A 230,686-nucleotide genomic window follows, 5' to 3' on the forward strand; every position below is an offset into this window, starting at 1 on the left:
CCATGATGGCGGGGGCATTGTCATTTTGGCGGATCGCACCACTTTAGTGTCGTATGGTCTTTCCGGCCCCGCATCTTTATAATGAGGCGGATTTTTTGGGCCGGCCCAGTCTTTGGGTCACACCTCCAACCGTCTGATAAGAAAAGCATTCGTATATCGTGACGCTAGCTATTCCTGGGGCTGCCTGGCCATTTATCGGCCTCTAGTCGTGTCATCGACGAATGATCTTTCCTGAACCACATCAGATCCGACAATTGGGCGAGTCTATGATCGAAGTCAAACGTGGCCTGGATCTCCCCATCGCTGGGGCTCCGGAGCAGCGTATCGAGGATGCGCAGCCCGTTCGTCGCGTAGCGATCCTGGGTGTTGACTACGTCGGTATGAAACCGACGATGGAAGTCAGCGAAGGGGATAAGGTGAAGCTGGGGCAACTGCTCTTCACCGACAAGAAGACTCCCGGTGTGCGTTACACCGCGCCTGCTGCTGGTACCGTGGTAGAGATTAATCGTGGCGAGAAGCGCAAGCTGCTGTCCGTCGTGGTAGAAGTTGATGAGCAGGGGAGCGCTGAAGAATTCACGGCGCACGGTGAGGCAGCGCTTGCCACGCTCGAGCGTCAGGTGATGGTTGACCAACTGGTCGAATCAGGCCTGTGGACGGCATTGCGTACGCGTCCGTTCTCACGTGTACCGGCGCTCGACGCAAAAGCGGCGGCTATCTTTGTCACTGCCATCGATACTCATCCGCTGGCGGCCGATCCGGCTGTCGTGCTCAAGGGGCAGGAAACGGCTTTCCGTCAGGGGCTTGTCGCATTGACACGTCTGACCGAAGGCAAGGTCTTCCTGTGTCAGGCACCGGGTGCTGATATTCCGGGCGGTGACGTTGCTGGTGTGGTCAGCGAGTCCTTCAAGGGCCCGCATCCGGCTGGTCTGCCGGGCACGCACATCCATCATCTGGCACCTGTCAGCCTGAAGCGTCAGGTCTGGCACATCGGCTATCAGGATGTCGTGGCGATCGGTACGCTGTTGGCGGAAGGTCGTCTGGATACTCGTCGTGTCGTTGCTGTGGGCGGCCCGCGTGCAAGCAAGCCGCGCCTGTTGCGCACGCGTCTGGGTGCCAGCACCGTAGACTTGCTCAAGGGTGAAGTAGAGCTTGCGGATGACACCCGCGTGATTTCCGGCTCGGTGTTCTCCGGTACGACCTGTGAAGGCGCGCTGCGCTTTGTCGGCCGCTACCACACTCAGGTGAGTCTGCTCGAAGAAGGCAACAAGCGTGCCTTCATGGGCTGGCTATCCACGGGTGCTAACCGTCACTCGGTACTGGGTATCTACCTGTCGAAGCTGACGGGGTTGCGGGACTATCGTCCCAATACCTCGACCAATGGTTCCGAGCGAGCCATGGTGCCGGTAGGTGCGTACGAGAAGATCATGCCGCTGGACATTCTGCCGACGCAGTTGCTGCGTTCGTTGATTGTCGGCGATATCGAGACCGGGATGCAGCTTGGCTGCCTCGAGCTGGATGAAGAGGACCTCGCGCTGTGCACTTACGTGTGCCCGGGCAAGTACGAGTACGGTCCCATCCTGCGTGACAACCTCACCACGATCGAGAAAGAGGTCTGATGATGGGCATTCGACAGACTCTGGATAATCTGGAGCCGCACTTCCACAAGGGTGGCAAGTACGAGAAGTTCTACGCGCTCTACGAAGCCGTGGACACGATTTTCTATGTACCGGCGAGTGTCACGCGTACTACGGCGCACGTGCGTGATGGCATCGATCTGAAGCGCATCATGATCACGGTCTGGATGTGCACCTTCCCGGCCATGTTCTTTGGCATGTACAACGCTGGTCTACAGGCCAACGACGCTATCGCGGGCGGTTTCAGTTCACTGGGCGGCTGGCGTGAAGCGATTGTCATGCTGCTGGCAGGAAGCCACGATGCGGGTAGTGTGTGGGCCAACTTCATCCTTGGCGCCACCTACTTCCTGCCTATCTATCTGGTGACCTTCGCCGTCGGCGGTTTCTGGGAAGTGCTGTTCGCCATGCGTCGTGGCCATGAAGTCAATGAAGGCTTCTTCGTCACTTCCGTGCTGTTCGCGCTGACGCTGCCGGCAACGATTCCGTTGTGGCAGGTCGCGTTGGGCATCACCTTTGGTGTGGTGATCGGCAAGGAAGTCTTCGGTGGTACCGGCAAGAACTTCCTCAATCCGGCACTGTCCGGTCGTGCTTTCCTGTACTTCGCATATCCGGCCAGTATTTCCGGTGATGCGGTATGGGTGCCGGCGGATGGGTATACCGGTGCTACCGCACTGTCGACTGCTGCGCAGGATGGCATGGGTGCGCTGATGCACCAGATGAGCTGGTCTGATGCCTTCCTTGGCTTTATCCCCGGTTCCATGGGTGAGGTGTCCACTCTGGCCATCTTCATTGGTGCGGCGGTACTGTTATGGACACGCATTGCCTCGTGGCGAATCATGCTGGGTGTACTATTGGGCATGATTGCGACAGCTTCGTTGTTCAATAGCATCGGCAGTGATACCAACTCGATGTTCGCGATGCCGTGGTACTGGCATCTGGTGATCGGTGGCTTCGCCTTCGGTATGGTCTTCATGGCGACGGATCCTGTCTCGGCCTCGATGACCAACAAGGGCAAGTTGGTATTCGGTGCACTGATCGGTGTGATGACCGTGCTGATTCGCGTGGCCAATCCGGCCTTCCCGGAGGGCATCATGCTGGCGATTCTGTTCGCCAACCTGTTCGCCCCGCTGATCGACCACTTCGTCGTCCAGGCCAACATCAAGCGCCGTATCAAGCGCGAGACTGCCGGCATCGCGAACGAGGAGACTGCCTGACATGGCCAGCAATAATTCCATCAAGAAAACCCTCGGTGTCGCGCTTGCGTTATGCATCGTCTGCTCGGTGGTCGTTTCCACCGCAGCGGTCGTGCTGCGTCCGCAGCAGCTGACCAACGCCGAGCTTGACCGCAAGAGCAACATTCTTGCGGTCGCCGAGCTGCTCCAGCCGGGCGAAGATGTCGGCCAGCAGTTCCGTGACAAGGTCACCGCCAAGGTGGTTGATCTCAATACTGGCGACTATGTCGACAATATTGATCCGGAAAAGTATGACCAGGCCAAGATGTCCAAGGACCCGGCGACTTCACGCACGCTATCTGGCGATGAAGATCTGCCGGGCATCAAGCGTCGTGAGCAGTATTCCGTGGTCTACCTGGTCGGTGATGTCGAACAGCCTGATCAGATCATTGTCCCGGTACGTGGCAATGGCCTGTGGTCGATGATGTACGGTTATCTTGCCCTCAAGGGTGACGGCAATACCGTCGTCGGACTGTCCTTCTATCAACAGGGGGAAACTCCTGGGCTTGGCGGCGAAGTTGACAATCCGAAGTGGAAGGCTCAGTGGGATGGCAAGAAGATCTATCCTGAAGACAGCATGGATCCGGAAGTGCGTCTGAAGAAGGGCGGTGTCAATTCGTCTTCTCCGGATGCTCAGTACCAGGTCGATGCTCTGTCTGGTGCTACCCTGACCAGTAACGGTGTGACCAACCTGCTGCAGTTCTGGATGGGTGAAAATGGCTTTGCCAAATACCTGACCCAGTTCCGCGACGTCAAAGGAGCGTAACGATGTCTGCCGAAACTCCTAAAGGTGTCCTGACGACGCCGATCTTCAAGAACAACCCTATCGCGTTACAGATCCTCGGCATCTGTTCCGCGCTGGCGGTGACCAACTCGATGAACACCGCCCTGATCATGGGGATTGCGGTGTCGCTGGTAACAGCGTTCTCCAGCATGTTCATCTCGTTGATTCGCAACCATATCCCGTCGTCTATCCGCATCATCGTGCAGATGACGATCATTGCCTCGCTGGTCATCGTGGTCGATCAGTCGCTGAAGGCTTTCGCATTCGAAACCTCCAAGCAGCTGTCGGTCTTCGTTGGTCTGATCATCACCAACTGTATCGTCATGGGTCGCGCTGAAGCTTACGCGATGCAGAACGGTCCGGTGATGAGTTTCATCGATGGTATCGGCAATGGCTTGGGCTATACCGTGATCCTGCTGGTGGTTGGCTTCGTGCGTGAACTGTTCGGTTCCGGCTCTCTGTTCGGCGTGACCATCCTGCAAACCGTCAATGATGGTGGCTGGTACATCCCGAATGGCCTGATGCTGCTGCCGCCGTCTGCGTTCTTCGTCATCGGGCTGTTCATCTGGGTGCTGCGTAGCGTGTATCCGGAGCAGGTCGAGAAGGCGGAGTACAAGATTACCGCCAATACCAAGATCAAGGAGGCCGTGTAACATGTTCGAACACTATCTGAGCCTGTTCATCAAGGCCGTGTTCGTCGAGAACATGGCACTGGCCTTCTTCCTGGGGATGTGTACATTCCTGGCGGTGTCCAAGAAGATCCAGTCCGCGATCGGTCTTGGCGTGGCGGTTGTCGTGGTGCTGGCGGTAACGGTGCCGGTCAACAACCTGATCCTGAACTACCTGCTGCGTGAAGGCGCGCTGACCTGGACGGGTCTGGAGGGGGCCGAGAGCATCGATCTGTCCTTCCTGGGCTATCTATCCTACATCGGCGTCATCGCGGCGATCGTGCAGATTCTCGAGATGTTCCTCGACAAGTTCGTGCCTGCGCTCTACAACGCGCTGGGTGTGTTCCTGCCGTTGATCACGGTCAACTGCGCCATCCTCGGTGCTGCACTGTTCATGGTTCAGCGTGACTACACCTTCGGTGAGTCCGTTATCTATGGCGTGGGTGCAGGCTTTGGTTGGGCGCTGGCGATCGCTGCACTTGCCGGCATTCGCGAGAAGCTCAAGTACTCTGACGTGCCAGCTGGCTTGCAGGGTCTGGGTATCACCTTCATTACCGTTGGCCTGATGTCGTTGGGCTTCATGTCCTTCTCCGGCGTCCAGCTGTAACGCAACCGAGCATAAGGAAACCGACATGGTTGATATTTCCATCATCGTGCTCGGCGTTGTCATGTTCACCGTGGTCGTTATCGGCCTGGTGCTCGTGATCCTCGCGGCACGCAGCAAGCTGGTCTCGAGTGGCGACGTCCAGATCGAGATCAATGGCGATCCTGCCAACACCCTGACGACCCAGGCCGGCGGCAAGCTGCTGCAGACCCTGGCTGCCAATGGCATCTTCCTGTCCTCTGCTTGTGGTGGCGGTGGCTCCTGTGCCCAGTGTAAGTGCCGGATCTCTGAAGGCGGCGGCTCCATCCTGCCGACAGAAGAGTCCCACTTCACCATGGGTGAGAAGAAGGAAGGCTGGCGTCTGTCGTGTCAGGTACCGGTCAAGCAGGACATGAAGGTCGAGGTGCCGGAAGAAATCTTCGGCGTCAAGAAGTGGGAAACCACGGTCAGCGCCAACCCGAACGTCGCGACCTTCATCAAGGAGCTGAACCTGGAGCTGCCGGAAGACGAGGAAGTCAACTTCCGCGCGGGTGGCTACGTTCAGCTGGAAGCACCGGCTTACGACATCAAGTTCTCCGACTTCGACATCGATGAAGAATATCGTGGCGACTGGGAGAAGTTTGGCCTGTTCAACATTCAGCACAAGAATGAAGCGCCGGTGATTCGTGCCTACTCGATGGCGAACTATCCGGAAGAGTACGGCATCCTGAAGTTCAACATCCGTGTCGCGACGCCACCGCCCAACAGCCAGTATCCGCCGGGCCTGATGTCCACCTACGTCTTCTCGCTGAAGCCTGGCGACAAGATCACCGTGATGGGGCCGTTTGGTGAGTTCTTCGCCAAGGACACCGATGCCGAAATGATCTTCATTGGTGGTGGTGCCGGCATGGCGCCGATGCGTAGCCATATCTTCGATCAGCTCAAGCGCCTGAATTCTACGCGCAAGATCTCGTTCTGGTACGGTGCGCGCTCCATGCGCGAGTCGTTCTATAACGAGGAATACGACCTGCTGGCAGAAGAGAATGACAACTTCGAGTGGCATCTGGCGCTGTCTGATCCGCAGCCAGAGGACAACTGGGAAGGAGCGACAGGCTTCATTCACAATGTTCTCTACGAGAATTATCTCAAGGATCATCCAGCTCCTGAGGATTGCGAGTTCTACATGTGCGGTCCGCCCATGATGAACGCCGCGGTCGTCAAGATGTTGACAGACCTGGGCGTGGAGCCGGAGAACATCCTGCTCGATGACTTTGGTGGTTGATTGATGATGTCACGCGTCGCAAGACGACTGGCAGGGCCGGCCCTCATGGGGCTGGCCCTGCTGGTTGCAGGCTGTGAAAATTCCAGCAACCCTGAGTTGCATCGTTTTGCCGGGCCCATCTTCGGCACCGGTTTCCACGTCAGTGTAGTGGGGGATCTGGATGCGGATGAGGTGGCAGACCTCAAACAAGTCAGTGTCGAGGCGCTGAATAAGGTCGATTGGCAGATGTCGACCTACAAGGACACCTCGGAGCTCTCGAAACTGAATCAGGCACCGGTGAATGTGTCCGTCACGCTGTCTGATGATCTGGCGCATGTGCTCAGTGAGGCGCAGGATGTCGGTAACCGTTCGGATGGTGCCTTTGATGTCACGGTAGGTCCTGCGGTCAACCTGTGGGGCTTCGGGCCGGATGCACGTCTGGACAAGGCGCCCAGTGATGCGCAGATTGCCGAAGCCTTGGCCAAGGTCGATCACCTGGCACTTGAGCTTGATGGTAATACGGTGATCAAACGCAAGCCGGTGTACACCGATCTATCGGGTATCGCCAAGGGCTTCGGTGTTGATCGAGTGGCCGATGCGCTCGAGGCAAAGGGTGTCGAGAATTACCTGGTTGAGGTCGGTGGCGAGATTCGTGTCAAGGGCGAGAAGCCTGGCGACAAGCCGTGGAGGATCGCTATCGAAGCACCGAAGTCTTTCGAGCGTTCCGTGCAGCGCATCATCGATCCGGGTAATGCGGCGGTGGCCACCTCTGGTGATTATCGCAACTATTTCGAGCAGGATGGCGTCCGTTACTCACATACCATTGATCCGCGTACCGGTAGGCCCATTCAGCATCGCCTGGCCTCCGTTACCGTGATTACGCCGAACTGCTCTACGGCGGATGCCTGGGCCACTGCATTGAACGTACTGGGGGCTGACAAGGCCATGGCGACGGCAAAACGTGAGAACATTGCAGCCTACTTCATTGTCAAAACCAAAGATGGCTTCGAGCAGTCCTGGAGTCCGGCATTTGCGCCCTATCTGAAGGATGCGCCGGTCGCAGGGCCTGACAAGTCTGCAGGCAAGGTGGTTCACTGAGCGCTACTGAATCGTCGTCTGTGTTTGATGCATGACGGTGCCTGTCCTCATGATGTTCTATCACGAGAAACAGGCCCGTTCCGTAGGGGGATAACCCCCGGGAGAAACTGACATGACTATCTGGTTACTGGTGTTCGCGGCCATGCTGCTGCTGATTGCAGCAATGGCTGTCGGAGTGTTGATGGGTGGCAAGCCAATTGCAGGTTCTTGTGGTGGGCTCAATAACCTCGGGCTCAAGGATGGCTGTGATATCTGCGGCGGCAAGGACGAAGAGTGCGAAAAGGAGCAGGATCGCCAGCGTCTGATGACGGAGAGTGGTGGTAAGCCGGCAAGTGACCTGGCATACGAAGCACCGCGTCGCTGATTTCCCATACATGACTTTATGCCCGGCTCAACGCTTGCCGGCCAGACTGGCCAGCCGCCGGCTCTGTTGTGGCGGATTGCTCTCAAGGAGAGTGGCCTGTGATGACAGGGCTGGCTCACGAACTATCAAGGAGCAAAGCGAGTCTCATGGCAGTCTATAACTACGATGTGGTCGTGATCGGTACCGGTCCGGCGGGGGAGAGTGCTGCAGTCAATGCAGCCAAGCATGGCAAGCGCGTCGCCGTGATCGAGGCGCAGTCTTCAGTGGGTGGCAACTGTACTCACAAGGGCACCATCCCCTCCAAGGCGTTGCGTCACGCGGTCAAGCAGATCATCGAGTTCAACACCAATCGCATGTTCCGCGACATTGGTGAGCCGCGCTGGTTCTCCTTCCCCAAGGTACTGGAGCGTTCGCGTCGCACTATCGAGCAGCAAGTCGAGATGCGTACGCGCTTCTATGCTCGTAACCGTATTGATGTGTTCTTCGGGACGGCTTACTTCAAGGACGAGCATACTGTCGTGGTGCGTGATGCCCATGAAGGTGTTGAGGAGCTACATACCGAGAAAGTGGTCATCGCGACGGGCTCACGCCCCTATCGTCCGGCGGACGTCAACTTCCGTCACCCACGTATCTACTGCTCCGACACCATTCTCGGTCTGTCGCACACGCCGCGCACGTTGATCATCTACGGTGCCGGCGTCATCGGTTCCGAGTATGCGTCAATCTTCTCCGGCCTCGGCGTCAAGGTCGATCTGATCGATACGCGTGATCGTCTCCTGTCGTTCCTGGATAACGAGATCTCCGATGCGCTGTCCTATCACCTGCGCAACAATGGGGTGCTGGTACGTCACAATGAGGAACATGACCGCATAGAGGGAGATGAGTCCGGGGTGGTCGTGCACCTGAAGTCTGGCAAGAAGCTGCGTGCAGATGCCTTCCTGTGGGCCAATGGCCGTACCGGCAACACTGACAGCCTCGGGCTCGAGAACATCGGCCTGCAGGCCAATGGTCGTGGTCAGCTGACAGTGGATGAGCAGTACCGTACCGAATTGGACCACATCTATGCCGTGGGCGACGTGATCGGTTGGCCGAGTCTGGCCTCTGCTGCCTATGATCAGGGGCGTTACGCCTCTGCCAATCTGTTGGGCGAAGACTTCAAGTTCGTCAGTGAAGTCCCGACCGGTATCTATACGATTCCCGAGATCAGCTCGGTCGGTCGTGGTGAGTCGGAGTTGACCGAAGCACGTATTCCCTACGAAGTCGGGCAGGCGTTCTTCAAGGACACCGCACGGGCGCAGATTACCGGCGATACGGTCGGCATGCTCAAGATCCTGTTCCATCGTGACACGCTGGAAATTCTGGGTATTCACTGCTTCGGCGATCAGGCGTCCGAGATCGTGCATATCGGTCAGGCCATCATGCAGCAGAAAGGTGAAGCGAACACCCTCAAGTACTTCGTCAACACCACCTTCAATTATCCGACCATGGCAGAAGCGTATCGTGTGGCAGCCATGAACGGACTTAATCGTCTGTTCTGATGATTGCTCGTCAGTCGATATGAGCGATAAAGGCCTCGACACTCTGGTGTCGGGGCCTTTTGATATTCGCGTCAACGATCTGATTACGTAAACAATCGTTGCAAGGAAGAGAGATAACGCATGAATCAGTATAAGTCACATGGCGTGCGAGACACTCTACTGGACGATCCGGCAACCGACCTGACACTCCGCCTCGGTCGAGAAGAACTGATCATCCACCACCGCTATGAGCTGACGGGTATCATCAATGAGCTGGTGCTAGGGATATTGTTTACCGTCGGTAGTGTGTGTTTCTTCTGGGAACAGTGGATGACAGTAGGCGTCTGGCTGTTCGTGATTGGCTCAGTACAGCTGACTCTCAAACCGGTCATCCACCTGTTGCGTCGCATGCATCTCAAGCGGTTACCGCAGTCAGCCCCTGATCTGTCGTCATGACAGGTGACTCTCAACGATAGCGATGCACACGCAGACTCTTGAGGAATGGCGCATCTTCTATGCGTACATCGCCACGGCGCGCGCGGGTTCGCTCGGTAGGCGGCGTACTCGGCGGCTGGTTGAGAGAGGGCAGTCGCAGGTCGTCATGCGGGAGAAATAGCGGCAACGATACATTCAGCGCGCGACGTGTGCGTGGCACTTCTCCATCGTCACGCAGTACTGGCTCGCGATAGAACAGGTTGGCGCGCATCAGTGGGGCCTGTGGTTGGATACGCGTCAGTATCTCGTCTGACGGTAAGCCAGCGAGCAGGCGTAGCTGCAAGCGAACATGCTCGGCCTCAGTATCCAGCTTCATCAGCAGTGCCTCGCAATCTGCCACGCTGATGCGCTGGATGGAGCGTCCAGAGCTGTACCAGGCAAAACGTACGCGAGCGACAGAGGCTTCTGCGACTGGCACGCGTCGCCAGCATTGTTTTAGGTGCAGTCGAGCAAGACCATCACCCCTGAGGTGCTGGTTCAATCCTGGATGGCGGAAAGGCAGAATCGCCTTGAGCTCCGAGAGTTGCTCAGGATATTTTTCGCGAAGCTCAGCGAAGAGCCTGGCGAGACGCTCTTTAGCCAAATTAAGCGCGACAACCGCGTCAATTACCTCAGGCCCGGCAGCCACTACTCCGAGGTAGGGGCGAGTCACGCGTCCATCCTGGCCGTCCTGATACCAGACATCCTGCAGGGCCAGGCGTAGCCAATGGATGTCAGCAGTGCCACCATCCAGTCTCCACAGTGACGAATCTTCTTTACTGACTGCGCTAATGACCTGCTCGGCAGCGGCTATTTGCTCATCAAAGGCCGCTTCGATACGGGCCATCAACTGGTATTCGGGCATGGTGTGCGTCCTGGTTGCGGCAGGCATAAGCTGGTTATGATTATCACGTTATCTTTATTTAGCGTAGCTTGACGCCAATGGCAAGTCACCCTTATGGCGCAGGTGGCAGATGATGCCGCAGGGCAGATGACAGGCAGTGATGAGGCCGGCAGTGATCAGGCAACAACGCATCATCCACAAATACCAAGGGCGCCTCGTGAGGCGCCCTTGGTATGGGATTGATATCAGGCACCCGATAGCGTCATCGGGTGCCTGCATGTCTCAGCGGTCGCGATAACGCTCGGTGAGATCGCCATAGGCATCGATACGGCGGTCGCGCAGGTAGGGCCAGATGCGACGCACATCTTCGCCACGAGTCAGGTCCACGTCGACCAACAGCTCCTCGGGATCAACGCCACCATGCGCGAGTAGCTCGCCCTGTGGCCCGCAAATGAAGCTACCGCCCCAGAACGCGATGCCATCACTCGCCGCGGACGGGTCAGTCTCGTGGCCGACCCGGTTGGCGACGATCACTGGCACGCCATTGGCGACGCCATGACTACGCTGGATCAGTGTCCAGGCATCTTTCTGACGCGTCTGTTCGGCTTCGTCATCGCGCGGGTCCCAGCCGATCGCTGTGGGATAGAGCAGTAGCTCTGCCCCGGCGAGTGCCATCAGGCGCGCGCCTTCCGGATACCACTGGTCCCAGCATACCTGCACGCCGAGACGCCCCACCGAGGTGGAGATAGGCTCAAATCCACGTCGTGGCGCCTGCGCACTTGGTGCATCGCCGGGCGTGAAGTAGAACTTCTCGTAGAAGCCGGGATCATCCGGAATGTGCATCTTGCGGAAGGTGCCTACCAGGCCATCGCTCTTATCGAGTACGACGGCAGTGTTGTGATACACGCCCGCGGCGCGGCGTTCGAAGATCGATCCGACGATGACCATCTCCAGCTCTGCGGCCAGAGCGGCCAGACGCTGGGTCGTGGGACCCTTGATGGGCTCGGCGAGATCGAAGATCTCGGTGTCTTCGGTCTGGCAGAAGTAGTGGCTGGCATGCAGTTCTTGCAGTAGCACCAGTTCGGCACCCTTTGCGGCCAGGCGGCGAATGGCGGCTTCACTGGCGGCAAGGCTCTTTGCCTTGTCGGGCCAGGCCTGCTGCTGAATAACACCAACCTTGAGCGAACGGCGAGAGGCGGACATCAGTGGTCTCCTAGGCGGGATTCAAGAGTGGGCTCTGCAAGCGCAGCAAGCGTGCCACGTGGCAGTTGCATGGTCATGCAGTGCAGGCTGCCATGTTGGCGAATCACGGCACGGCAGTCGACCGGGATGATGTCGCGTTTCGGGAAGGCGCTGGCCAGTGCTCTCAATGCGGACAGGTCGTGACGATCGGCATAGGTCGGTACCAGCACTGCGCCGTTGATGATCAGGAAGTTGGCGTAGGTCGCCGGGAGACGGTGGCCATCATCGGGATCGAAACAGGCATCAGGCCATGGCAGTGGTACCAAAAAATAGGGCTGGCCATTGGCATCCAGCAGAGCCTCAAGCTCGGCCTGCATGGCCTTGAGTGCTGGATAGTGCGGGTCCTGCGTATCGTCACAGCGCACGTAGGCGATAGTCCGTGGATCGCAGAAGCGCGCCAGCGTATCGACATGGCTGTCCGTGTCATCGCCTTCCAGATGGCCGTTGGCCAGCCACAGAATGCGCTCGACCCCGAAGTCGGCCTTGAGTTGGACCTCGACCTCTTCACGGTTCAGGCCAGTATTACGATTGTCGTTGAGCAGGCAGGCTTCGGTGGTGAGCAGGGTGCCCAGGCCATCGCTCTCGATGCCGCCGCCTTCCAGAATGAAATCGCGCGCTTCCACTGCACAGGCGTATACGCCTTGATCTGCCAGCGCACGGGTCAGCGCATTGTCCCGCGTAGACGCGAACTTGCCGCCCCAGCCGGTAAAGGTGTAGTCGAGCAGAATCGGCTGACCGTCACGCTCGATGGTGATCGGGCCGTGATCGCGCGTCCAGGTGTCGTCCAGTGGCGCGACACAGAAATGAAGCCGCTTGGCCGGTACGCCGAAACCGGAAAAACGCATCGCCAGTCGTTCGCGAGTAGCTTCGTCACAGACGCTGATCAGCACGTGTTGATAACGGCTGATGGCGATGACCATGGCCTCACAGGTGGCTTCGATGCTTTCGAGCATCTCATTCCAGTCGCTGTGTGGGCTGGGCCAGCTGAGCTGGATGGCGTCCTGCGGGTGCCATTCGGCAAGCAGTCGGGTGGCCATGGGCATCTCCCTGATGGCTGAAACATGAATGGACGTGTGATGAGATAGCATACGGCGCGCGATGATAGCAGAGCCATGCGCGGACGCTAGTCCTCCGAGAGGGCCTGTCGGCTTATTCATCCATCGCGCACCTGCGTGGTTCATGCTGTCCTCATACGAAGACTGGCAAACTGCGTTCGATTGTGGCCCCATGCGCCGAGCACGCGGAATGCGTATCATGGTCCGCGACCCTGACTCAAGGAATCGACTTCGATGCTGCTGGATCGCTTACCCTTTCTTATTGGCCTGCGCTATACCCGCGCCAAGCGCCGTAATCACTTTATTTCGTTCATTTCTCTGACCTCGATGCTGGGCTTGTCGCTGGGCGTCGCTGTGCTGATTCTAGTGTTGTCGGTGATGAACGGTTTTGACCACGAATTGCGCACGCGTGTACTGGGTATGGTGCCCCATGTGCGTGTCGAAGCACGCGATAGTGTGACTGACTGGAAGACACTTGCCGGTCAGCTGCGTGAAAAACCGCATGTGGTCGGTGCTGCCCCCTATATCGAGCAACAGGGCATGTTTACTGCCAGTGGCCGCAACAAGGGCGCACTGGTGACGGGGGTTGATCCGCAAGCGGAAGATCAGGTCTCCATCATCAGTGACCACATGGTAAGTGGCTCACTCGCGGATCTGACACCCGGCAGTTGGGGTATCGTGATGGGAGAACTGCTGGCGCGCAATCTTGGCGTTGGCATGGGGGATCGCGTCACGCTGTTGGTACCAGAAGCCTCCATCACGCCAGGCGGTATCTTCCCACGCCTCAAGCGCTTCACGGTGGCTGGTATCTTCAAGGTTGGCGCCGATGTAGATGCCAGTCTTGCCTATACCGATATCAGTGACATGGCCAAGCTGGCGCGCTTCAAGGAAGGCGATGTGCAGGGTATTCGCCTCAAGCTCGATGACCTGTTCAGCGCCGATCAGGTGACGCACGATATTGTCAGTCAGCTAGGGTCGCAATATCGCGGCATGGATTGGAAGCGCACACACGGCAACCTGTTCGCCGCCATCCAGATGGAGAAGAACATGATCGGCTTGCTGCTGATGGTGATCGTTGCCGTCGCGGCCTTCAACATCGTCTCGACACTGGTGATGATGGTGACTGACAAGCATGCCGACATCGCGATACTGCGAACGTTAGGCGCGAAGCCCGGCACCATCATGGGTATCTTTATCGTACAGGGGCTGACTATCGGGGTAATGGGCATCGTGATCGGCGCCATTGCCGGGGTGGCGCTGGCACTGAGCGTGTCTGACATCATTGCCTGGGTACAGGCGACGTTCGGCATCCAGTTCCTCGATCCGAATGTCTACTTCATCAGCTACCTGCCGTCGCGGCTCGAAGCAAGCGATATGGGTGTGATCCTGGGGTCTGCACTGGTACTCAGCTTCCTGTCGACGCTGTACCCGGCCTGGCGCGCCTCGCGCATCCAGCCAGCGGAGGTGCTGCGCTATGAGTAACTCCCCTTCGTCTTCTGACGTGTCACCCCGTTCTGATGTCATTGGAGAGATTGCCATGTCCACGCCTGCTTCCGACCGTCCGCAGGGCGAGGTGATGCTGATCTGTGAAGGCCTGAGTCGCAGCTACGATGAAGGCCCGCAGAAAGTGCAGGTGCTGGAGAATCTGGAGCTGTGCGTGCGTGCCGGTGAGCGAGTCGCGGTCGTCGGCACCTCTGGCTCCGGCAAGACCACATTGCTCAATCTGCTCGGTGGGTTGGATCATCCGAGTCACGGTATCGTCAAGGTGGCGGGGCAGCGTCTCTCCACGCTGAACGAATCGGCGCTGGGCAGCTTCCGTAATCAGCACATCGGCTTCGTCTATCAGTTCCACCATCTGTTGGCGGAATTCAGCGCGGAAGAGAACGTGGCGATGCCGCTGATCATTCGCGGTCAGAAACGTGCAGAAGCCGCCATCAAGGCGCGCAAGCTGTTGGACCGAGTGGGCATGGGGTCGCGTGCCGACCACAAGCCCGGCGAGCTGTCGGGCGGTGAGCGTCAACGTGTTGCCATTGCACGAGCGCTGGTGACTGACCCGAGCCTGGTGTTGATGGATGAGCCGACCGGTAATCTGGATCAGACCACTGCTGCGCGCATTCTAGCGCTGATGGATGATATCGCGCGTGAGGCACAGGCGGCCTTTATCGTCGTCACCCATGACGTAGGCCTGGCAGCGCACCAGCACCGTGTACTGCGTCTGGACGGCGGCAAGCTGTATGAAGACTGAGTCAATCCGCGGGTAGCGTTACCGCTGTGAGGCCAAACAAAATGCCCCACCATCTTTCGATGGTGGGGCATTTTGTTTGTGTGAAGACGGTGCGCGTCGACCAATCTATCGGTCGTCAGCAGTGTCAGGTTTTTGATTTCTCGCCTCGACGAGCCGCGACTCGCGCCTTGCGGCGACTGCGCCAACTGCGCACGACCTGATAACGCCACAGCAGCCGCACCAGCAGATTGCCGAGTACGGCGATCACGATGGCACTGACCAGCGAGCCGAGTGCCAATGCAGGAAGGATGTCTTCCAGCTGACTGGCAAACCAGGCCGTGGAGACTTGTTCTGGCATCACCCGCGCAGGGGTATCCAGCATCCAGGCACCCACGCGATAGGTCGCGTAGAAGACGACCGGCATGGTCAGCGGGTTGGTAATCCATACCAGGCCAACCGACAGCGCGAGGTTGCAGCGCAACGCCCAGGCACCAAAAGCTGCCAATACCATCTGGAATGGTATTGGCAAGAGTGCGCAGAACAGACCCACCATGAAGGCATTGGCCACGGTTCTCCGTGACAACGCCCATAGTGCGGGGTCGGCAATCAGGTGGTGCATGAAGCGAAGTGACTTCTTGCGCCTGAGAGCATCGGGTTCTGGCATGAACCGCTTGAGTAGACGACGAGGCATGGCTTGGCCATTTGGCATTCAACGCCCGCCATTATCCATACATGACCGCAGGACTGCCATGCTGTGTGTGCAGTAAAGCGGCCCGTATTGCGCAACCAGCGCATTGTAATCCGGCTCCGAGCACAAGGAAGCGCCCGCCATGCCTGATGGCACGCGGCATGTGTCACCTACTGATGCGGTGAACGACATGTCGGAAATCGTCGTGAACAGACCCTCCTGTTTGCCCCTGTTTCGGCTTTCGCCAGCACACCTGGTGCAATGGCTTGCTGGTCTGATGGTCGGCATCTGGCTGTCACGTCATGGTGAATGGGCCGCGGACTGGCAGTCGCGCTCACTGGAAGGTCTGATTCATGGAGCCTGGTTCAGTCCTGATCGATGGCTAACCGATAGCATGTTGCTGCCAGGTCTGATGCTGAGTTTCATGCTGCTTTTGCTGTTCAATACGGTAAAGCTCGATCCGGGAGATGCGTGTCAGCCTCCTCGGTGTTCGCGATTGCATAATGCTTTGAGGCGCAGTCGCCTGCATGGCATGCGAAGTCTTGGTGCGCTGTGGGTAGGCATCATGCTTGGGCTATTGAATCAGCCGTTGCTGATGCCAGAGGCACTGGCCCGTGAGCAGCTCTGGCTGGAAGGGCGTATTGAAGAGGCCAGCCGGTCAGCGCCTTCCCCCAGAGAATCAGCTCGTATGGTGCTGAAGGTGACAAGTTGTCAGCCTTTTATGCCCGTCAATATCAATGCTTCTGACACTCAGCGCTCAATAGCACCGGTGAGTGATGCAATGGAGCAGGCGAGTCATGGCTTCGCTTGTCAGCGTCTTGAAGGTCAGCGCGTTCAACTACGGCGTTATTGGCCGCGCAGTGGTGGAGATGATCACGTCCCCGGACGTTGGCAGATAGGTGAACACTGGCAATTAGTGGCACGTCTGGTGCCGGTAAGCGGAAACAGTAATCCCCATGAGCGAGACGCTTTCGACCGTGTCGGCTGGCTGTGGCGCGAAGGCCTGGTTGCGACAGGATATGTGCGACATGAAGCGCAAGCGCGACGACTATCACCGTCTCAAGGGTTGTCAGCTCTTCGTCTAGAGGCGGAACAGGCGCTATGGCAGCGTTGTGAAGGGAAGGTTGATCGCAGTATTGAGAGCGGTATAGAGAGGGACGACGAGATAGGCGTTGAGACAATCGAGTGGGCCACCAGCCCCTGTCGCTGGTTGGCTGCCCTGACGCTAGGCCGTGCTTCGGCGCTGACGCGTGAGGATTGGGACACACTCAATGCCACGGGTCTGACGCATCTGGCGGTGGTATCTGGCCTGCATGTGGGATTGATGGCCAGTCTGATGTTGCTGCTCGCTTTTGGTAGCCTGCGCCTTCTACGGCCTGCTGACTGGCGTTTCAGCACAGCACCTTGGTGGCTGGCATTCTTGGCGGCCTGGAGCTTTGCGCTGCTCGCTGGACTGGCCCCGCCGGCATTGAGAGCTGCACTGATGGCGAGTGTCGGGCTGTGGATGGCGAGTGGCCGCAGCGGCCTTGGCGTTTGGCAGGTATGGATGTTGGCCTTGATCACTGTATTGATACTGGACCCGTTGGCGCTGTGGCGGCCGGGCACCTGGCTATCATTTGTGGCAGTGGCTGTTCTGCTACTCGCGTGGCAAGGGCGAGCACGCCCTCGTGGCCTGCCGGGATGGTGCCACGCGACCTTGCGCAGCCAATGGCTGTTGTCGCTTGCGATGGGCGCGGCCCTGCTGATATGGCGTGGACAGCTATCACTGATCTCCTTGCCGATGAACCTCATCATGGCGCCGCTAGTGACTCTGCTGGTGGTGCCACTCGGCATGCTGGGCTGGGCAGTGGCGGGAGTCGAGTCTCTATTGGCTTTGGGTGGTTTTATTTCTGACGGCGGCGCTGGGGCAGGCGGAGCGCTTTGGCAATGGCTGTCATATTGGCTTGCGCTAGGGATCGAGACGCTCGCCCCGTTAGCCGAAACATATGGCATGTGGCCTTCTGGAAGCGGGTCGGCAGGGCTGGCAGAGACGTGGGTATTGACCGCGGCACTGATCGTGTTGTCATCAGCCTGGCTGGCAGGTGGAGTGCCGGGGCTCGATACGCAGGTGCAACGTGTCTGTGGTGGGGTGGCGGTTACCTGGGGGCTAGTACTTGGAGGCATGCTATTGATGTCTTCTTTCCTCGTTGACGTGAAAGTGCCACAACCTGACGCGTCACGCTCGTCGTATGATCCCGCGCTCAGTATTACAGTGCACGATGTCGGGCAGGGGCTGGCTATTTCGCTGAAGGTAGCTGCCAGCACGACAGAGGTATTGTCATCAATGGCTGCACCGGCATTGACGACACCGCTAGTCCCTCGCCTTTGGCACTATGACCTCGGCCCAGGCTCTACCTATGGTGCGCCGAGAATCGCCTCATTGCTGCCTGCAGCCCCAGTCGGCGGCGGCAAGCGGCAAGGTGTCATCGTCAGTCATGCCGACGGTGATCACGCAGGTGGTTTGTCGGCACTTGAAACTGACGATATTGCTGAGTTATGGGTGCCCGATCAACAGCGTGCACGGCTCTTGACTCAAGTTGGCCAACTGATGGAAGTGCCACTCAAGTCCTGCGTGGCTGGGCGCGAGGTCTTGCTGAATCGAATTGACGGAAAGCCACTGACGATGGAAGTGCTGTGGCCGTCCAGGGAACTGAAAATACGGAATGCGAATGCCCATTCCTGCGTAGTGTTGATTCAGTACGGCGCGCGACCTTTGGCATTGTTGACGGGGGATATTCGTCAGCAGGAAGAGCGCAGGATTGTCGCGCAGCTGAGAAAGCGCCTCGCAGGGGGATCGCTACCGCTTCTGATCGTCGCGCACCACGGTAGTCGCAGCAGCAGTGATGAGTCATGGCTGAAGGCGTTGTCGCCGCATCATGTGATCATCAGCGCTGGACGCTACAATGCGCACGGCCATCCACATGCAGACGTGGTGGTGCGTCTGGTCAATCACGCCGAGTGTCTTTGGCACACCGGACTGGATGGCGCTCTGCGTTGGGAGTGGTCGCCAATGGGTGAGCAGCTCGTTGCTGCCCGTGGGGCTGCTGGTATCAGTGCAGGGTGCCTTGGGGTAAAATCTGCTGATTGATCAGATGCATGGCGTTTTTATATCGCCAGCGTGGCAGGGATGACGCGCACGACTTCTGATGACGATAATAATGATTGCCTCCTGGTCAAAGAGGCATCGAGACCAAGGGAGAGGTCACATGCTGGAAGCCTTGTACGCAGGGGGAGTCTTGATGCTCCCGATTCTGGGATGCTCGGTCGTTGCACTGGCCATTATCCTTGAGCGCCTATGGACGCTACGCACGCGGCGGATTGCGCCGCGCGGGCTTGGGCAAAAAGTGTGTGAACTGATCAGCCAGGGGCAGGTCAATGTCTACTGGCTGGAGAGCCACTCTCCATTGGGTAACGTGCTGGCGGCGGGGCTGCGCAACGCGCGTCTCGGTAACGAACAGGTACGGGCGAGAATGCAGGAATCGGCTGTAGCTGTGATTCATGATATGGAGCGTTTCTTGAGTCCGCTGGGCACCATTGCTGCCATCACGCCACTATTGGGGCTGCTGGGTACTGTAGTGGGAATGATCGATGTCTTTGCCGTGATTGTGGATGCTGGCAGTGCTGAACGCGCTCAGGAACTGGCTGGCGGTATATCTCAGGCGCTGGTTACCACTGCCGCAGGTTTGACCGTCGCGATTCCGGCGCTGATGTTCCATCGTTACTTTCAGCGTCGTGTTGAAGATATTACCGTCAATATGGAAGAGCAGGCGGGGCAGGTAGTGGAATATATTTCACACCATCAGGGCGAGCTGGGTCTGGCCGAGAGCCACGATGGCATTGATCGTCGTAACGGTCAGGATCGTCGTGAAGCATCGCCAGGTGATATGCCTGCTTACATGCGCCGTGATGTAGATGACCCGTTTGGTGATGGGGCTCGCGACGGACGGGGTGGTGGTGACAAGGGGGCAGGTATCGGGAGGCCATCATGAGGTTCCCCAGGCGTCAGCGCGAGTCGGTGGAGGTCAACCTCACACCGCTGATCGATGTGGTATTTCTGCTACTGATCTTCTTCATGGTATCGACCACCTTTGATACCCGGCGTGCACTGGATTTGATTCTGCCTCAATCGAGTCAGGCCAGTGCTGTTGAACAAGCCCCGCTGATCTTGAGTATCGCAGCGGGCGGAGACTTTACGCTCGGAGAGGAGTCTCTCGCCGAGTCTGAGCTAGGAACGCGTCTTGCCGAGTACAAGGACCAGGCTGATCGCTTCGGACTGATTCTCGAAGCCGATGGCCGCACCCCACATGCCAAGGTGGTGAAGGCGCTAGATGCCGCCGCCGCAGTGGGCATCACTCGAGTGCGCATCAGTACGCGTACCAGGACGGATATATCACCACCGGATGCCCCTTGAGGGCACCGCCAAAGTCAATGGAGACCCCGTGAGTCGCGACTCCTCCTGGATTCATTACCGCCGCTTGCTCGGCTATGTTCGCCCGTACTGGAAGATGTTTCTGGCTGCGATTGTGGGCTATGTCATCTACGGTGCCTCTAGTACAGCACTTGCCGAGATGATGAAGCGTCTGATCGACGGCATTCAGAATCCCGATGCCCAGTTCAGGCTGTTTCTACCGCTGTTCGTGATCGGCATGTTCGCGGTGCGCGGGGTCGGCACCTTCCTGGGCACCTATTGCATGAGCGATGTGGCGCGTAACGTGGTGCATAACCTGCGCACTACCGTGTTCAATCACATGCTGCATCTGCCGGGACGTTACTTTGACGAGAACTCCATCGGCCATTTGATCACCCGCGTGACCTACCACGTCGAGCAGATCACCGGCGCTGCCACCAAGGCGCTGACCATCATCATGCGCGAAGGCTTCTTCGTGCTGGGATTGCTCAGCTATCTGCTGTGGACCAACTGGAAGTTGACGCTGGTCTTCATCGCGGTCACGCCGCTGATTGGCTGGGTAGTCAGCTACGCCAGCAAGCGCTTCCGCACGCTGTCCAAACGTATTCAGGGGTCCATGGGTGAAGTGACCCATGTCGCCTCTGAAGCCTTGTCTGGTCATCGTGTCGTGCGCACGCATGGTGCTGAGGATTTTGAGAAAGCGCGTTTTGCCGCGGTCAGTGAGTACAATCGCGAGCAGAAAATGAAAGAAGCCCTGACCAAGGCGACAGCCACACCTGTGATCCAGCTGCTGATTGCTATCGCACTGGCCACGTTGGTATGGCTGGCCATGGCGCCGGAGCTGATGGCAGGCATGACGGCAGGTGAGTTTGTCGGCTTCATCACGGCCGCCTCGATGATGGCGAAGCCGGTGCGCCAGCTTACCGAAGTGAATGGTGAGATCCAGAAAGGCATGGCGGCATCTGAAGAGCTGTTCAGCCTGCTCGACACACCCGCTGAACCAGATAATGGCAAGTTGCTGCCTGACGGACGACTGACCGGTCGCGTACGCTTCGATAATGTGTATTTCCGCTACGCTGCGCATCAACCGGATGTGCTCAAAGGGATTGATTTGGAAGTGGAACCAGGCCAGATGGTGGCGATTGTCGGGCGCTCCGGCTCCGGCAAGTCGACGCTGATGAGTCTGTTGCCACGCTTTTACGCGCCAACCGAAGGGCGCATTCTGATTGATGATGTAGCGATTGAGGACTATCAGCTGCGCCCGATGCGTCAGCAGATTGCGTTGGTCTCGCAAAATGTCACGCTGTTCAATACCAATATCACTGCCAACATCGCCTACGGTTCGGGCGAGGTGGATGTCGAACGGGTTGAGCAGGCGGCGCGTGCGGCTTACGCACATGAGTTCATCGAGCGCATGAGCGAGGGTTACGACACTATCGTTGGCGACAACGGCGTGATGCTTTCCGGTGGTCAACGACAGCGTATCGCGATTGCGCGTGCCATCTACAAGGATTCGCCGATTCTGGTGTTGGATGAAGCGACCTCGGCGCTGGATACCGAGTCCGAGCGTTACATTCAGCGTGCGCTGGAAGAAGTGTGTCAGGGCCGAACTACCTTCGTGATCGCTCACCGTCTGTCCACCATCGAGAAGGCTGATCGTATCCTCGTGATGGATGATGGCGAGATCATCGAAGATGGCACCCATGAGGAGCTGATTCAGCAGGAGGGCGCTTATGCTGCCCTGCATCGGATCCAGTTCCGGGAGCCAGTCGACGCATGAGTGAACGTCTGGTAGACGCCTGGTATCGCGGCGCCACGTGGTTACATCTGCTCCGCCCGCTGGAATATGTCTACAAGGACGTCGTCGCGCGCCGGCGTCAGGCATTCCTCAGCGGCAAGCGCGAGATATGGAAGGCACCGGTACCGGTGATCGTGATTGGCAACATCACGGTGGGCGGTACCGGCAAGTCTCCGTTGGTGGCCTGGTTAGGCCGCTGGCTGAGTGAGCAGGGCTGGCGCCCGGGCATCATCTCGCGCGGCTACGGCGGTCATGCGCCGCGCTATCCGCTATTCGTGCAAGCAGATACTGACCCGCAACATGCGGGTGACGAGCCGGTGATGTTGGCTCAGCAGACCGGTCTGCCGGTCGCAGTTGATCCTGACCGTCCCAGTGCAGCGCGTCGTCTGATTGCCGCTGGCTGTGACATTCTGCTCTCCGATGATGGGCTCCAGCACCATGCACTAGGGCGAGATATCGAACTGGTTGTGGTGGATGGTGAGCGCGGTTTCGGCAATCAGCGTTGTCTGCCGGCTGGCCCGTTGCGTGAGCCACTGTCGCGCTTGGCAAGTGTCGATGCAGTGATTTCCAACGGCAACATCGATTGCACATTGCTACCGATAGAGTCGCACTGCATGACGCTGACGCCGGTGCACTGGCGCCACCTGATCGACGATGTACGTTATCCAGCCAGTCATCAGCCTTTTAGTGGCGCAGTACATGCTCTGGCGGGCATCGGCAACCCTCAACGGTTCTTCCGTACCTTGACCACGCTGGGCGTAGAGCATATTCCCCATCCGCTGGCGGACCATCATCGTTTTGCGCCGACTGATCTGCGTTTTTCCGATAACTTGCCGGTGGTAATGACGGCCAAGGACGCGGTGAAGTGTCGGCGTTTTGCCAATGAACGCTGCTGGGCGCTCGATGTTGAAGCGCGTCCTGATCAGGCATTGGTTGAATGGCTCACCAAGCGTCTTGAAGCGCTCTGATACCATGATGAAATGCCGCTCGGCGAGGTGTCGGGTGGTCTGGTTGTCGCTTATGTTTCGATTTTTCTGCTTCTTATCATCCCCGCTATTACTCCGGAGACGTCTCGATGGACAAGGAATTGCTGGCGCTGCTGGTCTGCCCACTATGTCAGGCCAAGCTGACCTATGACGCGGCGAATGCCGAGCTGAAGTGCTTCTATGACGGCCTCGCTTACCCGGTGCGTGATGACATTCCCGTCATGCTGGAAGAAGAAGCGCGTGAGATGGATGTTGACGAGAAACTCAAGGGGAGCCGCGGCTGATGAGTGATCTCCCGCAGGACGAGATACTGTCGTCAGCAGCGTCGATCAGCGGCAGCGCAGACGGTTTCGTTGTGGTGATTCCCGCACGCTTCAATTCTTCGCGCTTGCCGGGCAAGCCGCTGGCGGACATTCACGGCCAGCCGATGATTCAACATGTCTGGCGCAATGCCTGTGCCAGTCAGGCGTATCGTGTTGTGATCGCCACAGATGATGAGCGAATTCGGCAGGCATGCGAGGCTTTCGGGGCGGAAGTGGTGATGACGCAGGCCGGGCATCCCAGCGGTACTGATCGTCTGGCGGAAGTGGTTCGCCTGCTTGAACTTGCTCCCGAGACGCTAGTGGTCAATGTACAGGGTGACGAACCATTGTTGCCGGCAGCACTGATTGATCAGGTCGCCGTGCGTCTCGAAGAGGATGCCGGAGCATCCATTGCGACACTGGCCGAGTCCATCGCCAGCGTCGACAGCTTGTTCAATCCGAATGTGGTCAAGGTAGTGCGTGACCTGCGGGGTCGCGCGCTGTATTTCTCACGTGCGCCGATTCCCTGGGACCGTGAGCAATTCATGACGCCGCCGACAATGCTCGCGACGGACTCATGGCTACGTCATATCGGCCTCTATGCCTACCGTGCTGGTTTCCTGGCAGAGTACGTCGACTGGCTACCCGCACCTCTCGAACAGATTGAGCAGCTAGAGCAGTTACGTGCACTGCATCATGGTCATGCCATTCAGGTAGCGATTGCGTGTACTGCGCATCCTGCAGGTGTTGATACGCAAGAAGATCTGGAGCGCGTGCGCGAGTGGCTAGCCAGCCATGCAGGAGGCGCGTGATGGGGACTGCTCCCTCTCAAGCACCAGTGGCTAGAGAGCAACTCGTCGCGCGTGAGACACCTGTTCAGCGCATTCTGATGGTGTGCCTGGGTAATATCTGCCGCTCGCCGAGCGCAGAGGGCGTGCTGCATGCTGCGTTGTCTCAACACTGGCTGGGCCAACGTGTCGAGCTTGACAGCTGCGGCACCAGTGACTGGCATGTCGGCGAGCCACCTGACCGGCGTGCCATTGCGCATGCTGCCAAGCGTGGTCACGATATCAGTGGGCTACGGGCGCGTCAGTTGCTGATAAGTGACTTCACGGATTTTGACCTGATCCTTGTGATGGATAATGCCAATCTGACCAATGTCTCTGCACTGGCACCTTCTGATGCCTCTGCCATGATCTGTCGTCTGCTGGATTTCTTGCCGTCACCGTTGCCCGCGCTGGCGGAAGGGAGTCGGGAAGTGCCTGACCCCTATGCCGGTGGAGCTGAGGCTTTTGAGCGCGTACTGGATCTTATCGATATCGCGTGTTCCGAGCTGATGGTCGTGCTGGAATCACAGCTAGCGAAGCAGTCGCGAGGCCTGGCGTGAGCAGTGTGAATGACGTGACAGACGCAGGCACTTCACGTGTCTCGCTGGCAGCGTTCAATACTCTGGGCTTCCCTGCGCATGCGCGTGCGCTCAGCGAGCCAGTCAGTATTGAGGCGGCGCATCGGGAAGTGCTGGCAGCACGTGCTGCGAATGAGCACCTTATCGTGATTGGTGGCGGTAGCAACCTGGTGTTGCTCCCGTGGCTGGATGCTCGCGTCATGCGGCCTGCCTTTGATGCGTTGACGGTGACGCCTTCAGAGGATGGCCAGACGGCTACCGTCTGCGTTGAGGCAGGTCGACGTTGGCATGATCTGGTGATGACACTGGCGGCGCAGGGGTGGTGGGGGCTTGAGAACCTGGCTCTGATTCCAGGGTGTTGTGGTGCTGCCCCCATCCAGAACATCGGCGCCTACGGTGTCGAGTTGGCAGATCATCTTCTTCGCCTGGAAGTGATGTCACTGGAAGACGGAAGCTGTCGCTGGATGTATCGTGATGAGTGTGAGTTTGGTTATCGCGCCAGTATCTTCAAGGGTGCGCTAGAGCATCGCGTCTTGATTACACGGCTTGAGTTGAGTGTCACGCGTGAAGCGACGCCGCGACTGGGCTATGGAGATCTCAAGCGACGTGTGAGTGATGTGACGGGCGAGGGTGAATCGCCGACACCACTGGCAGTCGCTAACGCTGTGATCGCGACGCGCAGTGAAAAGCTGCCGGACCCTGCGGTGCTAGGCAATGCGGGGAGTTTTTTCAAGAATCCTCGGATTCCGGCCGAGCAGGCAGAGGCGCTATTGCAGCGTTATCCTGCCATGCCACACTTTGTGCAGACTGACGGTAGCGTCAAGCTGGCAGCAGGTTGGTTGATCGATCAATGTGGTTTGAAGGGAGTGCGTCGTGGTCATGTCGGCGTTCACACTCAGCAAGCACTAGTATTAGTGCATTTTGGCGGCGGCCAGGTGGTTGAGCTCCTGGCACTGGCAGAGGAAGTGCAGGAGATGATAAATGCCCGCTTCGGGGTGATGCTTGAGCAGGAGCCTCGTCTACTGGGCGCCATGCCAGGCTGATATGCCGTGTTTACGCTCAGGAATGAGCCAAAAAAATGCCCCGCAGAAGTATCTGCGGGGCATTTTTGTTTGCATCACTGACGCTCAAGCAGGCTGCCTACACCATAAACCTCATGGTGAGGGCAGCCTGACCACTCAGCTTGACGTATTGCTGTTGTCATCCTGGGCGACCGTGTCCTGAGTGCTGACACCAGCTTGTTCAGCCTCCTCACGTTCACGACGTCTAACCTCGCGCGGATCGTTGTAGGCGCGTGCCCCACGCCGACGACGCTGTTCAGAGGCTGATGCTTCAGTCACTTCCTCTGCAGGCTCGCTGACCATGCTAGCCTCGTCGCTGGTGACGTGCTCATCGACACCATCCTGGGCAGCTGCTGCTTGCTCAGGCACATGTTGCTCAGGCACCGGCTGCTCTTGCATCGATTGTTCGGTCGTCGGTTCGACGGCAACGGAGGTGGCCGCTGCATCAGTAGGCTGAACATCGTCGAGTGTGACAGCTTCCACGACTTCCGGCTGAGCGGGAGTAGAAGATGTCTCTTCAGCAGCGATTTCTTCAGAAGTGCCAGCGTCAGAGGCCGCCTCTTCCCTTGGCGCAACTTCCGTTGCGATCGCGGCGGAAGTCTCGGCAGCGACCGGTTGCTCTGCAGAGGTATCATTGGCCTGCGCCTGGTGAACACTGCCCTGCTGCACAGCATGTTGCTCATCACGCTGTTTGGCGTGCTGCTCGACTTGATGAGGCTGATGGGCAGGCGTCTCACTTGCCTGCTCTGCGACCGCTGCAGCTTCTGCCATGACTGTTTCGGCAATCGGTGCTTCGGTTGCCGATGCTTGCGGCTCGACACTATTTTGCCGTGCCTCGATGTCCGATGCACTGACTTCAGTCTCTGCGACGGATTCGCTCGGCTCATCTGCAACTGTCAGCTCGGCACTTTCGATTACTTGACTCTTGCTGTCAGCAATGTCCACTTCGGTAGCCGGCGTCTCGACAACATGTTGCTCGACAGCGGTAGTGTCTGTCGTTGCCGTGGCAACTTCAGCCACCGGCGCTTCGGTTGTCGGAGCTTCGGTCGTGGGTGCTTCGGTCGTCAAAGTCTCGACAGTCTGAGTCTCGATAGCCGGAGCTTCAGGGGTCGTGGCTTCCCGAGTCAGAGTCGCAGTTTGGGCGTCAGTAGTCGCTGCAACACCCTCAGCGCCTTCCTCGGCAATCGCCGGAACAACGCCAGTTGTCGTAGTGCTGGCTACGGCATCGTTGGCAGTTGCTGTCACGGCCACTGCTGCCTGTGGGCCTGCGAGTGTCATTGCCTTGAGCGTCTGCTGTTCTTCGATTGCCTGCGGGTTAAGCGCATGGCTACGGCTCCGCTCGCGCGGATTGTTACGCGTCTCTTGCTGAGTCTCGGAGATAGCCTGTTCGACCTGCTCCGCTTGCTCTGCAGCCTTGATGGACTCTCGTGCCTGCCTGCTGTCGACCTGTTCTGCCTTGTCAGCCTTGCTCGGCTTCTCACCGCGGGCAGGTCTATCGCTGCGCTTACCTGAATCACGCTTGTTGGCAGCTTCGGGCTTGGCGCTGCTATCAGTCTTTGCGCTGGCGTCAGCCTTGGGAGCCGCCGTTGCTTGGGAGACAGTCTCAGTCTGTGCCGTTGCTACCGGCTCAGGCTTCTGAGACGGCTCGGCCTGGGGCTTGCTCTCGTTGGTGAAGACTTCCTGCTGGCTGTCCTGACGAGAGTCGTTTGTCTTGCGACGATTGCCACGATCATTGCGCTGACGGCGCTTGTTACCGCCATTGCGCCCTTCGCTCTGACTATCGTTACGGCTGTCAGCATCATTGTTACGTGCTGTCTCGGTGTTGAGGGCCGTGTCGTTGCTACGGGCTTCGTTGCCGCGAGTCTCGTTCTCTCCCGTGCGGCGACGACTGTCCTTGCGGTTGTCGTTACGACCGTCGTTACGACCGTCGTTACGACCGTCGCTACGTGAATTGCTGTTGCGTGAGTCGTTGCTGCGATTGCCACGATTTTCGTTGCGCGAAGAGGAAGTGGCTGTGTCGCTGACACTTTCACGACGCTCGCGTGCTTTTTCCAGTGCCTTGCGGGCTTCACTGGATTTAGTCGGTGCTGCCGGAGCGGCTGCATCATTACCCAGCAGGCGGCTAAAGCCTTTGGCCAGGCGTGACAGCAGACCGCCACCGCTGGCTACTGGAGTCGCGGTCTGAGCGACGACTTCCGGCTTGCTGGTAGAGGTGCGGCTATCCTGGCGGTTGTCGCCGCGCGAGCTTTGACGGCTGTCATTGCGTGTGTCCGAGCGGCTCTCTTGACGTCCTTCCGGGCGCGTATCCTGACGATTGCGTCCATTGCCATTCGTGTTGCGGCGACGGTTGTTGCTGTTCTTTCCGTTACCGTTGCGCGTCTCGTTGTCAGTCGTTGAGGCCGCTTCTTGCGGCGCAGCAGGAGTGGCGACCGGAGCAGGCGTCGGGGCTACTTCCACTTCAACTTCCGGTGCGGCAACTGGCGCAGGGGTAGTGTGAGAAACACTTTTGACAGCAGCTTCGGTGCGTGCCGGTGGCTTGTCGAAATTCGGATCTGGTTCCTTGCCCACCTCTGTCTCGACGGAGAGTTCGAAGCTGGACTTGTCAGCACCATCTTCATCGACGTGATCATCGCGCAGGCGAACCACTTCGTAATGAGGCGTATCGAGTTCCGGGTTCGGTAGCAGCACAACATTCACGCCCTGGCGACGCTCGATGTCGAACAAGGTGGCGCGTTTTTCGTTGAGCAGGTAGGTCGCGACAGGTACCGGCAAGATGGCGCGGATCTGCGAGCTGCGCTCCTTCATGGCCTCTTCTTCGATAAGGCGCATGATGGAGAGTGCCATGGAGCGCACGTCACGAATGGTGCCCTGGCCGTCACAGCGCGGGCAGACCACACCGCTGGTCTCGCCGAGTGACGGACGCAGGCGCTGGCGTGACATTTCCATCAGACCGAAGCGAGAAATACGCCCAATCTGAACGCGTGCACGGTCAATCTTCAGTGCGTCACGGACACGATTCTCGACTTCGCGCTGGTTGCGAGCCGGCGTCATGTCGATGAAATCGATCACGACCAGACCACCGATGTCACGCAGACGCAGCTGGCGCGCGATTTCGTCGGCGGCTTCCAGGTTGGTCTGTAGCGCAGTCTCCTCGATATCACTGCCGCGCGTTGCACGTGCGGAGTTGATGTCGATGGAGACGAGGGCTTCGGTGTGATCGATGACGATAGCGCCACCAGACGGTAGCTTTACTTCACGCTGATAGGCGGTCTCGATCTGGGATTCGATCTGGAAGCGCGAGAACAGCGGCACGTCATCTTCATAGAGCTTTATCTTCTGCTGATAGCTCGGCATTACCTGACGCACGAAGGACAGGGCTTCATCCTGGACTTCGGAGGAATCGATCAGTACTTCACCGATATCGTTGCGTAGATAATCGCGCATGGCGCGGATGATGACGTTGGATTCACGGTAGATCAGGAAGGGAGCAGGGCGGCTTTCCGCCGCCTTGGTCACGGCATCCCAGACCTGAGCGAGGTAGTCCAGATCCCACTGCAGCTCTTCAGCGCCTTTACCGATACCTGCAGTACGCACGATGACACCCATGCGGTCTGGCAGAGTGAGGCTGTTCATCGCTTCTTTCAGTTGCGCGCGTTCTTCACCCTCGATGCGGCGTGAGATACCACCGGCCCGCGGGTTGTTGGGCATCAAAACCAGGTAACGCCCGGCCAGACTGATAAAGGTTGTTAACGCTGCACCCTTGTTACCACGTTCTTCCTTGTCGACCTGGACAATGACTTCCTGGCCTTCCTTGAGGACTTCGCGGATGTTGGGGCGGCCTTGGCCTGGATCCTTTGAGAAGTACTCGCGGGAAATCTCTTTCAGCGGCAAGAAGCCGTGGCGTTCAGCGCCGAAATCGACAAAGCACGCTTCGAGGCTGGGCTCGATGCGCGTTATCTTGCCGCGATAGATGTTGGCTTTCTTTTGCTCGCGGGCCCCGGACTCGATGTCGAGATCGTAAAGGCGTTGTCCGTCGACCAGTGCGACGCGCAGCTCTTCCGGCTGGGTCGCGTTGATGAGCATCCGTTTCATGTCGTCTCGCTAGACTGGGCGTGCCGAAGGGCAGCCGCATTATGCGTCGGCGACGAGGAACCGTTTTCAGCTTCGTGTTGTGCTCAGCGCATGTCGTGGAATGCGTCTTTCGCATGCAGGAAAACCCGGAGGTAGGCCACATGCGGCATGATCATGTTGAGTACTTGGAAGAGGCAGGACGTGTTGCGGGGAATGCTGCTCCTCCGGCCCTGCGGTCTCTTCCTTACACCTGGCATTCGCCGATTCATCGACGCCGGCCTTCGGCACGGATATCGAATGAGTGCCCAGGCATCATGCCCGAGCGGTCTTGTATCTTGAGGCTCATGAACGACTGAGCGTCTTGCGGTGTGACTTGTGCGCCGGGCGCTCAATGCTCTCTCGTGGAGTGACACTGGGGGCCGACGACGCTGCGGCGCGCGGAGATCAGGCTTTCCGCGCCCGCTGATATCGTCCCCTCGTCTGAGCAAGAGCGATATCAATGTTTTTCGTGATGACGCTGACAAACCACTGGCGCCGAACGACTGTCCTTGAGGCAGCATTCGATTCCTGCAACCGGCAGGTTCGATGCGCAGGACAGCACGCTACCGACAGGAGTAGATGACAACAGGGTGCGCAGACATCGTGCACGGTGCTGAGTCTCGATGTTGAATGTCGGTGCGCGTTATTTCGTGCGGGCCATCTGGCCTTCTTCGCTGGCTCGCGACACCTTTGAATGGGGTGTATGACAAGCCGTTTTCCCAGCCACTCTGGCTGGGTTGCGAAGCTAATGATCGGGCATATAGAGAAGGCCCATCCCACTGGGTTTGAATATACCAGCAAAGGTATGGGCCAGCAATTCAGTTGCCAGATCAAACGCTTCGCCTCCAGCGCCCACTGAATGAGGCTTGCAGGCAAGGCATGACATGTCGTCATTGGCGTGATGATTCCCCATTGGTCTCATGACACCGTAGAATGAGCGGCCTGAGTGCGTCACGGCGTACGGCAACATGATGAGCAGGCAGCGCGAAGGCGATGCCAGAAAGGAGCGAGACATGGCCGAAGGCCAAGCAGTCCAGTGGATCGAGATCGCCCCGGAAATGGCCGGGCAGCGCATCGATAACTTCTTGCGTACTCGCCTGAAAGGCGCCCCCAAGGCACTTATTTATCGCATCGTGCGCAAGGGTGAAGTGCGTGTTAACAAGAAACGCATCAAGGTGGATTATCGTCTGCAGGCGGGAGATCTGGTGCGCGTGCCGCCGCTGCGGTTGTCACCGGAAACGGCTGTGCAAGAAGTCAGTGACAATCTTCGCAAGGTGCTGGAAGGCTGCATTGTCCGCGAGACAACTGACTTCATGGTTATCAACAAGCCGTCTGGGCTCGCCGTTCATGGGGGCAGTGGTGTCAAGATTGGTCTGATCGAGGCCATGCGTCAGGTTCGCTCGGAGTTACCATTCCTGGAGCTGGTGCATCGTCTGGACCGTGATACCTCCGGTTGCATCCTGCTCGCCAAGTCGCGGACTGCACTTGTGCAGCTGAATGCTGATCTCAAGGCCCACAAGATGACCAAGCTGTATCTGGCGCTGGTCGAAGGGCGTTGGGATGCGCGGCGTGATTACGTCAATGCGCCGCTGGAGCGTTATGACGGTGGCAATGGTGAACGTCGTGTCCGTGTTGATGAAGCCGGCAAGACGGCCAGTACGCGCTATGCGGTGCGTGAGGCCTTTTCCAGCATGACGCTGGTCGAAGCCGAACCCGTCACTGGGCGTACGCACCAGATTCGCGTGCACTCGGTACATGCAGGGCACCCGCTGCTGGGAGATACCAAGTACGGCACTGAGCGTGGTAACACGTTGGCAAGAAAGGTTGGCCTGGAGCGCCTGTTCCTGCATGCCGCTCAGCTCAGCTTCCCTGACCCGAGTGACGGGCGCACTGTCACAGTACGCGCTCCGTTGGATGCACGCATGAAGGGCGTGCTGGCGAATGCCCGCAAGACGGGAGCTCGTCATGACTGATCACATGATGGCACTTGCGGTGCCGCGTTACCGTCTCGTCATTTTTGACTGGGACGGCACGCTGATGGATTCCGAGGCGCGCATTGTCGGCTGTCTTCAGGCAGCGTCGCGTGAGCTGGAGATAGGGGAACTGTCTGCAGCGGCGGCGCGCGACATCATCGGTCTTGGATTGCCTGAGGCAATGGAGCGGTTGTTCCCGGGGATCACCGAGTCGCAGGGCGAGGCATTGGTCGCGGCTTACAAGCGCCATTTCGTGGCGGTCGATACGACGCCGCTGAATTTCTTTCCGGGCGTCGAGGCAGGGCTTGCACGCTTGCGAGCCCATCCTGATCAGCTGTTGGCCGTTGCAACAGGCAAGAGTCGTCGCGGGCTGGATCGCATGTTTGAGCATCACGCCTGTGGCGATTGGTTCCATGCATCGCGTACCGCAGACGTGACACGCTCCAAGCCGCACCCCCTGATGCTTGAAGAATTATTGGCAGAGTTGAACGTTGAGGCTCACCACGCCCTGATGGTTGGCGATACCGAATATGATCTGGAGATGGCGCGTGCGCTGGGCATGCATAGCGTTGGCGTTGACTATGGCGTGCACAGCGTGCCGCGCCTCGAAGCCTGTTCACCACAACGCGTGGTCTCACACTTCGATGAGCTGATGGATTGGCTATACGTCCCGCAGCAGTAACGCAGTGGCATAACGGTTGATCTGGCAGGGTATGCAGACTCCTGAGATGAATAACAGAACAAGGGACAGGAGCAAGACGCAATGAGTGATCAACCGCATGATCCGTGGCGTGAAGGCCCGGGGGAGCAAGCTCAGTCAAGGGGGCAGGCTGGGGAGTTGGCAGGCCACCAGCAACCACATGGTGCAGCCTCGGCTGAAAATGTGGATTGGCAGGCCCGCGAACGTACCGCGCAGCTCGAGATGATGGACCGCTGGATACAGGGCGTCGTTACTGAGCAGCGCCGGTCGCGGCGCTGGAAGCTATTCTTCCGCTTCCTGTTCGCGTTGCTGTTCATCGCCTCGATCGCGACCTCGGTATCGATCTTCATGCTGGGTAGCCAGCCGGCAGCGCTGCCCGGTGAAAAGCATCTGGGTATCGTGCGCGTGAAGGGTGTGATTGAAGCGGATGGCGAGGCCAATGCCGAGCGGATCATCAAGGGCTTGCGTGCCGCTTGGGATTCGCCGGCCTCGGTAGCTGTCGTGCTTGATATCAATTCGCCAGGCGGAAGCCCGGTTCAGTCTCAGCGCGTGTACGATGAGTTGATGCGCATGCGTGAGAAGGGCGACAAGCCCGTCATTGCCGTGATTGAAGACCTGGGTGCGAGCGGTGCGTATTACATGGCAGCGGGCGCTGGAGAAATCATCGCGGCACCATCAAGCCTGGTGGGCTCCATTGGCGTCATTTCCTCAAGCTTCGGGCTCAAGGGACCGATGGAAGAGCTGGGTATCGAGCGTCGAGTATTTACCGCCGGCGAGAACAAGGCGTTCCTGGATCCGTTCTCCGATATCTCGCCGGATCAACGTGCCTTCTGGCAGGGTGTGCTGGCGACAACGCATCAGCAGTTCATCTCGGCGGTCAAGGCAGGTCGGGGAGATAGACTCAAGGATGACCCGAAGCTGTTCTCCGGCCTGATCTGGACCGGTGAGCAAGCGCTTGATCTGGGCTTGATCGATCGTACTGCAACGCTTGAGCAATTGACGGCAGAGTTGGCACCCGAGGGCGGTATCCATGACTACACGCCGCGCCAGGATGCGTTTGAGCGCTTTACGCGCCGTTTCGCTGGGGTAATGGCCAGTGCTGTTGGCCTGGAGGCGACGGTGTCGCCGGTCAGCTATCGCCTGCCATAGTCACTGGCTGCATTTGTCACTGACTGGGCGAGTCATCGTGTGCCCTGGTGATCGAGAAGTGGATCAAGGCCTGCCTCGCGCAGCAGTTCGCACAGGCGAATCAGTGGCAGGCCGATCAAGGTGTTGGGGTCACGACCTTCAAGGCGCTCGAACAGTGTGATGCCCAGTCCTTCCATGCGAAAGCTACCCGCAGAGTCGAGCGGTTGCTCGCGTTCCACGTAACGGGCGATCTCTTCGCTGCTCAAGATGCGAAAGACGACGTCGAAGCTCTCGTGGCAGACCCAATGGCGCGGCCTGGAAGTATCGATCAGTGCCAGGCCGGTCACGAAGCGTACGCGTCGACCTGAAAAGCGTGCCAGCTGGTCGCGTGCCGCTTGCAGGTCTGCAGGTTTGCCGAGGATCTCACCCTCGAAGACGGCGACCTGGTCACTGCCGATGATCAGATGTTGCGCGTAGTTCTCGGCTACGGCGTTGGCCTTGCCCAGCGATAAGCGATGCACCAGTGTTTCGGCGTTTTCGCCGATGCGTGGTGTCTCGTCAATGTTGGGTGTGCTGCAGTCGTAGGGCAGACCGAGGCGATCCAGTAGTGCGCGCCGCCAGCGTGAGCTGGAAGCCAGTACCAGGCGAGTCATTGCAAGTGTCCAGAGTGGCGGCCCTGCTGGTCGCGAGAGGCGTTTCAGGGCATTTGTATGGCAAGTCATTGAAATGACGAGGGTTGCAGGATGCCGTAAATCCTCTCGGCATTGAAGTGGCAGGGGCGTACAATCGCGCGCTGTACATGTTTCCTGTCATGACACCCCTGGTTGTCATTGAAAGAAAGCATGTGTGGAATGAACAAGTTGCTCATGCATTTTGACACCGGGAGGGGGAATCCCTATTATGGCGCGCCTATGTTGACCACAAGACTGCCGACCAAGGTCGAGCCCTACCGGCTGGCGTCATCGGGTAAATGCCTTGAAGGTGTTATCCCGCTGGCGGACATGCCCCGTGTCGTAGAAGCTATTGGTGTGCAGGAAAGCGACGTTCGTATATCGCTCACCTTCGACATTGATAGTCAGCGACGCAGCTTCATCGAAGGATCCATCTCTTTCGAGGCAAGTCTGCTGTGTCAGCGTTGTCTGAGGCCGACTGAGCCGGAGCCGCTTTCCAGCGACTTTCGACTAGGTCTCGTCACCAGCGATGCACTGGCGGCACAGCTGCCCGGTGAGTACGAGCCGGTAGTGGTGGAAAACGAACAGCTGGACCTCCTGTCAGTGATCGAGGATGAAGTGCTCCTGGTCCTGCCGCAGGTGGTCTACCACGAGGAGGCAGATTGTGCCGTCTCGCGCGACCAGCTGGCCAGCGGTGTGGAACCCGAGGCCTCGGACGCACCCGCTGTGAATCCATTCAGTGTGCTTCGCACTCTGAAGGACAAGCACTGAACTCATTTTGTCGACAAGATTGGAGTAATCCCCATGGCAGTTCAGCAGAACCGCAAAACCCGTTCCAAGCGTGGCATGCGTCGTAGCCACGACGCTCTGACAGCACCGACCCTGTCCCAGGACAAGGAAACCGGTACTATCCACCTGCGTCACCACGTTTCTGCCGACGGTTTCTACCGTGGCCGCAAAGTCATTGATGCATAAAGCATTGATGCAGCGCGCGGTGTAACGCCGTGCGTATAGCCATCGATACGATGGGCGGGGACTTCGGTCCCCGCGCTACGTTAAGGGGCACGGCCAGTGCACTGCTGCGCGATACGCGGCTATGCGCTACCCTTGTTGGTCCCGGGCATCTCTTGGATGCTGAGCTAGATTCCCTTCCTGCTTCACTCTCTCATGTTCGTGATCGCCTTCAGACCCTGGCCGTCGACGGCATTGTCGCGTCTGATGCACGGCCCTCCCGCATATTACGAGGCCGTGAGCCCAGTAGCATGTCGGAAGCCTTGCGTCTGGTCGCCAGTGGTCATGCCGATGCCTGTGTCAGTGGTGGTAATACTGGTGCGCTGATGGCGCTGGCCATGCGAGAAGTGGGGAGAGTGGTGGGGGTTGAGCGTCCGGCGATCTGTGCGGCAGTGCCCACACGGGGCGCGCGTCCTTGTCATCTGCTGGATCTTGGCGCAAACGTGGAGGTGGCGCCTCGCCATCTGCTCGCGTTTGCACGCATGGGGGCTCTTCGTTGCCGCCTGCTCGAGGGTGTCGAGCGGCCGCGTGTCGGCCTGCTCAATGTGGGTGTCGAGTCGGGTAAGGGCACGACGCAAGTGCGTGAGGCTGATGCACTATTGGCTGGTGCGGGGGAAGATTTCGACTACCTTGGCTTTGTCGAAGGGGGAGAGCTGTTCTCGGGCACGCTTGATGTCGTGGTGTGTGATGGCTTCGTCGGTAACATAGTGCTCAAGAGCAGCGAAGGGCTGGCGCAGATGTTGGCCGCTCAGCTTGGCGACACATTGGCAGCCAGCTGGCGGGCGCGATTGATGGCCTGGCTTGCACGTCCGGCATTGACGCGGCTCACACGAGAGATGGACCCGGTGCGTTATAACGGAGCCAGTCTTTTGGGGCTCGCCAGCGTGGTAGTGAAGAGTCATGGCGGGGCGACTGGTGATGGTTTTTCCTTCGCGGTGACGCGTGCCGCACATGAGGCGCACCAACAGTTGCCGGCGTACTTGGCAACAGGCATGACCCACGCAAGTGATATTGAGGGCGCAGTTGAGAGCCCTAAAAAAGAACTAGATAAGTAAATTGGTCTGAAACTTGTCCTCTGGGGTCGAGCTTGAGCGCGCACGGTGCGACAATGCCAGCGCTTGGCAGGAGAGCTGCTCACGCAAGGGCTTCTTCGCGCATTCAGACTGAAGCAGTCATGTGGTCGGTGGCAGGCAAGATAATCGTGCAGAGTGATTCATGGGTCCCAAGTGGGTCATGGGTGTGGCGTGAGAAAGAAGCAGGCTTTCCCCTGGTAGCAGACGCTGAGGTCAATGCGCCGACGAATTAGCGGAAAGCGGGTTTCATGACCCGTGTCAGTCCCACCTGAACAGATGGAAATGGTGACAGCAATGACAGAATCCCTGGCCCTCATCTTCCCGGGGCAGGGCTCCCAGCAGGTTGGCATGCTGCGGGAGCTAGCGGAGCGCTATAGCGTCGTTCGCACTACCTTCGAGGAAGCCTCCGACGCGCTGGGGCGCGATCTCTGGCATCTGACGCAGGAAGGCCCGGCAGAGGAGCTCAATCGTACCGAGCTGACTCAGCCAGCACTTCTGACGGCTAGCGTCGCTATCTGGCGCGTTTGGCAGGAGCTGGAAGGTCCGCGTCCCGGTCGTATGGCAGGGCACTCCTTGGGCGAGTACAGCGCCATGGTCTGCGCCGGTGTGATCGGCTTTGCCGAAGGCATCAAGCTGGTGAATCTACGTGGCGAAGCCATGCAGACCGCCGTCCCGCAGGGGCAGGGCGCAATGGCTGCCATTCTCGGTCTCGAGAATGCTCAGGTCGAAGCGGCGTGTGCCAGTGCAGCGCAGGGTGAAGTGGTCGCGGCAGTCAACTATAATGCCCCGGGTCAGGTGGTTATCGCTGGTGGCACTGCTGCTGTCGAACGTGCCATTGCCGCCTGTCAGCAGGCGGGTGCCAAGCGCGCGATGCCGTTGCCAGTCTCCGTGCCATCCCATTGTGACCTGATGCGTCCGGCAGCTGACAAGCTGGCTGAAGCCATGAGTGCTATCGATTTTCGTACCCCGCGGTACACTGTGATTCAGAATGTCGATGCGCAAGCGCATGAGGATGTTGACACTCTGCGTCAGCGTCTGATCGAACAGCTCTATCGGCCGGTGCGTTGGACGGATTGTGTCAACGCGATGTTTGATAGTGGTGCGCGGACCTTCATCGAATGTGGTCCGGGCAAGGTGCTGACTGGCCTTGGCAAGCGTATCCAGCGGCAGGCGCGCGGCTTGGCGGTGAATGACCCGGATAGCCTCGAAGCAGCGCTGGAACTTGCCCGCGAAACTGCTGCCGAACAGAAATAAGTAAGCTCGTGATCAGCCCGTGTGGCTGGTCATGTGACTTGGAATAGCCAACTCAGGACTCAAGATGACGACCGAACGCAGAATCGCACTGGTGACCGGTGCCAGTCGTGGCATCGGCCAAGCCATTTCCCGTGAACTGGGCCGTCAGGGCCGCATCGTGATCGGTACTGCCACCAGCGAGAAAGGGGCTCAGGCCATCAGCGCCGACCTCGAAGCTCATGGCATCGAAGGCGCGGGCATGCTGCTCAATGTGACGGATCAGGCAAGCGTGGATTCGGTGGTCAAGGAAATCGGTGAGCGCTTTGGTGCGCCGACCATCCTTGTCAATAATGCCGGCATCACGCGTGATAACCTGTTGTTGCGCTTGAAAGAAGAAGACTGGGATGCGGTGCTCGATACCAATCTCAAGTCGGTCTTCCGCGTCAGCAAGACTTGTCTGCGTGGCATGACCAAGGCGCGCTTCGGTCGTATCGTCAATATCTCGTCTGTGGTTGCGACCATGGGCAATCTCGGTCAAGCCAACTATGCTGCCGCCAAGGCTGGCATGGAAGGGTTTGGTCGCTCGCTGGCGCGTGAAGTCGCGTCGCGGAACATTACCGTCAACTCAGTGGCGCCGGGTTTCATTGCCACTGACATGACTGAAGCATTGCCAGAAGCGCAGCATACCGCGCTACTCGGCAACATCCCGCTGGCGCGTCTTGGCCAGCCGGAAGAGATTGCTGCGGCAGTCGGCTTCCTGACCAGTGATGCAGCAGGCTACATTACCGGTGAGACGTTGCAGGTGAACGGCGGCATGAACATGCGCTGAACCCCGCGCAGGGACGTGGTTGCGTCCCCTTGGGGTGGCCTATAAACTACGCCCAGCTTTTTCGAGCTGCGGATTCCGTACCACTAGGAGTGATTGTTAAATGAGCACCATTGAAGAACGCGTCAAGAAGGTTGTGGCTGAGCGCCTGAATGCCAAAGAAGAAGAAATCCAGAACTCTTCCTCTTTCACTGAAGACCTCGGCGCCGATTCCCTGGACACCGTTGAGCTGGTGATGGCTCTGGAAGAGGAATTTGATACTGAAATTCCTGACGAAGAAGCAGAGAAGATCACCACCGTGCAGGAAGCTATCGATTACATCGTCAACCACCAGTAAGGTGGATTGAAGCGGCCACGGAGTTCATTTTCTCCCGTAGCCGTGATGTGGTTGCTGTACGTTCAAGGGCCGCACTGTTCATCAGTGCGGCCCTTGTCGTTGCTAGGTATTGTGTCAGACAGGATGCCGGTGATGACCGTCCCCTTGGGTAGTGTGGTGCTGGCATTGGCGCCTCCCGCTGCACCTCGTCTCGACAGTCGGAGCTTTGTAAGCCAAGTCACGGAAATCATGCATGAAAACCGACTGCCCACGCATGGCAAGGTTTCTGTATAATGCGCTTAATTACGGCCCAGGCGCAGATGGCCCAGGCGTGCCTAATCGATAGTTTTGGAGGAGACACGATGCCTCGCAGAAGGGTAGTGGTGACAGGTCTAGGCCTGGTGACCCCGGTCGGAAATACCGTCGAGGGAAGTTGGAGCAGTATCAAATCGGGCAAGAGTGGCATCGCGGCCATCGAGCATTTCGATGTCAGCGGCTTCAATACCCGTTTTGGTGGCTCCATCAAGAACTTTGATGTGGGTCAGTATCTGAATCCGAAAGAGGCCCGCAAGATGGACCTCTTCATTCAGTACGGTATCGCGGCGGCTCATCAGGCCATCCATGATTCCGGTCTTGAGTGCACCGAAGAAAATGCCGATCGTATCGGTGTGGCCATCGGATCAGGTATCGGTGGCCTGCCGATGATCGAGCATAATCACAAGGCGATGGAAAAGGGGGGCGCGCGTCGCATCTCTCCCTTCTTCGTGCCGGGCTCCATCATCAACATGATCTCCGGTAATCTGGCGATCCAGTTTGGTTATCGTGGACCGAATATCGCAATCACCACGGCGTGTACCACCGGTACCCACAATATCGGTTACAGCGCACGCACCATTGCCTATGGTGATGCTGATGTGATGGTGGCGGGTGGTGCCGAAATGGCGACTACGCCGTTGGGCCTCGGTGGTTTCTCTGCTGCGCGCGCACTGTCGACGCGCAACGATGACCCGCAGTCAGCGAGCCGCCCGTGGGATCGTGATCGTGATGGCTTCGTGCTGTCCGATGGCGCGGGTGTTGTCGTGCTTGAAGAGTATGAGCATGCCAAGGCACGTGGCGCGACCATCTATGCCGAGGTGCTCGGTTTCGGCATGTCTGACGATGCGCATCACATGACCGCGCCGCCGGAAGATGGCCGTGGTGCAGCCGCGGCGATGCGTAATGCCATTCGCGACGCCAAGCTGGACCCGAGTCAGATTGACTACATCAATGCTCACGGCACTTCTACCAATGCTGGCGACAAGGCCGAAAGCCTTGCGGTTGAGTCGGTACTGGGGGATGCCGCGCGCAATGTGGCGGTCAGCTCGACCAAGTCGATGATTGGTCACCTGTTGGGTGCTGCGGGTGCCGTCGAGGCCGTCTTCTGTCTGTTGGCGATGCGTGATCAGGTCGCGCCGCCGACCATCAACCTCGACAATCCGGCCGAGGGCTGTAATCTCGATTACGTGCCACATACCGCACGTGACATGAAGATCGAGTACACCCTGTCCAACTCCTTCGGCTTCGGCGGCACCAACGGTTCACTGGTGTTCGGCAAGCTCAAGGATTGAGATCACACGCGTATCGTGTCATCTCCTCTCAGACGCGCCCCCATTCGGGGGCGCGTCTGTCTATGGCGCATGGATAAACCGTGACGTGCAGACACTGAGACCAACGGAAAGGTCCGCCAGGGCGGAGTTCGCCATCCTCCACACGCGCTCGCGGGCATGGGAGTTATCGCTATGACGAACATGAACGATGTGGCCGGCCTGGATGCCGCCCTGCCCGCCGATGATCGTGGATTGGCGTATGGTGAAGGTGTGTTCGAGACGATTCTGGTGCGGGATGGCGCACCTCTATTGTGGTCGCATCACCTGGCCCGACTGACACAGGGCTGTGAGCGGCTGGGGCTAGTCGTGCCATCCATTACCGCGTTGGAGTCGTGTCTTGGCGTCTGTGGTGGGCAAGGGCTTGAGGTGCTCAAGATCATCGTGACCGGTGGTTCGGGTGGTCGTGGTTACAAGGCACCGGCATCGCCCGAGCCTCGTCTGCGGGCACGATCGATGCCCTTTGCGGTCAACCATCAGGCCCGGCGCGGTATCACGGCACGCATGTGCTCATTGCGTGTGGCGGAGCAGCCCGCTCTGGCCGGTCTCAAGCATCTCAATCGGCTCGAAAACGTGCTGGCGCGACGTGAGTGGACAGATCCCGCCATCAGCGAGGGGGTGTTGCTCAATGCCCGTGATGAGCTTGTCGAGGCGACCAGCATGAATCTGCTCTGGTATCGTGACGGGCGCTGGTATACACCATGGCTAGACCGCGCGGGTGTAGAAGGCACGTTATTGACGGCTTTGAGCGCCGAGCAGCCCATTGAAAAAGTGCGATTGGGTATTGAAGCGCTACTCGCCGCTGAGCAGGTCGTGCTGCTCAATTCGGTGCAGGGCATCTGGCCCGTCACGCGATTGCTCGATAGCGGTGGCGAATGTCTGGGTGATTGGCAGCCGTCAGATTTCCCTGCGCTGGAGATGTTGAACAAGCGTGTCGCGTGCTTGCTTGGTGAGCATGCGGACTGATGAAAGCCTTGTGCCACGACCTGCCGCGCTGCATGTCGTCCGTGCATTGCCTTCTTTGACATGAAGATGGATGACTGACTATGCGTGTGTTCAAGGTGCTATTGATGCTGGTGGTTGTGGCAGTCGCTGCTGGCGTCGTGGGATTTCGCTATTGGCAGGCGCAGCTGTTATCGCCGCTGACTATCGAAAAAGAGCAGATCTTTGAGGTGCCCCGTGGCGCCAGCCTGGCGAAGGTCGTGAGCGAGCTGCAAGCGGCTGGCATTGTCGAGGCCAGCTGGCCTTACAAGGTCTGGGCGCGTCTCGAGCCGACAGCCGTCAATGGCCTGCGTGCTGGTGAATTCCGTCTGACGCCGAACTTGAATGGCCGTGAGTTGGTGGCACTGCTGTCCAGTGATGACGTAGTCAGTTACACCCTGACCGTGCCGGAAGGCTGGACCTTTGCCCAGTTGCGCACCGTCATGAATGCTGCGCCCAAGCTTGAGCACACAACGCAAGACATGAGCGATGATGCACTGATGGCCGCGATTGGTGCGGGTGATGAGAAGCCAGAAGGCCGCTTCTTCCCGGACACCTATCGCTATCACAAGGGTGTGAGTGATGTGTCGCTGTTGAAGCGGGCACACAAGCGCATGACGACCACACTGGAAGAGGTGTGGGCCGGCCGTGACAAGGACCTGCCGATTTCGAGTGACTACGAAGCACTGATCCTGGCCTCGCTGATCGAGCGTGAGACAGGTGCACCCGAAGAGCGTGACGAGATTGCTGGTGTCTTCAAACGTCGTCTCGAGCGCGGCATGCGTCTGCAGACAGACCCGACCGTCATCTATGGCCTGGGCGATGACTATGATGGTTCGTTGTCGCGCGCTGACTTGCGCAAACCGACTGCGTGGAATACCTACGTGATTACCGGTCTGCCGCCGACGCCGATCGCCATGCCGGGGCGCGCTGCGCTTGAGGCAGCCGTGCATCCCAAGGCAGGCGATACCTATTATTTTGTCGCCAAGGGTGAAGGTCGCCATCAGTTCTCGCGTACTCTGAGTGAGCACAACGCCGCCGTGCGTCGCTATATTCTCAATCGCGACTGATACATGGTGCGCGCCAGTACCGCCACGATTTATCCGCTGTCAGAATCAGGAAATACAATGTCTTCACGCCCGCTGTCTTCACGCACCACGCCCTCCTGCGATCAGACGCTCGTTTCCGCCTGTCAGCCGGGTCGCTTCATTACCCTGGAAGGCGGAGAGGGCGTTGGTAAAAGCACCAATGTCGCCTTCGTGGTCGCCGAATTGGAAGCGCATGGCATGGAAGTGGTGCGCACGCGGGAGCCGGGCGGCAGTGAGCGCGCAGAGGCGATTCGCCAACTGTTGCTGGACCCCACGCCCGCCGAATCGCTGTGTGATGACGCTGAGTTGTTGCTGATGTTCGCGGCGCGTGCCCAGCATCTGGCGGCCACCATCCGTCCTGCGCTGGCACGTGGTGCCTGGGTGGTGTGTGACCGTTTCACGGATGCCACCTTTGCCTATCAGGGTGGCGGGCGTGGACTACCTCTGGCCGACATCACCGCGCTGGAAATGCTGGTGCAAAAAGGCTTGCAACCAGATCTCACGCTGCTGTTGGACATGCCGGTTGAGGCCGCCCGAGGCCGCCTTGCCGCGCGGCGTGCCGAAACTGGCGAAGGTGCTGATCGCATCGAGCAGGAGGCCGAGCAATTCTTCGAGGCCGTACGGGCTGGCTATCATCAGCGCCGCGATGCCGACCCAGAGCGTTTCGCCACCATCGATGCCGGTCAGTCGTTGTCCGCAGTGCAGTCTGACATCGCGGCAGTGCTCTCTCTGCGCGTCGCGAGCTGGCAAGCCAAGACTCCTGTGGGAGAGAAGGCATGAGCGTGGCAGATGTCAGTGCTGGCGTTCGCCTTTCGAGTTTCTCGCCGCTGCCGTGGCAGCACTCGATGTGGCAACATTTCACCCAGGTGCATGACAATGGCCGCTTGCCACATGCGGTGATGTTGAGTGGGCCGTCAGGGCTTGGCAAGCATGAGTTGGCAGATGCCATGATCGCGCGCGTGCTGTGCCGTACGGCGCTGGGGAAATTGGGTGCTGCCGCCTGTGGTGAATGCCATGGCTGTCATATGCTGGCGGCGGGTCATCACCCAGATCTGATGGCGATCGCGCCGCAGGATGTCGGCAAGATGATCCGCATCGACCCCATTCGTGAGGTCAATCGTTTTGTCTCACAGACTGCGCAGCAGGGGGGGTATCGCGTCATCCGTCTGCAGCCGGCGGAGTCGATGAACATTGCCTCCGCCAATGCGTTGCTCAAGAGCCTTGAGGAGCCAGGCGCCAAAACCCTGTTCATCCTGCTCAGTGATATGCCGTCACGCGTACTGCCGACGGTTCGCTCACGTTGTCAGCAATGGCCATTGGTCATCCCTCAGACCCATGAAAGCCTGCCGTGGCTACAGGAACAGCTGGGTGATGATGCCGAAGCGCTGTTACGCATGGCAGGTGGGTTGCCACAGCTCGCGGTACGTCTTGGCGTATCGGAGCAGCGTCAGTTGCGTCAGGCACTGCGCGAGCTGTTTGATGCGCTGGTACGCGGTGGAGAGCCGGTGGCTGAAGCCTGGCGTCTGGAGCGGCAACCGTTGGCGCAGGTGCTGTGGTACGGTATCGCATGGCTGGAGGATTTGATCCGCATGGGGCTTTCTGGCGATGCGGGTCACCTGCGTGATCCAAGCCTGGAGCCGTTGCTGCGTCAGGCAGTCAAGAATGGCCGTACCCAGGACTGGTTCAAGTTGCTGGACTTCGCACGTGAGCAACGACGGTTATTGGCCGCCGGAGGCAATCCCAACCCCCAGCTGGTGCTGGAAGCCTGGTTGGTACGTTGGTCAGCCTTGCTGCGCTCTTGATGAGGGTCAGGCGTCAGACGGCCGGCCAGATAAACAGGCTATCGTACCTTTAATATCTGTCGTGCCTGTCGTGCTGATCAGCCGATTTTGGCCAGCCCAGCCAGTCGCGCTAGACTTCTGAGCAGTAAGCATCAAAATGCTGTAGCAAGAGATTCAATATGTGCCGTGCCCATCAGAGGCATGATATCCGTCGACACGGCGCTTGGTATCGAGACTGGATGCGCCGGGTGTGACCGGCCGGAGGTGAAGGATGCACACCGCTCCACAGCAAGGCCAGAAGGCACTGTCGCTGACCATTCGCGATCAGAAAACCCTGCTGGCAGCCTACATGTCGACGCTCGTGCGGGGCGGTATCTTCGTGCCGACTACTGAGCGCTACACCATGGGGCAAGAGGTTTATCTGCTGCTGACCCTGCCGGAGGAATCGGAGCGAATCCCGGTCACTGGTCGTGTGGTATGGATCTCGCCGCTGGGTGTTGGTGGCCGCCGCACACCCGGTATCGGGATTCATTTCAGCGAGGAAGACCGCCAGGTGCGTGACCATATCGAAAATCATCTGGCCGGTATGCTTGGGAAGGGTCACGCCACCTACACGCTGTAGGCGCTGGCGAGAGGCTCTGGTGAATGGCTCTGGCAAGAAAGCCCTGGTGAGAAACAAGTAGGCCTCGGCCTGCCTGAATACATGTCGACCGGCCGCGCAGTAGCGCCGAGCCGGTCGTCTCCGTTTTTTGTGGCGGTTCATGTCACGCCCCTCAGCAAGTGAGAGTTCTGGATGTTTGTTGATTCGCATTGTCACCTTGATCGCCTGAAGCTCGAAGAACACGGCGGCACCTTGTCCGGTGTTCTGGACGCCGCGCGTGCCCGTCACGTGCGCCAGTTTCTCGCTATTGCGGTGACGCTGGATGATGTGCCGGAACTGTCTGCCATCGAGCAGGCGCACGATGACGTCGTGATCTCTGCTGGCGTGCACCCACTGCATCAGGTGGACCCGGAGCCGACGGTCGACGACATCAAGAAGTGTGCCGAGCGCTATGGTGCGGTGGCCATCGGTGAGACGGGTCTGGATTATCATTACGAGAGTGTCAGTCGTGAGGTGCAGTACGAGCGCTTCAAACGCCACCTGATTGCCGCGCGTGAGCTGGAACTGCCGGTGATCATCCACACGCGAGAGGCACGTGAAGATACGCTGGCGCTGATCAAGGAACATACCGATCCCGCCATCGGAGGCGTGTTGCACTGCTTCACGGAAGACCTCGACATGGCACGTGTCGCAGTAGGCCACGGCTTCATGGTCTCGATCTCCGGTATTGTGACCTTCCGCAATGCAGAACACGTTCGTGAGCTGGCGCGCGCCATTCCGCTGGACCGCCTGCTGATCGAGACGGACAGTCCTTATCTGGCACCGGTGCCGTATCGTGGCACGTCCAACGTACCGGGCAATGTGGTGGAAGTCGCAGAGTGCATTGCGGCCGAGCGCGGCATTACCGTCGATGAGCTGGCCATGCAGACCACCGCCAATTTCTATCGTCTGTTCCGTGCCGCTGCGCCGGAAGCTCCGGAAGGGGTGCGCGAGGCATTGGCCAGTAGCGGGATGCTCACCGACTGATCACCGTATCTTGTGCAATCATGAACTACAGGGAGTCGTGTCATGAACCCAGCTGCCATTCTGACTCAGCTCGGCAAGCAGGCTGAAGTACGAAAGTCATTGCCGCCCGTCGATCAATGGCATCCCGAGCATTGTGGCGAGATGGATCTCGTCATCTGTCGTGATGGCCGTTGGATGCATGAAGGGACGCCCATAGGACGTGCGCGTCTGGTCCACATGCTATCGCGCGTTCTCAGACGCGAACCGGATGGCAGTTACTGTCTCGTCACGCCCGTGGAGAAGGTCACGATCCAGGTGGAGGACCGTCCCTTTCTGGCCGTGGATTGCACGCTGGCAGAGGATGACATGCAGGCAGAGAGTGACACGCGAGATGACGATGCGCCGACGCAGGCTGTCTGGCAGCTGGTAACCGATCAGGGTGACGTCGTGCGCCTTGAGGGCGAGACATGCCTCGTGCTCTCTGAGGCACTCAATGATGAATGGTTACCTGAAGTCCCTGTGCGTTTCGGGTTGGCGGCACGCCTGCATCGCAACCTTTATTATCGTCTGCTGGAAACGGCCGAGACGCGAGAACTGGACGATGGTGGCCACTCAATGGGCTTCATGAGTGGCGGGAGCTGGCAGTGCCTTGGGCGATTGTCTGCTGATGAGATTGATGCCTGATGTGAAGCCTGAAACCGTACTGCCATCTGTACGTTGTCATCGACGCTTTTCCTACACAGGTCCTCATGTCTCAGTCACTTCCTCCCTTCGAATCTGATATGAATGCTACGCCGTCCGATGCCGCGGTATCTGGGGCTTTTGCGGCTGGCCAAACTCCGCTTCATGCGGCGGTGGAAGCATTGACTCGACGGCTGACAGACCAACAGCGTGCAGTGGTAGAGCATCGTGGCCAGCATGCACGGGTCGCGGCGGTGGCTGGTTCCGGAAAGACCACCACGATGGTCGCGCGTGTGTTGAGTCTATTGGCTGAAGGTATCTCGCCGCAGCGTATTCTGGTGTTGATGTTCAACCGCTCGGCGCGTGAAGATTTCGTTGCCAAGCTCGCTCGCTCGGCACCGCCGGGCACACGCTTGCCAGACATTCGTACCTTCCACTCCATCGGACATCGTCTGACCACTACGCTGGTGCGCTGGGGCAGTCTCGACCCCCGCGAGCTTATTCAGCAGGACTGGGCACTGGAACGGTTACTCAAGCAGGCCGCTCAACGTGCACTAGGTGATGCTGATCGCAATGAGCGCGAGGCAGCACTGGATGGTGAGCGCCTCGAGGCTCTTGCCCAGTTCTGTGACCTGGTCAAAGCCGAGATGTGTGAGCCAGCGCTGCTTTATGAGCGTATGAATCTGGGCGAGCATACCGGCCACTTCGTGGAATCCTTCGTACAGCTTGAGCAGTTGCTTGAGCAGTATCGTCAGATGACCTACGCCGACCTGCTGTATCGACCGCTGCGTCAGCTGGAGAGGGAGCCCGAGACTCGTGCGCGTATTCAGGGCCATCTCCAGTACGTCATCATTGATGAGTATCAGGATATCAACGAGGCGCAGCAGCGCATGTTATCTCTGCTGGCCGGTGCGCCGTCGGCAGGAGAAGCGTCTTCCAGTGTGAGCGCGACGTCAGAGAACGCTGTCATCGCTGAGGTGATGGCGGTTGGTGATGCCAATCAATGCATCTATGAATGGCGTGGTGCGCGGCCTGATTACATGCTGACGCGCTTTGCCGAGAGTTTCCCCGCACCGACCGACTTCCCGCTCAGTTATACCTTCCGCCACGGTCATCGCCTGGCGCTGGCTGCCAATCATGCCATCGCTGCCAATGCGCGACGGCCAGATCAGCTATGCATTGCCGCCCCTGGTACGCCAGCCACTCGCCTGGCTGAGGGCCAAGGTGCGGCAAGCCTCGTGGCCGCATTGACCGCATGGCGTGAAGCCGGGCGCAGTGGTGCTGAAGCCGCCGTTTTAGTGCGTAGTTGGGCGTTGTCAGTGCCGGTACAGTTGCAGTTGCTCAAGGCAGGTATTCCCTTTCGTCTAGGGCGCAGTGACCGCTTCGTATTTCGGCTGCCGCTGGTACAGGCGCTAGCGGGGTACCTTGAACTGGCGCGTGATGCGTCATTGCTGAGTGACTCGGTGCATCTGACATTGCTGTTTACTCAGCCCACTGCCTTTGTCGCGCGTGAGCGTCTCGAACGTCTGTGTCAGCAGCTGGCGGAAAGTCGGCATTGGCCGAGCAAGGAAGACCCGATACTCGAAGGCCTCAAACCTCTGCAGCGCCGAACGCTCAAGAAGCGTTGGCAGTTGCTGTGCGACTTGCCTGGTCTGCGTGACTGGGCTCCAGCACGGCTACTGCGTCATGTGGTTGATGAGTTGGAAGCCGACAAGATTCTACGTCGCGCCGCCGCCCGGCGTGAGAAAGGCGAAGAAGATGTACGGTTACTGGATGTATTGATCGAGCAGGCCGGTGAGCTGGCCAATGATCCAGAGGCCTTTATCACGCTGCTCAGAAACCCTGTCGAAGACGCTGTCGATGGTGTCTTGATCACCACCGTACATGGGGCCAAAGGGCTCGAGTGGCCGTTTGTCGGACTGTGGGGCATGAACGAGGAAGATTTCCCTGCCTACTCGCGGGATAACCCATTGAGCAGTGAGCGTCTCGAAGAAGAGCGTCGCCTGTGCTACGTCGGAGTCACGCGTGCCCGTGAACAGCTATACCTGTGGCGTGATGGCGGGACGCATCCACCCAGTCGCTTCCTGGCCGAGCTATGCGTGGACGACTGCACGCGGCTCGGGGACTGGGTGCACAGTGCGGGCCAGCGCGCCAAGGTGGCTGCCGGCGCACAAGATGACACCGCGTTCGCGCCAGCTGCTGAGTTGGCATTGCGTGTGGTGTCACCTGCACTTGGCCAAGCCTATCTGGCGCGGCTTCCCCTGGCGCGTCATGGTATTACTCCGCCGGTGCTAGATGCTGCACCGAGTAAGGCACCTGCCAGTCCATCGGGCAGTGGACGCCGTCAAAGTGCCGCTGCAGCGCGTTCTGGGGGCACTCACTCAGGGACTTTCTCCACTACTTCTTCCCGCAAGGGCGGTTCGCGTGGGGCAGCTTTTGAAAGAACCGAGCCGGCAGTGCTGCGACGGGTAGGTGAGTGGTCAATTGGCCAACGCCTGCGTCACGAGGCCTTTGGGGAAGGTGTGATCGAGGAAGTTTCCGGTAACGATGCCAATCCGCTGATCGAGGTACGCTTTACCGATGGCACCAAGCGGCGCCTGATTGCCACACGCGCACCGGTGACGGCGTTATAGCGTGACTGGCGACGTGGTGACGTTGTAACCCAGCCAGCGCGCCACCATCTTGAATCAATCAGCGTCGGGTTTCCGAAGAGGTGTCGTCCGCCTTGAGGGTATCGACGGCTTGTTGTCCTTGCTCATTCTGCTCTGGAGTCACCATGGCCACGTATCCTGATCCTGCTGCGCTTGCGGCAGCCTCCGTCTCCGCTTCATCCTTGCTGGCACCCACTCAGCGGCAAGCCCCGCTGATCGATGCCGGTCAGTTGACCACTCAGTTGGCCATGGCCGGGCTGCCGTCTCCGGTCGTGCTGGACTGTCGTGCGCGACTCGATGATGGTGAGGCCGGTGAACGCATGTGGCGTGAAGGGCATCTTCCGGGTGCCATCCATGTGGACATGGAGCGTGATCTCTCGGCGCCGGTACGCGACGGCGGAGATGGCGGGCGTCACCCACTGCCATCGCATCAGGCGGTTGCGGCGCTGTTTCGTCGCCTGGGCATCACGCCAGCGCAGCAGGTCGTGGTCTACGACGACATGGGCGGCCAGATGGCGGCATCCAGACTGTGGTGGATGCTGACCTGGGCAGGGCATCCGGATGCGCGCGTGCTTGATGGCGGCATCCAGGCTTGGAACAACGCCATGGGTGAGCTCAAGCGGGCTCCCTCAACGCCGAAGGAAATCGAGTCCAGTGATTGGCAGCCGACCTTCGACGACGGCATGCTGGTCAGTGCTGAGGATGTCGCAGCCACCAGCGATGTCGTGCTGGATGCGAGGGGCGAGGCGCGTTTTCGCGGCGAGCAGGAGCCGGTTGACCCAGTGGCAGGGCATATCCCCGGTGCACTGTGTCGTCCGACGCCCACCAACCTTGAAGCCAATGGCCGCTTCAAGGATCGCATGAGTCTACTACGTGAGTTGAGCAAGGTGCTGCCAGCCGCACAGTCCCAGGAGGCCAACGTCATCGCCTATTGTGGTTCCGGCATCAGCGCTTGCCAGAATATCCTAGCCTTTGCGATTGCCGGGTTACCGTTGCCACGCTTGTATGCGGGGTCGTGGAGTGACTGGATCAGTGATCCTGAACGTCCGATCGCCACCGGCGACTAGATGTCTGAGTCGTGACATGAATGCCATTCACAACAAAGCCCCGCCAGTGTTTCCTCTGGCGGGGCTTTGTTGTATGTCAGGGTAGCTGGGTAGCGCTCAAGGCTGATGCGAGTTTGCCTCTTCGCGTTGACTGGCAGGTGATCTACGTGCGCGAGAATCGAAGCGGTCCAGCAGTGCGGCGTTGGCGCAGTTACCCATCACATTGAGTGCCGTACGCAGGCCATCGGTAAAGCGATCAATACCGGCAACGACAGCGACACCCTCCAACGGAAGCCCTGCAGCACCAAGAACGGTCGTCATCGCGATCAGGCCTGCGCCTGGCACGCCAGCGGTAGAGAAGCTGACCAGCAAGCCGGTAGTGAAGACAGTAATGACCAGCGAAGTGGTGATGTCGATACCGAAAAGCTGAGCCACAAACAGTGCATTGAAGCCCTGTAATACCGCAGCGCCATCACGCTTGAGCGCAGTGCCGAAGGGGAGTGCAAAGCTTGCCAGGGATTCATCCATGCCATAGCTGCGGGCATTGCCCAGAGCTAGCGGTAGAGTCGCGCCGGAGCTTGCGGTACCGAAGGCAAAGCCCAGGCTCTGGCCAAAGTGTTTGATGAAGGCAATGGGTCGCGCACCCGTGATGGTCAGCAGTATCAGATAGAGCAGCGCCATCAGTGCCAATGCGATTATCAATCCGATCACGTACATGCCCAGACGCTCCAGCAAATCGAGCCCCTGCGTGGCGATCACAGAGGTAATCAATGCAAATACCCCTACCGGCGCCAGCGTGAGCACGAAGGACAGCACCTTGAGGCTTATGGTATAGCCGCTTTCGATCACGCGGTGCAGCGGGGCGCTTTCTTCAGGCAAGGCGCGCATGGCTAGCCCGATCAGGGCCGCGGCAAAGATGACCTGCAATAGCCCACCACCGCCAAGCGCAGTGAACGGATTATTGGGCACCAGACCTACCAGCCACTGGCTGAGGCTATCGGCATTGCGTCCTTCAGGGGCTTGATTTACCAGACTCTCGGCGCCGCTACCCGGGCTAAGCCAGTAAGCCACCAGCATGCCCAATGTCAGTGCCACGGCGCTTGTCACCACGTAGCTGCCTAGCAGACGGCCCGCTCGGCGGCCAACATCAACGCCACCCTCGCGGTTGGTCAGGCTCATGATCAATGCGCCGAAGACCATCGGCACCACCACAAATTGCAGTAGACGCAGGAATATCTGCCCGACCGGTGTCAGCACATTGGTGTCCAGCCACGCCACGCTGCCTTCAGGCAGGGCGTTGGCACCGGTATTCAGGGCAAGGCCACTGACGATACCCAGTACCAGGGCAAGCAGAATCTGGCGAGTGACGGACATGAGTGCTCCGATGGCAGTCGATGAAGTAGAGAAAGTCGTGTCAGCGCGATCAAACGTTATTCGACAGGGAGCGCTAATGTGCTACCGAGTGACGGTTATATCAATGATGCATATAAGATCTTTTTAGAATATATCGAGAAGCTGCCTGCTAGCGGTCAGCATAAGTCTGGTCCGTCGACTGGCATACTGATAGAGACGACAACGCCGCCACGCGATTAGCGTGGCGGCGTTGTTTATACGGGCAATGATCTCAGCGGCTGGCCTCTCATGCAGGCCACTGGATCAGATCATGTTAGCAGGTGCGCCGTGGCCTCACATATTCGGATAGTTCGGGCCGCCGCCACCTTCGGGTGCGACCCAGGTGATGTTCTGTGCCGGGTCCTTGATGTCACAGGTCTTGCAGTGCACGCAGTTCTGGAAGTTGATCTGGAATTGGGGTTCGCCAGCTTCCTCGACGATCTCGTAGACGCCCGCCGGACAGTAACGTTGTGCCGGTTCGGCAAAGCGCGGCAGGTTATCGCGTATCGGCAGGGCAGGGTCGGCAAGACGTAGATGACAGGGCTGATCTTCTTCGTGATTGGTGTTGGACAGAAACACCGAGGACAGCTTGTCGAAGGACAGTTTGCCATCCGGCTTGGGATACTCGATCTTCGTGCACTCATCCGCCGGTCGCATGCGCGCGTAGTCCGGCGTAGTGTCGTGCAAGGTGGGCAGACGGCCACCGCTCAGTTGATCAAGGAAGTTGTAGGCCCCGCCGAGGAAGGTGCCGTACTTGTGCATGGCCGGACCGAAGCTGCGTGAGGCTTCAAGCTCCTCGTAGGCCCAGCTATCCTTGAAGCGCTTGCCAAAGTCGACGAGGTCTTCGCCACCTTCATCGCCGCCCTTGATGGCCGCAAAGACACTTTCCGCCGCGAGCATGCCGGACTTCATCGCGGTGTGCAGGCCCTTGATCTTGGCGAAGTTCAAGGTGCCGGCATCACAACCGATCAGCAGGCCGCCCGGGAAGCTCATCTTCGGCAAGCAGTTGAGACCACCCTTGGCGATGGCGCGCGCACCGTAAGAGACTCGCTTGCCGCCCGTGAGGTGCTTGGCCAGTGTCGGGTGCTGCTTCATGCGCTGAAATTCATCGAAGGGAGACAGCCACGGATTGTCATAGGCAAGATCGACGATCAGTCCAACGACGACCTGCTGGTCATCGGTGTGATACAGGAAGAAGCCGCCCTCGGCGTTACCCTTCAGCGGCCAGCCGCTACCATGCACGACCAGCCCGGGTTGGTGCTGTTCTGCCGGTACATCCCATAGCTCCTTCAGGCCAATGCCGTAGTGCTGGGCATCGGCATCCTTGTCCAGCGCGAAGCGTGAGATCAGTTGCTTGCCAAGATGGCCACGGCAGCCTTCCGCGAACAGGGTGTACTTGCCGCGCAACTCCATTCCCGGCATGTGGCCATCCTTCTCGCTGCCGTCGGCGGCGACGCCCATGTCACCCACGACGATACCGCGTACGGTGCCGTCTTCGCCGTGCAGCACTTCCTGAGCGGCAAAGCCCGGGAAGATCTCGACTCCGAGTTCTTCAGCTTGCTCGCCCAGCCAGCGGGTCAGATTGCCTGCGCTGATGATGTAGTTACCATCGTTGTGCATGGTCTTGGGCACCAGCGCATTGGGAATGACCTGTGCTTTCTGATCATCCTTGAGCAGCACGACTTCATCACGGGTGACGGCGGTCTTGAGTGGTGCGCCGCGCTCGGCACAATCAGGGAATAGTTCAGTCAACGCGCGGGGTTCCAGCACGGCACCCGACAGGATATGCGCGCCGACTTCGGAGCCTTTCTCGACCACGCAGACGGTCAGCTCATGCTCGGCGTCATTGGCTTGTTGCATCAGTCGGCAAGCCGCTGCCAGGCCCGAGGGGCCGGCACCGACGATGACCACGTCGAAATCCATGAATTCGCGTTCCATGACCCGTCTCCTCAATCTTGTCGCCATCAGGGCCCCGCGGATCCGGCGGGGCGGGCGTGTCACGTCCGGTCTGTACCGGCCGTTGGGATATTGATATCCATCGTGCCGCGTCTAGTCAGGGGCGCAGGCTCGACAGAGAAAATAGCGTTGCAGCAGCGTTGCCAGCGGTAGAGAGGCATTGTGTTGTCAAGCCGGTAGGCGCTGCCATGCGTGATGTAACCGCCTATCATGCCGCAACAGTAGCATTTAAAACGACCGTTTGTTTATTATGCTTGGGTCTGAGGTAATGCCTCTGTGCGACGCGCGTGAGTGTAATGAGATATGCGGTACGCTGAGGTGCTATGCCGGAATGGTAACTGCTTTCGACGAGTGGGGCAGGTAGGAGTTACGTGGGAATGCGTGGGGCTCAGATAGGGATGGAGTGTGAGTGTTGCAAGAGTCAAGCTGATGGGTTGCAGGTGGTAAAGGTACTTGGGAGGCTGGTAGGTTTGACCCCAGCAGGCAATTCTGCGCAAGATGCCCCCATGAGAATGACGATTTGCTGGCAAGGCAAGGCCGATTGTCAATGATTGGCAAGCAGCGGTCAGCGAGAATCTGGGTCGTGAGGATGAAGCGTCACAATACGCGCTTGTCAGCACGACCTATTTTGGATGACATTAACCTATCAAACGCTTGCATGAATCGGGCGGCGCCAGCCACGATGCAGGCTTCGCCCCATGAGAGATCAGCGAGGACACCATGAAAGTACTCGTCGCGGTGAAACGCGTCATCGATTACAACGTCAAGATTCGCGTCAAGGCAGATCAGTCTGATGTCGACCTGACCAACGTCAAGATGGCCATGAACCCCTTCTGCGAAATTGCCGTGGAAGAGGCTGTTCGCTTGAAGGAAAAAGGCGTGGCGACAGAAGTCATTGCTGTCACCGTCGGCCCGAAGGCCTCTCAAGAGCAGCTGCGTACCGCGCTGGCGCTGGGAGCTGATCGTGCCATCCAGGTGCTGACTGATGATCCCGTCGGTTCTCTGGCAGTGGCCAAGCTACTGGCCAAGGTCGTTGAGGAAGAGCAGCCCGGTCTGGTGATTCTCGGCAAACAGTCCATCGATGCTGACAACAACCAGACCGGTCAGATGCTGGCTGCACTCACCGGCATGGGGCAGGGTACCTTCGCCTCGGAAGTGGTCGTGGATGGCGAGAGTGTCAATGTCACGCGTGAGGTTGACGGTGGCCTGCAAACCGTCAAGTTGCGTTTGCCGGCAGTCGTGACCACAGACCTGCGCCTCAACGAGCCGCGATACGCCAAGCTGCCGGATATCATGAAGGCCAAGAAGAAGCCGCTGGACATCAAGACGCCGGAGGACCTGGGGGTTTCGACGGCTTCCAAGGTCACGCTGATCAAGGTGACCTCGCCTGCAGAGCGCAAGGGTGGCATCAAGGTCAGCTCCGTCGATGAGCTGGTAGATAAACTCAAGAACGAAGCAAAGGTGATCTCATGAGCATTCTTGTCATTGCCGATCATCACGATGGCCAACTGACCGGCACTACTGCCAATGTGGTCGCCGCAGCAACGGCTATCGGTGGCGACATTGATGTACTGGTCGCGGGTGAGGGTGTCGCTGCCGTCGCTGAACAAGCCGCAACACTGGCTGGCGTGAATCGCGTACGTGTGGCCGACAATGCGGCATACGCTCATCAGCTTGCCGAGAATATCTCGGCCCTGGTCGTGGTGCTGGCTGGCGATTACAGCCATGTGCTGTCGGGCGCCTCCACCAATGCCAAAAGTTTCATGCCGCGCGTGGCAGCACTGAAGGATGTTGCGCAGATTTCCGAGATCATCGCGGTAGAAAGTGCTGATACCTTCCGCCGCCCGATCTATGCCGGTAACGCCATCGCGACCGTCAAGAGCGATGACGTGCTCAAGGTCATCACCGTGCGAGCTACCGGTTTCGATCCGGTTGCTCGTGATGGCAAGGCCACCATCGAAGCGGTGGACGTGGTCGAAGACGCCGGCGTTTCCAGTTTCGTCAATGAGACGCTGGCCGAGAGTGAGCGTCCGGAGCTGGGTGCAGCCAAGGTCGTGATCTCTGGTGGTCGCGGCATGGGTAACGGCGAGAATTTCACACTGTTGGACGGTATTGCGGACAAGCTGGGGGCCGCCATCGGTGCTTCACGTGCTGCGGTCGATGCCGGTTTCGTGCCCAACGACATGCAGGTTGGCCAGACGGGCAAGATCGTCGCGCCGGATCTGTACATCGCCGTCGGTATTTCGGGGGCGATTCAGCACTTGGCGGGCATGAAGGACTCCAAGGTGATCGTGGCGATCAACAAGGATGAAGACGCGCCAATCTTCCAAGTGGCAGATTACGGCCTGGTCGGGGATCTCTTCGAGGTGCTCCCGCAGCTTGAAGCCAAGCTGTGATATCAGGTGCCGGCATTTGACTGCTGGTACTCAACAAGGTCGGTAGATCAAGCACGCGACCCGCTTTGGCGGGTCGCGTTTTTTTTGCTCGCGCAGTGCTCAGGGTGATGTGAATCAGATATCGATCAATTGATAATTGTTCTTGTTTGTAATACCGTATGTGATAGTGATTTGCATTTCCACTCGGGAGTTGCGCTTCCTCTGACCCGCCGTCCTGCGTGACAGTGGTCTGGCCGAGAGCGACTTTTCTCGACTCCCGAGGGTGCTTACTTGTCTTGTTTCTCAGGAGATGTCCGTGCGGCTTTCGCGTTCCCTTCTTCCCCGCTCGACACGCGCGTTGGCGAGCTTGCTGCCGGCGCTGGTGCTGATGGTGCCTCTGTCACCTGCCGCCCATGCCGATGACCTGCGCAGCAGCGCAGCCCAGCATCAGCAAACCCAGCACGAATTCCAGTCACGAATCGATGCTGCCGACGATGAGACTCGCGCACTGCTGGTGCGTCTGCGTGAAGCGCAACAGGAGGCGTCGCGGCTTGAAAGCTACACCGCTGAGGTCAAGCCCTTGAACGCTGATCGCGCTGCGCGTATCGAGCGTCAGCGCACGGCACTGACCAATCTTGATGCCACGCGTGAAGCGCTGCCGGGCTTGCTGCGTCAGCAGGTTGACGAGCTACAGTCCTTCATCGAGCAGGATCTGCCGTTTCTCAAGCAGGAGCGCCTTGCGCGGGTCGAGCGGCTACGCGACAACCTCTCCAACGCTAGCCTGAGCAACGATGAGCGTCTCGATCAGCTGCTCAATGCTTGGAAGCTCGAGCTGAGCTATGGCCAAGGACTGGATACCTGGCGGGGCGGTTTGATTGGCGCGGAAGACACCGAGGTGCAATATCTGCGGGTCGGTCGAGTGGGCCTGTATTACCTCGCGATGGATGGTCAGTACGGCGGCGCGTGGAAAACCGCGAACGGCAGTTGGCAGGTGCTGGATGACTCCGCACTGGCTGAGCTGCGCTTGGGTATCAGCATGGCGCGCGATCAGCAGGCACCGAATCTGGTCACATTGCCGCTATCCGTGCCAGTCGAGAGCGTCGAGCTTGAATCGGTGCCAGGCGCAACATCAGCGTCTACCGCTGCCCCCCGTTCCGAGCAGGAGTCCAGCTGATGCCGTTGACTACACAGACCGGACGCACGCCGACCGTTTGCGCTGCTCTCAAGCATGTGCTGCTGGGGGCAGGCCTGTTTGGCATGCTTTCCATGACGACCTTGCCGGCTTACGCGGTGACGGGCACGACTGATCAGCCCTTGAGTGTCGAGCAGTTCGAGCAGGCGGCGGGTCAGGCGGAAGGCCGCGACCAGCAACGCCTGTCGACTCTGCTGGAAGACAGTACGGCGCTGAAAGCTGCGGTAACGAAAGCAGAAGCGCAGCGCGACACGCTGCGTGAGATGCGCAAGCAGCTCGAGGTGACGGCCAGTGAACAGCAAGCCGTTTTACAAACACTCGATAGCGAGCGTGAAGCAAAGCAAGGCGATCTCGGGCAGGTCTTCGAGATTGCACGCAAGCACGCTCGCGAAACACGAGAATCGCTGGCAGGTAACTGGTTGCTGGTCGGTGGGCAGGCCCAGCTGCCGGATCTGGGCCCACGAGATGAAGTGCCGGGGCGTGAGCGCCTGGCGGCACTGACGGCTGACATGAGCAGCATCGCGCGTGAAAGCGGACGTGCACTGCGCTTCAAGACAGCGCTTGCAGGTGCTGATGGCAGCATCAAACCCCGCGAGATAGTACGTATCGGCGAGCAGATGGCCTTTAGCGGTGACCACCTGCTGGCTCCGTTGTCTGAGGATAAGGCGCTGGATGCCGAAAGTGCACTCAAGGGGCTTGGGCTTGCCGGAAAGACACCAGCCGTGGTGCGTGACCAACTGTCTGCCTTCAATGCCGGTGATAGTGATCGTTTGAACTTTGATCCGACGGGTGGCGATGTCACCCAGGCCCTGGCGCGTGCACCAGGCCTGATTGAGCGTCTCAAGCAGGGCGGGGCGGTCGGTTATGTCATCGTTGGACTGGGTGTGCTGGGCCTCATCATCGCGTTTATTCAGCTGATACGCCTGGCGCTGACTCGCCGTGCCGTTCAGCGGCAGGAGGCCAGTCTTGCGACCTTGCGCGACGATAACCCGCTGGGGCGCGTACTCCAGCGTTTCGAAGGCATGCGTCATGATCACGAACCGGAAGCACTCGAAGCGCGCCTCGACGAGGCATTGCTGGCGGAGCAGCCTAAGCTTGAGCGTGGTCAGGCACTGGTCAAGCTGTTGGCCGCTATCGCGCCTCTGTTGGGTCTATTGGGGACGGTAACTGGCATGATCGGCACCTTCCAGTCGATCACTGTCTTTGGCACGGGGGATCCGAAGCTGATGGCAGGCGGCATCTCTCAGGCGCTGGTCACGACCGTATTGGGTCTCGTGACAGCAGTACCGCTATTGTTCGCGCAGACCGGACTTTCCAGCCTGTCGAAAGGGTTGATGGGGCGTCTGGAAGGGCGCGCCAGTGCCAAGCTTGCAGATCATCTTGAACGACGTGCGCCGGGCCTGAATGCTGATGTCGGTACCAACGCGCTTCATCGGGAAGCTGAGCATGCCTGATTTGCTGGCATCGTCATCGTTGCTGGCGGGTATGCTGGCGCCGATCATGCGGCTGGTCGACAGCGGCGGTCCGCTGATCGTGGTCATCTGTCTGATCGCCATGTTGCTGTTCGGGCTAGCATTGGAGCGCGGCCTCTATTGGCGCTTGGTGCATCGTCCGGCGCGACAGCGGCTGATTCACGATTGGGTCGCGCGTAGCGAGCACCATAGCTGGTCGGCACTCACGCATCGTGAGGTATTGACGCGCGCGCTGCTGTCACGCCTGCGCGCTCCGCTGCCCTGGCTCAAGTTGCTGGTGATGATCTGTCCGCTGGCGGGCCTTCTAGGCACCGTGACCGGCATGATTCATGTGTTTGATTCGCTGGCGATCGCTGGTACCGGTCAGGCGCGTGCCATGGCGGACGGCGTGGCACGGGCGACGTTGCCGACCCTGGCTGGCATGGCGGTGGCCGTGGTTGGATTGCTGTTCGTGACGCGTTTCGAGCGTGTCGTACGCCGTGAAGACCAGCGGCTGCACGACCGCCTGGCGCGTGCCGTTGATGATGCCCGTTCCGGCGAGCCCTCCCTCCGTGAGCTAAAGCCTGCTGCCTCTCGTGTGGCGGGCTCCGTTTCCTCTGATACAAGTGAGCCCCCACATGCGTAGACGTCGCATGGATGCCGTCGAAGACAGCGGCGAGATCAACCTGACACCGATGCTGGATGTCGTCTTCATCATGCTGATCTTCTTCATCGTCACCACCAGTTTCGTCAAGGAATCCGGGGTCGAGATACAGCGTCCTGAAGCCTCGCATGCTACTGCGCGGCCAGATGCGGCCGTCATGGTGGCTATCACCGCCGAGGGCGCTGTCTGGGTCGATGGCACGCCCGTTGATGCACATCGGGTGGGAGATGCGGTCGCCGACCTCGCCGATGGTCAGCCGGTGGTGATTCAGGCGGATAGCCGCTCGCGTACCGGACTCTTGATCGAGACGATGGATGCGCTGCGCAGTGCAGGTGTTCAGGATATTGCGGTTGCCGCATCAAAAGGCGAATGAGATGACGCGACGCCTGTATGCCAATCGTCTTGTGGGGTTGATCGGTGGTGCCTTTCTGGCGCTGGCGTTGTTCTACGCGCTGGCATTGCTGGTGGCACCGCCTGTCAATGATGCGCCGCCTCCGGAGCCATTGTCGGTCTCGACCGTCGAGGCTCCGGAGGAGGCGCCGACGACGGATGCCAGTGCCAGCGAGGCATTGCCGACACCGCCTGCACCCCCGCCTCCGCCGCCCAAGGCGGAGCCGATGCCAGCACCGCAAGTGCAAAGCCCGATTGCGATTCCTGACGTCAAGGCACCCCTGCCCCCGACGCCAGAGTTGACGCTGGATGACAGCCTGCCACCGCTTGACGTGCAGCGTCCGCCCAAGCCTACCCCCAAGCCCGAGCCAGCGCCCACTCCGGTAGCCAAGGCCAGTGCGCAGCCCGCGCCCAAGGCGGCAGCGAGTCAGTCAGCGGCCAAGCCCAGCAAGGCCAAGCCAGCACCGGCGGCGCAGAGTGGTTCACCTCGTCCGACAGTGCGTACGGCGCCGGAATATCCGAGTCGCGCACGCCGGCGAGGCATTGAAGGTTTTGTGGAAGTCGCCTTCGTGATTCGTCCTGATGGGCATGTCGATGGGAACTCTCTCAAGGTTGTGCGGGCCGAACCTTCGGGTACCTTTGATCGCGCTGCGCTCAAGGCTATCGCGCGCTGGGAATTTCCGACGGCGGGTACTGCTCGTCAGGCACGCCAGCGACTCGAGTTCCAGTTGCGTTGACGCAACCCATGCGAATCGAAAGCGGTGCCGCTTGTTCATGTCTCCTGGGCAGGATGTGGTGTAGAACATAGCAAGGCAGACATGAGGTCTGATACGCAGAAGGCAAAGGATATCTGCATGATGTCGAATCAAGAACAAGGCCGACGGCGCACGTCACGTGCTGAATCATCGTCGACGGAATCGTTATCTGGCGACTCATTCACGGACGAGCCGTCGCAACCAGCGCCGGATAGCGTCATGAATCGGATGCTGGGTCGTGTGCGACGGGGCGGTCGACGTCTGATGCGTCTGACACTGGTGTCCACCTGTTTGATGCTGGTGATGGAAGTCAGTGGAGTGTCGACGGCCAGTGCGGCGATGCGAGTCTCCGCTGAGGTCGCCGGCCAGTTACGTACCTTGCAGTCGCGTCTGGAAGACGGTGATTACGATGAGGTGGGCGAGCGTGCCGAGCACGAGGCCAAGCGCCAACGTGGCGAGGTGCGGGCGTTATACCTCTCACTGGCGGCCAGCGCGCGTGCACGGCAGGGCGATCAGGCACAGGCGGCCCGCTTGTACGGTGAAGCCCGTCGTTTACCGGGTGTTGATGCCACGCAGGCCCGTGAGTGGTTACGTCGTGAAGCAATGCTACGGCTACGTGCCGGCGAGCAGGAAGGCGGCACGGCGCGCCTCGCGGAGTATCTGCATGGCGGCTCGGCCAGCGCTGATGATCTGTGGCTCGCCGTGAGTCTTGAGGCTAACCGTGGTCAGTGGACACGTGCAGAAGACTGGTTGGAGCGCGCCAGCAAGGCGAGTGCTCCATCAGGTGATCGAGTGCAGCTGGCAGTCAGCATTTACCAGCAGACGGGTCGTCATGCTGCCGCAGTGGCACTGGTCGAGCAGACATTGAATGAGAAAGGCCAGGCTGGCGCGCAAGATGTCGAAGACTGGCAACATGCCGTAGCGCTATACCAGCGCCTCAATCAGAATACGCGCGCTGCCAGTACCTGGGAGGCCGCATGGGCCGCGGGAATCGCCAGAGGTCATGATGCCTACTTGCAGCGGATCGACCTTCAGTTGGCCGCAGGCGCTCCCGCGCGTGCAGCAGAATTGATGGAAGCGGGTCTTGCCAAGGCGGCGGGCCGCGATGGTGAACCCCTGCTGGAGGACACGCCGGCGTTGCGTCGTCAGCTGGCGCAGGCCTGGACGGCTGCGCGCGACATTGATCACTCTCTGGCAGCGTGGGCAGTCGTGTCTGAGCAGAGTGGCGCGCTGGAAGATGCGCGCCAGTACGCCGAACTCGCCTATGACTGGGGGCGTTGGAATGTGGCCAGTGATGCCTTGGTCAGTGCTGGTGAACGAGGAGATGATTCAGCCCGCCATTGGCTGCTGTCTGGCGTGGTCGCCAACCAGCTCGAGCAGTTCGATCCCGCACGCGATGCCTTCCAAAAAGCGCAGGAGCGAGGTGCCGAGGGCGCTGATGCCTGGTTGAAATCTGTTGCGCAGCGCTGAGTGTCGGCAAGTTCTGAGTGTCGATAAATGCTGAATTCCAGACGGCAGCCTCACTAAAACGACAACGCCGTCTTCCCTTATCGTCAAGTTGACGGGGGAAGGCGGCGTTGTCGTGTGTGATGCAGTGGTTAACGTGGCTGACTCATCAGCGTTCAGTTCACGTCTCAGGCACCGATGTCTGTCCACACTGGCGCGTGGTCTGATGGCTTTTCCATGCCACGCAGCGCGTAGTCCACGCCTGAATCCTTGATCAGTGGCGTCAGGCCAGGACTGGTCATGATCAGGTCGATACGCAGACCGCGCTTCGGCTCGCGCTCGAACGCGCGTGACCGATAGTCGAACCAGCTGAACTGATCATCGACCTCCGGATGCACGTGTCGGAAGCTGTCGGTCAGCCCCCAGGCATAGAGACGATCCATCCATTCGCGTTCGATTGGCTGGAAGCTGGTCTTGCCATCCCGCAGCCAGCGCTTGCGGTTAGGCTCGCCGATGCCAATGTCACGATCGCTGGCCGAAATGTTGTAATCGCCCATCACCACCACATGCTGCTCTGGGGTGTGGTCTTCTTCCAGCAAGCGGAAGAGCTGCTGATAGAAGCGCGTCTTGTAAGGAAACTTCACCGGGTGCTCGATATTCTCGCCCTGTGGGAAGTAGCCGTTGTAGACGATCAGTGGCTTGCCGTCGGGTCCTTCGATCTCGATACCGATCATGCGCTTCTGGGCATCATCGGTATCATCGGGCATGCCGTAGTGCACTTTCTTCGGTACCTGACGGGACAGCATGGCGACGCCGTAGTGACCTTTCTGACCGTGCCAGACAACGTGGTAACCCAGCGCCTCAATGTGCGCATGCGGAAACTCGCTGTCCTGTACCTTGGTTTCCTGCAGCCCAATGACCTCGGGTTCATGAGTCTCGATCAGCGCTTCAAGCTGATGCGGACGCGCACGAATGCCATTGATGTTGAAGGAGATCAGGCGCATTACTGCTCGCCTCCGCCATCATTCTTCGGGGAGCTGTCCTGCGCTGCGGGAGCATCGGGGTGAAGCTGTAGCAACGGCGCTGCCTTCATTCGCTCCAGCTTGGCAGCAGCCTGGGTCTTGCGCTGATCTTTTTTCTTGGAAACGTAGCGCGGGCCAGAATGCACCTGATCCGGGTTCTCTGCGCGCCATTTCTTGTAGTCCTTGCGGCGACCAGTACGAATCTGCACCTTGTCGGCGATGGAGCGTGTCTTCTTTCTGCGTGTCATCTGCTGCTGTCCTGTTCGGTGTCGGCAGTCGCCAGCCTTGAGTCGCACGGCAAGGCCGCGGCACGCGGGCAACCGCATCAGTTGACAGGCATTCTATCAGCCTGCATGGGGCGCATGCCATGAGCGCTGTGATACGTCTGTCTCGGCCCTGACGGGCGGGGTTGCATGACACGCGTGCAGCAGGACGTATGCATGGGGCGCGAAGAGCGTATTCTACTGGTACAATGTGGCGGTGTTACCATCGTTGACCGTGGGCGACGCTCGCGACTGGCTGCAGGATCCGGGGTCTGCCTTGCTTGAATATGCTCTCTGGAGCATGACTCAAAGGGCATCTTCACAGGACGCGCCATCGTCGTAGTCGTTCCCCGCACCGTACTGCCAGGTAACCCTAGCGTGATGTGCCGTTGCACAGCCCCGCCGGCTACCTGTAAAGAAAATCATTCCATCGACACGCAGTATTGGCCGCCCTTGTGGCGACCCACGAGCCTGCCTGACAGCGATTTCCGGCGATGACATGTCCGGTGTCGTGTGGTCTGGCCCTCGTGGCTGACGTCCGCTTCGGACCCCTGCCGAACACTCGGGCAGGAGGATTCCGGATGCGTGAATCCGCGCAATACAGGTGAGAGCATCTGCCTATTTCTGCACCCGAGGCCTGCGTGGCCTCGGAGACGCCCGCTTCTGGCGGTGCCCGCAGGGTTATGCATGGTGGCTCCCAGCTCGGCAAAGGCGCATGCAGGCCATGATAATGGTTCATAAAGGACCGCTACATGACGTATCAGCATGACGAACCAGTCGAGTGTGGCCTGTCCAGCGGGATTCCGAGAGCGGCCCGAGCCTGTCGCATATGAACCCTTGAAAAGAACGGATTACATGAGCGAGACGGACCAGACCCAGCCAGCCGCTGAGCAAACTCAGCCAGAGCCGCAGGACCCGAACCAGAAATCCCGAAAGCCCAAGCGTCGTCGCCGCAAGCCGCGCCGCTCCCAGTCCAAGTGGAGTCTTGATCAGTTCCAGGTAGCCCCTGCAGCGGGTCAGTGGCGCTTCCACGATTTCGATCTGCCGTTGCCGCTGATGCGTGCCATCCAGAAAGCCGGCTTCGAATATTGCACCCCGATTCAAGCCCAGACCTTCGAGAAGGCGCTATTGGGCGGTGATGTGGTCGGTCGCGCTCAAACAGGCAGCGGCAAGACAGCTGCCTTCCTGATTGCCACGCTCGCCTATTTCCTTGAGGAAAAGGCTCCAGAGGGCCAGAAGCCGGGCGCTCCGCGTGCAGTCATCATCGCGCCGACTCGTGAGCTTGCGTTGCAGATAGAAAAGGACGCCAAGGCGTTCTCCGAATTTGCACGCATCTCTGTGGCATGTGTCGTCGGTGGCATGGACTACCAGAAGCAGCGCGAGCGCCTCGAACGCAAGGTTGATCTGTTGGTCGCCACGCCAGGCCGTTTGCTTGATTTCCATACCAAGCGCGATGTCGATCTCTCCGAGACCGAAGTGCTGATACTGGACGAAGCGGATCGCATGTTGTCGATGGGCTTCATTCCTGACGTCAAGCGCATCATCCGTGCGACGCCGAAGCCGGAAGAGCGTCAGACACTGCTATTCTCCGCCGAGCTGTCATCTGACGTGCTGGGTCTGGCTGAGCTGTGGACTCACAAGGCCGCGCAGGTTGAGGTTGAACACGAAGCCTCTTCCACCATGGCTGCGGGCGACAGCGGCACTGTGCACGGCTATACCGTCAGCGATGATGACAAGCTGCGTCTGCTGATCAATCTCGTCAAGCAGGCAGAGATGGAGCGCGTGGTGGTCTTCGGAAATACCCGTAATCTGGTACGTCGTATCGATGCTGGCTTGCGAGATGCCGGTGTTGAGGTCGGCCTGATGTCGGGTGCCGAATCCCAGGCAGCGCGTCTGGAGGCACAGGATGCCTTCCGTAATGGCAAGCTCAAGGTGCTGGTGGTCAGCGATGTTGCAGGCCGTGGCCTGCCGCTGGAAGATGCGACCCACGTGGTCAACTTCACGCTGCCGGAAGTGCCGGAAGATTACGTGCACCGTGCTAGCGGCAGTGATGTGACCTTGATCAACTTCATCGGCGAGGAAGATGTCTTTTCTCTGCCGGAGATTGAGGATTACATTCAGGAAGCGCTGCCGCGTGAAACACCGCCACAAGGCCTTCTCTAGGCTCGGCTTCACGCGTTGGTCTGTACTCTGAATCACGTTCGGCTCCAGAGCTGATGTAGTCAGACGCGATCATCGGCAAGTACAGCATCACGTTGTAGTAGTACCAGGCAATGCAAGACGGCGGACAGCTTTGGCTGTCCGCCGTCTTGCGCTCGGGGTTATCCGTCAGGTTGACCGCTGGGGTGAAGGAGAGACATGCAATGCTGGAAGACAGCCTCAAGGGCGAGATTCAGACAGCTTATCGCAAGCTGCTCGAAGGGCTTGAGCTGACGCCGCGCTATGGGCAGCGGCTGATGATCGCCGAGATCGCGCGCACGCTGGGCAACATCGAGCAGAATGCGGAAGGCTATCGCCTCGGCAATGAGCATGTGTGCGTGTTGGAGGCCGGTACCGGAACCGGCAAGACGCTGGCGTATCTGCTCTCGGCATTGCCGGTCGCCAAGGCGCGCGGCAAGCGTCTGGTCGTCTCTACCGCGACCATCGCGCTGCAAGAGCAGGTCATGCATCAGGATCTACCGGCGCTCAAGAAGCACTCTGGGCTAAGTTTCGACTTTGCACTTGCCAAGGGACGGCGCCGCTACCTGTGTGTACAGAAGCTGGATCAAGCGCTTGAGGGGGTCGAAGACAATCCGACGATGGCGTTGTTCGAGCGCGACATGATTGCCAGCGACGGCGGAGGCTTTGTCGAGCTTGCCGGCAAGATGGCGGAGGACTATGCCAGTGGTGAGTGGGCGGGGGATCGCGATAGTTGGCCGCTGGAGGTGGAGGACCGCGACTGGGCACGCCTGACCACGGACCATCGTCAGTGCACCAATCGTCGCTGCAGCCACTTCTCGGCGTGTGCCTTCTTTCGGGCGCGTCGTCAGCTGGAACAGGCTGACATCATCGTGGCCAATCACGACCTGGTGCTGGCGGATCTCTCGTTGGGAGGTGGGTTGGTACTGCCATCGCCGAGCGACTGTATCTACGTCTTCGATGAGGCGCATCACCTGCCAGACAAGGCGCTGAATCACTTCCATCACCGCACGCCGATCAACCAGACGTTGCGGTGGCTGGGCAATCTCAAGAAATCGCTGACCGAGCTCAATGCCGGACTCGGCAGCCAGCCGACGATTGGACGTCTGTTGGCGCGTATGCCAGAGCTGCTTGCTGACATCGAACCGCGTCTCGGTGAGGTGTTTGCGCTGGGGCATCAGTTGGCCGATCTTCCCAGCGGAGCGGGCGACGATGCGACCAATCATCGTTTTGAGCGAGGCCAGGCACCCGAGGCGCTTAGAGAGTTGGGCCACAACCTGCTCAAGGGCTTCGCGGAATTGTCGCGGGCACTGGAGCAGATCGCCGATATCCTGCGCGAGAGCCTTGATCCCGAGAAAGCGACGGGGTTGCCGAAAGAGAATGCCGAAGATTGGTTGCCACTGGTGGCCTTGCTGCATGGGCGTGCGCTGGAAGCCCATGCCTTATGGGAGGCGATCGGCCTGACGGATCCGCCTGGCAATCCGCCGCAGGCACGTTGGCTGACGTTTGAGCGCTTCAATGGCGAGCCGGAAATGACGGTCTCGGCGAGCCCTGTGTCGGCTGCTGAAACGCTGGCACGGCATCTGTGGGGTGCTTGTTTCGGGGCGGTGTTGACCTCGGCGACACTGACGGCGCTCAATCGCTTCGAGCGCTTGCAGGAACAGGCAGGCCTCGCCAATCGCTATCGCTATCAGCGCTTGCCCAGCCCGTTTGATTACAGCAAGGCGGTATTGTCGATTCCGCGAGAAGCGGTAGAGCCAAGCCCGCCCGGCCCGCATGAGCAGGCGATCATCGACTTCGTCAACGCGCTGGATGTGCGCGAAGCGGTATTGGTGTTGTTCAGCTCGCGCAAGCAGCTGGCGGCGGTCAGCAAGGGGATGGATGCCCAGACGCGCAAGCGTGTCCTGGCGCAGAGTCGTCTGCCCAAGCATGAGCTGCTCAGTCAGCACCGCAAGGCCGTGGACTCGGGGCAGGGCAGTATCATCTTCGGGCTGGCGAGCTTTGCCGAGGGGATCGATCTGCCGGGCAAGTACCTGACCCACGTGGTGATCACGCGACTGCCGTTTGCGGTGCCGGATGACCCCGTTGGCGCGACACTCGCTGAGTGGATCGAGTCGCGAGGCGGCAATCCCTTCATGCACATCGCAGTGCCGGATGTCTCCATCAAGCTGGTACAGGCGTGTGGGCGCTTGATTCGCAAGGAGGCAGATGAAGGACGGATCACGATTCTTGATCGACGTATCCTGACCAAGCGTTATGGTCAGCAGCTGATTGATGCGCTGCCGCCCTTTGTGCGTGAGATTGATGGTGTGCGCCAAGGATAGTCTCAGCTCCGCTGGCCGGTCTTTCAGTCAGTAATGTCTTGCGGTTCAGTCAGTGGTGTCTTGCAATGAGAGGCATAGTGGCTGCCATGAAAAAGCCCCGCCATATGGCGGGGCTTTTTTGACACCTGATTCCGGTGAGGGATCAGGCCTCGGCGGACTGCTCCAGGCGTGTGCGCAGCACATCCTTGAGCTTGGCATCCATTGTCTTGAAGGTAGTCTCGGTCGTCGCCCAGTCGATACAGGCATCGGTAATGGAGACACCGTATTCCATCTTGCTGCGGTCGGCGTTGATCTTCTGTGCGCCCCAGTTGATATGGGACTCGACCATCAGGCCCATGATGGAGCGGTTACCCTCGAGTATTTGCTGGGTGACATTCTCCAGTACCAGTGGCTGCAAGCCCGGGTCCTTGTTGGAATTGGCGTGCGAGCAATCGACCATCAGGTTGATGGTGGCGACGCCTGCCTTGGTCAGCTCCTGCTCGGCCAGTGCGACGCTGACGCTGTCGTAGTTGGGCTTGCCGTTGCCGCCACGCAGCACGACATGGCCGTAAGCGTTGCCACGGGTGCGGATGATTGCCACCTGACCCGCCTGGTTGATGCCGAGGAAGTTGTGGCCGTGTGACACGGACTGCAGTGCATTGACGGCCACATCCAGCGAGCCATCGGTGCCGTTCTTGAAGCCAACCGGGCACGACAGGCCAGACGCCATCTCGCGGTGAGTCTGAGATTCTGTCGTGCGCGCACCGATGGCAGACCAGCTGATGCAGTCCTGCATGTACTGTGGGGAAATCGGATCTAGTGCTTCCGTTGCCAGCGGCAGACCCATCTCGGCCAGTTCAACCAGCAGGCCGCGCGCGATGTGCAGACCTTCTTCGATCTCAAAGGAGTCATTGAGATGCGGGTCGTTGATCAGGCCTTTCCAACCAACGGTGGTGCGCGGTTTTTCGAAGTAGACACGCATCACGATATAGAGGCTGTCCTTCACTTCTTCGGCCAGCACCTTGAGGCGGCGCGCGTAGTCACGGGCGGCGTCGAGATCGTGAATGGAGCAGGGGCCGACGACGACCAGCAGACGGGGGTCTTCACCATCGAGAATACGCTGGATGGTGCGACGCCCTTCGATGACCGTGGTTTCGGCCTTTTCGGTCAGGGGGATGTCCTGCTTGAGCGCCTGCGGAGTGATCAGTACATCCTGGGACAGGACGTTGAGGTTGTTGACGTGTTGTTCTGACATGACAGTGTCCTGAGCGTTGTTCGTCTACGGTGGTAGCCATAGAGGCAGGCTGGCGTCTTGGCACCGGCCGTTGATGTATTCGCAGTATATAAGCCCATGTTATCTGCTGCTTGGCAGCTTGTCAGTTCCCTTTGCTTAATATTAATCCTCTGTCAAGCAATGGAGTCTTCTGAAAAGAGGTTGATTGGTATGCTTGGCGAGTAAGTGTAAATATTTCGTTACAATAAGGAGTGTCAGCGTCGCCAATTAAGGTCATTATGCATCACAACGCGTAAAACCTGTGCCTTTGAGCGCAAGGTGTCTTGCCGTACAAATGATAAACAGGAACACTGTGCGTTGATTTTGGCCGTGCAAGCAGGTCGTCGATGGTAATTCGGCTATCTGCTTGCACGCGCATCCAACAGCATAAACGTTAAAGGGGCCGGATAACGCATGCGCAAGTCGCAATTCCTATCAGGTCATGATGCCCCGGGGATTCCCGATGTGGAGTCCGTAAGCGGTGCCTCCACTCCCGCGGAGGGAGCGAGTGAATGAGTGTCAATGAAACAGACCAGCAGCTGGTCGAGCGTGCCCAGAAAGGGGATAACCGCGCCTTCGATCTACTGGTCAGGAAATATCAGCACAAGATACTTGGCCTGATCAGCCGTTATGTTCACGATCATTCTGAAGTGCAGGATGTGGCCCAGGAAGCCTTTATCAAGGCCTATCGCGCGTTACCCAATTTTCGTGCGGAAAGTGCTTTTTATACCTGGATGTATCGCATCGCCATCAACACGGCAAAGAATCATCTAGTCTCGCGCGGCCGTCGTCCGCCAGGAACTGATATGGATATCGGCGATGCCGAGATGATCGATCAGTCCGGGCGACTCTCGGACATCGAGACGCCAGAAGCTGCCATGGCGCGTGATGAATTGGAGAAAGTGGTTTTCGGCGCCATCGAGAAGCTGCCGGAAGACTTGCGCACGGCGATTACGCTGCGTGAGTTCGACGGGCTGTCTTATGAGGATATTGCTGAGGTCATGCAGTGCCCTGTCGGCACGGTGCGCTCGCGCATCTTCCGCGCGCGTGAGGCGGTCGACAAGGCGATACAGGGCTTGGTCAGTCCTGCACCGACCGCCGCTCTGGTCGACTAGTCGCCGGACAGATGACGGCAGTTGGTCACGTATGCCGCGGCAATTGTGAATTTTTTTGTCGGGTATTTACGACATTGGTGTCAGCAAAAACAACAGCTTGTGGATTTGACGCCCGAAAAGTGAATGTTTTCTGAACGGATGGCGGAACGATCCGTACAGCACGTGATCATAGTGTGCAGATTGCCGGTTTGTTCTGGCGGACCGCCAACCGTCATGGTGAATGACGCCATTTGTTGTCAGGAGTGCAGGTTGAATCTTTTATCAGCCTGACGAGTGTGAGGGTATTTACGCATGAATCTGAAGACCACCGAATCCGTGAAAGAGTCGCTCTCCGCGCTGATGGATGCGGAGGGTGACGAGCTGGATCTGCGTCGTGTCCTCAAAGGACTCGATGAGTCTCCTGAGGCAGCAGATACCTGGCGTCGTTATCATCTGGCGCGCAGTGCCATGCACCGCGAACGCGAAAGCGTATTCACCATGGACATCGCAGCGGCAGTCAGTGCTGAAGTCGAGATGGTGTCGCGAGAAGTGCCCGCAGTCGAGCCGGTTGCAGAGCGACGTAGCCTGTTCTCCTTCGCTGGATCCGCAGCCATTGCCGCCGGCGTGGCAGTGATGGTTATCACTGGCGTGCAAGTCTTCAACGGCAGTGAAAGTGGCGTACCGACCAGCGTTACTGGGGGTGCAGAGCTTGCCAGTAGTGTGCCCGGCAGCGAGAGCGCTGAGCTTCGCCAGGTAAGCCAGTCACCGGCGAATGCCGAAGTACCTCAGTGGTCTCTGCCTGCTGCGGGTAACGGCCTGATGCAGGTCGGCGCGACATCGATGAACACTCGACCGATGTTCATGGCGCCCCAGGGTGAGAGCTACGGAAATCAGGGCATGTCCTCAAGCAATGTCGCGGCGGCAGACCTTGCCCAGCGTCGTCTGCTTGAAGCGTACCTGAGCAAGCACTCTGCGCGTGGCCCAGTGCCGGAGCGTAGTGAGTGGATAAGCCTGCAGGACGTCGCCCAGTAACCGGTAGCGCTGATGGCAAGGCAGATACGGGTGGGGTGATGCCTGCTCGTTGTATCTGCTCATGAAAAAGAGGGAGGTGCCAATCAAGGCACCTCCCTCTTTTTTTATCATGGTCTTTTGCACTGCTGGTCGTCTAGCCTGGCGGCTTCAATCGTGTAGATAACGATCGACTGTCTTGATGTAGAGCATTTCTACCTTGGTGCGTGCCCAGGGCGTACGACGTAGAAACTTGAGGCTGGAGTTGATGCTTGGGTCGCTGGTGAAGCAGTTGATCGGGATCAGCTCGCCCAGTGTCTCGAAGCCGTAGTGGTCTACCAGCCAGGTGACCAGCGCTTTCAAGGTAACTCCATGGAGTGGATCGAGACGCGAGGTGGAGGGCGGTGCTTCGCTCATGAGAGCTCCTGTTGATGGCGTCGAGGAGTACCGTCGCTGAACGCTGCGCCAAAGAGGCACATCGGACGCGGCGTGAAAAACGCCTCTGAAAGGCGCTATTCTACCCGTATGTGCCGCCGATGCGTGGCGAGATTTTCAGGAGTCGGCAAGATGATGCAGGAAGAAGGTCAGGTCACGGGACATGGTCGAGAAGGTGTGTGGGTCGAGACTCAGCGCAGCTCCACCTGTGGTTCGTGTAATGCACGCAGCGGCTGTGGCAGTGGTCTGCTTAGCCAGTTCTCACGCCGAAAGCCACACCGTGTGCTGATTCATGTTCCGGACGATGAAGACTGGCCGCTGGTAGGTGAGAGAGTCGTGATCGGTATTGATGAATCTGCCTTCTTGCGCAGTGCTGGCCTGCTTTATGGCTTGCCGCTAATCAGTGGAATGTTGGGCGGCATCATTGCTGAGCAACTGGCGGGTACAGGCACGCTGGCCGTGCCGGTGGGGTTTGCGTTGTCTCTGGCGGCGGGGCTTTTGGTGGTGCGCTGGCATGCGGCGCGTCCTGATCAGCAGGCGCTTTATCGCCCTATGCTACTGCGACGGCTGGGTGTCGAGGCGCTCGCGATCAAGGCGGTGTGATCTGTTAGCCACTCAGTCACATGAATGTGACGTCAATATGCGAGATGTCGCTTTGTTGCGACTTATGGTTGCGTTGAGCGCGGCATCAATTGATGAACTTCAACGCCATGGCGACGTCAATGAACAGGATGCCACTGCAGTCGAGAGCATTGGCGTCAGCATGCTGTATGGCAAGTATCAGCATGCCTCATAACAAGTGACAGGACGTACCAGGAGCCTCATTGATGAAACCCCTTTCCCGCCTGATGATGCCCGCGCTGGCCATGGCTGCCCTGATGGGCACTCATCTGGTTCAGGCAAGTGAATTGCCCGACTTCACGCAGTTGGTCAAGGACTCAGCGCCAGCAGTGGTGAATATTGCGACCACTACCGAGATTAAGCGCACCTCGGCTCCGGCTTTCCGCGGGCCGAATGGTGAAGAGATGCCGGAATTCTTCCGCCGCTTCTTCGGTGACCAGGCGCCGGGTCAGGATCAGGGCGGTGTCGAGAAGCGCTCCAGTCTCGGCTCTGGTTTCATCATCTCTGATGATGGCTACATCATGACCAATGCGCATGTGGTGGATGGTGCCGATGAGGTGATGGTGCGTCTAAATGACCGCCGCGAGCTGAAGGCGCAGGTGATCGGTGAAGACAAGAAGACTGATATCGCGCTGCTCAAGGTCACGGCGGAAGACTTGCCGACGCTCCCGCTGGGTAACAGTGACGCGCTTGAGGTGGGTGAGTGGGTGGCAGCGATTGGCTCGCCGTTCGGCTTTGATCACTCGGTAACGGCTGGTATCGTCAGTGCCATCGATCGCACCTTGCCGTCGGACGCCTACGTGCCCTTCATCCAGACTGATGTGGCGATCAATCCGGGCAATTCGGGTGGTCCGCTGTTCAATCTTGATGGCAAGGTAGTGGGCATCAACTCCCAGATATATACCCGCTCCGGTGGCTTCATGGGCGTGAGCTTCGCGATTCCCATCAATGTCGCGATGGACGTGGCTGACAAGCTCAAGACTGACGGGCGCGTTGATCGCGGCTGGTTGGGTGTGGTCATTCAGCCGGTTTCCAAGGACCTCGCCGAATCATTCGGCCTTGATCGTGCCCGTGGTGCTCTGATCGCCGATCTCGATCCGGATGGCCCGGCAGCAGCATCAGGGCTCAAGAGTGGTGACATCATCACGGCTGTGGATGGCAAGGATGTCGAAAGTTCCGCCAACCTGCCGCGTATGGTCGGCGCGTCTTCGCCGGGTGATTCGCTGAAGCTCTCCCTGCTGCGTGATGGCAAGAGTCAGACACTGGACGTCAAGGTGGGCCCTTGGCCTGGCAGTGAGAAGGATTCGGTCGCCAAGGCAACTGACGATAAGCAGGGGCTGGGCATCGCCGCTGCCGAGCTCGACAAGACTGTCCTGAAAGAGCTGAACATCGATAACGGTGTGCGGGTGATGGAGGTCGATCCTCAGGGAGTGGCAGCAGAAGCCGGTATTGCGGCGGGTGACGTACTGGTGGAGTTGAACCAGGCACCACTGACAAGTGTGAAAGCGCTTCGTGATATCGTCGCAACACTGCCGACAGATCGTCCGGTGTCATTGCGTCTTGTGCGTAACGGCCGGCCACTCTATGTCGCGCTGCGTATGCGTAAAGATACCGACAAGTAATGCAGTCGCCATCGTAATGCTCTGATGACATGTCGGATGATGACACGGTGGATGAAGATATACGGGGCGCATGGGAAACCGTGCGCCCCGTGTGCGTCAGGCAGCAAGCCTCAAGGACGGGCAGGCGTGGGAGACGGCCCAAAAGGCAGCCTCTTCTATCATCGCCTCAAGTCGGACTGTACAATGCGTGCAATTCGATTTCCGTCGTCTCCCGTGATGGCCGTGTATTTTCACGCAGACGGGCACAAATACAGAGCAGTGATCCATGACCGAACGCGTAACGCCGCCGTCCTTGAAGCATATTCGCAATTTTTCAATCATCGCCCACATCGATCACGGCAAGTCGACGCTGGCTGACCGTATCATTCAGCTGTGCGAAGGGTTGAGCGTCCGTGAGCTCAAGGAGCAGGTGCTTGACTCGATGGACATCGAGCGTGAGCGCGGCATTACCATCAAGGCGCAGTCGGTGACACTCGACTATCACGCTGACGATGGTAATACCTATCAGCTGAACTTCATCGATACCCCGGGCCACGTCGATTTCTCTTACGAAGTCTCACGCTCGCTGTATGCCTGTGAAGGCGCGTTGCTGGTCGTCGATGCGGGCCAGGGCGTCGAAGCCCAGTCGGTCGCCAACTGCTATACGGCCATTGAGCAGGGGCTTGAAGTGCTGCCGGTGCTCAACAAGATGGATCTGCCGCAGGCGGACCCGGACAAGGTCTCCCAGGAAATCGAGGAGATCATCGGTCTTGACGCGACGGACGCCTGCCAGGTGTCTGCAAAGTCCGGCATGGGCATGGAAGCGCTGCTCGAGCGCCTGGTGCGTGACATTCCGCCGCCCAAGGGTGATCCGGAAGCCCCGCTGCAGGCACTGATCATCGACTCCTGGTTCGATAATTATCTAGGCGTCGTCTCGCTGGTGCGTATTTTCGATGGCACGCTCAAGAAGGGCGAGAAGATTCGTCTGAAGTCCACCGGTCGCGATTGGGAAGCTGGTGCGATCGGTATCTTCACACCCAAGCGCAAGGAAACGGGTGTGCTGCGGGCGGGTGAGGTTGGCTTCATCGTCGCCGGTATCAAGGACATCATGGGTGCGCCGGTGGGTGACACCATCGTGCACTCCAAGACGGCTGACAAGGTCGAGCGTCTGCCGGGCTTCCTGAAGGTCAAGCCGCAGGTCTATGCCGGCATGTTCCCGATCAGCTCCGACGACTTTGAGGACTTCCGTGACGCGCTGCAGAAGCTGGCGCTGAACGATGCCTCCTTGCACTATGAGCCAGAAAACTCCGATGCACTGGGCTTTGGCTTCCGTGTCGGCTTCCTCGGCACGTTGCACATGGAAATCATCCAGGAGCGCCTGGAGCGCGAGTATGACCTCGACCTGCTGACCACGGCACCGACGGTCATCTACGAAGTACTCATGGATAACGGTGATGTTCTGCCCGTCTCCAACCCTTCGAAGCTTCCGGATATGGCCAATGTCAATGAGCTGCGTGAGCCCATCTGTCGTGCGACTATCCTCGTGCCGCAGGAGTATGTCGGTAACGTCATCACCGAGTGCGTGAATCGTCGCGGTGTTCAGCTCGACATGCAGTTCCTCGGTAGCCAGATTCAGTTGATCTATGAGCTGCCGATGGCAGAGGTCGTGATGGACTTCTTCGATCGCCTCAAGTCCATCTCCAAGGGCTATGCATCACTGGATTACAGTTTCGACCGTTTCGAAGCCGCCAGGCTGGTGCGCCTTGACGTGCTTATCAATGGTGATCGCGTCGATGCGCTGGCGTCCATCATTCACCGCGATCACGCACACGGCCGTGGCCGTCAGCTGGTCGAGAAGATGCAAGAGCTGATTCCGCGTCAGATGTTCGATGTCGCCATCCAGGCTGCCGTCGGTGGTCAGGTCGTGGCACGCTCTACCGTCAAGGCACTTCGCAAGAACGTGACCGCAAAGTGTTATGGCGGCGATGTCAGCCGCAAGAAGAAGCTGCTCGAGAAACAGAAAGCGGGCAAGAAGCGCATGAAGCAGGTCGGCCGAGTGGAAATTCCTCAGGACGCCTTCCTCGCTGTGCTCAAATTGAACGATTGAGGTAGGCCGCCGACTGGCAGCTTGCCATCATGACCTAGAGCAGACAGGGACGACGATGGATTTTTCGCTAGTATTGGTGATTGCCGTGGCGGTGGCTGGCGCGGTGTGGTTGATAGACCTGATAGCACTGCGCGGTGCGCGCAAGGCTCGGCTCGCAAGCGCCGAAGCGTCTGTCGAAGGCAAGCTGGATGGCGAGTCGCGTCAGAAACTGATGCGCGACCCCTGGCCGGTGGATTACGCCAAATCGTTCTTCCCGGTGCTGCTGCTGGTGCTGGTGGTACGCTCCTTCGCGTATGAACCGTTCCAGATTCCGTCCGGCTCGATGCTACCGACCTTGAAGATCGGAGATTTCATCCTGGTCAGCAAGTACGATTACGGTCTGCGGTTGCCGGTCGTCAACACCAAGGTGTTGGAAGTCGGTGAGCCGGAGCGTGGCGATGTGATGGTGTTCCGTTTCCCGGAAGACCCGTCGACCAACTTCATCAAGCGGGTTGTCGGGTTGCCCGGCGATACCATCCGTTATGAAGGCAAGCAGCTCTATGTCAACGGCAAGGCTGTGGGCAAGTCGATCAATGCACGCAATGTCAGTGAGCAGCCCGGCGAAACTTTGCTGGACGAGACACTGGGGAAACATGCGCATCAAATCTACAATAACCCTAGCGACCCTGGTCCGCAGTTACGCGAAGTTCGGGTGCCCGATGGCATGTATTTCATGATGGGTGACAATCGCGACCACTCCAACGACAGTCGCTACTGGGGCTTTGTCCCGGAAGAGAACATCGTGGGCAAGGCGGTAGCGATATGGATGCACTGGAAAGACGGGTTCCCTGACTTTTCCTCGGTACGCCTGATTCATTGATCAGTGCATTCACCGGGCCGCCGCGAGGCGGCCCGTTCGTGTCTGGTAGGGCCGCATGACGGCCTGCCAGGCATTTTGATATTGGATATTTCGACATGGGACGATGCGTCGTGCCTGCCATGTCAACCTGCTGTTCATCATGTCAGGCCCGCAGCCACAAGCTGGCGGAGATCGTGGCTGACGAATATCGGATTGGGATGGTGGCAATCGGCAACTCCTCAAGCCGTGCTGGCTTCGGGCATCGCACAGCATGTCGAAGACTATAGGCACCTTCAGAGATGATAGGTGCATCATTCGACAAGACGCCTGCGGGCGTCCGCGATCAAAGAAAGTAGGGAGACCTGTGAGTAGCACGCTGAATGCCTTTATAAAGCGTATCGGCCATACCTTTGGTGATGCCAGCCTGCTGGAGCTAGCACTGACACATCGAAGCTACGGTGGTCAGAACAACGAGCGACTCGAATTTCTTGGCGATTCCATCGTCAATTTCTTGATTGCCGAAGCGTTGTTCCTGCGCTTTCCCGAGGCTCGTGAAGGACAGTTGTCACGTTTGCGAGCACGGCTGGTCAAGGGGCAGACCCTGGCCGAACTCGGTCGTGAGTTCAACCTGGGTGAGAACCTGCGGCTGGGATCTGGCGAGATGAAAAGTGGTGGTCATCGCCGTGAGTCCATCCTCGCCGATGCTGTAGAAGCCGTGATTGGCGCCATCTACCTGGATGCCGGCATGGCCGTTGTACGTGAACACGTACTGCGCTGGTACGCCAGCCGTCTTGAAGCGCTGAACCTTCAAGACACCCAAAAAGATCCCAAGACGCGTCTGCAGGAGTTTCTGCAATCGCGTCAAGCGGCACTGCCGCGCTATGAGGTGACCAGCGTAGAAGGCGAAGCACATTCGCAAACCTTCAGCGTCGATTGCCATGTCGAGATGATCGACACCAACACCACCGGCGTCGGCTCCAGCCGTCGTCACGCTGAACAGCAGGCGGCCGAGTTTGCGCTGCAACTGCTCGAACCTGCCCGCGGAGCCCGCTCATGAGCCATACCCCAGAAAACGATTCCACCTCGAGCGGCACGTCTGACGCTGCTGACGTCGCCAAAGCCACGGATGTCGCCAAGGCGACTGATGCTATCGACACTACTGATGCGGTCGACGCCTCTCAGCAGGATGCTGATGGGCAAGACATCAGTGCTCAAGATGCTGATATGACGGAGCACGACACGGTAGAGCACGACACGGTAGAGCACGACACGGTAGAGCACGACACTGCAGATCACGACGTCGTAGAGTCAGGGCGGGAAGAGCAGCCGCTTCCGGATACCCGTTGTGGCTTCGTCGCTATCGTCGGCCGGCCCAATGTCGGTAAATCGACTTTGATGAACCATATTCTGGGTCAGAAGGTCTCGATTACGTCACGTCGCCCACAGACCACGCGTCATCAGGTGATGGGTATCCATACCGAGGGCGGCACTCAGTGCGTATTTGTCGATACCCCCGGGATTCACATCATGCAGCGCGATCGCAACAAGGCGATCAATCGTTACATGAACCAGGCTGCCACCCAGGCACTGCGTGATGTAGATGCTGTCGTCTTCATCGTCGACCGCACCCGCTGGATGGAAGAAGATCAGATCGTGCTCGAAAAGCTGACCAACGTGAAGGCGCCGGTCTATCTCGTCGTCAACAAGGTTGATTGGCTCAAGGACAAGAGCACGCTGGGCCCGTGGCTGAAAAGCCTGCAGGAACGTCGTGATTTTACTGCCATCATTCCGATGTCTGCCAAGCACGGCACCAATATCGATCTGCTGCTCGAGCACGTGATGGCGTCTCTGCCGCGTGGCGAGCACATGTTCGCGGATGACCAGATCACCAACAAGAGCTCACGCTTCCTGGCCTCCGAGCTGGTGCGTGAGAAGGTGATGCGTCAGCTGGGCGACGAACTGCCCTACCAGATGACTGTCGAGATCGAAGAGTTCAAGACCGATCAACGCGGCACACTCCACATCAGCGCCTTGATGATGGTCGAGCGCCAGGGTCAGAAGAAGATTCTGATCGGCGAGAATGGCGAGCGGATCAAGAATATCGGTCGCGAAGCGCGTCTCGAGATGGAGCGTGCCTTCGATGCCAAGATCATGCTCAACCTGTGGGTCAAGGTGAAGCGCGGCTGGTCTGATGACGAGCGTGCCCTCAAGAGCCTTGGTTACAATCACGACTGATCGTCGTGAACCGTACCGGATCAGCCAGCACTGAAATGCGCGAGCACAAGTATGCGCGATGGCTATCCGACGCGGACCACGATCCATCATGACCGACCGGCGCAGGAGGCTTTCTGCCTTCTGCGCCCGATGCGAGCTCTGCCTGATGACGCCGCAACCGGCCTTTCTGCTACACCGCAAGCCCTATCGCGAAACCAGTGCCATGATCGAGCTATTGACGCTTGATCATGGTCGTGTGCGTGCGATTGCACGTGGTGTTCAGCGTCCCGGGAGCAAGTCCCGCTCTCGACTCCAGCCGTTTACGCCACTGCATGTGACCTGGCGGGGCGAGAGTGATCTCAAGACGCTCAACCTGATGGAGACTGGCGGTAGCGCCAGTCTCTTGGCGGGCGAGGGCTTGCTGTGTGGCTTCTATGCCAATGAATTGCTGACGCGAACCTTGCCGGTTGAGATGCCGGTGCCGCAGTTGTTCGCGCTCTATTCGTTGACGTTGGATGAGATTGCGTTGCCAGCCAAGCGGGCTCCTGCCCTTCGGCGATTGGAATACAGTCTGCTGGAGGCACTGGAGCAGCTACCGCAGTTTCGTACGCTGGAAGACGACGTGCTGGCCCCAGACATGCGCTATGACTATGTGGTCAGCGAGCGACGCTTTCGTGCGCAACCTGCGGGGGCTCCCGGTATCGAGGGGCGTGCGCTCAAGTTATTGGCCAGTGAAGACTGGGGGCATGCCGGCTTGGCGCGTGAGACTCTGTGGTTGGCACGCCGCGCGTTGGCACCCTTGCTGGGCAATCGCCCTCTGCGTTCTCGCGAATTGATGATGCAGTTGACGGCGCGTCGTCGCGAGAGTCGTCAGGCCACCTGAGGATCGTTGTCGGGAGTGGCGACTTGTCACTGGTCTGCGTCTCGCACTAAATATTATCTTGTAACAAAGCCTGTTCTTGTCATCTACTTTCAAGGAGCTGACCATGCATCCGTTGCGTATCCTGCTCGGGGTCAACATTGACCACATCGCCACCTTGCGTCAGGCCCGTGGCACCCGTTATCCGGACCCCGTTCAAGCCGCGCTGGTGGCAGAAGAGGCCGGTGCTGACGGCATTACCGTGCACCTTCGCGAAGACCGTCGTCATATTCAGGAGCGTGACGTTCGCATCCTCGCTGAGGTGCTCAACACGCGCATGAACCTCGAAATGGCCGTCAGTGAAGAGATGCTGGTGCTGGCTGAGGAAGTGCGCCCGGCCAATGTGTGCCTGGTGCCGGAGAAGCGCGAAGAGCTGACTACTGAAGGCGGATTGGATGTCGCGGGTGACTTGCCGCGTATTCGCGCCGCCTGTGAACGTCTGGCGACGGCAGGCTGTGAGGTATCGTTGTTCATCGATCCTGAGCCCGAGCAGATTCGTGCGGCCTTTGAGGCCGGCGCGCCAGTCATCGAGCTGCACACGGGCGCCTACGCTGATGCCAGTGGTGATGCTGCGCGTATCGAGTTTGAGCGCATTGCCGCGGCGGCAGAGCTTGCCAGCGAACTAGGGTTGATCGTCAATGCCGGTCATGGTCTCAACTATCACAATGTTGAGGCGATTGCCGGTATCTCTGGCCTCAATGAGCTGAATATTGGTCATGCGATCATCGCACGTGCCATGTTCGTGGGCCTCAAGGATGCCGTGACCGAGATGAAGCGACTGTGCATTGCAGGCCAGGAAGCCGGTTTGATGGCAGCACTGGACGCGCATGACCATGAGCACGATGAAGATGGCCATGAGCATGTGCAAGGTTCGGACTGCTGCGGATGATTGTCGGCATTGGAACTGACATCGCGCGTATCGAGCGTTTCGAAGTCGCCATGGCACGTCATGGTGAGCGTTTCGCTCGCCGCCTGCTAGGTGATGAAGAGCTCGCGCGCTTTGTGGGGCATGCGCAGCCGGCGGCCTATCTTGCCAAACGCTTTGCGGCCAAGGAAGCGTTCGTCAAAGCGTTGGGAACAGGGTTGCGTCAGGGCATGCGCTTCACACAGATTCAGGTGGTGAATGATGCGCTGGGCAAGCCGTCATTCCTGCTGTCGGATGAAGCTGCGACGTTATCGTCACGTGCTGGTATCCGCCATCTGCATCTCTCGATCAGTGACGAGCGTGAGCAGGCCATCGCCTTCGTGGTGTTGGAGCGCTAGTCATCGCGATAGCCGTCGCAATACGACAATGCCACCCACGCCTTGAGGCGTGGGTGGCATTGTCGTATTCGCGGCGAGGCCGGATGTTCGGACTCAGGTTGGCGTATCTCCAGAGGAGCCATGGGGCGGAGTGTCACCGGATGTAGTTGTCCTTTCATCGACATTGCTCGCCGCAGCCGGTGTTGCCAGTAGTGCTTTGCCTTCTGCCGATTTCGCCCATTCCTCAAGGCTCGCGATAGCGGCAAACAACGCCGCGACATCACTCTCCAGTTGCGATAGCCCGCTGACGCGAATACGTGTTTCCAGCGCCTCTACCAATAGTGCCAAGCGCGGCACGCCGCAGTAGCGGCAGCCACCATTCAAATAGTGCACGCCATCCAGCATGGCGTCGTCATCGCGACTCTCCCAGGCTTTACGAATACGAGCTTCGCTGTCAGGCAGGCCCACGATCAACAGCCCCAGCATTTCCAGTGCGAGCGCCTCTCGACCTCCGGCCATATCAATGCCCAGTGACATATCGACGATGGGGAGGTCTGCGTCCTGCTCTAACGCGGCAGGCGTCGTTACGCTAGCCGTCGATTTGGCTGTCTGCGTGGAGCGATAGGGGGAGGACGAGTAGCCCTGATAATGTCTCGCCGCCGCAGGCGGGTTTAGCGTAATACCCAGATGGCGACTCAACATGTTGGCCAGCAGACCTTCGTCAATCGGCTTGATGAGATAGTCGTCCATGCCTTCTGCCAGTAGCTCACGGCGTTCATGTGCTAGCGCATGTGCTGTCAGCGCAATGACCGGCAGGTGACCTTGCCCTTCGCGACGTTGATGGCGCAGCGCCTGGGTGGCTTCCAGTCCGTTCATGCCCGGCATCTGGATATCCATCAACACGGCGTCCAGTGGTTGCTGCTGGGCCAGCGCTAATGCCTCCTCGCCACTTTGAGCGGCTAGCGTATCCAGGCCCATGTCGGTGAGTAGCTCCTCTGCCAGCAGGCGATTGGAGGGATTGTCATCAACCACCATGATGCATTTACGTCGCAGTGGAGAAGTGGACGGCTGCACTGAAATGCCAGTCGTGTCTTCTGCAGGTCGCATGATGCTGGGGGGCAGGGTGGCTGTGGATGGGGTATCCACCAGCGGAATGAAGGGCGACGCATTCTGTAGGCTGGACGAATCACGCCGAGGTGAATGCAACAGGTTGGCCAACTTGTGGCGCATCTGAAGTCGGGTGACGGGCTTGCTGACGATCTCGTCGATACCGTAATGCTGTAGATTGTCGGCATCGGCGGGTAGCGGCGCATTGAGCAAGCCCAGAACGCGACAGGGCAGGTGCTTGAGTCGCTGTCCCCACTCATCAAGACGCGTGAGATCACGACTCTCCAGCGCGACGATGACGAGATCCGGCTGTTCATCGATACCGACCAGCTCCAGTGACCAGCGTGTCAGCAGGTAACTGAGTGCCCTGCGAGTCGCCGAGTGAGGCTCAATCAGGCAGATTCGCTGATGATCGAACACCACTTCGCGCGGACGCTCCTCAATGCTGCTGATGGCGACCGGTACGCTGAACAGGAAGGTGGAGCCATGTCCCGGCAGGCTCTCCACCTGGATTTCGCCTCCCATCTGCTCGACCAGACGCTTGGAAATCATCAGCCCCAGACCGGTGCCGCCAAACTGTCGTGCGCGTGACGGGTCGCCCTGCGAGAATGCCTGGAAGAGGCGGTTGCGCTGGGCGCTATCCATGCCGATGCCGGTGTCAGCGACGGCAATCTTGAGCCGTGTGCTGCTACCGGAAAGGTCATCCACCATCACACGTACGATAACTTCACCGTGCTCGGTGAACTTGACTGCATTAGCGACGAGATTGGTGACGACCTGCTTGATGCGTAGCGGATCGCCCTCGAAGCGTTGGGGAACATTGTCGTAGACCAGGCCCAGTAGATGCAGGTTCTTGCGATGTACTTCAGGTGCGTGCATCGCCAGCACTTCCTCGATCAGCGGCTCGATGTCCATCTGTACTTTTTCAAGCTCAAGCTTGCCGGCTTCGATCTTGGAAAAATCGAGAATGTCATTGATCAATGACATCAGTGACGTGGAGGCATTTTGCATGTGCCCCAACCAGTCGCGCTGACGATTGTCGAGATCACTGCGCCCCAGCAGGTTGCTGAAGCCGATGATGCCGTTGAGCGGCGTGCGGATTTCATGGCTCATGTTGGCCAGAAACTCCGACTTGATACGATTGGCCTCCATCGCCTTGCGGCGCGCCATGTCCAGCTCGATATTCTTGATCTCGACCGTTTCCATAGACTCGTGCAGATCCAGCATTGTCTGCTCGATCTGTTCCTGCATGTCTTCTCGGGCGCGCTTGAGCTGGTCGACACTCAGGTTGTAATGCTCGGCCAGTTCGCTCATGTCATCATTGCCCTGGATGGGCAGCTGCTGGTGCGTCTCGCCGCGAGCCAGTCGTGCCATGGCCTCACTGATGTCATGCAGGGGCTGTAGCATCTTGCGCGAGGCATGATAGGCAAACAGCAGTAGTCCCAGGCCGAATACCAAATTGCCCAACCCGTAGCCGACCATCAACTGATATTGATGCAACACGAGGCGCGTATCGGAGGCCTCCAGCACCAGCCAGGAAAGCTGCTCGCCGCGTTTGGCTTCACGCCAGGGGTCGATCACCGGCATCACCAGCGTCAGTGCTTGCTGTGAGGCAGGATAAGCCTCGCTTTCCAGTATGGCGCTGGTGCCCGGGCGCTGGCTCGGGCCGAGATGCAAGAGAGTGCCACCGCTTGACGTGCGCAAGGTGAGTCCACGTACATCACGCTGGTCGATCAGCATCTGTGCCTGCTCGTGCAATCGCTGGTCATCGGCATCCATGGCAGCATTGGCCAGTCCCGGCATTATGGCCTGCATGCTGGCCTGAAGACGCTCCATCATGGCGACATACTCACGACTGGTCTCGCGGTCAATCACGTAAAGGCTGAACAACAGACTCGTGGCGAGGGGCAGCAGCAGCAGGGCAAGCTGGAATCGGGTTCTAAGCAGCATGGCAATCCATCGTGACAGAGCAGGCAGTCGAGAGTGGCCTGCTGGATAATGACTTACGATGACGGAAACCGAACGAAAACGGTGTGCGTCGCAAGAGAGAAAAACATGTCAGACAGTGATTGATCCTACTGATGACCATGTTCGGCCAAGCATACCCTCCGGACTTGAGCGATGCGATGCTCACCGCCCTGACAGAGGTGGGCGGGAGCGATATACTGCGCGCATCATCTTTATCCCGACGCGGTTCCCCGGTCGTCAATAGTCATGATGGCAGCGGCCTGACTCGCGGTCATCGGGCGTTCCGGGCGCAGCGTCCTTGGAGTCTGCCCCATGCCTCATTTCAGCGAATCCGCCGAGTCTCCCATTGCAGAGTTTCCCACCCTGGCCGAGATTGTCGGCAATACGCCACTGGTGCGTCTGACGCGCATCACGGCTGGGCGCAACAATGTGCTGCTGGCCAAGCTCGAAGGCCACAATCCGGCTGGTTCCGTGAAGGACCGTCCGGCGCTCTCCATGTTCACCCAGGCCGAAGCGCGCGGCGAGATCGTGCCCGGTGACACCCTGGTGGAAGCGACGTCCGGCAATACCGGAATCGCGCTAGCCATGACGGCAGCCATCAAGGGGTATCACATGATATTGATCATGCCTGCCAGTGCCTCCTCGGAGCGCAAGCAGGCCATGGGCGCTTACGGCGCGACACTGATTGATGCCGATAACATGGAGCATGCGCGTGATCTCGCCGAAGCGATGATTGCATGTGGCGAGGCCAAGGCGCTGGATCAGTTTGCCAACCAGGACAATCCGCTGGCCCATTATCGGACGACCGGCCCCGAGCTGTGGCAGCAGACGCAGGGTCGCATTACGCATTTCGTGTCTTCGATGGGCACTACCGGCACCATCATGGGCACCTCACGCTATCTGAAGGAATGCAACGCCGAGATCGAGATCGTCGGACTGCAGCCTGCGGATGGCGCGAGCATTGCGGGCATTCGTCGCTGGCCCAGCGAATATATGCCGCGCATCTTCGATGCCACGCGCATTGATCGCACGCTGGATATTGAACAGCACGAGGCTGAAGTCTGCATGCGGCGGTTAGCGCGTGAAGAAGGCATCCTCGCCGGTGTTTCCTCCGGTGGTGCGCTTGCGGGCGCACTCAAGATTGCCGAACAGGTCGAGAATGCGGTTATCGTGTTCATCGTCTGTGACCGTGGCGACCGCTATCTCTCGACAGGCCTTTATATGAATGATGTAACAGATACGAATACTGACAAGACCCCTACGACGACGGGAGAGTCTTCCTGATGGCGCTGCTCGGACAGAAACGCCCGGCACGCAAGCCGACCCGTCGCGAGAAGGAAGTGGCCAGTCGCGATACGCGTGATGTCAATGATGCTGATAGCCAATGGTTGACCGTCGTGCGACTGGCACATGATGGCCGCGGTGTAGCGCACGACGCTACTGGCAAGACCCAGTTCATTGATCGTGCATTGCCTGGCGAGCGTGTCACGCTCGCGATACATCGTAACCACAAGCGCTTCGATGAGGCGCATGTGCGTGTGCGTGACAATGCCGCCGAAAATCGTGTCACACCACCGTGTGAGTATTTCGGCATCTGTGGTGGTTGTGAGCTTCAACATATGTCGCTGGCTTCTCAGCGCACTCACAAGGTGCATGTACTGAACGAGCATGCCACCCGCAATGGCGTGAATCTGCCTGAGATTCAGCCGCTGGGGGAAGACGAGAACCGTTACCGTCGTCGTGCACGCATTGGCGTGCGGGTGTCGGATGCTGGCGAGATTCAGTTGGGCTTTCGCAGTCGTGGCAACAACAAGCTGGTCGATATCCAGACCTGTAGCGTGTTGGTGTCGGAGCTTGCGGATCTGATTGCCCCCCTGCGTGAGCTGATCAATACACTCGAAGCACCCAAGCGACTGGGCCATCTTGAGCTGCTGGCAACGGATGATCAGATTATCGTCGTGGTACGCCAGATGAAGGCCGTGCCGCGCGATGCCGAGCGTTGGCAGGCCTTTGCCAAAACGCATGGCCTGGTCTTCGGCTGGCGGGTGGGGAGTGAGCCGGTGGTGATGGAATGGCTGGCGGGTACGCCAGATGCTGCCTATTCCCTGACGGTCGGTGAGACATCGCTGCATCTTGGTTTCTCGCCGGGTGACTTTGTGCAGGTCAATGCATCACTTAACCAGCGGTTGATCGACACCGCGTTTGAGTGGCTGGGTGATGTAAAAGGGCTGAACGTGATGGACCTTTATGCGGGTGTCGGCAACCTGACATTGGCCGTCGCTGCCGCGGGTGCCAAGCAAGTCACCGGCATCGAAGGCAGTCAAGGCATGGTGGATCAGTTGATCACCAATGCACGCGCCAATGGGCTTGATCAGGTCAGTGCACGGCGTGCCGACCTTAGTCGCTCACTGCCCTCACTTGAGGGTATCGACCTTCTGGTACTAGACCCGCCGCGCGATGGCGCTCAGCCTCTCTGTGAGGAGCTGGCACGTCATCTGCATGCAGGAAAGGTCAATCGGGCGCCGATGCGCGTGCTTTATATCGCTTGTGATCCCACCACGCTGATGCGCGATGCGCGATTGCTTCAGGACGCTGGTTACCGCGTCACGCGCGCGCTGATGGCAGACATGTTTGTACACACCGCACATCTGGAATCGATGCTGCTGCTGGAGCGGGCGGCAGACTGAGGCAGGGCCGTCAGGCCCCGTCATCAAGATAGCAAGATATTCAAGGACATAGGGTCATGGTCAAGGTGCGCGAAGATCAGCCGCTGACCGATAGCGGTGGTGTGGACATCCCAATGTGGGTCGCGCGGTTGCGTGAGGAAGTCCCGTCGGTGAATGCCGATGTCATGGCACAGGCCTGTGAAGTGGCACTCAAGGTGGCGCGTGAGGCAGACGCTCGCGGTGATAAACCCTGGCGTGAACCGCTGGTCAGCTTCCGTTTCAGTCTCGAGATGGCAGATATCCTTTCCGAGCTGAAGTTGGATCAACCGGCGCTAGTGGCAGCGGTACTTTATCGTGCTGTGCGTGAGGGTCATCTGGGCCTTGAAGCGATCGATAAGCACTTTGGCGCGGAAGTCGCGCGCCTGATTGATGGCGTGCTGAACATGGCTGCCATCAGTCAGCTACAGGCTCCTAGCCACGGAATGGTTCAGCACGATCAGCAAGACAACCTGCGCAAGATGCTGGTCTCGATGATCGATGATGTACGCATCGCGCTGATCAAGATCGCCGAGCGCACCGTCGCATTGCGTCAGGTCAAGGACGCTCCGCGAGAGAAACGCATGCGGGTGGCCGGTGAGGTCTTCGATATCTACGGCCCTCTGGCGCATCGTCTCGGTGTCGGTCAGCTCAAGTGGGAGCTGGAAGATCTGTCTTTCCGTTACCGCGAGGAAGACGAATACAAGACCATCGCCAAGCAACTGTCAGAGAAGCGTCTTGAGCGCGAGCACTACATCGCTGACTTGCTGGTAGACCTGCGCAGCCTGATGAGTGAGCAGGGCATTCGTCACTTTGATGTCGCCGGACGCGCCAAGCATATCTATTCCATCTGGCGGAAGATGAAGCGCAAGCGCATCGACTTCTCCCAGGTTTACGATGTGCGTGCGGTGCGTATTCTGGTCGGCACGGTCAGCGACTGCTATACGGCACTCGGCATCGTGCATTCGCGTTGGCATCATGTGCCACACGAATTCGATGACTACATCGCCAATCCCAAGAAGAATGGCTATCAGTCGCTGCATACCGCGGTGGTCGGGCCTGGTAACAAGGTCATCGAGATCCAGATTCGTACCTTCGACATGCACGAAGAGGCCGAATTGGGTGTCTGTGCCCACTGGCGCTACAAGGGCCATGATGTTGGCCACAAGAGCCGTAGTTACGAAGACAAGATCGCCTGGTTGCGGCAAGTGCTTGAGTGGCAGGACGAGGTGGGTGAGAGCGGTGGTCAGGAAGCGATTCGCGAAGGACTTAGCTCCGACGTCGCGCCGGACCGCATTTACGTCTTTACGCCTGAAGGACACGTCATTGATCTGCCAAAGGTCGCTACGCCGATCGATTTTGCCTATCGCGTACACACCGAGGTAGGGCATCGCTGCCGCGGGGCCAAGGTCAACGGACGTATCGTGCCACTGACCTACAAGCTCAAGACCGGTCAGCAGGTCGAGATTCTGACGGCCACCAGGGGTGGCCCGAGTCGCGATTGGTTGAACCCCAATCTGGGCTATGTGCGAACCACGCGGGGGCGGGCCAAGATTCAGGCCTGGTTCAAGCTGCAGGCGCGTGACCAGAATGTCGATGAAGGGCGGGTGCTGCTAGAGAAGGAATTCTCGCGGCTGGCGCTTGAGAATCTCGACCGTGACAAACTGGCCAATGCCGTCAATTATCCAACGCGTGACGACATGTATGCCGCCATCGGTGCCGGTGATCTGCGGGTGGGGCAGGTACTGCATCAGGCTCAGCAACTGTTTGGTGATACTGATGATCAGGAGCAGCTCGAGCGCCTGCTGCGTCAACGCAAGCCGCAAGGTAAGGAGAAGCCAGACACGGTGATGGTACTGGGGGTGGGCAACCTCAAGACCACCATGGCCAATTGCTGTCATCCGGTCCCCGGCGATCAGATTGCGGGCTTCATCACCCAGGGGCGGGGCGTCACGGTACACCGTCAGGATTGCCCGAACCTGATTCAGCTACGCTCCGACGAGCCACGCCGTATCGTCGATGTCGAGTGGGGCCAGCGTTCGTGCAGTCAGTATCCGGTAGATATCGAGATTCAGGCCTGGGACCGCTCTGGTTTGTTGCGCGATGTCACCAATGTCTTGAGCGGTGACAAGGTCAATGTGCTGTCGGTGAATACCCGTACCGATCAGCTCGATAATATTGCGACGCTGAAAATTACGCTGGAAGTCGAGAATCTGGACGTCCTGGGGCGTGTGTTCGCGCGTATTCAACAGCTACCCAATATCATCGACGTCAAACGCCTGCGTGTCGGGGGTGGCAAGAAATGACGTCGGCAGCACTTGATGGCCTCGAGCATGACGACGCGCGCTACAGTCTCGATGACCTGCTGACGCTGATGTCCGTACTACGCGATCCGCAGTACGGCTGTCCATGGGATCTCAGTCAGGACTATGCGAGCCTGGTGCCTCATACCCTGGAAGAGGCATATGAGGTCGCTGATGTCATCGAGCGAGCGGCGCACGCTACTGCGGACGAGAATACGGTACTGGCTGAGTTGCCCGCCGAGCTGGGTGACCTGTTGTTTCAGGGGGTGTTTTACGCTCAGATTGCCAGTGAACAGCAGCGCTTCGATTTCCATGACGTCATCCATGTGCTGACGACCAAGATGTTGCGGCGTCATCCGCATGTCTTCCCCGATGGCTCCTTGTCGTCACGGCGCGAAGGTGTACTGCCTCATGAAGTGGATGAGAGTACTGTCAACGCGCGCTGGGAGCAGATCAAGCAACAGGAGCAGCTCACGGCATATGAGCCTTCCGTTCTTGAGCACTCCGTTGCGGAGAGTGGAAGCGACGGCACTAGCGTGCTGGATGGCGTGCCGCGTGGGTTGCCAGCGCTGTCACGTGCGGCCAAATTATCGAAAAAAGCAGCGCGTTCCGGCTTTGATTGGCCGGATATTGGCGGTGCATTTGCCAAGATTCGTGAAGAACTGGCGGAAGTGGAAGAGGCGCTTGCCGAGGGCGATGAAGCCCACGCGCGTGAAGAAGTGGGTGACCTGTTGTTTGCGGTGGTCAATCTTGCGCACACGCTCAAGGCGGACCCTGAGCAGGTACTGCGGGGCACCAATGCTCGCTTTGAAACACGTTTTCATCATGTGGAATCAGCGATAGCAGCGCAAGGGAGCTCGCTCAAGCAGGCGACATTTCCCGAGATGCTGACTCACTGGCATGCTGCCAAGCAACGCGAGCCGCATCGCTAAATGTAGTAAATTTACGCGATGGTCGGATTGTGACGTAGTGGCCCGTGAACGTATGCTGAAGGGAAGCGATCAGGATAATTATCATGTCCTGCTTTCCGGTCTGCTGCGCTGCGGGCCATTTTTCGTTTTTTGCCATGCGCCATGCGCAAGAAGACACGAGAGATGTTTCCGTAGCGGCACCGTCACTCCCAAGGAGGGTTTCATGAGTCACGATCTGCATGAATCGCTGCGCGATAATGTGCGTATTCTCGGCGATAACCTGGGCCATACCATCGCGGCTGACCTCGGCGATGAATTCGTGGAGCGCATCGAGATGATTCGCGCTCTGGCCAAGCGTGGTCAGCAGGGTGATCTGGCAGCACGTCACGAATTGATCGATTATCTACGCGACTTGCCGGACAGCGACCTGCTACCGGTCACACGCGCCTTCAACCAATTCCTCAATCTCTCCAATATCGCCGAGCAGCACTACCGCGGCCGCTTCAAGCGCGTCGAGGATTATCGCCCTGGTAGCCAGCCGGATCTGGGCGAGTTGATCACGCGCATTCGTGCCCGTGGCTTCAGTCCTCAGAAAATCGTCGAAGAGCTCTCGGCGATGCGTGTCGATCTGGTATTGACCGCACATCCGACGGAAGTCATTCGTCGGACGCTGATTCAGAAGTACGATGCCATCGAAGGCTGCCTGACACAGATGGAAGGTGCCTGTGATCGTCCAGAACAGGCCACGCTCGCCCGTGCGCGACTGAGTGAGCTGATCAGCCAAGCCTGGCATACCGACGAGATTCGTCACGAGCGTCCGACGCCGGTGGATGAGGCCAAGTGGGGCTTCGCGACCATCGAGAACTCGCTGTGGCAGGCCGTGCCTGACTTCCATCGCCAGTTGGATGAGATGACGCTTGAAGCGGCCGGTGAACGTCTGCCGCTCGACGCTGCGCCCATCTGTTTCGCCTCCTGGATGGGCGGTGACCGCGACGGTAACCCGAATGTGACGGCGCGTGTGACACGCACCGTGCTGTTGCTGGGTCGCTGGATGGCGGCTGATCTCTATCTGCGTGATCTCGAGCAGCTCAAGTCTGAGCTGTCGATGTGGAAGTGCTCCGCTGCACTGCGCGCCGAGGCGGGTGACGTGGCGGAACCGTATCGCGAAATTCTGCGCCGCTTGATCTTGCGCATGGAAAGTACACGCGACTGGGCCAAGGCCGGTCTGGACGGCAAGCGCCACGAGGGTATCGATATCATCGAGACCCGCGAGCAGCTCTATACCCCATTATTGACCTGCTATCGCTCGCTATGTGATGTCGGACTCGACACCATCGCCAATGGTGCGCTCCTCGATACCCTGCGTCGTGTGACCTGCTTCGGGGTGACGCTGACCAAGCTCGACATTCGTCAGGAAAGTACTCGCCATTCACAAGTCTTTGATGAGCTGACCCAATCGCTGGGACTCGGCAGCTATTTCGAATGGGACGAGCAGGAACGTCGTGACTTCCTCATCCGTGAGCTAAGCAACCGCCGTCCGTTGATCCCCCATCATTGGGAATGTTCCACCGATACCCGAGAAGTCCTGGATACCTTCAAGGTGATCGCCCGCGAGCACCGTGAAGCGCTTGGCACCTACGTCATCTCCATGGCCGGTCAGGCATCGGATGTGCTGGCGGTAGCACTGCTCATGAAGGAAGCGGGAGGTGATGTGCGCCTGCCTATCGCTCCGTTGTTCGAGACGCTGGATGATCTGGATCGCTCCGGTCCGGTGGTCGATGCGCTGCTCGGCACGCCTATTTATCGAGAGCATGCCGGCAATCGTCAGGAAGTGATGATCGGTTATTCCGATTCCGCCAAGGACGCCGGTCAGTTGGCCGCAGCCTGGGCGCAGTATCGTGCTCAGGAAACGCTGGTTGAGATTACGCGCAATCATGGCGTTGAATTGACGCTGTTCCATGGTCGTGGGGGCACAGTGGGGCGTGGGGGCGGTCCGGCACACGCCGCCATCCTGTCCCAGCCACCGGGTTCAGTGACGGGCTCACTGCGCGTGACCGAGCAGGGCGAGATGATTCGCTTCAAGTTTGGACTGCCGGATATCGCCAGCCGCTCCATGGAGATCTACGTGTGTGCCGTACTGGAGGCCAGCCTGCTACCACCGCCGGCACCCAAGCAGGAATGGCGCGACGAGATGACCCGCCTGGCCGAGGTGGCGCATAAAGCCTACGTGGGTGTCGTGCGTGAAGACCCGAACTTCGTGCCCTACTTCCGTGCTGTGACACCGGAAACGGCACTGGCGCGTCTGCCACTCGGTTCGCGTCCAGCCAAGCGTCGCCAGGATGGTGGCGTCGAGACACTGCGTGCCATTCCGTGGATTTTCGCCTGGACCCAGATTCGCCTGATGCTGCCAGCCTGGCTGGGTAGCGGCGAAGCCTTCTCCAAGCGTATGGACGAGGAGGGTGGGCTTGAATTGCTGCGCGAGATGATGAACGACTGGCCGTTCTTCTCGACCTATGTAGACATGCTGGAGATGCTGTTGGCCAAGGCCGATCTGTCGACGGCTGCCTACTATGAACAGCGGCTAGTCGATGAACCGGCACTCAAGGCGCTAGGGAAATCACTGCGCGACCGCTTGGTGCGGCTAGAAGCCGTGGTGCTGGAAATCCGTGATCAGCACGAGTTGCTCGAAAACATGCCGCTGATTCGCCAGGCAATCGACGTGCGCAACCCGTACATCGATCCGCTGCATGGCTTGCAGGCTGAGCTTCTGCAACGTAATCGGGATGCCGATGGCGCCATTTCCGCAGAGCTGACACGTGCCCTGATGGTGACGATGGCGGGTATTTCGGCAGGCTTGCGCAATACGGGCTAGATGGGGTCGGGCTTCTCCACGCAAAGTCCCGGCTTTGGTAGCCTGATAGCGTTTGCAACATGGAAAGTAAAAAATCCCCCACTAGAGCCTCTCTGGTGGGGGATTTTTTTATCTGCAGGCGACTACCGATGAAGGGTGTATTCGGTTATGCCTCAGAGTGATGGCCCGCAGCTCGGAATCAAAGCAAGCCACTGGAACGTTCTGCGACCAATGGCATCAGAAAACGCTCACGTTGCCATGCTTCATCCTGATTGAGTGCCACCAGGTGCAGCAGTTTCGAGAAAGCTGCCTCCAGCGTCATGTCGTCTCCCGACAGCACGCCGATAGTGGCCAAGCCGGCGCCTGCCGCGTAATGGCCAATGCTCACTGAGCCATGCGGACATTGGCTGATACCCGCGAGCAACTTGCCCTCGCCACGTGCATCGGCCAACACACCGAGGAGCTCAGCATCCTCTGGGAGATTGCCACTCCCCCATAACTCCAGCACAGCCCCTTTTACCTGGGGCCGCATCAGCTGAACACGCACGCTCTCAGCACTGATGCCGGGATATAGAGACAATCGAATGACGGCATCCTGCCCGAGGCATGCGTAATCCGGTAATTCAAAGGCGGGGCCTTGATCGTCCAACAGGCGTCCTGCGTAGAGCACCACGCGGTCATCGACCCATTCACCCAGTAGTGGCGTATTGGGCGTGGTGAAGCCACGATGATCCTGAGTGAACCACTTTCGCGTGCAGACACCGCGCAGCAGCTGACCACCAAAGGCAACCACCACCTCGTTGAGCATCGGTTGAGCCGCTGCCGCCAGCGCCAGCTCGACATTGGCTAGTGCATCACTACCTTCGGCTTCCAACGGTAGCTGAGCGCCACTGACCACCACGGGTCGTGCCGTGCCCTTGAGCTGGAAGGCCAGGCTGGAAGCCGTCCATGCCAATGTGTCCGTACCCTGCAGTACCACGAAACCGTCGAAGCTGTCATAGGCATCGGCAATCTCGCCGGCGATCTTCTGCCAATCGGCAGGCGTGGCTGACGAAGAATCGATCAATTGCGGAAATTCGCGCAGCGTGAAGGCAGGCAGACGGCCACGACGACTCGGTGAGAGCTGGTTCAATGCCTTGCGCAGACGCTGATCAAAGCCACCGGCTGTCACCAGCCCTTGTTCACTCTCCACCATGCCCAGTGTGCCGCCGGTATAGAGCACCAGAATATGTATCTCGGGAGTCATCACGTCCACCTGCCACCAATAAGAAAGCCGGCATTGTACCGTATGCCGGCTTACGCATGCCTGCCCGTTGTCAGGCCGCAGATGAGGGAGGTGATGCGCGAGAGTGAATGCGTTAGCTGATATTGCCACCGCCGAGATGCATGTCTTCATGATGTGACATGGCACTGATGCACAGAATGCGCACACCCTCCAACAGGCTGCCGAGGCTCATGGTAGGGAGGCGGCCGTCGAGACTCTGCTCCGGAAGGGCAGGGATGTGCACAAAACCTGAGCGGATGGGACTCTCGGCCAGATAACGCTGGATTCCGTAGAAGAGGTGATTGCACACGAAGGTGCCAGCGCTAAAGGACACACTGGCCGGGAGTCCGGCAGCTTGAAGGTCACTGACCATGGCCTTGATGGGCAGTGTCGTGAAGCATCCATCGGGACCATCGGGTTCGATGGGTTCATCCACCGGCTGATGCCCGCCGTTGTCCACGATGCGATAGTCATCAAGGTTAATGGCGATTCGCTCTGGCGTGATGGCGCTGCGGCCACTGGCCTGGCCCAGCATGATAACGACATCGGGCGCGTGCATGTCGATGGCGTCGATGACACTGTCGATAGCCGCAAAGCGTGTGACGGGCACGCGGCACGCGATGATGTCGACTGAATCCTGTGTCTGATCAGGAAGTGTCAGCCTTTGTCCATCGAGTGCCTCGATGATCTGGAGAGCGGGATTGACGCTATCGGTGCCGAAGGGCTCGAAACCGCAAAGGAGAAGACGCGACATGGGGGGATGTCCATAGCAGAGCCCGCCACCTCAAGACAGATGCACTTGGGGTGCGGGCGAGAAGGATAGAAGTCGAATCAGAACGCCAGTAGCAACATCAGACTGATATTGGCTGCCAACATGATCAGTGCCGGAATGATCTGGGTGCGAATGATGTGATAGCGATCATCCAGCTCCAGCAGGGCGGCCGGTACGATATTGAAATTGGCGGCCATGGGAGTCATCAGCGTACCGCAGTAACCGGATAGCATGCCCAGGACACCGACAATGGCCGGGTTGCCACCATGCAGAGCGATGACCAGCGGGTATCCGATACCGGACGTGATCACGGCAAAGGCAGCAAAACCATTGCCCATCAGCATGGTGAAGATCGCCATCCCCAGACAATACGCGACGACACAGGCTATCAAACTGGTATCCGGCACCACGCTTGAGACCAGTCCGGCGATGGTCTGACCCACACCGGCTTGATCGAACAACAGACCCAGTGCTGCCAGAAATTGAGGCAGGATTGCTGCCCAGCCAATCGAATCGGCCAGCCGGCGACCTTCCTGCATGCCGGTGGTGGGGCGCTCACGCAACAGCAGCAAGGCGACGGCGAAGGCCAATACGGTCGCCGCACCCAGACCCACCAGTGCGCTCTGGCCCGTGGCAAAGGTATAGAGGAAGGTGCCAACGGGAATGACCAGCGCGGGGATGAACAGTCGTGATCCCAGCCGTTGCCGGCGAGCCAGGCGCGCTTCATCACTCAGTGTCTGGTAGTTGCCGAATCCGAGCTGGCCGGTCGCTGCCAGTAGCGCCAACGCCAGCATGGCGATGCCGACCCCGACGTCGGGTAGCCATTGGCCAAATGCCAGGCTGATGCCGAAGATCATCCAGAAGGCACTGGTGCCCCAACGACGGGGATGTTCATGATCAAAGAGCGTCAGTACGGCAAAGGCCATGAGGGTGAAGCCGGTGATCAGGTAAAGCACGTCGATGCCATTCATGAGCGGCTCTCCTGCGCAGGCGTGGCGTTGATAGGGTCACTTGCCACTGAGCCTGTTTCGCCGGGTGTGCCTGGATACTCTTCGCGTAGAAGACGCTGTTCGTGACGAATGCGCTTGTCCAGTAGACGACACATCACGAAGACCACTACCAGTGAGACGAGGGCGGTAGGGATGGCATAAAGCGCCATTTCCGCCAGGCTGACCTGGGCGCCACTCTTGTCCAGCACGCTCTTGATCAGCAGAAGGCCACCCGAGGCGACGAAAATGAGCTGACTGAAGAAGTTGCCGAAGTTCTCGCTGATGGCATTCAGCACTCGGATGCGTTGACTTAGGGCATGAAAGCGTGTGGATTCGAGCGCGGCAGGGGGTAGATCACGCTCAGCGGCGCCTACCGACATCGGAGCGACCAGCGGGCGAATCATTGCAGGGTGCCCTCCCAATTGCAGGCCGAAGGCGTTGGTCAGCTTGCGCAGAATGAGATAGCTGAAGGTGATGCGCCCGGCACTTGCCACGCGCAGTTTCTGTACCAGGTGTTCTGCCTGGTCACGCAGACCATTGCGTTCCAGTAGCCCGATCACCGGAAGTGTAATGATGAAAAGAGAAACGGCACGATTGTCGGTAAAGGCCTTGCCGAGTGCCGCAAGTATTTCCGTGGGCGACATCCCCGCTACCAGTCCAGAGGAGAAGCCTGCGACCAATACCACCAACAGGGCGTTCAAGCGCAGAGCAAGGCCGACGACAATGATGACAACACCGATCAGCGAGAGCATAGACTGCTCCTCGACATCAGTAAGGGGTATGTAGGGAGAATCATTGGAATATCTCTGATTATTGTATTGTTGGCAGATGGTTACGGGCACTCCGCATGAGTGCGTCCCATCAGAGGGTAGGCGCAGTTGGATATGATCCAAATGAGACATTAGGAATATATAAATTAATCTGAATTAAACTATCGAGTGAGTCTATCGCTAAGCAGCAGGCTATTGCCTGGGGCGCCCACGGATGGAGCCGGTCGAGAATACTGACGTCTGACAATGGTGTCGGAAGGGATAGAGGTCGAAGAGTGAAGCGGGGGATAAGGACAGTCGCAAGGGGTTGGCAAGGCCCGGGCATGATGGCTGGGCCTTGAGATATCTCGGTGGGCGATGGTTGATGCGGCCCCGTAGTGTGCAAGCGAGTCAGAGAGCAGGTCATTCAGAGAGCAGGCTAGCCCTCGACGACTTCAACACCTCTGGTTGGGTGTGCCTGAATACGCAGGCGACGACCTGCCTTGAGGCCAAGAATGGTGGCGACGAGCAGAATCAGTGCGAAAAGGGCGGCGATGACACGTAGATCATCGGTGAGTTGCAGCAGAATGCCGACTGCCAGTGGCCCGAGTGCCGCAAGCATGTAGCCAGTGCCTTGTGCCATGCCGGATAAAGCTCCGGCGAGGCGAGCATCGGAAGTGCGGAGCACCAGCAGCGTCAGCGCCATGGAGAAGCTGCCACCCTGGCCGAAGCCCAGTAGTACGGCGAAGATCCAGCGTAGTGATAATGGCCCAATCATCAACCCCAGGAGACCCACGGTCGTACACGACAGTAGTAGGACGATGGCAGGGCGTTGATCACTGCCCATGCGACCTATCATGGGGGCGAGCAGCGCGGTCAGTACCTGAGACATTACCGAGGCGGCCATCAGCCAGCCGGCCTCGACCTCGCCAAGTCCGCGTTGTTGGAGCAGAAAGGGTAGCCAGCCAAAGACGATATAGGCCAGTGATGATTGGCACCCCATGAATAACGTGATGTGGCGGGCTAGCGGTATATGCCAAAGGCGTGGTGCGGCGTCATGAGTTGCGGAAGTATGCTTTGGCCATGGGTGCGGCATGCTGATCCGCCACACTGGCAGTGCCACGATCACGAGCAGCACCCAACAGGTCAGCGAGGCTTGCCAGCTATCCAGAAGATTGGCCAGCGGCACACTGAGACCTGCTGCCAGTGCGGCGCCCAAGCAGAGCGCCATGGTGTAAACGCCCGTGAAAAGGTCTGCTCGCTCGGGGTGCTCGCGTTTGACGATGGCAGGCAACAGGGTGCCGGCTACGCCGATACTCCCACCGCACAGTAATGTGCCGAGATAGAGCAGTACGGTGAAATCACTGGCGCGTAACCATAGTGCGAACCCTAGCATCACCAGTGCCATGCTCAGGGTACGCTCTGCCCCCAGTCGATTGGCAAGACGGGGAGCCAGGGGGGCGAACAACCCCAGACACACAACTGGCAAGGTGGTGAGTAACCCAGCTGCCAGTGTGCTCAGGCCAAGATCCTGTGTGATGCGATCCAGTAGCGGGGCCAGCGAGGACAGAGCCGGGCGCAGATTGAGCGCAACCAGTATCAGCACCAGCAGAAATAGTGGGACGGGCATTCGGCGCATTGGGCAGCGAATCCTGAGCAAGTGGACGGTTGTGCGAGGATGCCGGCATCACGGTGGACTGTCCGCATTGAGTGAGGTTGGCACACTATGCTTTATATCAGTGAAACCGGACATACGAAAACGCCCAGCAGTGCTGGGCGTTTCGGGAAATGCAGTGACTTGCTTGCATCACAGGCTCAGATCAATACTTGGGCTCGAGCTCTAACTCACGGCCCTGACGTTGCGGTACCTGACTATTCACACCACGCATGCCATCGTGGCTTTTGCTAGTGGCGATGCCACGCCAGGACGGTGCTTTATGAACGCGTTCCGAGCTTGACGGGGTGATGCACACACCAGGCTGACGATGCGCCTTGGCGCGAATCATGGTCATGTCTTCGGTGCTGAGCAGCATCCCTTGCGGTGTACGTTCCAGAACAAGGTGGCCTTTGAAATGCCAGCAGCGCATCGGAGTGTGAGCAACACGATAGCGGTGCCCGTTCACCTCCAGTGAGACGGCTTCTCTGGGACGACAGCCGGCCGGGGACAGCGTGATATCTTCAAGCAGCACCAAACGATTGAAATCGTGTGGTTGAAGTATCTGGTTTCCATCATGCATACGTACCGCGAAAGCATGATTGTCACGCACCAGCTCGCGCCGCATGTGGCTGACGCTACCAGCACCTTCAAGCACACCTGCACCACAGACATGCACGAGCTCGCCATCGATTTGCTTGATGACAAGCACTTCGACATGGCGTTGCTTGAAAAGATGGTCACGCAACGAGCGCAATGGCATGGTGGAAATCCTCTTCGACGCCATCCGATGGCTGGGCTTGCCTGTCAGGGCATACATGTCGGACATGGCGTCTGATTGCTCCGTGCCACCGGACTGAACCATATCCTATGCTGACAGCTCTATCATACGTCGTTTTGAAGCGGATTTCCTGAACCCTCATCTCGGATGAGAGTAATTACGACTTATGGATTTGGCCCAGATAACGATTCTGGGCACAAATATATAAGTTTATCAATATCTTGGAGAATAACTACTCGTACTTGCCTAATACTGCACGGCAGATGTCGGAGAAATTCCGTGCTTCTGGCGGGTGTTCCAGATCGATACCGAGAGCCTTGCCGACGCGTGAGGCTGCAATCAGGCCACGAACACTGGACTGACCATCTTCGTCACGCTCTGTTACCAGCAGGTGAGACTCTCCGCTCTGACGGAGTGTTTCGACCAGATCGCCTACTCGTGCCCGCTTGAGTTCTGCAAGCGGAATACCGTGTAGCTCAGCGCGTGGCATTTGTACCATATCGACCGTGACTTCATCGCGTTGGACGTCGAAGCGCGTCATTGCGCGCATGACGACACGACCGCCTTGCAGCTCACGCGAGGTTACGACACCAGTGAAGGTAGCGTCGTGATCGTGAACCAACAGTAGACGAACTCCTGCCTGCTTCATGGTTGCCAGTGCCTGGCCAATGGAGGCGCTGCCTTGGATGCTGCGACCTGCCGTCACGGCGAAGTCAGTGACAAGCTCGCTGGCAGGGCTGTCCATATTGATGTCGCCGAGGGGTTGAAGCGGCAGACGGGCAGAGCTGACCTGAGCAAGATTGTCGACCTTGAGGGTGTGGTAAGCCGATGGGGTGATGGCATTCATGGACTAGCTCCTGTAACCGATAAACGATGAGATTCTGTTTATTGTGAGTCATCCAGTGGTGGGGAGTTTCCTGTAAAGCGGGTAACGTCAGGTTGCTCTTATTGCAACCTGAATGGTTTGTCCGAATAGGGAGTGTCGGCATTTGCTACACAAGCGACAGGAAAAGCGCCACCAGACGCAATAATGCCCACCAAGGCCGTTGGTGGGCATTATTGCGTCTGGTGGGCCAACCATCTTGAGAGACGTTTATTGCCCAGGCCTCTTAAGATCAGGCACTGTCTTTCAGAAGAGGTATTACAGCCATTCTTTGAGATCGCCGCGGACAGAGTCAAGGAAGGTAATGAAGTCTGTCTGACTATCACCATCGCAGCGATCGACCTTACAGGCCAGCTTCATCTTGGTGCCAGCCACGATCTCGTCGTAGATCTCCAGGGTGAGCTTTTCGACGGTTGCGTTGGCAGGCTCCTGCTCACCCTCGGCCAGGCTGAAGGTGGTGATCAAGGTGCCGCGCAGGCGTGTCGTGCCGCCTTCGGCAACGATGCGACGTACCTTGAGCCAGCCCTCGCGAATCATGATGTCGCCTTGGGCATCACGCTGTTTATAAATAGTGCGGTAGCAGGCATTTTCCGAAACGCCCTTGGCGGCCATGCTCTCGTAGGCCTTGATCATGCGTGTGGCCATGGTGCCGGCTTCACCGATCTTGCGACGGGCAGCACGATGTTCACGTTCAAGGCGGTCTTGCTTGGAGAAACGCTGCCACAGGTGGAAATCGCGGGTCAAAGTGGTCGCGTCCATTGATGTCTCTCTTCTTGAATAAGGGCTGGTGCCGTCACGTAGGAAATTCATGTCGTGACGAAGGCATATAGGCATGCACTTTACAGGCGTGCAGATGTCAGTAAGGGGGCTACCGTCAACCTGGCAGCAGTGGTGCACGTCATTGATGAACCCCATCATCTCTAATCTCGTCTGCGCTGCCAAGATGGACGCTTGAACCTGTAGAAAGTTTCTGGTGCCTTTATGAGAAAGGCGGGTGAGCACCGTCGAGTCCATCTCGTTGCCATCAGCCAGTCAATCAAGGCCAAGAGTACCACTGCGTAGTCCTGCCACTGCCTCATGACCATCATCATGTCGCATGAATTACAGGGTAGAGGTAGGTAATAGATGTATCGGAGTGCTCCTCGTGTGCAAGTCTGTGGGAGTCTCTGCAAAACTGTCCTCCGGCATGCCGTCATGTTCGTGTAGAGATAGTGCCGGGTATTGTTGAAGCGGTGGGATAGCGCGATACACGCCACGCAGCAGTCATCAAGCCAACTGAGAGGCCGTGGGGTTGTGCCGTGATAATCTTCGCATCTGTATACAGATATTCGCTCGCATTGCCCTCTAACTACTGTTGGCTTATGACGGTGTCACTTCGCTGTCTTGTTTTTGGATAAGCAATACAGGGAAGGTTGCATGCCTTGAGGGATACGCAGCAGTGGCGGGCAGCACGTTTGGAATGGAAACGTAAGGTAGACTCATCATGTTCAGACAGCATGAAATGCGTACATGAGGCACACGGGAAGTGCCCGTTCAACGAGGAAGGGAACATGGCGAAATCTGATCGCCGCCGTACTGATGAAAGGTCGCAGGATGCTTTTCATACGGCGTTGCTGAAATGGCGCTGGCCTGTTCCGTTGCGACTGGCCGAACGCCATGCCAGCCTTTATCAGCTCTTTATGTGGGTCTACATCAGTTCTCTTGGGTGTCAATTGGGCTATTTTGCGCTGCTGAGCCTGCAGCCTTATCCACAGCCTGTCGTGATCAATGTATTCGGCACCCTGTTCAATGTGTTCGCGATTGTGCTGCACCGTAAGGGCTTCTTGAATGCCGGGTTGCTGATGCTCGCCGTGCCGATGTCGATCAAGGCAGCGTTGTGGGAATACCAGTTAGGAGCCGGGGGCGGTTTCGAATATTTCCACATAGTAGCGGTCTTCTTTATTTGTATCGCTCCAATGTCTCGGATGAGTCGCCTTGTGTTCAGCGGCTCCCTGCTGCTCTTTTATATGGGGTCACAATATTTCGTGAGTCCGATATATTTTGTGCCCTATGAATTCATGTCGTTGGCGAGCATCGTTAATCTGGTTATCTCGGCAACTTTCATTGCAGTCGTGGCAGTACAGATTGGCTGGGAAGCGGAACAGCGCGAAAAGCGATACCGTCGAGACTTGCGCCACGACCTGCTCACTGGAGCGCTGTCACGATTTGCTCTGCAGGAAGAAGGAGCCCGCATGCTCAAGCGGGGTGGGCTTGGTGTGTTGATGATCGATGTCGATCATTTCAAGGCCATTAATGACACGCAAGGGCATGCCATTGGTGATGAAGTGTTGGTAGAGCTGACGCAGCGGTTACGCCATCATCTGCGCGGCAGCGATCAGCTTTGCCGACAGGGTGGTGAGGAGTTTGTCGCGCTATGCCCCAGTCATGACAGGGAAGGGCTACGCCATGCAGCGGAGCGTCTGTTGCTCTCCATCAATAGTCGAGCCTTTACGCTCAGCAATGGGCAGTTATTGCGCGTCAGCGTCAGTATTGGTATCGCACAGGGAGGACCTGCGCCTGCTGCAGAGTCATTGTTGCCGGACCTTCTGCATCGCGCAGATCAGGCGATGTATAGTGCCAAGAGACAGGGGCGCAATCGCGTTGTCACCGTTTGGGATATGCCAAGCCCTGCTGCATCAAGCGCTTTGTCTACAAGTACCGCTGAAACGGGCAGTGTTGAGCCGGATGTCTCTGCATTGCAGCTTGCACCCCACAGCCGTACCGACGAAAAGCGCAGTGCCAGAGATGTTTATCTGTTGAAACGGTAAGGCGGCCTGGTTGGTCACTTGCATTCAATGCCTTATGGGTCGTGGCTTGCGTGATGTAACACCTGGCCATCATGTGGAGATTCATGTCGATGAATGATTCTTGCGGGGATTTTTCACGGCGCCTGTCGCGCGCGTTTCTGCTCAGTGCCGGAGTAGTGATCGCTAGTGCCATGAGCGTGTCTCTCGTAGTGGCTGAGGAGAGTGGGGGGCAGCAGAACAATGTGACGAGTGCCGCCTCCTCTGCGACGCTATCTTCTTCCTCATCAGCGATCTTGTCGGCACCTGAACTGCCTCCGGCCGCCAAGGCAGACAACAGTATCTATCGTTGTGTTCAGAATGGCGTCCAGACCTGGCAGCAGCAGCCTTGTCATCAGGGAGACGCACCGGTGACGCTGAACGACTCCCTGACGGTAGTGCCGTCAAGAGAGGGCGAGATACCGTCGGGCGAAGAGAATCTGACATCCGAGCGTCTGGAACGTGAGAAGCAGCAGGCGTTGGCGGCTCGCCAGGAAAGTCAGCGTCAATATCGCATTCGCTCCGCCATTGATGACGGTTACCTGGTCCAGGGCATGAGCGAATCACAGGCCGTGTCGCTATTGGGCAAGCCTAGTGATACCAGTGAGACCATTGCCGATGGTACCTCGTGCCGTCTGCTGAGCTGGTGGGGCGATGTTCGAGTGCAGTTCTGCGGCGATGAGGCCGTGTCCATTACCGCCAATCGCGACGACTGATTCGGTGATCCTGCTGTCGTCTCGCTTCTTGCCGGCTTCATCGCCATTCCCGCCCCTTGGATATCGGGTGCCGAAAATCCATCGTATTCCGGCATCTTCTATCCTCTAACTGCTAATATTAAGTGGCTTGTTGCTGTATCGAGACATCCACAGTGGTGAAGTTGCCACATTACGCCAATTATCGAACAGTGTTATATTACTCCCGTACCGTAGCAGGGAAGACTTCGGCGCTCATGGCGGCAGTCTTTCACCAACTGGTCAACGAGCCAGGCTACGACATCATCTGATGAGGAGAGTATTCATGAACAAGTCTGTATTGATCGGGGCTATCGTTGCGGCATTGGGGATTGGCGGTGGTGTGGCCATCGGCAGTTATTCGGCCAGCAACAGCGGCCCCGACTATGCCGATATCGTTGCTGTCGACGCCGTGACGGAAACCATCACGACACCACGCCAGGTCTGCCATAACGAAACCGTGACACATCAGGCACCCAGCAAGGATTCCAACAACATCGTCGGGACTGCTGTTGGCGCGATTGTCGGTGGTGTGGTGGGCAACCAGTTCGGTGGTGGCAATGGCAAGAAAGTCCTGACCGCAGCAGGTGCTGTCGGCGGTGGTTATGCCGGTAATCAGATTCAGGGACAGATAAAGAAAGGTGATACGTACACCACCACTGAGCAGCGTTGTGAAACGGTTCAGGACGCCAGTGACAAGGTGGTGGGCTATGACGTCAAGGTGGATATGGGTGGGGAAACCCGCACCGTACGTCTTGAACAGAAGCCGGATGTGAAGCGCTTCGAGATTCGTGAAGGTGAGCTGGTGCTACCGCAGAAGGGCTGATGTACCGCCTTGCCGTAGTTGAGATAACCGATGGACTGCGAAATGTCACATGAAAAGGCCCCGACAGCCGTGCTGTCGGGGCCTTTTGCGTCTGTCATGCCTTCCTTCAGGCGTCGTGACACTGTTTCATGTCAGGACGGTACTGTCCTCCGTCATGGCAGCGTGACGGGGGAGTCAATGGCAGGCAAGGCCTCAGCCACCTCGCGTGACAGCTTGTCGCCGGTGACTTTCCATCCATCGCCAAGGCTCTTGACCAGCGCGGGATAGCCATCGTCCGTCAGAGGCGTCAGTGTCTGGATGTCTCCTTCCTCCAATACGCTGCCATCCACGCCGCGCAGGCGCCAGCGACCGGTGATGACAGACTGGCCATCATGGCGGCCGATGAAGCGATCCAGGCTCACGCTGAGGCGCGCGCCCTTGATGCCGCTTAGGCTGGTGTCCGTGATGCGATAGCCACTCAATGGCTGGGCTGGGCTGGCCTTGAGTTGAGCGAGCAGTTGACGAGTCAGCATGGCCTGAAGGTCATCTGCCCAAAGATTCTGGCTGGCCTGTACGAGGGTGATGTCATCAGTCTGATAGACCAGGCTGCCACCCTCGAGATAACTGGCCAGCGCCACTGGCATCACTTCCAGTAATGGCGCACCGCGTGGCACGCTGCGCGCCTGTGCCGTTCCCTCATCGGGTTGAGGCAGTAGATAGGCACCGCCAGTGGCAGCCGTGGTGCAGCCCGCGAGTGTGCTGATGGCCAAAAGTCCCGCGAGCAGGCCGCCGAGGCGGCCCTTGGTCATTGATGTCTTCATCATTATTGAGCTCTCGGAATCGGGTCACGGGTGGTCGGCTTGTCGAAGATCAAACTGGAGGGGTTCTTTTCCAGTGTATCGAGCAGTGGTTCCGCTTTCTTGAGCACGCTGTCGAGACGATCCAGGTCGCCTTCCAGCTTGCGATAGGCAGAGGAATCCGGCGTCAGGCCATCCAGTGTCCGGTTGAGGTTGTCGATGCTGGTACTGATGTCGTCAGGCAGTTTCTGGATGGCGTCCGATCCCAACAGCTTGTCGACATGTTCTGCCGTCTTGTCGAGTCGTTTCACCAGACCCTCAGAGGCACTCAACGTCTTGTTGAGATTGGTCAGCACCGGCTCGATGTCCAGGCCGTTGAGCTTGTCGAGCAGGGCATTGAGCTTGGCTTCCATCTGCGCCAGGCCACCGGAGACACTGGGCATGACCTCGATGTCATCGAAGGTGTCGGCCTTGTAGGGCGGCGGATTGTCGTAGAAGTCGAGATCCACAAACAGAGCGCCGGTCAGCAGATTGCCGGACTTCAATGTCGCGCGCATGCCACGTTTGAATAGACGCTCCAGACGTTTCTTCCATTGTTCGACACCTTCGTCATCTACCTGGCTGTCAATGCGTTCAGGCTCGATGCGGATCAGTACCGGTATCTCGAAGCTGGTCAGTGTGCGAATCCGCTGATGATTCAAGCGATAAGGTACGCTGACCACGGTACCCAGTCGGACGCCGCGGAATTCCACGGGCGCGCCACGTGACAAGCCACGCACGGTATCGTCGACCATGATCACGTAATCGATGGCCTGATGGAAGCTACCTTCGCGTGCCTCTTCCTGATCCGAATACAGCGTGAATGAGGTGTTTTCCACCACCGGGCGACCACGGGCCAGATCTTCAGGCACTCCGAAGGCGACGCCACCACTCAGGACGCTTTCCAGGGAGCCCACGTCTACCTGCAGCCCTTGGGAGTCCAGGCGCAAGCTGACGCCACTGGTCGACCAGAACCGTGTGGTCGAGGTGACCAGTTCGTTGTAAGGCGAGTCGATGTAAAGCGTGTAGTGCATTTCCTTTTCGCTGGGGCGGAAATCACTGGACTCGACGCGCCCGACCACGACGCCTTCGTAGGTGACCGGATCCCCATCCGACAGCACGCTGCCATCATTGCTGGTCAGATCAATACGCAGGCCCTTGGCATCCTGCGTCGTCACGGGTGGCTGCTCCAGCGCCACGAAGTTGTCCGCTTCTTCACGACTGCCGCCCGGTTGAAGCTGGATATAGGCACCGGACAGTACGGTATTCAGACCGCTGATACCCTCGCGACCGATGCGTGGCTTTACCACCCACAGACGCGACTCCTTGTTGAGCATGCGCTCGCTGTCCTTGGACATTCGCGCGGTGACGATGGTCTTGTCGAGGCTTTTGGAAAGGCGCACCGATTCCACTTTTCCGACCTCGACATTGCGTGTCTTGATCAGCGTCTTGCCAGCCTCTATCCCTTCAGCGGTCTCCATCTCGATGGTGATCAGCGGGCCACGACTGGAGATGTTGTGCCACACCATCCAGGCACCGATCATCAGCGCCACGATAGGGACTATCCAGATAGGGGAGAGGCGGCGTCGGCTTTCACGCCGTGCACGAGAATCATCACTCATAGGTCATCCTGTGACGAAGAAACGGAAGAGGAGGCGGCGGGTGCCGGCGTTCCTGTTGAGGTGGCGGGTGTCGTGGCATCAGAGATCGTGGTGGCGGAAGTCGTAGTGTAAGGCGGGCTTGCCTGAGGCTCGAACAGCTCACCGATGCTCGTATCCGCGGGCGTATCCCAGATCAGACGTGGATCGAAGCTCTGTGCCGAGAGCATGGTCAACACGACTACCGAAGCAAAGGAGACTGCCGCTGGCCCCGGATGCACTGACATCAAGGCCCCCAGCTGAATGAGCGCCGCGAGCAAGGCCACCACGAAGACATCCACCATCGACCAGCGGCCGACATATTCGGTAATGCGATACAGCGTGATACGCGCTCGTGCATGCTGAACCTGAGGGCGCTGCGCGCTGATGCACAGCCAGGCGATGGCAATCATCTTCGAGGCCGGCACGAGGATGCTGGCAACAAAGATGATCATGGCGATGGGCCAGTCACCATGTGACCACAGCAGCACGATGCCGCCTGCGATGGTCTGAGGATCAGATTCCCCCAGTGTCACCGTGCTCATGATCGGAAAGATATTGGCCGGAATGTAAAGCACCACCGCGGCGATCAACCAGGCCCAGGTGCGCTGCAGGCTGGCCGTCTTGCGCTGATGGATCGGATCCCCACAGCGTCGACAACTGACATGTACCTCTTCTGCGTGACAGGTGTTGATCAGGCCACAGCAGTGACAACTGGCTAGCCCCTGTTGCGCGGCACCCATGCCGGGCAACGTTCCGCTGGGTGCCGCAGGCTCGCCTGCCAGTGCAAACCACATGCGATCACCATCGATGCTGGCCAAGGTCTTTGTCATCAGGAGAGCGAAGAGACAGAAGGCCCAGAAGGAGGGGCCGAAGCTCACGTCGGCCATGCCAGCGATCTTGACCAGACTGACCATCACGCCGACCAGGAAGACATCAGCCATCATCCAGGGCTTGAGATGGCTCAGTGCTCGTGCAATACCGCGAATGCCGGGTAGCGGTAGTTTCAGACCAATCGCGGTATGTGTATAGAGCACGCCGATGAGATACAGGGCCGGCAACAGAATGATCGTCAGGATCAGCAGTAGCGCTAGCGATGGATAGGATTCTGCCGTCAGCGCCGCGGGCGTATCAGCCAGACTCAAGCTGGCCGAGATGCCATGCGTGGCAAAGGCGATGAATTCGAAGGGCAATGTCAGGACCAGCATCAGCAGACACGCTGTCGCCAGTGCCAGTGTGCGCTGCACCGAATGCGCATGGCGCTGGGCAAAGACATGATCACAGCGCGGGCAACGGGCACGCTCACCGGGTTTGAGAGCAGGTAGCGCGACGACCAGGTCACAGCACTCGCAGGCGCGTAGACGTCGGCGAGACACGCTGACGGCAAAGGGGGCGAGCAGGCGCGGTGGGTCGCGTATTTCCAGCGTACGTCGTGTGAAGCGACGCATAGCATCAAGGGAACGAAGCATGTCACTCCAGGGTGAGCAGACCGTATAAAACCAATGGTGAAAGACTGAAGATGAAAGACCGAAAGTGCCGCATTGATGGGCAAGGCATCCGTATGGCGATCGATCTCATGGCTGAGCGCGACAGGAGATGCTTGCACGCACGGCATCAGGCAAACAGTGTTCGATCATAGCATGATGCCGTAAAAGTCTCGTATGGCTCAATGCTCATGGTGCCATCATGGGGCTCTTTCCTGTGCCCTGAAACAGACACGCCGCCCAGTGAGGGCGGCGTGTTGAGCTGCATGAGCGGTCAGAACATCAGACCGGATCATCCTTGCTGTTTGCTATTTCGTGAGCCCGTTTCAGCTCCTTCGGCTCACCGAAGATGCGGCGAACCACGACGTAGCAGACCGGTACCAGGAAGATTGCCAGTACGGTGGCCGAGATCATCCCGCCGATCACGCCGTTCCCGATGGCATGGCGGCTTGCGGCACCCGCGCCCGTGGAGATGGCCAATGGCACGGCACCCAGGGTGAAGGCCAGTGATGTCATCAGGATCGGGCGCAGACGCATGCGCACCGCTTCCATGGTGGCATCGATCAGCGAGCGGCCCTGGACTTCAAGATCCTTGGCGAACTCGACGATCAGGATCGCATTCTTGGCCGATAGCCCGATGGTCGTCACCAGCCCGACCTGGAAGTACACATCGTTGTCCAGACCACGCAACCAGGTGGCCAGCAGGGCACCGATGACGCCGAGCGGCACCACCAGCATGACGGAGAACGGGATGCTCCAGCTCTCGTAGAGTGCTGCCAGACACAGGAAGACAAACACCAGCGAGATGGCATACAGATAAGGTGCCATGCCGCTGCTTGATGATTCCTGCAGTGAGATGCCGGTCCATTCCAATGCTACTCCGCCGCCAATCTCGTCCACCATGCGCTCCATTTCCGCCATCGCTTCACCGGTCGCATAGCCTTCGCCTGCCTGGCCCAGCAGCTCCATCGCTGAGGTACCGTTGTAACGAGTCAGCTGTGGAGAGCCGGTGGTCCAAGTGCCTGTGGCGATGTTGGATAGCGGCACCATGTCATTGTCACTGTTGCGCACGTACCATTTCTTCAGATCGCTGGGTTGCATGCGCGCTGACGAGGCACCCTGGACATACACTGACTTGATACGGCCTTCATCCAGGTAGTCGTTGACGTAGCTTGACCCCCAGGCGGTCGACAGTGTCGAGTAGACGTCCGAGAGCGAAATGCCCATGGCGGTCGCTTTCAGCTCATTGATCTTGATGTTGTACTGCGGGCTATCTTCCAGCCCATTGGGGCGCAAGCCGGTGATGACAGGATTCTGAGCCGCCATCCCCATCAGCTTGTTGCGCGCCTCGGTCAGCGCTTTGTGACCGATGCCGCCACGGTCCACCAGCATCATGTCAAAGCCACTGGCGTTACCCAGTTCACGAATGGAGGGCGGATTGACGGCAAACGCCAGTGCGCCCTTGAGCGTATTGAAGTAGGCCTGCGCCTTGGCCACCACATCAAAGGCGCTGGTGTCGCGTTCATCCCAGGGCTTCATGTTGACGAAGGCCAGGCCCATGTTCTGGCCACTCCCTGCAAAGCTGAAGCCCGCCACGCTGAACACCTGAATCACGGCATCCGACTGATCGACCAGGAAGTGATGTTCCAGCTTCTTCATTACCTCCACCGTCTGCTGCTGGGTGGAGCCTGCTGGCAACACGACCTGGTTGAAGATGTTGCCTTGATCCTCATCCGGCAGGAAGCCTGATGAAATCTGGGTGAACATGACACCACATCCGACGACGACCAACGCATAGACTGCCATTGAGCGTCCGGTACGCTTGAGCATGCCGGCCACGCCTTTCTGGTACCGGATGTTCGAGCGATCGAAGGCGCGGTTGAACATGCCGAAGAAGCCGGTGGTCTTCTCCTTGGTCGGCTTGAGCAAGGTGGCACACAGCGCAGGCGTCAGGATCAGTGCGACCAGTACCGACAGTGACATCGCCGCAACGATCGTCACCGAGAACTGTCGGTAGATTGACCCGGTGGTACCCGGGAAGAATGCCATCGGTATGAAGACCGACGACAGTACCAGGCCGATGCCGACCAAGGCGCCGGTGATCTGTCCCATTGACTTGCGGGTGGCTTCCAGTGGCGAGAGCTTGTCTTCATGCATGACACGTTCGACATTCTCTACCACCACGATCGCATCATCGACCAACAGTCCTATCGCCAACACCATCGCGAACATGGTCAGGGTGTTGATGGAGTAACCGAACATTTCCAGGATGCCGAAGGTACCGAGCAACACGACAGGAACAGCGATGGTCGGGATCAAGGTGGCCCGGAAGTTCTGCAGGAACAGCAACATCACCAGGAAGACGAGACCGATAGCCTCGAGCAGCGTGATCACCACCTCTTCTATGGAAAGCTTGATGAAGGGGGAGGTGTCGTAGGGCACCTTGTAGGACACTCCCTCCGGGAAGTAGGCGGAGAGTTCATCCACACGGGCCTTGACGGCTTCGACGGTATCCAGTGCATTGGCGCCGGTGCTCAGCATTATCCCCATGCCCGCAGCGGGCTTGCCGTTGTAGCGAGTGATGACACTGTAGCTTTCGGCACCTTCCTCAATCTTGGCGACATCCTTCAGATAGACCTGAGAACCATCGGTCTGGGTCTTGAGGAGAATGTTGCCGAATTCTTCCGGCGTTTCCAGCAGGGTACGTGCCACGATGGTGGCGTTGAGTTGCTGGCCTTCTTCTGCCGGCAGATTGCCCAATTGACCGGAAGTGGTCTGGCTGTTCTGTACATCAATCGCGGCAGTGACATCGCTGGTGGTCAGGCTGTAGTTGTTCAGCTTGTCCGGGTCCAGCCAGACACGCATCGCCCCGTCAGCGCCCAGCAGGCGAGTTTCGCCGACCCCGGCGACTCGAGAGACCTCGTCCTTCACGTTGGAAGAGACATAATCCGTCAGTTCCTGATTGGTCATGCTGTCATCATCAGACACGAAGGCCATGGCCATCAGGAAGCTGGAGGAAGACTTGGTGACCTCGATGCCCGCCGTGGTGACGCTGCTCGGCAGGCTCGCTTCGGCCAGCGATAGCTTGTTCTGTACCTGTACCTGCGCGATGTCGGCATCAGTGCCGGTGGCAAAGGTCAGCGTGATGCTGGCGCTGCCCTGGGAGTCCGATGTCGAGGTCATGTAAAGCAGGTTGTCGATGCCCGTCATCTGCTGTTCGATGACCTGAGTCACCGTGTTCTGGACGGTATCAGCCGACGCACCGGAGTAGGACGCCTGGATCTTGATGCTGGGCGGCGCCAGTGACGGGTACTGCTCAATGGGGAGTTTGGTAATACTGAGCATGCCGCCCAGCATGACGATGATGGCGAGCACCCAGGCGAAGATGGGGCGATCGATGAAAAATCTGACCATGACGTTTGATACTCCTGGAACGTCGTTCGGGACCTGCGGCAAGCGTGAGTGCGAGGATGATTCGCTATCCTGTTTTGCTCTTCACGCCTGGCGACATGGTGCGGAGTCGGGCGAAGGTGTTACTGCTCCTCGCCTGGCTGGCCGGCATCGGCCGTGGCGTCGTTCTCAGTCGCGTCATCCTTCGCGACTCTCACGGGGGCCCCTGCCTTGATCTTTTGCAGGCCGCTGGTGATGACCTGCTCGCCAGCGCTGAGCCCGTCAGTCACCAGCCATTGATTGCCCATGGCGCGGTCGATCTTCACGACGCGGGATTCGACCTTGCCCTCGGCATTGATCACCATGGTCGTGGCATCGCCATCATCGTTGTGGCTGACGGCCTTCTGAGGCAGGAGGATCGCGTCATGTGCCACGGCTTCGACCATGCGCGCCGTGACGAACATGCCCGGTAGCAGCATGGTATCCGGATTCGGGAACAGGGCACGTAGCGTCACCATGCCGGTGCCTTCATCGACACTGATGTCAGTGAACTGCAGTTCACCCTGATATTGATAGGGATCGTCTTTGTCCATCAGCAGTTCGACCTTGGCTTTGTCCGGAGCTGCCGCCGCCTTGCCGTTCTTGGACAGTTCACGCTTGAGCTTGAGTGTTTCGGAAGCGGACTGGGTCATGTCGACATAGATGGGGTCCAGCTGTTGCACGGTGACAAGGCTGGTGTCCTGACTTGCAGTGACCAGCGCCCCCTTGGTGACGCTGGACTTGCCGATGCGGCCGCTGATCGGCGATGTGACCGTGGTGTAGTCCAGGTTGATCTGGGCGCTTGAAACATCAGCCTTGGCGGAAGCGACATCTGCGCGGTCTTCTCCGACGGTCGCGACGGCATCATCGTAGTCCTGCTGGCTGACCAGGTTGCGTGCGACCAGTGTCTTGAAGCGTTTGGCTTGCAGGTTTGAGGTGTTGAGGCTGGCTTCGGCGCGGGCAAGGCTGGCCTTGGCGCTCGCGACATCAGCGCGATAAGTGCGTGCATCGATGTGATAGAGCACCTGTCCTTCCTCGACCTCACTGCCCTCGGTGAAATCACGCGATTCGATGATACCGCCGACCTGTGGTCGCACCTCCGCGATCTGATAGGCGCTGATTCGTCCCGGCAGTTCCGAAGTGATGGGAACGTCCTGCATCTTCACCGTCACTGCCTCGACCTCAGTCGCCTGACCGCCTTCCTGGCTCTGGCTCTCAGCTGCCTCGTCACTGCCATCACTGCAGCCTGCCATGAGTGCACCAACCAGCAGCAGGCTGGCAGACCACAGGCGGGGGCGGCAAGCGCTGGAATTCAGCGGATGCCTTGGTGGGCGGGATTGACTTGGGGAAGTCGGGGCCATGGAAAATCCTCAATAATGTTCAGGGCGAAAACAGGATGCCACTACCCTGAAAGCTGCCGGAAGCGTGCCGTCAGTGGGAATGAAGGGAATTGTTGAAATGTTTAGCCAGCTATTCTATCGGAATGACATGTCGAATGTATGCACTGATTGTGCAACCAAGGTAGCAATCGCCAGTCCGACTGGAAGCACCAAAAATTCAGCGCAAAAGCCTGTCATACGCATCCTTTCGGGTAGGTTAACGATGGATGAATTTCAAAGGAGTTTCTCGTTAAAGTCATATTGTTTGTCGTCATGTGATGACAATGAAAGGCTGGCTTCACGCGAAGGGATGGCCGATGGATGGCCAGCACCAATCGATGATGATTGGTGTGATAGCTGAAATATGAGGGAAGAGTAGAGGCAAGATGGGGAGAGATGACGGGATGGCGTGCATGCGCATGGCACGCGACAAGCAGTGAGAGCACTGGGCGTGCCATGCGTCAGGTAGAGAATAAACGAGGTGGCGGGGGTAAGGGTAAGTTGGGGGGGGGCTCAGGGCGTGGTACACGGTTCAGGAGAATGACCATGTGCCTGTCCACACTGCTGTGGCCAAGGCGTAAAGCTCGCCAGGGCTTCCATAAGCGGAACGAGACTTTCACGATCTTCCGGCAGGCGTGATTGGCGCATCAGACGAAGGCATGGTCGGTCAGCAAAGGCCTTGTCCAATTCATTTGCCCAGTGATGCTGCTGCTCCCGCCAGGTCGTGACCCATTCAGATTCCTCGGCTGCGGCCTCACGCGGTGCCCTTGCCTGGGAGATACCAGCCTCGGATTCACAAGGCTGCGCCATCTCGGGAAGGCACTGATTGATGATCAATCCTCCGACCGTCATGCCGTGGGCTTCCAATGCTTCACGTGTGCGCTGTGTTTCGAGGCACGGCAGTTTTTCTGGTGTGCTGACCAGAATCACACGTACTTGATGTGCATCGGTCAAGCGTACTCGCAATGCTGCATAGCGGGTACGTCGTTGCTCCAATGCTTCGCTGATCGGGTCATCTGCTGAGGTGCCCGTCGAAGACGTAGAGGATACGGCATCCTGACTGTCCAGCCACAGGCTGCGCTCGGCAACGGCACGTTTGCGCTGGCCGAGCATGCCATCAAGCCAGCCACCGAGCACTTCCGGCAGACTCAGCAGGCGTATGGTATGCCCGCTGGGGGCGGTATCGAAGATGATGTGTCGATATTGCTCGTTACCCGCGGATAGTGGGCTTGGCGGTGCGAGGATGATCTCCACCAGGGCATCAAAGAGCGCCGCCTCGCTAGTGCCAGGGGCATGACGCGCCAATGTCAGCTGGCGCATCACGGTGGCGCTGCGCTCACCACTGACGAGCGGAGCGATTCGCTGACGCACAACTTCCAGATAGCGCTCGCATTCCTGTTCGGGGTCCAGCTCCATCACCTCAAGCTGGGGGGCGATGGTGCGTGGATGGCCATCCAAGGGCCCGAATAGATCACCGAGGTTATGGGCGGGATCAGTGGAGACCAGCAGCGTCGCTTCACCGGCCTCTGCGAGCGCCAATGCCTGAGCGGCGGCGCAGCTCGTCTTGCCGACACCGCCCTTGCCGCCGAAGAACCACAGCTCCGGCAATGGCTTGTGCGGTTCGTCACCGGATTGAGGCGCCGTGTCGGTAGACGCGGAGCCCCGTTTTTCTGCAGAGGCTTTCTGCATTCTGCTGGCCTGCCAGCCTTTCCACCACGTCAGCAGCACTTGATGCCCTCCAGTGGCGAGTGCTCAAGCCCCTGGCGCAGATGCCAGTCGTGCATGCGTTCCAGCATCAATGGCAGCATCTCGAGCGAGACGGCGGGGGCCGGATTGGGGATGCCCATCATCTCGGCGAAGCTCAGCATCATGAAGATGTCCTCCTCCTCACGCGCCAGCAGGGCGAGATCATGTTGCTGATTGACGCGTAACATGGCTTCCCAGCCTGTGCGCAGTCGCCCTGCGCCTGATAACAGGGAGCGCAGAGCGTCAATGACGGAAGTGCCATCAGCTTTCATGCGCGATGACTGGCGTAGAAGCTTTCAAGCTGCGCGTGGCCTCAAGCAGAATCCACAGCGCAAAGACCATGATCAGGCTGCCGAAGGTAAACAACAGCCACTGCGGATCATTGTTGCCCATCCCGGACCAATCCAGTACGACCTGTTGCACCATCGCCCACAGCGTCATGATCATCAGGAAGACCATCGGTGCCAGCGTGTAGATGACGGGACGTCCCTGACGTTTGAGCCACACTGAAATCAGCATCAACGAGATGCCGGCCAGTAGCTGGTTACTGGTGCCGAACAACGGCCACAGCAGGTAGCCACCGGAGCCAAAACCTTTAGGGCCTTGCGGCAGGATGACCAATGCAGCACTGGCGATGACGGCAATGCTGGTCGCGACGTGCTTGTGGCTGAGCACCGGCATGCCGTACTCGCTCCCCAGTTCCGCGATGATGTAGCGCATCAGGCGCACGGCGGAATCCAGTGTGGTGGCCGCGAAGCTGACCACGATGACGGCCACGAGAGTGCTGCCGACGCTGGCGGGTAGTCCCAGATGCGAGATCAACTGCCCCGCACCCTGCACGAAGCTTGAAAGGCCATTGGCACCCGCTGCCGCAAAGCTCGAATAGGTCGCGCTGAAGTCCGCTTGAGTTCCGAATAGCGTCGCCACTGCGATGATGGAGATCAAGGCCAGCATGCCTTCGCCGAGCGCACCAGAGTAGCCAATCATGCGGGCATCCGGCTCATGCGAGAGTTGCTTGGAGGTGGTGCCGGACGCGACCAGACCATGGAAGCCGGAGATCGCGCCGCACGCAATGGTGATGAATAGCAGCGGATAGAAGGACATCTCGGCATCGGCATTATAAGCCGGTGCGGTCAGGTGTGGTCCGCCGACGGCAAGGCCCAGATACAGCAGTACCAGTCCCACCACCAGCTGATGGGAATTGATGGTGTCGCGCGGCTGTAGCAGTTTCCATACGGGCAGTACCGAGGCCACATAGACATAGACCATCAGTGCGATGATCCAGACAAGGAAAGCGCTGGAGATGGGCGAGAGGCCAAACAACAGCGTGCCATCCTCGCCGCCAGCCATGGCTGTGAAGGTGCCGGCCAAATCAACTTGCAGGAACTCGAACTGCCCCGCCAACAGGGCGGTGGCGTACATCACGATCAGCGCCAGAATCGAGGGGATCAGCATCTTGCCACCACGGCGATAGACGCGATGGCCTATCCATACCGCGAGTGGAATCTGTATCACCACCGACAGCACGCTGGCCGGGAAGTTGATGAAGAGATTGGCGATTACCCACGCGAATACTGCATTCAGCATCAGCACCAGGATCAGAATGATGAATAGAAACAATAGCTTGGCGCGCTTTCCAATTAGCTTGTCAGCTAGTGTACCGATGGACTGGCCGCGATGGCGTGCTGAAAGCGTCAAGGTGCCAAAGTCATGCACGCCCGCCGCGAACAGACTGCCGAGCACGACCCACAGCACCGCAGGCAACCAGCCCCAATAGACGGCGATGGCCGGCCCGACGATCGGTGCAGCACCTGCGACCGAGGTGAAGTGGTGTCCCCACAGTACCCAGCGATTGGTCGGCAGATAATCCGTGTCATCGCGTAGTGCATGCGCTGGCGTCACGAAATTGGGGTCCAGACGGAAGATGCGTTCGGCGAGAAATTTCGAGTAGAAGCGATAGCCGAGGGCGAAGGCGATACAGCCGAAAAGGGCAAGCCAGATAGCATTCATGGAGAGTTCCGAAGGGCGTGATATGGGGAGGGGAAGGCATTTTGTAACGATAGCATTCGCATGTGCGCACATAACTTGGCCATTGGTCGTCCCAGCAGGCATGTCGGCGAGTGTCAATCACCCCTCGTGAGAGTGCCCGGCAACAGCTGGCCCCTGACGATAGCCGGTATCATGCGGTGCGTAGCTGTTATTGATCATCTTTGCCTTGCGACCAAGGAGACACAGTGGGTTGATCTACGCGACCTTGCGTTCCGCAGGGCTCTTCTATACTCGAAGGAAGTCGTGGTGAGGGGATGCTTTGAATTCACCCTCGAAAACAATGACAAGGAGGGGCCGATGTCGTGGATCGCGGAGCGTTTTCCTCGCCTTGCCATGTCTGTGCACAGACATCGGCGCCCTCTGACCGCGTCACTAATCCTGCCGGGAGGCGCGCTACTGTTCGGTAGCGGTGTTACGTCCTCAGCGCTGGCGCTTGAATACAACATGCCGGTCGGTGTCACAGCCGTCAGCCGTGATATCCACTCGCTGCACATGACCATCTTCTGGATCTGCGTCGTCATCGGAGTCGTGGTCTTTGGCATCATGGGATACGCCATGATTCGCCACCGCAAGTCACGCGGTGCCATCCCTGCGACCTTCCACGAGAATACCCGCATTGAAATCCTGTGGACGATCATCCCGCTCGTGATTCTATTCGTGATGGCGGTGCCGGCGACTGCCACTCTCAAGGACATGTACGACGCTTCCGAGTCGGCGCTCGATATCAAGGTCACTGGGCATCAATGGCGCTGGCAATATGAATATCTGGGCGAGAATGTCGCCTTCACTTCAAGTCTTGCGACCCCACGCGAGCAGATAAACAACACGGCCGAGAAAGGCGAGCACTATCTGTTGGAAGTCGACAATCCACTGGTACTGCCCATCAATCGCAAGGTGCGTTTTCTGACGACGTCGGCCGACGTGATCCATTCCTGGTGGGTGCCGGACTTCGGTGTCAAGAAAGACGCCATTCCAGGCTTCATCAATGAAGCCTGGACGCGCATCGATACTCCCGGCATCTATCGTGGCCAGTGCGCCGAGCTGTGCGGCAAGGACCACGGCTTCATGCCTGTAGTAGTTGAGGCGCTGCCGGAGGCTGAGTTTGACGCCTGGCTTGTCGCTCGCAAGGCAGACGTTGAGGCCTCACTGAATGATGCCGGGCGTGATTGGAGCCTTGATGAGTTGATGGAGAAGGGTGAGAAGACCTACGTCACCATCTGTGCCGCCTGCCATCAGCCGAATGGCCAGGGCATGCCGCCTGCCTTCCCATCGCTGGTAGGTAGCGCCATCGTCACTGGTGACATGCAGGCGCATATCGACATCGTGATCAACGGCAAGGCGGGCACACCGATGGCGGCCTTCGCCGATGTACTCAGTCCGGTGGAGCTGGCAGCGGTGATTACCTATGAACGCAATGCCTGGGGCAATGACACGGGTGAGCTGGTGCAGCCTGCGGTGATCAAAGAGCAGTTGTCGCAATGACGCATCGCTATCTCAGAGGTAGCGCTCAAGATTGAGGGAATCAGACAGACACCAGGATATTCGCATCCGGCTCCGGTACCGGTTCCGGCAAGGGATGCTTACTCAGGAGAGGCATCATGGCCAGTGACAAGTCACGCAAGGCAGTGCTCCAGGCCAGCGAAGGCGGCACGTCAGGCGGTGGATATTCCTCTGCCAGCCAGCATGCAGGTCATGGCGCCGCCCCGCGCGGCATGATGCGCTGGCTACTGACGACCAATCACAAGGATATCGGCACGCTTTACCTGATCTTCTCACTGACGATGCTCTTTATCGGCGGCATCATGGCGTTGGTGATCCGTACGGAATTGTTCCAGCCGGGTCTGCAGATGGTGCAGCCCGAGTTCTTCAATCAGATGACCACCATGCACGGCCTGATCATGGTATTCGGCGCCATCATGCCGGCCTTTACGGGGCTGGCAAACTGGATGATTCCACTCCAGATCGGCGCGCCGGACATGGCGCTGCCACGCCTCAACAACTTCAGTTTCTGGCTACTGCCGGTCGCCTTCCTGTTGCTGCTGTCCACGCTATTGATGGAAGGCGGTGGCCCTAACTTCGGTTGGACGTTCTACGCCCCGCTTTCCACCACCTACGCGCCACCGTCCACCAGCTTCTTCATCTTCTCACTGCATATTGCCGGTATCAGCTCGATTCTCGGCGCGATCAACATCATTGCCACCATCCTCAATCTGCGCGCACCGGGCATGCGCATGATGGATATGCCGCTATTCGTGTGGACCTGGCTAATCACTGCCTTTCTGTTGATCGCTGTCATGCCGGTACTGGCGGGTGCCATTACCATGATGCTGTTCGATATCAACTTCGGGACCAGCTACTTCAATGCCGCCGGTGGGGGTGATCCAGTGCTGTTCCAGCATCTGTTCTGGTTCTTCGGCCACCCCGAGGTCTACATCATGATCCTGCCGGCCTTCGGTATCGTCTCCGCCATCGTACCGACCTTCTCGCGCAAGCGACTGTTCGGCTACGCCTCGATGGTCTACGCCACCGGGTCAATCGCCATCATGTCGTTTCTGGTATGGGCGCATCACATGTTTGCTGTCGGCCTGCCGCTGGTGGCGGAGTTGTTCTTCATGTACACGACGATGCTGATCGCCGTGCCTACCGGCGTAAAGGTATTCAACTGGATCGCGACGATGTTCCGCGGCTCCATCAGCTTCGAGCCGCCGATGCTGTTTGCCATCGCCTTTATCGTCCAGTTCACCATCGGTGGTTTCTCGGGACTGATGTTGGCCATCGCGCCAGCGGATTTCCAGTATCACGACACCTACTTCGTGGTCGCACACTTCCATTATGTACTGGTGCCGGGGGCGTTGTTCGCGATTCTGGCGGGCGTCTATTACTGGCTACCGAAGTGGACCGGTTTCTATCCCCATGAGGGTCTATCGAAGTGGCATTTCTGGCTGTCAGTCGTGGGCGTGAATCTGACCTTCTTTCCCATGCACTTCTCGGGGCTGGCCGGGATGCCGCGTCGCATTCCTGACTACGCCTTGCAGTTCGCCGACTTCAACATGCTCTCCAGTATTGGCGCGTTTCTGTTTGGTTTCTCGCAGCTGCTGTTTTTGGTCGTGATCATCAAGTGCGCCCGTGGTGGCGTGAAAGCCCCTGCTTGCGCTTGGGAAGGTGCGGAAGATCTGGAGTGGAGTGTGCCGAGTCCGGCCCCGCTGCATACCTTCGAGATACCGCCGCAGACCCATGATGGACGGCTTGTCGAACCTGAACGATAGTCATGTAGGCATGTTCACGTACGAGCGTGTTGCATCAGGGGGCTAGTCGTCAGGGGTGGCGGTGTCGGCAGAAGCAAGTCAGCAGCGGCTGGTTGACGGTGGTTGATGAGCAAGAGAAAGGGGGCTGCATGACGCAAAATGAGCAGGCCAACGTCAGAAGCGTTGATCAGCAAGCGGGCGTCACGCGCACTGTACGGCGCACGCTGCTGGCGCTGGCAGGCATGCTGGGCTTTGCGTTTGCGCTGGTGCCGCTCTACGACGTCTTCTGCAACCTGACCGGCTTGAATGGCAAGGCGGCCAGCCAGGCGAAGGCCGCTGTCGCGATGGAAATTGATGAGAGCCGCTGGATATCAGTGCGCTTCATCGTTCAGCAAGGACAGGGGTTGCCCTGGACGCTTGAGGCGCTTGACGAGCGCTTTCGCATTCATCCCGGGGGGCAGTACAGCGCGCGCTTCGTCTTTATCAATCACGCGGACAGAGCCGTGCGCGGGCGAGCAGTCCCCAGCGTCAGCCCCTCAGAGGGTTCTCTACATCTGAGGAAAATCATGTGTTTCTGTTTCCAGGAGCAAACGCTGGCTGCTGGCGAGCGCCGTGAGCTGCCACTGGTATTTCAGGTCGATCCTGATTTACCCGACGACATTCGCGATTTGACGCTGGCTTATACCCTCTATCCGGTGGAGCTGGTAGCAAGTGATGGTGACGATGATATGTAGTGCGCAAGGGCGCGCGTGCCAGGCGCAGGGAAGGTGATCGACCCTCGGTCATGGCGGTGCGGCAGGGTAATGCATGTAGGAGGTGACGCATGAGCAGTGGCAGCTATTACGTACCGGCACACAGCGCCTGGCCCATCCTTGGGGTGCTGGCGGTCGGCAGCATGATGGTCGGTACTGGCGTTTGGATAGTGCATGGCAGCGCAGCATGGTTGTCTGCTATTGGCCTTCTAGCGGTCGTATTGGTGATGGTTGGCTGGTTTCGTGACGTCATTCATGAATCGATGGGCGGTCTCTATGATGACCAGATGGACCGCTCCTTCCGGTGGGGGATGGGCTGGTTCATCTTCTCTGAGCTGATGTTCTTCGCTGCCTTCTTTGGCGCGTTGTTCTATGTGCGCACTTTCGCACTACCGTGGCTGGACGGTGAAGGCGCCAAGGGTGTTACCGCACTGCTCTGGCCAGATTTCACGGCCAGTTGGCCGCTGATGAATCCACCGGATGTGTCTATCTCTGGGCCGAGGGAGGTGCTCTCTCCCTGGCAGCTGCCCTTGGCCAACACGCTATTGCTGGTCAGCTCCAGTATCACGCTAACGGTGGCCCACGAAGGATTGAAAATGGGCTATCGGCGCACGGCACGTAACTGGCTGGCGGGCACGGTTGGATTGGGTGTGTGCTTTCTGTCGCTGCAGGGCATCGAGTATTACGAGGCATGGCATCACCTCGGACTGACCCTTCAGGCAGGTGTCTACGGTGGCACCTTCTTCCTGCTAACCGGCTTCCATGGCCTGCATGTCACGATTGGCACACTGATTCTCATCGTCATGCTGGTGCGTGTGATGCGTGGCCATTTTTCCACCGAGCGTCACTTTGCTTTCGAGGCAGCAGCCTGGTATTGGCACTTTGTCGACGCTGTGTGGATTGGCTTGTTCCTATGCGTCTATGTGTTCTGACGTCGTATATCGCCAGTGCTAATCAAGCATTCCGGTGGAGAAGCCAATGACCAGCAGGGTAACCAAGCAGGCAGCGAGACCGACTCGCCACTTGAGAGAAGTCAGTAGACGGCGACTGCGGCTGCCATCGCGAAGCAGAAAACCGGCACCGGCGACAAGGCTTGCCAGCATGCCGATAAAGACCAGCGCAATGAGTGATTTGAGCAACACGGCAACTCCTTTATCCGAAGGTGAGTCTCCAGCGGCGGCAGACTGCCTTGGAGAATATGGTGCTCTTCCTCCTAGTCGAGACCACTCAGAGGCTGAGCGCAAGTCACGGTCGTCTGTTGACGCATTATCCGCTCACACGACGTCATCGGTCGCCGCGCGGGCTCCGGGAGCGTTGGATGAGCGTCGTGTCGGACGAGGTTGGTGGCTGTTCTGGAGTGCGCTGATCGTGCTGGGTCTGTGTCTATGCGCCTGGCAGATCAGCCGGGGGCTGACGCGTGCCCAGCATCTTGAGGATGCCGCCAGTGCTCCCGAACTGATAATGCCCGATGCTCCACCTGCGAGCGCCAGCCTGATTGAGTTACGTGGAGAGTGGCTGCCTCAGCACGGTTTGTTACTGGATAACCGTACCCTCGATCATCGCCATGGTGTGGCCGTACTCACGCCATTCAAGGCGGAGGATGGCCGCTGGTGGCTGGTCGAACGCGGCTTTGTGGCATCACCTGCACCACGCGTTGACCCGGAAGTCATCACGCCAGCAGGATCAGGCGTTATCCGTGGACGTTGGCAGTGGCTGGATAGTCGTGGCACCAGTGGCGGCCCTCTGTTTGGGCCTAATCGGGAAGGGCAACGACTGCAGCAGGTAGACCTGACTGCGTGGCAGGCATTGGGGCCACCAGCCTACGCCGGGGTTCTGCACCAGGTCAGTGGTATTGGGCAGTTCGCACCCTGGTGGCAGCCTGGCAACATGACGCCAGAACGTCATTACGCCTACGCGCTGCAGTGGTTGGGTCTGAGCCTGGGCGCTGCGGTCGTCATGGTCTTGGGTGCGCGTCGTCAGCGCGCTACGCCATTGCGGCAACATCGTGTCTGATGTGCAGTCGTAATGGTTAACGTAGAGGAGGGGTGCGGATGACGTATGTAATGCGCCAGCGTCTCAAGTTAGTCGCCTTGCTGGGGCTATTGTTTGCGCCGTTACCACTGGCGTGGGCGATGCTGAGTGCACACGTCGGCATTCCTGACGGTCGAGTGGCCAATGGTGCGCTGCTACCGGCCGTCGCTGCTCTGCCGGAATGGTCGCTGCACTATATCGGCGAAGGACATGATGGCGAAGCTGGTGTGGAGAACATCGAGAATGGTATGCCGCCTCGTATAGCACGCGGTGCTGAAGAGGAGCGCTTCTGGCTGAGCTGGCCGGAGCCTTTGCACAATCAACAGGCCGAGATTGAAGCAGAGCGCTGGTGGCGGTTACATCGTGCACTCGGCAAGGAGGCGCCACGGCTTGGCCGGTTAGTCGTGGCACCTCATCAGTTCCGGCATGCGCAGATGCCTGGTGAGCAACGAGCGCTGGGAGAGTGGCCAGTCACCACGACTCGCTCGAGCATCACTAGCCCTGTCATCACTGGCTCTGTCATTACTGGTTCTGCGATTACTGACGCTACCGTGACGTCGAGACGTGATGATGTGCTGCCCGATAGTCTGCGGTTGATCGACCCTCAGGGACGAGTCGTGCTGGCCTATGGGCCAGAGGTGACACCCAAGGCAGTGCTGACGGATGTCCGGCGTCTGCTGAAGCGTAATCCGGCGGCGCCACGCTGAATACGCTGGGCTGGCCGCGTGATGCTGGCAGTATCCTGTCGTTGAAGACATCATCTTGTGAGCAAGGAGATGCGCCATGCCCTCTCTTTCTTCTCTCTCCTCTACACGCTTCCGCCAGCGTGGGGCAGCGATATTGCCTCCACCACCTTTTGTTCCACCCTCCATATTGCATGGCAAGCGCTCTCATTTATCCGCGCCTCCTTCTGCCCTGTTCGATACGTCATCTACCCAGTGGCGGCTATGTCGAATGTGGCGTGCAAGCCTCAAGTTAACCAGCGTAATGTTGGTACTGGTCATCTTTGTCATTGCGCTAGGTGCCTGGACGCGGCTGGTAGACGCGGGTCTTGGCTGCCCTGATTGGCCGGGTTGCTATGGTGCCTTGGTGGTACCAGATGCGCAGGTGGCCAGCCTGCATAGCCCACACCATCCCCTTGAGAGCTATAAAGCCTGGGCCGAGATGATTCACCGCTATGCGGCAAGCTCGCTGGGATTGGCGGCGATAGGGCTGGTCATCCTCGGATTACGTATCAAGCGCCTTGAGAAGTTGGTGTCTCGTTCATCGAAGAGACCACCGTCGTTGAATAGGTCGCAGTCTCTGAATAAGGCGACCGCCACGTCACCTGCACACTTTCCTCTCACTGCCTGTTGGCTATTGCTGGGCGTATTATTGGTGCAGGGCGCTTTCGGTGCCTTTACGGTGACGCTCAAGTTATGGCCGCAGGTCGTGACATTGCATCTGCTAGGCGGGCTAGCCGTCATGAGCCTGCTTGTGGTGTTGTGGCTGACCTTGCGACAGCGCCTGGGCGATCGGACACTTGTCAGGCCGAGAGCGGAGATTGAGATTGCACCGGCGGCAGTGCAGAGCACTCGTCTGCATCAGCCCTGGTTGGTAACAGCAGCGGTGGTGGCGCTGATCGTGCAGCTGGCACTGGGCGGGTGGACCTCCAGCAATTACGCAGGCCTCGCCTGCACGGGCTTCCCCGGCTGCAATGACAGCCTATGGCCGACCATGGATTGGGGAGAAGGCTTTCATCTGACACAGGATGTGGGCCCCAGCTATCTGTATGGCCAGTTGCATGGTGAGGCACGTACGGCAATCCACATGGCCCATCGTGGCGGCGCATTGCTGTTGGGAGGCATATTGATGGCGCTTTACTGGCGCCAGCGTCGTTATGGGCGATGGCAGTGGCGCGTAACGGCACGTGCGGAGGCCAGGCCTATTCACCGCGCCTTGGGAAAATTTTCAGGACGTCCACATAATCCGTGGCGTTGGGTGCTGGTGTGCTGGGGATTACAGGCAGTGCTAGGCATCGCCAATGTCCTGTGGTGGCTGCCACTGGATCTGGCCTTGGCGCATACGCTGGGTGCCGTGGCCCTGACCGGCGCCTTGGTACTGGGGGTGCATGAGACACGCAAGCCGCGTGAAGAGATACGGCTCGCCAACACGCGAGACCACGCCATAAAATGATCATTGGTCTGCCAGACAGCAAAACGCCGCTCAGGGAGCGGCGTTTTGCTGTCTGGCGTTAGCTCACGCATAGCGCTGGTTCAGGCTGCGTTGCCAAAGCGCTGCTGGAGATAAGTGTTGATGGTGTCGGATTCGTACATCCATTCCTCACGGCCATCGTCATGAGTGATCAGCAGGCACGGTACCTTGACGCGACCGCCACCTTGTTCAAGTGCTTGGCGATGTGTCGCGTCGTGCTGGGTGTCACGCTGTTCGATATTCAGGCTCAGCTGATGCATGCGCTTGCGGACCTTGATGCAGAATGGGCAGGTCGAGAATTGGTATAGCGCCAGCTTTGTGGTTGCAGCATCAACCTCAGCCTGCTCGGCAGGACTGCGTTCAAGGGCGCTACCACGCGTCATTTTCTCGCTGATCAGCATGAAGGGAGCCAGTACCAGGCGGAGAGTACGGAAGAACAGGCGAATGATGGGGCGCATCGGGAAATCCTCGCGGGCGTACAGGCATAGAAAAAGAGTGGAGCCATTCTAATGGTCAGCGACGGTGGCGTCTGCCCCATGAGTGTTGCAGATGTGTGTCATCAGCGACTGACGTAGCCAACGATGCCCCGGGTCCTGCTCATGACTGGCATGCCAGATAAGCCGATAGCTAAGCGCCGGGAGACGAAGTGGCAGCTCACAGACCGCCAATTCGTGCAACGTGCTATTGGCATGAGCAAAGCTGCGGGGTGCGCAGAACGCCAGATCACTGTGGGCCACGATGCTCAAGGCATCACGGAAGTCGGGCACCAGCACGCTGATACGACGCGGTGTTCCATGCTGTTCGAGTCGCTCATCCAGCGACCAGCGTGAGCGCCCCTCACAGGTTGCCTGCACATGATCGAGTGCTGCAAATTCTGACAGCGTCAGGGGCGAGTCCCGCTCGAGAAGAGGGTGGTCGTGGCGTATCAACATCACGTGATCATCACGCCACAAGATGCGCGAATGAAACCCCTCAGGCAGCGCTGGTGGCTCTCCGGGCGTTTCCGCTGAATGATCATGCCCCGCGAGACCGATATCCAGCTGTCCTTTCTCCATCAGGCCCAGGCAATCAGCTTGCCAACGACTGATCTCAAAACTGCCGCGGGGAAGGGCGACGGTCAGTGCACGTGTGCAGGAGGGCATCAGGGTGGACCAGGCGCTTTCCAATACCGCCATTTGAAAGCGTCGCTGGCTGGTAACCGGTTCAAAGGTAGGGGGCGCGCTCAGAGACTCCAGTCGTGACAGCAACCCGGCCAGCTCACCACGTAGTGCCCGTGCACGCGGAGTGGGTCGGAGTCCGTGGCGTTCGCGAATGAACAGGGGGTCATCAAACATCGTCCGTAGACGGGAAAGGCTCTTGCTGACCGCAGACTGCGAAAGGTGCAGTCGGGTTGCCGCGCGAGTCACGCTGCACTCTTCCAGCAATATCTGTAGTACCTGCAACAGGTTGAGATCGATACGTGTCCCCAGCGGCATTGCTGACGGGAGGGGCTTCTGGCTCGGCATGGAAGAGTGCGTTGAAGACATGATTTTCGCCAATGGAATATCTGGCCTGAAATATTATCATTTTGCTGCATAAGTCGCAGGCGCTACTCTCTGCGCCTTGTGGCTGTCGCTGTGCCAACATCCTCCGTGGTATCCCTGATCCTTGTATTTCGACTCCTTACCCTCGAGATTGCTCATGTCTGTGTCCTCTGCCGCGGCTTCGCGGCCTATGCCAGGTGCTCGCCAGCTACTTCTGTTGCTGGTCGGTTGTGTGATGTTCTCGCCGCTGGCGATCGATATCTATTTGCCTTCCTTGCCGGCGATGGCACGTGAGTTCGCTCAGCCGAGTGATGTGATGCAGATGACGGTGACGTTATTTCTGGGTGCGGTCGGTGTCGGTCAGATTATGGTAGGGCCGCTGACGGACCTCTACGGAAGGCGCCCGGCATTGCTAGGCGGCGCAGCTGTCTATCTGGTCGGGGCACTGGTCGGGGCACTGGCGCAGGACATCAGCATGCTCTATTTCGGCCGCATTCTTCAGGGACTGGGCGCCTGTGCCACCGTAACCGTTGCCTTCGCGGCAGTGCGTGACTGCTATACGCCAGAGCAAGGTGCCAAGATGTACAGCTACCTCAATGGCGCGCTGTGTATCATTCCGGCGCTAGCGCCAGTGCTCGGAGGCCTGTTGGCAGTACAATACGGGTGGCGCTCCAACTTTGTGTTCATGGCCGTCTTTGCACTCTGCATCGGACTGGCCGCGTGGCGCCTGTTCGCGGAAACCCGTCCGCAGAGTACTGTCGTGGTGCGGCCGCTCTATAACTGGGCTCGTTACCGTCCCGTCTTGACCAGTTGGCGTTTCCTGTATCAGGCGTTGGTCGCGATGGCGGCGATGAGCGCCATCCTGCTGTATGTATCTTCCTCGTCTGAGCTACTGGTTGAACAGTTGGGCTACAGTGAGCTCGAATTCAGCGCACTGTTTGGCGGTAACGCCGTTATCAATATCATTACCTTCTTCTTCGCGCCGCGCGTTATCAGCCGCCTTGGCCGTCAGCCAACGGTGCGCTTGGGACTCGCGATCATCCTGCTCTCTGGCGTGATGCAGGGTGCAGCGCTGGCTTGGCTACCGCTCTCGGCGGCTGCTTTCATGGTGCCGGTGGGTGTGTTGTCGGTTGGCTTCTCATTGGCACTGGGCGCAGCCTCAAGCCTGGCGCTTGAAGCCTTTGGTGAACGTGCTGGTACGGCGGCGGCGTTATTGGGCAGTATCCAGCTGGGTGGCTCGGCCATCGTGACCACCGTACTGTTGAGTACGCCACTGGCCCCCCAGGAGGGATTGTTCCTGATCAGTGTGGTAATGGTCTTGCCGCTGTTATTGCTGGGGCTACGTCGCCAGCCGGGCGTGCCGAACGCGTGAGTCAGGCCTGATGTCGGGTCGATACCGGTCGAGCAATAAAGCATGGCGAGATGGTTCATTGAACCGGTATGACAAGCGTATGCTGTTGGCTTGATCTGCATGTCGCCAAGGAGACACCATGGAATCAGCGGCACGTGTGCGCGTGATATTGAATGGCGAGAAGGCCCAGCAGCCGGAGCTGCGAGAGGCGATCTTTGCTCAGCGTGAGCGCATGGCGGGGCTGGAGGTTCGGTTGACCTTCGAAGGGGATGACGTAGCCCGACTGGTGAAAGAGGCGATTGCCGAGCAAGTCACCCGGCTTGTCGTCGGTGGGGGAGATGGCACGCTCAATCTGGTGACCAATGCGCTGATGAAGTATTCCGTCACGCAGCGTCCCGAGTTTGCGATATTGCCGTTGGGCACGGCCAATGATCTTGCCACCTCGCTCAGTATCCCTCTGACGATACCTGATGCACTGGCATTGGCCTGTGAGGGGCCTGCGCGTGGGATCGATATCGTGAGCGTCGACGATGCCTACTTCATCAACGTGGCATCTGCCGGTTTTGGTGCTGAAGTGACGCGTTCCACGCCTGGTGGGCTCAAGAAACTGTTCGGTGGCGGTGCTTATTCCCTCATGGGCGTGCTCAAGGCATGGGATTTCCGGCCTTATCGTGGTCGTCTCACACTGAAAGGGAGTGAGGAAGAGGTGGCGCTGTTCGTCTTGGCTATCGGGAATGGGCGACAGGCCGGTGGCGGACAGGAGCTGGCACCGCGAGCCTTGCTGGATGATGGCTATTTTGACGTGCTGGTGATCCGTGATTTCCCCATTGGCCGTGTTGGAGAGGTGGTCGAAGAGCTGGAAACCTTGCCGGACAATGGCCACTTCGTTCGTTATGTACGTACAGACTCACTGCACTATCGAGGAGAACCCTTGCCGGTAAATCTGGATGGTGAGAGTTACCTGATCGAGGACAGTGAGTTTCATCTCGTCTCCAACGCTCTTCGTTTGGTCGCGCCGGACAATACGGCACTGTTAGGCAATGCAGTGATACCCTGAACGAGTGTGTAGCCCCCGTCTTCCATAGGGCACACCACTGGCACACGAGCGCAGTCTGAGGTTTACTCGACTGCGCTCGTGCTGTTTATGGCAGCGTATTGTTGCCTACTCGCGACATCTTGTTTCTGTTCGCTTCAGGGAGGCCACTGCATGGAATATCTGTCCGGCTGGCATGTCTGGGTCATCCTCGCATTGATACTGGCGGGGCTCGAATTGCTTGGCGCCCACTTCATCTTGTTGGCACTGGGCGTCAGTGCGCTAGGGGGCGCGCTGGCAGCGGCACTTGGCGTGGGGCTTAACCTGCAGCTCATCAGTGTCGCTGTGACGGCATTGGTGTTGGTGCCGTTATTTGTACGCAAGATTCATCCCCGATTATTGCCCGGCGAGCGCTATGGCACGCTGGGAAGCGGTGCTGAGGCAGGGCAGCTGGCAGAGGTTATCTCGGGAGTCGAGGGCAAACTTGCCGTGCGCCTGTCAGGTAACGAGTTTCCGCTACGCTGGGAGGGGAAGGTGGCGCCCATGGTCGGCGAAACTGTCAGAATCGTGAGCGTCGAAGGGATCACGGTTCGGGTCGAGCGTCTTGCGCAGACACCCTGAATCGTCATTTCAAAATGTGCTCAATACACCAATAAAGGCCGCAGGAAGCAGGCCAATTCAAGGGAGTGAAACGCCATGATCATCAGTCCGGAACTTGTCATTATCCTTATCATTCTGGCACTGGTCGTTATCCTGTTGGCCAAGGGATTAATGATCGTGCAGCAGTCGGAGGCCGTCGTGATCGAGCGCCTCGGTAGCTATAATCGTACGCTGGAATCCGGCATCAATCTGGTGGTGCCCTTCATCGACAAGCCGCGCTCCATCACCATCCGTCGCTATCGTCAGGTCAAGGGTGACAACCTGCCACTGGTCGTCGAAGAGACGCGCATCGACCGCCGCGAAACCGTCATGGATTTCCCGGGCCAGAGTGTGGTGACCACGGATAACGTCACCGTCACCGTCAATGGCGCACTCTACTTCCAGATCGTCGACCCCAAGCGGGCCGTCTATGAAGTCGAGAACTTCACGCAGGCCATTGAGGTGTTGGCCAAGACCAGTCTGCGCTCCGAAATTGGCCGCATGGAGCTGGATAAGCTGTTTGAGAGCCGCAAGGAGGTCAACGACGCCCTGCAGATAACGATGGATGAAGTCGGCGACAAGTGGGGCGTCAAGGTCACGCGTGTCGAGATCCAGGACATCAGCATGCCGTCAGAGGTCGAAGACGCCATGCGCTTGCAGATGGCCGCAGAGCGCAAGCGCCGTGCCACCGTCACCGAAGCCAATGGCCAGCGGGAGGCTGCGATTGCGACTGCCGAGGGTGAGAAGCGATCATCAGTACTGCGCGCGGAGGGTGACAAGCAAGCATCCATCCTGCGTGCCGAAGGCGAGCGTCAAGCAATCTATCAGCTGCGCGATGCCATTGGCGCAGATGACCCACAGCTGGTGGTGGGGTATATGCTGGGTCAGAAGTATCTGCAGATGCTGCCGGACATGGCACGTGAAGGTGATCGCGTCTTCATCCCTTATGAGGCATCAGCGCTACTGGGCGCCATGGGCAGCTTCCGTGAGCTTGCCAGTGAAGTTGGCGAGCCCACCAATGCCAGCAATGAAGGCCTGCGACGCGCTCGCCAGATGATGACGGGCGAAGCCGGTCTCGGCTGAGCCGCGTGTTTTACATCGACTTGTTTCTCATCACGGCATCTCTGGCCTGATGATACGAATTGCCGGGAGGTTACATGAAACCTTCTGCCGTATTTTCCCAATCTTTATCGGAGCAAGACTATGAGTGCAACCAACGCTGATCACGCCCGCTTCCTGCAGGCCGCCATTGAAGAGGCCGAGAAGGGCCATGCGGCTGGCGGGGTGCCGATCGGTTCCGTGCTGGTTCATGATGGCAATATCATCGGACGTGGCCACAACCAGCGTCAGCAGAAAGGCAGCACGGTGCTGCATGGTGAGATGGATGCGCTGGAGAATGCTGGCCGCCTGCCAGCTCGCGTCTATCGCGAATCCGTACTCTATACGACGCTGTCCCCGTGCCCGATGTGCAGTGGTGCGATCCAGTTGTATGGCATTCCGCATGTCGTGGTGGGCGAGAATCACACCTTCATGGGTGCGGAAGACCATCTGCGTGGATTGGGCGTTCGGGTGGACGTCATGGACAATGGCCGGTGTCGTGAGCTGATGGATACGTTCATTCGAGAACAGCCAGAAATATGGAACGAAGATATCGGAGAGTGATCAGAAATGGTGTTCGATAACATTTTGATGCTGCCGATTGGCCATATTGCTTGAAAAGCTGCCAATCGAACGCCATGTTATTGTTATCCAAACGTTTGATCATGCTTTCACTTGCATGAATACTTGACCTTTGTTGCAATGCCGTTTGCAGGAAACAAGGGGCTGGCGACTCCCCACCTATCATGGAGAAGACGATGAAACTCAAGCAATGGATGATTCCCGCACTGGCCGCAGGCCTGACCTTGGCCATCGCTGGTTGCGATAGTGGCGACGGTGACAAGGCCGCGAAGGACGCTGACAAGCCTGCACCCCAGAGCCAGGAAAAGCCGGCTGATGCGCCGCCGCCCCCGAAGGACATGAAAGACGGCGAGAAGCCGCCGATGAACATGGAAAACGGCGAAAAGCCGCCGATGGACGAAATGCAGGGTGAAGGTCATCCGCCCAAGCATGACCCGTCTGCTACCGAAGCAGATGAGTCAATGGGCGACGACATGACTACCGATAATGAAAGTGCGGTCGAAGCTACCAAGAATGCCGCTTCTGATACCTACGAATCTGCCAAGAAGGGTGTGAGCGACGCTGCTGACGCAACTTCCGATGCTGCTAAGGGTGCTTATACTTCTACCAAGGAAAAGGCAGCTGAAATGACCGATTCCGCTGAGCAGTCAGGCGATTCCACTTCTTCTGCCGCGAATGCCAAGGTCGATGAAGCCCAGATGAAAGCTAACGAATCTGTCGATAGCACCCAGTAAGTGGTGTCCAGCAGGACACGGGTGTGATGAAGCCGTCCATCTGACGCCTTCATGTGGCATGCAAACGCCGAAGCGAATCGCTTCGGCGTTTGCGCGTCTGGTGCTTGCCCTGCCTCCGGCGCTGCTCTTGCAGACACAAAAAGCCCGCCTTTCGGCGGGCTTTTCTGTTACTTGGTACTTGCCATCATCAGGCAGCTGTTGAGGGCGGCCTGAATAGACTGATCAGGAGATCAGGCTACCTTGATGTTTGCGGCCTGAAGGCCTTTCTTGCCCTGAGTGACGTCGAAGGTAACCTTCTGACCGTCTTGCAGAGACTTGAAGCCTTCTGACTGAATTTCAGAGAAATGTGCGAACAGGTCGTCGCCGCCGTCGTCAGGAGAAATGAAGCCGAAACCTTTAGTGTCGTTAAACCACTTGACTGTGCCAGTTGCCATGATTCTTTCCTTGCTTACGAGATGATATTGGTGGTCTGCCCATCAGACCGAGGTGCGTTGGTGTGGCTAGGGGGAATTCCACCAGAGAGACGTGTTACGTCCTGCGACGACATCCTTTCCTGCTTAACCTACGCATGCAGCCAAAACTGCACATGCTTGCATCTTTATCGAACAGAAAGTAGTCGTATTGGCGACACCTTCCTGCTCAAGTAGGATGCTCACACAGAGCCAACATAGATGGAAATGCCATGAAGGTCCAGAACGTAGATTACCGCTCGGCTGATGCCGCCGAAAAATTCGTCGAATCCCTGCGCACAACAGGCTTCGGTGTCATTAGAAATCATCCGATTTCTCATGATCTGGTCGAGAAGATTTACGCCGAATGGGCTGAATTCTTTGCCAGTGTCGACAAACTTGAATGGCGTTTCGATCCGAAAACGCAAGATGGCTTATTTCCGGCGAATGTCTCCGAGACGGCCAAGGGCAATACGGCGCGTGACCTCAAGGAGTATTACCATATCTATCCGTGGGGCAAGATACCGGAAAGCCTGCGTGCCAATGCAATGGAATATTATCGTCAGGCAGAAGCCTTCGCCGCTGAGCTGCTGAGCTGGGTAGAAGCCCACTCGCCGGCAGACGTCGCTGCGCTTTATCGTGAACCGTTGTCCAATATGATCAAGGACAGCGGCCAGACATTGCTTCGCGTGCTGCACTATCCACCGATGACCGGTAGTGAAGAGCCGGGGGCAGTGCGTGCAGCCGCGCATGAAGACATCAATCTTCTGACGGTCTTGCCGGCCGCCAACGAGCCTGGTTTGCAGGTGATGGACGTCAACGGTGAGTGGATGGATGTGCCGTGCGATCCGGGTCAGCTGGTGATCAATGTCGGTGACATGTTGCAGGAAACCAGTGGAGGGTACTTCCCGTCGACGACTCACCGTGTGATCAATCCCACCGGAGAGGGTTCTAGTCAGTCGCGTCTGTCGTTGCCATTGTTCCTGCACCCGCGTCCGGAGGTGGTGCTATCTGACAAGCACACGGCGGATTCCTACCTCAAGGAACGTCTGCGCGAACTGGGCGTCATATAACCTCGCAGCGCTGCCCTCATAACGCCATCCTCGTACTTGCGTGGATGGCGTTGTCGCTTATGGAAGCGCCATCAGTGGCCTCGCGCCTTGTTTCACGGCCCCTGTGGCCGCATTTGATATATTCGGTTATTACCATGTGCCGCTGAGCGGCTAAGGCATTGTTCATGACAGACTCCCCTGTAGTTCAGGACACACACTCAAAGACGATGGGCTACCTGCTGTGGATCTTCGGTTTTCTCGGCGCGCATCGCTTTTATTACGGCAAGCCGGTCACTGGCACCCTTTGGCTGTTCACCTTCGGCCTGCTGGGTATCGGCTGGCTGATTGATCTGTTCCTGATCCCCGCGATGGATCGTGAAGCGGACTTTCGCTTCCGTGAAGGTCCCATCAACTACTCACTGAGCTGGATTCTGCTCACGTTCCTCGGTGTCTTCGGCATCCATCGCATGTACATGGGCAAATGGCTGACGGGGCTGATTTACCTGTGCACCGGTGGCCTGTTCCTCATTGGGGTGCTGTATGACTTCTGGACGCTGAACGATCAGATATCCGAGCGTCAATCTCACGCCGGCTGATAACGCCGTCTCTACTGTCAATGACAAGGAAGTGAACATGGTCTGGCTAAAAGCATTCGTGGCGGCCTTTCTGGCGACGCTGATCTTCCATCAGGGGCTGTTTGGGCTCTTCTATCTGGTGGATCTCGTGCCCAAGGCACCCTTCAACATGACACCGGTTGGCCCTCTGGGAGTGCCAGCGGTGATCTCTCTCGCCTTCTGGGGCGGCTTATGGGGCCTACCGTTATGGGCGCTGGTGCGCGGTCGAGTTGGCATGCGTCATTGGGTGATCAGCCTGATATTCGGCGCTGTCGGCCCCACGGCTGTCGCGATGTTGATTGTCTTCCCGCTCAAGGGGATCGCGGTCGCGCCCGTCATGGTCGTAGGAGGATTGATTCTCAATGGCGCCTGGGGTGTTGGCACCAGCCTGCTGATGCGCGCACTGGGTGAGCGTTCCGTGAAAACCAAGGCTCCCAAGGCGTCTTGATGACTGACATTCCGTGGAAAATGCTGGCCCTGGCGTGGATGGCAGGGCTCTGCATTCCACTGGGTGGCGTCATTGCCCAGTGGGAGCGTAGCCATGAAAGTCATGTCAAACGCAGCTGGCTTGCCGGAATCACGGCGCTGGGGGGAGGTATCCTGCTGGCGGCGATATCTCTGGTGCTGGTACCGCACGCCATGAATGCGTTGCCGCTATGGCCCCTGTTGGGGCTGTTTCTACTTGGTGCGGTCAGCTTCATGCAGATTGATCGCTGGTTGGCGCGTGATGGCAGTGCCAGGGGGCAGTTATTGGCGATGTTGATGGATTTCATCCCTGAGGCGATTGCACTGGGTGCCTTGGCCTCAGCATCCCCCTCCGCGGCAATGCTGTTGGCCGTGTTCATCGCGGCCCAGAATCTCCCTGAGGGCTTCAATGCCTATCGCGAACTTGACGGGGCGGGACTTAGCGTCTTCACGGGGATGAGTGCCTTTGTGCTGCTGTCATTGTTGGGGCCGCTGGCGGCACTCGCCGGGCACCTGTGGCTTGCTGATGCTCCGATGGTGTTGGGCGCAGTGATGGCCTTCGCGGCAGGCGGCATTCTTTATCTGGTCTTTCAGGATATTGCGCCCCAGTCGCGGGTAGCGCATCACTGGTCTCCACCACTCGGCGCCTCGTTGGGTTTCACGATTGGCATGCTGGGAGATCGCCTGGTGGGGTGAATCTGTAAGTCCCTGAATCTGTAAGTCCCTGAATCTGTGCTGTCATGGCCCACTCACCGGCCGATCTCGTCACACCTCCTCGATACGGATCAATCATGAGCGAATACTGCAAGGACAGTGGCCTGACCGGGCTGCTGGAAGAGTTGGATCGTGAGATAGAAGGCGATATTTCGCTCGGCGCCATACTGAAACATTTCAACTCACGCGGCTTTGGGCCCTTGCTGGTATTGCCGGCACTGCTGGTACTGCTGCCGACCGGGGCAATCCCCGGTGTGCCCACCACCTGCGCCCTGTTCATCGTGTTGATTGCGGGCCAGTTGCTATTGGGGTATCGCACGCCATGGTTGCCGAAGCGACTGGCCCAGTTCAGCTTCGCGCATGCACGTCTGTCTCATGGCGTGCAACGGGCCCGCCCATGGACGCGCCGTATCGACAGACTCCTGAAACCACGGCTGGGATTCATGACTCGTGGGCTTGCGTATCGTGGTATCGCCTTGCTTGCCATCCTGCTCGCCACGACCATGGTGCCTCTTGAGCTTGTGCCATTCGCTGCGGCAATTCCTGCCGTCACGCTACTGTTGTTAGGCCTCGGGTTAGTGGGGGAGGATGGCCTGGTCATTCTTTTCGCCTTGCTGGTCATGCTGGCAGATGTTCTGGCGAGTCTGTGGTTGATAGGTTGAACCTGGCGTTGGAACGTCAATCACCACGCCACGTACTCTGTGTGGCTGAGGTCTTGTCAGCCAAACGGATCAGCCGCCGTCAAGCGTCGGGAAGTAAAGCTCAGGTGACGTGACGAGTGATGACCTGGAAGGCTTTTCAGGCCGCCTACGCTCGCCTAGACTGGACGTCTGTCCATGCCACGGGAGCATGGAGTCACGCCTGTCAGAAGGACATTCAGCATGTTTGATTTCATTCACTTCGATACCGCCTTCTGGTCCTTTCTGGTGGCCATTACTCTGCTGACCGTGACCCCCGGCGTCGATACACTGCTGGTGATACGCAACACCTCACGTGGCGGGTTACGCGATGGTGTACTGACCAGCGTGGCCATCTGTGCAGGGCTTTTTGTACACGCATTAGTGTCATCAGCAGGTATTTCATTGATCTTGCTGCAATCGGCATGGGCCTTTTCGGCGCTCAAGCTGATCGGAGCAGCCTATTTGATCTGGCTGGGCATGAAGAGCTTGCTGAGTGCACGCCGTGCGCGAGGTCTGGAAGTTGACGCCAAGGTAATCCGTCAGCACGTGTCAGTCTGGCAGCCATTGCGTGAGGGCTTTCTCTCCAATGTGCTCAATCCCAAGACAGTGGTCTTCTACATGGCGTTTCTGCCGCAATTCATTGCGCCGACGGATCCGGCAGTCCTCAAGTCCCTGTGGCTGGCTGGCATTCACTTCGTGATTGCCAATATCTGGCAGATCAGCGTGGCCCTGATGGTTGGCGGTGCTGGCCGATGGTTGGCGAAGCCGCACGTGTCGCGTTGGATGGAAGGCATCACCGGGTCGGTGATGGTACTGCTCGGAGCGCGCCTCGCGCTCAGCCGCTAGGCCGTGTAGGCGATAGTGATCATTGCGATGGAGAGCCCGGGATAGCAGTACGTATCCCACATGACACATGGATCCTGTGACATTGACCCTGGCGGCCTTTCTCAATGTCGTCACCCACCTTGAGCAGCGCGACATCGCGGATGTCTATGATTCGCGTGTGCAGCAGCTGCAGGTGCTCTATTACGGTTACAACATCGATTTTCGCCACCAGTTATGGCGTATTGATGGTGCTTCCGTATGTGAGAGTATCGGTAGAAGTGGCAGTCCTGGTGAGCAGCGCAACTGCTCGCGTATGGCTAGTCGCTTGTTTGTCGAGACGTGCCATGCGTTGCAGCAGCGCGGTCGTGCGGCGCACATCGAGACGCGCACCATGTACTGCAAGGCGGCCGCCACCTACAAGCCGCTACGCGACCCTTACGCAGGTATGACGCCAGCACAGCGTGAGGCGCGCAAGTCGCTCGAGGCTGCCCAACAACGTGCCGAGCATGCCTGTAATCGTTATGTACTCGATGCATTGTCGTCGAACTCGCTTGAAGTGCTGCGCTTGCGACAGCGTTATTGTAATGAGAGCAATCGGCTGTCATCTCGACTGGAGAAGCCATAAAGGCGCAGGATAATTGCCAGTCGTGATTGCCAAGACGCGTGCGACAACCGTGGATATTCGTCATGTTGTCATAACATAGAGACCGGCCCGTCAAGGCTGGCAAAGGCAGGGAACGCAATCGAATGAGTCTTTCACATACCTTACGTCGCCGGATGGGCGGATGTATCGCGGTGGTGCTTGTGGTAGCAGGGATCGCTGCCTGGCTATATGCCGTCGATGAAGGACGTTGGGTCGGGCGCGCGACCACACGGCCAGAAACATTGAATCTGGAGACGGTTGAGCAGGGCAATTTACCGGTCAATCAATTCGTCTCGCTACGCAATCACTGGGCAGTCTATCGTGAGCACGTCGCGACCTTCCGACTCGATGCCACGAGTGGTGAAGGACAGAAAATCGAGACGCTGTATTATCCGGTCATTTCTGACATGAACCCTTATTTGTTGGAGCTGGCGGGACTATCGCGTGCCTTTGGCGGTATCGATAACATTCCTGATGCTGAGTGGCCGCGTATCGAGAAGATGGGCGTGCTGATACGCACCGACTCTGTCGAGAGCCTTGAGAATGTGCCGCCGCTGATCGAGTTCCCGGACGGTTTGTTCGGCACGGTGTTACATGCCGAGACCGACCTGCCGGGGGATGAGCGTGAACTGCTGGCGCAGCGCTGGCCTGAGATTGACCTGTCGCGGGTCGTCATCATCAATGCCGGCCATCGTCCGGGCAATGTCTGGTCGATGCTCGTTTATGGCGGGCTAGGCGTGGTCAGCTGGGGGCTGGCGATTCTGATCGCCTGGCGCTTATGGCGTACGCCGCGTTCTTCTGCGACATCACGGAGGCAAGGTGGGCAGGGGGCATTTCATGCTCAGCACGGCGATAGTCTGTCAGCCAGCAGTCCCCTGGAGGCGGGCACACCCTTCACCAAGGCCAAGGGACAGGCGCCACGAGAGAGTAATGAACGCTCGCTTAGCTATGCTGAGGCACTCGGACGTTATGCTCCACAGCATGATGCGCCTTCCACTTCGCGGCTCTCTGATCTCAAGGCGGCAAAGGATACGGCACCGTCAACGGGTATTCGTCCACAGCGTGATGACTGATTCCTGACGTGGGCCATGGCGTGTCTCGTACCGGTACGTTGCAAGCCAGCACTGAAAACGCCAGCCCCTGGGGGCTGGCGTTTTCATGTTGCCAGTAATGGTTGCTGACGCCAGTGAATCAGCGACGGTCGACCAGTGCAGTGGTATAGCTCTGGTTGACTTCACGTTCACTGACGACCCTGACGCCTTCACTTGAGCCCTTGGCGAGGCTCTCGAAGATGACACGGTAAGCGAGTACCGCCTTGACGTACTCACGTGTTTCCTTGAAGGGGATACGCTCAACGAAGCGATCGTACTCACCCGGCGTATCGGCCAACCAGCGATCGACACGACCCGGGCCTGCGTTGTAGGCAGCAGCGGCTGCCAGGCGGTTGCCGGAGTAGCGATCCATCATCTCGCGAATGTAGGTGCTGCCGAGACGGATGTTGGTGTCTGGATCATTCAGTGCAGAATTGCTCGGTACCGACAGGCCCAGGTCACGACTGACCTTGGCTGCCGTGCCCGGCATCAGCTGCATCAGGCCACGGGCGCCGACAGGTGAGGTTGCCGTCGGATTGAAGGCGCTTTCGCGACGCGCCAGCGCCATCAGCATCCACGGGTCGACGCCAGCATTGGCACCGTAACGCTGAAAGTCCTGCTGCCAGGCGGGCGGGAAGCGCCAGGACAGGCCGTCCCACAGCTTGCCGCGAATGGTTGTAAATACACTCAGGTCGTACCACTGCTGCTTGAGCGCGTAAGCGGCCAGACGGCGTGCTCCTGCGTCATCGGCCTGGGCGGCAGCATTGAACCACTCAGAGCGAGCCAGTCCGATCTCGTTGATGTTCATCAGCGCTTTCACGCGTTTCACCACCGGAAGTTCGCCGACATCGGCCATCTCGGCATCGGAGAAGACCTGGTCATCACGGTTCAGGGCATACGCCTTGCCAATACGATCAGCGGCGAGGAATCCGAAGAAATTGCGCTCACCTGCTGCACGCGTCCAGGCTGCTTGTGCCTCTTGCTGATTACCGAGACTGGCGTCAGCACGGCCCAGCCAGTACTGGTAGCGCGCTTCGCCGCTGAAGCGATCCGGCATCTTCAGCACCCATTCATGCACGTCTGACCAGTTGCCTTCACGTACCGCATTACGCATGCGCAGGTCGAACAGCTCCTCGTCGTCGAGTACCGGCAGGCGGGCATCTACCCAGCCGCGGTTGTTGGGTACATCACGTACCAGCGAGTAGAAGGCCAGATCACGCTCGACTTCATGACGCTGCTCATCCGTCATCGGCATATGCGGATTGATCTTGCGCCATGCTTCCAGCGCGGCTTCGGTATCAGCGCGAGTAAAGCCATGCATGGCCGCCACACCCAGGCTTGCAAAGGCATGTCCGCCATGTCCAAGGTTGGTCGGGATGCGCGTGATGGCCGAGAAGTTGCCCTCGAGTTGCTCGCGTGCAGAGATGGCCTGTTGCCAGTTACTGGAAAGCTGGCGTTCCAGATAGCTGGTCATACTGCCTTGGCCGGCTGCCCAGGCGAGCATGGCGCGCTCCCAGATGGCCTGGTCATCAATCACGCCACGATCGCGCAGGGCAGAGAACAGTGAGTCACAGGCCGAGTCCTGAGAGCCTGAGACATGCCAGAGCTCCAGGCCGCCACGGGACGCACTGGCGAAGTCATGCGATAACTGAGCCGTGTAGTAATAACATTGGCGAGTGGCACCGGAGGGTATGCCATCACTGACTTCGAGCAATGACTCATGACGACCGGTACGCCCATAGGCGGAGATGGCCTGACCACGCATCCACTCCGCCAGTGGTGAATCGGCGTGACGCTCGATGAAGGACAGCACTTCAGAGGCTGTCACATTGGGCAGGCGTGCCTTGAGCTGGTGATACTCGATATAGCCTTCCAGTACATGACCATTGACGGCGGTCTGCTGGATGTCGTCGAAGCGTTTGGCACGCGCATCATTGAAGGCGGAGCGGAAGCTCTGGTCGCTTGGAGTGGCTGCCTGCAGCGGCAGGCTCAACCCTAGCAGTAAGCCAAGGCCGGTCAAGTGACGCAGCGTAGCAAGGCGGCGTAATCCACGTATGCCGCGGCCGGTATGGGAAGAAAGCATGGCTGGTGTCACCTGTAGACTCCTGCGACTGTCGGTAATGGGGCGGAATGCCATTGCGACCTTGTGGTAGCGACCTGGTGCCCCGATTCTCAGTATCTGGGGTTGCCGATTCAGCACCCACTGACGTGCATCGTGGCAGCCGATGGCGCTGAATAACAGTACCATCTGATACTGGCCCCAAGATGCCGTGAAACGTAAATGCTGTAAAAAGTACGAGGAGTCTCCCGTATGGGCAAGGCGTTATGGTTGACGCGACTGTTTGGACGTCGCCGTATTCTGGGCAAGGCAGGCGCAGCACTGCGTACGTTAGGACCACTGATTCGCGATGTGGTTTCTGGCTGCTATCGCCCGGTGCCGTGGAAAGCGCTGGGTCTGGCGGCGGGGGCATTTGTCTATCTGATATCGCCGCTGGATCTGATCCCTGATGTACTGGTGGGTCTTGGACTGCTGGATGATCTCGTGATCGTGACCTGGTTGCTCGGCAAGCTGGATGATGCACTGGAAGATTATCGCTGCTGGCGGGGCGAAGCGTCGCCGAAGGAATGATCATCTTGCTGATACACCATGTTGTCTAGTGCTATCCATTCGCCGCATGGCCGTGCGCAATGAGTCTGGTCTATGCTCGGCCTGATATATCAAACGGAAGTTTGAAACATTGCGAGTGAGGTGCCTGCACCTGCTTGTCTGTTCTTCATGACCCCCAAGGAGCCTGTGATGCTCATCTATGCCTGTCTGGTGTTTGCTGCGTTGATGCTGGTGTTCACCAAGATGCCGGTGGTTTGGGCGCAGCAGCGTGCTGGTGGATATGACAATCATGACCCGCGCGCTCAGCAACGTACGCTCGAGGGGATTGGCGCCAGGGCACTTGCGGCACATCACAACAGTATTGAAGCGTTCCCGGTCTTTGCCACCGGTGTGCTGGTCAGCATCATCGTCGCCCCTGGTGCCCCGCTTGCGACCACGCTTGCGGTGATATTCGTACTCGCACGCTTGGGTTACTGGGCCTGTTATCTGGCCAATATTGCCCTATTGCGCTCACTGCTGTGGGGTGTCGGCTTCATCGTGTCGATCATGTTGATGGCCATGCCATTATGGATGTGAGCACTACATCACTGGCAGAGGCCACGGACAGTCACCAGAGCCTGTTGACGCTGGCCGTCAATCTACATGACGTACCGTGTGCTGGTGGGGAGCTGGAGGACGCGGCATGGCAGCATGCGCTATCACGTTTTGTCGATTTCATTCCGCATACTCAGCGGCTGGGAGTCACGGTAGAGGCAGTCCGGGCTCCCGCGGTGCGTATGCAGCTTCCATGGCAGTCCGCGTTGATCGGCGACCCGCATCGGCGGTTGGTGCATGGCGGTGTGCTGACGATGTTTGCCGACACCCTGTGTGGTGGCGCGGTACTCACTGGATTGCCGATGCCGGAAGTCTGTCCGACGCTGGATCTGCGCCTTGATCATTATCGCCCCGGAATAGAAGGGCTACCGTTGTATGGAGAGGCGCGAGTGCTGCGGGTGACCGAGTCGATGGTGTTTACCGAGGCGCAGATCTGGCAGCAGCCAGGCCGACTTCTGTGTCGCGCCATTGGTAACTTCGTTCGACTGGGGGAGCGCAATACCCCTTCCGGCTTTGTCGAGGCGTTGCTGGCGGCGGCCAGGACGTCTGCTGCGGCATCCTCCTCGACGGCTCCGACTAGTAATGCGACACATGCTCCATCAGGCGAGATAGTGGTGAATACCTCGGATATTGAGCAGAACGCACGTGGATTGCTCAGTGCACGTCGCTTTGTCGAAGAACAGCGGACACATGCCCAGCTGGCAGCTTTACTGGCGAGCCTGCCGTATGCCAAGGCGATTGGCCTTGGGCTGTGTGCGCTCGAAGAGCCACCGACTGCAGAGACCGAGCTACTACCGGATCACGCGGTCCGCTACGAGATGGCCGCCATGCCGGATAATATCGGCAATCCGCTGCTACCCGCCGTACATGGTGGTGTCCTGGCCGCGGCGATGGAAACGGCGGCCACACTTGAGGTGCTCAGGCGCTATAGCGATGCCGGTCAAGAGGCGCGGCTGCCCAAGCTGATCGACTTCTCCATTGATTATCTGGCGACTGCGCGGGGCGATAGCACGACACGGATCGAATGTGAGGTGATTCGGGCAGGGCGGCGTATGGTCAACGTGCGTGCCAGCGCCTGGCAGCGGTCACTCGGGCGGCTGGTGGCCAGTGCCCGCATGCATTTTGTGCTGGAGACATTGGAGGGTTGATGCGTTGTGATCAGCTGGATTTTTGATCTGATGGCTGATTCGATGACTCGTCAGGCGATTGATAGGATCGTAGGTATTCATCAGGCACTCCTTGGTTGCGACAGCGCCTCGGGGTGCCTTTTCATTTGTCGTTAGCCATCGCTAGTGCCTTGAAATCGCTCACCCTTGCCCCATATCTGGTTCACGAGTGCTCTGGAACGACCTGTCGCCGATAAAGGCGGGCGACCACGAGCCGATTTTTCCTGCCGCAGCTGCCACATTGACTGCTGCGGGTATCCACATCAGGCATCCACCACGAGGGGTCCCTTGCAATGACGACCGCAACGCATACTGAAACACACGGTTTCCAAGCCGAAGTGAAGCAGCTGCTTCACCTGATGATTCACTCCCTGTATTCCAATCGCGAAATCTTCCTGCGCGAGCTGGTCTCCAATGCTGCCGATGCCTGCGACAAGCTGCGCTATCAGGCACTGGACAACGATGCCCTCTATGGCAACGACAGCGAGCTGCGCATCGAGATCGAACATGATGCCGAAGCGAAGACCGTTACGCTGCGTGATAACGGCATCGGCATGAGTCGTGACGACGTGATTGCCAATCTGGGTACCATCGCACGCTCCGGCACTGCCGAGTTCATGAAGAGCATGTCCGGTGATCAACAGAAAGACTCACGTCTGATTGGTCAGTTCGGGGTCGGCTTCTATTCTGGCTTCATCGTCGCGGATGAGATTACCGTGCGCACCCGTCGTGCTGATCTTGAAGCTGATCAAGGCGTCGAGTGGACCTCACGTGGTGAAGGTGAGTTCAGCGTCGCCGACATCGAGCGCGCCGCGCGTGGTACTGAAATCGTGCTGCACCTCAAGGACGATGCCGTCGAATTCGCTGATGACCACCGTCTGCGCAGCCTGATCACCAAGTACTCTGATCACATCGAACTACCGGTACGTATGCCGCGTGTCGAGAAAGATGATGAAGGTAACGAGCAGGTTCATTGGGAAACCGCCAACTCCGCGACGGCGCTATGGGTGCGCTCAAAGTCCGAGGTCAGCGATGAGGAGTACAAGAACTTCTACAAGCATGTGTCTCACGACTTCTCTGATCCGCTGAGCTGGAGTCACAACAAGGTCGAGGGCAAGCTTGAGTACACCAGCCTGCTGTTCGTGCCGGGTCGTGCGCCGTTTGACCTCTATCAGCGTGAAGCTGCACGCGGACTCAAGCTTTACGTACAGCGCGTCTTCATCATGGACGATGCCGAACAGTTCCTGCCGCTGTACCTGCGTTTCATCAAGGGCGTGCTGGATACCAATGACCTGTCGTTGAACGTCTCGCGTGAGCTGCTGCAGCAAGACCCGCAGGTCGACAAGCTCAAGTCGGCGCTGACCAAGCGTGGTCTGGACATGCTCAAGAAGCTGGCCAAGGACCCGGAGCAGTACCAGACCTTCTGGAATCAGTTCGGCTCCGTGATCAAGGAAGGCCCGGCAGAAGACTTCGCCAATCGTGAAAAGATTGCCGAGCTGCTGCGCTTCTCCAGCACGCTCACTGACAGCGCCACGCAGGACCAGTCACTGGCCCAGTACGTGGAGCGCATGAAGGAAGGCCAGAGCAAGATCTACTATCTGGTCGCTGATAGCTTCAATGCCGCCAAGTCCAGCCCGCATCTCGAAATCTTCCGCAAGAAAGGCCTCGAAGTGCTACTGCTGACTGATCGCATCGACGAGTGGCTGATGAGCCACCTGACCGAATTCGATGGCAAATCCTTCGCAGATGTCGCCAAGGGTGATCTCGATCTCGGCGACGTCGAGAACGAAGAAGAGAAGAAGGCACAGGAAGAGACCGCCAAGTCCAAGGAAGCATTGGTCAAGCGCGTCAAGGAAGCACTGGCCGAGAGCGTTCAGGAAGTGCGCATCACTCATCGTCTGACGGATTCTCCGGCCTGTGTCGTGCTGCCGGAGCATGAAATGGGCTACCAGATGCGCAAGATGATGGAAGCGGCGGGCCAGCCGCTGCCGGAAGTGAAGCCGATTCTTGAGCTGAATCCGGAGCACGCGCTATTTGGTCGCCTGGAAGGTGGTGAAGGTGATTACTTCACTGATTTGGCCCATGTGCTGTTGGATCAGGCCATCATCGCTGAAGGTGGCGCGCTGGAAGATCCGGCCGCCTACGTGCGTCGTCTGAATGGCATGCTCAGCGCGTAATACTGCGCCTGGATAGTCATCATCGAATGCTCCATCGTGTTGATGGAATAACGCCCTCGCAGCTTCGGCTGCGGGGGCGTTTTGCTGTCGAGTGTCGTGATCCTCTGTCATCAGGTCGGTATTTGACGACATTGTTTGGCGTATTTTTTCACGATTCATGAGCAGAACAGGCTTCTCCGCAACGCTTTTTTGAGGTTTCATGCAGCACTCATCACTACGTTGATGGACTGACAGGTATCTCTTCCTTGAGTCTGACGTTTCGGGCGGCGTCTTGAGCCCTCATTCTGACTGCGAGCGCAGCGTATGACATATCTTCACTCCTTGTCGCAGCCGATGATGTTGAGGCCGATAATGGCGCTGGCGGCAGGGCAGCGGTTGATGTTGGGTCGATTGGCTTGTGCGCTGAAGCGATTGGGCGCGCGTGGCTGGCAGGGGCCGCTGACGATACTGTGCATCATGCTCGTGATCGCCGTCAGCATGGGGTCTGCTGCCCAGGCCGCCCGTCTTGATGACGAGCTGGTAGCCAGAGACAACACTCAGCAGATGCCGGACTTGCGCTCGCTAGCCGCAGGAACGCCACGCAAGGTGGCGTTCTTTGAGCTGATGATTCCACTGGTGGTTGCCGAAAATCAGCGTCTGATCGAGCAGCGCGATTGGTTGCTTGCAATGCGCAAGCGCGCCGGAGACGGTGGGCGGGATTATAGTGAGCGTGAGCAGGAGCGCCTCAACGGGCTATGCGAGCAGGCCAGCCTCCCGTGCGATGTGACGCGCGAGGATATTGGCGTCAGCTGGAATCGTCTGCTGCTGCGTATCGATACGTTGCCGTTGGACATGGTGCTGGTGCAGGCGATCGAGGAATCTGGCTGGGGCACCTCGGGGCATGCGCGTGATGCCAACAATCTGTTTGGGATGCGCTGTTTCAGGCGCGGATGCGGCATCGGGCCGGCAGGGCGCGAATACCGACGCTTTGAAAGCCTGGAGGCGGGAGTGGCCGCCTATTTCAGCAATCTCAATGCGCAGCGCAGCTACGCTGAACTACGCGAGATGCGGGGTCGTCTGCGCAATGCCGGCCAGCCCGTGCGCGCAGAAGAGCTGATTCCGACGCTCTCCGCCTATTCGACTCGCGGCAACGCCTATTTCACCACCCTTTATGACCTGTTGCGCTGGAATCGCGGCCTGATGCGTACCGTGCGTGAGCGACTCGCCGCCAATGGTGCTCTGTCGTAAGCCGCCTGTTCGCCTGGCACGTGGCTCGCACGTGGCTCGTTGTCGCGCATTTCGGCGATGGCGGGCCTTGCCCCCTGGCCTAACAGGGGCGATCATGCCGTCATGCATCTGAGCAATGACCAGCGGCGAATTCTCGCCCATCCCTTTCCCTCGCGCATGCGCGATCGCACGCCGGCCACCAGTGCCGAGCAGAGCGATTGTGTCGTCGTGCGTGCCTGTGCCGGTAGCGGCAAAACCGTACTGATGGTGGAATTGGCGCGGACCTACGCCGATGAAACTCTCATCTATACCTCCCTCAACCCAGCCGTAGCCGGGCGTACTGCTAGCCAGTTGCCGGACAATGTCCGCTGTCTGTCACTGCATCAGCTGGCACGGAAGGCGCTGGCAGAAGAATATGGCGACAAGCTCACACGTCAGCAGGACATCACACGTCGACTAACCCCGCAGAGCCTGAGCTGGCTCGGCAGCCTTTCCAGCCAATCGCGCAGCCAGATGGCACAGGGGCTCAATACCTTCTTCGCCGCCAGCGATGCAGTCCCCATGCCTGAACATCTGCCTGAAAGCGTCGCTGAGCGGCTATCGCCAGCGGAGCTGCGTCAGCAAGTGGATAGCATGCGCCTGGTATGGGAGTGCTTGCTGGACCCGGCCGACCACCAGCAAGGCCTGTCATTCAATGCACTGCTCAAGTTGTGGTCGCAGCATGGTCAATCGCTGGAGGCTGATCTGGTCATGTTGGATGAGGCACAGGATGCCACTCCAGCGTTACTGGCGATGTTGCGCCGTCAACGCTGTGACCTGTTGCTGATCGGTGATCCGCATCAGAGCCTGACGCGTCAAGATGAAGGGTTGAGTTCGTTGGATTCTCCGATACTGGCGGACGCGACAGTCTACTCGCTGCCCGGTGCCTGGCGTTTTGGCCCGTCTCTGGCGGCATTGGGCACACGACTGGCCGCCTGTTCACCGACGGCGCGCGAGCAGGGCATGAGTGGCCTGGGACCAGCGACGCGACTGGCGACACCCGGAGTCCGTGAGACCTTGCTGCGCAATGGTACTCGGCACAGCATTATCAGTGCCGGACCGATAGCCATACTGGGTGAGGCATTGGCCTTACATCAGCGGGGGATGGTCGTGGCGTGGCTGGATGGCATTGAAGGTTATCCGTTGGCTGGTTTATTGGATCACTGGCGGCTGTGGCGTTGCCATCAATGGGCAGAGCAGGGCGACATCGCGAGCCAGCGTGAGCTATGGCGACTGCTACCGCCATCGTTGACGCGCCTGGGCCAGACACCCGCTCAGGTATTGGGCGCGTTGACGCGTCTTGATGATCATCAGGCGCGCGGTCTGCACGAGCTGGCGTCGTGGTACGCGCAGGCCCCGCTGGATCGCTGGATAGGCGAGTTGCGCAAACAGGATGGTGATTTGCAGGCGGCCATCGTCAGTGGGCAGTCGGTCTCCATGCCTACCGTCATGCTCGGCACCGTCTTTCGTGCCAAGGGTCTGGAGTTCGATTGTGTGGTACTGGCCAATGATCTGGCACTACCGGGTAGCCGCCAGCAATTACCGAATCAGGTACTGGCCACCAATTTGAGTTACACCGCCGCCACACGTGCGCGTCAGTTATTGGTTCTCAACGATACGCTGAGTCTCTGGTGGCAGGCCCAGCCCGAGAGTGAGCACTTCCCTCTGCTGGATGCGTTGCCGGAGGTGGCGGCCGCGACTGATACTCTGGATTCGCCGCAACGGGCCCATACCCCGCACCCCTGGTGGGGCAAGGCACGACTGGCGGAGTTGGCACTGACTCCGCGCAAGCGCCTGCTATTGCGCCGCGCGCAACATGCACATGACATCTCTGCGCAAGCGCATCAGCAATCGTTGCCAGGCGTGACCGCCGAACGCACGTCAGCGGCGGATAGCGGCAATCAAGCGCTGCAGCGCCAGGCACGCTCCGACACTACCGCCCGTAAGCTGTATGAGATGGCCAGTCAGTTGCCACCAGGCCGCCCATCCGGTGGACTGAGAGGGCTGCTGACGCCTGATGATGGCACTGACGCTGATAGCGACAACGACAAGTCCTCCAGGCTGCCTTCTGGCACTCCTCCTTCTACTTCCCCCAGCGGATCGATGCTGAGCATTGATCCGACGGAGCCTCTCGATGAGTGATTTTCCTGGCGCTGCCACTCCGCAGTCCTTCTCGACACTGCGTTTCAATAACCGTTATGCACGCTTGCCGGAGCACTTCTTCTCTCGCATGGCCCCGCAGTCACGCTTGGCCACGCGCTTGGCTGATGTGAGTCCTGACTGCGCTCGCCTGCTAGGGCTGACGGAGCTTCTGGAAGACGGTTCTGACTCACCGGCACGCGAGCAACTCCGTCAGGTAATGGCGGGAGAGCAGGTGCTTCCCGGTATGGATGCGCTGGCCCAGAAGTACACTGGCCATCAGTTTGGTCAGTACAATCCGCAGTTGGGAGATGGCCGTGGTCTGTTGCTTGGCGAAATGATCGTGACGCGTCCGGGCACCGATGTACCACAAGAGGCCACCTTTGACCTGCATCTGAAAGGCGCCGGACGAACTCCGTATTCTCGCTTCGGTGATGGTCAGGCAGTGGTGCGTTCCAGCGTGCGCGAATACCTCGCCAGCGAATACATGGCGGCACTTGGTATCCCGACGAGTCGCGCACTGGCGTTGGCCGTCAATGGTGAGCGCGTTCAGCGTGAAGTGATTGAGCCTGGTGCCACTCTGATGCGGGTGGCCGAAAGCCATCTGCGTTTTGGGCACTTCGAGTGGTTGGCGCATTCAGGCCGTTATGACGACCTCAAGGTGCTGATCGACCATGCATTGCGCGAGCACTTCCCTGAATGTCTGGCGCAGGCGCGCGCCGACACGCCATCCAGCGATGACATGCCCTTGGAAGACGCTGTGCGGATCGCCGCAACGCTGGGCATGTTCAAGACAGTGATCGCTCGCACCGCGCGTTTGATTGCCGCCTGGCAGAGCTATGGCTTTGTGCATGCGGTGATGAACACCGACAACATGTCACTGCTGGGAATGACCTTTGATTACGGTCCGTATGCCTTCCTTGATGGCTATGAGGCCAATCTGATTCCCAACCATACCGATCAGGCAGGTCGCTATGGCTTTGCTCAACAGCCGGGTATCGGTCTCTGGAATCTGGAGCGATTGGGCGTGGCATTCTCGCCGCTGATTGACGTCGAGGCGCTTTCCGAGGCGTTGGGCCAGTACGAAGGTGAGCTGCAGCGTGAGTACGCGCGCCTGATGCGTCTGCGTCTTGGCCTGCCGGATACCGATGATGAGGACATGACGCTAGTACAGCAGTGGCGTGATCTGCTGACAGAAGGGCGCGTTGATCATACGCATGCCTATCGCTTGCTGAGCCATTGGGATGTAGCGCAGCCGGCGCCGGCTGCGCTAGTGACATTGCTGGCCGGCACCCAAGGGTTGCATGTCGATGCCGATGAGGCGCGCGCAACGTCGTGGCTGACACGCTATCAGGCCCGTATCGCCGCCGCCGATCTGTCAGACGACGACGAGCGTCAGCGTCGTCTGGGCATGCTCGGTTGCAATCCACTTTATGTGCCACGTACGCATCTGCTGCTGGAAGTGATTGCGCAGGTCGAGCAGGGGAATGATGGCTCACTGTCGGCATTTCGCAAGCGTCTGAGCATGCCCTTCTTCCGTCCTGAAGAGGGGAGTGTTGAGGCGGCATTGACGCTTGGTACGGCACAGGGTGTTGATGCAGAACTTGCTGATGACTGGACGCGTCCCCCCGCACTGGACGCCGCGCCTATTTGCATGAGCTGCTCTTCTTGAGCACTGCCCCTGACCCCTTGTTGTTGATAGCGCTTCGGGTAGATTGACGGCTGATGAAGTGTTGAGGATGGCGTGAAAGAGAGCACCATCACTTGGTAGTGCTCTTTACCATGGCGACACTCAACTCAGCCATAAGGCAGAGGTTATGTGATACATAACAGAAAGCTGAGCTACGCTTGGCAGAGCGCTATGCATAAAGTCATTGGAAATCATGTTGTTGGCGTGCCGACTATCGGTCAGCAGACATAAGGCTACTGTTATGCATGGCATAACATTAGCTTTATGGTTGATTTTATTGGCTTTTTTATATCGAAGCGCTTGACCCCAGTATGCCGACAAGAAAAGACTGATAGTGGACACCTTTTCACGCTGCACATTGGATTCGTGCTGTGTAGCACACAATAAAGCGGCTGATACCTCCACGCGAAAGCGTTGCGGAGCGAATCGGCGCTCAACAGGAATGAAGCCATGGACCACCCAAGGCAGATTGCTTTCGGTATGGAGACTGACGTGAGACGAGGTGCGCGATGCTGAATATTCTTGTCGTGCGTGAAATGCGCGCACTCGACAGTGCAGTGGATGTTCTGGCGCGCGGCGAGTGCCGTGTCGCGCTTGACCCGATCACGGCTGGCAAGCTGGCGCGGCACCTGGACCGCGAGTTGAAAGATGACAGCGCGGCCCTCGTGCATGTCGAGAGCGGCGCAGGCCGTCATGCTCACTTCACGGATGATGCCTACGTCGCTCAGCCGGGGGTGGCAGTGGTTGCCGAGGAGGATATCGCTGCCGCGCGTGCTGCTGCTGATCTCGTGCTGTGTGTACGGACACCGTCTGAAGAGCAGATCGCTCAGTTCCGTGAGGGTGCTGTCGTTGTCGCACTGATGACGCCGTATCTGAACCCACAGCTGATCACCACGTTAGCGACTCAGGGGCTGACCAGCCTGTGCATGGAGTTCGTGCCGCGTATCTCGCGGGCGCAGAGCATGGATGCGCTGTCCTCTCAGGCAGCCGTCGCGGGCTATCATGCTGCGCTGCTGGCCGCCAACGAGTCCTCGGTCTTCTTCCCGATGTTGACGACTGCGGCCGGTACCGTGCGCCCAGCGCGTGTCGTGGTGGTCGGGGCTGGCGTGGCCGGCTTGCAGGCGATTGCCACGGCCAAGCGTCTCGGCGCACAGGTATGGGCGTATGACATCCGTGCGGCCGCGCGTGAGCAGGTCGAGTCTCTCGGTGCCAAGATGATCGATACCGGTGTCGACGCTTCCGGTGAGGGCGGTTACGCCCGCGAGCTGACAGAGGATGAACGTGCACAGCAGGCTGACGCGCTGGCACGTCACATGGGTGACGCACACGTGGTGATCTCGACGGCCGCGATTCCGGGGCGTCCGTCGCCGCGCATCATCAGTCGCGAGATGGTCGAGGGCATGAAGCCCGGCGCCGTGCTGGTCGACCTGGCCGCTGAAGGTGGCGGCAACTGCGAGCTGACCGAACCCGGCAAGCGCGTCGAGCATTCCGGTGTGACGATACTGGGCCCGCTGGACATGGCCTCGAGTCTGTCCGTCAATGCCAGCGAGATGTACGCCAAGAATCTTTTCAATCTGCTGACCCCTTTCATGAAAGACGGCGAGCTTGTGCTTGATTTCGAGGATGCGGTGCTCGGCCCGATGCGTCTGACCGACGGTGGCCGCATCACCCACGATGACGTGCGCGCTCGCGCGGAGGACGCCTCATGATCGAAGGACTTTCTGCCGTATACATTCTGATGCTGGCGGCCTTCGTCGGCTACGAGGTCATCTCGCGCGTGCCTGTCATCCTGCACACCCCGCTGATGTCCGGTTCCAACTTCATCCACGGCATCGTACTGGTCGGGGCGATGATTGCGCTCGGTCAGGCCGAGACGGGCATGCAGCAGTTCATCGGCTTCATCGCCGTGTTGCTGGGCGCGGGCAACGCCGTCGGCGGCTATGTCGTCACCGAACGCATGTTGGAAATGTTCAAGGCGAGCGACCGCACCAAGGGCGCAGGCGCTACCAGTGGTCTTAAAGATAAGGAGGCTCGCTGATGAACTGGCTGGTCGAAACAGGGTATTTCGCGGCGGCGGTGGTGTTCATCCTCGGTCTCAAGCGCATGTCTCACCCCACCACGGCGCGCAGTGGCATTCATTGGGCCGGCATCGCGATGGTCGTGGCGACGCTGCTGACCTTCCTGCATCCGCAGATTGACGGGCGCTATGGGCTGATGCTGCTGGCGATCGTGATCGGTGGTGGTATCGCCTGGTACTCAGGCAAGAAAGTCGCCATGACTGACATGCCGCAGATGATTGCCATCTACAACGGCATGGGCGGTGGTGCGGCAGCGGCAATCGCCGCGGTTGAGCTGATGCGCATGAGCGACAATCCGGCCTTGATTGAAGAGCATGGTTCACTGGCGCTGTGGCTGGGTGTTCTCGGGGCAATGATCGGTGCCATCGCTTTCTCGGGCTCCATCATTGCCTGGGCCAAGCTGGATGGCCGCATCAAGAAGGCAGTCCACTTCCAGAGCCAGCAGCTGATCAACATGATCGTGTTGGGTCTGACGGTCTATCTGGGTGTCGTGATTGCCGCGGTTGAACCGTCCAGCTCACTGGTGTTGGTGTTCTTCGCGCTTGCACTGTTGTTCGGTGTGATGCTGGCACTGCCCATCGGTGGCGCGGACATGCCGGTGATCATCTCGCTGTTCAATGCGCTGACGGGCCTTGCGGTCGCGATGGAAGGCTTCGTGCTGGGCAACGCCGCGATGATCATCGCGGGTACTGTCGTGGGGGCCGCCGGTACGCTGTTGACGCAGTTGATGGCCAAGGCGATGAATCGTCCGATCCGCAACGTGCTGTTCAAGCAGTTCGGTGGTGCAAGCAGTGGCGAGCAGAGCGAGATCGAAGGCAGCATGAAGGCATCTGCTCCGATGGACGCCGCAGTACAGCTGGCCTTCGCCGATCGCGTCATCATCGTGCCGGGTTATGGCATGGCCGTCGCTCAGGCGCAGCACAAGGTCTGGGAAATGGTTGAGCTGCTGGGTGAGCGTGGCGTGGAAGTCCGCTTCGCGATCCACCCGGTTGCCGGCCGCATGCCAGGCCACATGAACGTGCTGCTGGCGGAAGCCGGGGTGCCGTATGACATGATCGCCGATCTGGACGAGATCAATAATGATTTCGAGACCACTGACGTGACGCTGGTCATTGGTGCCAACGACGTGGTCAATCCGGTCGCCAAGAGCGATCCTTCAAGCCCGCTGTATGGCATGCCGATCCTGAACGTTGATCAGTCACGTAACGTGCTGGTGATCAAGCGTGGTCAGGGGGCTGGCTTCTCGGGCGTCGAGAACCACCTGTTCTATCTCGACCAGACGCACATGGTCTACGGTGATGGCCAGAAAGTGGTCGGAGACATGATCACGGCGCTCAAGACGCTGTAATGTCTCACCAGCTCCAGAGCCTGAGTGGTGCAAAGCAGTACATGCCAGGTTCGTGAGTGTCAGCAATGTACTGACACAACGCCGGTAATCCCGAAGCCGTCAGGCTGAGAGATTACCGGCGTTGTCGTTTCTGCGTTTTACACGTACAGGTGACGATGCTGATGTTCTCACGCTAACTGTGGTTACAATGGTGGTTAGTCACTCATCTGGCTCACTTCATTCAATTTTCGGTTATACAGGGAGTCTTCATGTCTGCTTCTTCACCTACTCCTCGTCGAACCCTCCGCGATCGTGAGATTCGCGAAGTGCCACTTCAGGCTGCTGGCTTGAGTGTATGTGTATTGGGCGGCGGAAGTTTCGGTACTGCCATCGCCTCGATTGCAGCTGACAACGGTGCTGCCGTGACTCAGTGGATGCGTGATGCCAACCAGGCGCATGAGGTCAATACCGAGCACCGTAATTCAGGCTATCTGCCAGATTTCGACATCAATCCTGGTGTGAGAGCCACGACCGACATGGCGGATGCGCTGGCCAAGGCTGAGCTGGTGTGCGTCGCGATTCCCTCCAAGGCCTTCCGTACGGTCGTGCGCCAGGCACGCGAGCATCTGCGTGAGGGGCAGATCTTGATCGCGACCACCAAGGGCATCGAGAGCGAGGGCTTCACGCTGATGAGCGAGGTGCTGGAGCAGGAGACTGGCTTTACGCACATCGGTGTGTTGTCCGGGCCCAACCTGGCTGCCGAGATCGCGCAGCGGCAGCTGACGGCGACGGTGATTGCCTCGGACGATGCCTATACGCGCGCGCGAGTGCAGACCGCATTTGGTTGTGACTACTTTCGTGTCTATGCCAGCAGCGACCGCTACGGCGTTGAGCTGGGAGGAGCGCTCAAGAATATCTACGCCATTGCCGCTGGCATGGCTGCTGCACTGGGCATGGGCGAGAACACTCGCGCGATGTTGATGACACGTGCGCTAGCCGAGATGAGTCGCTTTGCGGTCGCCAAGGGCGCCAATCCGATGACCTTCCTGGGTCTGGCGGGTGTGGGCGACCTGATCGTCACCTGTTCGTCACCATTGTCACGTAATTATCGGGTCGGTTTTGCACTGGGTGAGGGCCGCACGCTGGAGGAGGCGGTCGAGGTGCTGGGGCAGGTCGCCGAAGGCGTCAATACGGTACGTCTGGTGCAAGAGGAGTCCAAGCGCCTTGGTATCTACATGCCGCTGGTCAGTGGTATGGCGCAGGTGCTGTTCGAAGGCATTGACCCGCATCACATGGCGCGTGCCTTGATGGGAGGGGAGCAATCCAGTGATGTAGAGTTCGTGCTGTCGCGTGAGTCGGTGCAGCAGGCGCGTCATCTGGAACCAGATGCCTCGTGAAGGCTCTAACACGATGTGCTGAGCTCTGAGGTGAGCTCTGAGGTGAGCTCTGAGGTGAAGGCACAAGGTGGCCTGGGGCATGAGCTGCCAGGTCCAACGATAGAAAAGTGATCACATCAGCGAGGCGAAAAATCATGGCATGAACCAGTAGCGGCATCTCATCATCCCTACGAAGTTAACGTTACATCGTGATTCCCGGCGGTATGCACTGACACTCATTCATGAACTTTTACTTCACCCGTCACCGTTCATGTGCTGTTGTTGATCTACTGTCAGTGATACCGCGTCATTCGCCTGCCCTGTGGCATCCATTTCGTCACCAGCTGCCTGCCACCGGCATTCATCCAGCATCATTTTTCAGCATCGACAGGCAGCACCCGGTAATGCGCCGGTGGGCGGATGAGGGAGATATTCATCGACTCGGCATGTCCCCTGAGAGACAAGCGATGCCGAGTATTCATTGTCAAGGAGAAGGTCATGAGTGTACTCATCATGCGGCACGGCGAAGCCCAGGCAGGCTCGCCAGATGCCAGTCGAGAATTGAGTGAGCACGGTCGCGAAGAAGCGCGACGCATGGGGCAATGGCTTGCCCGTCAGCTACCTGCCGAGCGTCGTGCACGTCTGACGCTGGTGGTCAGTCCTTTCACTCGTGCCCAGCAGACCGCGCAGGAAATTGCCTCGGCCTTGCAACTGTCAGGCGAGCAGCTGACCACGATTCAGATCATTACACCGGATGACCCGCTTACGCCGGTACTCGACTGGCTGCAGACTCATGTGCCCCCGAGATCCGACATGCGTGAGCCGCGTGATTGGCTGATCATCAGTCACAATCCGCTAGTGTCGAGCCTTGCCAGTGCGCTGGTCGATGGCCCGGGGAGCACGCAGCTGGCCTTTGCGACCGCAAGTCTGGCGTGGCTGGATGCCGATGTCTGGGCAGCAGGATTGGCTGATCTGCATCAATTCGTGAGCCCTGTCGAACTGAGTTGATATCGGCACGAGAAGCCCTGAGAAAACCGAAAAGGACACAACGACAAAGCCCCCGTCAGCGCAATGCTGGCGGGGGCTTTTCTTTTACGCGTGAGGTCTGGCGATGCTTGTGAGGTCTACTGGCGCTGGTGACATCCACGGGCGCCTGTTTCTCAGCATGGACGGTTGTCAGAGCAGGCCGATCAGTTTCAGCACGAAGATACCTGCCGTGATGGTGATGCCGGCCATCAAGGTACTGACGGCGATGATGTTGGCTGCAAGGCGATCATTGCCACCCATCGCGCGCACCATCACGAAGCTTGCTGCTGCTGTCGGAGAAGCGAAGAACAGGAACATGATGCCCAGCTCCGTCCCTCGGAATCCCAGCAACACGGCCACTGTCGTTGCCAGCAGGGGCACGCTGATCATCTTCATCAGGCTGGATTTGAGCGCTAGGGCGCGCCCTTCGCGCAGTGAACGCATCGACAGCGTGCCCCCGATGCAGATCAGTGCCAGTGGGAGAGTCATGCGTGCGAAGTAGTCGCCAGAGGTCTCCAGCCATACCGGGAGTTGCCAGCTGAAGCCGGCGAAGGGCAGGGCTGCCAGTACGCCAAGGATCAATGGGTTGGTGATGATGCCACGCGCAATCCCGAGCCAGCTGGTCTTGCCTTCTCCCAGGTAGCTGGACAGCACCACCACAGACAGAATGTTGTAGGACAGGATGACGACGCCCATCAGGATACCGCCCATCGACAGTCCCAGGTCACCGTAGAGGTTGGCCGCCAACGCCAGGCCGACGATGGCGCAGTTGCCTCGAAAGCCTCCCTGTACGACAACGCCACGCTCGGCCCTTGGCACACGCAAGATTGCCCAGCCCCACAGCAGCAGGAAAGTGACAAGTGTCGCGACGGCAAAGTAGACCAACATGCCGGGACGCAGCGCGTGATCGAGATCGGCGCGCACGATGGAGAGGAATACCAGCGCCGGCATGGTGCCCTTGAAGACCAGTGAGGAGGCGGTGCCGATGAAGGTATCGTCAATCCAACCGATACGCTTGAGGCCCAATCCCAGAAAGACCATCGCGAACACCGGCACGGTGGTGTTGAGGGTGGTGATGAACAGCGACAACATCTCGTTCATGTCACGTCCTCGGTTATACCAGCCAGAAGCCGGTGATGAGCGCTGCAATCAGCAGTAGCCAGAATAGACGATTGCGCTGGCGTGTATCCCGTCGTGGCTTGGTGGTGGGAGTGCTGGAGGTTGTGGTCTCATCAGCATGAGCACTGTTACGTGACGCTTGGGTATCGTCGGGGGCGCTGTCGTTGGCACTGTCGTGGGAATCATGCGGCTCAGGCATCGAGGGTTCCTGTAGGAGAGAGGGGAGTGATCGTGCTCTTCTGTCCATGCCATGCGCCATGTCCATGCGTGCGCGTGGTGTGCTCAGGAGCGAGGCACGGCCGCATCGTCTGGACGTCCACAGAGTTGTCTGGAAAAGCGCAACGGCATCAAATTCATGCCAGCATATCAGGATTTTGCAGTGCAGCGGACTGCAACACTGGCGAGCGGCTTGGCGTGCGCAGGCTGTCCGCTTACCCTGTGCGCAGCCGAACTCGCGAGTCGTAGGTTCGGTAAATGATTGACGATACCCACAAAACAACAAGGAGCGGGTACCTTGCAGGACCCACACGCGACACGCGCTTTATCTCTACCCAGCTCGCCCCTGTTGGCCTGTCGGGATCTCGGGCGCCAGTTTGGCGAACACTCGGCGGTCTCCGGTCTCTCGTTTCAGGCCACGCGCGGCGAAGTGATTGGATTGCTCGGCCCTAACGGTGCAGGCAAGACCACCAGCTTGCGCATGCTGGCGGGCACGCTAGCCGCGAGCCAGGGAGAGCTGGCGCTGGATGGCGAAGCTTTCGATGCGCGTGCGAGCCAGCGTCAGCTCAATCGATTGAAGCGGCGTATTGGTTACCTGCCTGAGGGGGCTCCGCTGTGGCCACAATTGACCGTGCGCGAAACATTGGATTGCGTCGCGGGCTTGCATGGGTTATCTCGCAAGATACGTAATATTCGTCTTCCAGCATTGATGGATCGTCTCGATATCGCGCCCTTCGCCAATCAGTTGTGCGCCGTGTTATCCAAAGGCTATCGACGTCGTCTGTCGCTTGCGATGGCGCTGACCCATGACCCCGACATCTTGCTGCTGGATGAGCCGACCGATGGACTGGATCCGCTTCAGAAGGATAGCGTGCGTGCCTTCATTCGTGAGCTGGGTCGCGAGCGCTTGATCCTTGTCTCCACTCACCTGTTGGAAGAGGTGCCGCGTATCTGTGATCGTGTATTGGTGATGGCCAATGGTCGATTGGGATTTGATGACACACCGGCGGCACTGGCGGCCATCTCACTTGGTGAAGGGGGGCTCGAAGGCAGTCGAGACGGTGATGGTGCAGGCTTCGGCGCCACATCCAGCTTGCCAGTGTGGCGCCTTGTGCTGGGCCGCGTGCTGAATGATCGCGAGCTTGCCAGTGTGACCCGCCTGCCGGGTGTCGCTGCGATTACCCCGCTGACCCAAACACACTCTCAGGAGCCGGTATCACCAGTCGATACGCTGTCTTGTACCTTGCGCCTGACCGGGCGTGCCGGGCAGGACCCGCGTCCGGCATTGGCACGCTGGTGTAGCCATATGGGCGTGAAGTTTGAGGAGTGCGTACGTGAGCGCGGCGATATCGAGACAGCCTTCCGCCTATTGGTGACACGCATGGCGCGTGAGCAAGAGCAGGGGGGGGGATCATGAGAGCCATCCTCGCTTTGATCCGTCGTGATTTGCATCAAGCGCTAACGCAGGGTGCCAGCTGGGCATTGTTGGTAGTGCTGGCAGTACTGGCCCCTCTGGGGGCGTTCGAGCTGGGTGACTTGCTGGCACGCGACCGCGCTGACCTCGGTGCGCTGTGGCAAGTGCTGCCATGGCTGCTGGTGTTGTGGACGCCACTGCTCGCCCTGCGCGGCTGGCCGGAAGAGCGCGCCAGTGGTCTGCTGGAATGGCTCTCCGGGCTTGGGCTTGGCCCGTGGCGATTGGCGACAGCGCGGTTGATCAGTGCCAGTGTGCTCGGCTGGCTGGGACTGTTGATGACAGCGCCACTACTGGTGCTGATCCAGTGGCTGGGTACGCCGGATATCGGCTTGCTGGTCAGTGGCTATCTTGGCATGGCCCTGCTGATACTGGCGCTGGCCAGTCTCGGGCAGGCGTTGGCAGTGCGAGCACCCTCGGCGTTGTCGGCCTGGCTGGGCGCGTTGGTGCTGGGATTGGTCCTCATGCTGCCCGGTACGCCAGCCGTGACCCGCCAGCTGGCGCAGCATCTGGCTCCGCACTGGGTGCAGCTGCTGGATTTGATCAGTCTGCCGGCCCACCTGACGCCTTTCAGTGAAGGGCGCCCAACGCTGATGGATGCTGGCTACTTTGTGTTACTGGCCACCGCTGGCCTGGTCTTGCAGGCACGTGGGCTCAAGCAGGAGCGCAGCGCCAGTGGCCGTGCACCTCAATGGCTCGCGACGCTCGCGATTGCATTCTCGATGACGGCAGTGTTGCTGGCATGCCAGCGACTTCCTGCCATGTTCACTGCTGATGGCCAGAACCCTCTGAGCACGGCTCATGATCTAACCGAGACTCATCAGCACAGTTTGAGTCCTGCCAGCCGTTTGCTGCTGTCACGGCTTGATGCGCCGGTCACACTGACCTTTGCCTATAGCGAGCGCTTTGCGACCGACTTGCCGCAGCTACGTGAATTGGCAACGCGTATTCAGACACGCTTGGCAGCATTCGGACGTCAGCCACAGGTACGTCTGCGCCGCCTTGACCCTGCGCCGGACAGTGACGACTTTGCAGACCTTGAGGCGCAAGGCCTGACAGCACTGTCGCTACCGGGCGGTGAGCGGATGCTATTCGGCCTGATGGTGGATGGCCCCCATGCCGAGCGTCGTGCGATTCCTCTGCTCAAGGCAGCTGATATCAATGGGCTGGAAACTCACGTTGCACGCTTGATTCAGGAAGTCTCGCGTACGCATCCGCCTCGACTGGGCGTGATCTCAAGCCTGCCGGTGATGGGCCAGCCCAGCCTTGAGCAAGGACGTGCGCTCGGCAGCTGGGGATTGATGGACCACCTCAACGCTCGTCTGCGTATCGACTGGCTATCAGGTGGTGACGATCCCGCACGGCCGATCAAGGATCAGGATGCACTGTTGGTGATTGCGCCACGCCTGTTGGCAACCGCCACACTTGAGGCGATCAGCGGCTATCTGGACCGCGGAGGGCGGGTATTGATGCTGCTTGATCCACTCCCTGAAATGCTCGATCAACCGGCGCCGGCTTCTTCGGCGCTCGAGGCGTTGTTGGCGCGTGCGGGTGTTCGCTCAGCGGCTGGTCAGGTCGTGGCTGACTCGCAGCTGGTATTGCCGATTGGGTTGATGGATGGCACGCGTGCATTGAACCCGACACTGCTGAACGTGGGTAAGGCACAGCTGTCCGATGCCGCACTCAATCTGAATATCGATCAATTGGTGATGTCGAGTGCTGGCTGGTTGTCACCGCTCTCACCCGCTGAAAAGACTGTTCAGGACATTGAAAAGCGCCCAGTGGGAGAGAAGGAGAAGCGCCCGGAGAGTGGAGGAGAAGGAGAGGGAGAGGGAGAGGATAGCCCGGAGAGTCAGACGTCGACGCCTCCACTGCAGTGGCTGATTCGTGGCACTGACAGCACACGCTTGCTACCGGCTGAGCGTGTCTACGCAAGCCGCATGGACCCACGCCCACTGTCTGGTTTGACAGGCGTCGCGTCAGGCGCGGGTGGCCTTGCGGTTATTGCGCACTGGCCTGATGCCAAGTCGTCAGCGGACGCAGTGAGCGACCATGCGATGAGCGGGCAGCTGCTGATCATCAGTGACGTGGACATGGCCAGTGATCGTTTATGGCGGCGCGAGGCGGCCGATGGCAGCGAGCGTGCACTGAACGCCAACGCGCGCTGGTTGGAAAATGCGATTGACCTGTTCGCTGGTAGCCCCGAGCTGGTAGCGCTGCGCGCACGTGCCCATCAGGTCCGCGAACTGACGCGCCTGCATCAGTTGGCAGACAGTCAATCCGCTGCCGAAACGCGCCTACGCAGTGACTGGCAGGCACGCTTGAGTGCTCTCGGCGAGACGTCAGTGGAAGGCAAGGCAGCTGCGGCAGGAAAACGTGATGCACTGGCTGCGATGCAGAAAGCGTTTGATGACGCGCTTTCACGACAGCAGCGTCAGGCGAGTGCCGAGCGTGACACTTTCGATCGTCAGCTGCGCCAGTGGACGTTGTTGGCATTGCCGCTGGCATTGAGTGTCTTGGGGGGATGGGTCTGCTGGCGTCGTAAACGTCTCAGCCGTCGCCGACCCACCCCTTCTCGTACTCGTCCTTCCAGCACTGATCGTGGAGGTGACGCATGAGTGGCCTCAATCGAGTGGGCTGGTCGCTGGCGACAGTGGTATCGCTATTGGCGGTTGGCGTATTGACGCTTGGGCCGCGCACCTTGGGTCTTGGTGATGTGGGTGCCTGGTCAGGTAATGAGGGAGATGCGCTGTCTGAGCGTGTGGCTGAGACGCCGCTCGACACTGCACTCAGCGCGCTACCGATGATCTCGCGTAGTGCACGTGAGGCGAGTGAAATTCGTATTGAACGGGTCGATGGTCAGACACAGCGTCAGCAAGCCTGGCTGACCCTTGCGCGTGATACGCAAGGTCACTGGAACATCACCTCATTGGCCAACTGGCCTGCACGTCAAGATAAGCTGAAGACACTGCTTGATGCGCTAGCCGAGGCGCAGTTGCGGGCGCGCAAGCCAAGCACTGACAAGACATTGATAGCGCTCGGCCTTGATGATGGCGCGCCAATACTGGCAATTGTCAGCGGCACGGGCGAGATGCGCCTCCAGCTGGGTGATAAGCCTGATGCTGCCCCTGCATCGAATGGTGCCGGTGTGGCTGAGCCGCTGGCAGGCCGTTATGTGCGTTGGTTGTCAGCAGTTGATGCGCCAGTGCTGGAGCTATCACGCGATATCGGGCTGCCGGACTGGCGCGGCGGGCTGGCTACGGCACACGTGATGAATCTCGAGGCTCTGCGCCCAGCGTCAGTGAGCCGCATGGAAATCTCGCTCGCTGCCCGAGGGGCTACTGGCATGACCGCAATAACCCGTGGGCTTGCCCCTGATAGTGCAGCAGCAGATGCACTGCTGACCGCCTTGTCACCACTGAAACAGAACGATCTACGTCTACGGTCTGATGATGACGACTGGCAAGCGACTGTGACGCTTGGGCTGCATTGGCCACAGCAGCAGAGACAGGATCAGCAGCTGACGCTCGCCATCGAAGCCGGCAGCAAGCCCTGGGCGCGCCTGACGCTGACCGGTTCTGGTTGGCCGGCTCCACTTGCCAAGCGGCTAGGTGCTGTCGAGATACAGGTCAATGGCGCCCTGCGTGAGCAGTTGATCGCGCTGGTAGCGGTGGTAGAGCCGCCAGAGGAGGCCAGCATGGCGCTCTCTGATGCTGCCATTGCTGCTGCTCTTGGCGTTGTTGCTGCTACCTTGCCTGTTTCTTCCACCTTGCCTGTGGTCGATACCGTACTGAGCGGTGATGAGAGAGAAGTCAAAAAGGCAGGGGTGAAAGAGTAAGAGAGCGGCGCTATGAAGCGTGAGGCGCAGGCAGCGGCGCAGGCAGCGGCGAAGGGAGAATGGCGCGCTGGCCTCAGCGCTGGCATGCTGCTGACAAGAATTTAAACGACTGTTTGTTTCGGGGTGCATCATCTGTCACGTACACCCCGCTGTGAGGAGCGCCAGCGATGACCGTATCACCCACTCCCGCCTCCACTGCGGTGGGTCGGTTCACCCAGCTTTCAAGTGCTGGTGAGCAGGGCCCTGACGACGTTGCGGCAGGTACCGAGCGTCCACTGTTGGCCTTTGCGCATGCCAATGGTTTTACGGGCGCTTGCTATACCAGTCTGCTGGCACCGCTGGCGGCACAGTGTGATCTGCTACCGGTAGATAGGTTGGCGCATGACCCAGCCTATCCGGTCGGGCGTAACCTGACGGCGCTGCGTGATGAGTGGCTGGCCTGCCTCGATTCCGCACTGGGGCCGGTGGTTGCCAACGCTACTCGCAAGGTGATTGGTGTCGGTCACTCGCTGGGCGGCGTGCTTAACTACATGGCTGCCCTCAAACAGCCTGAGCGCTTCCACTGCGTCATTCTGCTTGATCCTCCGCTGATGTTGGGCCGCGATGCAATGGGTCTCAAGATCGCCAAACGCTTCGGTTTCATTGATCGTGTGACGCCCGCAGGTCGCACCCGTGGGCGGCGTGCACGCTGGGATTCACGCCAGGCGATGCATGACTATCTGCGTCGTCGCTCGCTGTTCTCACGCTTTACGCCTGAAGCGCTGGATGACTACATTGACCACGCCACGCATCGTCACGATGATGGCAGTCTGTCGTTGAGCTTCGATACCCGTCATGAGGTGGATATCTTTCGTCATCTGAGTGATCACTTGACCGGCTCACCGGCTCGGCTGGCGGTACCGGCACTGATTCTGGCCGGTGAGCAGTCTGATTTGTTGACTGCGCCACGTCAGGCGCGTCTGCGCCGTGCCGGCCTTGAGGTGCGCACCGTTCCTGGTGGCCATATGTACCCCTTTGAGCACCCCGATGAGACGCGTGCTGCCTTGCTGGCCGCGATTGAGCAACTGATGCCACAGGTGCCGGCATGAGCCCGTTGGCGTTGAGCCTTGCCCGTCGTGGCGGCGGCACTATCGCGGCACTGGAATGGAGGCCTCCTCAGTCTGAGGGAGCAGGGTGTCACGCTAGCCCGCCGACCTGGCTTGCGTTGCATGGTTGGCTGGACAATGCGGCCAGTTTCAGCCGTCTGGCACCGCTGCTGTGCGCGGGACTGGGCATCCGTATCGTCGCGATCGACATGGTGGGGCATGGTCATTCCAGCCCACAGGGGCCGGAGGGTGACTATGCCGTCTGGGACTACTGCCACGACGTGGTCGAGGCGCTGGAAGCCCTGCGTATGATGGGGAGAGAAGAAGGGCCGGTGACGGTGCTGGCGCATTCACTTGGCGCAGCAGTGGCAGGACAGGTGGCGGCGGCACTGCCCGAGTACGTGAGTCGACTGGTGCTGGTTGATGGCATCGGTGCGCTGTCCACACCGGCGTCAGAGGTGGTGACGCAGCTTCGGCGCGGTTTGCTGGCTCGTCATGCACGCCCCGTCAGTCGCGCCACTCGCCGTGCGCATTACCAAAGCATTGAAGACGCCGTGGCGGCACGCGTCGCGGGGGGGGTGACGCCGATTGATGCCGAGACAGCGCGGCCAGTCGTCGAGCGTAACCTGGAGGAACTTGAGGGCGGCGGCTGGCGTCTCAGAAGTGATCGTCGCCTCCTGCGGCCTTCGCTGATGCGCTACACGCCAGAGCAGGTGCTGGCATTGCTCGCATCATTGCAGCAACCGGTACTGCTGGTGGAAGGCGAGCAAGGTATTCTCAAGGAGCGGCCCGAGGCGCAGCTGGCTCGCGCCGCCGTCAACGGGCTTGAGCGCCGTGTACTGCCGGGTGGGCATCACCTTCATCTGGAGCCAGCGCACGTGGCAGCGGTTGCAGACAATATTATCGCGTGGGTTTCGCTCAGTTAAGGCACCATGCAGTCCTGCTGGATTCATTCGTTTTCTAGCGGTTCTATTTGACCACCAGGAGTCATGTCATGGCCAAGCGCAAGACAATCGCCCTGGCACTCGGTAGCGGTGGCGCTCGGGGCTATGCCCATATCGGCGTCATCGAAGAAGTGCTGGCGCGCGGCTACGACATTCGCGCTATCTCTGGCTGCTCGATGGGCGCACTGGTCGGCGGTATTTATGCTGCCGGCCAGCTCGATGCCTATCGTGACTGGGTATGTAAACTGGATTATTTCGATGTGCTACGGCTGGTGGATGTCACCTGGAGTCCGATGGGTGCCATTCGTGCTCGCCGGATCATGGGTGAGTTGGAAGCGCTGATCGGCAATATCCGTATCGAGGATTTGCCCATTGCGGTCACGACTGTAGCTACCGATCTGATCGCGCAGAAGGAAGTGTGGTTTCAGAGCGGCAACCTGCTTGAAGCGATTCGCGCCTCCATTGCGGTGCCAGGTGTCATCACGCCGGTGCAGCGTGATGGCAAGGTGCTGGTGGATGGCGGCTTGATGAATCCGCTGCCTATCACACCGCTGGTCGCCGCGCATGTTGACCTGGTGCTGGCAGTAAACGCCACGGCACATTCGCCGCGTAATCAGACGCTGGAGCAGATGCTGCCACCGGCAGAGGCCGCCGAAGAGGAAGCCCGGGAAGCCGCGCTGGAAGCGCGTGGTGGTGGCTTCAATAATTGGCTGAGCGGTATTCGTCGCAGCGCTGAGCGCATGTTCAGCGCTGAGAAAGATCAGGCACTGGAAGAGAATGCACCGGCACTCGCCAGTCCTATTGCGGGTGTGCCGCTTCCGCCGGGCGGTACCACGCGTGCGCAACTTGATGCCCTGCAGGCGCAAGACACGCTAGCCTCGCGTACGGCGACAGAGGCAGCCCCTGTCGGTGAGACGCTCAATGATGCGTTGCGTAATGCCTTGAGCGATGTACGGGACGGACGAAATGAGCGTGATGATCGGGCCAGTGCTCAGCGTGAAGCATTCGAAGATACCGCCGCAGAAGGCACGCCGACAACGAGCGCATCGACAAGGGATGCGACGTTTGAACATCCATGGAATGCACCCGCAGCCAAGGATGAGGTGCAGGGAGCTGATGAGCTGAACGATGATTCGCAGCAGGCTGAGGAAAATGCGCCAGAACTGGCGTGGGGCAAGCTGGATATGATGATGCGTTCCTTCGACATCACCCAGGCAACGCTGGCCAAGTACAAGATTGCCGGGTATCCGCCCGATATTCTGGTCGAGATTCCCAAGACAGTTTGCGGTGCCTACGAGTTTCATCGTGCCGAAGGCTTGATCAAGCTTGGGCGACATCTCGCCGCTGAGGCGCTGGATCGCTACGAGAAGGGCATGGATGGTTAGGATTTTCCGTTCCTGAAGGAGTGACACAAAAAGACCTCGCCAAGTGGCGGGGTCTTTTTGTGTCACTCCCTTTCATCCCTTTGGCACTCGGCGTGAGCCATGCACTCAAGGGCTGTCGTTCACGCGCCGAGACGCAAGGCTCATCGTTCAGCCCTTGATCCACTTGTCGAAGATCGCGGCCTGTTCACCGGTGCCCTGCATCTGGGTCAGCCACTGATCGACATAGGCTTTCCAGATGTTATCGCCCATCGGCAACAGATAGCCCTTCTGGGAGAAGGTGAAGGGGGCTTCCGGATGCACGCTGCATAGCTCGGGATGGCGGCTGGCTTGCAGCTGCGTCTCGATGGCATCGGTCACCATGACATCGGCGCGGCCTTCGATGATGTTGTCGAAGATGGTGCGGTTGTCGTTGTGGGCCACACGAGTGGCATCGCTCAGGAATTCATCAGCGAAGCGCTCATTGGTGCCACCCGGATTGACGGTGATACGCACCTCAGGGCGATTGATCTGTTCGACGGTCTGGTACTTCTTGATATCGTCACAGCGCACGATGGGCGTCTTGCCACCGGTCTGGTAGGGCAGGCTGAAATAGGCCAGCGCCTGACGATCAAGCTTGACCGAGATGCCAGACATGGCGATGTCGCACTTGCCGGAAGTGAAGTCATCCATCAGCGTTGGCCAACTGGTCGGCACGGTTTCGACGCTGGCACCGAGGCTGTTGGCCAGTGCCCCCGCCATGTCGATATCGATGCCTTCAAACTCGCCATTATCTTCACGATGACTGAAAGGCGCGTAGTCACCCGTCGTACAGACTTTCAGTACCTGGCTTTTCTGTACGCTAGCCAATGTGCTGTCGGCGAGTGCATCGCTGGCATGGGCAGGTGTGACAGAAAACGCCAGCAAGAATGCGGCAGAGGTAACAGTGGTAATCGAAGTGATATGGCGTGCAGCGCGAAGTGGTGTCGCAAGTGTCATCAGGGGTATCCCTTGTCGTTATGATGGCAGACTCATCGAGGAGCCTGCACGGTGCTACTGATGTTTCGTGTGATGCAGTTCATCAGCGTCGAGCAGCGCACCACTGTCAAGAAGGATGCCTGCAAGGGTGAATCAGTCCAGCAGCGTGTCGCGGCCCTTGCTGCGTAACAATACATAAACTGCGCCGCTGCCGCCGTCCAGTTCGAGTGATGAGGTAAAGGCCAGCACATCGGGCCATTGTCGTAGCCAGGTGTTGACGTGACTCTTGATCACCGGATAGTCGGCCATGCCTGTCCATGCCTTGCCATGGACTACCAGCACGCAGCGCGAGCGGCGAGCGATGGCATCATCAATGAAGGACTCAAGTTCGATGCGCGCCTGTTCCAGCGTATAGCCGTGCAGGTCTAGCCCGGCTTCCCAGGGGATTTCGCCGCGCTTCAGGCGTTGGCGCTGGCGATAGGGAAGATCGACGACGGAGAAGTCCAGCAGCTGACTAGGTGTGACAGGTTCTACGTGACCATCCGTCGTGCGCGAGGGCGCACTGAGACTATCAGGGTTGGCTTCACTGGCCGCAGCGCGACGGGCGGCGAGACGTGCCTGTTCCTCACTGCTGACCGGTTTACGGCCGGGGTCAGCGCGATTGGTGGTGATCCTGCGCACACCGGCCTGCTTGAGGGCGGCGCGGAAGGCGCTGATATCGTCGCCGTTATCCGTGCTGTCGTCGTGTCGGGGTGGCATGGCGGGGCTCCGCGGGCAATAAAATGACAAGGCGCGCAGTATAGCGTGACTGTTGTCGCTGTGAAGATCTTGCGTGTGTCCCTCTATCGGGCCGGCCAGACGTCAAGGGTCGCCGCCACGCTTCGTGAACGCTACAATGCCCTCGCGAGGCGCAGCTCCAGATGAAGTGTCGCTGCTGCCCGCGCTGTCTCTGTCCGCTTACAGGAATCACCGTGTCCACATCTTCCGCGTCCGACCTGCGTCATCCTTCCAGTCTCAGTGAGCCGGATTCCCGTCTTGTCGAGGAGCTGGTGACCCTGCGTGACCTGATCCGCTGGGCGACCAGCGAGTTCCACGCACATCGCCTGCACTTTGCCCACGGCACTGATTCTGCCTGGGATGAGGCGGTAGCGCTGGTATTGGGAGCGTTACACCTGCCGTGGGACACGGACCCGTCGGTAATTGATGCTCGACTCCTGACGATGGAACGTACGCGTATCGTGGCACTGGTGCGTGAGCGCATCACCACTCGCAAGCCGCTGCCGTATCTGCTGGGCGAAGCCTTCTTCACCGGTGTGCCATTTGATGTCGATGAGCGCGTGTTGATACCGCGCTCGCCCATCGCCGAGCTGATTGAAGGCGGCTTTGAACTCTGGTTCCCGGAGCTGCCGCCGTCCCGTGTGCTGGATCTATGCACCGGGTCTGGCTGCATCGGCATCGCCACCGCGCTGGTGATGCCGACCGCCGAAGTGGACCTGGTCGATATCAGCACTGATGCACTGGAAGTGGCGCGTAGCAACATCGAGCGTCATGACGTGGCAGGCCGCGTGATTGCGGTGCAGTCTGACTTGTTCTCCGGTGTGGCCGGCAAGTGTTATGACCTGATCGTCTCCAATCCGCCGTATGTGGACACCTTCGATCTGGCCAACATGCCGCGCGAATTTGCCCATGAGCCCTCACTGGCACTGGGAGCGGGTGATGATGGCCTTGATATCGTACGCCGTATTCTGCGTGAAGCCCGTGAGTATCTGACCGATGACGGTGTATTGATCGTCGAGGTCGGCAACTCCGAGCGCCACCTTGTCGAGGCCTTCCCGGATGTGCCCTTCCTGTGGCTCGAGTTCGAGCGTGGCGGCAACGGTGTCTTTGCCCTTGATGCCCAGACGCTTGAGATCTGTGCACCGGAATTCGCATAACCGTTCGCGCTGGCCGTCATGGCGCATCATACCAATACCAGAATGCGGCCGGCATGACCGGCGGCATCGCTTGAGGACTCCCTGAATGTCCGGAAACACCTTCGGCAAGCTGTTCACTGTCACTACCTTCGGCGAAAGCCACGGCCCGGCGTTGGGCGCCATTGTCGACGGTTGCCCGCCTGGCATCGAGATCTGTGAGGCGGACCTGCAGATTGATCTTGATCGCCGCCGCCCGGGTACCTCACGGCATACCACCCAGCGTCGCGAGCCCGATCAGGTGCGTATCCTGTCGGGTGTCTTCGAGGGACGCACCACAGGAACCTCCATCGGCCTGTTGATCGAGAATACCGATCAGCGCTCCAAGGACTACGGCAAGATCAAGGACCAGTTCCGTCCGGCCCACGCCGACTACACCTATCACCACAAGTACGGTGAGCGGGATTACCGTGGTGGTGGCCGTAGCTCTGCCCGCGAGACTGCCATGCGCGTCGCGGCCGGTGCGATAGCCAAGAAGTATCTGGCAGGCCTGGGTGTGCAGGTACGCGGCTATCTGTCTCAGCTCGGCCCCATCGAGCTTGAGGTCAAGGACTGGTCGCTGGTCGACACCAATCCATTCTTCTGTGGCGATGCAGATCGCCTCGACGAATTGGAGCAGTACATGGACGCGCTGCGCAAGGAAGGCGATTCCGTGGGGGCCAAGGTAACGGTCGAGGCGACGGGCGTGCCGGTCGGGCTGGGTGAGCCGGTCTTTGATCGCATCGATGCCGAGCTGGCCCATGGCCTGATGAGCATCAACGCCGTCAAGGGGGTCGAGATCGGTGATGGCTTTGCCGTGGTCAGCCAGAAAGGCACCGAGCACCGTGATGAGATGACGCCGGAAGGCTTCCTCTCCAATCATGCCGGTGGCGTACTGGGCGGTATCACCAGCGGGCAGACGATTCGTGCCAGCATCGCGCTCAAGCCGACCTCCAGTCTGCGCTTGCCGGGCCGCAGCATCGACGTCAATGGCAATGCGGTCGAAGTCATCACCACCGGTCGTCATGATCCGTGCGTGGGTATCCGTGCTACACCGATCGCCGAGGCAATGGTCGCGCTGACGCTGATGGACCACCTGCTGCGCCATCGTGCGCAGAATGCTGATGTCTCGGTGGAGACGCCGGTACTGCGCGAGGTGTGATCGGTTAATCCCTTGATCGGCGAATGGCTTGTTTTGATCAGTACGTTTGATCCGTACGTGCGATCAATGTAATACGTTCGCTAAATTGATGGCCATGTGTGTCTGACGCCTCGTCGCTGTTCTGATCTTTGTGATTGGTTCAGCGGCGGGGCGTTGTCGTCTCTGCTGAATGAGGGAGAGGCAACATGATGGAGAGACAATGCCTGGTGGAGAGACACCATGGCGGATTGCGTCCGCGATAGATGGCATATGTCACTGTGTCGGGTCTTGTCCTGCTGCTAGACTCGAGAAGCACGCATGCGAGTGACCTATACGCCACGGGGCTCGCTGGGGACTAACACAAGGAATCCTGCCATGAAGATCAACGTTGAGTTCGACCTCACGCCTCAGGAGTTTCGTCAGGCCATGGGTCTGCCGGATGTGGAAGCCTTTCAGCAGGAGCTGATGGAGCGCTTTCGTCGCCAGATGGAAGCCGGGGTCGAGGGTTACGACCCGATGAGTTTGCTCAAGCCACTGATGACACCGGGCGCAGGTACACCCTTTGCCAAGTTCATGCCGCCCGGGATGGCCGACAGCATGAGCGAAACCTTTGGCAAGTCGGCGGGTGCTGGCGGTCAAGGCGGCGTTCCGGGTGACATGGGGGAGAGCATGGCGCAGGGCATGGCGGCGTTCAATCAGTATCAGAAGATGATGCTCGATACGTTGCAGCAGTTTGGCCAGCAAGGCGCCGCTGGGAATGCAGAGACGGCTAGTGGCGGCGAGCAGAAGGCGACCTCCAGGTCAGCGGAGGCTGAGCGTGACTCTACCGCCGACAAGGCGGGTAGTGATGGTTCCGCCAGTGCGCGTTCACGCAGTAAGCGCAGCTGAACGACTGCCGCGTGGTAGAGGAATCAAGAGGAAAAAGTCACGGGCAATTGCGGTGATGGGATTGCAACCGTTATCGGGTCAGACTAGTCTTTGTGCAGTGCAGCATAGCGCTGTGCTTTGTAGATACGTAGCGTGTCTGCGCGTATCTCCGGTACGGAATCCATGGGAGGGACCGTCATGCAGCAGGATCAAATGTTCAATGCCTTTACCGAGCAGGCCCGCAGCTTTTACCAGCCGATGCGCAAGCTCAATACCCTGATGCTCGACCAGATGAGCAAGGTCGCCGAGTATCAAATGGAGGCCGCCAAGCGCCTGACCGATACCGGTATCGAACGCGCGCGCGCCGCTACCGAAGTGAAAGGGATTGAGGGGCTCAGCGAATTCAGCAATCGCCAGGTCGAAGTCGTCAGCGAGCTATCTCAGCAGATGATGGATGATGCCATGAGGCTGGCCGAGATGAGTAGCGAGATGCGCACCCAGCTCGAACAGGCCTACTCTGATGCAGGCAAGCACGAGGCCAGCAAGTACGAGGCCAGCAAGTACGAGGCCAGCAAGTACGAGGCCAGCAAGTACGAGGCCAGCAAGTACGACGCTGAAAAGACCTCTTCTGCGGCATCTACCGCTAGCAGCAAGCCAGCGAGTGCCGTCAGCCGCGCCAAACAAGGCTGATATATTCAAAAGGCTGGCGTTCGCGTCAGCCTTTTTGTGGGCCGCGTTCAGGGATTGCCCTTGCGACATGGACGGGCGCATGCTGAAGGCGCTCCTGTCGAGTGATCTTCGACACCTTGGCAAGAGGTAGTTTGACAAAAAGATAGTTTGGCAAGAAATAGTAGCTCGTTTTACCTGCGCGTTTGAAAGGGCCTTGCTTGGTTCGAGCGCATTGGAAAGCGGACTACCATGTTCGTCATGGTCAGTCATGGCATGCCTTTGAGGGTTGAGAGCGCATGCCGTCGCAGTGCAGGTCGCCAATGACGGCAACCGGTCAACGTGTTTGACCCAGGCACTGTTACGGGACGGAAGGATTCGGTTCGATTGAATAGCGCATGTCGGCATCTGTTCGACAGCCATGTTTCGATAGCCAATGACAAGGAGGAAGGGCGATATGCACTCAGCCCAGCAGCAGGCGTTCACTCAGGCGTTTTCCAGCCTGTTTCCCGAGGGAGCGGATGGCGGTGAATGGACCAGTGTGGTCCAGGAAGCCAGCACCCAATATCAGGCACTGATGAGCGATATGCTGGAGAAGCTATGGCCCAGCGCCGCCGCCTCCACCATCTACGATGAGATGGGCAGTTGCTTCAAGGCCGGTGCTGAAGCACTGGCTCGTGATCCTCAGCTACTGATGTCGACCCAGACTCGCTTGTTCCAGGACCAGATGGCTCTGCTGCAAGGCACGCTACGTGAGATGGGCGGCGAAACCGTGGAACCGGTGATTTCGCCTGCGCGCTCCGATCGTCGCTTCCGTGATGAGGCGTGGCAAAACGAACCCTATTACCACTTCCTTGTGCAGCAGTACCTACTGTTCTCGCGTGCCGTCAATGAGATGCTGAGCGGCATTCAAGGCCTGCCGACAGAGCAGAAGCGCAATCTCGAATTCTATGCGCGGCAGTATGTCAGTGCCTTCTCGCCGTCCAATTTTGCTTCTACCAATCCAGAAGTGCAGCGTGCCACGCGTGAAACCGGCGGGCGCAACCTGATTGATGGTCTCAAGCGCTTGCGTGAGGATTTGGGCAACTCCGCCGAGGGTATCAATGTCGCGATGACCGACACTGAAGCCTTCCGTCTGGGGGACAATATCGCCGTGACGCCAGGTGATGTGGTCTTCGAGAACGAGCTGATCCAGTTGATTCAATATCGTCCGGCGACCGAGAAGGCGTTCAGCACGCCACTATTGGTTGTGCCGCCATGGATCAACAAGTACTACATCCTCGATCTGCGTCAGGACAACTCGATGGTGCGCTGGCTGGTCGAGCAGGGCCATACGGTGTTTCTGATCTCATGGCGCAATCCGGGGCCAGGGCAGCGTGATCTGACCTGGGCGGATTACATGCAGATGGGGCCGCTGGCGGCAATGGACGCCATGGAACAGGCGACCGGTGAGAAGCAGGTCAATATTCTGTCCTACTGCATCGGCGGCACGCTGACGGCCAGCACCATGGCCTACCTGGCGGCAGAGAAGCAGGCAGACCGCGTGCGCTCCGTCAGCTACATGGCGACGCTGCAGGACTTCTCTGATCCCGGTGAGATCGGTGTCTTCCTCAATGAGCCGGTGCTGCAAGGGCTAGAGAAACAGATGGAGAAGGACGGCTATCTGGATGGCCGCGTGATGGCGTTCTCCTTCAATCTGCTGCGTGAGAATGATCTTTTCTGGTCGTTCTATGTCGCCAACTATCTCAAGGGCGAAGCGCCGACGGCGTTTGATCTGCTGTACTGGAATACCGATGGCACCAACCTGCCGGCTGGTACGCATGCCTGGTATCTGCGCCACATGTATCTGGAAAACCGCCTGATTCAGCCCGGTGGTATCGAGCTGGATGGCGTGGCGATCGATCTCTCGCAGATCGAAACACCGTGTTATTGGGTCTCGGCGCGTGAAGACCATATCGCCAAGTGGCAGACCACCTACACCGGCACCCAGCTGCCGAAGTCTTCCATCAAGCGCTTTGTCCTTGGCGGTTCTGGTCACATTGCCGGTATCGTCAATCCGCCGCAGAAGAACAAGTACGGCTACGTCACCAATGACAGTCTGCCGGCCTCCGCTGATGCCTGGCTTGAAGGTGGTGAAGACCACGAAGGCTCGTGGTGGAATGACTGGCAGTCCTGGATGACGGACAACGGCTTCGTGGACCCCAAGAAGCAAGTCGCTGCCCGTGTGCCAGGCAAAGGCAAGCTTTCCGTGATCGAAGAAGCACCGGGTCGTTATGTCCGTCAGACCATTCCTGAAGTGTTGGGTCAGGCGGTACCGGAAGAGGTTGCCAGTGCTGTCGAGGCTCAACTCAAGGGCGTGCGCGACGTGCAGCAAACGGCCGAGAAGACGATGACTGATGCGCTCAAGCAGGTCACGTTACCGCTGGAAGAGATGATGTCGGCGATGACGGGTGGTGCCACCAAGCCCAAGGATGATGATGCCTCCAAGGGCGCATCGGCCAAGACGGGTGGCAACTCCTCTCAGGCGGCGAATGATGCCACGGCTAGCCCGAAAGCGTCGGGCGCTGCTGCCAAGAAGTCTGCAGCATCCCAAGGTGCTGCTTCCAAAGCATCGGCTTCAAAAGCGCCAGCTTCCAAGCCATCGACGGCAGCGACGCCCAAGTCCTCTGCTTCCAAGCCATCGACGGCAGCGACGCCCAAGGCCTCTACTGCCAAGCCATCGACGGCAGCGACGCCCAAAGCCTCTGCTGCCAAGCCATCGACGGCAGCGACGCCCAAAGCCTCTGCTGCCAAGCCATCGACTGCAGCGACGCCCAAGACCTCTGCTGCCAAGCCATCGACGGCAGCGACGCCCAAGACCTCTGCTGCCAAGCCATCGACGGCAGCGACGCCCAAGGCCTCTACTGCCAAGCCATCGACGGCAGCGACGCCCAAGGCCTCTGCTGCCAAGCCGTCGACGGCAGCGACGCCCAAGGCCTCTGCTGCCAAGGCATCGACTGCCAAGCCCGCAACCTCCAAACCGACTACTGGCGAAGCGACTGGCAGTACTTCCACCGCCAAGCCAGCGTCATCCAGCGCGGCTACATCGAAAGAAAAAGGCAATACCAGTACCGCTGCCAGCAAGCCTACAGAGACGAATAAGGCTGCCACGCCGAGCAATAGCACGTCGGCCAGCAAGCCTACTGCTACCAAGGTAGCGGAAGAGGCCAAGAAGGACGGCGCCAAGCCTGCGGCGAACAAGACAGCTAGCGGGTCGGAGGAGTCGGATAAAAGCTGAGAAGCTCGGTAAAATATTTAGCCTATAGTAATAAAGCCAGCCGTTTTAGGCTGGCTTTTTAGTAACAATTTGTTTTGTTGATAATGATGGTTTATACCGTGATTGTGGAGAGCGATATGAATAATAAAAGGAAAAAACCTAGGCTTAAGTCTATAGTGAGGGAAAACATCAGAGCTGTAGGTGTTGTTAAAGATAATGTGGTAGAGCGAGAGAAGATAATATCTGCTTTAAATGATGAAAGATATTCTGTGAGGATATTTCCGGGCATCGCTAAACAGTTTGGTGTTAATGAAAGAGATATAGTTAAGATATTTAAGTCAGATGAGTATTTATTACATAAAGCAAAAATACTTAGGCGTAAATCAGCATCTGGCGATTATTTGATCACCACCAAGGCGCGGTTTTCTAAAACTGCATCTTTTATGGATCGCTTCATCGATATATTCTCCACAAAAAGGGTGGATATAGGTGATGTCTAGTTGTCGGGTCCCGTCTGATTAACTACGAGCTTAGTGAATAACTCCGGCCGTTCGGCTTGCCATTCCTTCATCGCTGCGATTGGCGCCTTGTGATGTAGTGCCTTCTGAGGAATGTGGTAGTTATATAGCCAGCAATAACGCTCAAGCGTCTGTTCCAAGTCCTCACTTGAGTCATAGCGCCGAGTCGCCAATACATCACTGATACGGCCATTGAAGCGCTCCACCATCCCGTTCGTCTGCGGTCTTCCCGGTTTGATCAATCGATGTTCGATACCATGGCTTTGGCACTCCTGATCGAATAGATGGCGCCCGCTGGGCCTACGTTCACCTCCCACGGTGAAACGATCGGTAAATGATTTGCCGTTGTCAGTGAGCACGGTGTGAATCGTGAAGGGAGCCTTCTCCTTCACCCGCTTCATGAACGCCTGGGCGTCCTTCGCAGATTGGCTTGATCTGACCTCCAGATATACCCAGCGAGTGGCGCGATCAATCGCGACGTAGAGATAGCGCTTCTGATCTTCGTCAGGCATTTGGGGAAGGTGCTTGATATCGATGTGCACATATCCGGGCTCATAATCCTTGAAAGGCCGGTGTTTGGGCTTCTCGTCCCCTTCCGCATCTCGCCGCGCCAGCTTGGCGAGAGTCGGCACATCACGTCGTTTGAGCATGCGCTGAAGCGCGGAACGTGACAGCTTGGGGTTCAGGAATTCACGCGCGACGACAAGTAGATCATCAAGCCCCAGGCGTATCAGTTCGCGGGTGGCGATGACCACCTCCTCCTGTTCAGAGGTCAGAGTCGCCAGCAGGTTATGGCGTGTGTGTGAGCGATCCTGGATATGATCACGGTAACGCCAGCGCTGGATGGTTGAGATGCTGACCCCAAACTGACGAGCGAGATCTTTGTTCGTCATGCTGGCAGGAGCTGCTTGGATGTCGGCACGAATTTTCGGTGTCGTCGTCGCTTGCTTATGCAGCTTGATGTCCATGAAGCCTTTCCTGAATAAATTGCTTGATGAGCTCACAAGAGGCTAACAAAGGATAGCTTCGTTGTGAAATTTGATCATCCGGCACCCTACATCTAGTCTTCAAGCATATGATTTATTGTTAGAAAATTTTCATTTGGTAATAATTGCATCGTTGGGTGGATTTATACTCGCATCTTTTAAGATATGTGAATATATGGGGCGCGCGGCGGAGGATAAGGTCACAAAGACAAGAGCGTGTGTTAGGTATACTTTTCTTTTTATATGTCTTGGGTTTTTAGGTGCCGTGGTTTCATCTATTTATATAATTTCGGGGGAAAGCATGGGGGCAATAGTAGCTTTTCAGATAGGGCTTACTTCACCCGCGATAATAGGAAGTATGATTTCCGCTGTAGCTAATAATGAAGCTAGAAAGCCAGTTGTGATTCAAGAAGGAGCATGAGTTTACGCTAGCCTCGCGACGCCGCATCCCTCGCACCTTCCAGTAATTCAATCATGGCGCTGGCGGCGTTCGAGAGGGTGCGGTTGTTGTGATAGAGATAACCGAGCTGGCGTTCGATGGGGCGGTGGTCGATGGGCAGGATTTCGATATCACCGTCGATCATGCTTTCCGGCAGTACGCTCCAACCCAGGCCGATGGCAACCATCATCTTGAGGGTCTCGAGATAGTTGGTGGACATCGAGACCTCCACTGACAGGCCATCGCGCGCGAAGGTGTCGATGACGATGCCGCGCGTGAAAGTCAGGTGGCCCGGCAGCACGGCGTCATGCTGCGAGAGGGCCGACAGCGGCAATGCCTTGTGGCCTGCCAACGGATGATCGCGTCCGCAGACGAAGCGCATCTGGTCCAGCCACACCGGTACCACCGTCAGGTTGGGATCTCGATGTGGTGCCAGCGTGACGACGGCCAGTTCCAGCTCCCCATCCAGAACCCCTTGATAGGCCTGTTCCGAATCCAGAAAGCGCATGTCCATGCGCACTTCGGGGTGGGCGAGGGTGAATGCCTTGAGCAGCGGTGGCAGACGATGCAATCCCACGTGGTGACTGGTCGCCATCGTCAGGCTGCCTTTCACCTCACCCGAAAGATTGCGCAGGGCACGTCGCGTGTCATCGTGCATCACCAGGATGGCACGCGCCCGCGGTAGCAAGATATTGCCCGCCTCGGTGAGCGTGACGCGACGCCCGATACGGTCAAACAGACGTGCGCCGTGCAGCTGCTCCAGTACGGCAATACGCTTGGAGACCGCAGGCTGCGTCAGGTGCAGCTGCTCCGCGGCCAGCGAGAAGGACGCCGCTTCGGCCACGGCCACAAAAGCCTGTAAAGAGGGTGTGTCCATGACGAAGCGCTATCCTTGTTGATATCTGACCATCACTCGACTTCGTGAGAGGCTGTCAGCACGTTGACGCGGAAGTGACTGGTATTCCTGAAAGGAATCCAAAGCATAAAAAAGATGAATTGGTTTTATGCTACCGCGACGCGTACTCTGAATCCATACCAGACGGGGCTGAACGTCGGAGTGAACGCTTTCTTTCACGCGTGACCCTTCGCCCGCCACGTCGCCATCAACACTGGACGACACACCCTCATCAAGGGGCCGTTACGAGCCCCGAGGCAGCAAAAGCGCCGCAGCGCGTGCGCAACGAGGAGACCTGACACATGGCCAGCCAGACCCTTTATGACAAGTTGTGGGACCAGCATCTGGTCAAGCAACGCGAGGACGGTACTGCACTTATCTATATCGACCGTCACCTGCTGCACGAAGTGACGTCGCCGCAGGCGTTTGAAGGGCTGCGTCTGGCCGGTCGCAAGCCGTGGCGTCTGGATGCCAACCTGGCAACGCCGGACCACAACGTGCCGACCTCTCTCAAGGAGCGCGCAGCGGGTATCGCGGGCATCGAGGATGAAACCTCACGCATTCAGGTGCAGACCCTCGACGATAACTGCAACAGCTTCAACATCGAGCAGTTCACCATCAATGATGCGCGTCAGGGCATCGTGCACGTGGTCGGGCCGGAGCAGGGCGCGACCTTGCCGGGCATGACTGTGGTGTGTGGCGATTCCCACACCGCGACCCATGGTGCCTTTGGGGCATTGGCGCACGGCATCGGCACCTCCGAGGTCGAGCACGTGCTCGCGACCCAGTGCCTGATCCAGCGCAAGATGAAGAACATGTTAGTGCGCGTCGATGGCCGTCTTGGCACCGGCGTCACCGCCAAGGATGTCGTGTTGGCCATCATCGGTGAAATCGGGACGGCCGGCGGTACTGGTTACGCGATTGAATTCGGCGGTTCCGCGATCAGCGACATCTCGATGGAAGGTCGCATGACCATCTGCAACATGGCGATCGAGGCCGGCGCGCGCGTGGGTCTGGTGGGTGTCGATGACATCACCATCAACTACCTGCGTGAGCGCCCGTATGCACCGACTGCCGCTCAGTGGGACGCCGCCGTGGCTGACTGGCGCGAGCTGACCTCTGATACCGATGCCGCGTTTGACAAGGTCGTGGTGCTCCAGGCGGAAGAGATCGAGCCGCAGGTCACCTGGGGCACCAGTCCTGAACAGGTCACCAATATTCACGGTGTCGTGCCGGACCCGGCTGCCGTCAGCGATGAGACCGAAGCGCGTGGCATCGTGCGTGCACTCGAATACATGGGCCTCAGCGCGCATCAGAAGATCACCGATATCAAGCTGGATCGCGTCTTCATCGGCTCTTGCACCAACTCGCGTATCGAAGACTTGCGTGAAGCGGCGCGCGTTGCCGAAGGCCGCACCGTGGCGGCAAGCCTCAAGCAGGCGATGGTCGTGCCGGGCTCTGGCCTGGTGAAAGCGCAGGCCGAAGCAGAAGGGCTGCACGAGATCTTCCTCGCGGCAGGCTTTGAATGGCGTGAGCCGGGCTGCTCCATGTGTCTGGCGATGAACGCCGACAAGCTGGGTGCTGGCGAACACTGTGCTTCGACATCCAACCGTAACTTCGAAGGCCGCCAAGGTTTCGGTGGGCGTACGCACCTCGTCAGCCCGGCCATGGCTGCTGCCGCTGCGATTGCCGGTCACTTCGTTGATGTTCGTGACTTTGCCCCCATCACTACCCCCAACACCAACGCCGCTTAGGAGGCCCGACATGGAAAAGTTCATTCGCCAGCAGGGCCTCGTGGCACCGCTTGATCGTGCCAATGTCGATACCGACTTGATCATTCCCAAGCAGTTCCTGAAGTCGATCAAGCGGACCGGTTTCGGGCCGAACCTCTTCGATGAGCTGCGTTATCTTGACGAAGGCTATATCGGGCAGGACGTCAGCAAGCGCCCGCTGAACACCGAATTCGTGCTCAACCAGCCGCGTTATGCTGGTGCAAGCGTACTGCTCGCGCGCCGTAACTTCGGCTGTGGTTCCTCGCGTGAACACGCCCCGTGGGCGCTGACTGATTTTGGTTTCCGCGTGGTCATCGCGCCGAGCTTCGCCGATATCTTCTACAACAACTCGTTCAAGAATGGCCTGTTGTTGATCACCCTGGATGAGGCAACGATTGAGCGTCTGTTCACGGAAGCCGAAGGCGTCGAAGGCTATCGGCTTGATGTCGATCTCGCCGCACAGACGGTCAATACGCCGTCAGGGGAAGCGATTGCCTTTGAGGTGGATGGTTTCCGCAAGCATTGCCTGATGGAAGGCCTCGATGATATCGGCCTGACCCTCAAGGATCAGGACGCCATCGACAGCTTCGAGACTCGCCACCGGGCGACGCGTCCGTGGCTGTTCCGCGATGGCCAGCCGGCCTGATAGCCAACGCATGATTTGTCATGACTCGCCGCCATCACGTGCGGCGAGTTCCGTTTCAGTTCTGGCGGTGAACCGTCAGTGTTGCCGGAAATTTCCGGCCCAAGGAGTTCCAGATGAGCCGCAATATCCTGATTCTGCCCGGCGATGGCATCGGCCCGGAAATTACTGCTGAGGCGGTCAAGATTCTTGAAGCTGCGCGTGATGGCGGTCTGGATATCACGATGAGCGAAGGCAAGGTCGGCGGCGCAGGCTATGACGCGGCTGGTCATCCGCTGCCCGAGGCGACGCTGGACGCTGCCAAGGCAGCCGATGCGATTCTGCTGGGTGCTGTCGGCGGCCCGAAGTGGGACAAGATTGAAGATATCTCGCTGCGTCCGGAGCGTGGTCTGCTGGGGTTGCGCAAGGAGCTTGAGCTCTTCGCCAACCTGCGTCCGGCGATTCTCTACCCGCAGCTGGCCGAGGCCTCAAGCCTCAAGCCGGAAGTGGTTTCCGGGCTGGACATCATGATCGTGCGCGAGCTGACCGGCGGCATCTATTTCGGCCAGCCGCGCGGCATCGAGACGCGTGACGGCCAGCGTGTCGGCTACAACACCTACGTCTACTCCGAGTCAGAGATCGAGCGTATCGGTCGTACAGCTTTCGAGCTTGCCCAGAAGCGTGGCAAGAAGCTGTGCAGCGTCGACAAGGCCAACGTGCTGGAAGTCACCATGCTATGGCGTGAAGTGATGGAGCGCATCGCTGCGGACTATCCGGATGTCGAGCTGACTCACATGTACGTCGATAATGCCGCCATGCAGCTGGTGCGTGCGCCGAAGCAGTTCGATGTGATGGTGACGGGCAACATGTTCGGCGACATCCTGTCGGATGAGGCTTCCATGCTGACAGGCTCCATCGGCATGCTGCCGTCCGCGTCACTGAATGCCGATGGCAAGGGCATGTACGAGCCGTGTCATGGTAGTGCACCGGACATCGCGGGCCAGGGCATTGCCAACCCACTGGCGACCATCCTCTCTGTTGCGATGATGCTACGTTATACATTCAATGAAGCCGCATGGGCCGAGCGCATCGAGAAAGCCGTGGGTGTGGTGCTGGATGAAGGTCTGCGCACGGCGGATATCGCGTATGCCGGCACCCGCAAGGTGAGCACCTCCGAGATGGGTGATGCTGTGCTGGCGGCCTTCAAGGCGCAGCTCTGATAACGAATGAGAATCATCGGGCAGCGTGACGTGCATCGTCATGTTGCCGTTTCACGACTCACGGCTGGAGCGTCGATACACTTGCCAATGCCTGAGCGCTCAGGAATGGGGTGGGTGTGCTCGCAGTGAGTCATCTTGCAGATGATGGAGTGTGATACCTCTCATCAGGCTGTGCATGAACAAGGAGAATGAACATGTTGAAGGTCGGATTCGTCGGATGGCGTGGCATGGTCGGTTCTGTGCTGATGCAGCGGATGCGTGATGACAACGATTTTGCGGGCATTGAGCCGGTATTCTTCTCTACCTCGCAAGTCGGTCAGCCCGGCCCTGACGTCGGTGCCCCGGTGCCGGCGCTACAGGACGCGACAGATATCGCAGCACTGAAAGCACTGGATGTCATCGTGACTTGTCAGGGTGGCGATTACACCAAACAGGTCTTTGGCCCGTTGCGTGAAGCCGGATGGAAGGGCGATTGGATTGACGCGGCATCGACGTTGCGCATGGACAAGGACGCGGTGCTGGTGCTGGACCCCGTCAATCGCCATGTCATTGATCAGAAGATCGGCACGGGTGCCAATACCTTCGTCGGCGGCAACTGCACTGTCAGCTTGATGCTGATGGGGCTGGGTGGTCTGTTCGAGGCTGGGATGATCGAGTGGATGACCTCCATGAGTTATCAGGCGGCGTCTGGTAGCGGTGCCCGCCATATGCGTGAACTGCTGACCCAGATGGGACAGCTCAACGGTAGCGTAGCCGCTGAGCTTGCCGATCCGGCCAGTGCGATTCTCGACATTGATCGCAAGGTGACAGCCACCATGCGCGGCGACGACTTCGCGACTCAGCAGTTCGGTGCTCCGCTGGCCGGTTCATTGCTGCCGTGGATTGATTCCGCGATGGAGACCGGGCAGACGCGCGAAGAGTGGAAGGCGGGTGTCGAGGCCAACAAGATTCTCGATAGCCAGGGTAATCCGATCGTGATCGATGGCCTGTGTGTGCGTATCGGTGCGATGCGTTCTCACTCCCAGGCGTTCACCATCAAACTCAAGCAGGATGTGCCGCTGGATGAGATCGAAGACCGCATCGCCAAGCACAATGATTGGGTCAAGGTGGTCGCCAACACCAAGGAAGACAGCATCAAGCATCTGACGCCTGCTGCCGCGACTGGCACGTTGACAGTGCCGGTCGGTCGTCTGCGCAAGCTGGCGATGGGCGGTGAATACCTGTCCGCCTTCAGTGTCGGCGATCAATTGCTCTGGGGGGCTGCGGAGCCGCTCAAGCGTATGCTGACGATCCTGCGTGAGCATCGCGGCGCCTGATAGTGGCTGTGCTGGCATGGTGTGTCGCTGAGCTTTCAGGCTCTCGATAAATAAACGATGAAAACAACGCCCTCGGCTCTCATTGGAGTCGGGGGCGTTGCTTTTTCCACATGCACGGCAGTTAATGTGACAAGGCGCTTTACAATTGACACGTCAAAGCATGATTATTTTCATGCTTTGACGGTACCTTTTCTGTGATTTTTACTGCTGTTTTTCATGCATGATGGCGGGTATTAGTTTTTCGTGGATATCGTTACATTGGTATCGGCGAGCTGGTCACTCGCGGTATCTCGTATGTCTGGCCTATTCTTGAGTTGTCATTGGGCCTGTAGCGTTGAAACTATTGCGGTATCAGAGACGCCTTCTGTCATTCTCGGGGCGCACTCTCTGGTATCTTGTATGTAAGAATACGTAACATAATGAGCAGGTCGGGCAATGATTAGGCCGCATACGAAGGGACACTCAATGGGACGCAAGCTTCCTCTCGCACTGGCGGTCTCGTTCGCCATCTTCAGTGCACAGGCCTTGGCAGTCGGCATGGAATCGCCACGGTTGCGTTCGAACCTGAACCAACCGCTCGATGCACGTATCGGCTTGACGGAGACCTCGGGTCTCGATGCGAGTCTGATCAAGGCCAATGTTTCTGACTCCGCCTCTTTCACGCGTGCCGGAGTCGACCGCAGTTACGTCAGTGATGACGTCAAGGTCACCGTCAAGCGGCAGGGGGGGGGGTACTATCTTCAGCTGACAACCAGCGGGGCAGTACGTGAGCCCTATGTTGATCTATTGCTGGATGTCGAGTGGCCCAATGGCAAGCTGCAGCGTCAAGTGACGTTGCTGTTTGATCCGGCGGGTTACTCGAGTCAACCGGCACTGGTGACTGCCGCGGGTGCGCGCTCGCGACCGCTGGCGACCAATGACTCGACCCCTACGCGTTCGGTGGTCTTCCGTGACAATGGCCAATCTGGCCAATCAGAGGCATCTACACGCAGTACGTCTTCCAGCAGTGGCTCTGGCACTTCTCCGTCTAGCATCAAGGTGCGTAGCGGTGATTCGCTGTGGACGATTGCCCGTCGCGTGCGTCCGGATGCCAGTGTCAGTATTCGCCAGGCGATGCTGGCCATTCAGGCTGCCAATGAAGACGCCTTCCCTGGTGGTAATATCAACAAGTTGCGGGCAGGGGCCGTGTTGAAGGTGCCGGACCGCGACGCCATGTTGGGTCGCTCGCGCAGTGCTGCTGATCGTGAGATTCGTGAGCAATATCAGAAGTGGGTTGCTGGGGCCCAGGGCAATACGATTCCAGCGCCCGCCAGCAAGCCGGCTAGCGACTCTTCAGATGCTGGCAGCAAGACTGATGCCGCTTCACCGACGACAGCCACGGCCAATACCAAGGGGCCGGCGACTGCCGGTGCTGATGGCAAGCCGCGTCTGACATTGATTGACGAAGACAGCAGCCAGCCGAACAGTGCGGGGTCCAAGGCGCGGATATCGGTGGGCAATCAGCAGGCGATTGATGAGTTGTCCGATCGTCTCGAGTCACTCGAAGATCAGTTGTTGACCAATCAGCAGCGCCTCGATCAGCTCGAGAAGGAACGCGATGACCTGCGCAGTGAAGTGGCCTCCCTGCGCAGTGAAGTTGGACAGCTGCGTGCCTCGTTGTCAGAGCGTACCGAACAGTTGGAAACCGCCAAGGTGTTGTTGGCCAAGCAGAATCGCCTACTCGTCAACAGTGGTATTACGCCGCTGATGTTACCGGAGAGCCTGGTAGCTGCTGGCGTTGATCTTGGGCAGCCACGTGACGGTGAAGGCAACCTGGTATTGCCGGAGCAACCGTGGCCGCAGGCGACCTGGAAATGGCTACAGGATAATCTGGCTATTGTGTGGGGCGTCGCAGGTGCCGTACTGCTGTTGCTATTGCTGTTGCTGCGTCGCCGTTCCGGCCCGAAAGATGATGAGGGCATGAGCTTTGCCGATGCTGTGCGCAGCAAGGATGAACCTGCAATGGACAGCCCGCGGGCTTTCCCGGATACCTTTGCGGCGTCATCCGCTGCTGCAAGCCGCGATGCATCCTCCGTTGATAAAGCCGCCTTGTCAGTGCGGCGTGGCGTTCATGGCGTCGAGCCACTGTCACAGCCTGAGTCTGCTGTCATCAGTGAGGCTGATATCTTTATCGCCTATGGGCGTTTTGATCAGGCTCAGGCCTTGCTTGAAGCAGGTTTGGCAGAAGATCCTGCGCGCCAGGATCTGCGTGTGAAGCTGATGGGCGTACATGGTGAGCTGGGCAACGCTGATGGGCTGCACCTCGAAGGAGAAAAGGTCATGGCGGCCGGTAGCGAGGAAGAGCGCGAGGAAGCTCAAGCGTTGATGAGTCGCTACAGCAAGGTTGGCAGCACACTGCTCGCTGTTGCAGGTGGTGCGATGAGTCAGTCGGGCCGCAAGGTGTCGCATCTGTCAGGTGTGGCGAATCAGCGTTCCCCGTCTGTGTCCTCAACACCGAATGACGTGAGTGCGGCGGATGCTGATGCGTATGAAGCCACGCAGGAGAGTGCCGGCACTGATCATTCTGATGTAGGCCCTGTCGTCAAAGGCCCTGCTGCTGACGACTCTGTCGCTGACGACCCGGGCGTAGCATTCGAGCCGGGGCTCAAAGGTACTCTTGCCGAGTCGCGTAAGCCGGCACGTGAATCAAGTACCTTGAGTGACAATGTCATTGATTATCAGGCGCCTGAGCTGACATTGAATGCTACGGAAACACCGGTCGTGACCGCTATGCCTAAAAACGCTGATAGCGAGCTAAAAGGTGAGTCGGTTGAGTTTACCTCTCTGCATACTGACAGTGATGCGCAAGAGACATCAGTCTCGTCGAACGACATGGACTCGGAAGATGAGCTGCCGTCGCCAGACAGCATGACGATCGAGGAAGTTGAGGTGCCGCGTCGCGATATCTCTGAATTCGAGGTCGAGGAAGTGGCGTTCGAGTCTGGGGATCTGGATAATGCCGGCTACTCCTCTGCTGACATGGCAGGGGCAGGGGCTGGCGCCCAGGATGCCAAGGCTTTCCAGCAGTTGGAGAAAGCCCGTCAGTTACTGGTGGATGGTGATGATGAACAGGCAGCAGCGTTGCTTGAACCTCTGGCCACTGCCAGTGATGACATGATCCGTGAAGAGGCGCTGGCGTTGATGGAGCGCTTTGGTCTGACCTGATGCCCTTTTTTACACCGCTGGATGATAACGAAAAACGCCCGGGGCGCATTGCTCTGGGCGTTGAATATGATGGCACTCGCTACTGTGGTTGGCAGCGCCTGAGTCATGCACCTTCGGTGCAGGAATCACTCGAGAAGGCGCTGTCAAAAGTGGCGTCGACTCCCATTACCGTGCATTGCAGTGGTCGCACCGATTCCGGTGTGCATGCCGTGCGTCAGGTTGTACATTTCGACACCCCTATCGGCCGTAGCCGCAAGGCATGGCGTATGGGTGGCAATGTCAATCTTCCCCCCGATATCGGTATTCATTGGGCTGTTCCAGTGCCTGGTGATTTCCACGCTCGCTTCAGCGCCATTGCGCGACGTTATCGCTACATCATTGTCAATCAGCCTTTTCGGCCTGTGATGGAGCGTCATAACGTGACCTGGTGTCGTGATCCTCTCGACGTTTCAGCCATGCAGGCGGCGGCAGCGCATCTGGTCGGTGAGCTTGATTTCTCCGCTTTCCGCGCTGCTGGTTGCCAGTCGCGCTCTCCGCGACGGCATATGCATTTCATCGAGGTCAGTCGCCACGGTCATATGGTGATGATTGATATTCAGGGCAACGCCTTCCTGCATCATATGGTGCGCAATGTAGCCGGCACCCTGATGACGATTGGGCGTGGTGAGAAACCGGTAGAGTGGATTGTCGAACTGATGCGCGGTGGTGATCGCACACGCTCGAGCGCTACGGCCTCTGCGTGTGGCCTGCACTTTGTCGATGTCATCTATCCGCCACGTTATCAGCTACCCAAGGAGCCGCTAGGGCCGGGGTTGATGGCACATCTGGGGGAGTGGACTGGTGAGCGTCCGCTACCAGACTGTCCGATGGCGCGCTCTCGCATTGCACGGGCTGAAGCCGAGGGGGCTGAAGAGGCGCGGGCCGCAGGTCAGTTGAGTGAGATCGAGGCGATTCGCATGGCTGACGCTGCGCGAGAAGCCGAGCGCATCAGTCGCGAGCATGAGCAGGCAATTCCTGCGGCAGGTAGCCGGTAGACGAACACGCTGAACGGAGAGCGCGCATGACAGATACGATGTCCTCGAGATATAGCCGTACACGCATCAAGATCTGTGGTCTGACGCGTGAGCAGGATATTACCGCCGCTGTGGCTGCCGGTGCCGATGCACTGGGTTTCGTATTGTGGGCTGGCAGCAAGCGTGCGGTGGACATTGAACGTCTGGCTGAGCTGTCTCGCCATGTTCCGGCCTTCGTGACGCGAGTCGGACTGTTTGTGGATGCCAATGAGACTGAGGTTATCGCCGCCGCGCCTTATCTCGATCTTTTGCAGTTTCATGGTAATGAAACGCCTGAGATGTGCCGTGCATTCGGTCGTCCGTATATCAAGGCGTTGCGCATGCGCGATGGAATTGATCTGGCAGCAGAGGTGTTGCGTTACCACGATGCGCGAGGAATATTACTGGATGCCTATCGTCCAGGCGTGCCTGGCGGTACTGGCGAGACGTTTGACTGGTCGCGAATTCCTGCAGGGCTACCTCTGCCGGTGATACTGGCAGGTGGGCTTGAAGCACACAATGTGGCCACTGCAGTGGAACAGGTGACACCTTACGCGGTCGATGTCTCTGGTGGCGTCGAGTCTGCGCCCGGTGAAAAGGATGTTGAGCGTATGCAGGCATTCTGTCGTGAAGTGCTTTCTCGCATCTGAGCGCACGCTTGTCGCGGAGTCGCTGCAACGCCCAATTGGTATCTCGCACTACCCGCAAGGGGGGCGAAACCGCTACAATGATCCCCAGAATTTGGAAATTGGCCGTACGACCAATGGGTTGCACGGACTTTTTCTTTGGCGCTGCCCTGTGATGGCAGCTGCCCGCCATATTGTCGAAGGCGTTATTGCCCGAGAATATGTGCCAACTCGCATGGCCGCCGGCACTTGCCGAGCGGTGCCCAGAACAGCAGCAAAACGGAAGCCTCCCCACCATGAGCTGGCTTGACAAGATTGTGCCGTCAATGAGCCGTATCCAACGCAAGGATCGGCGCACCTCCATTCCTGATGGCCTGTGGCGTAAATGCCCCAAGTGCGAAGCAGTCCAGTACCTTCCGGAGCTGACCAAGCACGACAACGTCTGCCCGAAGTGTGACCACCATCTGCGTCTCACTGCGCGTGCACGTTTGTCCTGGTTCCTGGACAGTGAAGGTCGTGAGGAAATCGCCGCAGATCTTGAGCCGGTCGATCGTCTCAAGTTCCGCGACTCCAAGAAGTACAAGGACCGCCTGAGTGCTGCTCAGAAGCAGACCGAAGAGAAGGATGCGCTGATTGCCATGCGTGGATCTCTTGACGGCCAGCCGCTGATTGCGGTGGCCTTCGAGTTCGGCTTCATGGGCGGTTCCATGGGTGCTGTCGTCGGCGAGAAATTCGTGCGTGCGGCAGAACTGGCACTGGCCGAGAATATTCCGCTGGTGTGCTTCGCGGCCTCCGGTGGCGCGCGTATGCAGGAAGCGCTGTTCTCTCTGATGCAGATGGCCAAGACCTCAGCTGCACTTGAGAAGCTCAAGCAGGCGGGCGTGCCTTACATCAGCGTGCTGACAGACCCCGTCTTCGGCGGTGTCTCCGCATCACTGGCGATGTTGGGTGACCTGAACGTCGCTGAGCCGAATGCCCTGATCGGCTTCGCGGGTCCGCGTGTCATTGAGCAGACCGTGCGTGAGAAGCTGCCGGAAGGTTTCCAGCGCTCTGAATTCCTGCTCGAGCATGGCGCTGTCGACATGATCATTCATCGTCGTGACATGCGTGAGCGCCTCTCCAGTATCCTGCTCAAGCTGCAGGGATTACCGATGACCAAGGGAGACGACATCGCGGTCGAAACACCGGAAGTCACCGCAGAATCCGTAGAGGTTGCTGAAGTTGTCGTCGAAGGCGATATCGTCAAGGAAGAGCCGCGCTCTGCCGTGGAAAGCGTTCTTGATGAGACCTTCTCAAGCGATCAGCCGAAAGGCGAGCGTCGCGATGGCTGAGCAGGGCACCGACCCGGCAGGCTGCAATGCGTCTGACGCATTGCAGCCGTTCAGCCTCTCCCCTCTGCATGCGGCCGTGCCGCGCGGCCTCACGCTTGCCCAATGGTTGACACGTCTTGAGTGTCAGCACCCTGTCAGCATTGATATGGGATTGTCTCGCGTGCAATGCGTCGCAAGGCGACTTGGGCTTGTTGGCCCTGACGCCCGCCGTCTTGGCGGGCGTGTCATCACTGTCGCTGGCACGAATGGCAAGGGATCTACAGTGGCGATGCTTGATGCGCTGGGCCGCGCACATGGATTGACTACAGCCACCTATACCTCTCCTCATCTGCTTCACTACAACGAGCGTCTGTCCGTCAATGGTCAGAATGTGAGTGATGATGCGCTGATCACTGCGTTTGAGCAGATTGATTCAGCACGCCATGCCGATGAAGGTGATGGCGACGGCGTTATCAGTCTTACCTACTTTGAAGCCGGTACCCTTGCGGGACTGTGGCTGATTGCTCAGCAACAGCCAGCATTGGCGATTCTCGAAGTTGGCTTGGGGGGGCGCTTGGATGCCGTCAATATCATCGATTGCGATGTGGCAGTGATTACCACGGTGGCGCAAGACCATGCTGCCTTCCTCGGTACTGATATCGAGAATATCGGCTTTGAGAAAGCCGGTATCCTCCGGGCTGGGCGTCCGGCGATCTTTGGGTCTGATGGCTTGCCGGCAAGCTGTGCTGCACATGCGGTTACGCTCGACGTCACTCCCCAGGTGTTGTGGCAGGATTTTCGCTGGCAGTCAGACGAGAATGAGATGGACACAGGCAATGCAGCGCCGCGCTGGACATGGCAGCGTTTGATCTCGCCGGCCCTGACGCTTGAGGCACTGCCAGACCCTGGTTTGCCGTGTGATAACGCAGCTACTGCCTTGTCAGCGCTGGTGGCGGCCGATGTGATGCTTGATGCGGTCGCGGTGCGTCATGCACTGGCAACCGTCAAGCTCCAGGGGCGCATGCAGTGGCTGACGCGCCATGCGCGCGATTGGTGTCTGGATGTGGGACATAACCCGCATGCCGCCACCTATCTGGCGCAACGACTGGCAGCGCGCGATCAACGCAGTGATCGTGACGCCGCCACGCAGCCTCGCTGGGCTTTGCTGGCCATGCTGGGGGATAAGGATGCACGGGGCGTCATTGAGGCGTTGGCGCCCGTCGTGGACGGATTTGTCGTGGCGACATTGGGCGGTGAACGTAGTCGACAGGCTAGCGAGCTGGCTTCTGTGGTGCGGGCGAGTGGTAGCGAAGTGCTGGCTGAATGCGACACCGTCACGGCTGCTGCTCGCTGGTTGGTCGAGGAAGCGACCGCCGGTGAGGTGCTGGTGTGTGGCTCCTTCTTCACGGTGGGCGAAGCATTGACATGGCTCGAGGCTGATGCCTGATATCAGGCAGCCTTTCGGGCCGTGGAATCCGGGTGCAAGGGAGATGACACGATGAAATATGGCAAGCGAGAGCGGATCAGCGGTGCGGTCATCCTGGTGGCATTGGGCGTTATCTTCATTCCCATGTTGTTTGATGAGCCACCGGCCCGTGATGAGCGTCCTGGCCCGGTCATGACATTGGGCAAGCCAGTGGATATCGATCGTTCGACCGTCGATGCGCCTCAGCCGCCCAGCGAGCTGAAGATTGGGACGGATGTGCCGATCACCTTTGTCGACAGTAATGGCAAGGTGCGGGATAACACGTCATCCAATGTTTCTGACAGTGGTGAGAGCCGTGTGGCTGAGGCGAATCAGCTGTCAGCGCCGCAACTTGCGGCCAGGGCTGAGTCAAAACCGGTCGCCAAGCCTGAGTCGAAACCAGAACCGAAGTCAGCGCCGAAAGCGACTCCGACGCCTAAGCCGAAAGCGGTGGCGCCGGCAAGCGCACCTTCTTCCTCAGCGGGCGGTTGGGCAGTGCAGGTCGGTAGCTTCGGTGAGTCGAGCAATGCCGAGCGCCTTCAGCAGGAGTTGCAGGGCAAGGGCTTCGCGGCTTATCGCGTTGCGCGTGGCAGCAAGCTGACAGTCGTATTCGTCGGTCCTTACACTTCTTCCGAGATTGGTGAGTCAGCGCGCTCCCGCCTGCAGGAGCAGGTCAATATCAAGGGCTTGCTGGTGCGTCGGAAGGAGGGTGAGTGAACGATCTGGTCTGGATCGATTGGCTGTGTCTTGGGCTCATCGGCATTTCAATTCTGCTGGGTCTGATGCGTGGCCTGCTCAGCGAGGCGCTGGGGTTAGCCGGTTGGCTGGTAGCCCTTGTCGCCGCACGTCAGTTCGGAGCTGAAGTGGGTGGGCTGCTCGAGGAGGTGATTCTTTCACCCGGCATTCGTACCGCTGTCGGCTTTGTGCTGGTCGTGATTGGTACGGTGCTGCTCTGGGGGTTGATGCTGCGGCTGTTGGAACGGCTAGTGCAGGCGGTAGGCATGGGCGGCTTCAATCGTTTGCTGGGCGGCGTATTCGGTGCTCTGCGCGCGGGTGTTATCCTGGTGTTGATCACGGCAGTCGTCGGGCTGACACCGTTGCGCGACAGTGCTGACTGGCAGGCTACGCAGCTTCGGCCCACGCTCGAGCAGCTACGTGACTGGTCACTGGCGCGCTATCGCGAATGGGATACCGGTGGTGAGTGGGGGCCAGCCCAGCAGCCGCAGCAGGTATCGCGCGCCACCAACGAGAGCTCGACTGGCAAGAGCGCCGATAGTCCATCGCTGGCACAGCAAGCCGGCAGCCTGCTTGAGAGTGCGCGTCGCGAGGGCAGTGCGCTGACAGAGCGTCTCGGACAGCAGGCGGTACAGACGTTTACGCGTCAGCCGCGCGCGCAGGAGTCTCAACGCGAGGCGAGTGCGACGACATCACCATAGCGATATTGGACGCCGGGCTTCTTGCCCGGCGTCGCCGTTTAACGGTGCTTCACTCCTGACTTATTGGTCAGGTGTTGCCTGCTCCGTGGGCAGGCCTGACAATTGCGACGTGTGAGCACCCATATTGTCATGTGGACGGGCGCCGGCCCTTGCCAGCGTGCGCTTCCCTATCCAAGTGTATCAGTGAGGTAATGACGGGATGTGCGGGATTGTAGGTTTGATGGCCAACGCCTCGGTAAATCAGGCGCTGTATGACGCGCTGACCGTATTGCAGCACCGTGGGCAAGATGCCGCGGGGATGATGACCTGGCACGAAGGGCGCTTCCTGCTGCGCAAGAGCAATGGTCTGGTGCGTGACGTTTTCCGCACCCGTCATATGCAGCGTCTCAAGGGCAACATGGGTATTGGCCATGTTCGCTATCCGACCGCCGGCTCGTCCAGTGAGGCGGAATCACAGCCGTTCTACGTCAATTCGCCTTATGGCATCACGTTGGCGCACAACGGTAACCTGACCAACTCTGATCAGCTCAAGCAGGAGCTGTTCTCCTCTGATTTGCGTCACATCAATACCAGCTCTGATTCCGAAGTGCTGCTCAATGTCTTTGCCCACGAGCTGGGCAAGCAGGGCATGCGTCTCGGGGCTGGTGATGTCTTTGATGCCGTGCGTCGTGTGCATCGCCGTTGTAAAGGCGGCTATGCGGCAGTCTCGATCATCAACGGCACGGGCCTCGTCGCCTTCCGTGACCCGCACGGTATTCGTCCGGCGTGTTTCGGCAAGCGTGAAGCGCCTGAGGGCGTCGAGTATATGATCGCCTCTGAATCCGTGGCCTTGGATGTGGCAGGTTTCGAGCTCATTCGCGACATTGCACCGGGTGAGGCCGTCTTCATCGATATGGAGCGTCAGCTACACACGCTGCAGTGCGCTGATGATGCCGTGCTCAAGCCTTGTATCTTCGAGCACGTCTATCTGGCACGCCCGGACTCCCTGCTTGACGGTGCCTATGTCTATGGCACCCGGATGCGCATGGGCGAGAAGCTGGCTGACAAGATCGTGCGTGAATGGCCGGAACAGGACATCGACGTCGTCATCCCGATTCCGGATACCTCACGTACGTCGGCACTCGAGCTGGCGCAGCATCTGGGGGTGACGTATCGCGAAGGCTTCATGAAGAATCGCTATATCGGGCGTACCTTCATCATGCCAGGTCAGACGTTGCGCAAGAAGTCAGTGCGCCAGAAGCTCAATGCTATCGATATTGAGTTCGCGGGCAAGAACGTGCTGCTGGTGGATGATTCCATCGTGCGCGGTACCACCTGCAACGAGATTATCCAGATGGCGCGTGAAGCGGGTGCCAAGAATGTCTACTTTGCCTCGGCTGCCCCTGCGGTTCGTTATCCGAATGTCTACGGCATCGACATGCCTGCGGCGGAAGAGTTGATCGCACACGATCGTACCGAAAAGGAAATCGCCGATCTCATCGGTGCTGATCGTCTGTTCTATCAGGACCTCGAAGACCTCAAGGATGCCTGCCGTGAAGTCAATCCGGTGCTCGACGAGTTCGATTGCTCCGTGTTTGATGGCATCTACGTGACTGGCGATATTGATGAGGCGTATCTGAGCGATCTGCGCGCCTCGCGTAATGATGGCGCCAAGCACGCTGGTGAGACTCACGCGGTAGTGGATCTGCACAACGATTCGGAAGATCTCGACTGACGTCCAGGCTTGTCGTTAGGCAACGCCGCGATCAGTGACCTGCAACGGGCTCCGGAGAAATCCGGGGCCCGTTGTGCGTTCAAAACCGGTAATATTGATGTCTCTCCCCCCTGAGAGGGGCTGGCACGGCAGTGCGTGAAAACGACAGCACCTGTGTCGCCGGCAGAATCTTACAGAATAGGTACTGGACACCATGCACGAAGACAATCTTTCCCGCGCCGATCTCTCCCGCGATGAGCTGGGTCTCGAGACACTTGCCATCCGCGCTGGCCACCTGCGTGGCGCCGAGCAGGAACACGGTGAGCCTATCTATACGACGTCCAGTTTCGTTTATGGCAGTGCTGCCGAAGCAGCGGCCAAGTTCGGTGGTGACGAGGCAGGTAATATCTACTCACGCTTCACTAACCCGACAGTGCGCTTCTTCGAAGAGCGTCTCGCCGCGATGGAAGGCGGTGAACGTTGCGTCGCAACCAGCTCTGGCATGGCCGCTATCATGTCCACGGTGCTGGCGTTGCTGGAGTCCGGAGATGAGATTGTCGCGTCACGCTCCATCTTCGGGTCCAGTGTCAGTCTGTTCACCAAGTATTTCGGCAAGCTGGGCATCACCACACACTTTGTCGAGCTGGGTGATCTCGATGCCTGGCGCGCGGCGATTACACCGGCCACCAAACTGCTGTTTGCCGAGACGCCGTCCAATCCGCTATCCGAGATTGGTGATATTGCGGCATTGGCCGAGATAGCACATGAGCACAATGCCTGGTTGGCCATCGATAATTGCTTCTGCACGCCGGCACTCCAGCGTCCGCTGACACTGGGGGCCGATATCGTCATTCACTCCGCGACCAAGTATCTGGATGGGCAGGGACGTACGTTGGGCGGCGCCGTCGTGGGGAGTCACGCGCTGATGGAAGAGGTGTTTGGTGTGGTGCGGACGTGCGGTCCGTGCCTTAGCCCCTTCAATGCCTGGGTGTTCCTCAAGGGGCTGGAGACACTCAACATCCGCATGCAGGCACATTGCGCACGTGCACTTGAGCTGGCGCACTGGCTGGAAGCGCATCCCGCGGTGGAGCGCGTGCACTACTCTGGCCTTGAGAGCCATCCACAGCATGAATTGGCCAAGGTGCAGCAGAAGGCATTTGGGGCCGTATTGGGTGTGGTCATCAAGGGTGGCCGTGAGGGTGCCTGGTCAGTAGTCGATGCCACGCGGATTCTGTCAATTACCGGTAATCTGGGAGATGTGAAAACCACCATCACGCATCCGGCCACCACGACCCACGGACGCCTTAGTGACGAACAGAAAGCGGCGGCGGGTATTGTAGAAGGAATGATCCGGATTGCCGTTGGTCTGGAAGATCTCGACGACATCAAACGTGACTTGGCACGTGGCCTCGACCGTCTGGCGGGCTGAAGCGAAAAGCCGCTCAGAGATAGAGCTCAGCGGTTAACGTAGCTGGCGGCCAGTGTCTCGATGAATTGATGGTGGCTTGTGTCATGCAACGAGGCGATTCATCCGAAGAGGCGACTGTTCTTTGATACACGAACGCTTGGTCAAGTCGGGCGTTTGTGTCTTTAGCAAAGGGTAACGGTTAGCCCCTCGAGGTCTTGGCGTCACGCTCGCCACTGGTTAAGCTCTCGCGTAATGAAATCATGATGACGCCGTGGCAGATCGACGAAGATCTCCGTGGCACTACCGACAGGCGTAGATAGCAAGAGGCGGGAGCTTGAATGTGGCGTAATTCTCGACGTGGCTGGGGCTGGCCGGTCATCGCAATGCACTGGCTGTCGGCGCTGGCCATCTTCGGGCTGTTTGCTCTCGGCTGGTGGATGACATCCTTGGGCTATTACGATACCTGGTACAAACTCGGCCCCTGGTGGCACAAGTCTGTGGGTATCAGCTTGTTTGCATTAACGGTATTGCGGTTGGTCTGGCGGCACCTGCAGATAACGCCACAGGCACATGGTAATCGTACTGAGCAGCGCGCTGCCTTCGTGGGTCACGTATTGCTCTATGTATTGTTACTGGTGGTTATGGCGTCCGGCTATCTGATTTCCACGGCGGATGGCCGCGGGATTAGCGTGTTTGACCTCTTTGAGGTACCAGCTCTTGTCACCGGACTCAAAGACCAGGCAACGCTCGCCGGTGATGTCCATTGGTACGCCTCCTGTGGCTTGGTCATTTTGTCGCTGGGACATGCCGCTGCAGCCTTCAAGCACCATCTGCTGGATGGACAGGATACGTTGCGGCGTATGATTCGGCCGTTGCGATGATGAAAGAGGGCGTCAATATCATTGGGCGCCAGATGTGACGAATCCACTCAAGGAGCATCAACATGAACAAGACATCCTTCCTCGGCCAGTCACTCATTGCAGGTGTCATGGCAGCTTCCCTGCCGCTGGTAGCTGGGCAGGCTCAGGCCTCGGAGTACGCGCTGGATACCGAAGGGCAGCATGCTTTCATTCAGTTCAAGGTCAGTCATCTGGGCTATTCTTACATCCTGGGTGAGTTCAAGGATTTCAGCGGTCACTTCAACTACGACGAAGGCAAGCCGGAAGCCTCCAGTGTCAATGTGGAAGTTGATGTCGATAGTCTGGACAGCGCGCATGCCGAGCGTGACAAGCACCTAAAATCTGCTGACTTCCTGGATGTCTCTCAGTATCCGACCGCGACCTTCTCCTCGACTGGCTTTGAGACGACTGGCGATGGTGCAGGTAAGCTGACGGGTGATCTGACGTTACACGGCAAAACTCAACCGGTCACCATCGACGTAGATCACATCGGTGGCGGTGAAGATCCCTGGGGCGGCTATCGTCAAGGCTTCGAGGGCACCACGACATTGAAGCTTGCCGACTATGGCATTGATACGTCCAAGCTAGGCCCGACGGCGGCCACCGTCGACATGTATATGGTATTTGAAGGGATTCGTCAGTAAGCGTCTGGCACAAGATGCGGTCATACTGGTGAGTATTTCTGCCCCTTGAAAACACAAACGCCCCTGCCAAGCTGGCAGGGGCGTTTGTGTTTGGCGATGTCAGTGCATTGGTGGCGGTGACTGGATCAGCCGCGCAATGCCAGATAGCTACCTGCCCCGATCATCAAAGAGCCTGCCCCGCGATTGAGGCGGCGCACTGCTTGTGGAGAGCGTAGGTAGCGACGAATACGCCTCGCTATATAGCCGATAGGCAGCACGCCTACCAACAAGGCACTCAGATTGAGGGCAGCGGCAATCACGATATCACTGCCGTTGAGCTGCGTGATGTCCATGAAGGTCGGCAAGAAGGCTATATAGAATAAAATGACCTTGGGGTTAGAGGCTGAGATCAGAAAGCCCTGAATGAAGCCTCGCCACCAGTCACCGCGCACGCTCGGCACCTGAGTCTCATCGAGTACCGGCGGGCTGGTCCATAGCGTGTAGCCCAGATAGCACAGGTAGGCTGCCCCCAGAATACGAATGACAGTGAAGAGTTCACCCCAGTGGGTCGCCAGTGCTGAAAGTCCGAAGACGGCGGCCAGCATGTAGCAGACATCACTGAGGCTCATGCCTACCGCCATGGGGACACAGGCATTACCGCCCTGGCTAATGCCGCGCGCCAGTAATGCAAGAATGCCGGGGCCTGGAGTGATGCCAAAGATGAAGATGGCAATGAAGAAGGTTAGCCCGGTTTCAAAGGTCATGATGACGTCCTGATGAGAGGAGGGCGGGCTGGATATCAGCTTGGTTGTCGGCCATCGAGTATCCTCTCTCGGGTGCCAGTGCAGCAACAGCATGTTGTCGCTGATTGCGCTTGTTGGCTCCCTTTACTATAGCCACCAGACTCCGCTCCCTTTTTTATGGGCACTGCTACGATCTGTGCAGAAAAAGGTGCAAAGGAGGTGATATGACGATGAATACAGTGCTCCCAGTGATGGACCTCGATACCTTCCATTGTGAAAGCCAGGCTGCTATGGATGCAGTGACCAGCTCTCCATCACTGTGCTATCACTACGTTATCGCCACATTGATTTGACACGGTTCTACGCAAATGAAGCGGCGGTAAGGTGTGCTACCCGTGGGAATGATGTGCCGCATGAGGAGATACGCCTTTTTACGGTTGCTCATGTTGATGAAGTATTGGACTTGCCTGGTGGCGAGCACATCGTGATCAATCAGGTTGAGGTACATTGCTTTCCCGGAGAGTCGAAAGCTGGCGGGATACTGCGCTGGCCAAGGGGGGCGGTGATGGAATCCATGCCTTGGCAGTAGGCAATGTGATGCAGGGTGAGGCGGTGAAAGATATCGCAGTCCGTCACGAAGTCAGCGCCGCGTAGATCACACTTGCCTGGATGGTAGCACGGGGAATCATCGTCATTTTTTTCATCAGCCAGGTCGCGCAATCAGCAGGCCAGCCTCGAGATGTTGGACATTCGTCTCACTGGAGTGGATAAGCAACGCTGCAATGAAGCATCGGAACGCGGTGAGTGAATCTTCGACTTGGGCTTTGCGCCGAGCTGGGATGCATACGTATCGCGATATGGTATGGCGTTCGGAAGACAGCATCGCTCGAAATATTCATCAACGTATCCCCCCAAGTGTGGGAGGTATCAAGCGTGGTAGCTTTCCAATGAAAAAACCAGCCGGTTGCCCGACTGGTTTTTTCTTGCACGCTTCAGCAATCTATCATGCCATTAGTGTAAGACTTCAGGTGATGGTTATCCGGAGTCTACCGAACCATCTTGTTGCGATGATGAATGCAGGGTGCTGGCTGACCGCCACTAGCTCATGGCGGGATTACCCTTGTTCATTCAACACGGCGCCCGGGAAATGACGACGTAGCATACGGTTCTGGAACTCATCAATGAATGCACAGTTGATGATGATGATGAAGCGCTCAAAGTGCTGGCCAGCATTCTCCTGCGAAATTGAACTAACGCTGTGGAACAACTGATCATCGTGGATATGAAGGATCTCTCCCGGTGTCAGCTCCGTTGTGGATAGCAATTCACTTCCTGCCTTGTCTTGATAAAGCGTGTTGATGGCGCCGCTGACATTCTCCCGATTGAGCACCAGTATGCTTAGATATTTGCAGCCATCGGCATGAATGCCCTGTCCTTGAAGCGGATCGATGGTGCCATCTCCACGTACTCCCGTAATTTGCATCAAGATCGGTTCACGCGGACCAATGCCCCACATGTCAGTCCAGGCCTTCACAAAGGCGCGGACATCGTCACGTTCGGTGAACGACTCTTCCAGCGGTGCATAATATCTCAGGCGATCGGCCATGCTTGCAGCGTCGTTGAACCGCCCACCTTGGGCCATCGGGCATTCTCCGAGAGTCTCTACCTCATGCTGGTCGTTGAGGTGCAGCCAGGACATGCGCTTCCAGCGGGTGTTGACATAAGGGTCGCGCGGAAGATCTTTCAGGAAGCCCTGCCAGGCGTTCAGATCAATATGCGCCGAGATGGAAGACTTGCTCCAGTGTTGATGTTCCAGCTCCACATGGACTGCTTTTGGCCAGTACTGAGATGTCAGAGGCAGTGTTGTGCTATCCGCGGATTGTGTCGGATAGTGTTCCGCTAGGCTGCTCTGCTCCAGAGTCAGTTTGCGGGAAGAGTCGGCCAGCTGACGTACGCCACGATTTGCGATGTTCATGTAAAATTCCTCGACGTTATCTGCGCTTATGCGCTTGATTGAAGGCGTTGCATTAGCAACGTCGAGGAGAATGGAAAGATGCGCGCGACATAGTCAAACCCATACCTTGGCAGGAAGGCACTAATGTTGCGTAAGTATCATCAATATAGGTGCTGGTCTGTCGCTACGGCATGAATAATCTGATCGACTGGTATTATGTAAGCCATTAGCGCTATTCTTCAGCCTGTCACTAAGGTCAAGTTACTGTGTGTCTGTAAACTCGCCATGAGCAAGCGTTGAGTGCACGGAGACTGGAGGGGCATCAGACGCTGGGTTTACGCGTGGAAGACACATAGACTTGATCAAGGCAGCGGGAGCGTAGCCGCACGAGTGCAGAGTAAGCAGATGATGTGCCCCCAGCCGGTGTTCGGTGTGTAGGGTCAAGTGGGTAGTGGAGGTGTCCTTTATCATGGCAAAAGGGTTCCGTCAGGCTGGTAGTGCCGCCGGAATATTGCGCTCTAGTTCCGTTATTATTGTCGCGGTTATGTCACTAATGGCAGTGCTGGTGGCAGGGGAGGGCATGATCGGGCGCTGGATAACAGCGATGCTGATGGTGATTCTTGGCGCAACAGCGGGCATCATGCTAACTCGCAAGCGTCAGGTGTCACATCATCAGCACACGCAGGAGGCGGTCATGCAGACGAGTATGGTTGGCCCCTCGACCAGCAAGGGTCTTCCCGTCAGCGATCAGCGGTTTCGAGAGTTGTTGGAAAGTCTGCCGCGCGTTGCTGTCCAGGGGTACGACAGCCAGCGCCGCGTCATTTACTGGAACGAGGCGAGTGAGCGGCTATACGGTTTCAGCGAGCAGGAAGCTCGTGGACGATGTCTGGAATCTTTGCTGATTCCGGAAACGATGGCAGACGTCGTAGTGGATGCGCATCATGCATGGATGAGCAAGGGCGTCGAGATCCCTTCAAGTGAACTTGAGCTAAAGCACAAGTCAGGGGCTCCTGTGCCTGTGTTTTCTCACCATGTCATGCTGGGGGAGCGCACCGACAACCCGTTGATGTTCTGTATCGATATTGATTTGACGGGGGAGCGCAAGGTTCAGCGTGAGCTGGATTACATGACGCGCTTTGACCCGTTGACCGAGCTACCCAATCGTCAAACCTTTGAGAGTGAGCTTGAGCAGGTACTGAGCGATTGTCATCGCCACGGCGATACGCTGATGGTGCTATTTCTCGATATCGACCATTTTACCGAAATCAACGACACCCTGGGATACGAGATGGGTGACCGGGTGATTCGCAGTGTCGCGTCACGCTTGCAAGGCTTTCAGCGTGGTCAGGATCTTCTGTCGCGCTTTGGGGGGGATGAGTTTGTACTGGCGATGCCTCGCCTGGATTACGAAAGTGATGCATTGGCTGTGGTCGAGCGTATTCGCGAAGACTTCCAGCACCCCTTCACCATTGATGGGTGCGAGCTCTTGTTGCGTTTGAGCATTGGCATCAGCCTGTATCCCGAAAATGGCAGTGACGCGGGAGAGTTGCTACGCAATGCTGATGTCGCGAAACACCGCGCCAAGCAGGCGGGACGTGACGGCTATCAATTCTTCAATCAGGAAGTCCGCAATGAGATGCTGCATCAGCACCATCTGGCTGGGCGGCTTCAGGCGTTGTTGAATCAGGATGGCGGCGGAGAACTCTCTTTGCACTATCAGCCTCAGGTCGCCGCACGCAGCGAGCGGATCGAGTCCTTCGAGGCACTGATGCGTTGGCATGCGCCGGAAGGCTATATCCCGCCCTCGGACTTTATCAAGGTGGCAGAGCGTACCAATCTCATTGAGCGTCTGGGAGACTGGGTTATTCGTCAGGCGTGCCATCAGCAGGCGGAATGGCATGCATTGGGGCTTAAAGGCTACCGGATCGACATCAATATTTCGGGACGACAGGCGACCAGCTCTGACGTTTTCCAGCGTCTCGAGGACTGTGTCGCGGAATACGGCTTAACGCCACGCGATATCGGGATAGAGCTGACCGAGAACGTCTTGCTCGAAGCAGACGTCAAGGTGCGTGATAGTTTGCGCGCCCTGCATGATCGTGGTTACAAGATCGCGATTGATGACTTCGGGACAGGGTACTCCTCGATGAGCTATCTCAAGATGCTGCCGGTCACGGCACTCAAGATTGATCGCTCATTCGTGACGGAGTGCGCTCACGAACCGAAGGATCGCGCGATCATGGAGGCGACCATCTTCCTGGGCCATCGACTGGGGCTGGAAGTGGTAGCTGAGGGAGTAGAGAACATTCAGCAGCTAGAGCTATTGCGTGAGATGCGGTGTGATCTCATTCAGGGCTATTACTTTTATAAGCCGATGGCGGCGGCAGATATTCAGCGCTTGCTCCTGGGAGGCAATAACCCGCAAAGTCACCGTATAAGTGCTGGGCCAGGCGAAAATGGTGCCGCAGCACCGGGGTGCCATTGAAGCAACGTTGGCTCGTTGCCGTAGTAGCATGGGACTGTTGCTATTAATGTGCTTTTTTGTTCGCGCGCTAAAAGATATGATGCTGACAGTTGAAGCGGGATGGGCTGCCAATTTCATCGAGTGATGAGCAGCAGTCTGTTACGGAGTTGTCGAGTCGAGCAGAGTACGGCTCCTCGACAACTCCTGCCGAGGGTGGCTGCGTCGTTCAATGCGCAGAGTTGTTCGCCCACCCTCGCTTCCGACCTGCTTGGCAGGTTGCGATGGTTCCTTGAGCGGATTTAACGATCTTTCTGGCAATATCCTCTGGATATGATGGCCGGTCAGGCCAGTCCTTGTGACTGGCCTTTTTTATGTGTGTCAGTTGAGTTTCCTTACCGCTCTCTTCTGCCGCGTGGCGTCTTCGGTAGCCCTTCTGGCGGAAAGGCTACCGTGGGTCTACTGGCCAGCCTGTGGAGTCGCTGCCAGCGCTTGTGCCAGCCATTCTGCCAACGCATCGGCATACGGATGACGGCCACGAGAACGACCTGCTTCGGGCAGTGTCAGGGTTAGACATGCTTGTGTCTCGACAAACCCCCATGGCGCTATCAGGCGTTTGCTACGCAAGTCTTCCTCCACGAGATAGTCCGGTGCGATGCCCACCCCAAGTCCAGCCAGTGTCGCTTCCAGCAGATAGTTGAGATGCTCAAACCCTTGCGCATAGTGCAATTGGTCACTAGGCAGGGATTGCCGAGCGCACCAGTCTGGCCATGCTTGAGAACGTGAATGGGTATGTAGCAACGGCAGGTCTAGCAGTATCGCGGACGAAGGAGGCTGCGCATCATTGGAAAGCCATGTGGTATCAGGCCGTAGTACAGGACCGATGCGCTCTGTGCCTAGCACTCGTGTCTCTTGATGCTCTGACTCCTGGAAAGGAGGCATCTGAAAGCGCAGTACCCCATCGATACCCGGTCGTAGGGTGTCGGCTTCATCGCTGGCAGTGAGATGCAATTCCAGTTCAGGCAGCGCCTGCTTGAGTGCGCCGAGTCGTGGAATACACCAGCGCGCGAGAAATGATCCGGGGCAACTGAGGACAAAGGGTGCGCGCGCATCGCGACGTGTCAGTTCTGAACAGACCCGTGCCAACCCGCCCAGGTGATGACGAGTTGCCGTTGCCAGTTCATGTCCTGCCTGGGTCAGATGCAAACCACGGCCTGCTCGCTCGAATAACCGCGTACCGAGTGTCTCTTCCAGCTGGCGAACCTGACGACTGACCGCGCCATGGGTGACATGCAGTGCTTCGGCAGCGCGGGAAGCACTTTCAAAGCGGGCGGCGGCATCAAAGGCGCGTAATGCATTGAGTGACGGCAGTGCGGGTAGATTGGCCTCACGGGAGGAAGAAGTGGCTAATGGTGTGCCATCTGAGAGGGGGGGAGTGGTGTGCGCCATCTGTTGTCTCCTTGCGATGGGCTGGCTTGGGCGAGCATCAGAGGTCAGGCAGAGGCCGTTCGGTTCAATCGCTACAGGATGGTATTCCGTAGTCATGACTTTTATATGTGAGAATAACTCACAGATGTGAGCGGATATATCGTTTTTCTTCCTGAGCTTGGGGCGCTAGGATGATCAGCATACCGTCGGCCTCGTTGATAAATCGCTCTGTATTTTGGAGCTAGACGTTAGAGGCCAACCACCGACACGATTTCGAGGAGTTCAACATGAGCCAGTCGACTGCCACAGCCAGCCTTCGCCAAGGCCCCGATGCCAAGGGCTTCTTCGGTGACTTCGGTGGGCGCTTTGTTGCCGAAACTCTGATGCCGTTGATTTTGCACCTGCAGCGTGAATATGAAGCTGCTCAGCAGGATCCAGCCTTTGCCAAGGAGCTGTCAGGTTTATCCGCTGATTACGTTGGCCGCCAGAGCCCACTGTATTTTGCTGAACGCCTGACCGAAAAGCTGGGCGGCGCCAAGGTCTATCTCAAGCGAGAAGATCTGATGCATACCGGCGCTCACAAGATCAACAATGCACTCGGGCAGGTACTGCTGGCGCGTCGCATGGGCAAGCAGCGCATCATCGCTGAAACGGGTGCCGGCATGCATGGCGTAGCGACTGCGACCGTTGCAGCGCGCTTTGGTCTGGACTGTGTGATCTACATGGGCTCTACCGATATTCACCGCCAGCAGCCCAACGTGCAGCGCATGCAGCTGCTGGGTGCCAAGGTAGTCCCGGTGACGGCGGGTGATGGCACCTTGAAGGACGCCATGAATGAGGCGTTGCGCGACTGGGTCACCAATGTAGACGACACCTTCTACATCATCGGCACCGTGGCCGGGCCGCATCCGTACCCGCAGCTGGTACGCGACTTCCAGTCCATCATCGGCAAGGAAGTGCGCACCCAGATTCTCGAGAAGGAAGGGCGCCTGCCAGATTCACTGGTCGCCTGTATCGGTGGTGGCTCCAATGCGATGGGTCTGTTCCACCCCTTCCTTGATGATGAGAGTGTCGAGATCATTGGCGTGGAAGCCGCTGGTGAAGGCCTCGATACGCCACGCCATGCTGCCAGTCTCAAAGGCGGAAAGCCGGGCGTACTGCACGGTAACCGTACCTTCCTGCTGCAGGATGAAGAAGGGCAGATCGGTGATGCTCATTCCATCTCGGCTGGGCTCGACTATCCGGGTATTGGCCCTGAGCACGCCTGGTTGCATGACATCAAGCGTGCTGAGTATGTCGCTGCGACAGATCAGGAGGCATTGGATGCCTTCCAGATGCTATGTCGTCTGGAAGGCATCATTCCGGCCCTGGAGTCTGCTCATGCACTGGCGGAGGTCATCAAGCGTGCTCCGAGATTGCCGAAGGATCATCTGATGGTCGTCAATCTCAGTGGTCGCGGTGACAAGGACATGGCCACCGTCACGCATCACTTGGCTGATGAGCTAGGCCTGAATCCCGATATTGTCTGAGCCGCATTTCTATCGCCTTTTGCCCTTTTATGCTCACGTGCGTCAATGGCGCATGTGAGCCAGGAAGTTCGGAGTCTACCGATGAGCATTTCCGCTACTAATACTGACAAGGCTGCGACCGATAGCCGTCTTGATCGCCGCTTTGCCACTGTACGTGCTGAAAATCGTGCGGCGCTAGTCACATACATCACGGCTGGTGACCCGGGGTATGATGCCAGTCTTGCGACCTTCCTTGGCATGGCAGAAGCTGGTGCTGATGTCATTGAATTGGGTATGCCTTTCACTGATCCGATGGCGGATGGCCTGGCTATTCAGCATGCTACCCAACGAGCGCTGAAGGCTGGTCAGACGATGGACCGCACCCTTGCTATGGTAAGCGAGTTCCGCAAGCAGGATCAGGACACGCCGATTGTGCTGATGGGCTACTACAACCCGATTTATCGTCGCGGTGTGGCACGTTTCCTCGAGCAGGCGAATGAAGCCGGTGTGGACGGTTTGATCGTGGTCGATCTCCCGCCGGAGCACGATGATGAGCTTTGTCTTCCCGCAGCAAAGGCAGGTATCAGCTTCATTCGTCTCGCGACGCCGACGACCAATAGCGAGCGTCTGCCGCGTGTGCTGGCTAACACGTCTGGCTTCCTCTATTACGTATCAAGCAACGGGGTTACTGGCGGTGCAGCTCCCACTGCCGACAAGGTCGAGGCTGAAGTCGGACGTATTCGTGAGCATACCGATATTCCGGTCGCGGTAGGGTTTGGTATTCGTACCGCTGAGCAAGCTGCGCGTATTGGCCGTTTCGCTGACGGTGTGGTGGTGGGGTCTGCCTTGATTGATCTACAAGCGAATGCCGAGACGCCAGAGCAGGGGACCCGCGATGTACATGCGCTGACGCGTGAACTGGCCAAGGCACTGCAGACTGCACGCAAGTGATGTGATCGATTGCTGATCGATGCTCTCCCTTGGCGTAACGGTTACACCTGGATTCATGGAATAGGTGCAGTGATTGACACGACAACGCCCCGACCTCTAGGCGGGGCGTTGTCGTGTCTGGATTTCCTGTATCCGTGGTTGTAGGCTTTTTCTCAGCGTCAGGCAGCGGGCAGTTGTGAATCAAGCCAGTCATGCAGGAGTTCATGCACCTTGGCCTCATTACTCCATTGCAGAATCAGATGGGGGGCGTCGGGAAGATAGTGCACCTCAAGAGTGGGGCGTGAATCCTTGGGCCAGTCATTGACCAGGCGCTCAATGGACACACGAGGGACCGTCGTGTCTCTGCCGCCATGCAGCAGTAAGGTCGGAGGCAGAATCGATGCAGATACATCGCTCGGTGCATCTCCATCTGTGCGGTCCCTGGTTTCGTTCCTTGCCAGCATGCCGACACTGTCACTGGCTCTGTCCGTTAAGCGGATCAGCCCATAGTAGGCATCAAGGCGTACTTCATGAACCACGCGTGTGTCACTCCTCAGTCGCATTGCGGAGGCGGGCAGCAGCTCATTCTCAGGATATTGACGCGGCACGCTGAGTGCCTTGCTCGGCACCACGTGCGCTGCCAGCCATAGGCCAACATTGTAGAGGTAGCGCAGTTGAATGCCGCCTCGCACACCCGGTGCTGCGAGTATCGCTCCACGTACATTAAGCTCAGGATGCTCGGTTAATGTCGTCAGTACTACGGAGCCTCCCATGCTTTCACCCGCCAGTATCAACGGCAATTCAGGATGGCGCTGACGCAGTACCTGGATGGCATCGATCAAATCATTGACCAGTAATTCATCTTCAGGCCATAACCCCTTGTCGCCAGATTCACCAAATCCTCGCTGATCATAGGCATAGCCAACGATTCCCTGTTGCGCAAGCCAGGGCCCTAGTGCCGCATACGCCAGGCGGAAATCCCCATAGCTGTGGAGCCCTAGCAGCATGGCGCGAGGAGGAACGTCGGTCGCGGAGGGCCATGCTTGCCACGCCAACCGTGTACTGTCCCGTGTTATCAGGGCTGTATTGCCTTCTTGTTCCACAAGATGCGGCGTCGTCGTGTTATCGCCATGCGTCAGATAGTGGGGTAGGCAGGCGCTGAGAAGAGGAAGGCAGCAGGTGCCAGCCAGTAGCAGGTGATGGGCTTTCATGTGCCACAGACCTCATGATCAGGTAGGGGAGGACAATTTTGGAAGATGCCCGGAGTGCTTGCGATAGCAAAAGACGTAGAGCGGCGACCCTTTCAGGTGCTCGGGGAACGGGCTTTACGTCGGTCTGCTCCCGAGTTTCAGCGTGGACTAGCAGCCTGACAGCCTCATACTCTGCCATCTTTCAACGCAGTGTGTTGCGGTACTATCACGTCAGGAAAAGTTGATGTCGAGTGTCAGGCATCCAATGTCAGGTATCCATGCTGCAAAGAGGTACGGCGTCCTGATCTCGCGACAATCGCCGATAGTGTAGAGCGAGTCATTGGAAGCACTTGTCGCTTTTCGGGGGAGACAGTATTGAGTCATTCGACATTGACTACCGGCGTCGCCAGCATGATTGCTCCTCCTGTCGGACAAGAGGAGCTGGAGAGCTTGCGACTGGTGGTTCAGCACACGACCAATGGGGTGTGTTGTTATGGTATGGATGGCCGCATTCGATGGGTAAATCCTGCCTTTGAGCTGCTGATGGGTTATACCGCTACTGAGCTGGTGGGTAGAGTGCCCAGTGAGATGTTGATGGGGCCTGAATCAAACCCTCTCGTCATTGCCCGGCTGCGTGAACAGCGCAGTCGCGGTGAGGCCAGCGATGAAGAGTTGGTGCACTACCACGCTAGTGGTCGCTCTCTGCGCCTGCGCTTGCATTGCATTCCGCTGTTGGCGGCAGACGGTACGCCACAGGGGTATCTGGGGTTGCAGACCGACGTCACGCAGACGCATCAGGTGCAAGCGCTCAGCCAGTCGCAGCTAACGCTATTGGAAGCTGTCGCCGCAGGACAGCCCCTTGAACAGACGCTGATGGAGCTGTGTATCGCGATTGAGGGCGCAGCCACGCAGGTTCTTTCTTCGCTACTGCTACTCGATGAGGCGGGGGAATGCATTGCCTCTGGCGTATCGCCCCAATTACCAGAAAGCTTCATGAGTGCGTTGCGTGGTGTGCGTATCGGGGAAGGTGTGGGTACCTGCGGCACGTCCATGTGGCGGCGGGAAAGGGTGTTGACGACGTCACTGGCCACTGACTCCGCGTGGGAAGGGTTTCGGCATCATCCTGCGGCCTTGGGACTTGAGGCATGCCTGTCGATGCCTATCCTCGATAGTGCCGGAAACTCCATGGGCAGCTTTGCCTTTTACAGTGAGTCAGGCGACGCGCTTGATGCGAACCATCAGAGCCTGCTAGAGGTGGCGGTCAATGTCGCGAGTCTTGCTATCGAGCGACATCGGCGTGATAAGCAACTGACTCACCAAGCATTGCACGATGCTCTGACGGGGCTTCCTAATCGACGTTTACTACGCCAGCACCTTGCGATGCTGGCTGATAAAGCATTGGATTGCGGGGAGATTGGCGCTCTGATGTTGCTTGATCTTGACCACTTCAAACGCCTCAATGATGTGCTTGGACATGACGCAGGAGATCGCGCCTTGATCCAGATCGCTTCTCGGCTTGAGCAAATGATAGAGCCGGGTGACATGCTGGCTCGTCATGGGGGTGACGAATTCATTGTGTTACTGGCGCCACGTCCGGGCTCAATGCTTGAAGGGATGACGAGGGCTCGGGAGGTGGGTGAAAATATGCTTCAGCGATTACGTGAGCCGCTTGTATTGGATGGACGTACCCACCAGCTATCCGGTTCGTTGGGAATCAGTCTATATCCGGAAGCAGACGCTGCATCTCGTGCTCAGCCAGTATCGAATGAAGTCGTAGCCGATGAGGATGATGCCTGGGGGCATCTACTGCACGAGGCCGATATCGCACTCTATGAGAGCAAAAGCGCCGGACGTGCTCGTTTATGTTTTTTCTGTCCTGAAATGCGGCATCAGATAATCGCGGCCACCCGCATGGAGCAAGCGTTGCGCCATGCACTGTCACATCAGCGGTTGAGCGTACATTTGCAGCCTCAGTTCATATTGCCTGCTACTGGTGCGCCGTATCTGGTCGCAGCGGAGGCGTTGCTGCGCTGGAACGATCCGGTGTTGGGCAATATCTCGCCTGCCATCTTCATTCCTGTTGCCGAGGAATCCGGGTTGATCGTTGAGCTAGGCCATTGGGTGCTTGAGCAGGTTTGCATGGCATTGGCTGACATGACGGTCAAGGGGCGCACTCTTCCGATGTCTGTGAATGTGAGTCAAGTGCAGTTTCGTAGCGTCGATTTTGTGCCGCGTGTCGCGGGTCTGTTGAAGCGCCACGCTTTCTCACCCGACTTGCTGCGTATCGAACTGACGGAAAGCCTGGAGGATGAGGATGACGTGCTGGAAAAAATCGATCAATTGGCCGCGCTTGGGCTGAGCTTTTCAATCGACGATTTCGGGACAGGGTATTCCAATCTGGCACGTCTGCGGCGTATGCCACTTAGCGAACTCAAGATAGACCGTAGCTTCATCAATGATTTGGTGAATGAAGGCGATGTGTTGGATGCACGCGTGCATTCCGTGGCGGGTAATGTTGTGGTCAGTCATGGCAACGAAATTGTGCGTGCCATGCTGGTCATGGCCCAAGCGCTATCATTGGAAGTCGTGGCAGAAGGAGTCGAGGAAGAGTACCAGCTTGAGGTACTGCGCCAGCTAGGCTGCCAGCGCGTGCAAGGGTTCTTGCTCGGGCGCCCTCAGCCGATGGGGCAACTGATTGAGGCATTCGAAGCGAAGCAGCTTGCCTGAGGAATGATATCAGCACGCAACTCGGGTTTATCTTGTGAGTTCAATGGCTTATAATTCTTGCCGCTTTGCCCTCTTAGCTCAGCTGGATAGAGCGGCCCCCTCCTAAGGGGCAGGTCGCAGGTTCGACTCCTGCAGAGGGCACCAGTCATAGCCCCCCTTGTTGACTCTTGTGATAGTACCTTTCACACGTGAACCTTGTCCGACAATATATGCGTAATTACTTATGTTTTCGCGAAGACGTCATTCATTAATTGTCAGAAAAATATCTGAATATCAAACGTACTTCCTTCATTTTACTGATATCAGCGGTGCAGTTGGCCGGCGTGATGATTGCGGCCTTGGTCAATGATGTGATCTCTGTGGCAGTGTTGCTGATGGGTCGGCGACATGTTCAGGCGTGCAATTCAGGCGCACAGAGGTTCGATCTGCTTGTCATTGATACTGATTTCCAGCGGCATCATGTACATGAACTTGTCAGTGATTGCTCGGTTCATGCAAGGCGAAGGCGGCTGTTCTGAGCTTCCGGATGTGGTCTTGTGCCGGCCTTGTCATCTGATACAAGGCCTGGGCATGCAGGTAGTGCCCGACAGCGGTGGCAATGACGCTGAGTAAAGACACCGAGCAAGGACGTTACGCGTCAGTCGGCAGTGATAGAAAGTCGTCCATGATTCTGGTATCACGGAAGCGCTCGATCAACTCGGGGTCCGAGGCAAGAGAGGGCGGATTGGCGAGTCCTTCGCGTATCTTGGCTGCCAGGCCCTCGATGCTGTCGTCGGAGATCAGGCGTGATTGATCATTGATCAGTACATTGCGTACACCGCCAGGCACATCGGGGGCCACACACGGTGTACCGCAACACATGCTTTCGACGAGCACGATGCCAAAGGCTTCACTGCGAGAGCTGAGCACGAACAGTCGAGCGTGCTTCATCCACGGGTAGGGGTTGAGACGACTACCGATCAGATGCACCCTGTCTTCCACTCCGAGCTCCTTGATGAGGTTCTCGATCATTTCCCGCCTCGGGCCATCGCCGACAATGACGAGGTCTTCCTCTATCTCTGCCGCAAGATACGCCTTGATCAGTACATCCTGACGCTTGACGTCCGAGAGACGGCACACCTGAACCACATAAGGACGTGTTGGCAGCTCGACGGGTTCATCTGCCATGATGGCGATGGCATCCAGATCACAGACGTTGCCAATCGTGGCCAGTCTGCGAGGCGAGATATGATGTTGCGCGAACAGACTCTCGAGCTGACGGCGCACATTATCGGTATTGCAGATCACTTGCTTGTTGGCATATAGGCGGTGGAGAAAGAAGCGTTGCCGCCAGTTGCCCTTGATGACGCCAGGCCATGAGACAGTGACTTGCCAGAGACGCGGATCTTGCAGAGACCATACGGTCTCGAACGCGCCTTGTCCGCGCATGATGATCCGGTCGATAGGACCGTGGCGCGCTTCCAGTTTCTCGATGAAGCGACGTAGGTAGCTCCCACCATACCACCCACGCCAGACGAATCCTGAGCCCTTGATCAAGGGAGTCAGTAGCGTCCGGGTACAGATATCGTAAAGCAGGCCAATACCGGTCTTGCGAAAGGCCTTGTCAAAATCGATTTGATGCAGATGTACGCCAGCGTCGGGCACAAGCTCCAGCTCACCTTTGAGGACGAGCACATGAACCTCGTGCCCCTCGCGATGCAATACGTTGGCAAGATTGACGGTGTTACGCTGAATTCCGCCAATATTGAGCTTGCGAACGACTAACAGGACGCGCTGTTTCATGGCAGATTTCTGTATCAGATAAGTGTCAGGATATAGGCATATTCTACCGCGATACCCAAGGAGAGGGGAACAGCCTTCCTGTCTCTACTGTGTTGTTCCAGTATCGACATATAAGCGGGCGGATACCCCCTCGGCGCTGTGATTTTTGCAGGTCTTCATGGTATTGGACTGATGTGATTCATGAATATATTCCGTATTTATCGATTCTTGTTCATGTCGCTCGATACCTGAGGAGGAAGAGCGTAATAGTCTATTGATAGCAGTGTCTATTGCTCTGGTGACAATGGAAGTAAAGTAGATGGCTGGTATTGAAGCGCCGGCATCTTGACGTGTTGTGAATATCTGCAAGGCACCGGTGATCTATAAAATATAATCGATAAGATGTGCTGGGTGTTTGTCGACATTATAATATTTTATTGTAGCGCTGTTTATTTCATTTCTCTGATGGAAAAACCTTGTGTCAGCGCATGGCTCGCCTGGCTTGCATTCTGTCGATGATGGGGTAGCCTACTCGCGCCTTGTGAGTTGAGAATTTCATCGTGCTCGGTACCTCCATGGGCTCCAACGTCTTGTGATGTATCTCAAGCGGTGAGGCATTGCGCAGTGCGACAAGCTTTCGTGAAGATGCGAGAGGTGTTGTCAGCTCATACATCATTTGATGTCATTTCATACCTAAGAACCCCTCTACATGCCTGACCAATCGCTTCCCTCTTCGCCTCGCGTGCGTCGCGCAACAGCAGACCGTCACTTTGATGGTCTTGCTGACAAGTTCGAACGCGGCTTTTATTCGACCGAGCGTGGGCAGGTTCGTCTTGAACTGACGCGGCGCTTGCTAGAAGAGCGCTTTGCCAATCTGCCCGCCGGTGAAGTACTGGAAATTGGTGCCGGGCTTGGTCAGACCGCGCTCTGGTGGTTGACGCATGGCCATCAACTTACGCTGGTCGAGCCATCAGTTGAGATGCGTGAACGCGCGCAGCAGCGACTGGCCGAGTCTGCTGAACAGGGCATTCTGGCAGAGTCTGATCTGACTCGTCTGGCGTGGTCCAGTGAGGACTTGCAGGGCTTCGCGGCCCGCACTGAGCACCAATGGCCAGTGGTCGTCTGCCATGCCGTGCTGGAGTGGCTGATAGCACCGCAGCAGGGTTTTGCGTTATTGGCAGGTTTGTTGGCGCCAGGGGGTGTCATGTCGCTTAGCGTCTTCAATCGTGATGCCCTCGCATTTTCGAATGTGACCAAGGGCAATTTTGACAAGACGCTGGAGGATCGTTTGGCGGGCTGGGGAACTGGCAAGCGCCTGACACCCATCTCGCCACTGCGTGACACCGAGATTCGCCAGTGGGCCAGCGATGCGGGTCTTGAGGTGCGTGAGCTGACTGGTCTACGAGTTTTCCATGATTATTTGCGCTCTCGTGAGCCACTGAGCAGCACTGACATGGAAAAGCTACTGGAGCTGGAGAGTCGTCACTGGCGTACGCCGCCCTTTGTCTATCTGGGACGTTATCTGCACTACGAGATAGTACGTCCCGCCTGATTTACTGCTGTTTTGGTTGAATATGCCTCATAGTTGCGACCCTATTTTCGATCGCCCCCTATTACCTTGATGGAGCCACCATGACCGCTCAGACCCCCGCTTGCCAGTTGCTTGAACGCCAGGATAGCGACTTCCGTGATTGGCTGTGGGTTGCACCGCCGCGTGATGACTGGTGGCTGGCAGCTGATCGTCAGCGCCGCGTCTGGGGCCACGACACCGGTATTCTCAATGCCGCACGTGATGCCGGGCATCAGGTGAGTCATGCCGTCGCTTTTGACGAAGCGCGCGCGGACGAGGCCATTGCGCAGGCTGCTGGCGCGTTGCTGTTCTGGCCCAAGGCCCATGCGCTAGGTGAGTGGTGGCTGGTAGCGCTGTGTCACGTGTTGCCCGTGGGCACACCGATCAAGGTAGTGGGTGAAGTCAATGGTGGCATCAAGCGCGCCGAGCGTATTCTCAAGGCACTGGGCATGGTGGCGCGCAAGGATGACACTGCGCGTCGTTGTCAGCTGTGGTCTTCCGCGACCAGCGAACTCACCTCCGAGCTGGCGGCAACAGCGGATTCCCCGCTCGTGGTAGAGGGGGAATGGACGGAAGGCTGGGGCGAGTTCGAAGCCTTGGATATGCGGCTTACCAGCCATCCTGGCTTATACGGCAATGCCAAGCTGGACCCGGGCACCGCACTGCTGCTGGGTAGCCTACCGACCCGCGGTTACAAGCGTGCGCTGGATATCGGGGCTGGCGACGGTGTCATTAGTTGTTGGCTGGCCAAGCACGATGCGCGAGTGACAGCTGGCGATGTTAGTGCCTTTGCAGTAGAAGCGACTCAGCGCAGTCTGGGGCTGAATGGCTTTGAGGGAGACGTACGACTCAGCGACGTGTTCTCGGCATTTGAAGGTGAGCGTTTCGAGGCTATCGTTGCCAATCCGCCGTTCCATCACGAGCGTGATATCGACTACGGGCCGGCGGCACGTTTAATCAATCAGGCATCCCGGCATCTGATGCCAGGCGGAACGTTGACACTGGTCGCCAACGCTTTCTTGCCGTATCCGGATATGCTCGCTGCCGCCTTTGACAGCTTCGAAGTACTCGCCGAAACGCGGCAGTTCAAAGTGTATTGCGCGCGCAAGGCACGCTGATAATGCGCTAATGCCGTTGGAGAAGATTCATGATGCCGGTGGCAAATAGCGTATATCGCTAATGAGATAGGTGGCCACACCGCCCGGTGCGGCCACACTCACTTCATCATCCAATCTTTTTCCAAGCAAAGCCTTGGCAAGCGGCGCATCGACACTGATCCAGCGACGGGCATTATCTGTCTCATCAGGCCCGACGATACGAATCTCCATCTCTTCTTCCTGCTCATTCTCCAGCGTGACGAACGCAGCGAAATACACCCTCTCCTGATCGGTCGGTAGACGGTCTACTACCGTTAGCTCGTCGAGGCGTTTTTCCAAGTATGCGATGCGCGCAATGGTCTGATTGAGTTCCTTCTTGTTATAGGTGTAGTCCGCATTCTCGCTGCGATCGCCCATGGCAGCAGCTTCACCAGTCTTGCGTGACAGGTCTGGGCGCTTGACGCGACGCAGGTAGTCGGCAGTCCCTTTCATGCGTGCGTAGCCTTGCGGCGTGATCACGTTGCTCTTCTTTTCCTGGCGCGGGTCAGTTTTTGGATCGCGCCAACGCGTCATGTTGCGTCCCTGCATGAGTCTCTCCTGAGTTTGCGCGGTGGTCTGGCCTGCGTTGAGGCCTGCGACCAAGGAGTATTGGCAACTAATTCAAACGTTCGTTACAGTTTCGACATGCCATGTGCTCGCCATGCAATCCCATTAACAATTACAAATGTCAGGGAGCTGTCCATGCTGTCATCCCATTCCAGTTCACGTCGTGTCACACGCCACCTAAGCCAACTCCTGATGTCCGGTAGCCTCGCCTTGGGCATCACTTTGGCCGGCATGACGGGTGCCTATGCTGCAGAGGGTGACGATGCTGTCTTCCCATTGATGAAGCGCTGGGCCCAGATCAACTATCAGTCTACCGGTGATGCGCAGGAAAAGGGCATGGAGGGGCTGGGCAAGGAAGCCAGAGCGCTGGCGGATCAGTATCCGAGCAATGCTCATGTGTTGACCTGGGAGGGTATCATCCTTGCGTCCTGGGCCAAGGCACGCGGTGGTCTGGGGGCGTTGGATCTCGCCAAGGAAGCCAAGGCCACACTTGAGCAGGCTATCACCCTCGACCCGCGCGGCGACAATGCCTCGGCCTATGTGACTCTTGGTGCGCTCTATGACAAGGCGCCGGGGTGGCCGGTCGGTTTCGGGAATGATGACAAGGCCGGAGACGTCCTGCGCAAGGGGCTTGAAATCAATCCCATGGGAATGGATACCAATTTCTACTATGCGGATTATCTCGCTTCAGAGGGCGAGGATGCCAAGGCGCTTGAGCATGCTCAGAAGGCGCTCAATGGCCCGGCCCGGCCCAATCGCGAGCTGGCCGATCAAGAGCTCAAGAGGGAGATTCAGGCGCTCATCGCACGGCTGAAATAATCGCACGCCCCTCATGAGTGAAGCGCCTATCTGCTGCCCGAACGGACTTTCCGCTCGGGCAGCGTTGTATGGGCCAGCCATCAGGCAGGACACTGTCATCGAGGTACGGGCTGGTCAGCACTGCTATGGGTTAGGATAATGGCGCTTCAGCCAAGGAGGAAGCATGAGCGATAGGCAAGAGCACGTGGCAGGCGAGCAGGTGTTCGCGTATGCGGACGTCGAGAACGTCGAGACCAAGGTACTGCAGAAAGGCTTCTTCCAGCTTGAGCAACGTCGGTTGCGTCACCGGCGCTTCAATGGTGGCTGGAGTGACGTCATCAATCGTGAAGTGCACGTTCGTCATGATGCCGTCGGCGTGTTGCCCTACGACCCTGTGCTTGATCGAGTCGTATTCGTGGAGCAGATTCGTGCCGGTATGCTGGACGATGAGCGGACTCCCTGGAGCCTGGAACCCGTTGCCGGCCTGGTCGACAAGGATGAGAGTGCTGCTGAAGTGGCGCGCCGTGAAGCAGACGAAGAAGCCGGCTGTGAGCTCTCAGAGTTGATCGAGCTGTATCGTTACTATCCCAGTCCCGGCGCGTGCACCGAGCAAGTCACCCTGTTCATCGGTCTGTGTGATAGCAGTGGATTGGGCGGCGTTCATGGGCTTGCGGAAGAGAATGAGGACATTCGGGTTCACGTGCTCGATTTTCAGGCAGCCTTGGATCTCCTCGAACAGGGGCGTCTGGGCAATGCGATGGCCATCATGGCGATGCAGTGGTTGTTGAGAGAACGAGCGTCACTGCGTGTGATGCACGCCTGAGTCACGCCACCTGAGCAGCGTATGGCAATCCCCGCTGACTCACGCTGTGAATCCGATCGTGTCATGAAGAGCTGCTATTCTTGGCTTCATCTCGAGAGCCGCTTTCCAGAGGCGGCTCGGTCACATGGATCGGTATGCAAAGCGTGCGTCGAGACTTGAATCCGAACAGATCGACCTCAAGACAGTGCATTCTTCACTCCATATCTCCCTCTGTCACCGCTGATGGTCGCGGCGGAGGGTAACCAGTTCGCAAGGAGATCGCCCATGCAGGTCAAGAAAGCCTATGTGGCTGACCTTAAAGCACTCCATGCTGAGTGCGGGTCCAACTATTTACGCCTCACACGTATTCTCGGCAAGGTCGAGGCCGGTGACAGCTTTGCTTTCCCGCTGGCCGGCAATCAGGGACACTTCGGCACGTTATTGCTGGAAGTGGTCGAATGTGCGCCCTATACCACCATGGTAACGGTCGCCCAGACAGGCGTGCTGGATCACATCATTGATTCGCCCCGGATGAGTGTGCACCTCTATCACGATGTGCGGATGGCGGAAGTCACTGATTTTCAGCGCCAGCGTCATTTTTCCGGACGTAATCGCTACCCGAATCCACGCATGCATCAGCCCGACGAGAAGCTTCAGATCAATCGCTTTTTGGGTGAGTGGCTGACACATGCACAAGCTTTCGGGCAGGCTGATGTTCCTGAGCTGCCCTGACGCTTGTTGAGTTGTGTTGATTCACTGGCGTGCCAAATCTCCTTGTAATGACAACACCGCGACGGCTCGGCCATGGCGGTGTTGTAATTGCATCTCACGCCCTGTCTGCTCGAGAGACCGATGCGACTGATACAGATAAGTGACTGCCATCTGCGCGCCAATCCTGAAGCGCGCTCACGACTGGGTTTTCCGTTACGTCAGCTGGAGGCGGTGGTCGCGCATGCTGCAGGTCTACGTCCGGACATCCTGTTGGTCACCGGCGATGTCAGTCAGGATGAAAGTCCTGCCTCCTATCGGTTAGCGGCCGCGGCTTTCGACAGCGTCGGCTGTCCGTGGTTCTGGTTTGCGGGCAATCATGACCACCCTGATTTCATGCAGGAGTTACGTCCTTTTCACTCTGAGCTGGATCTTGGTGCCTGGCGCCTGCTGTGCCTCGATTCGCGTGTTCCCGGCCAGGCCGGAGGTGAGCTAGGGCAGGATCAGTTGACTGAGCTGGCGGAGTCATTGGCGCTATCACTCGAGCAAGACCCACGGCCGATACTGTTAGCCATGCACCACCATCCGGTGCCGATCGGTTCTGCATGGATGGATGCACTGGGGTTGGCCGATCGTGAGGCATTCTGGCAGACGCTGGCGGCTTATCCTCAGGTCAAGGCCGTGCTGTGTGGACATATTCATCAGGCATTCGCCAGCTGTCAGGCGAGCAAGCAGGGTGTTGTGGCCGTGTATGGGGTGCCCTCGACCTCTGATCAGTTTGCGCCACGTAGCGAGGATTTTGCGGTAGACGAGGCTGCGCGTCCCGGACTTCGAGTGGTTGATCTTGATGGTGATCGCCTCGATACCTGGGTTGAGCGCGTCACGCTGTGAATTCGCAGGCCAGCGGGGTATGGCTCAGTGGTCACGCTATTTATTCATTTTGGGTCTTAAAAGATAGTTCCTGATTCTTTGACGTTATCAAAGCTCAGCGGTTACCGTGTCAGTATTCTGCATGTTTGACGGGTAAGCGTTCAGGCTTGCCTGCCGACACGCCACTGATTGTCATGGGCCGCCCCTCGGGCGTGCCCCAGCGCTCACGAGGTTGCCGCACGCGATGATTTCCCCCGAACGTCAGACCCACCTCAAGCAGCTCGAGGCCGAGTCCATCCACATCATCCGTGAGGTGGTCGCCGAGTTTGCCAATCCGGTCATGCTGTATTCCATCGGCAAGGACTCAGCCGTCATGCTGCACTTGGCGCGCAAGGCCTTCGCTCCGGGTGTGCCGCCGTTCCCGTTGATGCACGTCAATACCACCTGGAAATTCCAGGAGATGATCAAGTTCCGCGATGAAATGTCGGCGGAAGTCGGCATGGAGCTGATTGAGCACATCAATCAGGAAGGCGTAGCGGCGGGCATCAATCCGTTCGATCACGGCAGCGCCAAGTATACCGACATCATGAAGACCGCTGGTCTCAAGCAGGCACTCGACAAGTACGGCTTTGATGCGGCCTTCGGTGGTGCACGTCGTGATGAGGAGGCGTCGCGTGCCAAGGAGCGTGTCTACTCTTTCCGCGATCAGTACCACCGTTGGGATCCGAAGAACCAGCGTCCGGAGCTGTGGAACATCTACAACTCCAAGATCAACAAGGGCGAGTCGATCCGCGTCTTCCCGCTGTCCAACTGGACCGAGCTGGACATCTGGCAGTACATCTACCTTGAATCCATCAAGATCGTCCCGCTCTACTACTCCGCTGTGCGTCCGGTCGTGAAGCGCGATGGCCTCGATATCATGGTTGATGATGACCGTCTGCCACTGGCCGAAGGTGAAGTGCCGGAAATGAAGTCCGTGCGCTTCCGGACACTGGGCTGCTATCCGCTGACCGGCGCCGTGGAATCTACGGCTGCCACACTGCCGGAAATCATTCAGGAAATGCTGTTGACGCGTACCAGCGAGCGCTCCGGTCGTGCGATTGATCACGATCAGGCAGGCTCGATGGAGAAGAAGAAGCGCGAAGGCTACTTCTAGGCTGAAGTTCGCCAGTTCAAATGGTTTTTTAGAACAGTCATCTTGAACAGCTATTTCGAATAGACCACCTGCCAGCGGGGCTCGTAGCGCCGCACAGCGACAGCTCGTCCGGTTGGCAATGCAATGACAGCGGCAAGGAGAAAATTGTGTCCCACGTGTCAGACAAGATTTCCGCAGATATCGAAGCCTATCTGCAAGAGCATGAGCAAAAAGATCTGCTGCGTTTCATTACCTGCGGCAGTGTAGATGACGGCAAGTCGACCTTGATCGGGCGCCTGCTGTTTGATTCCAAATTGATTTACGAAGATCAGCTGGCATCCATCACTCAGGCCTCCAAGACTAGCGGCACCACTGGCGATGAGGTCGATCTTGCGCTGCTGGTCGATGGTCTGCAGTCAGAGCGTGAGCAGGGCATCACCATCGATGTTGCCTACCGGTTCTTCTCGACCGACAAACGCAAGTTCATTATCGCCGATACTCCCGGACACGAGCAGTACACGCGCAACATGGCGACTGGTGCGTCTTCTGCGAGCCTGGCGATCATTCTGATCGATGCCCGTTATGGTGTGCAGACTCAGACCCGTCGTCACAGCTTCATCGCCGACCTGCTGGGTATCCAGCATCTGGTTATCGCGGTCAACAAGATGGATCTGGTTGATTACTCCGAAGCGCGTTTCCATGAAATCGTTGCCGAGTACCAGGAGTTTGCCGATAAGTTGAATGCGCCGGATATTCGCTTCGTGCCGATGTCTGCTCTCAAGGGTGATAACGTCGTCAATCACAGCCTGTCGCTGGATTGGTATACCGTCGATGGCCAGGCTGGCCCTTCGCTGCTGGAAGTGCTGGAAACCGTCGAGCTGACGCAAGATCAGAATCTTGATGATCTGCGCTTCCCAGTGCAGTACGTCAACCGTCCCAATCTCGACTTCCGTGGTTACTGCGGCACGTTGGCAGCAGGTGTGGTGCGCCCGGGAGACAGCGTCAAGGTGCTGCCGTCCGGCAAGATCTCAACCATCGAGCGCATCGTGACCTTTGATGGTGATCTCGAGATCGCCTATCCCGGCCAGGCCATCACGCTGACCCTGAATGACGAGATCGATATCTCGCGTGGCGACTGGTTGGTGGCCGCGGATGCAGAGCTGCCTATCTCCAACGCGTTGGAGGCTGACGTCGTCTGGATGCACGAATCTCCGCTGGTGCCAGGCCGGGCCTATGACATCAAGCTGGCGACGCGTGACCTCACTGGTCAGGTCAGCGCCATCGACTATCTCTACGACGTCAATACACTCGAGCATCACCAGGGCGACAGCCTGGCACTGAATGCCATTGGTCGCGTGCAGATCGAGCTGACCCAGGCTGTACCGGTGGACGACTATCGTTCAAGCCCGGGCACTGGCTGCTTCATCGTCATCGACCGACTGAGCAATGTCACTGTCGGCGCAGGCATGATTCGTGGCATTGGCCGCGCGGCAGGACAATCAGTATCTCATCAGACCGACTGGGCTGCTTTTGAGTCTGACCTCAATGCGCTGGTGCGTAAGCACTTCCCGCATTGGGAGGCGCGGGATGTCCGTGAGTTGTTGGGTCAGGCTCGCTAAGTGAGAGGCGGGATAACCACTACGCTTGACACGCAATAGCAACACGGCTCGTCCGCGAGAATGCTGGTATAGCCAAAGCCCCCATGACCGCAAGGTCATGGGGGCTTTTCATTGCACAACCGATGTCACCATTCGCTCAAGCTGCTGGCATCAGGCGAGCGTAGGCTCGGCGGTGATCGCGATGGATGGCCCGAAGTGCTCGTAATGGCAATGTGAGACTGGTACGCCGAGTTGAGTCAGCGTCTGGATCATCGCCTGCATGAAACCATGCGGGCCGATGACAAAGGCCTCAAGAGCCTCTGCACTGACGTTTGCGTCAACGAGTTGGCTGGCGAGCCACTCACGCTCGATCACTCCCAGGTGGGCGTGGCTCGGCAGAGGGTCAGCCTGCTCGTAACAGACCTGATAGCGCATCTGCTCAGGATATTGGGCGGCGAGCGCCTGTAGCGTGTCATCGAAGGCATGAACCTCGGGGTCGCGTGCCGCGTGCAGATAGATGACCTGACGACCCGCAGCCAGCGCAGCATCCAGTAGCGGCAGCATGGGGGTCTGACCGACACCCGCTGATAGCAGTAATACCGGCCCTTCATTGTCGCCGAGTGTCAGCACGCCACCCGGCGGCAGCAGATCAATCTCGTCGCCTACCGTCAATGAATGTAGATAGTTGCTTGATTGGCCGTGTGACTCGCGTTTGACCGAAATGCGACAGAAAGCATCATTCGGTGAGTGCGACAGGCTGTAATGGCGATAAATGACACCATTGGGCGTCACCAGACGCATACCGATGTATTGACCCGGCGTGAAGGAAAACAGCGGGCCTTCCAGCGGTGCGAGATACAGTGAGCGGATCTCGCTGCTTTCATCGTGCAGGCGAGCGATGCGGAAGCGACGGAGACCCTGCCATCCGCCTCGCGTAGCGGCGAAGCTACCATAAAGACCCCGCTCTGCAGCGATCAGTACGTCGGCAAGTTCACCGTAGAGCGCGCCCCAGGCATCGGCGATGTCAGGTGTCAGTGCATCACCCAGTACTTCACCGATGGCTGCCATCAGGCACTCACCAACAATGGGATAGTGCTCTGGCAGAATGTTGAGTGAGACATGCTTGCTGACTATCGGTGCCAGTAGACGATCGACGGCTTCACGGGAGTGGCGAGCCCCGACATACGCCAGTACTGCTCCAGCCAAGGCGCGTGCCTGACCGCCACTGGCCTGATGTGTCTGGTTGAACAGCGACTTCACCTCGGGGTAGCGCTCGAACATCAGCGGGTAGAAGCGCGCGGTGATGGCATTGAGATGTTCGGCAACCACGGGAGCAGTGGCGGCGATCAGGTCTTCCTGGGTGACAGTCAGCATGGCGTTACCTTGGCGTAGAGAGAAAATCGAGATGAAGGCGTATGGAAAGGTCACTCTAGTAACGCAAAGGGCATGCCAACTCATTACGTCAGTCGTCATGCGGGGTAGCGGCGCGTGATGTTATTATGACACTCACCAGCGAGGTGTGTTTTTGACACGAATCGTGTCTAAATAACATCAAGCGCTTATTTGATGCCCAGCCTTGAGCTCTGCCTGAAACCCTGTATCGCCAGCCATCGGAAACCATCATGCCGGACGAGCACTTTCCCGAAAACGATCATCCCCTTGCTGCACTTGATGCTTGGCTTGAGGCGTATCTGTCTGATGCAGATATGCCGATGCGCCGCCCGCTGCCTTGGTCGCGTCTATTGGCGGCGCTGATGCAGAAAGTGCCCGGTGAGGCGGCAACCCTGATGCGCTATCTACCGGAGCGTCATGAGCTGATGCCGCTGGCAACCTTTGGGTTGCCAGCCGAGGTGCGTGGCCGTCGCTTTCGGCTGTCTGAGCAGCCGCGCCTCAAGGCGATTACCGAGCATCATGGCGTGTGTCGTTTTGCGATGGAGTGTGATCTGCCGGACCCGTTTGATGGTCTACTCGGCGAGGCGCAAGAGCCGGGGATGAACGCTGGTTCTGCTGCGTTGGGCGATCCTGCGGCAGGCGATCCTGCGGCAGGCGTTCCTGCCGCAGGCAACGACATGGCCAAGGATCATGACCTGCTGGTGCATGACTGTGCGGGGATTGCGCTGCGTGATGGCGAGATTTTACTGGGCATAATGACCTTCGATGCGCTGACGCCTGGCGTCCTGGAGCCTTTGATACAGCTGGAACGCGAGGATTCAAAGAGTCGTGAGCTGACGAGCTTGCTGTCACTGCCGGCACGCTGTCTGATGTTGGTGCGTGAGCAAGAGGCCACGCAGGCACAAGGCCTCGTGACGCGACCTCAGGCGCTATCAGCGGTGACACTGATGTCTTGTCCGCAGCGTGGACCCGCGATGGCGCGACTGGAGGCACAGTTGGAGGCAGTGGCCGACACTGAGATGACAGTGCTGGTGCAGGGCGAGACTGGAGTCGGCAAAGAGGGTGTCGTTCAGCGCTTACATGATGCGTCACGGCGAGCAACCAAGCCGCTGGTACGTATCAACTGTGCGGCATTATCGCCGGAGCTGGTAGAGAGTGCGTTGTTTGGTCATCGACGCGGCGCCTTCTCGGGTGCCACGCATGATCACCGCGGCCACTTCGTGATGGCGGATGGCGGTACCTTGCTGCTCGATGAAATCGGCGAGTTACCGCTAGCGCTACAACCCAAGTTGCTGAGGGTGCTGCAAGAAGGTGAGTTACAGCCGCTCGGCAGTGATCGGGTCGTCAGGGTCGATGTGCGAGTCGTCGCGGCAACCAATCGTGATCTCGAGGCGGAAGTCGCGGCGGGGCATTTCCGTGAAGATCTCTATCATCGTTTGAGTGTCTATCCGCTGCGGGTACCGCCGCTGCGGGAGCGCGGGCGCGCTGACCTGTTGGCGCTGGCAGGTACTTTCCTTGAGCATAATCGGACGCGCCTCGGGCTGGGTAACCTACGGCTGACACCGGGTGCGGAGCGCGCACTCTGTGATTATCCGTGGCCGGGGAATGTGCGAGAACTGGACCATTGCGTGAGTCGCGCCGCACTGCATGCACGTCTCTCTCAGGCTCCCAAATCGCGTGCCGACGGTCGGCAGCTGGTCGTGATCACGCCTGAACTGTTGGCACTAGAGGTCGCGTCGAGCCCGAAAGGTGGTGAGTCAAATGCAGGTCAGTCACTACGTAGCGATATGACGTCAGGCGAAGGGGCATCTAGAGGCGATCATTCCCAGGGAATGGCCAGTGATATCGTGCTTGATCTGAATTCGGTGCCAGGCCTGCGCGATGCCACCGAGCTGTTCCAGCGCGAGCACATTCGCCGGGTTTGGCAAGCCTGCGATGGCAACTGGGCAGAAGCGGCGCGTCGCCTAAAGATGGACAGAGGGAATCTCTATCGGCAGGCGCGCCGCCTGGGAGTGATATAGCGTGAACTCACGTCTGGATGCGTTTGCAGATTCAGGCGCGAGTCGCGATCAGGACGGCGCGGCGCGGAGCAGGATACCCTTCACGCGTCAGGCTCGAGTTGTCAGGGTCGAGGAAATCACTCAGCGAGTGATAGGTCATCCAATCGGTGGCGCGTTGCTCGTCCTGCGTGGTGACGGCTTCATCGACGATGCGTACATCCTTGAAGCCGGCACGCTCGCACCAATGTGCCAGCGCTTGCGAGGAGGGCAGGAAGTAGACATTGGGCATGGCGGCGTAACGCTCGCCGGGCATCAGCACGGTGGTCACGCCACCTTCGACGACCAGTGTTTCCAGCACCATCTCGCCGCCGGGGCGCAGGGTGTCGCGCAACTGGAAGAGATGATCCATCGGTGACGGACGGTGATAAAGCACACCCATCGAGAACACGGTATCGAAGGCGGCCATCTTTTCCGGCACATCTTCGATGCCCACCGGCAGGAAGTGCAGGTTGCGCCCTTGCGGATGATCCGTGCCGATGAAGTGGCGTACGGCATGGAACTGGCAATAGAAACGCGGCGAGGGATCGATCACCAGCGTGAAGGCCGCTCCTGCACCTACCATGCGCCAGCCGTGGTAGCCATTGCCACCGCCGACATCCAGCACACGACGATGAGTCAGGTCCGACAGGTGCGGCGCCAGACGCTGCCATTTCCAGTCAGAGCGCCACTCGGTATCGATGTGGATCTCATCCAGTTGGTACGGCCCCTTGCGCCACGGCATCATGGCACGCAGCAGGTTCTCGCTCTGGCGCAGCTGGCCCTGAGAGAGTCCTTCTGTCATGCGCGCACCGACGCGACCTGCTTCCAGCTCTACCTCGCGCTCGGCGGGCAGGGATGGCAGTTTCTCAAGTGCGCCATGCCAAGCCTTGAGATCAGCGTGGCGTTTGCGGTCCAGACCTTCTGTCAGCTGGACAGGTAGTGCGCCCAGCCAGCGAGCGAAACCATTACCGACGGCGCCTGGTTCGCAGGCGAGCTCGGTAAAGGCGAGATAAAGATCACGATCGTAGGAAGAGATGCTCATGCGGTAAGTCTGATCCGTGAGGTGGCGATGCGGTAAATCAGCAGCCTGGTTTGTCAGCGACATGCATTGTCAGCGACGTGCTCGAATTCGCGACGTGCTTTGTCAGGAGCACGCTCAGTCAGCGGCCTTGAAAGCGACCATGGAGGCGAAGTTCAGGTATTGCAGCCAGGTCTGGCTACGCTCGAACCCCGCTTGGGTCAGGCGCGCATGATGCGTGACGAGACTGTCAGGCTTCATCACGTCTTCCAGTGCCTCACGTTTTTGCGAGATTTCAAGATCTGAATAGCCATTGGCCCGCTTGAAGTCATGATAGCGTTCGATCAGCCAGGCATTTTCTGTGGCGTCGTCGCTGATGATCTTCTCGGACAGAATCAGGACACCACCGGGTTCCAGCGCCGTAAACAATTTGTCGATCACTGCATCACGATCTTCAGGTGGTAAAAACTGTAACGTGAAGTTGACCACAATCATGCCGGCTGGCTGGTAGCTCAGGGTGCGTATATCGGCTTCGCGGACATTGATACGATGCAGGGGGAAGGCATCGGCGAGCTCACGGCTGGCACGCTCTACCATTGGTGCGGAGAGATCGACGGCTTCTATCTCGATATCCTGCGGCGCCATCTCGCGCGCCAATGCCATGCTGGCTGCTCCCAGTGAGCAACCCAGGTCATAGACGCGTGCACCGGGGCGCAGATGAGCACGGGCCATCACACCCAGCATGGCGATGATCTGGCCGTAACCCGGTACCGAACGGCGTAGCATGTCCGGGAAGCAGCTGACGACTTGTTCGTCAAAGGAGAAGCTGGCAACACGGTCAAGGGGTGTCGTAAATATCGCGTCACGGTAAGATGCATCACTCATGGATCAAGGCTTCATCGGGCAGTGGGCCAGGGCGACATGCCATCGGCCGAGGACCGGCCGGGCAGAGTGCCCCGCTGGCGCCCGCCATTCTACGCATTCGACGCGCGTGACGCACCCGTCGGGGCTGACCAATGATGCCTCCATCAACCGATTTCAGTCCGGGCCTCGTGGGCCCGGTCGTCACACTTCAAGGAGAGAGGTGGCCATGTCCACTCAATCATCTGCACGTTCCGCGCTGCGTGATAGTCAGGCCTGGCAGGCCCTTGCGCGTCATCATGAAGAGCAGATGGCCGATGTGCATCTAAAGGACTTGTTCGCTGATGATGCGGCGCAGGGGCGTGATCGTGTCGCGATGTTTACGCGCTCGGCAGCAGGCCTACGCCTGGACCTTTCCAAACAGCGTCTAAAGCACGAGACGCTCGAGCTATTGCTGGGTCTGGCACGTGAGACCGGGGTTGAGCAGGGCATTGCACGTTTGTTGGCGGGTGAGCATGTCAATCGCTCCGAAGACCGCCCGGCGTTGCATGCTGCGTTGCGCCTGCCGCGCTCCGCCAGTCTGGAAATTGATGGCAAGGATGTGGTGCCGGCGATTCACGAAAGTCTTGAGCACCTCGCCGAGATGGTCGATACCTTCCACAGTGGTCAGTGGCGTGGTGCGACTGGCAAGCCGATCACCGATGTAGTCAACCTTGGTGTCGGTGGCTCTGATCTCGGACCGTTGATGGTCTCCAGTGCGCTAGGTGACTGCCGGCCGAGTGGTATCCATGAGGTGGGTGTGCACTTTGCCTCCACCATGGATGGCTCTCAGTTGGCGGATTACCTTGAGTCTTTGAGCCCTGAGACGACGCTCTTCATTCTGTCGTCCAAGTCCTTCTCGACCATTGATACGCTGTCCAATGCACGCACTGCACGTGATTGGCTGCGATCACGACTGGACCCGGAAGGCCGCCTTGAAGCATTGATCAATCGTCAGCACTTCATCGGCGCTTCGGCCAAGCCGGAGAAGATGAGTGAGTGGGGCATCGCTCCGGAGCACCAGTTGCTGTTCTGGGATTGGGTGGGCGGGCGTTATTCACTGTGGGGCACTATCGGTCTGCCGATTGCGCTGAACGTGGGCATGGACAACTTCCGCCGCCTGCTGGCGGGTGCTCACGAGCTGGATGAGCACTTCCGCACCGCGCCGCTGGAAGACAATCTGCCGGTACTGCTGGCGCTGGCCGGTATCTGGAACAATAACTTCCTGGATATTCGCGCCCATTCCATTCTGCCTTACGACGGTCGCCTGGAATACTTCGCCAGCTACCTCGAACAGCTGGAAATGGAATCCAACGGCAAGTCGGTCACCAATGACGGCGAGATGATCGATTACTCGACCTGTCCGGTGCTGTGGGGGCAGTTGGGGCCGAATGCTCAGCACGCCTTCTACCAGTTGCTGCATCAAGGTACACAGGCGGTAGAGTGTGATTTCATTGCGCCGATGTGTCGTTATGATCATATCGAAGATGCCGAGACGCGCATGCACTTGAAAGCGCAGCATCGTCTGACGCTGGCCAACTGCTTTGCGCAGTCCCGTGTACTGATGCTGGGGGATGATGCCGTCCCGGGTGACGAAGAGCAGCCGAATCACAAACGCTATCGCGGCAACCAGCCGTCGACCACGCTGCTGCTGGAGACATTGACGCCAGAGACACTAGGCGCGCTGATCGCCCTCTACGAGCAGAAGGTCTTCGTACAGGCCACTATCTGGGATATCAATCCCTTTGATCAGTGGGGCGTGGAATTGGGCAAGCAGATTGCCACCGCGACCGAAACTACCATGACCAGTGGTGACGGCTTCGATAGCCTCGATGCCTCCAGTCGGGCATTGATTGAAGCGGTATGGAAGGCACAAGGGCAGGATCCACGCGGTTGAGGCGTGCCGTAGTGAGGAGTCTCGGTATCTGTTGATTTATACAGTATTCTCGCTATCCTATAAGCGAATCAATCGTTTACACTAGACAGCATGGCGCGGGCCAAGAGTGATCTCCCTGGAGAGGCTTCTTGCGCCCGCGCCTGCCGGGAGTGCTGATGGCCAGTTCACGATCCCCGTTGCAAGCATCTGCCGATCTTGAGCCGATGGCAGTCAAAGGTGTGCTCTATCTGCACGGTTTCAATTCCGCCAGTTGTTCGCCCAAGTCACAGTTGATGAAACGTGCTGCGCAGGAATTTGGGTTGCCCTTTGTCGCACCGGATATCCCCCCTCAGCCCATGCTATGGAAAGCCGTGGTGGATGAGGCTTATCAGACACTGTGCACTCGACTCTCGCTGGACCCAGCTGACCCCGCCTGCGACGACGCCATCATCGTGATCGGCAGCTCCATGGGGGGCTTTCTGACCACCTGGCTTGCGGGACGTGAAGCGGCGCGATTGGAAGGGCCTGATGGCCCCATGCACAGTGTGCTGCGCCAAGGGCCACGCACCGTGTTGATCAACCCTGCTGTGCGGCCGGTGCGGCTAGTCAGTGAATGGCTGGGCTCGACGCATGCCAATCCGTATACCGGCGAGACATTCATCGTGACCGAGGATTTCGCGCCTGATCTTGCCGGGTTTGAATCCGCCCCGGCGACCCCGCAGCGTACCCTCGTGCTGCTTGCCACGGCTGATGAGACATTGGACGTCAATGATGCGGCGAGCCTGTATCAGGATTGCCGACTGATCGTCACGCCGGGCGGTGATCACGGCTTTGAACGTCTGGCGGAATATCTGCCGGCGATCATGGCCCACGCCGGCCATCGATTGGCACCGGCGTTGGCCACTTCATTTCACGTCGAGCCTTGCTAGCGAAAGAGGGCTCTTCGTTCCGGTTCGTGAAGCCAGGCTGCCAGGTAGTGCCCACTGCCCAAGGTTCGCCACGTTCATGAAGCCGCTGATGTCATCGACATCGGGCTCACTCTTTTCTGGAAAATCGGGCAGGCTCAGCGTCGCCATCGGCGATGGGCCTGCCGGACGTCAACACCAAGGACATAAGGCTGCGATGAGTCAGTACAGCGCCAGTTCCATCGAGGTCCTCTCCGGCCTCGAACCGGTCCGCAAGCGGCCCGGTATGTATACCGATACGTCTCGGCCCAACCATCTGGTTCAGGAAGTCATCGATAACTCCGTCGATGAGGCGCTAGCCGGGCACGCGAAAGAAGTGCGCGTGCGCCTGCTGGAAGACGGTGGTATCGAAGTGGCAGATGATGGCCGCGGCATGCCGACCGATATCCATCCTGAGCACGGCGTGACTGGGATTGAGCTGATCCTGACCAAGCTGCATGCTGGCGGCAAGTTCTCGCAGGACAGCTACCGCTTCTCCGGCGGTTTGCACGGGGTCGGTGTTTCTGTCGTCAACGCGCTATCCAGACGGCTTGAAGTGGAAGTCTGCCGTGATGGTCAGCGTCAGCGTATCGCGTTCGAGAAAGGCGAGAAAGTCGAAGAGCTGAGCGTCATCGGTACCGTCGGCAAGCGTAATACCGGGACTCTGGTGCGCTTCTGGCCCGATGAAAGCTACTTCGATAGTCCACGTCTGGCGCTGGCACGTCTGCGACATCTGATGCGGGCCAAGGCGGTACTGTGCCCTGGACTCAAGGTCGTACTGACAGAGACGGATGGCAATGAGACCACCTGGTATTACGAAGATGGTCTGCGCGATTATCTGCTGGGTGCGACCGACGGCTTCGAGCGGTTGCCGGAATCGCCATTCATCGGCCATTTCGAAGACAGCGAGCATGGAGTTGACTGGGCCATTCAATGGCTGCCAGAAGGCGGCGAGCTGGTTCAGGAACCCTACGTCAATCTGATCCCCACCCCGTTGGGCGGTACGCACGTCAATGGCATGCGCTCCGGATTATTGGAAGCACTGAAAGAGTTCTGTGATTACCGCAGCCTGCTACCGCGCGGCGTAAAGCTAAGTGCGGACGATTTGTGGGAGCGTGCCGCTTTCGTGCTCTCGATCAAGATGCTTGATCCCCAGTTCGCTGGTCAGACCAAGGAGCGTCTGTCCTCACGTAGCGTGGCGGCCTTCGTTTCTGGTGTGGTCAAGGACGCCTTCTCACTATGGCTCAATCATCACGTTGATCAGGCTGAAGCCCTGGCCGAGCTGGTGATCTCTGCGGCGCAGCGTCGTCTCAAGAGTGCCAAGAAGGTCGCGCGCAAGAGGATTACCTCAGGACCGGCACTGCCGGGCAAGCTGTCTGACTGTGCCAGCTCTGATCCTGCTGACAGTGAGCTGTTTCTGGTCGAGGGGGATTCTGCTGGCGGGAGTGCCAAGCAGGGCCGCAATCGCGAGACGCAGGCGATACTGCCGCTGCGCGGCAAGATTTTGAACACCTGGGAAGTGGAATCTCACGACATCTACTCGTCTCAGGAAGTGCATGATATCGCGGTTGCCATCGGGCTGGACCCGGTCTCGGAAGATCTCTCCAAGCTGCGCTATCACAAGGTCTGCATTCTCGCGGATGCCGACTCTGATGGTCTGCATATCGCGACCTTGTTGTGTGCGCTTTTCGTGCGTCATTTCCCCGCGTTGGTGGATGCTGGTCACGTCTTTGTCGCCATGCCACCGCTATATCGCATCGATCTGGGCAAGGAAGTGCACTACGCCCTGGATGAGAGCGAGAAGGTACACATCCTCAAGCAACTGGAAGGCAAGCGTGGCACGCCCAATGTCCAGCGCTTCAAGGGTCTGGGTGAGATGAACCCGCTACAGTTGCGTGAGACGACCATGGCGCCGGATACGCGCCGTCTGGTGCAGCTGACGCGCAGCATGGATGACGGGACTCACGAGATGCTCGACATGCTGCTCGCCAAGAAGCGTGCCGCTGATCGCAAGAGCTGGATCGAGGCCTACGGCAACATGGCCGATCTTGAGGTGTGAGGCTGAGTCGTCAGCTTTCTGAACCCTATCTGTTGTTGTGTCGTGACGATATTTTTTCGGGAGGGTCGCATGGTTCTCCCCGTTTTACGCTCGTAATCAAGGTCAAGCGCCCATGAGCATGGATATTCAGGTAGCGGAGGGCGACGTCGAACGTCTGGCCCTGCGTGACTACACCGAAAAGGCGTACCTCGACTACTCGATGTACGTGATTCTCGATCGTGCACTGCCGCACGTCGGCGATGGCATGAAGCCGGTGCAACGGCGCATCGTCTATGCCATGC

General features: G+C 58.4%; 195 protein-coding genes, 1 tRNA gene and 1 pseudogene (1 of these 197 running past the window's edge). 148 read left to right on the plus strand and 49 right to left on the minus strand.

Annotation, left to right across the window (positions count from 1 at the left end; translation table 11 throughout):
* Positions 1–266 precede the first annotated feature (266 nt).
* From GQR90_RS04235 to GQR90_RS04280, 10 genes are all read left to right on the plus strand, one after another.
* The gene (locus GQR90_RS04235; protein WP_158773024.1) at positions 267–1,616 is read left to right on the plus strand and encodes a Na(+)-translocating NADH-quinone reductase subunit A; all 1,350 of its coding nucleotides are present in this window, start codon (positions 267–269) and stop codon (positions 1,614–1,616) included.
* Positions 1,616–2,848, plus strand: coding sequence for an NADH:ubiquinone reductase (Na(+)-transporting) subunit B (locus tag GQR90_RS04240; RefSeq protein WP_158773025.1), 1,233 nt, complete (start codon positions 1,616–1,618; stop codon positions 2,846–2,848). Before GQR90_RS04235 ends, GQR90_RS04240 begins: the two co-directional genes overlap by 1 nt.
* Before the next feature lies 1 nt (position 2,849).
* Positions 2,850–3,632 carry a Na(+)-translocating NADH-quinone reductase subunit C gene (locus GQR90_RS04245; RefSeq protein WP_158773026.1) on the plus strand — a complete coding sequence of 261 codons (783 nt, stop codon included), beginning with the start codon at positions 2,850–2,852 and terminating at the stop codon, positions 3,630–3,632.
* Between the two features lie 2 nt (positions 3,633–3,634).
* A complete protein-coding gene (locus GQR90_RS04250) occupies positions 3,635–4,303 on the plus strand; it encodes an NADH:ubiquinone reductase (Na(+)-transporting) subunit D (RefSeq protein ID WP_158773027.1) in 669 nt (222 codons plus the stop codon).
* A gap of 1 nt (position 4,304) precedes the next feature.
* On the plus strand, positions 4,305–4,925 hold the full coding sequence (gene nqrE / locus GQR90_RS04255) for an NADH:ubiquinone reductase (Na(+)-transporting) subunit E (RefSeq protein WP_024950633.1): 621 nt from the start codon (positions 4,305–4,307) through the stop codon (positions 4,923–4,925).
* Positions 4,926–4,950: 25 nt separating this feature from the next.
* Entirely contained in the window at positions 4,951–6,183 is a 1,233-nt protein-coding gene (gene nqrF, locus GQR90_RS04260; protein WP_158773028.1) for an NADH:ubiquinone reductase (Na(+)-transporting) subunit F, read from the plus strand.
* A 3-nt stretch (positions 6,184–6,186) separates the two neighbouring features.
* Entirely contained in the window at positions 6,187–7,260 is a 1,074-nt protein-coding gene (locus GQR90_RS04265) for an FAD:protein FMN transferase (RefSeq protein WP_233266425.1), read from the plus strand.
* A gap of 112 nt (positions 7,261–7,372) precedes the next feature.
* Positions 7,373–7,624 carry a (Na+)-NQR maturation NqrM gene (nqrM, locus tag GQR90_RS04270; protein WP_158773029.1) on the plus strand — a complete coding sequence of 84 codons (252 nt, stop codon included), beginning with the start codon at positions 7,373–7,375 and terminating at the stop codon, positions 7,622–7,624.
* Between the two features lie 101 nt (positions 7,625–7,725).
* On the plus strand, positions 7,726–9,162 hold the full coding sequence (gene sthA / locus GQR90_RS04275) for a Si-specific NAD(P)(+) transhydrogenase (RefSeq protein WP_158773030.1): 1,437 nt from the start codon (positions 7,726–7,728) through the stop codon (positions 9,160–9,162).
* Positions 9,163–9,282: 120 nt separating this feature from the next.
* Positions 9,283–9,597: a YrhK family protein gene (locus GQR90_RS04280; protein WP_158773031.1), complete on the plus strand. Its 315-nt coding sequence runs from the start codon at positions 9,283–9,285 to the stop codon at positions 9,595–9,597.
* Positions 9,598–9,607: 10 nt separating this feature from the next.
* On the opposite strand, the gene GQR90_RS04285 is transcribed toward GQR90_RS04280, so the two are convergent.
* The 3 genes from GQR90_RS04285 to GQR90_RS04295 form a co-directional block, all read right to left on the minus strand.
* Positions 9,608–10,480 carry a DNA replication terminus site-binding protein gene (locus GQR90_RS04285; protein WP_158773032.1) on the minus strand — a complete coding sequence of 291 codons (873 nt, stop codon included), beginning with the start codon at positions 10,478–10,480 and terminating at the stop codon, positions 9,608–9,610.
* 261 nt (positions 10,481–10,741) lie between these two features.
* Entirely contained in the window at positions 10,742–11,662 is a 921-nt protein-coding gene (locus GQR90_RS04290) for a carbon-nitrogen hydrolase (RefSeq protein WP_158773033.1), read from the minus strand.
* Positions 11,662–12,738 carry an agmatine deiminase family protein gene (locus tag GQR90_RS04295; RefSeq protein WP_158773034.1) on the minus strand — a complete coding sequence of 359 codons (1,077 nt, stop codon included), beginning with the start codon at positions 12,736–12,738 and terminating at the stop codon, positions 11,662–11,664. The genes GQR90_RS04290 and GQR90_RS04295 overlap by 1 nt, the downstream gene beginning before the upstream one ends.
* Before the next feature lie 255 nt (positions 12,739–12,993).
* On the opposite strand from GQR90_RS04295, the gene GQR90_RS04300 reads away from it, so the two are divergent.
* Together GQR90_RS04300 and GQR90_RS04305 are read left to right on the plus strand one after the other, a co-directional pair.
* Positions 12,994–14,238 carry a lipoprotein-releasing ABC transporter permease subunit gene (locus GQR90_RS04300; RefSeq protein ID WP_158775302.1) on the plus strand — a complete coding sequence of 415 codons (1,245 nt, stop codon included), beginning with the start codon at positions 12,994–12,996 and terminating at the stop codon, positions 14,236–14,238.
* Between the two features lie 55 nt (positions 14,239–14,293).
* Complete coding sequence (locus tag GQR90_RS04305) at positions 14,294–15,001, plus strand: ABC transporter ATP-binding protein (protein ID WP_158773035.1); 708 nt, start codon at positions 14,294–14,296, stop codon at positions 14,999–15,001.
* Between the two features lie 124 nt (positions 15,002–15,125).
* Here GQR90_RS04305 and GQR90_RS04310 read toward each other — a convergent pair whose 3' ends face one another.
* Positions 15,126–15,671, minus strand: a complete 546-nt coding sequence (locus GQR90_RS04310; protein WP_158773036.1) for a DUF2062 domain-containing protein — start codon at positions 15,669–15,671, stop codon at positions 15,126–15,128.
* 139 nt (positions 15,672–15,810) lie between these two features.
* On the opposite strand from GQR90_RS04310, the gene GQR90_RS04315 reads away from it, so the two are divergent.
* The 9 genes from GQR90_RS04315 (at position 15,811) to murB (ending at position 25,649) form a co-directional block, all read left to right on the plus strand.
* Positions 15,811–18,795, plus strand: a complete 2,985-nt coding sequence (locus GQR90_RS04315) for a ComEC/Rec2 family competence protein (RefSeq protein WP_158773037.1) — start codon at positions 15,811–15,813, stop codon at positions 18,793–18,795.
* Between the two features lie 118 nt (positions 18,796–18,913).
* Complete coding sequence (locus GQR90_RS04320) at positions 18,914–19,696, plus strand: MotA/TolQ/ExbB proton channel family protein (RefSeq protein WP_158773038.1); 783 nt, start codon at positions 18,914–18,916, stop codon at positions 19,694–19,696.
* A complete protein-coding gene (locus GQR90_RS04325; RefSeq protein ID WP_158773039.1) occupies positions 19,693–20,118 on the plus strand; it encodes an ExbD/TolR family protein in 426 nt (141 codons plus the stop codon). The genes GQR90_RS04320 and GQR90_RS04325 overlap by 4 nt, the downstream gene beginning before the upstream one ends.
* Before the next feature lie 28 nt (positions 20,119–20,146).
* Positions 20,147–21,895 carry a lipid A export permease/ATP-binding protein MsbA gene (msbA, locus tag GQR90_RS04330; protein ID WP_442778537.1) on the plus strand — a complete coding sequence of 583 codons (1,749 nt, stop codon included), beginning with the start codon at positions 20,147–20,149 and terminating at the stop codon, positions 21,893–21,895.
* Complete coding sequence (lpxK, locus tag GQR90_RS04335) at positions 21,892–22,881, plus strand: tetraacyldisaccharide 4'-kinase (RefSeq protein ID WP_158773041.1); 990 nt, start codon at positions 21,892–21,894, stop codon at positions 22,879–22,881. Before msbA ends, lpxK begins: the two co-directional genes overlap by 4 nt.
* A 107-nt stretch (positions 22,882–22,988) precedes the next feature.
* Positions 22,989–23,183, plus strand: coding sequence for a Trm112 family protein (locus tag GQR90_RS04340; protein WP_158773042.1), 195 nt, complete (start codon positions 22,989–22,991; stop codon positions 23,181–23,183).
* Positions 23,183–24,013: a 3-deoxy-manno-octulosonate cytidylyltransferase gene (kdsB, locus tag GQR90_RS04345; RefSeq protein WP_158773043.1), complete on the plus strand. Its 831-nt coding sequence runs from the start codon at positions 23,183–23,185 to the stop codon at positions 24,011–24,013. Before GQR90_RS04340 ends, kdsB begins: the two co-directional genes overlap by 1 nt.
* The gene (locus GQR90_RS04350) at positions 24,013–24,588 is read left to right on the plus strand and encodes a low molecular weight protein-tyrosine-phosphatase (protein ID WP_158773044.1); all 576 of its coding nucleotides are present in this window, start codon (positions 24,013–24,015) and stop codon (positions 24,586–24,588) included. The genes kdsB and GQR90_RS04350 overlap by 1 nt, the downstream gene beginning before the upstream one ends.
* Positions 24,585–25,649 carry a UDP-N-acetylmuramate dehydrogenase gene (gene murB / locus GQR90_RS04355; protein ID WP_233266427.1) on the plus strand — a complete coding sequence of 355 codons (1,065 nt, stop codon included), beginning with the start codon at positions 24,585–24,587 and terminating at the stop codon, positions 25,647–25,649. Before GQR90_RS04350 ends, murB begins: the two co-directional genes overlap by 4 nt.
* A 135-nt stretch (positions 25,650–25,784) precedes the next feature.
* On the opposite strand, the gene rne is transcribed toward murB, so the two are convergent.
* Positions 25,785–29,759: a ribonuclease E gene (gene rne, locus GQR90_RS04360; RefSeq protein ID WP_158773045.1), complete on the minus strand. Its 3,975-nt coding sequence runs from the start codon at positions 29,757–29,759 to the stop codon at positions 25,785–25,787.
* Positions 29,760–30,790: 1,031 nt separating this feature from the next.
* Between rne and GQR90_RS04365 the strand changes: the two genes are divergently transcribed.
* The 3 genes from GQR90_RS04365 to GQR90_RS04375 all read left to right on the plus strand — a co-directional run bounded on the left by GQR90_RS04365 (position 30,791) and on the right by GQR90_RS04375 (position 33,599).
* Positions 30,791–31,750, plus strand: a complete 960-nt coding sequence (locus tag GQR90_RS04365; RefSeq protein WP_158773046.1) for an RluA family pseudouridine synthase — start codon at positions 30,791–30,793, stop codon at positions 31,748–31,750.
* Positions 31,743–32,432: an HAD-IA family hydrolase gene (locus GQR90_RS04370; RefSeq protein ID WP_233266428.1), complete on the plus strand. Its 690-nt coding sequence runs from the start codon at positions 31,743–31,745 to the stop codon at positions 32,430–32,432. Before GQR90_RS04365 ends, GQR90_RS04370 begins: the two co-directional genes overlap by 8 nt.
* An 81-nt stretch (positions 32,433–32,513) precedes the next feature.
* Entirely contained in the window at positions 32,514–33,599 is a 1,086-nt protein-coding gene (locus GQR90_RS04375; RefSeq protein WP_158773047.1) for a S49 family peptidase, read from the plus strand.
* Positions 33,600–33,631: 32 nt separating this feature from the next.
* Here GQR90_RS04375 and GQR90_RS04380 read toward each other — a convergent pair whose 3' ends face one another.
* Positions 33,632–34,231: a Maf family protein gene (locus GQR90_RS04380; protein WP_158773048.1), complete on the minus strand. Its 600-nt coding sequence runs from the start codon at positions 34,229–34,231 to the stop codon at positions 33,632–33,634.
* Positions 34,232–34,489: 258 nt separating this feature from the next.
* On the opposite strand from GQR90_RS04380, the gene GQR90_RS04385 reads away from it, so the two are divergent.
* The 16 genes from GQR90_RS04385 (at position 34,490) to GQR90_RS04460 (ending at position 50,206) form a co-directional block, all read left to right on the plus strand.
* The gene (locus GQR90_RS04385) at positions 34,490–35,020 is read left to right on the plus strand and encodes a YceD family protein (protein ID WP_024950606.1); all 531 of its coding nucleotides are present in this window, start codon (positions 34,490–34,492) and stop codon (positions 35,018–35,020) included.
* 33 nt (positions 35,021–35,053) lie between these two features.
* A complete protein-coding gene (gene rpmF / locus GQR90_RS04390; RefSeq protein WP_158773049.1) occupies positions 35,054–35,224 on the plus strand; it encodes a 50S ribosomal protein L32 in 171 nt (56 codons plus the stop codon).
* Between the two features lie 29 nt (positions 35,225–35,253).
* On the plus strand, positions 35,254–36,315 hold the full coding sequence (gene plsX, locus GQR90_RS04395) for a phosphate acyltransferase PlsX (RefSeq protein WP_158773050.1): 1,062 nt from the start codon (positions 35,254–35,256) through the stop codon (positions 36,313–36,315).
* Positions 36,316–36,627: 312 nt separating this feature from the next.
* Complete coding sequence (gene fabD, locus GQR90_RS04400; protein ID WP_158773051.1) at positions 36,628–37,587, plus strand: ACP S-malonyltransferase; 960 nt, start codon at positions 36,628–36,630, stop codon at positions 37,585–37,587.
* 64 nt (positions 37,588–37,651) lie between these two features.
* Positions 37,652–38,395 (plus strand): 3-oxoacyl-ACP reductase FabG, encoded by a 744-nt coding sequence (gene fabG, locus GQR90_RS04405; RefSeq protein WP_158773052.1) that lies wholly within the window; start codon positions 37,652–37,654, stop codon positions 38,393–38,395.
* A gap of 100 nt (positions 38,396–38,495) precedes the next feature.
* Positions 38,496–38,729 (plus strand): acyl carrier protein, encoded by a 234-nt coding sequence (gene acpP / locus GQR90_RS04410; protein ID WP_024950601.1) that lies wholly within the window; start codon positions 38,496–38,498, stop codon positions 38,727–38,729.
* Positions 38,730–39,070: 341 nt separating this feature from the next.
* Complete coding sequence (gene fabF / locus GQR90_RS04415) at positions 39,071–40,315, plus strand: beta-ketoacyl-ACP synthase II (protein ID WP_158773053.1); 1,245 nt, start codon at positions 39,071–39,073, stop codon at positions 40,313–40,315.
* A gap of 171 nt (positions 40,316–40,486) precedes the next feature.
* Positions 40,487–41,317, plus strand: coding sequence for an aminodeoxychorismate lyase (gene pabC / locus GQR90_RS04420; protein WP_158773054.1), 831 nt, complete (start codon positions 40,487–40,489; stop codon positions 41,315–41,317).
* Between the two features lie 80 nt (positions 41,318–41,397).
* Positions 41,398–42,402 carry an endolytic transglycosylase MltG gene (gene mltG, locus GQR90_RS04425; RefSeq protein ID WP_158773055.1) on the plus strand — a complete coding sequence of 335 codons (1,005 nt, stop codon included), beginning with the start codon at positions 41,398–41,400 and terminating at the stop codon, positions 42,400–42,402.
* Between the two features lie 57 nt (positions 42,403–42,459).
* Complete coding sequence (gene tmk, locus GQR90_RS04430) at positions 42,460–43,200, plus strand: dTMP kinase (protein ID WP_158773056.1); 741 nt, start codon at positions 42,460–42,462, stop codon at positions 43,198–43,200.
* Positions 43,197–44,222 carry a DNA polymerase III subunit delta' gene (locus tag GQR90_RS04435; protein ID WP_158773057.1) on the plus strand — a complete coding sequence of 342 codons (1,026 nt, stop codon included), beginning with the start codon at positions 43,197–43,199 and terminating at the stop codon, positions 44,220–44,222. Before tmk ends, GQR90_RS04435 begins: the two co-directional genes overlap by 4 nt.
* Before the next feature lie 250 nt (positions 44,223–44,472).
* The gene (locus GQR90_RS04440) at positions 44,473–44,823 is read left to right on the plus strand and encodes a PilZ domain-containing protein (RefSeq protein ID WP_158773058.1); all 351 of its coding nucleotides are present in this window, start codon (positions 44,473–44,475) and stop codon (positions 44,821–44,823) included.
* Positions 44,824–44,994: 171 nt separating this feature from the next.
* A complete protein-coding gene (locus GQR90_RS04445; RefSeq protein WP_158773059.1) occupies positions 44,995–45,828 on the plus strand; it encodes a TatD family hydrolase in 834 nt (277 codons plus the stop codon).
* 42 nt (positions 45,829–45,870) lie between these two features.
* Positions 45,871–46,491, plus strand: coding sequence for a DUF1285 domain-containing protein (locus GQR90_RS04450; protein WP_158773060.1), 621 nt, complete (start codon positions 45,871–45,873; stop codon positions 46,489–46,491).
* A gap of 98 nt (positions 46,492–46,589) precedes the next feature.
* Positions 46,590–49,121 carry an ATP-dependent helicase gene (locus GQR90_RS04455; RefSeq protein ID WP_158773061.1) on the plus strand — a complete coding sequence of 844 codons (2,532 nt, stop codon included), beginning with the start codon at positions 46,590–46,592 and terminating at the stop codon, positions 49,119–49,121.
* Between the two features lie 143 nt (positions 49,122–49,264).
* Complete coding sequence (locus GQR90_RS04460) at positions 49,265–50,206, plus strand: sulfurtransferase (RefSeq protein ID WP_233266429.1); 942 nt, start codon at positions 49,265–49,267, stop codon at positions 50,204–50,206.
* A 96-nt stretch (positions 50,207–50,302) separates the two neighbouring features.
* Here GQR90_RS04460 and GQR90_RS04465 read toward each other — a convergent pair whose 3' ends face one another.
* Together GQR90_RS04465 and GQR90_RS04470 are read right to left on the minus strand one after the other, a co-directional pair.
* A complete protein-coding gene (locus GQR90_RS04465; RefSeq protein ID WP_158773062.1) occupies positions 50,303–51,559 on the minus strand; it encodes a dicarboxylate/amino acid:cation symporter in 1,257 nt (418 codons plus the stop codon).
* Between the two features lie 312 nt (positions 51,560–51,871).
* A complete protein-coding gene (locus tag GQR90_RS04470) occupies positions 51,872–53,515 on the minus strand; it encodes an electron transfer flavoprotein-ubiquinone oxidoreductase (protein WP_158773063.1) in 1,644 nt (547 codons plus the stop codon).
* 738 nt (positions 53,516–54,253) lie between these two features.
* Here GQR90_RS04470 and GQR90_RS04475 point away from each other — a divergent pair.
* The 8 genes from GQR90_RS04475 (at position 54,254) to GQR90_RS04510 (ending at position 61,830) form a co-directional block, all read left to right on the plus strand.
* Positions 54,254–55,006 carry an electron transfer flavoprotein subunit beta/FixA family protein gene (locus GQR90_RS04475; RefSeq protein ID WP_158773064.1) on the plus strand — a complete coding sequence of 251 codons (753 nt, stop codon included), beginning with the start codon at positions 54,254–54,256 and terminating at the stop codon, positions 55,004–55,006.
* Positions 55,003–55,929 (plus strand): electron transfer flavoprotein subunit alpha/FixB family protein, encoded by a 927-nt coding sequence (locus GQR90_RS04480; protein ID WP_158773065.1) that lies wholly within the window; start codon positions 55,003–55,005, stop codon positions 55,927–55,929. The genes GQR90_RS04475 and GQR90_RS04480 overlap by 4 nt, the downstream gene beginning before the upstream one ends.
* Positions 55,930–56,224: 295 nt before the next feature.
* Complete coding sequence (locus GQR90_RS04485; RefSeq protein ID WP_158773066.1) at positions 56,225–57,082, plus strand: DUF3450 domain-containing protein; 858 nt, start codon at positions 56,225–56,227, stop codon at positions 57,080–57,082.
* Positions 57,082–58,554 carry a MotA/TolQ/ExbB proton channel family protein gene (locus GQR90_RS04490; RefSeq protein WP_158773067.1) on the plus strand — a complete coding sequence of 491 codons (1,473 nt, stop codon included), beginning with the start codon at positions 57,082–57,084 and terminating at the stop codon, positions 58,552–58,554. The genes GQR90_RS04485 and GQR90_RS04490 overlap by 1 nt, the downstream gene beginning before the upstream one ends.
* The gene (locus tag GQR90_RS04495) at positions 58,547–59,197 is read left to right on the plus strand and encodes a MotA/TolQ/ExbB proton channel family protein (RefSeq protein WP_442778538.1); all 651 of its coding nucleotides are present in this window, start codon (positions 58,547–58,549) and stop codon (positions 59,195–59,197) included. The genes GQR90_RS04490 and GQR90_RS04495 overlap by 8 nt, the downstream gene beginning before the upstream one ends.
* Entirely contained in the window at positions 59,190–59,588 is a 399-nt protein-coding gene (locus GQR90_RS04500) for an ExbD/TolR family protein (RefSeq protein ID WP_158773068.1), read from the plus strand. The genes GQR90_RS04495 and GQR90_RS04500 overlap by 8 nt, the downstream gene beginning before the upstream one ends.
* 1 nt (position 59,589) lies before the next feature.
* The gene (locus GQR90_RS04505) at positions 59,590–60,342 is read left to right on the plus strand and encodes an energy transducer TonB (protein WP_158773069.1); all 753 of its coding nucleotides are present in this window, start codon (positions 59,590–59,592) and stop codon (positions 60,340–60,342) included.
* Positions 60,343–60,579: 237 nt separating this feature from the next.
* The gene (locus GQR90_RS04510; protein WP_158773070.1) at positions 60,580–61,830 is read left to right on the plus strand and encodes a hypothetical protein; all 1,251 of its coding nucleotides are present in this window, start codon (positions 60,580–60,582) and stop codon (positions 61,828–61,830) included.
* Positions 61,831–61,994: 164 nt separating this feature from the next.
* Here GQR90_RS04510 and xthA read toward each other — a convergent pair whose 3' ends face one another.
* Both xthA and GQR90_RS04520 read right to left on the minus strand, forming a co-directional pair.
* Positions 61,995–62,810 carry an exodeoxyribonuclease III gene (xthA, locus tag GQR90_RS04515; RefSeq protein WP_158773071.1) on the minus strand — a complete coding sequence of 272 codons (816 nt, stop codon included), beginning with the start codon at positions 62,808–62,810 and terminating at the stop codon, positions 61,995–61,997.
* Complete coding sequence (locus GQR90_RS04520; RefSeq protein ID WP_158773072.1) at positions 62,810–63,076, minus strand: hypothetical protein; 267 nt, start codon at positions 63,074–63,076, stop codon at positions 62,810–62,812. Before GQR90_RS04520 ends, xthA begins: the two co-directional genes overlap by 1 nt.
* Before the next feature lie 870 nt (positions 63,077–63,946).
* Here GQR90_RS04520 and GQR90_RS04525 point away from each other — a divergent pair.
* The gene (locus GQR90_RS04525) at positions 63,947–65,254 is read left to right on the plus strand and encodes a DEAD/DEAH box helicase (protein ID WP_158773073.1); all 1,308 of its coding nucleotides are present in this window, start codon (positions 63,947–63,949) and stop codon (positions 65,252–65,254) included.
* Positions 65,255–65,454: 200 nt separating this feature from the next.
* Complete coding sequence (gene dinG / locus GQR90_RS04530; protein WP_158773074.1) at positions 65,455–67,593, plus strand: ATP-dependent DNA helicase DinG; 2,139 nt, start codon at positions 65,455–65,457, stop codon at positions 67,591–67,593.
* A 142-nt stretch (positions 67,594–67,735) separates the two neighbouring features.
* On the opposite strand, the gene GQR90_RS04535 is transcribed toward dinG, so the two are convergent.
* Complete coding sequence (locus tag GQR90_RS04535) at positions 67,736–68,827, minus strand: 3-deoxy-7-phosphoheptulonate synthase (RefSeq protein WP_158773075.1); 1,092 nt, start codon at positions 68,825–68,827, stop codon at positions 67,736–67,738.
* A gap of 530 nt (positions 68,828–69,357) precedes the next feature.
* Between GQR90_RS04535 and rpoE the strand changes: the two genes are divergently transcribed.
* Both rpoE and GQR90_RS04545 read left to right on the plus strand, forming a co-directional pair.
* Positions 69,358–69,960: an RNA polymerase sigma factor RpoE gene (rpoE, locus tag GQR90_RS04540; RefSeq protein WP_158773076.1), complete on the plus strand. Its 603-nt coding sequence runs from the start codon at positions 69,358–69,360 to the stop codon at positions 69,958–69,960.
* Between the two features lie 291 nt (positions 69,961–70,251).
* Complete coding sequence (locus tag GQR90_RS04545) at positions 70,252–70,971, plus strand: sigma-E factor negative regulatory protein (protein ID WP_158773077.1); 720 nt, start codon at positions 70,252–70,254, stop codon at positions 70,969–70,971.
* Positions 70,972–71,118: 147 nt separating this feature from the next.
* Here GQR90_RS04545 and GQR90_RS04550 read toward each other — a convergent pair whose 3' ends face one another.
* The gene (locus GQR90_RS04550) at positions 71,119–71,364 is read right to left on the minus strand and encodes a VF530 family DNA-binding protein (protein ID WP_158773078.1); all 246 of its coding nucleotides are present in this window, start codon (positions 71,362–71,364) and stop codon (positions 71,119–71,121) included.
* Positions 71,365–71,514: 150 nt separating this feature from the next.
* Here GQR90_RS04550 and GQR90_RS04555 point away from each other — a divergent pair, with 150 nt between their 5' ends.
* The 9 genes from GQR90_RS04555 (at position 71,515) to acpS (ending at position 80,945) form a co-directional block, all read left to right on the plus strand.
* Entirely contained in the window at positions 71,515–71,985 is a 471-nt protein-coding gene (locus GQR90_RS04555) for a SoxR reducing system RseC family protein (RefSeq protein ID WP_158773079.1), read from the plus strand.
* Positions 71,986–72,209: 224 nt separating this feature from the next.
* Positions 72,210–73,625, plus strand: a complete 1,416-nt coding sequence (locus tag GQR90_RS04560; protein ID WP_158773080.1) for a DegQ family serine endoprotease — start codon at positions 72,210–72,212, stop codon at positions 73,623–73,625.
* Positions 73,626–73,890: 265 nt separating this feature from the next.
* Entirely contained in the window at positions 73,891–75,711 is a 1,821-nt protein-coding gene (lepA, locus tag GQR90_RS04565) for a translation elongation factor 4 (protein WP_158773081.1), read from the plus strand.
* 55 nt (positions 75,712–75,766) lie between these two features.
* Positions 75,767–76,570 (plus strand): signal peptidase I, encoded by an 804-nt coding sequence (lepB, locus tag GQR90_RS04570; RefSeq protein ID WP_158773082.1) that lies wholly within the window; start codon positions 75,767–75,769, stop codon positions 76,568–76,570.
* A 343-nt stretch (positions 76,571–76,913) separates the two neighbouring features.
* Positions 76,914–77,606, plus strand: coding sequence for a ribonuclease III (gene rnc / locus GQR90_RS04575; protein ID WP_158773083.1), 693 nt, complete (start codon positions 76,914–76,916; stop codon positions 77,604–77,606).
* Positions 77,607–77,773: 167 nt separating this feature from the next.
* Complete coding sequence (era, locus tag GQR90_RS04580) at positions 77,774–78,784, plus strand: GTPase Era (RefSeq protein WP_158775307.1); 1,011 nt, start codon at positions 77,774–77,776, stop codon at positions 78,782–78,784.
* A 145-nt stretch (positions 78,785–78,929) separates the two neighbouring features.
* Positions 78,930–79,646 (plus strand): DNA repair protein RecO, encoded by a 717-nt coding sequence (gene recO, locus GQR90_RS04585; RefSeq protein WP_158773084.1) that lies wholly within the window; start codon positions 78,930–78,932, stop codon positions 79,644–79,646.
* A gap of 103 nt (positions 79,647–79,749) precedes the next feature.
* A complete protein-coding gene (pdxJ, locus tag GQR90_RS04590) occupies positions 79,750–80,571 on the plus strand; it encodes a pyridoxine 5'-phosphate synthase (RefSeq protein WP_158773085.1) in 822 nt (273 codons plus the stop codon).
* The gene (gene acpS, locus GQR90_RS04595; protein ID WP_158773086.1) at positions 80,568–80,945 is read left to right on the plus strand and encodes a holo-ACP synthase; all 378 of its coding nucleotides are present in this window, start codon (positions 80,568–80,570) and stop codon (positions 80,943–80,945) included. The genes pdxJ and acpS overlap by 4 nt, the downstream gene beginning before the upstream one ends.
* 93 nt (positions 80,946–81,038) lie before the next feature.
* Here the strand turns inward: acpS and GQR90_RS04600 are convergent, their stop codons facing one another.
* Positions 81,039–83,981, minus strand: coding sequence for an ATP-binding protein (locus GQR90_RS04600; protein ID WP_158773087.1), 2,943 nt, complete (start codon positions 83,979–83,981; stop codon positions 81,039–81,041).
* 330 nt (positions 83,982–84,311) lie between these two features.
* Between GQR90_RS04600 and cysM the strand changes: the two genes are divergently transcribed.
* The 5 genes from cysM to ppc all read left to right on the plus strand — a co-directional run bounded on the left by cysM (position 84,312) and on the right by ppc (position 92,787).
* Positions 84,312–85,283, plus strand: a complete 972-nt coding sequence (gene cysM, locus GQR90_RS04605; protein WP_158773088.1) for a cysteine synthase CysM — start codon at positions 84,312–84,314, stop codon at positions 85,281–85,283.
* Positions 85,283–86,686, plus strand: a complete 1,404-nt coding sequence (locus tag GQR90_RS04610) for an RsmD family RNA methyltransferase (protein WP_158773089.1) — start codon at positions 85,283–85,285, stop codon at positions 86,684–86,686. Before cysM ends, GQR90_RS04610 begins: the two co-directional genes overlap by 1 nt.
* A gap of 56 nt (positions 86,687–86,742) precedes the next feature.
* Entirely contained in the window at positions 86,743–89,007 is a 2,265-nt protein-coding gene (gene relA, locus GQR90_RS04615) for a GTP diphosphokinase (RefSeq protein WP_158773090.1), read from the plus strand.
* Positions 89,004–89,936, plus strand: coding sequence for a nucleoside triphosphate pyrophosphohydrolase (gene mazG, locus GQR90_RS04620; RefSeq protein WP_158773091.1), 933 nt, complete (start codon positions 89,004–89,006; stop codon positions 89,934–89,936). Before relA ends, mazG begins: the two co-directional genes overlap by 4 nt.
* A 202-nt stretch (positions 89,937–90,138) precedes the next feature.
* Positions 90,139–92,787 (plus strand): phosphoenolpyruvate carboxylase, encoded by a 2,649-nt coding sequence (gene ppc, locus GQR90_RS04625; protein ID WP_158773092.1) that lies wholly within the window; start codon positions 90,139–90,141, stop codon positions 92,785–92,787.
* Positions 92,788–92,965: 178 nt separating this feature from the next.
* Here ppc and GQR90_RS04630 read toward each other — a convergent pair whose 3' ends face one another.
* The 8 genes from GQR90_RS04630 to GQR90_RS04665 all read right to left on the minus strand — a co-directional run bounded on the left by GQR90_RS04630 (position 92,966) and on the right by GQR90_RS04665 (position 100,617).
* On the minus strand, positions 92,966–94,012 hold the full coding sequence (locus GQR90_RS04630; RefSeq protein ID WP_158773093.1) for an asparaginase: 1,047 nt from the start codon (positions 94,010–94,012) through the stop codon (positions 92,966–92,968).
* Between the two features lie 112 nt (positions 94,013–94,124).
* Positions 94,125–94,784: a pyroglutamyl-peptidase I gene (gene pcp, locus GQR90_RS04635; protein ID WP_158773094.1), complete on the minus strand. Its 660-nt coding sequence runs from the start codon at positions 94,782–94,784 to the stop codon at positions 94,125–94,127.
* A gap of 77 nt (positions 94,785–94,861) precedes the next feature.
* Positions 94,862–95,773 carry a DUF979 domain-containing protein gene (locus tag GQR90_RS04640; protein WP_158773095.1) on the minus strand — a complete coding sequence of 304 codons (912 nt, stop codon included), beginning with the start codon at positions 95,771–95,773 and terminating at the stop codon, positions 94,862–94,864.
* Positions 95,770–96,543, minus strand: coding sequence for a DUF969 domain-containing protein (locus GQR90_RS04645; protein ID WP_158773096.1), 774 nt, complete (start codon positions 96,541–96,543; stop codon positions 95,770–95,772). Before GQR90_RS04645 ends, GQR90_RS04640 begins: the two co-directional genes overlap by 4 nt.
* 436 nt (positions 96,544–96,979) lie before the next feature.
* A complete protein-coding gene (locus GQR90_RS04650) occupies positions 96,980–98,179 on the minus strand; it encodes a CynX/NimT family MFS transporter (RefSeq protein ID WP_158773097.1) in 1,200 nt (399 codons plus the stop codon).
* A gap of 181 nt (positions 98,180–98,360) precedes the next feature.
* Complete coding sequence (locus tag GQR90_RS04655) at positions 98,361–99,023, minus strand: hypothetical protein (RefSeq protein WP_158773098.1); 663 nt, start codon at positions 99,021–99,023, stop codon at positions 98,361–98,363.
* A gap of 184 nt (positions 99,024–99,207) precedes the next feature.
* Positions 99,208–99,822, minus strand: coding sequence for a CBS domain-containing protein (locus GQR90_RS04660; RefSeq protein WP_158773099.1), 615 nt, complete (start codon positions 99,820–99,822; stop codon positions 99,208–99,210).
* A gap of 294 nt (positions 99,823–100,116) precedes the next feature.
* On the minus strand, positions 100,117–100,617 hold the full coding sequence (locus tag GQR90_RS04665; RefSeq protein WP_158773100.1) for a hypothetical protein: 501 nt from the start codon (positions 100,615–100,617) through the stop codon (positions 100,117–100,119).
* 662 nt (positions 100,618–101,279) lie between these two features.
* On the opposite strand from GQR90_RS04665, the gene GQR90_RS04670 reads away from it, so the two are divergent.
* The 3 genes from GQR90_RS04670 to GQR90_RS04680 all read left to right on the plus strand — a co-directional run bounded on the left by GQR90_RS04670 (position 101,280) and on the right by GQR90_RS04680 (position 104,237).
* Positions 101,280–102,665, plus strand: coding sequence for a GGDEF domain-containing protein (locus GQR90_RS04670; RefSeq protein WP_158773101.1), 1,386 nt, complete (start codon positions 101,280–101,282; stop codon positions 102,663–102,665).
* An 89-nt stretch (positions 102,666–102,754) separates the two neighbouring features.
* Positions 102,755–103,396, plus strand: a complete 642-nt coding sequence (locus GQR90_RS04675; protein WP_158773102.1) for a hypothetical protein — start codon at positions 102,755–102,757, stop codon at positions 103,394–103,396.
* Between the two features lie 301 nt (positions 103,397–103,697).
* Positions 103,698–104,237 carry a glycine zipper 2TM domain-containing protein gene (locus GQR90_RS04680; RefSeq protein ID WP_158773103.1) on the plus strand — a complete coding sequence of 180 codons (540 nt, stop codon included), beginning with the start codon at positions 103,698–103,700 and terminating at the stop codon, positions 104,235–104,237.
* Between the two features lie 152 nt (positions 104,238–104,389).
* Here the strand turns inward: GQR90_RS04680 and GQR90_RS04685 are convergent, their stop codons facing one another.
* From GQR90_RS04685 to GQR90_RS04720, 8 genes are all read right to left on the minus strand, one after another.
* Positions 104,390–105,040, minus strand: a complete 651-nt coding sequence (locus GQR90_RS04685; RefSeq protein ID WP_158773104.1) for a PqiC family protein — start codon at positions 105,038–105,040, stop codon at positions 104,390–104,392.
* A complete protein-coding gene (gene pqiB, locus GQR90_RS04690) occupies positions 105,040–106,674 on the minus strand; it encodes an intermembrane transport protein PqiB (RefSeq protein ID WP_158773105.1) in 1,635 nt (544 codons plus the stop codon). Before pqiB ends, GQR90_RS04685 begins: the two co-directional genes overlap by 1 nt.
* Positions 106,671–108,158, minus strand: coding sequence for a paraquat-inducible protein A (locus GQR90_RS04695; protein ID WP_233266430.1), 1,488 nt, complete (start codon positions 108,156–108,158; stop codon positions 106,671–106,673). The genes pqiB and GQR90_RS04695 overlap by 4 nt, the downstream gene beginning before the upstream one ends.
* Positions 108,159–108,455: 297 nt before the next feature.
* Positions 108,456–111,587, minus strand: coding sequence for an efflux RND transporter permease subunit (locus GQR90_RS04700; RefSeq protein WP_158773106.1), 3,132 nt, complete (start codon positions 111,585–111,587; stop codon positions 108,456–108,458).
* Between the two features lie 119 nt (positions 111,588–111,706).
* Positions 111,707–112,963, minus strand: coding sequence for an efflux RND transporter periplasmic adaptor subunit (locus tag GQR90_RS04705; protein WP_158773107.1), 1,257 nt, complete (start codon positions 112,961–112,963; stop codon positions 111,707–111,709).
* A gap of 531 nt (positions 112,964–113,494) precedes the next feature.
* Positions 113,495–114,709, minus strand: a complete 1,215-nt coding sequence (locus GQR90_RS04710) for an ArsA family ATPase (protein ID WP_158773108.1) — start codon at positions 114,707–114,709, stop codon at positions 113,495–113,497.
* Positions 114,700–114,915 (minus strand): cory-CC-star protein, encoded by a 216-nt coding sequence (locus GQR90_RS04715; protein ID WP_158773109.1) that lies wholly within the window; start codon positions 114,913–114,915, stop codon positions 114,700–114,702. The genes GQR90_RS04710 and GQR90_RS04715 overlap by 10 nt, the downstream gene beginning before the upstream one ends.
* A 73-nt stretch (positions 114,916–114,988) precedes the next feature.
* On the minus strand, positions 114,989–116,737 hold the full coding sequence (locus GQR90_RS04720; RefSeq protein WP_158773110.1) for a carbon starvation CstA family protein: 1,749 nt from the start codon (positions 116,735–116,737) through the stop codon (positions 114,989–114,991).
* A 336-nt stretch (positions 116,738–117,073) separates the two neighbouring features.
* Here GQR90_RS04720 and coxB point away from each other — a divergent pair, with 336 nt between their 5' ends.
* The 4 genes from coxB to GQR90_RS04740 all read left to right on the plus strand — a co-directional run bounded on the left by coxB (position 117,074) and on the right by GQR90_RS04740 (position 121,705).
* Complete coding sequence (coxB, locus tag GQR90_RS04725) at positions 117,074–118,258, plus strand: cytochrome c oxidase subunit II (protein WP_233266431.1); 1,185 nt, start codon at positions 117,074–117,076, stop codon at positions 118,256–118,258.
* 116 nt (positions 118,259–118,374) lie between these two features.
* Positions 118,375–120,042 carry a cytochrome c oxidase subunit I gene (gene ctaD, locus GQR90_RS04730; RefSeq protein WP_158773111.1) on the plus strand — a complete coding sequence of 556 codons (1,668 nt, stop codon included), beginning with the start codon at positions 118,375–118,377 and terminating at the stop codon, positions 120,040–120,042.
* Between the two features lie 128 nt (positions 120,043–120,170).
* A complete protein-coding gene (locus GQR90_RS04735; protein ID WP_158773112.1) occupies positions 120,171–120,755 on the plus strand; it encodes a cytochrome c oxidase assembly protein in 585 nt (194 codons plus the stop codon).
* An 89-nt stretch (positions 120,756–120,844) separates the two neighbouring features.
* On the plus strand, positions 120,845–121,705 hold the full coding sequence (locus GQR90_RS04740; RefSeq protein WP_158773113.1) for a cytochrome c oxidase subunit 3: 861 nt from the start codon (positions 120,845–120,847) through the stop codon (positions 121,703–121,705).
* Positions 121,706–121,723: 18 nt separating this feature from the next.
* Here GQR90_RS04740 and GQR90_RS04745 read toward each other — a convergent pair whose 3' ends face one another.
* Positions 121,724–121,915, minus strand: a complete 192-nt coding sequence (locus tag GQR90_RS04745; protein WP_158773114.1) for a DUF2909 domain-containing protein — start codon at positions 121,913–121,915, stop codon at positions 121,724–121,726.
* Positions 121,916–122,087: 172 nt separating this feature from the next.
* On the opposite strand from GQR90_RS04745, the gene GQR90_RS04750 reads away from it, so the two are divergent.
* From GQR90_RS04750 to GQR90_RS04760, 3 genes are all read left to right on the plus strand, one after another.
* Positions 122,088–122,786, plus strand: coding sequence for an SURF1 family protein (locus GQR90_RS04750; RefSeq protein WP_233266432.1), 699 nt, complete (start codon positions 122,088–122,090; stop codon positions 122,784–122,786).
* A 38-nt stretch (positions 122,787–122,824) separates the two neighbouring features.
* Complete coding sequence (locus tag GQR90_RS04755; protein ID WP_158773116.1) at positions 122,825–123,511, plus strand: hypothetical protein; 687 nt, start codon at positions 122,825–122,827, stop codon at positions 123,509–123,511.
* Positions 123,512–123,587: 76 nt separating this feature from the next.
* Positions 123,588–124,979 (plus strand): COX15/CtaA family protein, encoded by a 1,392-nt coding sequence (locus GQR90_RS04760; protein WP_442778539.1) that lies wholly within the window; start codon positions 123,588–123,590, stop codon positions 124,977–124,979.
* Positions 124,980–125,059: 80 nt separating this feature from the next.
* Here GQR90_RS04760 and GQR90_RS04765 read toward each other — a convergent pair whose 3' ends face one another.
* Together GQR90_RS04765 and GQR90_RS04770 are read right to left on the minus strand one after the other, a co-directional pair.
* The gene (locus GQR90_RS04765; protein ID WP_158773117.1) at positions 125,060–125,455 is read right to left on the minus strand and encodes a glutaredoxin family protein; all 396 of its coding nucleotides are present in this window, start codon (positions 125,453–125,455) and stop codon (positions 125,060–125,062) included.
* Positions 125,456–125,503: 48 nt separating this feature from the next.
* Entirely contained in the window at positions 125,504–126,523 is a 1,020-nt protein-coding gene (locus GQR90_RS04770; RefSeq protein WP_158773118.1) for a LysR family transcriptional regulator, read from the minus strand.
* Positions 126,524–126,677: 154 nt separating this feature from the next.
* On the opposite strand from GQR90_RS04770, the gene GQR90_RS04775 reads away from it, so the two are divergent.
* From GQR90_RS04775 to GQR90_RS04800, 6 genes are all read left to right on the plus strand, one after another.
* A complete protein-coding gene (locus GQR90_RS04775) occupies positions 126,678–127,892 on the plus strand; it encodes a multidrug effflux MFS transporter (RefSeq protein WP_233266433.1) in 1,215 nt (404 codons plus the stop codon).
* 118 nt (positions 127,893–128,010) lie between these two features.
* A complete protein-coding gene (gene yegS, locus GQR90_RS04780; protein WP_158773119.1) occupies positions 128,011–128,928 on the plus strand; it encodes a lipid kinase YegS in 918 nt (305 codons plus the stop codon).
* Positions 128,929–129,078: 150 nt separating this feature from the next.
* Positions 129,079–129,525: an NfeD family protein gene (locus tag GQR90_RS04785; RefSeq protein ID WP_158773120.1), complete on the plus strand. Its 447-nt coding sequence runs from the start codon at positions 129,079–129,081 to the stop codon at positions 129,523–129,525.
* 75 nt (positions 129,526–129,600) lie between these two features.
* Positions 129,601–130,626: an SPFH domain-containing protein gene (locus tag GQR90_RS04790; RefSeq protein ID WP_158773121.1), complete on the plus strand. Its 1,026-nt coding sequence runs from the start codon at positions 129,601–129,603 to the stop codon at positions 130,624–130,626.
* Between the two features lie 120 nt (positions 130,627–130,746).
* Positions 130,747–131,205, plus strand: a complete 459-nt coding sequence (locus GQR90_RS04795; RefSeq protein ID WP_158773122.1) for a nucleoside deaminase — start codon at positions 130,747–130,749, stop codon at positions 131,203–131,205.
* A gap of 194 nt (positions 131,206–131,399) precedes the next feature.
* On the plus strand, positions 131,400–131,957 hold the full coding sequence (locus GQR90_RS04800; protein ID WP_158773123.1) for a hypothetical protein: 558 nt from the start codon (positions 131,400–131,402) through the stop codon (positions 131,955–131,957).
* 230 nt (positions 131,958–132,187) lie between these two features.
* Here GQR90_RS04800 and GQR90_RS04805 read toward each other — a convergent pair whose 3' ends face one another.
* Positions 132,188–132,391: a cold-shock protein gene (locus tag GQR90_RS04805; RefSeq protein WP_024950534.1), complete on the minus strand. Its 204-nt coding sequence runs from the start codon at positions 132,389–132,391 to the stop codon at positions 132,188–132,190.
* A 248-nt stretch (positions 132,392–132,639) separates the two neighbouring features.
* Here GQR90_RS04805 and GQR90_RS04810 point away from each other — a divergent pair, with 248 nt between their 5' ends.
* The 8 genes from GQR90_RS04810 (at position 132,640) to GQR90_RS04845 (ending at position 138,472) form a co-directional block, all read left to right on the plus strand.
* Positions 132,640–133,479, plus strand: a complete 840-nt coding sequence (locus tag GQR90_RS04810; RefSeq protein ID WP_158773124.1) for an isopenicillin N synthase family dioxygenase — start codon at positions 132,640–132,642, stop codon at positions 133,477–133,479.
* Positions 133,480–133,643: 164 nt separating this feature from the next.
* Positions 133,644–134,054 (plus strand): NINE protein, encoded by a 411-nt coding sequence (locus GQR90_RS04815; RefSeq protein WP_158773125.1) that lies wholly within the window; start codon positions 133,644–133,646, stop codon positions 134,052–134,054.
* 37 nt (positions 134,055–134,091) lie between these two features.
* Complete coding sequence (locus GQR90_RS04820; RefSeq protein ID WP_158773126.1) at positions 134,092–134,520, plus strand: hypothetical protein; 429 nt, start codon at positions 134,092–134,094, stop codon at positions 134,518–134,520.
* A complete protein-coding gene (locus tag GQR90_RS04825; RefSeq protein ID WP_158773127.1) occupies positions 134,520–135,233 on the plus strand; it encodes a ZIP family metal transporter in 714 nt (237 codons plus the stop codon). The genes GQR90_RS04820 and GQR90_RS04825 overlap by 1 nt, the downstream gene beginning before the upstream one ends.
* A 95-nt stretch (positions 135,234–135,328) precedes the next feature.
* Positions 135,329–135,913: an exopolysaccharide biosynthesis protein gene (locus GQR90_RS04830; protein WP_158773128.1), complete on the plus strand. Its 585-nt coding sequence runs from the start codon at positions 135,329–135,331 to the stop codon at positions 135,911–135,913.
* Positions 135,914–136,132: 219 nt separating this feature from the next.
* Positions 136,133–136,777 (plus strand): LysE family translocator, encoded by a 645-nt coding sequence (locus GQR90_RS04835; RefSeq protein WP_158773129.1) that lies wholly within the window; start codon positions 136,133–136,135, stop codon positions 136,775–136,777.
* A 67-nt stretch (positions 136,778–136,844) separates the two neighbouring features.
* Positions 136,845–137,381 (plus strand): hypothetical protein, encoded by a 537-nt coding sequence (locus GQR90_RS04840; protein ID WP_158773130.1) that lies wholly within the window; start codon positions 136,845–136,847, stop codon positions 137,379–137,381.
* A 122-nt stretch (positions 137,382–137,503) separates the two neighbouring features.
* Positions 137,504–138,472: a hypothetical protein gene (locus GQR90_RS04845; RefSeq protein ID WP_158773131.1), complete on the plus strand. Its 969-nt coding sequence runs from the start codon at positions 137,504–137,506 to the stop codon at positions 138,470–138,472.
* Positions 138,473–138,590: 118 nt separating this feature from the next.
* Here GQR90_RS04845 and GQR90_RS04850 read toward each other — a convergent pair whose 3' ends face one another.
* On the minus strand, positions 138,591–140,738 hold the full coding sequence (locus GQR90_RS04850) for a transglycosylase SLT domain-containing protein (protein WP_233266434.1): 2,148 nt from the start codon (positions 140,736–140,738) through the stop codon (positions 138,591–138,593).
* A gap of 63 nt (positions 140,739–140,801) precedes the next feature.
* Between GQR90_RS04850 and GQR90_RS04855 the strand changes: the two genes are divergently transcribed.
* The 12 genes from GQR90_RS04855 (at position 140,802) to sixA (ending at position 155,898) form a co-directional block, all read left to right on the plus strand.
* A complete protein-coding gene (locus GQR90_RS04855; RefSeq protein ID WP_158773132.1) occupies positions 140,802–141,119 on the plus strand; it encodes a YkvA family protein in 318 nt (105 codons plus the stop codon).
* A 168-nt stretch (positions 141,120–141,287) separates the two neighbouring features.
* Complete coding sequence (locus GQR90_RS04860) at positions 141,288–141,674, plus strand: MAPEG family protein (RefSeq protein ID WP_158773133.1); 387 nt, start codon at positions 141,288–141,290, stop codon at positions 141,672–141,674.
* The gene (locus GQR90_RS17585; protein WP_233266435.1) at positions 141,671–142,840 is read left to right on the plus strand and encodes a PaaI family thioesterase; all 1,170 of its coding nucleotides are present in this window, start codon (positions 141,671–141,673) and stop codon (positions 142,838–142,840) included. Before GQR90_RS04860 ends, GQR90_RS17585 begins: the two co-directional genes overlap by 4 nt.
* Positions 142,841–143,151: 311 nt before the next feature.
* Positions 143,152–145,035 (plus strand): molecular chaperone HtpG, encoded by a 1,884-nt coding sequence (gene htpG / locus GQR90_RS04875; protein WP_158773134.1) that lies wholly within the window; start codon positions 143,152–143,154, stop codon positions 145,033–145,035.
* Positions 145,036–145,338: 303 nt separating this feature from the next.
* Positions 145,339–146,262: a glucosaminidase domain-containing protein gene (locus GQR90_RS04880; RefSeq protein WP_158773135.1), complete on the plus strand. Its 924-nt coding sequence runs from the start codon at positions 145,339–145,341 to the stop codon at positions 146,260–146,262.
* Between the two features lie 102 nt (positions 146,263–146,364).
* Positions 146,365–148,422 (plus strand): ATP-dependent helicase, encoded by a 2,058-nt coding sequence (locus tag GQR90_RS04885; RefSeq protein WP_158773136.1) that lies wholly within the window; start codon positions 146,365–146,367, stop codon positions 148,420–148,422.
* Entirely contained in the window at positions 148,415–150,091 is a 1,677-nt protein-coding gene (locus GQR90_RS04890; protein ID WP_158773137.1) for a protein adenylyltransferase SelO, read from the plus strand. Before GQR90_RS04885 ends, GQR90_RS04890 begins: the two co-directional genes overlap by 8 nt.
* 527 nt (positions 150,092–150,618) lie before the next feature.
* Positions 150,619–151,818: an NAD(P) transhydrogenase subunit alpha gene (locus tag GQR90_RS04895; protein WP_199269472.1), complete on the plus strand. Its 1,200-nt coding sequence runs from the start codon at positions 150,619–150,621 to the stop codon at positions 151,816–151,818.
* A complete protein-coding gene (locus GQR90_RS04900) occupies positions 151,815–152,147 on the plus strand; it encodes an NAD(P) transhydrogenase subunit alpha (RefSeq protein ID WP_158773138.1) in 333 nt (110 codons plus the stop codon). The genes GQR90_RS04895 and GQR90_RS04900 overlap by 4 nt, the downstream gene beginning before the upstream one ends.
* Positions 152,147–153,535 (plus strand): NAD(P)(+) transhydrogenase (Re/Si-specific) subunit beta, encoded by a 1,389-nt coding sequence (locus GQR90_RS04905; protein WP_158773139.1) that lies wholly within the window; start codon positions 152,147–152,149, stop codon positions 153,533–153,535. Before GQR90_RS04900 ends, GQR90_RS04905 begins: the two co-directional genes overlap by 1 nt.
* A 248-nt stretch (positions 153,536–153,783) precedes the next feature.
* Positions 153,784–154,911: an NAD(P)H-dependent glycerol-3-phosphate dehydrogenase gene (locus GQR90_RS04910; protein ID WP_158773140.1), complete on the plus strand. Its 1,128-nt coding sequence runs from the start codon at positions 153,784–153,786 to the stop codon at positions 154,909–154,911.
* A gap of 477 nt (positions 154,912–155,388) precedes the next feature.
* On the plus strand, positions 155,389–155,898 hold the full coding sequence (gene sixA / locus GQR90_RS04915; protein ID WP_158773141.1) for a phosphohistidine phosphatase SixA: 510 nt from the start codon (positions 155,389–155,391) through the stop codon (positions 155,896–155,898).
* 168 nt (positions 155,899–156,066) lie between these two features.
* Here sixA and GQR90_RS04920 read toward each other — a convergent pair whose 3' ends face one another.
* Positions 156,067–157,017 carry an AEC family transporter gene (locus tag GQR90_RS04920; protein WP_158773142.1) on the minus strand — a complete coding sequence of 317 codons (951 nt, stop codon included), beginning with the start codon at positions 157,015–157,017 and terminating at the stop codon, positions 156,067–156,069.
* A 13-nt stretch (positions 157,018–157,030) separates the two neighbouring features.
* Positions 157,031–157,234: a hypothetical protein gene (locus GQR90_RS04925; protein ID WP_158773143.1), complete on the minus strand. Its 204-nt coding sequence runs from the start codon at positions 157,232–157,234 to the stop codon at positions 157,031–157,033.
* A gap of 315 nt (positions 157,235–157,549) precedes the next feature.
* Here GQR90_RS04925 and GQR90_RS04930 point away from each other — a divergent pair, with 315 nt between their 5' ends.
* From GQR90_RS04930 to GQR90_RS17590, 6 genes are all read left to right on the plus strand, one after another.
* Positions 157,550–158,668: an ABC transporter ATP-binding protein gene (locus tag GQR90_RS04930; protein WP_158773144.1), complete on the plus strand. Its 1,119-nt coding sequence runs from the start codon at positions 157,550–157,552 to the stop codon at positions 158,666–158,668.
* A complete protein-coding gene (locus GQR90_RS04935) occupies positions 158,665–161,340 on the plus strand; it encodes a GldG family protein (RefSeq protein ID WP_158773145.1) in 2,676 nt (891 codons plus the stop codon). The genes GQR90_RS04930 and GQR90_RS04935 overlap by 4 nt, the downstream gene beginning before the upstream one ends.
* Complete coding sequence (locus tag GQR90_RS04940; RefSeq protein ID WP_158773146.1) at positions 161,337–162,560, plus strand: DUF4340 domain-containing protein; 1,224 nt, start codon at positions 161,337–161,339, stop codon at positions 162,558–162,560. The genes GQR90_RS04935 and GQR90_RS04940 overlap by 4 nt, the downstream gene beginning before the upstream one ends.
* A gap of 167 nt (positions 162,561–162,727) precedes the next feature.
* The gene (locus GQR90_RS04945; protein WP_158773147.1) at positions 162,728–163,648 is read left to right on the plus strand and encodes an alpha/beta fold hydrolase; all 921 of its coding nucleotides are present in this window, start codon (positions 162,728–162,730) and stop codon (positions 163,646–163,648) included.
* Positions 163,645–164,571, plus strand: a complete 927-nt coding sequence (locus GQR90_RS04950) for an alpha/beta fold hydrolase (RefSeq protein WP_158773148.1) — start codon at positions 163,645–163,647, stop codon at positions 164,569–164,571. Before GQR90_RS04945 ends, GQR90_RS04950 begins: the two co-directional genes overlap by 4 nt.
* A 68-nt stretch (positions 164,572–164,639) precedes the next feature.
* Entirely contained in the window at positions 164,640–165,974 is a 1,335-nt protein-coding gene (locus GQR90_RS17590) for a patatin-like phospholipase family protein (RefSeq protein WP_233266436.1), read from the plus strand.
* 147 nt (positions 165,975–166,121) lie between these two features.
* Here the strand turns inward: GQR90_RS17590 and GQR90_RS04965 are convergent, their stop codons facing one another.
* Together GQR90_RS04965 and GQR90_RS04970 are read right to left on the minus strand one after the other, a co-directional pair.
* Positions 166,122–166,949 carry a transporter substrate-binding domain-containing protein gene (locus tag GQR90_RS04965; RefSeq protein ID WP_158773149.1) on the minus strand — a complete coding sequence of 276 codons (828 nt, stop codon included), beginning with the start codon at positions 166,947–166,949 and terminating at the stop codon, positions 166,122–166,124.
* Between the two features lie 132 nt (positions 166,950–167,081).
* Positions 167,082–167,687 carry a Smr/MutS family protein gene (locus GQR90_RS04970; protein ID WP_024950727.1) on the minus strand — a complete coding sequence of 202 codons (606 nt, stop codon included), beginning with the start codon at positions 167,685–167,687 and terminating at the stop codon, positions 167,082–167,084.
* Between the two features lie 212 nt (positions 167,688–167,899).
* Here GQR90_RS04970 and prmB point away from each other — a divergent pair, with 212 nt between their 5' ends.
* From prmB to GQR90_RS05000, 6 genes and pseudogenes are all read left to right on the plus strand, one after another.
* Entirely contained in the window at positions 167,900–168,862 is a 963-nt protein-coding gene (gene prmB, locus GQR90_RS04975) for a 50S ribosomal protein L3 N(5)-glutamine methyltransferase (protein ID WP_158773150.1), read from the plus strand.
* A gap of 85 nt (positions 168,863–168,947) precedes the next feature.
* Entirely contained in the window at positions 168,948–170,039 is a 1,092-nt protein-coding gene (gene aroC / locus GQR90_RS04980; RefSeq protein WP_158773151.1) for a chorismate synthase, read from the plus strand.
* 354 nt (positions 170,040–170,393) lie between these two features.
* On the plus strand, positions 170,394–170,906 hold the full coding sequence (locus GQR90_RS04985) for a DUF6489 family protein (protein ID WP_158773152.1): 513 nt from the start codon (positions 170,394–170,396) through the stop codon (positions 170,904–170,906).
* A 177-nt stretch (positions 170,907–171,083) separates the two neighbouring features.
* The gene (locus tag GQR90_RS04990; protein WP_158773153.1) at positions 171,084–171,575 is read left to right on the plus strand and encodes a phasin family protein; all 492 of its coding nucleotides are present in this window, start codon (positions 171,084–171,086) and stop codon (positions 171,573–171,575) included.
* Between the two features lie 553 nt (positions 171,576–172,128).
* Positions 172,129–173,859 (plus strand): annotated as a pseudogene (phaC, locus tag GQR90_RS17595) (class I poly(R)-hydroxyalkanoic acid synthase); the annotation flags it as partial.
* A gap of 1,085 nt (positions 173,860–174,944) precedes the next feature.
* Positions 174,945–175,307 (plus strand): hypothetical protein, encoded by a 363-nt coding sequence (locus tag GQR90_RS05000; protein WP_158773154.1) that lies wholly within the window; start codon positions 174,945–174,947, stop codon positions 175,305–175,307.
* On the opposite strand, the gene GQR90_RS05005 is transcribed toward GQR90_RS05000, so the two are convergent.
* On the minus strand, positions 175,304–176,293 hold the full coding sequence (locus GQR90_RS05005; protein ID WP_158773155.1) for an IS481 family transposase: 990 nt from the start codon (positions 176,291–176,293) through the stop codon (positions 175,304–175,306). The genes GQR90_RS05000 and GQR90_RS05005 overlap by 4 nt on opposite strands.
* A gap of 446 nt (positions 176,294–176,739) precedes the next feature.
* Complete coding sequence (locus tag GQR90_RS05010) at positions 176,740–177,627, minus strand: LysR family transcriptional regulator (RefSeq protein ID WP_158773156.1); 888 nt, start codon at positions 177,625–177,627, stop codon at positions 176,740–176,742.
* A gap of 320 nt (positions 177,628–177,947) precedes the next feature.
* Here GQR90_RS05010 and leuC point away from each other — a divergent pair, with 320 nt between their 5' ends.
* From leuC to GQR90_RS05085, 15 genes are all read left to right on the plus strand, one after another.
* Positions 177,948–179,399 carry a 3-isopropylmalate dehydratase large subunit gene (gene leuC, locus GQR90_RS05015; protein WP_158773157.1) on the plus strand — a complete coding sequence of 484 codons (1,452 nt, stop codon included), beginning with the start codon at positions 177,948–177,950 and terminating at the stop codon, positions 179,397–179,399.
* A gap of 10 nt (positions 179,400–179,409) precedes the next feature.
* Entirely contained in the window at positions 179,410–180,063 is a 654-nt protein-coding gene (leuD, locus tag GQR90_RS05020; protein ID WP_158773158.1) for a 3-isopropylmalate dehydratase small subunit, read from the plus strand.
* Between the two features lie 113 nt (positions 180,064–180,176).
* Complete coding sequence (leuB, locus tag GQR90_RS05025; RefSeq protein WP_158773159.1) at positions 180,177–181,259, plus strand: 3-isopropylmalate dehydrogenase; 1,083 nt, start codon at positions 180,177–180,179, stop codon at positions 181,257–181,259.
* 194 nt (positions 181,260–181,453) lie between these two features.
* On the plus strand, positions 181,454–182,575 hold the full coding sequence (gene asd, locus GQR90_RS05030) for an aspartate-semialdehyde dehydrogenase (protein WP_158773160.1): 1,122 nt from the start codon (positions 181,454–181,456) through the stop codon (positions 182,573–182,575).
* A 465-nt stretch (positions 182,576–183,040) separates the two neighbouring features.
* Positions 183,041–185,779 carry a FimV/HubP family polar landmark protein gene (locus GQR90_RS05035; RefSeq protein WP_158773161.1) on the plus strand — a complete coding sequence of 913 codons (2,739 nt, stop codon included), beginning with the start codon at positions 183,041–183,043 and terminating at the stop codon, positions 185,777–185,779.
* Positions 185,779–186,813, plus strand: coding sequence for a tRNA pseudouridine(38-40) synthase TruA (gene truA, locus GQR90_RS05040; RefSeq protein WP_158773162.1), 1,035 nt, complete (start codon positions 185,779–185,781; stop codon positions 186,811–186,813). Before GQR90_RS05035 ends, truA begins: the two co-directional genes overlap by 1 nt.
* A gap of 26 nt (positions 186,814–186,839) precedes the next feature.
* Entirely contained in the window at positions 186,840–187,481 is a 642-nt protein-coding gene (locus tag GQR90_RS05045; protein WP_233266437.1) for a phosphoribosylanthranilate isomerase, read from the plus strand.
* A 272-nt stretch (positions 187,482–187,753) separates the two neighbouring features.
* Positions 187,754–188,788 carry an acetyl-CoA carboxylase, carboxyltransferase subunit beta gene (gene accD / locus GQR90_RS05050; RefSeq protein WP_158773163.1) on the plus strand — a complete coding sequence of 345 codons (1,035 nt, stop codon included), beginning with the start codon at positions 187,754–187,756 and terminating at the stop codon, positions 188,786–188,788.
* A complete protein-coding gene (locus tag GQR90_RS05055; protein ID WP_158773164.1) occupies positions 188,781–190,214 on the plus strand; it encodes a bifunctional folylpolyglutamate synthase/dihydrofolate synthase in 1,434 nt (477 codons plus the stop codon). The genes accD and GQR90_RS05055 overlap by 8 nt, the downstream gene beginning before the upstream one ends.
* Before the next feature lie 51 nt (positions 190,215–190,265).
* On the plus strand, positions 190,266–190,949 hold the full coding sequence (locus tag GQR90_RS05060; RefSeq protein WP_158773165.1) for an SPOR domain-containing protein: 684 nt from the start codon (positions 190,266–190,268) through the stop codon (positions 190,947–190,949).
* The gene (locus GQR90_RS05065; RefSeq protein ID WP_158773166.1) at positions 190,946–191,668 is read left to right on the plus strand and encodes a CvpA family protein; all 723 of its coding nucleotides are present in this window, start codon (positions 190,946–190,948) and stop codon (positions 191,666–191,668) included. Before GQR90_RS05060 ends, GQR90_RS05065 begins: the two co-directional genes overlap by 4 nt.
* Positions 191,669–191,867: 199 nt before the next feature.
* Positions 191,868–193,382 carry an amidophosphoribosyltransferase gene (gene purF, locus GQR90_RS05070; protein ID WP_158773167.1) on the plus strand — a complete coding sequence of 505 codons (1,515 nt, stop codon included), beginning with the start codon at positions 191,868–191,870 and terminating at the stop codon, positions 193,380–193,382.
* 193 nt (positions 193,383–193,575) lie between these two features.
* A complete protein-coding gene (locus GQR90_RS05075) occupies positions 193,576–194,790 on the plus strand; it encodes an O-succinylhomoserine sulfhydrylase (RefSeq protein ID WP_158773168.1) in 1,215 nt (404 codons plus the stop codon).
* A gap of 317 nt (positions 194,791–195,107) precedes the next feature.
* The gene (locus GQR90_RS05080) at positions 195,108–195,650 is read left to right on the plus strand and encodes a cytochrome b (protein ID WP_158773169.1); all 543 of its coding nucleotides are present in this window, start codon (positions 195,108–195,110) and stop codon (positions 195,648–195,650) included.
* A 62-nt stretch (positions 195,651–195,712) separates the two neighbouring features.
* A complete protein-coding gene (locus GQR90_RS05085; protein ID WP_158773170.1) occupies positions 195,713–196,312 on the plus strand; it encodes a YceI family protein in 600 nt (199 codons plus the stop codon).
* 125 nt (positions 196,313–196,437) lie between these two features.
* On the opposite strand, the gene GQR90_RS05090 is transcribed toward GQR90_RS05085, so the two are convergent.
* Positions 196,438–197,055, minus strand: coding sequence for a LysE family translocator (locus GQR90_RS05090; protein WP_158773171.1), 618 nt, complete (start codon positions 197,053–197,055; stop codon positions 196,438–196,440).
* Positions 197,056–197,258: 203 nt separating this feature from the next.
* On the opposite strand from GQR90_RS05090, the gene GQR90_RS17735 reads away from it, so the two are divergent.
* Complete coding sequence (locus GQR90_RS17735) at positions 197,259–197,387, plus strand: hypothetical protein (protein ID WP_267902044.1); 129 nt, start codon at positions 197,259–197,261, stop codon at positions 197,385–197,387.
* A 761-nt stretch (positions 197,388–198,148) separates the two neighbouring features.
* On the opposite strand, the gene GQR90_RS05095 is transcribed toward GQR90_RS17735, so the two are convergent.
* Positions 198,149–199,009 (minus strand): 2OG-Fe dioxygenase family protein, encoded by an 861-nt coding sequence (locus tag GQR90_RS05095; protein WP_158773172.1) that lies wholly within the window; start codon positions 199,007–199,009, stop codon positions 198,149–198,151.
* A gap of 448 nt (positions 199,010–199,457) precedes the next feature.
* Between GQR90_RS05095 and GQR90_RS05100 the strand changes: the two genes are divergently transcribed.
* Positions 199,458–201,473 (plus strand): putative bifunctional diguanylate cyclase/phosphodiesterase, encoded by a 2,016-nt coding sequence (locus GQR90_RS05100; protein ID WP_233266438.1) that lies wholly within the window; start codon positions 199,458–199,460, stop codon positions 201,471–201,473.
* Between the two features lie 435 nt (positions 201,474–201,908).
* On the opposite strand, the gene GQR90_RS05105 is transcribed toward GQR90_RS05100, so the two are convergent.
* Positions 201,909–202,898, minus strand: coding sequence for a LysR family transcriptional regulator (locus GQR90_RS05105; RefSeq protein WP_158773173.1), 990 nt, complete (start codon positions 202,896–202,898; stop codon positions 201,909–201,911).
* A gap of 266 nt (positions 202,899–203,164) precedes the next feature.
* On the opposite strand from GQR90_RS05105, the gene trpB reads away from it, so the two are divergent.
* On the plus strand, positions 203,165–204,406 hold the full coding sequence (trpB, locus tag GQR90_RS05110; protein WP_158773174.1) for a tryptophan synthase subunit beta: 1,242 nt from the start codon (positions 203,165–203,167) through the stop codon (positions 204,404–204,406).
* A gap of 81 nt (positions 204,407–204,487) precedes the next feature.
* The gene (gene trpA / locus GQR90_RS05115; protein ID WP_158773175.1) at positions 204,488–205,336 is read left to right on the plus strand and encodes a tryptophan synthase subunit alpha; all 849 of its coding nucleotides are present in this window, start codon (positions 204,488–204,490) and stop codon (positions 205,334–205,336) included.
* A gap of 158 nt (positions 205,337–205,494) precedes the next feature.
* Here the strand turns inward: trpA and GQR90_RS05120 are convergent, their stop codons facing one another.
* The gene (locus tag GQR90_RS05120) at positions 205,495–206,526 is read right to left on the minus strand and encodes an alpha/beta fold hydrolase (RefSeq protein ID WP_158773176.1); all 1,032 of its coding nucleotides are present in this window, start codon (positions 206,524–206,526) and stop codon (positions 205,495–205,497) included.
* Between the two features lie 354 nt (positions 206,527–206,880).
* On the opposite strand from GQR90_RS05120, the gene GQR90_RS05125 reads away from it, so the two are divergent.
* Positions 206,881–209,232, plus strand: coding sequence for a sensor domain-containing protein (locus tag GQR90_RS05125; RefSeq protein WP_158773177.1), 2,352 nt, complete (start codon positions 206,881–206,883; stop codon positions 209,230–209,232).
* Between the two features lie 67 nt (positions 209,233–209,299).
* Positions 209,300–209,376, plus strand: a tRNA-Arg gene (locus tag GQR90_RS05130).
* 486 nt (positions 209,377–209,862) lie between these two features.
* On the opposite strand, the gene GQR90_RS05135 is transcribed toward GQR90_RS05130, so the two are convergent.
* Entirely contained in the window at positions 209,863–211,014 is a 1,152-nt protein-coding gene (locus tag GQR90_RS05135; protein ID WP_158773178.1) for a glycosyltransferase, read from the minus strand.
* Positions 211,015–211,702: 688 nt separating this feature from the next.
* On the opposite strand from GQR90_RS05135, the gene GQR90_RS05140 reads away from it, so the two are divergent.
* Both GQR90_RS05140 and GQR90_RS05145 read left to right on the plus strand, forming a co-directional pair.
* Positions 211,703–212,545, plus strand: a complete 843-nt coding sequence (locus GQR90_RS05140) for a methyltransferase domain-containing protein (RefSeq protein WP_158773179.1) — start codon at positions 211,703–211,705, stop codon at positions 212,543–212,545.
* An 80-nt stretch (positions 212,546–212,625) separates the two neighbouring features.
* A complete protein-coding gene (locus GQR90_RS05145) occupies positions 212,626–213,681 on the plus strand; it encodes a methyltransferase (RefSeq protein WP_158773180.1) in 1,056 nt (351 codons plus the stop codon).
* 27 nt (positions 213,682–213,708) lie between these two features.
* Here GQR90_RS05145 and GQR90_RS05150 read toward each other — a convergent pair whose 3' ends face one another.
* Complete coding sequence (locus GQR90_RS05150) at positions 213,709–214,248, minus strand: GreA/GreB family elongation factor (protein ID WP_158773181.1); 540 nt, start codon at positions 214,246–214,248, stop codon at positions 213,709–213,711.
* Positions 214,249–214,401: 153 nt separating this feature from the next.
* Here GQR90_RS05150 and GQR90_RS05155 point away from each other — a divergent pair, with 153 nt between their 5' ends.
* From GQR90_RS05155 to cysN, 6 genes are all read left to right on the plus strand, one after another.
* Positions 214,402–215,085, plus strand: coding sequence for a tetratricopeptide repeat protein (locus tag GQR90_RS05155; RefSeq protein ID WP_158773182.1), 684 nt, complete (start codon positions 214,402–214,404; stop codon positions 215,083–215,085).
* Positions 215,086–215,248: 163 nt separating this feature from the next.
* Complete coding sequence (locus tag GQR90_RS05160) at positions 215,249–215,887, plus strand: NUDIX domain-containing protein (RefSeq protein ID WP_158773183.1); 639 nt, start codon at positions 215,249–215,251, stop codon at positions 215,885–215,887.
* 264 nt (positions 215,888–216,151) lie between these two features.
* Entirely contained in the window at positions 216,152–216,598 is a 447-nt protein-coding gene (locus tag GQR90_RS05165; protein ID WP_158773184.1) for a DUF1249 domain-containing protein, read from the plus strand.
* A 120-nt stretch (positions 216,599–216,718) separates the two neighbouring features.
* Positions 216,719–217,465 (plus strand): metallophosphoesterase, encoded by a 747-nt coding sequence (locus GQR90_RS05170; RefSeq protein ID WP_158773185.1) that lies wholly within the window; start codon positions 216,719–216,721, stop codon positions 217,463–217,465.
* Positions 217,466–217,688: 223 nt separating this feature from the next.
* The gene (gene cysD / locus GQR90_RS05175) at positions 217,689–218,600 is read left to right on the plus strand and encodes a sulfate adenylyltransferase subunit CysD (RefSeq protein WP_158773186.1); all 912 of its coding nucleotides are present in this window, start codon (positions 217,689–217,691) and stop codon (positions 218,598–218,600) included.
* 146 nt (positions 218,601–218,746) lie between these two features.
* A complete protein-coding gene (gene cysN / locus GQR90_RS05180; RefSeq protein ID WP_158773187.1) occupies positions 218,747–220,198 on the plus strand; it encodes a sulfate adenylyltransferase subunit CysN in 1,452 nt (483 codons plus the stop codon).
* 150 nt (positions 220,199–220,348) lie between these two features.
* Here cysN and GQR90_RS05185 read toward each other — a convergent pair whose 3' ends face one another.
* Positions 220,349–221,551: a globin domain-containing protein gene (locus GQR90_RS05185; protein ID WP_158773188.1), complete on the minus strand. Its 1,203-nt coding sequence runs from the start codon at positions 221,549–221,551 to the stop codon at positions 220,349–220,351.
* A 248-nt stretch (positions 221,552–221,799) separates the two neighbouring features.
* On the opposite strand from GQR90_RS05185, the gene GQR90_RS05190 reads away from it, so the two are divergent.
* The gene (locus tag GQR90_RS05190) at positions 221,800–223,590 is read left to right on the plus strand and encodes a sigma 54-interacting transcriptional regulator (RefSeq protein WP_233266439.1); all 1,791 of its coding nucleotides are present in this window, start codon (positions 221,800–221,802) and stop codon (positions 223,588–223,590) included.
* Positions 223,591–223,621: 31 nt separating this feature from the next.
* Here GQR90_RS05190 and cmoB read toward each other — a convergent pair whose 3' ends face one another.
* Positions 223,622–224,650 carry a tRNA 5-methoxyuridine(34)/uridine 5-oxyacetic acid(34) synthase CmoB gene (gene cmoB, locus GQR90_RS05195; RefSeq protein ID WP_158773189.1) on the minus strand — a complete coding sequence of 343 codons (1,029 nt, stop codon included), beginning with the start codon at positions 224,648–224,650 and terminating at the stop codon, positions 223,622–223,624.
* A 114-nt stretch (positions 224,651–224,764) separates the two neighbouring features.
* On the minus strand, positions 224,765–225,511 hold the full coding sequence (cmoA, locus tag GQR90_RS05200) for a carboxy-S-adenosyl-L-methionine synthase CmoA (RefSeq protein ID WP_158773190.1): 747 nt from the start codon (positions 225,509–225,511) through the stop codon (positions 224,765–224,767).
* 205 nt (positions 225,512–225,716) lie between these two features.
* Here cmoA and pgi point away from each other — a divergent pair, with 205 nt between their 5' ends.
* The 4 genes from pgi to parC all read left to right on the plus strand — a co-directional run.
* The gene (gene pgi, locus GQR90_RS05205) at positions 225,717–227,423 is read left to right on the plus strand and encodes a glucose-6-phosphate isomerase (RefSeq protein WP_158773191.1); all 1,707 of its coding nucleotides are present in this window, start codon (positions 225,717–225,719) and stop codon (positions 227,421–227,423) included.
* A 155-nt stretch (positions 227,424–227,578) separates the two neighbouring features.
* Complete coding sequence (locus GQR90_RS05210) at positions 227,579–228,331, plus strand: YqiA/YcfP family alpha/beta fold hydrolase (RefSeq protein ID WP_233266440.1); 753 nt, start codon at positions 227,579–227,581, stop codon at positions 228,329–228,331.
* Positions 228,332–228,524: 193 nt separating this feature from the next.
* Positions 228,525–230,405, plus strand: a complete 1,881-nt coding sequence (gene parE, locus GQR90_RS05215; RefSeq protein WP_158773192.1) for a DNA topoisomerase IV subunit B — start codon at positions 228,525–228,527, stop codon at positions 230,403–230,405.
* Between the two features lie 112 nt (positions 230,406–230,517).
* Positions 230,518–230,686 carry the beginning of a DNA topoisomerase IV subunit A gene (gene parC, locus GQR90_RS05220; protein WP_158773193.1) on the plus strand. 2,093 nt of this gene lie beyond the right edge of the window, so 169 of the gene's 2,262 nt are visible here — the first part of the coding sequence; its start codon is at positions 230,518–230,520; the stop codon falls past the right edge of the window.

The sequence above is a fragment of the Cobetia sp. L2A1 genome (assembly GCF_009796845.1).
Taxonomy (GTDB): domain Bacteria; phylum Pseudomonadota; class Gammaproteobacteria; order Pseudomonadales; family Halomonadaceae; genus Cobetia.

Coding starts and splice junctions, on each gene's coding strand:
- GQR90_RS04235 (WP_158773024.1), top strand. CDS start 267: ATGATCGAAGTCAAACGTGGCCTGGATCTCCCCATCGCTGGGGCTCCG.
- GQR90_RS04240 (WP_158773025.1), top strand. CDS start 1,616: ATGATGGGCATTCGACAGACTCTGGATAATCTGGAGCCGCACTTCCAC.
- GQR90_RS04245 (WP_158773026.1), top strand. CDS start 2,850: ATGGCCAGCAATAATTCCATCAAGAAAACCCTCGGTGTCGCGCTTGCG.
- GQR90_RS04250 (WP_158773027.1), top strand. CDS start 3,635: ATGTCTGCCGAAACTCCTAAAGGTGTCCTGACGACGCCGATCTTCAAG.
- nqrE (WP_024950633.1), top strand. CDS start 4,305: ATGTTCGAACACTATCTGAGCCTGTTCATCAAGGCCGTGTTCGTCGAG.
- nqrF (WP_158773028.1), top strand. CDS start 4,951: ATGGTTGATATTTCCATCATCGTGCTCGGCGTTGTCATGTTCACCGTG.
- GQR90_RS04265 (WP_233266425.1), top strand. CDS start 6,187: ATGATGTCACGCGTCGCAAGACGACTGGCAGGGCCGGCCCTCATGGGG.
- nqrM (WP_158773029.1), top strand. CDS start 7,373: ATGACTATCTGGTTACTGGTGTTCGCGGCCATGCTGCTGCTGATTGCA.
- sthA (WP_158773030.1), top strand. CDS start 7,726: ATGACAGGGCTGGCTCACGAACTATCAAGGAGCAAAGCGAGTCTCATG.
- GQR90_RS04280 (WP_158773031.1), top strand. CDS start 9,283: ATGAATCAGTATAAGTCACATGGCGTGCGAGACACTCTACTGGACGAT.
- GQR90_RS04285 (WP_158773032.1), bottom strand. CDS start 10,480: ATGCCCGAATACCAGTTGATGGCCCGTATCGAAGCGGCCTTTGATGAG.
- GQR90_RS04290 (WP_158773033.1), bottom strand. CDS start 11,662: ATGTCCGCCTCTCGCCGTTCGCTCAAGGTTGGTGTTATTCAGCAGCAG.
- GQR90_RS04295 (WP_158773034.1), bottom strand. CDS start 12,738: ATGGCCACCCGACTGCTTGCCGAATGGCACCCGCAGGACGCCATCCAG.
- GQR90_RS04305 (WP_158773035.1), top strand. CDS start 14,294: ATGTCCACGCCTGCTTCCGACCGTCCGCAGGGCGAGGTGATGCTGATC.
- GQR90_RS04310 (WP_158773036.1), bottom strand. CDS start 15,671: ATGCCTCGTCGTCTACTCAAGCGGTTCATGCCAGAACCCGATGCTCTC.
- GQR90_RS04315 (WP_158773037.1), top strand. CDS start 15,811: ATGCCTGATGGCACGCGGCATGTGTCACCTACTGATGCGGTGAACGAC.
- GQR90_RS04320 (WP_158773038.1), top strand. CDS start 18,914: ATGCTGGAAGCCTTGTACGCAGGGGGAGTCTTGATGCTCCCGATTCTG.
- GQR90_RS04325 (WP_158773039.1), top strand. CDS start 19,693: ATGAGGTTCCCCAGGCGTCAGCGCGAGTCGGTGGAGGTCAACCTCACA.
- lpxK (WP_158773041.1), top strand. CDS start 21,892: ATGAGTGAACGTCTGGTAGACGCCTGGTATCGCGGCGCCACGTGGTTA.
- GQR90_RS04340 (WP_158773042.1), top strand. CDS start 22,989: ATGGACAAGGAATTGCTGGCGCTGCTGGTCTGCCCACTATGTCAGGCC.
- kdsB (WP_158773043.1), top strand. CDS start 23,183: ATGAGTGATCTCCCGCAGGACGAGATACTGTCGTCAGCAGCGTCGATC.
- GQR90_RS04350 (WP_158773044.1), top strand. CDS start 24,013: ATGGGGACTGCTCCCTCTCAAGCACCAGTGGCTAGAGAGCAACTCGTC.
- rne (WP_158773045.1), bottom strand. CDS start 29,759: ATGAAACGGATGCTCATCAACGCGACCCAGCCGGAAGAGCTGCGCGTC.
- GQR90_RS04365 (WP_158773046.1), top strand. CDS start 30,791: ATGGCCGAAGGCCAAGCAGTCCAGTGGATCGAGATCGCCCCGGAAATG.
- GQR90_RS04370 (WP_233266428.1), top strand. CDS start 31,743: ATGACTGATCACATGATGGCACTTGCGGTGCCGCGTTACCGTCTCGTC.
- GQR90_RS04375 (WP_158773047.1), top strand. CDS start 32,514: ATGAGTGATCAACCGCATGATCCGTGGCGTGAAGGCCCGGGGGAGCAA.
- GQR90_RS04380 (WP_158773048.1), bottom strand. CDS start 34,231: ATGACTCGCCTGGTACTGGCTTCCAGCTCACGCTGGCGGCGCGCACTA.
- GQR90_RS04385 (WP_024950606.1), top strand. CDS start 34,490: ATGTTGACCACAAGACTGCCGACCAAGGTCGAGCCCTACCGGCTGGCG.
- rpmF (WP_158773049.1), top strand. CDS start 35,054: ATGGCAGTTCAGCAGAACCGCAAAACCCGTTCCAAGCGTGGCATGCGT.
- fabD (WP_158773051.1), top strand. CDS start 36,628: ATGACAGAATCCCTGGCCCTCATCTTCCCGGGGCAGGGCTCCCAGCAG.
- fabG (WP_158773052.1), top strand. CDS start 37,652: ATGACGACCGAACGCAGAATCGCACTGGTGACCGGTGCCAGTCGTGGC.
- acpP (WP_024950601.1), top strand. CDS start 38,496: ATGAGCACCATTGAAGAACGCGTCAAGAAGGTTGTGGCTGAGCGCCTG.
- fabF (WP_158773053.1), top strand. CDS start 39,071: ATGCCTCGCAGAAGGGTAGTGGTGACAGGTCTAGGCCTGGTGACCCCG.
- pabC (WP_158773054.1), top strand. CDS start 40,487: ATGACGAACATGAACGATGTGGCCGGCCTGGATGCCGCCCTGCCCGCC.
- mltG (WP_158773055.1), top strand. CDS start 41,398: ATGCGTGTGTTCAAGGTGCTATTGATGCTGGTGGTTGTGGCAGTCGCT.
- tmk (WP_158773056.1), top strand. CDS start 42,460: ATGTCTTCACGCCCGCTGTCTTCACGCACCACGCCCTCCTGCGATCAG.
- GQR90_RS04435 (WP_158773057.1), top strand. CDS start 43,197: ATGAGCGTGGCAGATGTCAGTGCTGGCGTTCGCCTTTCGAGTTTCTCG.
- GQR90_RS04440 (WP_158773058.1), top strand. CDS start 44,473: ATGCACACCGCTCCACAGCAAGGCCAGAAGGCACTGTCGCTGACCATT.
- GQR90_RS04445 (WP_158773059.1), top strand. CDS start 44,995: ATGTTTGTTGATTCGCATTGTCACCTTGATCGCCTGAAGCTCGAAGAA.
- GQR90_RS04450 (WP_158773060.1), top strand. CDS start 45,871: ATGAACCCAGCTGCCATTCTGACTCAGCTCGGCAAGCAGGCTGAAGTA.
- GQR90_RS04455 (WP_158773061.1), top strand. CDS start 46,590: ATGAATGCTACGCCGTCCGATGCCGCGGTATCTGGGGCTTTTGCGGCT.
- GQR90_RS04460 (WP_233266429.1), top strand. CDS start 49,265: ATGGCCACGTATCCTGATCCTGCTGCGCTTGCGGCAGCCTCCGTCTCC.
- GQR90_RS04465 (WP_158773062.1), bottom strand. CDS start 51,559: ATGTCCGTCACTCGCCAGATTCTGCTTGCCCTGGTACTGGGTATCGTC.
- GQR90_RS04470 (WP_158773063.1), bottom strand. CDS start 53,515: ATGGAACGCGAATTCATGGATTTCGACGTGGTCATCGTCGGTGCCGGC.
- GQR90_RS04475 (WP_158773064.1), top strand. CDS start 54,254: ATGAAAGTACTCGTCGCGGTGAAACGCGTCATCGATTACAACGTCAAG.
- GQR90_RS04480 (WP_158773065.1), top strand. CDS start 55,003: ATGAGCATTCTTGTCATTGCCGATCATCACGATGGCCAACTGACCGGC.
- GQR90_RS04490 (WP_158773067.1), top strand. CDS start 57,082: ATGCCGTTGACTACACAGACCGGACGCACGCCGACCGTTTGCGCTGCT.
- GQR90_RS04495 (WP_442778538.1), top strand. CDS start 58,547: ATGCCTGATTTGCTGGCATCGTCATCGTTGCTGGCGGGTATGCTGGCG.
- GQR90_RS04500 (WP_158773068.1), top strand. CDS start 59,190: ATGCGTAGACGTCGCATGGATGCCGTCGAAGACAGCGGCGAGATCAAC.
- GQR90_RS04505 (WP_158773069.1), top strand. CDS start 59,590: ATGACGCGACGCCTGTATGCCAATCGTCTTGTGGGGTTGATCGGTGGT.
- GQR90_RS04510 (WP_158773070.1), top strand. CDS start 60,580: ATGAATCGGATGCTGGGTCGTGTGCGACGGGGCGGTCGACGTCTGATG.
- xthA (WP_158773071.1), bottom strand. CDS start 62,810: ATGCGCCTGATCTCCTTCAACATCAATGGCATTCGTGCGCGTCCGCAT.
- GQR90_RS04520 (WP_158773072.1), bottom strand. CDS start 63,076: ATGACACGCAGAAAGAAGACACGCTCCATCGCCGACAAGGTGCAGATT.
- GQR90_RS04525 (WP_158773073.1), top strand. CDS start 63,947: ATGAGCGAGACGGACCAGACCCAGCCAGCCGCTGAGCAAACTCAGCCA.
- dinG (WP_158773074.1), top strand. CDS start 65,455: ATGCTGGAAGACAGCCTCAAGGGCGAGATTCAGACAGCTTATCGCAAG.
- GQR90_RS04535 (WP_158773075.1), bottom strand. CDS start 68,827: ATGTCAGAACAACACGTCAACAACCTCAACGTCCTGTCCCAGGATGTA.
- rpoE (WP_158773076.1), top strand. CDS start 69,358: ATGAGTGTCAATGAAACAGACCAGCAGCTGGTCGAGCGTGCCCAGAAA.
- GQR90_RS04545 (WP_158773077.1), top strand. CDS start 70,252: ATGAATCTGAAGACCACCGAATCCGTGAAAGAGTCGCTCTCCGCGCTG.
- GQR90_RS04550 (WP_158773078.1), bottom strand. CDS start 71,364: ATGAGCGAAGCACCGCCCTCCACCTCGCGTCTCGATCCACTCCATGGA.
- GQR90_RS04555 (WP_158773079.1), top strand. CDS start 71,515: ATGATGCAGGAAGAAGGTCAGGTCACGGGACATGGTCGAGAAGGTGTG.
- GQR90_RS04560 (WP_158773080.1), top strand. CDS start 72,210: ATGAAACCCCTTTCCCGCCTGATGATGCCCGCGCTGGCCATGGCTGCC.
- lepA (WP_158773081.1), top strand. CDS start 73,891: ATGACCGAACGCGTAACGCCGCCGTCCTTGAAGCATATTCGCAATTTT.
- lepB (WP_158773082.1), top strand. CDS start 75,767: ATGGATTTTTCGCTAGTATTGGTGATTGCCGTGGCGGTGGCTGGCGCG.
- era (WP_158775307.1), top strand. CDS start 77,774: ATGACGGAGCACGACACGGTAGAGCACGACACGGTAGAGCACGACACG.
- recO (WP_158773084.1), top strand. CDS start 78,930: ATGACGCCGCAACCGGCCTTTCTGCTACACCGCAAGCCCTATCGCGAA.
- pdxJ (WP_158773085.1), top strand. CDS start 79,750: ATGCATCCGTTGCGTATCCTGCTCGGGGTCAACATTGACCACATCGCC.
- acpS (WP_158773086.1), top strand. CDS start 80,568: ATGATTGTCGGCATTGGAACTGACATCGCGCGTATCGAGCGTTTCGAA.
- GQR90_RS04600 (WP_158773087.1), bottom strand. CDS start 83,981: ATGCTGCTTAGAACCCGATTCCAGCTTGCCCTGCTGCTGCTGCCCCTC.
- cysM (WP_158773088.1), top strand. CDS start 84,312: ATGCCTCATTTCAGCGAATCCGCCGAGTCTCCCATTGCAGAGTTTCCC.
- GQR90_RS04610 (WP_158773089.1), top strand. CDS start 85,283: ATGGCGCTGCTCGGACAGAAACGCCCGGCACGCAAGCCGACCCGTCGC.
- relA (WP_158773090.1), top strand. CDS start 86,743: ATGGTCAAGGTGCGCGAAGATCAGCCGCTGACCGATAGCGGTGGTGTG.
- mazG (WP_158773091.1), top strand. CDS start 89,004: ATGACGTCGGCAGCACTTGATGGCCTCGAGCATGACGACGCGCGCTAC.
- ppc (WP_158773092.1), top strand. CDS start 90,139: ATGAGTCACGATCTGCATGAATCGCTGCGCGATAATGTGCGTATTCTC.
- GQR90_RS04630 (WP_158773093.1), bottom strand. CDS start 94,012: ATGACTCCCGAGATACATATTCTGGTGCTCTATACCGGCGGCACACTG.
- pcp (WP_158773094.1), bottom strand. CDS start 94,784: ATGTCGCGTCTTCTCCTTTGCGGTTTCGAGCCCTTCGGCACCGATAGC.
- GQR90_RS04640 (WP_158773095.1), bottom strand. CDS start 95,773: ATGAATGGCATCGACGTGCTTTACCTGATCACCGGCTTCACCCTCATG.
- GQR90_RS04645 (WP_158773096.1), bottom strand. CDS start 96,543: ATGCTCTCGCTGATCGGTGTTGTCATCATTGTCGTCGGCCTTGCTCTG.
- GQR90_RS04650 (WP_158773097.1), bottom strand. CDS start 98,179: ATGCGCCGAATGCCCGTCCCACTATTTCTGCTGGTGCTGATACTGGTT.
- GQR90_RS04655 (WP_158773098.1), bottom strand. CDS start 99,023: ATGTCCGACATGTATGCCCTGACAGGCAAGCCCAGCCATCGGATGGCG.
- GQR90_RS04660 (WP_158773099.1), bottom strand. CDS start 99,822: ATGAATGCCATCACCCCATCGGCTTACCACACCCTCAAGGTCGACAAT.
- GQR90_RS04665 (WP_158773100.1), bottom strand. CDS start 100,617: ATGGACGCGACCACTTTGACCCGCGATTTCCACCTGTGGCAGCGTTTC.
- GQR90_RS04675 (WP_158773102.1), top strand. CDS start 102,755: ATGAATGATTCTTGCGGGGATTTTTCACGGCGCCTGTCGCGCGCGTTT.
- GQR90_RS04680 (WP_158773103.1), top strand. CDS start 103,698: ATGAACAAGTCTGTATTGATCGGGGCTATCGTTGCGGCATTGGGGATT.
- GQR90_RS04685 (WP_158773104.1), bottom strand. CDS start 105,040: ATGATGAAGACATCAATGACCAAGGGCCGCCTCGGCGGCCTGCTCGCG.
- pqiB (WP_158773105.1), bottom strand. CDS start 106,674: ATGAGTGATGATTCTCGTGCACGGCGTGAAAGCCGACGCCGCCTCTCC.
- GQR90_RS04695 (WP_233266430.1), bottom strand. CDS start 108,158: ATGCTTCGTTCCCTTGATGCTATGCGTCGCTTCACACGACGTACGCTG.
- GQR90_RS04700 (WP_158773106.1), bottom strand. CDS start 111,587: ATGGTCAGATTTTTCATCGATCGCCCCATCTTCGCCTGGGTGCTCGCC.
- GQR90_RS04705 (WP_158773107.1), bottom strand. CDS start 112,963: ATGGCCCCGACTTCCCCAAGTCAATCCCGCCCACCAAGGCATCCGCTG.
- GQR90_RS04715 (WP_158773109.1), bottom strand. CDS start 114,915: ATGTTACGCGTCAATCAGCAACATGATCTCGCCCTGCTGGCGCGTGAG.
- GQR90_RS04720 (WP_158773110.1), bottom strand. CDS start 116,737: ATGAATGCTATCTGGCTTGCCCTTTTCGGCTGTATCGCCTTCGCCCTC.
- coxB (WP_233266431.1), top strand. CDS start 117,074: ATGTCGTGGATCGCGGAGCGTTTTCCTCGCCTTGCCATGTCTGTGCAC.
- ctaD (WP_158773111.1), top strand. CDS start 118,375: ATGGCCAGTGACAAGTCACGCAAGGCAGTGCTCCAGGCCAGCGAAGGC.
- GQR90_RS04735 (WP_158773112.1), top strand. CDS start 120,171: ATGACGCAAAATGAGCAGGCCAACGTCAGAAGCGTTGATCAGCAAGCG.
- GQR90_RS04740 (WP_158773113.1), top strand. CDS start 120,845: ATGAGCAGTGGCAGCTATTACGTACCGGCACACAGCGCCTGGCCCATC.
- GQR90_RS04755 (WP_158773116.1), top strand. CDS start 122,825: ATGACGTATGTAATGCGCCAGCGTCTCAAGTTAGTCGCCTTGCTGGGG.
- GQR90_RS04760 (WP_442778539.1), top strand. CDS start 123,588: ATGCCCTCTCTTTCTTCTCTCTCCTCTACACGCTTCCGCCAGCGTGGG.
- GQR90_RS04765 (WP_158773117.1), bottom strand. CDS start 125,455: ATGCGCCCCATCATTCGCCTGTTCTTCCGTACTCTCCGCCTGGTACTG.
- GQR90_RS04770 (WP_158773118.1), bottom strand. CDS start 126,523: ATGTCTTCAACGCACTCTTCCATGCCGAGCCAGAAGCCCCTCCCGTCA.
- GQR90_RS04775 (WP_233266433.1), top strand. CDS start 126,678: ATGTCTGTGTCCTCTGCCGCGGCTTCGCGGCCTATGCCAGGTGCTCGC.
- yegS (WP_158773119.1), top strand. CDS start 128,011: ATGGAATCAGCGGCACGTGTGCGCGTGATATTGAATGGCGAGAAGGCC.
- GQR90_RS04785 (WP_158773120.1), top strand. CDS start 129,079: ATGGAATATCTGTCCGGCTGGCATGTCTGGGTCATCCTCGCATTGATA.
- GQR90_RS04790 (WP_158773121.1), top strand. CDS start 129,601: ATGATCATCAGTCCGGAACTTGTCATTATCCTTATCATTCTGGCACTG.
- GQR90_RS04795 (WP_158773122.1), top strand. CDS start 130,747: ATGAGTGCAACCAACGCTGATCACGCCCGCTTCCTGCAGGCCGCCATT.
- GQR90_RS04800 (WP_158773123.1), top strand. CDS start 131,400: ATGAAACTCAAGCAATGGATGATTCCCGCACTGGCCGCAGGCCTGACC.
- GQR90_RS04805 (WP_024950534.1), bottom strand. CDS start 132,391: ATGGCAACTGGCACAGTCAAGTGGTTTAACGACACTAAAGGTTTCGGC.
- GQR90_RS04810 (WP_158773124.1), top strand. CDS start 132,640: ATGAAGGTCCAGAACGTAGATTACCGCTCGGCTGATGCCGCCGAAAAA.
- GQR90_RS04815 (WP_158773125.1), top strand. CDS start 133,644: ATGACAGACTCCCCTGTAGTTCAGGACACACACTCAAAGACGATGGGC.
- GQR90_RS04820 (WP_158773126.1), top strand. CDS start 134,092: ATGGTCTGGCTAAAAGCATTCGTGGCGGCCTTTCTGGCGACGCTGATC.
- GQR90_RS04825 (WP_158773127.1), top strand. CDS start 134,520: ATGACTGACATTCCGTGGAAAATGCTGGCCCTGGCGTGGATGGCAGGG.
- GQR90_RS04830 (WP_158773128.1), top strand. CDS start 135,329: ATGAGCGAATACTGCAAGGACAGTGGCCTGACCGGGCTGCTGGAAGAG.
- GQR90_RS04835 (WP_158773129.1), top strand. CDS start 136,133: ATGTTTGATTTCATTCACTTCGATACCGCCTTCTGGTCCTTTCTGGTG.
- GQR90_RS04840 (WP_158773130.1), top strand. CDS start 136,845: ATGGATCCTGTGACATTGACCCTGGCGGCCTTTCTCAATGTCGTCACC.
- GQR90_RS04845 (WP_158773131.1), top strand. CDS start 137,504: ATGAGTCTTTCACATACCTTACGTCGCCGGATGGGCGGATGTATCGCG.
- GQR90_RS04850 (WP_233266434.1), bottom strand. CDS start 140,738: ATGGTACTGTTATTCAGCGCCATCGGCTGCCACGATGCACGTCAGTGG.
- GQR90_RS04855 (WP_158773132.1), top strand. CDS start 140,802: ATGGGCAAGGCGTTATGGTTGACGCGACTGTTTGGACGTCGCCGTATT.
- GQR90_RS04860 (WP_158773133.1), top strand. CDS start 141,288: ATGCTCATCTATGCCTGTCTGGTGTTTGCTGCGTTGATGCTGGTGTTC.
- htpG (WP_158773134.1), top strand. CDS start 143,152: ATGACGACCGCAACGCATACTGAAACACACGGTTTCCAAGCCGAAGTG.
- GQR90_RS04880 (WP_158773135.1), top strand. CDS start 145,339: ATGACATATCTTCACTCCTTGTCGCAGCCGATGATGTTGAGGCCGATA.
- GQR90_RS04885 (WP_158773136.1), top strand. CDS start 146,365: ATGCATCTGAGCAATGACCAGCGGCGAATTCTCGCCCATCCCTTTCCC.
- GQR90_RS04890 (WP_158773137.1), top strand. CDS start 148,415: ATGAGTGATTTTCCTGGCGCTGCCACTCCGCAGTCCTTCTCGACACTG.
- GQR90_RS04895 (WP_199269472.1), top strand. CDS start 150,619: ATGCTGAATATTCTTGTCGTGCGTGAAATGCGCGCACTCGACAGTGCA.
- GQR90_RS04900 (WP_158773138.1), top strand. CDS start 151,815: ATGATCGAAGGACTTTCTGCCGTATACATTCTGATGCTGGCGGCCTTC.
- GQR90_RS04905 (WP_158773139.1), top strand. CDS start 152,147: ATGAACTGGCTGGTCGAAACAGGGTATTTCGCGGCGGCGGTGGTGTTC.
- GQR90_RS04910 (WP_158773140.1), top strand. CDS start 153,784: ATGTCTGCTTCTTCACCTACTCCTCGTCGAACCCTCCGCGATCGTGAG.
- sixA (WP_158773141.1), top strand. CDS start 155,389: ATGAGTGTACTCATCATGCGGCACGGCGAAGCCCAGGCAGGCTCGCCA.
- GQR90_RS04920 (WP_158773142.1), bottom strand. CDS start 157,017: ATGAACGAGATGTTGTCGCTGTTCATCACCACCCTCAACACCACCGTG.
- GQR90_RS04925 (WP_158773143.1), bottom strand. CDS start 157,234: ATGCCTGAGCCGCATGATTCCCACGACAGTGCCAACGACAGCGCCCCC.
- GQR90_RS04935 (WP_158773145.1), top strand. CDS start 158,665: ATGAGAGCCATCCTCGCTTTGATCCGTCGTGATTTGCATCAAGCGCTA.
- GQR90_RS04940 (WP_158773146.1), top strand. CDS start 161,337: ATGAGTGGCCTCAATCGAGTGGGCTGGTCGCTGGCGACAGTGGTATCG.
- GQR90_RS04945 (WP_158773147.1), top strand. CDS start 162,728: ATGACCGTATCACCCACTCCCGCCTCCACTGCGGTGGGTCGGTTCACC.
- GQR90_RS04950 (WP_158773148.1), top strand. CDS start 163,645: ATGAGCCCGTTGGCGTTGAGCCTTGCCCGTCGTGGCGGCGGCACTATC.
- GQR90_RS17590 (WP_233266436.1), top strand. CDS start 164,640: ATGGCCAAGCGCAAGACAATCGCCCTGGCACTCGGTAGCGGTGGCGCT.
- GQR90_RS04965 (WP_158773149.1), bottom strand. CDS start 166,949: ATGACACTTGCGACACCACTTCGCGCTGCACGCCATATCACTTCGATT.
- GQR90_RS04970 (WP_024950727.1), bottom strand. CDS start 167,687: ATGCCACCCCGACACGACGACAGCACGGATAACGGCGACGATATCAGC.
- aroC (WP_158773151.1), top strand. CDS start 168,948: ATGTCCGGAAACACCTTCGGCAAGCTGTTCACTGTCACTACCTTCGGC.
- GQR90_RS04985 (WP_158773152.1), top strand. CDS start 170,394: ATGAAGATCAACGTTGAGTTCGACCTCACGCCTCAGGAGTTTCGTCAG.
- GQR90_RS04990 (WP_158773153.1), top strand. CDS start 171,084: ATGCAGCAGGATCAAATGTTCAATGCCTTTACCGAGCAGGCCCGCAGC.
- GQR90_RS05000 (WP_158773154.1), top strand. CDS start 174,945: ATGAATAATAAAAGGAAAAAACCTAGGCTTAAGTCTATAGTGAGGGAA.
- GQR90_RS05005 (WP_158773155.1), bottom strand. CDS start 176,293: ATGGACATCAAGCTGCATAAGCAAGCGACGACGACACCGAAAATTCGT.
- GQR90_RS05010 (WP_158773156.1), bottom strand. CDS start 177,627: ATGGACACACCCTCTTTACAGGCTTTTGTGGCCGTGGCCGAAGCGGCG.
- leuC (WP_158773157.1), top strand. CDS start 177,948: ATGGCCAGCCAGACCCTTTATGACAAGTTGTGGGACCAGCATCTGGTC.
- leuD (WP_158773158.1), top strand. CDS start 179,410: ATGGAAAAGTTCATTCGCCAGCAGGGCCTCGTGGCACCGCTTGATCGT.
- leuB (WP_158773159.1), top strand. CDS start 180,177: ATGAGCCGCAATATCCTGATTCTGCCCGGCGATGGCATCGGCCCGGAA.
- asd (WP_158773160.1), top strand. CDS start 181,454: ATGTTGAAGGTCGGATTCGTCGGATGGCGTGGCATGGTCGGTTCTGTG.
- GQR90_RS05035 (WP_158773161.1), top strand. CDS start 183,041: ATGGGACGCAAGCTTCCTCTCGCACTGGCGGTCTCGTTCGCCATCTTC.
- truA (WP_158773162.1), top strand. CDS start 185,779: ATGCCCTTTTTTACACCGCTGGATGATAACGAAAAACGCCCGGGGCGC.
- GQR90_RS05045 (WP_233266437.1), top strand. CDS start 186,840: ATGACAGATACGATGTCCTCGAGATATAGCCGTACACGCATCAAGATC.
- accD (WP_158773163.1), top strand. CDS start 187,754: ATGAGCTGGCTTGACAAGATTGTGCCGTCAATGAGCCGTATCCAACGC.
- GQR90_RS05055 (WP_158773164.1), top strand. CDS start 188,781: ATGGCTGAGCAGGGCACCGACCCGGCAGGCTGCAATGCGTCTGACGCA.
- GQR90_RS05060 (WP_158773165.1), top strand. CDS start 190,266: ATGAAATATGGCAAGCGAGAGCGGATCAGCGGTGCGGTCATCCTGGTG.
- purF (WP_158773167.1), top strand. CDS start 191,868: ATGTGCGGGATTGTAGGTTTGATGGCCAACGCCTCGGTAAATCAGGCG.
- GQR90_RS05075 (WP_158773168.1), top strand. CDS start 193,576: ATGCACGAAGACAATCTTTCCCGCGCCGATCTCTCCCGCGATGAGCTG.
- GQR90_RS05080 (WP_158773169.1), top strand. CDS start 195,108: ATGTGGCGTAATTCTCGACGTGGCTGGGGCTGGCCGGTCATCGCAATG.
- GQR90_RS05085 (WP_158773170.1), top strand. CDS start 195,713: ATGAACAAGACATCCTTCCTCGGCCAGTCACTCATTGCAGGTGTCATG.
- GQR90_RS05090 (WP_158773171.1), bottom strand. CDS start 197,055: ATGACCTTTGAAACCGGGCTAACCTTCTTCATTGCCATCTTCATCTTT.
- GQR90_RS17735 (WP_267902044.1), top strand. CDS start 197,259: ATGACGATGAATACAGTGCTCCCAGTGATGGACCTCGATACCTTCCAT.
- GQR90_RS05095 (WP_158773172.1), bottom strand. CDS start 199,009: ATGAACATCGCAAATCGTGGCGTACGTCAGCTGGCCGACTCTTCCCGC.
- GQR90_RS05100 (WP_233266438.1), top strand. CDS start 199,458: ATGGCAAAAGGGTTCCGTCAGGCTGGTAGTGCCGCCGGAATATTGCGC.
- GQR90_RS05105 (WP_158773173.1), bottom strand. CDS start 202,898: ATGGCGCACACCACTCCCCCCCTCTCAGATGGCACACCATTAGCCACT.
- trpB (WP_158773174.1), top strand. CDS start 203,165: ATGAGCCAGTCGACTGCCACAGCCAGCCTTCGCCAAGGCCCCGATGCC.
- trpA (WP_158773175.1), top strand. CDS start 204,488: ATGAGCATTTCCGCTACTAATACTGACAAGGCTGCGACCGATAGCCGT.
- GQR90_RS05120 (WP_158773176.1), bottom strand. CDS start 206,526: ATGAAAGCCCATCACCTGCTACTGGCTGGCACCTGCTGCCTTCCTCTT.
- GQR90_RS05135 (WP_158773178.1), bottom strand. CDS start 211,014: ATGAAACAGCGCGTCCTGTTAGTCGTTCGCAAGCTCAATATTGGCGGA.
- GQR90_RS05140 (WP_158773179.1), top strand. CDS start 211,703: ATGCCTGACCAATCGCTTCCCTCTTCGCCTCGCGTGCGTCGCGCAACA.
- GQR90_RS05145 (WP_158773180.1), top strand. CDS start 212,626: ATGACCGCTCAGACCCCCGCTTGCCAGTTGCTTGAACGCCAGGATAGC.
- GQR90_RS05150 (WP_158773181.1), bottom strand. CDS start 214,248: ATGCAGGGACGCAACATGACGCGTTGGCGCGATCCAAAAACTGACCCG.
- GQR90_RS05155 (WP_158773182.1), top strand. CDS start 214,402: ATGCTGTCATCCCATTCCAGTTCACGTCGTGTCACACGCCACCTAAGC.
- GQR90_RS05160 (WP_158773183.1), top strand. CDS start 215,249: ATGAGCGATAGGCAAGAGCACGTGGCAGGCGAGCAGGTGTTCGCGTAT.
- GQR90_RS05165 (WP_158773184.1), top strand. CDS start 216,152: ATGCAGGTCAAGAAAGCCTATGTGGCTGACCTTAAAGCACTCCATGCT.
- GQR90_RS05170 (WP_158773185.1), top strand. CDS start 216,719: ATGCGACTGATACAGATAAGTGACTGCCATCTGCGCGCCAATCCTGAA.
- cysD (WP_158773186.1), top strand. CDS start 217,689: ATGATTTCCCCCGAACGTCAGACCCACCTCAAGCAGCTCGAGGCCGAG.
- GQR90_RS05185 (WP_158773188.1), bottom strand. CDS start 221,551: ATGCTGACTGTCACCCAGGAAGACCTGATCGCCGCCACTGCTCCCGTG.
- GQR90_RS05190 (WP_233266439.1), top strand. CDS start 221,800: ATGCCGGACGAGCACTTTCCCGAAAACGATCATCCCCTTGCTGCACTT.
- cmoB (WP_158773189.1), bottom strand. CDS start 224,650: ATGAGCATCTCTTCCTACGATCGTGATCTTTATCTCGCCTTTACCGAG.
- cmoA (WP_158773190.1), bottom strand. CDS start 225,511: ATGAGTGATGCATCTTACCGTGACGCGATATTTACGACACCCCTTGAC.
- pgi (WP_158773191.1), top strand. CDS start 225,717: ATGTCCACTCAATCATCTGCACGTTCCGCGCTGCGTGATAGTCAGGCC.
- GQR90_RS05210 (WP_233266440.1), top strand. CDS start 227,579: ATGGCCAGTTCACGATCCCCGTTGCAAGCATCTGCCGATCTTGAGCCG.
- parE (WP_158773192.1), top strand. CDS start 228,525: ATGAGTCAGTACAGCGCCAGTTCCATCGAGGTCCTCTCCGGCCTCGAA.